The sequence below is a fragment of the Picosynechococcus sp. PCC 73109 genome (genome assembly GCF_001521855.1).
Classification (GTDB): Bacteria; Cyanobacteriota; Cyanobacteriia; order Cyanobacteriales; family MRBY01; genus MRBY01.
The window spans coordinates 1-163,688 of the sequence record NZ_CP014003.1 but is presented as its reverse complement, the minus strand read 5'-3'; the positions used below and the strand labels follow the sequence as shown (position 1 = coordinate 163,688).

At 46.9% G+C, this 163,688-nt stretch carries 135 protein-coding genes, 3 tRNA genes, 5 pseudogenes, 2 CRISPR repeat arrays and 3 riboswitches; of the genes and pseudogenes, 70 read left to right on the top strand and 73 right to left on the bottom strand.

Annotation, left to right across the window (positions count from 1 at the left end; translation table 11 throughout):
- Positions 1–12: 12 nt before the first annotated feature.
- Positions 13–999: a CRISPR direct-repeat array (repeat unit 37 nt; unit sequence GTTTCAGTCCCGTGGTCGGGATTTAGTGGTTGGAAAG).
- Between the two features lie 211 nt (positions 1,000–1,210).
- From cas2 to AWQ23_RS15590, 8 genes are all read right to left on the bottom strand, one after another.
- Positions 1,211–1,504, bottom strand: coding sequence for a CRISPR-associated endonuclease Cas2 (gene cas2 / locus AWQ23_RS15625; protein ID WP_030008328.1), 294 nt, complete (start codon positions 1,502–1,504; stop codon positions 1,211–1,213).
- Positions 1,501–2,478 carry a type I-D CRISPR-associated endonuclease Cas1d gene (gene cas1d, locus AWQ23_RS15620; RefSeq protein WP_062437148.1) on the bottom strand — a complete coding sequence of 326 codons (978 nt, stop codon included), beginning with the start codon at positions 2,476–2,478 and terminating at the stop codon, positions 1,501–1,503. The genes cas2 and cas1d overlap by 4 nt, the downstream gene beginning before the upstream one ends.
- A gap of 2 nt (positions 2,479–2,480) precedes the next feature.
- Entirely contained in the window at positions 2,481–3,059 is a 579-nt protein-coding gene (cas4, locus tag AWQ23_RS15615; protein ID WP_062437146.1) for a CRISPR-associated protein Cas4, read from the bottom strand.
- A 9-nt stretch (positions 3,060–3,068) separates the two neighbouring features.
- The gene (gene cas6 / locus AWQ23_RS15610; RefSeq protein ID WP_062437144.1) at positions 3,069–3,905 is read right to left on the bottom strand and encodes a CRISPR-associated endoribonuclease Cas6; all 837 of its coding nucleotides are present in this window, start codon (positions 3,903–3,905) and stop codon (positions 3,069–3,071) included.
- Between the two features lie 18 nt (positions 3,906–3,923).
- Positions 3,924–6,632, bottom strand: coding sequence for a CRISPR-associated helicase Cas3' (gene cas3, locus AWQ23_RS15605; protein ID WP_062437141.1), 2,709 nt, complete (start codon positions 6,630–6,632; stop codon positions 3,924–3,926).
- A complete protein-coding gene (locus tag AWQ23_RS15600) occupies positions 6,619–7,308 on the bottom strand; it encodes a hypothetical protein (protein WP_232309029.1) in 690 nt (229 codons plus the stop codon). The genes cas3 and AWQ23_RS15600 overlap by 14 nt, the downstream gene beginning before the upstream one ends.
- 138 nt (positions 7,309–7,446) lie before the next feature.
- On the bottom strand, positions 7,447–8,331 hold the full coding sequence (locus AWQ23_RS15595; protein ID WP_062437137.1) for a hypothetical protein: 885 nt from the start codon (positions 8,329–8,331) through the stop codon (positions 7,447–7,449).
- Between the two features lie 2 nt (positions 8,332–8,333).
- Complete coding sequence (locus AWQ23_RS15590; protein ID WP_062437135.1) at positions 8,334–10,814, bottom strand: hypothetical protein; 2,481 nt, start codon at positions 10,812–10,814, stop codon at positions 8,334–8,336.
- A gap of 127 nt (positions 10,815–10,941) precedes the next feature.
- Here AWQ23_RS15590 and AWQ23_RS15585 point away from each other — a divergent pair, with 127 nt between their 5' ends.
- The gene (locus AWQ23_RS15585) at positions 10,942–11,805 is read left to right on the top strand and encodes a WYL domain-containing protein (RefSeq protein ID WP_062437133.1); all 864 of its coding nucleotides are present in this window, start codon (positions 10,942–10,944) and stop codon (positions 11,803–11,805) included.
- A gap of 180 nt (positions 11,806–11,985) precedes the next feature.
- Here AWQ23_RS15585 and AWQ23_RS15580 read toward each other — a convergent pair whose 3' ends face one another.
- Complete coding sequence (locus tag AWQ23_RS15580; protein WP_062437131.1) at positions 11,986–12,471, bottom strand: double zinc ribbon domain-containing protein; 486 nt, start codon at positions 12,469–12,471, stop codon at positions 11,986–11,988.
- A 111-nt stretch (positions 12,472–12,582) separates the two neighbouring features.
- Between AWQ23_RS15580 and AWQ23_RS15575 the strand changes: the two genes are divergently transcribed.
- Positions 12,583–13,476 (top strand): tyrosine-type recombinase/integrase, encoded by an 894-nt coding sequence (locus AWQ23_RS15575; protein ID WP_062437129.1) that lies wholly within the window; start codon positions 12,583–12,585, stop codon positions 13,474–13,476.
- A gap of 180 nt (positions 13,477–13,656) precedes the next feature.
- Here the strand turns inward: AWQ23_RS15575 and AWQ23_RS15570 are convergent, their stop codons facing one another.
- The 7 genes from AWQ23_RS15570 to metE all read right to left on the bottom strand — a co-directional run bounded on the left by AWQ23_RS15570 (position 13,657) and on the right by metE (position 21,927).
- Positions 13,657–14,451 carry a hypothetical protein gene (locus tag AWQ23_RS15570; RefSeq protein WP_062437127.1) on the bottom strand — a complete coding sequence of 265 codons (795 nt, stop codon included), beginning with the start codon at positions 14,449–14,451 and terminating at the stop codon, positions 13,657–13,659.
- 446 nt (positions 14,452–14,897) lie between these two features.
- Positions 14,898–15,308 (bottom strand): hypothetical protein, encoded by a 411-nt coding sequence (locus AWQ23_RS15565; protein ID WP_315862690.1) that lies wholly within the window; start codon positions 15,306–15,308, stop codon positions 14,898–14,900.
- Entirely contained in the window at positions 15,308–16,615 is a 1,308-nt protein-coding gene (locus AWQ23_RS15560; RefSeq protein ID WP_071884975.1) for an FAD-dependent hydroxylase, read from the bottom strand. Before AWQ23_RS15560 ends, AWQ23_RS15565 begins: the two co-directional genes overlap by 1 nt.
- On the bottom strand, positions 16,612–17,619 hold the full coding sequence (locus AWQ23_RS15555) for a methyltransferase domain-containing protein (protein WP_062437125.1): 1,008 nt from the start codon (positions 17,617–17,619) through the stop codon (positions 16,612–16,614). Before AWQ23_RS15555 ends, AWQ23_RS15560 begins: the two co-directional genes overlap by 4 nt.
- A gap of 59 nt (positions 17,620–17,678) precedes the next feature.
- Complete coding sequence (locus AWQ23_RS15550; protein WP_198158742.1) at positions 17,679–18,818, bottom strand: fatty acid desaturase; 1,140 nt, start codon at positions 18,816–18,818, stop codon at positions 17,679–17,681.
- 411 nt (positions 18,819–19,229) lie between these two features.
- Entirely contained in the window at positions 19,230–19,697 is a 468-nt protein-coding gene (locus tag AWQ23_RS15540) for a hypothetical protein (RefSeq protein WP_062437120.1), read from the bottom strand.
- Positions 19,681–21,927 carry a 5-methyltetrahydropteroyltriglutamate--homocysteine S-methyltransferase gene (gene metE, locus AWQ23_RS15535; RefSeq protein ID WP_397428323.1) on the bottom strand — a complete coding sequence of 749 codons (2,247 nt, stop codon included), beginning with the start codon at positions 21,925–21,927 and terminating at the stop codon, positions 19,681–19,683. The genes AWQ23_RS15540 and metE overlap by 17 nt, the downstream gene beginning before the upstream one ends.
- 98 nt (positions 21,928–22,025) lie before the next feature.
- Here metE and AWQ23_RS15530 point away from each other — a divergent pair, with 98 nt between their 5' ends.
- From AWQ23_RS15530 to AWQ23_RS15505, 5 genes are all read left to right on the top strand, one after another.
- Positions 22,026–22,277, top strand: coding sequence for a hypothetical protein (locus AWQ23_RS15530; RefSeq protein WP_062437116.1), 252 nt, complete (start codon positions 22,026–22,028; stop codon positions 22,275–22,277).
- 24 nt (positions 22,278–22,301) lie between these two features.
- A riboswitch (cobalamin riboswitch) is annotated at positions 22,302–22,500 on the bottom strand.
- 435 nt (positions 22,501–22,935) lie between these two features.
- A riboswitch (cyclic di-AMP (ydaO/yuaA leader) is annotated at positions 22,936–23,099 on the top strand.
- 97 nt (positions 23,100–23,196) lie between these two features.
- Positions 23,197–24,036, top strand: a complete 840-nt coding sequence (gene ntrB / locus AWQ23_RS15520) for a nitrate ABC transporter permease (protein WP_138073871.1) — start codon at positions 23,197–23,199, stop codon at positions 24,034–24,036.
- A 13-nt stretch (positions 24,037–24,049) separates the two neighbouring features.
- Positions 24,050–25,447 (top strand): CmpA/NrtA family ABC transporter substrate-binding protein, encoded by a 1,398-nt coding sequence (locus tag AWQ23_RS15515; RefSeq protein WP_062437112.1) that lies wholly within the window; start codon positions 24,050–24,052, stop codon positions 25,445–25,447.
- Positions 25,448–25,477: 30 nt separating this feature from the next.
- Positions 25,478–26,302, top strand: coding sequence for an ABC transporter ATP-binding protein (locus tag AWQ23_RS15510; protein WP_062437110.1), 825 nt, complete (start codon positions 25,478–25,480; stop codon positions 26,300–26,302).
- A gap of 30 nt (positions 26,303–26,332) precedes the next feature.
- The gene (locus AWQ23_RS15505; RefSeq protein WP_065711910.1) at positions 26,333–26,926 is read left to right on the top strand and encodes an exopolysaccharide biosynthesis protein; all 594 of its coding nucleotides are present in this window, start codon (positions 26,333–26,335) and stop codon (positions 26,924–26,926) included.
- A 20-nt stretch (positions 26,927–26,946) separates the two neighbouring features.
- Here the strand turns inward: AWQ23_RS15505 and AWQ23_RS15500 are convergent, their stop codons facing one another.
- A complete protein-coding gene (locus AWQ23_RS15500) occupies positions 26,947–29,871 on the bottom strand; it encodes a cation-transporting P-type ATPase (protein WP_083500765.1) in 2,925 nt (974 codons plus the stop codon).
- A 293-nt stretch (positions 29,872–30,164) separates the two neighbouring features.
- Between AWQ23_RS15500 and AWQ23_RS15495 the strand changes: the two genes are divergently transcribed.
- From AWQ23_RS15495 to AWQ23_RS15480, 4 genes are all read left to right on the top strand, one after another.
- Positions 30,165–30,797: a hypothetical protein gene (locus tag AWQ23_RS15495; protein ID WP_062437107.1), complete on the top strand. Its 633-nt coding sequence runs from the start codon at positions 30,165–30,167 to the stop codon at positions 30,795–30,797.
- Positions 30,798–31,696: 899 nt separating this feature from the next.
- On the top strand, positions 31,697–31,981 hold the full coding sequence (locus tag AWQ23_RS15490; RefSeq protein ID WP_062437105.1) for a DUF427 domain-containing protein: 285 nt from the start codon (positions 31,697–31,699) through the stop codon (positions 31,979–31,981).
- A 75-nt stretch (positions 31,982–32,056) separates the two neighbouring features.
- Entirely contained in the window at positions 32,057–34,813 is a 2,757-nt protein-coding gene (locus tag AWQ23_RS15485) for an NACHT domain-containing protein (RefSeq protein ID WP_062437103.1), read from the top strand.
- Positions 34,814–34,823: 10 nt separating this feature from the next.
- A complete protein-coding gene (locus AWQ23_RS15480) occupies positions 34,824–35,378 on the top strand; it encodes a 2'-5' RNA ligase family protein (protein WP_062437102.1) in 555 nt (184 codons plus the stop codon).
- Here AWQ23_RS15480 and AWQ23_RS15475 read toward each other — a convergent pair.
- From AWQ23_RS15475 to AWQ23_RS15460, 4 genes are all read right to left on the bottom strand, one after another.
- Positions 35,375–35,950 (bottom strand): nucleoside deaminase, encoded by a 576-nt coding sequence (locus tag AWQ23_RS15475; RefSeq protein ID WP_062437100.1) that lies wholly within the window; start codon positions 35,948–35,950, stop codon positions 35,375–35,377. The two genes, AWQ23_RS15480 and AWQ23_RS15475, sit on opposite strands and share 4 nt — an antisense overlap.
- Before the next feature lie 99 nt (positions 35,951–36,049).
- Positions 36,050–36,805 (bottom strand): ParB/RepB/Spo0J family partition protein, encoded by a 756-nt coding sequence (locus AWQ23_RS15470; RefSeq protein ID WP_062437098.1) that lies wholly within the window; start codon positions 36,803–36,805, stop codon positions 36,050–36,052.
- Complete coding sequence (locus tag AWQ23_RS15465) at positions 36,805–37,392, bottom strand: ParA family protein (RefSeq protein WP_030008008.1); 588 nt, start codon at positions 37,390–37,392, stop codon at positions 36,805–36,807. The genes AWQ23_RS15470 and AWQ23_RS15465 overlap by 1 nt, the downstream gene beginning before the upstream one ends.
- 91 nt (positions 37,393–37,483) lie before the next feature.
- Positions 37,484–37,786, bottom strand: coding sequence for an HNH endonuclease (locus AWQ23_RS15460; RefSeq protein ID WP_062437096.1), 303 nt, complete (start codon positions 37,784–37,786; stop codon positions 37,484–37,486).
- 160 nt (positions 37,787–37,946) lie between these two features.
- On the opposite strand from AWQ23_RS15460, the gene AWQ23_RS15455 reads away from it, so the two are divergent.
- Complete coding sequence (locus AWQ23_RS15455; protein ID WP_062437095.1) at positions 37,947–38,939, top strand: 2-hydroxyacid dehydrogenase; 993 nt, start codon at positions 37,947–37,949, stop codon at positions 38,937–38,939.
- A gap of 19 nt (positions 38,940–38,958) precedes the next feature.
- Here AWQ23_RS15455 and AWQ23_RS15450 read toward each other — a convergent pair whose 3' ends face one another.
- Positions 38,959–39,642, bottom strand: a complete 684-nt coding sequence (locus AWQ23_RS15450) for a TVP38/TMEM64 family protein (RefSeq protein ID WP_254047970.1) — start codon at positions 39,640–39,642, stop codon at positions 38,959–38,961.
- Positions 39,643–39,849: 207 nt separating this feature from the next.
- A complete protein-coding gene (locus AWQ23_RS15445) occupies positions 39,850–40,245 on the bottom strand; it encodes a hypothetical protein (protein ID WP_062437093.1) in 396 nt (131 codons plus the stop codon).
- Positions 40,246–40,266: 21 nt separating this feature from the next.
- Here AWQ23_RS15445 and AWQ23_RS16270 point away from each other — a divergent pair, with 21 nt between their 5' ends.
- The 9 genes from AWQ23_RS16270 (at position 40,267) to AWQ23_RS15400 (ending at position 50,509) form a co-directional block, all read left to right on the top strand.
- A complete protein-coding gene (locus AWQ23_RS16270; protein ID WP_198158739.1) occupies positions 40,267–40,563 on the top strand; it encodes a hypothetical protein in 297 nt (98 codons plus the stop codon).
- A gap of 251 nt (positions 40,564–40,814) precedes the next feature.
- The gene (locus tag AWQ23_RS15435; protein ID WP_062437091.1) at positions 40,815–41,420 is read left to right on the top strand and encodes a cupin; all 606 of its coding nucleotides are present in this window, start codon (positions 40,815–40,817) and stop codon (positions 41,418–41,420) included.
- A gap of 21 nt (positions 41,421–41,441) precedes the next feature.
- Positions 41,442–42,950 carry a cell wall metabolism sensor histidine kinase WalK gene (locus AWQ23_RS15430; RefSeq protein ID WP_232309027.1) on the top strand — a complete coding sequence of 503 codons (1,509 nt, stop codon included), beginning with the start codon at positions 41,442–41,444 and terminating at the stop codon, positions 42,948–42,950.
- A gap of 105 nt (positions 42,951–43,055) precedes the next feature.
- Entirely contained in the window at positions 43,056–43,727 is a 672-nt protein-coding gene (locus tag AWQ23_RS15425) for a response regulator transcription factor (RefSeq protein ID WP_012305635.1), read from the top strand.
- A 411-nt stretch (positions 43,728–44,138) separates the two neighbouring features.
- On the top strand, positions 44,139–45,068 hold the full coding sequence (locus AWQ23_RS15420; protein ID WP_083500764.1) for a hypothetical protein: 930 nt from the start codon (positions 44,139–44,141) through the stop codon (positions 45,066–45,068).
- 128 nt (positions 45,069–45,196) lie between these two features.
- On the top strand, positions 45,197–45,691 hold the full coding sequence (locus AWQ23_RS15415; protein ID WP_062437088.1) for a DUF427 domain-containing protein: 495 nt from the start codon (positions 45,197–45,199) through the stop codon (positions 45,689–45,691).
- Positions 45,692–45,740: 49 nt separating this feature from the next.
- On the top strand, positions 45,741–47,033 hold the full coding sequence (egtB, locus tag AWQ23_RS15410; protein ID WP_232309026.1) for an ergothioneine biosynthesis protein EgtB: 1,293 nt from the start codon (positions 45,741–45,743) through the stop codon (positions 47,031–47,033).
- A gap of 47 nt (positions 47,034–47,080) precedes the next feature.
- The gene (gene egtD / locus AWQ23_RS15405; RefSeq protein WP_062437085.1) at positions 47,081–48,049 is read left to right on the top strand and encodes an L-histidine N(alpha)-methyltransferase; all 969 of its coding nucleotides are present in this window, start codon (positions 47,081–47,083) and stop codon (positions 48,047–48,049) included.
- A gap of 363 nt (positions 48,050–48,412) precedes the next feature.
- Complete coding sequence (locus tag AWQ23_RS15400) at positions 48,413–50,509, top strand: diguanylate cyclase domain-containing protein (RefSeq protein WP_062437083.1); 2,097 nt, start codon at positions 48,413–48,415, stop codon at positions 50,507–50,509.
- Positions 50,510–50,526: 17 nt separating this feature from the next.
- Here the strand turns inward: AWQ23_RS15400 and AWQ23_RS15395 are convergent, their stop codons facing one another.
- The 9 genes from AWQ23_RS15395 to atpD form a co-directional block, all read right to left on the bottom strand.
- Positions 50,527–51,450, bottom strand: coding sequence for a F0F1 ATP synthase subunit gamma (locus AWQ23_RS15395; RefSeq protein WP_062437081.1), 924 nt, complete (start codon positions 51,448–51,450; stop codon positions 50,527–50,529).
- Between the two features lie 3 nt (positions 51,451–51,453).
- The gene (locus AWQ23_RS15390) at positions 51,454–52,992 is read right to left on the bottom strand and encodes an alternate F1F0 ATPase, F1 subunit alpha (RefSeq protein ID WP_157072261.1); all 1,539 of its coding nucleotides are present in this window, start codon (positions 52,990–52,992) and stop codon (positions 51,454–51,456) included.
- Positions 52,993–53,022: 30 nt separating this feature from the next.
- A complete protein-coding gene (locus AWQ23_RS15385) occupies positions 53,023–53,775 on the bottom strand; it encodes a F0F1 ATP synthase subunit B (protein WP_062437079.1) in 753 nt (250 codons plus the stop codon).
- Between the two features lie 2 nt (positions 53,776–53,777).
- Positions 53,778–54,053 (bottom strand): F0F1 ATP synthase subunit C, encoded by a 276-nt coding sequence (locus AWQ23_RS15380; RefSeq protein ID WP_062437077.1) that lies wholly within the window; start codon positions 54,051–54,053, stop codon positions 53,778–53,780.
- Positions 54,050–54,751, bottom strand: a complete 702-nt coding sequence (locus AWQ23_RS15375; RefSeq protein WP_062437074.1) for a F0F1 ATP synthase subunit A — start codon at positions 54,749–54,751, stop codon at positions 54,050–54,052. Before AWQ23_RS15375 ends, AWQ23_RS15380 begins: the two co-directional genes overlap by 4 nt.
- 7 nt (positions 54,752–54,758) lie before the next feature.
- Positions 54,759–55,046 (bottom strand): ATP synthase subunit I, encoded by a 288-nt coding sequence (locus AWQ23_RS15370; RefSeq protein WP_232309025.1) that lies wholly within the window; start codon positions 55,044–55,046, stop codon positions 54,759–54,761.
- A gap of 132 nt (positions 55,047–55,178) precedes the next feature.
- Complete coding sequence (locus tag AWQ23_RS15365; protein ID WP_062437070.1) at positions 55,179–55,478, bottom strand: AtpZ/AtpI family protein; 300 nt, start codon at positions 55,476–55,478, stop codon at positions 55,179–55,181.
- Complete coding sequence (locus AWQ23_RS15360) at positions 55,475–55,876, bottom strand: F0F1 ATP synthase subunit epsilon (RefSeq protein ID WP_232309024.1); 402 nt, start codon at positions 55,874–55,876, stop codon at positions 55,475–55,477. Before AWQ23_RS15360 ends, AWQ23_RS15365 begins: the two co-directional genes overlap by 4 nt.
- Positions 55,873–57,270 (bottom strand): F0F1 ATP synthase subunit beta, encoded by a 1,398-nt coding sequence (gene atpD / locus AWQ23_RS15355; RefSeq protein ID WP_062437167.1) that lies wholly within the window; start codon positions 57,268–57,270, stop codon positions 55,873–55,875. The genes AWQ23_RS15360 and atpD overlap by 4 nt, the downstream gene beginning before the upstream one ends.
- 285 nt (positions 57,271–57,555) lie before the next feature.
- Between atpD and AWQ23_RS15350 the strand changes: the two genes are divergently transcribed.
- From AWQ23_RS15350 to AWQ23_RS15825, 10 genes are all read left to right on the top strand, one after another.
- Positions 57,556–58,443 carry a phosphate/phosphite/phosphonate ABC transporter substrate-binding protein gene (locus tag AWQ23_RS15350; protein ID WP_232309023.1) on the top strand — a complete coding sequence of 296 codons (888 nt, stop codon included), beginning with the start codon at positions 57,556–57,558 and terminating at the stop codon, positions 58,441–58,443.
- Entirely contained in the window at positions 58,443–59,279 is an 837-nt protein-coding gene (phnE, locus tag AWQ23_RS15345) for a phosphonate ABC transporter, permease protein PhnE (RefSeq protein ID WP_062437066.1), read from the top strand. The genes AWQ23_RS15350 and phnE overlap by 1 nt, the downstream gene beginning before the upstream one ends.
- Before the next feature lie 258 nt (positions 59,280–59,537).
- Positions 59,538–60,269: a phosphonate ABC transporter ATP-binding protein gene (gene phnC, locus AWQ23_RS15340; protein ID WP_062437065.1), complete on the top strand. Its 732-nt coding sequence runs from the start codon at positions 59,538–59,540 to the stop codon at positions 60,267–60,269.
- Between the two features lie 793 nt (positions 60,270–61,062).
- The gene (locus AWQ23_RS15335; protein ID WP_062437063.1) at positions 61,063–62,292 is read left to right on the top strand and encodes a hypothetical protein; all 1,230 of its coding nucleotides are present in this window, start codon (positions 61,063–61,065) and stop codon (positions 62,290–62,292) included.
- Positions 62,293–62,331: 39 nt separating this feature from the next.
- Positions 62,332–62,844: a hypothetical protein gene (locus tag AWQ23_RS15330; RefSeq protein ID WP_062437061.1), complete on the top strand. Its 513-nt coding sequence runs from the start codon at positions 62,332–62,334 to the stop codon at positions 62,842–62,844.
- Between the two features lie 6 nt (positions 62,845–62,850).
- Positions 62,851–64,380, top strand: a complete 1,530-nt coding sequence (locus AWQ23_RS15325; protein ID WP_062437060.1) for a hypothetical protein — start codon at positions 62,851–62,853, stop codon at positions 64,378–64,380.
- Between the two features lie 64 nt (positions 64,381–64,444).
- Positions 64,445–67,747, top strand: a complete 3,303-nt coding sequence (locus tag AWQ23_RS15320; protein WP_062437058.1) for a hypothetical protein — start codon at positions 64,445–64,447, stop codon at positions 67,745–67,747.
- A 2-nt stretch (positions 67,748–67,749) separates the two neighbouring features.
- Positions 67,750–68,658, top strand: a complete 909-nt coding sequence (locus tag AWQ23_RS15315) for a hypothetical protein (protein WP_062437057.1) — start codon at positions 67,750–67,752, stop codon at positions 68,656–68,658.
- 47 nt (positions 68,659–68,705) lie between these two features.
- Positions 68,706–70,067 (top strand): hypothetical protein, encoded by a 1,362-nt coding sequence (locus AWQ23_RS15310; protein WP_062437055.1) that lies wholly within the window; start codon positions 68,706–68,708, stop codon positions 70,065–70,067.
- Positions 70,068–70,175: 108 nt separating this feature from the next.
- Positions 70,176–71,423, top strand: coding sequence for a TM2 domain-containing protein (locus tag AWQ23_RS15825; RefSeq protein WP_071884974.1), 1,248 nt, complete (start codon positions 70,176–70,178; stop codon positions 71,421–71,423).
- Here the strand turns inward: AWQ23_RS15825 and AWQ23_RS15300 are convergent.
- The 3 genes from AWQ23_RS15300 to AWQ23_RS15290 form a co-directional block, all read right to left on the bottom strand.
- Positions 71,420–72,625: a serine hydrolase gene (locus tag AWQ23_RS15300; protein WP_062437053.1), complete on the bottom strand. Its 1,206-nt coding sequence runs from the start codon at positions 72,623–72,625 to the stop codon at positions 71,420–71,422. The two genes, AWQ23_RS15825 and AWQ23_RS15300, sit on opposite strands and share 4 nt — an antisense overlap.
- 117 nt (positions 72,626–72,742) lie before the next feature.
- On the bottom strand, positions 72,743–74,581 hold the full coding sequence (locus AWQ23_RS16265) for a protein kinase domain-containing protein (RefSeq protein ID WP_062437051.1): 1,839 nt from the start codon (positions 74,579–74,581) through the stop codon (positions 72,743–72,745).
- Between the two features lie 12 nt (positions 74,582–74,593).
- Positions 74,594–74,866 carry a hypothetical protein gene (locus AWQ23_RS15290; protein ID WP_062437050.1) on the bottom strand — a complete coding sequence of 91 codons (273 nt, stop codon included), beginning with the start codon at positions 74,864–74,866 and terminating at the stop codon, positions 74,594–74,596.
- A gap of 111 nt (positions 74,867–74,977) precedes the next feature.
- On the opposite strand from AWQ23_RS15290, the gene AWQ23_RS16100 reads away from it, so the two are divergent.
- The 4 genes from AWQ23_RS16100 (at position 74,978) to AWQ23_RS15285 (ending at position 77,038) form a co-directional block, all read left to right on the top strand.
- Positions 74,978–75,104 (top strand) — tRNA-OTHER (locus AWQ23_RS16100).
- 21 nt (positions 75,105–75,125) lie between these two features.
- Positions 75,126–75,232: transfer RNA gene (locus AWQ23_RS16095), tRNA-OTHER, on the top strand.
- Positions 75,233–75,257: 25 nt separating this feature from the next.
- Positions 75,258–75,380 (top strand) — tRNA-OTHER (locus AWQ23_RS16090).
- A 56-nt stretch (positions 75,381–75,436) separates the two neighbouring features.
- On the top strand, positions 75,437–77,038 hold the full coding sequence (locus tag AWQ23_RS15285) for a TROVE domain-containing protein (protein WP_062437049.1): 1,602 nt from the start codon (positions 75,437–75,439) through the stop codon (positions 77,036–77,038).
- Positions 77,039–77,108: 70 nt separating this feature from the next.
- Here AWQ23_RS15285 and AWQ23_RS15280 read toward each other — a convergent pair whose 3' ends face one another.
- Together AWQ23_RS15280 and AWQ23_RS15275 are read right to left on the bottom strand one after the other, a co-directional pair.
- Positions 77,109–78,107: an ABC transporter substrate-binding protein gene (locus AWQ23_RS15280; RefSeq protein ID WP_062437047.1), complete on the bottom strand. Its 999-nt coding sequence runs from the start codon at positions 78,105–78,107 to the stop codon at positions 77,109–77,111.
- Positions 78,108–78,227: 120 nt separating this feature from the next.
- The gene (locus AWQ23_RS15275; RefSeq protein WP_062437045.1) at positions 78,228–80,645 is read right to left on the bottom strand and encodes a TonB-dependent siderophore receptor; all 2,418 of its coding nucleotides are present in this window, start codon (positions 80,643–80,645) and stop codon (positions 78,228–78,230) included.
- Between the two features lie 327 nt (positions 80,646–80,972).
- Here AWQ23_RS15275 and AWQ23_RS15270 point away from each other — a divergent pair, with 327 nt between their 5' ends.
- Positions 80,973–81,620: a MotA/TolQ/ExbB proton channel family protein gene (locus tag AWQ23_RS15270; RefSeq protein ID WP_062437043.1), complete on the top strand. Its 648-nt coding sequence runs from the start codon at positions 80,973–80,975 to the stop codon at positions 81,618–81,620.
- An 88-nt stretch (positions 81,621–81,708) separates the two neighbouring features.
- The gene (locus AWQ23_RS15265; protein WP_062437041.1) at positions 81,709–82,131 is read left to right on the top strand and encodes a biopolymer transporter ExbD; all 423 of its coding nucleotides are present in this window, start codon (positions 81,709–81,711) and stop codon (positions 82,129–82,131) included.
- A gap of 35 nt (positions 82,132–82,166) precedes the next feature.
- On the opposite strand, the gene AWQ23_RS15260 is transcribed toward AWQ23_RS15265, so the two are convergent.
- From AWQ23_RS15260 to AWQ23_RS15250, 3 genes are all read right to left on the bottom strand, one after another.
- Positions 82,167–83,687 carry a gamma-glutamyltransferase gene (locus tag AWQ23_RS15260; RefSeq protein ID WP_062437039.1) on the bottom strand — a complete coding sequence of 507 codons (1,521 nt, stop codon included), beginning with the start codon at positions 83,685–83,687 and terminating at the stop codon, positions 82,167–82,169.
- A 126-nt stretch (positions 83,688–83,813) separates the two neighbouring features.
- Entirely contained in the window at positions 83,814–85,049 is a 1,236-nt protein-coding gene (locus tag AWQ23_RS15255) for a hypothetical protein (RefSeq protein WP_062437037.1), read from the bottom strand.
- A gap of 418 nt (positions 85,050–85,467) precedes the next feature.
- A complete protein-coding gene (locus AWQ23_RS15250) occupies positions 85,468–86,733 on the bottom strand; it encodes an FAD/NAD(P)-binding protein (RefSeq protein ID WP_232309022.1) in 1,266 nt (421 codons plus the stop codon).
- A gap of 101 nt (positions 86,734–86,834) precedes the next feature.
- On the opposite strand from AWQ23_RS15250, the gene AWQ23_RS16260 reads away from it, so the two are divergent.
- From AWQ23_RS16260 to AWQ23_RS15235, 3 genes are all read left to right on the top strand, one after another.
- The gene (locus AWQ23_RS16260) at positions 86,835–87,644 is read left to right on the top strand and encodes a hypothetical protein (protein ID WP_062437033.1); all 810 of its coding nucleotides are present in this window, start codon (positions 86,835–86,837) and stop codon (positions 87,642–87,644) included.
- 67 nt (positions 87,645–87,711) lie between these two features.
- Positions 87,712–88,536 carry a metallophosphoesterase gene (locus tag AWQ23_RS15240; protein ID WP_062437031.1) on the top strand — a complete coding sequence of 275 codons (825 nt, stop codon included), beginning with the start codon at positions 87,712–87,714 and terminating at the stop codon, positions 88,534–88,536.
- A 2-nt stretch (positions 88,537–88,538) separates the two neighbouring features.
- Positions 88,539–89,279, top strand: coding sequence for a metallophosphoesterase (locus tag AWQ23_RS15235; RefSeq protein WP_062437029.1), 741 nt, complete (start codon positions 88,539–88,541; stop codon positions 89,277–89,279).
- 95 nt (positions 89,280–89,374) lie between these two features.
- On the opposite strand, the gene folE is transcribed toward AWQ23_RS15235, so the two are convergent.
- The gene (gene folE, locus AWQ23_RS15230) at positions 89,375–90,013 is read right to left on the bottom strand and encodes a GTP cyclohydrolase I FolE (RefSeq protein WP_062437027.1); all 639 of its coding nucleotides are present in this window, start codon (positions 90,011–90,013) and stop codon (positions 89,375–89,377) included.
- 121 nt (positions 90,014–90,134) lie between these two features.
- Positions 90,135–91,220 (bottom strand): porphobilinogen synthase, encoded by a 1,086-nt coding sequence (hemB, locus tag AWQ23_RS15225; protein ID WP_062437026.1) that lies wholly within the window; start codon positions 91,218–91,220, stop codon positions 90,135–90,137.
- A 687-nt stretch (positions 91,221–91,907) separates the two neighbouring features.
- Here hemB and AWQ23_RS15220 point away from each other — a divergent pair.
- On the top strand, positions 91,908–92,534 hold the full coding sequence (locus AWQ23_RS15220) for a DUF4360 domain-containing protein (RefSeq protein WP_012305603.1): 627 nt from the start codon (positions 91,908–91,910) through the stop codon (positions 92,532–92,534).
- 368 nt (positions 92,535–92,902) lie between these two features.
- Here AWQ23_RS15220 and AWQ23_RS16255 read toward each other — a convergent pair whose 3' ends face one another.
- The 3 genes from AWQ23_RS16255 to AWQ23_RS15205 form a co-directional block, all read right to left on the bottom strand.
- Positions 92,903–93,178 (bottom strand): hypothetical protein, encoded by a 276-nt coding sequence (locus tag AWQ23_RS16255; protein WP_062437024.1) that lies wholly within the window; start codon positions 93,176–93,178, stop codon positions 92,903–92,905.
- Between the two features lie 422 nt (positions 93,179–93,600).
- The gene (locus AWQ23_RS15210; RefSeq protein WP_062437022.1) at positions 93,601–94,176 is read right to left on the bottom strand and encodes a DUF4126 domain-containing protein; all 576 of its coding nucleotides are present in this window, start codon (positions 94,174–94,176) and stop codon (positions 93,601–93,603) included.
- Between the two features lie 117 nt (positions 94,177–94,293).
- A complete protein-coding gene (locus AWQ23_RS15205; RefSeq protein WP_062437020.1) occupies positions 94,294–96,492 on the bottom strand; it encodes an amino acid permease in 2,199 nt (732 codons plus the stop codon).
- 414 nt (positions 96,493–96,906) lie between these two features.
- On the opposite strand from AWQ23_RS15205, the gene AWQ23_RS15200 reads away from it, so the two are divergent.
- Positions 96,907–97,527 carry a hypothetical protein gene (locus tag AWQ23_RS15200; RefSeq protein ID WP_062437018.1) on the top strand — a complete coding sequence of 207 codons (621 nt, stop codon included), beginning with the start codon at positions 96,907–96,909 and terminating at the stop codon, positions 97,525–97,527.
- A gap of 47 nt (positions 97,528–97,574) precedes the next feature.
- Here the strand turns inward: AWQ23_RS15200 and AWQ23_RS15195 are convergent, their stop codons facing one another.
- The 11 genes from AWQ23_RS15195 to AWQ23_RS15145 form a co-directional block, all read right to left on the bottom strand.
- Entirely contained in the window at positions 97,575–98,435 is an 861-nt protein-coding gene (locus AWQ23_RS15195) for an NAD(P)H-binding protein (protein ID WP_062437015.1), read from the bottom strand.
- 108 nt (positions 98,436–98,543) lie between these two features.
- The gene (locus AWQ23_RS15190) at positions 98,544–99,557 is read right to left on the bottom strand and encodes an AraC family transcriptional regulator (RefSeq protein ID WP_062437013.1); all 1,014 of its coding nucleotides are present in this window, start codon (positions 99,555–99,557) and stop codon (positions 98,544–98,546) included.
- Positions 99,558–99,574: 17 nt separating this feature from the next.
- Positions 99,575–100,306: a DUF4386 domain-containing protein gene (locus tag AWQ23_RS15185; protein WP_062437011.1), complete on the bottom strand. Its 732-nt coding sequence runs from the start codon at positions 100,304–100,306 to the stop codon at positions 99,575–99,577.
- Positions 100,307–100,572: 266 nt separating this feature from the next.
- Positions 100,573–101,022 carry a GFA family protein gene (locus tag AWQ23_RS15180; RefSeq protein WP_062437008.1) on the bottom strand — a complete coding sequence of 150 codons (450 nt, stop codon included), beginning with the start codon at positions 101,020–101,022 and terminating at the stop codon, positions 100,573–100,575.
- 175 nt (positions 101,023–101,197) lie between these two features.
- Complete coding sequence (locus tag AWQ23_RS15175; RefSeq protein ID WP_062437006.1) at positions 101,198–101,986, bottom strand: zinc ribbon domain-containing protein; 789 nt, start codon at positions 101,984–101,986, stop codon at positions 101,198–101,200.
- A complete protein-coding gene (locus AWQ23_RS15170) occupies positions 101,980–104,169 on the bottom strand; it encodes a hypothetical protein (RefSeq protein WP_062437005.1) in 2,190 nt (729 codons plus the stop codon). Before AWQ23_RS15170 ends, AWQ23_RS15175 begins: the two co-directional genes overlap by 7 nt.
- Positions 104,170–104,171: 2 nt before the next feature.
- A complete protein-coding gene (locus AWQ23_RS15165; protein ID WP_062437003.1) occupies positions 104,172–105,224 on the bottom strand; it encodes a two-component regulator propeller domain-containing protein in 1,053 nt (350 codons plus the stop codon).
- On the bottom strand, positions 105,211–105,867 hold the full coding sequence (locus AWQ23_RS15160; RefSeq protein ID WP_062437001.1) for an ABC transporter ATP-binding protein: 657 nt from the start codon (positions 105,865–105,867) through the stop codon (positions 105,211–105,213). Before AWQ23_RS15160 ends, AWQ23_RS15165 begins: the two co-directional genes overlap by 14 nt.
- The gene (locus tag AWQ23_RS15155) at positions 105,864–107,450 is read right to left on the bottom strand and encodes an iron ABC transporter permease (protein ID WP_062436999.1); all 1,587 of its coding nucleotides are present in this window, start codon (positions 107,448–107,450) and stop codon (positions 105,864–105,866) included. The genes AWQ23_RS15160 and AWQ23_RS15155 overlap by 4 nt, the downstream gene beginning before the upstream one ends.
- Positions 107,450–108,454 carry an extracellular solute-binding protein gene (locus AWQ23_RS15150; protein ID WP_232309021.1) on the bottom strand — a complete coding sequence of 335 codons (1,005 nt, stop codon included), beginning with the start codon at positions 108,452–108,454 and terminating at the stop codon, positions 107,450–107,452. The genes AWQ23_RS15155 and AWQ23_RS15150 overlap by 1 nt, the downstream gene beginning before the upstream one ends.
- A gap of 238 nt (positions 108,455–108,692) precedes the next feature.
- Positions 108,693–110,519: a hypothetical protein gene (locus AWQ23_RS15145; RefSeq protein ID WP_083500763.1), complete on the bottom strand. Its 1,827-nt coding sequence runs from the start codon at positions 110,517–110,519 to the stop codon at positions 108,693–108,695.
- A 545-nt stretch (positions 110,520–111,064) separates the two neighbouring features.
- On the opposite strand from AWQ23_RS15145, the gene AWQ23_RS15140 reads away from it, so the two are divergent.
- Entirely contained in the window at positions 111,065–111,973 is a 909-nt protein-coding gene (locus AWQ23_RS15140) for a zinc ribbon domain-containing protein (protein ID WP_071884973.1), read from the top strand.
- A gap of 3 nt (positions 111,974–111,976) precedes the next feature.
- Here AWQ23_RS15140 and AWQ23_RS15135 read toward each other — a convergent pair whose 3' ends face one another.
- Positions 111,977–112,657: a hypothetical protein gene (locus AWQ23_RS15135; RefSeq protein ID WP_062436991.1), complete on the bottom strand. Its 681-nt coding sequence runs from the start codon at positions 112,655–112,657 to the stop codon at positions 111,977–111,979.
- A gap of 100 nt (positions 112,658–112,757) precedes the next feature.
- Between AWQ23_RS15135 and AWQ23_RS15910 the strand changes: the two genes are divergently transcribed.
- From AWQ23_RS15910 to AWQ23_RS15075, 12 genes and pseudogenes are all read left to right on the top strand, one after another.
- Positions 112,758–113,551, top strand: a protein-coding gene (locus AWQ23_RS15910; RefSeq protein ID WP_157072193.1) for an IS5 family transposase whose coding sequence is annotated in 2 segments (ribosomal slippage) — positions 112,758–113,094 and positions 113,094–113,551 — 795 coding nt in all. Because the reading frame shifts where the segments join, the coding sequence is not laid out codon by codon here.
- A gap of 480 nt (positions 113,552–114,031) precedes the next feature.
- Complete coding sequence (locus AWQ23_RS15120) at positions 114,032–114,307, top strand: hypothetical protein (RefSeq protein ID WP_030008123.1); 276 nt, start codon at positions 114,032–114,034, stop codon at positions 114,305–114,307.
- A gap of 250 nt (positions 114,308–114,557) precedes the next feature.
- Positions 114,558–115,298, top strand: a complete 741-nt coding sequence (locus AWQ23_RS15115; protein WP_083500769.1) for an SH3 domain-containing protein — start codon at positions 114,558–114,560, stop codon at positions 115,296–115,298.
- A gap of 209 nt (positions 115,299–115,507) precedes the next feature.
- Positions 115,508–116,860, top strand: coding sequence for a cytochrome P450 (locus tag AWQ23_RS15110; RefSeq protein WP_062436987.1), 1,353 nt, complete (start codon positions 115,508–115,510; stop codon positions 116,858–116,860).
- A pseudogene (locus AWQ23_RS16390) lies at positions 116,860–117,105 on the top strand (DUF433 domain-containing protein). Before AWQ23_RS15110 ends, AWQ23_RS16390 begins: the two are co-directional and overlap by 1 nt.
- A gap of 330 nt (positions 117,106–117,435) precedes the next feature.
- Positions 117,436–118,962, top strand: a complete 1,527-nt coding sequence (locus AWQ23_RS15105; RefSeq protein ID WP_232309020.1) for an energy transducer TonB — start codon at positions 117,436–117,438, stop codon at positions 118,960–118,962.
- A 65-nt stretch (positions 118,963–119,027) separates the two neighbouring features.
- Complete coding sequence (locus AWQ23_RS15100) at positions 119,028–119,933, top strand: MORN repeat-containing protein (protein ID WP_062436983.1); 906 nt, start codon at positions 119,028–119,030, stop codon at positions 119,931–119,933.
- Positions 119,934–120,051: 118 nt separating this feature from the next.
- On the top strand, positions 120,052–121,017 hold the full coding sequence (locus tag AWQ23_RS15095; protein WP_062437163.1) for an iron ABC transporter permease: 966 nt from the start codon (positions 120,052–120,054) through the stop codon (positions 121,015–121,017).
- A complete protein-coding gene (locus tag AWQ23_RS15090) occupies positions 121,017–122,054 on the top strand; it encodes an iron ABC transporter permease (protein ID WP_062436981.1) in 1,038 nt (345 codons plus the stop codon). Before AWQ23_RS15095 ends, AWQ23_RS15090 begins: the two co-directional genes overlap by 1 nt.
- A gap of 3 nt (positions 122,055–122,057) precedes the next feature.
- On the top strand, positions 122,058–122,873 hold the full coding sequence (locus AWQ23_RS15085; protein ID WP_062436979.1) for an ABC transporter ATP-binding protein: 816 nt from the start codon (positions 122,058–122,060) through the stop codon (positions 122,871–122,873).
- Positions 122,874–122,977: 104 nt separating this feature from the next.
- A complete protein-coding gene (locus tag AWQ23_RS15080) occupies positions 122,978–123,220 on the top strand; it encodes an AbrB/MazE/SpoVT family DNA-binding domain-containing protein (RefSeq protein ID WP_030008115.1) in 243 nt (80 codons plus the stop codon).
- Between the two features lie 11 nt (positions 123,221–123,231).
- The gene (locus tag AWQ23_RS15075) at positions 123,232–123,558 is read left to right on the top strand and encodes a type II toxin-antitoxin system PemK/MazF family toxin (RefSeq protein ID WP_157072259.1); all 327 of its coding nucleotides are present in this window, start codon (positions 123,232–123,234) and stop codon (positions 123,556–123,558) included.
- Positions 123,559–123,620: 62 nt separating this feature from the next.
- On the opposite strand, the gene AWQ23_RS15070 is transcribed toward AWQ23_RS15075, so the two are convergent.
- The 6 genes from AWQ23_RS15070 to AWQ23_RS15045 form a co-directional block, all read right to left on the bottom strand.
- Positions 123,621–124,157 (bottom strand): hypothetical protein, encoded by a 537-nt coding sequence (locus AWQ23_RS15070; RefSeq protein WP_062436975.1) that lies wholly within the window; start codon positions 124,155–124,157, stop codon positions 123,621–123,623.
- Positions 124,158–124,221: 64 nt separating this feature from the next.
- Entirely contained in the window at positions 124,222–125,115 is an 894-nt protein-coding gene (locus AWQ23_RS15065; protein ID WP_062436973.1) for an ABC transporter substrate-binding protein, read from the bottom strand.
- 59 nt (positions 125,116–125,174) lie between these two features.
- Positions 125,175–125,552, bottom strand: coding sequence for a VOC family protein (locus tag AWQ23_RS15060; RefSeq protein WP_083500762.1), 378 nt, complete (start codon positions 125,550–125,552; stop codon positions 125,175–125,177).
- Positions 125,553–125,665: 113 nt separating this feature from the next.
- Entirely contained in the window at positions 125,666–128,314 is a 2,649-nt protein-coding gene (locus AWQ23_RS15055; RefSeq protein ID WP_232309019.1) for a TonB-dependent hemoglobin/transferrin/lactoferrin family receptor, read from the bottom strand.
- Positions 128,315–128,417: 103 nt separating this feature from the next.
- Entirely contained in the window at positions 128,418–129,251 is an 834-nt protein-coding gene (locus AWQ23_RS15050) for an ABC transporter ATP-binding protein (RefSeq protein ID WP_062436972.1), read from the bottom strand.
- Positions 129,248–130,270, bottom strand: coding sequence for an iron ABC transporter permease (locus tag AWQ23_RS15045; protein ID WP_062436970.1), 1,023 nt, complete (start codon positions 130,268–130,270; stop codon positions 129,248–129,250). The genes AWQ23_RS15050 and AWQ23_RS15045 overlap by 4 nt, the downstream gene beginning before the upstream one ends.
- Positions 130,271–130,784: 514 nt before the next feature.
- Between AWQ23_RS15045 and AWQ23_RS15040 the strand changes: the two genes are divergently transcribed.
- Together AWQ23_RS15040 and petC are read left to right on the top strand one after the other, a co-directional pair.
- Positions 130,785–130,982 carry a DUF2892 domain-containing protein gene (locus AWQ23_RS15040; RefSeq protein WP_062436968.1) on the top strand — a complete coding sequence of 66 codons (198 nt, stop codon included), beginning with the start codon at positions 130,785–130,787 and terminating at the stop codon, positions 130,980–130,982.
- A 54-nt stretch (positions 130,983–131,036) separates the two neighbouring features.
- On the top strand, positions 131,037–131,570 hold the full coding sequence (gene petC, locus AWQ23_RS15035; protein WP_062436967.1) for a cytochrome b6-f complex iron-sulfur subunit: 534 nt from the start codon (positions 131,037–131,039) through the stop codon (positions 131,568–131,570).
- Between the two features lie 313 nt (positions 131,571–131,883).
- On the opposite strand, the gene AWQ23_RS15030 is transcribed toward petC, so the two are convergent.
- A complete protein-coding gene (locus AWQ23_RS15030) occupies positions 131,884–133,164 on the bottom strand; it encodes an NAD(P)/FAD-dependent oxidoreductase (protein ID WP_062436965.1) in 1,281 nt (426 codons plus the stop codon).
- A 361-nt stretch (positions 133,165–133,525) separates the two neighbouring features.
- Positions 133,526–133,605, top strand: a riboswitch (Fluoride riboswitch).
- A 99-nt stretch (positions 133,606–133,704) separates the two neighbouring features.
- Between AWQ23_RS15030 and AWQ23_RS15025 the strand changes: the two genes are divergently transcribed.
- Positions 133,705–135,321, top strand: coding sequence for a sodium:proton antiporter (locus AWQ23_RS15025; protein WP_062436964.1), 1,617 nt, complete (start codon positions 133,705–133,707; stop codon positions 135,319–135,321).
- Here AWQ23_RS15025 and AWQ23_RS15020 read toward each other — a convergent pair.
- Positions 135,318–136,934: an alpha/beta hydrolase gene (locus AWQ23_RS15020; RefSeq protein ID WP_255356015.1), complete on the bottom strand. Its 1,617-nt coding sequence runs from the start codon at positions 136,932–136,934 to the stop codon at positions 135,318–135,320. The two genes, AWQ23_RS15025 and AWQ23_RS15020, sit on opposite strands and share 4 nt — an antisense overlap.
- A gap of 198 nt (positions 136,935–137,132) precedes the next feature.
- On the opposite strand from AWQ23_RS15020, the pseudogene AWQ23_RS15905 reads away from it, so the two are divergent.
- Both AWQ23_RS15905 and AWQ23_RS15005 read left to right on the top strand, forming a co-directional pair.
- Positions 137,133–137,998: pseudogene (locus tag AWQ23_RS15905) on the top strand (IS4 family transposase); the annotation flags it as partial.
- Positions 137,995–138,321: pseudogene (locus AWQ23_RS15005) on the top strand (recombinase family protein); the annotation flags it as partial. The pseudogenes AWQ23_RS15905 and AWQ23_RS15005, both read left to right, overlap by 4 nt.
- Positions 138,322–138,495: 174 nt before the next feature.
- Here AWQ23_RS15005 and AWQ23_RS15000 read toward each other — a convergent pair.
- The 4 genes from AWQ23_RS15000 to AWQ23_RS14985 form a co-directional block, all read right to left on the bottom strand.
- Positions 138,496–140,175 carry an HlyD family efflux transporter periplasmic adaptor subunit gene (locus tag AWQ23_RS15000; protein ID WP_071884971.1) on the bottom strand — a complete coding sequence of 560 codons (1,680 nt, stop codon included), beginning with the start codon at positions 140,173–140,175 and terminating at the stop codon, positions 138,496–138,498.
- A gap of 69 nt (positions 140,176–140,244) precedes the next feature.
- Entirely contained in the window at positions 140,245–143,274 is a 3,030-nt protein-coding gene (locus tag AWQ23_RS14995) for a peptidase domain-containing ABC transporter (protein ID WP_062436958.1), read from the bottom strand.
- Between the two features lie 68 nt (positions 143,275–143,342).
- A complete protein-coding gene (locus AWQ23_RS14990) occupies positions 143,343–144,077 on the bottom strand; it encodes a peptidylprolyl isomerase (protein ID WP_062436956.1) in 735 nt (244 codons plus the stop codon).
- Between the two features lie 577 nt (positions 144,078–144,654).
- Positions 144,655–149,712, bottom strand: coding sequence for an ExeM/NucH family extracellular endonuclease (locus AWQ23_RS14985; protein WP_062436954.1), 5,058 nt, complete (start codon positions 149,710–149,712; stop codon positions 144,655–144,657).
- A 1,511-nt stretch (positions 149,713–151,223) separates the two neighbouring features.
- Here AWQ23_RS14985 and kdpC point away from each other — a divergent pair.
- From kdpC to AWQ23_RS14960, 6 genes are all read left to right on the top strand, one after another.
- Entirely contained in the window at positions 151,224–151,796 is a 573-nt protein-coding gene (gene kdpC, locus AWQ23_RS14980; RefSeq protein ID WP_062437150.1) for a K(+)-transporting ATPase subunit C, read from the top strand.
- A gap of 61 nt (positions 151,797–151,857) precedes the next feature.
- Positions 151,858–152,964 (top strand): sensor protein KdpD, encoded by a 1,107-nt coding sequence (locus tag AWQ23_RS14975; RefSeq protein ID WP_012305531.1) that lies wholly within the window; start codon positions 151,858–151,860, stop codon positions 152,962–152,964.
- Between the two features lie 818 nt (positions 152,965–153,782).
- The gene (locus AWQ23_RS14970) at positions 153,783–154,055 is read left to right on the top strand and encodes a hypothetical protein (protein ID WP_315862689.1); all 273 of its coding nucleotides are present in this window, start codon (positions 153,783–153,785) and stop codon (positions 154,053–154,055) included.
- Complete coding sequence (locus AWQ23_RS14965) at positions 154,052–154,297, top strand: hypothetical protein (protein ID WP_062436953.1); 246 nt, start codon at positions 154,052–154,054, stop codon at positions 154,295–154,297. Before AWQ23_RS14970 ends, AWQ23_RS14965 begins: the two co-directional genes overlap by 4 nt.
- Before the next feature lie 92 nt (positions 154,298–154,389).
- The gene (locus tag AWQ23_RS16250; RefSeq protein WP_198158738.1) at positions 154,390–154,560 is read left to right on the top strand and encodes a hypothetical protein; all 171 of its coding nucleotides are present in this window, start codon (positions 154,390–154,392) and stop codon (positions 154,558–154,560) included.
- 470 nt (positions 154,561–155,030) lie between these two features.
- Positions 155,031–155,540, top strand: a complete 510-nt coding sequence (locus tag AWQ23_RS14960; protein WP_012305522.1) for an AlpA family transcriptional regulator — start codon at positions 155,031–155,033, stop codon at positions 155,538–155,540.
- Between the two features lie 583 nt (positions 155,541–156,123).
- Here the strand turns inward: AWQ23_RS14960 and AWQ23_RS14955 are convergent.
- The 3 genes and pseudogenes from AWQ23_RS14955 to AWQ23_RS16375 all read right to left on the bottom strand — a co-directional run bounded on the left by AWQ23_RS14955 (position 156,124) and on the right by AWQ23_RS16375 (position 158,111).
- Positions 156,124–157,524, bottom strand: a pseudogene (locus tag AWQ23_RS14955) (ISKra4-like element ISSysp7 family transposase).
- A 4-nt stretch (positions 157,525–157,528) separates the two neighbouring features.
- On the bottom strand, positions 157,529–157,702 hold the full coding sequence (locus AWQ23_RS16380) for a hypothetical protein (protein ID WP_232309017.1): 174 nt from the start codon (positions 157,700–157,702) through the stop codon (positions 157,529–157,531).
- An 88-nt stretch (positions 157,703–157,790) separates the two neighbouring features.
- On the bottom strand, positions 157,791–158,111 hold the full coding sequence (locus AWQ23_RS16375; RefSeq protein WP_232309016.1) for a plasmid pRiA4b ORF-3 family protein: 321 nt from the start codon (positions 158,109–158,111) through the stop codon (positions 157,791–157,793).
- A 201-nt stretch (positions 158,112–158,312) separates the two neighbouring features.
- Here AWQ23_RS16375 and AWQ23_RS14940 point away from each other — a divergent pair.
- The 4 genes and pseudogenes from AWQ23_RS14940 (at position 158,313) to AWQ23_RS14920 (ending at position 161,446) form a co-directional block, all read left to right on the top strand.
- A pseudogene (locus AWQ23_RS14940) lies at positions 158,313–158,862 on the top strand (recombinase family protein).
- Between the two features lie 1,341 nt (positions 158,863–160,203).
- On the top strand, positions 160,204–160,518 hold the full coding sequence (locus tag AWQ23_RS14930) for a Fic family protein (protein WP_030008172.1): 315 nt from the start codon (positions 160,204–160,206) through the stop codon (positions 160,516–160,518).
- A gap of 273 nt (positions 160,519–160,791) precedes the next feature.
- The gene (locus AWQ23_RS14925) at positions 160,792–161,112 is read left to right on the top strand and encodes a nucleotidyltransferase family protein (RefSeq protein ID WP_030008171.1); all 321 of its coding nucleotides are present in this window, start codon (positions 160,792–160,794) and stop codon (positions 161,110–161,112) included.
- Positions 161,105–161,446: a DUF86 domain-containing protein gene (locus AWQ23_RS14920; protein WP_030008170.1), complete on the top strand. Its 342-nt coding sequence runs from the start codon at positions 161,105–161,107 to the stop codon at positions 161,444–161,446. Before AWQ23_RS14925 ends, AWQ23_RS14920 begins: the two co-directional genes overlap by 8 nt.
- 7 nt (positions 161,447–161,453) lie before the next feature.
- Here the strand turns inward: AWQ23_RS14920 and AWQ23_RS14915 are convergent, their stop codons facing one another.
- Entirely contained in the window at positions 161,454–162,554 is a 1,101-nt protein-coding gene (locus AWQ23_RS14915; RefSeq protein WP_062433311.1) for an IS4 family transposase, read from the bottom strand.
- 336 nt (positions 162,555–162,890) lie between these two features.
- Positions 162,891–163,651: a CRISPR direct-repeat array (repeat unit 37 nt; unit sequence GTTTCAGTCCCGTGATCGGGATTTAGTGGTTAGAAAG).
- Between the last annotated feature and the right edge of the window lie 37 nt (positions 163,652–163,688).

Sequence of the window (163,688 nt, the reverse complement as noted above, 5' to 3'; positions counted from 1 at the left end):
TAATTGGCCGATGTTTCAGTCCCGTGGTCGGGATTTAGTGGTTGGAAAGCTTAGTCCAAAGTTGGGGCGCGGATATGGCCGAAGCAATCATGTTTCAGTCCCGTGGTCGGGATTTAGTGGTTGGAAAGTTAGTGCTTCTGACTTCTTGCGTTAATTATATGGGTTTCAGTCCCGTGGTCGGGATTTAGTGGTTGGAAAGCTGAAGAGAATGAAGAACCTACTTCTATTCGGATTGTTTCAGTCCCGTGGTCGGGATTTAGTGGTTGGAAAGTGGTTTGGTCGATAAAGTCAACATGGCCGACCGCAACAGTTTCAGTCCCGTGGTCGGGATTTAGTGGTTGGAAAGGCAGCCAAAGCAGGATTAGTTAAAAGCGCATTAGTAGTTTCAGTCCCGTGGTCGGGATTTAGTGGTTGGAAAGTTGACCACCCTCGTCAGGATCATCGCCTTCGTTATGTTTCAGTCCCGTGGTCGGGATTTAGTGGTTGGAAAGCAGGATTATAATTCAGTTCTCCTAATGCTTGATGCGTTTCAGTCCCGTGGTCGGGATTTAGTGGTTGGAAAGTAATCGCTGTCCCCCACCCGGCCCCCGTTGGGCTGAGTTTCAGTCCCGTGGTCGGGATTTAGTGGTTGGAAAGACGGGTGGGACGGATGTAGGCATCGTTGCTGCTGTTTCAGTCCCGTGGTCGGGATTTAGTGGTTGGAAAGCCGAACGATCATCTAAGGCTAGTTGCGCACCACAGGTTTCAGTCCCGTGGTCGGGATTTAGTGGTTGGAAAGATTTTTCGTTTTTTTGGATCAATGGATCAGTTAGAGCGTTTCAGTCCCGTGGTCGGGATTTAGTGGTTGGAAAGCTGAATCAGGGCAACGAGAGCCAAACCTCAGCTATGGTTTCAGTCCCGTGGTCGGGATTTAGTGGTTGGAAAGAAGGTTTGCTTTTCCCCTTGACTGACATATAAATTTCGTTTCAGTCCCGTGGTCGGGATTTAGTGGTTGGAAAGTCCGCGAGCCAGGACTCTTACGATACCTAGCTTTGCAAAGCTCATTTGGCAGATGTCGCTCCATGAGTCCAATTTTACCCATGATCGCTCTATAAATTGTTGACCTTTAAGTATTGAAAAGTATTGAGTTTTCAAGGTTCTAGAGGTTTTGGCAAAGTCCCTAGGATTTTTGGTCACGCTATGGGTTTGCCAATTTGATTTTAGGTCAAATCTAAAGGATGATGCTACCCGGTTTTTCTGGCGTAGATGTACCGTAGGCGATCGCCTTTTTAACAGCCGTGGCATCGAGAATATAAATACAAACAGCATCTTCATCCGGTTTGATCAGTTTTTCTATCGCAGTTTGTAGTTTTGCAAATTGCTTCGTCGTCAGAAAACATTCAAAAACACTAAATTGCTTCCAAGTGCCATAACCCGATAATAAATCAAACAAACGCTTGCGGCGCTTATCCCCTGCCTTTGTAGAAGGTAAGTCGTAAATGATCAGGTAAAAAAGAGTGTTCATCGAATGATTAACGGTTCGTAGGGAATCCCTTCCTGTAGGTGCCTTGCGAGCAATCTAGCCTGTAACTCAATGGCCCGGCGATAACTGCACTTGTAGTTAAAAATGGGATGTTTAAATTCCGAACAAAGTTTACGATCAAAGGCAGATAAAAAGACCTTACAAGCATCATCTTTGAGACGGTAAGCACCAAGACTTTCATTAAAATCTTTGGGTTTAATTTCTTTTTGCTTCAGGACAGTGAGGACAACACTATCGGCGATGAGGGGGCGAAATTCTTCCATAAGGTCGAGAACGAGAGCTGGCTGACCACGGGTGGTTTCATGGAGAAAGCCGATGTAGGGATCGAGTCCAGCAATGTGGGCCGCAGCAGTCACTTGGGTGCGGAGTAAGCCGTAACCAAAGCTGAGTAAGGCATTGACGGGGTCGGTGGGGGGACGACGAAAACGTCCAGTGAATTCCCAAGAATCTCCAAGGATATCTTGCCAGCAGGCGAAATATTCCCGCGCGGCTAAGCCTTCAACACCCCGCACTTCATCAAGAGACTGTTTTTGAAGCACCAGTTTTTCGCGACCTTTGAGGGGATTTTCTTTTTGTCCCCGTCGGTAGAGGAGATTGTATTGGTTGTGAATTTTACCTTTGGCGATCGCCTTAACGATATCTAGGCGTTGTTGGGGATTTTCATGGGCGCGAAATTGAGCAAGACGCAGTTGACCATTGCGGGATTCATTGGGGAGAGCAGAGCCAACATATTTACCAAAGCGACTGAGATAATGCACAGGTAAACCAAGTTCTAGGGCATATCCAAAGGCTTCCCCTGTCATGCTGGGATAACCCAGAAGAACAATATCTTCCAAGGTTTGAGCGGGGATTGATTGTTTTTTCCATGTGCCATCTTCAGATTTCAGGGCAATCTTGAATGCTTCTTGTTGTTTGCTCAGAATGGCATCTGGCTGAGTTAGGTATAGCGTTGACATGGTTAATGGGATTTAACGAGTTTTTTAATTTCTTTAGGGAGGCACAAACGCTTTAGGCTACAATCAGTGCATTTTTTTTGATTGGTGATCGGTAATGGCATGGGGCGATTACTAGCAAGATGGGCTGCCATAATCGCTTGCTCGGTCAAGTTTCGGAGGGTTTGGGTAAATTCAACCTGTTGTCGCCGTCGATTGCCATAATAGAAAATTTCACCGTAGGGAATTTCTTGTTTGGTGCGTTCCTCTAGGCATAGGGCTGCGGCGCAAAGTTGGAAATGATCATTGAGGTGTTTCCCCATTTTTCCTTTTTTATATTCGAGGGGAATCAGTAAGCCATCAGTCTCTTCTACCGCATCGATAATGCCCTTAATTTTTAGGCGATCGCTCCAAACCCATTGCTGCCTATGAATGCGGGTATCTCCTTCAATTGATGTCCCAGCTTCGTTGATATTTCTGTGGAGATGGTTTCCCCGAATAATATGGTCATTAATTTCCATCTCCCCAAGTACATATTCAAAGTAAAAACGTCTTGGGCAATATTCCCATGCATTTAGATAGGCAAGAGGTAAATAATCGTCCATTTTAAACCTTTAATATCTAGAAACTTGTCCCATACCCATCGGCGTTTTTCGTCCTATACCTGCATAAAAAGAAAAGTCGGCTAAAGTATTAATTTGCTTAATAATTTGGGCATTTACATCTCCTAAAACACTGAAACTCATTTCACCAACACAGCCAATAAATTTACTCCGTTTATCGCTAATAATTTCAGTTCTAATATCAAAAAAACTAGGATAAATAGGCTCGAAAATAGTCTCTGTAAATTCAAAATGAATTTCACTATATTGATTCCATCGCTTAAGTAAACTCCGAAAAATTAAGTCTCGATCTGGTAGAGAAACATCGTATTGTGTTTTTCTAAATGCTGTAGGTGTACAGAATCTAAAATTTATTTTTCTTGCCTGTTGTGAAGTTTGGCTATCTGTGCCGTCAAGGGCTTGTTCATAGAGTCTGGTATAAGAAATAAAGTTTGCCCATGGCTGTTGTGACTGGGGATTGGAAAGAATACTGACAATATCAAGCTGGGCAGACCCTAGCTGCCAAGGTTCCGTGCGGTTTATATTTAGCCAGAGATGAGCTAGTTTTCCAAATAGGCTGTCATCCAATAAGGTAATGCGCCACCAACAGGGGGTCCCGGCGGCGATCGCCCGATGATAGCTCCATTGCATTAGCTTACAATTGAGCTTGATCTGTACTGGACTGAGGGTAAAGGCTTTCTCACTCTGCTGTTGGTGCAGTTGTGTCCCCAGGTCTTTATCAACGGAACTAACCAGGTCAAGAAATAGAGCGTGAAGATTACGACCATTAAGATGGGTTTTTAGCAGTGGCGATCGCGGGACAAAATTAATAACTAAACTGTAGGGCATTTTTCTAGAAAACTATAATTAGTTTATATTTTCTTTGATGTAAGAAATGATTGATTTATGTTTTTCTCCATTCTTTTCACAAATATGAAGAAGTTTCTCCTCTGTGCCTTTAGAGGCAATCTTTATGAAGACTTTAGGCAAATCTACAAATCCCAACTCTGAATCATATTGATAATTTTCTAATGCATGAGCAAAGCATAAGCCTATTTGATCTTCGTTTCTTATTGTCACCAGAATATTTTTGTTATAAGCACTGCCCCATCGTAAACTTCGTTTACTCCATTTAGTTTGATCTTTGTCATAAAATTGTTCCTGAACATTCACATGGGCATACTCACTCCCACCACAAAGTCTTTCAATAGGAACTGTTATAGAATGTGGTTTTTCATCAGTAATATCAACTTCACTAGAGTGATCTTTACCGATAAATTGTAAAGTTACGGAAGGCTGCCAGCTACGGGTTGGAATTACCCCTTTTTCGTGAGTTCCCTGACAAGTTAAATCACTACCATAGACATAATCATGGAGCATGGAGAAAGTCTCTAATACTCGATAATCATCAACTTGTTGCTGAGAAAAAATGCAATCTCCAACTGCTTCTGCATCAAATTCATTTAATTGAGAAAGAACTGATCGATAGTTATTCCAAGCTTCTGTATCTAAAGTATTGAGAAAATCAGGAATGCGATCGCCCACTACAATTACTTTTGCATCTTGGACATTACCACGACGATTACAACGACCTACTCGTTGAATTAAATTCTCTGGGGGACAAATTTGAGTAATCAAAGTTTCTGCATTGAGATCACAGCCAACTTCAATGGCTCTAGTCGTTACCAAAATGTAAGGTTGCCCATTGTCATCTCGTTGTTTGATTTGTTGATAAATATCTGGTCTAAGCTGATCTGCAATTCGACCATGGTAGAGAAATAAGTTATCTGGATTTAGTTTCTCCTTAAGTTTTAGATATACACCCACTGCATCCTTAACGGTCTCTACAATTAGCAATATTCTGCGTTGAGGTTTTGCTTTAATTTCTTCAAGGGCGATCGCCGTTACTTGTTCTTGAAAATTACTAGAATCGAAACTGCCATCTTCTTGTTCTTCTCCAATAGAAATTTTATCTAAATAATCAAAGCTCCTCAATTTAGGTTCAACAAAATCAGAAAAATCTAGAGGCTCTAAATAATCAAAAGTTTTTATGAGTTTTTCCGGCATAGTTGCCGTCATTAAAACAAGTGATCGACCTTGTTCATAAAGTGACTTCACCAAACTTTGGAAGTTGGTAAAGGCAATATTTTCATAGCTATGGGCTTCATCAAAGCAAATCAAAGTTTTTTGCTGCTGGATGCGATGGGGAAAAATAAATGATTTTTGTTTATCCCCAAAGGCGAAATAGCGATAAATAAATTTATCTAGGGTAGTTAGAATTACATCGCCTTTATATAAATGGCGACGAGGGTTATTTTTGGGTTTAAAATTTTCACCATTTCCATATAATTTTCTTGTCATTACCGAGCCTGTATCAATGACTAAAGAAAATTGGCGATCTTGATTCTCTTCTAGAGCAGAAAATCGAGTTAGATATTTATCAATCCGTTCTGATTGATCTTCAATTAAACTTCTCGTCGGCAAAACCAAAAATAAACGGTTGCGATTGGCTAATGCAGGAAATAATATTGCCTCTGTTTTACCGGAGCCAGTAGGAGCTTTGAGCAGTAGTGCGGGATATTTATCCTCTCCGATAATGTTATCCATTACTGCCTGTTGCATTTCATTAGGAGTAAAACTCTTATCTTCTGGAATTTTCAGGTATAAAGTATTACAGTCTATAGCTCCTAATTTTTCATTGACTAGCCGTTTCAGGATAATAATATGCTTATTATTTCTTGTTGAATTAATATCACAATTATTGTTCCACCAGTCTTTCACTGCCTTGTTAAGTCGTTTTGCCCAATCCGTCTCTTTATCTTTTAGGCGATCGCCTTGATAGCTTTCCATCTCCTGCTTTAAATCTTTAGGGAAAGGCATCGACCATGTGGTGAGTGGTAATGATATTTCAGAAACATCATCACCAAATACCCAAGGCTCTAGAGAAAACTTATAATTATTTTGAGGATCTTGGACAATATTGAAATCCATAAAAGCTCGGCTTTCTGCCTGCTCGTCATCATCATAAAAACGACAAGCAATCTCTGCTTCTATCTGATCGCACATTTCTAAAATGTATAGTTCTCTAGCATAAGCAAGGGGATCAGCTTCTAGGATTTCTCGATACTGGCTCGCTTTACCCAATAAATTATTAGACTGAGCTAATGTTTTTAATTTATAGCTATCCCTTGCAATATCATGGATAGAGAAATCATGATGTCCTTTTGCAAGGTATTCTGCCCAAGGCTCATGCTTGTCCTCTGCTAGAAAGCGATGACCACTAAATGAATAAATTAATTTGGGTTTATTGTTTTTAACCTCTACTTTGAATTTGAACTTTTGAGGTTTACCCATGTCATGAATTTTAGCGGCTCTCAAAGTTCTTTTCTTAGCTGCATCAAGATCTGCTATATTTACAAACTCTGGTGATTGCCAATTCCATAAACTAACCAGTTTAGTGACATTTGCCACGTGATTACCTAATGGCTGGAACAGTAAATTCTTAGGAATTTTGTTTTTTCCATCAGGAAAAAAAACTCTTCCGAAAATAAATTGTCTCTTTTTAGCTTGGATCATTTCTACTTAATAGGCTAACTAATGAGCTAGGGATAAAAATATTTTCCTGATCAGTCCAGTAATTTAGTATGGGATGATTAGCTGAATCAGAATAGTAGGCTCCTGTAAAAGGAATAAAGCCATCAACCGCTGTGGGTTCTTCTCCCCAAACACCTGTTTCTTCAAGTTGTGCATAGGCTTCCTTTTGCCATCGATAATGGTAAAGATTGTAAATATCGCAGCCTCCATACCATTGAGAATTTTGAATCAAATCATCCGCAGGAACCACAGTAGAAGGAGTTGCTGCACATTCTTCTTCGATCATCTCAATGACTTCAGAAGCCTTTTCGACATAGGCATAACCTTCTTTCCCGATATAGCAACCAAAACCTTCTACAGCGCGTAAAGCCTCTAATTTTTTTGCAGATTGTGAGATAACAAAGCCGCTTAACTGTTCTGTAAAGAAATATTCCCAAGTATGGAGTTGAAAATTTTTACCTTTACCTTTGATAACTAACTTAGAAAAGTCATCATGGTTAAACTCTTGCATCCCTTTACGATAGGTGCGATGAATGCCAGTCCATTCACTTAGATCCGGATATGCACCTAAGGTGATGTAATCCGGTGGTAGTAAATAGGTTGGTGGTTTTTCTTTATTAACCTTTGTCTCAGGAATATCTAAGCCAGCTTTCATCATGGTCAGTCGCCGTAGAAAACCAGACAAACTTGTGGGAGGAACAAAGGGGTAGGTTGCAATGTTTAAGATCGAACCGGGGATCATCCTAAACGTCATTGCCGCCGTAGGTTTTATGGTGAGTTGGAGGCAATACATGGCTTATTTCTGGAGAACATTATCAACGAACGTACTGGAATAATCTTGTAATTTTGCTAGGGCGGTGTCTCCGATCCATCGTTCAAAGTGATTGAGTTCAACATGATTTTCGCTTTCATGCTCTGGAATTTGTGACAGACGAATAAAATCATTTACGGCAATCTCTGGATCGGTCACAGAAGGAGAGATTACAGGTCTTTTTCCTCGTGGAACAAGGTAACGATCTACCACTAATAAAGGTTGATGTGTATCTGGGTTTTCGGCGATCGCCACCCCTTTAGGATTACCGGAGCCAATGCGTGGGAGAGCATCAAGAAAGGCATAGGCAACAGCGGCAAAATCTTGATCCGTAATGCTTAAGCCGTGGTTAGAAACAGGGTATAGAATACCGGGCTGATTGTATTGCCGCTTAAAAGGAATGGGTGTTTCATCCTTGCCACTTTTTGGGCTTGCCATACGGGATGGGTGCATTGCCCGCTGCTTCTCTTCTGGATCAATGTTTTGAATCGCGACACCGCCACCGTGGCTTACGCGACCGATCAATGTTTTCTTGCCAGCTTCTAAACCACCAAATACAGAGCAAATTGGGCATTCAATTTCTGCACAGGTAGCAGGAATTCCGCATTTCAGCTTATCGCCTAACAGAGTGCCATCTTTATGGGGCGCCCAAATCAAACAACGTCGTTCAACACCCCGTCTTTTAGTTGGCGAGATATAGCATTTTTCTAAAGATTGACCATCACGAGTGCTAAGTTTAACAACCTCTACCATGTTGACGTTGACTTGTACTTCATGCCCTAAATAAAGCTCTTGAGAGCCTTCAAGAATGGCATAGATATCAAAGTGAAGACGAGTATTATTATTGATTTGGGGTAATCCAGTAGCCATTTTTAATTATCTCCAGAATTTTTAGATTTACGGACAAGTTCGGGGAAACGAGTATAAAGAGAAAGTTTCAATTGATAGGTTAATTCTTTCCAATCTTTCTCTTGAGAATAGTTATCACTGTCTGCAAAATGAGCATAGGCATTGGTGACATCATCAATATAAAGTTGTAACCAAGTTTTTCCTTCTTTCTCTTGTTCTCGGTTTGATTGACCAAGCGTTTGTAAAAGCTCTTGAGTTTGCTGATAAATAAAATAGTTATCAGGATTCTTCCAAAGTCGAGCCTGAACAATTGTCTCAACTCCTAAGGTTGCGTAATAACCAAAAAAGTTGGGATCATCAACTTTTTCAATTAATTTACTCATCTCTCTACGATAGTCTTCCTCTTTTTCTTTAGACTTTAGAGAACTTTCCATAGAGCCAACAAAGGCAGCCGTTAAACCCGTTAAGGCAGCAACATCTTTATAAAGACGCGCTCGTTTAGCTAGTCGCTTATTAGAGGTCATGTTATTTCCTAAATCATGTTGGATAGTTTGCCAGTAAAGTTGACGTACTTTTTCTAATTCAAAACAATCGGAGTAAGTAACATTTTTAGTTATTGAATATTCTGCTAAATAGGGCATGTCTTTTTGTATATGGCGGATAGCATCTCCTAGCTTTAGATTGATTTCTTTTCCGCTCTCAATAATGCTTTGTCCATAGCCTGCCATGATTCCTTTAACGAAAATAAGATGGCGGTTAGATAAAATAATCGGCTCACTTGCTTGGGTGATTAAAGAAAACTTAAAGTCTTGTAATACCTCCACGCTAAATAATGAAGCAACTTTGGCGATCGCATATTGCACTTGCCCTAATTTTGAGGAGGCGGCATCACCTTTTGATGTTTTGTCAGAAGTGAGAACAATATATTTACCTGCGTTGAGATTCATTTCTTTACAGGTCAACATCCTCAGATAATCTTTCAGTTTGAGTTGAGTTGAGATCTGGTTATCTGCTGCTTCGAGTTTTAAAATAATGCTCTCATCAGTCACCTTTAAGGGAGAGGCAAATGCTAATAATGCACAAGAATCACAGATATGGGGTCTGCCTTCACCTGATGCCGATTGCCGACGCTGAGATGGTCGCTCAAACATAAATCGCAGGACTTGCCATTTTGCAGTTTTAGGATCAAGATCTATCCCACAGGAATAACAAAACTCTTTGTGATCATCTCCCGGCGATCGCGATCTTGGTGTGACGATCTCTTCCGTCAGGACTGGCGCAGGTAATTGGTCAAACTGATCTTCTTTCAGTTCTAGCAATCGATACATTTCAATAAGACACTTAGCAAAAATATCTCCCCGTGTTCCATTAATTTGATCAGTTGCCGTTTTAGTAAAGCCTTTCGCAATAGCTTTGATTTGACGAAAGCTTTCAGGAGATTTCTTTAGATCCTCTTTTATAAAGATAAATGGAACTCCTCCACTTTCCTCTAGAAGTAGCTGTTTTTGGTTTACAAAATCCTCTGAAAAAATAAGTTTTTCAATGACTTTTTCTTTTTGCTTTACAAGCTTATTCCTGTCTTTTTTTGCAAGATTATCTTGCTGCAACTGACTTTCAATGCTTTTTAAATCTTGATTTAGATTTTTTTGTTCTTCAAGCATTTTTTGAAAAGACTTGGAGAATAGCTCTTGATATTTCGCTGCTTCTTTAGCTTGCATAGCCTCTTTATCAGCGATTTCTTTTGTCTTTGATTTTTGATCCTTTTCAGAAAGTTCTTGAGTCTCTAATTCTTTATACAGGATATCAATTTTATTTTGGCGATCACTTTGTCTTTGCTTTGCATCTCGCCATACTGCAAAATACCAAGCAGCAAGCATATTCGCTTGTGATTGATTAATCACCGGAATTTCTAAGGCACTAAAACCCCGACCAGAAAGTGTGATAGACTTTAACATTGCGACAAATGTCTGCATTAAGCCCGATAATTCATATCGAGGTAAGCCATACTCTGAAAAAGCGACTTCCTGTAAAAACTTTTTCCATAGCTCTGTAAAGTCGGGAATGCTTTGATTTGGGATAAATAACTCTACATGGCGATCGCTCTCATTTAAAACTGCAATTTTATAGACTTTTTGTAAATATTCTAAGTAACGCTCAATAATGCTTTCAGTGGATAATCGAGCTTGCAACTCTCCCGGCAATGTCGATTTAAAGAGAATTTTTAAAGATCCAATTTCCTGATTCTGAAAATAGATTTTGTTTGCTTTAATATGTAAATTCCATAGAAAATCAACATTGTTATTTGAAGGCGATATATTTAATTGCCGTATCAGTTGAGAATTGCTAAAGTTTTTTGCGATTGATTCAGCTATAACCTTAATCTCAGAATTAGATTTTAAGCTAATAATTAGTGAATTTTTGGCACTTCTCTCAAGCAACTGTGAGCAGGAGACTGCACTTACTAAAATTTTCAAGGCCCGTAATCGCTGAGAACTAATAAACATGAGCTTCAAAGTAGCGGTAGAGAGATATCACTCGAAAGTGTCCGTAAATCCTTGTTGATATCAATCATAACTGACAAAATTGGAATTAGATCACAGTGTAAGGACAAAGTACACGGACACTTTTGGTATGAGTCGAAGAGGCCAGTCAGTTACGTTATCGCTAAGGGAGTTGGAAAAAGCTCAGCTTGAGGAGTTGGCCCTAGAGTTTGGCTGTGAGTGGGGCGATCGCCCGAATATCTCTAAGCTCATCAAGCAGATTGCCAAACGGGAGCTTAAAATCGCGCCGAATAACGATTGGCAACTGGAGCGAATCAATGTTTTGGAGAAGATCAGGATATTTCTGGTAGATCAAGGCAGAATGGCGGAGGCGATCGCCCTTGCCCAGATCTTAAGCGAACGGGGTGAACTCAAAGACATTGCCTTAAAGCGAGAAATCGAAAAATTCTTACAACAGCCTCTCCCAACATGGCGACAGCGCATTGATAGTTTTATTCGCTGTCAACAACCCTTTCAGTTGTCCTATCAAGATGCCCAGGAGCGAATTTGGAGTTTCTCGATTCATCACGCTCAAATCGTTACCCACGAAAAGCGCCAATATCTTGACTGTTGGGCAACGGAAACGGAAGGAAATCTTGATTTACCTGAACTGCAACACAATTGGAGTTTGCGTTTAGACCGGATTCAGGATGCTGCCGTCAGTCCCCTCAATGAAAAATGGCGATCGCACCTCGATAGCATTTCTGTAGAACTACACCTGTATCGAGGATTGGCTTTTGCTTATCAAGGGAAAAGTGCCGATGTCCATAACGATTGGCATCCAGAGCTCCCTAAAACGCGCCAAGTCATTCGCCAGGTGACTAGTACATTTTGGTTTTTTCGGGAAATCTTACCTTATGGGAAAGATTGTAAGATTATTGCCCCTCAATCTATCAGTGATCTTTTTAAACAAGATCTTGAGGCACTCTATCAAATGTATAACCCAAAACATTGATATTCTTTCTGACAAAGTTGCGCAAACTAGAGAGTTTTATCCAGAGCATTTTGTTGGTGAACTCATGTTTCAGAACGACAATACCGATGAATGTGAAGTTTATCCTTTCCTCACAGAGGCGATCGCCCGCCTAGAGCAAAAAGTTGCCTACTACCGCGACGAAGCATAACCCATCTCTGGTCACGCCTGGGAAGCAGGGCGATTGACTGAACTTTTATAAGGTTTACCACAATAGGGACAAAAACGATGTTTTAAAGAAGTGAGCGGCTGTTGACAACCCTGACAACGACTCTGCAACTTCGTCCCACAAGCAAAACAATATTGCGCCCGTAAGACCAACCATAATGGATCCGGCGCTGACCCTGGCGTCCAACATTGGGGACAAAACCGTAACGCCCGTTGCTTCTCCACCGCCACCGCGATGCCGCGACTTAAAGCCTCTAAATATTCCTCCGGCACCTGGAGTGCATAGGCTAGCCCTTGCTTTGTGCGCTGGTTAAGTTGCGTCGTCTGACCCCGTTCCACCTTCCCATAGCTCTGGGGATGGATCTCCGCCTTGAGGGCCACTTCCCGTTGGGTGAGCCCTAACCGTCGCCGTTGACGCTGAACATAATCTCCCAAAGACTCGTTAGATTGCGGTGTTATTAGCGCTTCTAGTTTATCCATAATTTCTTTACTTTTTTATACCAGCTAACATTTATCTAAATATCTTTAATATGCTACTTTTAACCTACCTTTATTTTTCTACCATAGAGTTTAGCTTTAAGACCAGAGATAATGCCTACCCTTGCCACCGTCGCTACAGAGTTTTTAGAACGACCAGGTCTTGCCCCCAGCACGGTGCGTTCCTACACAACAGCCCTGCTTCCCCTGCTAGCAAACTATGGTGCTTGGCCCATTACCCACCTCGACCGCAAAACCCTACAGGATTACCTCCAACAGTTAGAACACCTCAGCTACACCACCCACCGTCGCCACCAAGCGATTCTCCAATCCCTACTGAACTTTGCTGTTGAGCAGCAGTATTTAGTGACCAATCCCCTGGCCCGCCTGCCCCAACGCAAACCTGACCCGAAAAAAGGCGAACACCACAGCGACCAGACGATCCGTTACCTGACCCCAGAGGAACTCCAACTTCTCTACCAAGCCACCGCCCAACAACCCCGTCTCCATTGCCTCGTGCACTTACTCCACCGCACCGGGGCCCGCATTGCCGAATTATTGTCCCTGGACTATGACCAAGTGGATTTACAGGAACGTCGCTTCCAGGTGGTTGGTAAAGGCAACAAACAGCGCTGGTGTTTCTACAGCCCAGATGTCGATGAAAGCCTAGGGATTTATTTAAAGTATTACCGCCACCCAGACCATCCAGCCCTATTTACTGCCCAACAACCCTTAACAAAAGCCGTTAGTCGCCTCAGTTATCGCACCGCCTACAGCGATTGGCGCACCATGACCCAACGAGAACCCCAACTCCAGGGCCTCCGGTTCCATGATCTACGCCACACCTTTGCCACCGAGCGGGTCGGGTTGATGGGTATTGAAACCCTGAGAGCCCTAATGGGCCATGAAAATATCCAGACAACCTTACGCTACCAAAAGGTGACATCCCAGAGAGCAGAGACCATTGCCAAACAAGCCTTAGTAACGCTCATTCAAGACTCAAACTAAACATTAACAATAAACCAAATAATAAAGGAGCAATATTGAGTCACAAACACTTAGTTACACTTCAAAGACAAAGAGTATGGTATATACTCTTTGATAGACACCCGCGACCTTAATTCTCCCAGGCGATCGCCAACGCCATGAAGCTTACAGAAGATTAGAAAACCTGAAAATTAGTTACTTTCATTTTTGCGACGTAGGATAAATCGAAAGGCGCTGGGGAAACCAAAGAATCACACCACATAAACCGGCTAAACCGAGGGCAGCAGCGATCGCCACTAGGGGAATAATTCCCTGGCTCCAATTTTTGACAGCGATCGCCACCCAAGCCCAGACAAACACACCGCCATAGACGACATCTCGATGTTTCATTGTCACGGCGATCGCCAAGAGAATCCCCACAATCAACAAACTAACTGTCCAAAAGGCTGCCCCTAAGCCCCAGCCCTGCCAACCCAGGAAATCTAGAACACAGGCCCCGTTCACAATCGTCGCCACCGTAATCCAAGCACAATAAAGCGAGACCGGCATTTGCATAAACCACTTCACTTTTTTGGGCAATGGCTTTGGCCCACTCGCAAACCGTTGATAGAGCAAGACCAAAGGCAACAACACAAGGGCAATTAACCCCAAAGACAAGACAAAGCGCTGGTATTGAAAGGCAATAACCCACAAAATCTGCGCCACACTACTCCAAGCGAGAGCATAACCCAATTTGCGGGCGTGGGGTTTTTGTTTCTGGCTGGGTAAAGCTTGGTAAATGGCCAGGGAAATCAAACCGAGATAGATCAAGCCCCAAATGGAAAAGGCATAGCCTGCGGGCACAATGGGCACTGCGGCAAAGTATTGGTCAGAAATCTCAGCAATGGTTAAACCGTCTAGGGGCTTAATATTTGCCAAGATATTAGTCACAAAGGCCGCGGCGATCGCCACAAGATTTAGGGACTGGCGGCGGGTATCACAGTCGAAATTTAACATGGGGTCTATAGTCGTCAGTCTCAACAATTTAGCTTTACTCTGATCGTAAACATTTTTTACACTGAGTTGACTATTTCTGAGATATGTTAGTTAACTCGCATTTCCCAGAACACCATGCTTTGATCGGTCAACTTTGGAGAGTAATTAAAACTGGAGAAAACTATATAGGGCAATGATCCCGAGAGCCGTCAAACATCTAATTCTTGGTTAAGATATCGATACACACTGGCTTTTGAGAGATGATATTCTTAATTTTCCCTATTCTTTAATTTCAACGTATCGTTGAGTATCGGACATATCCACACTTCAACGGCAGACAGCGCTGCTTCTTCATAAACTGACTTCTCCCTTGGAAAGTTACCACAAAATTCAAACAAATGAAGTTGAATCAGAAATCTAAATCGATGCGAGACAGATGAGTGTTAGAAAAGTCGGGTTCTCTGAGCTTAAACTCTTCCCAGCCTTTGCAGACTACTTCGTAGCTTTGGGGGGGGAATGGATAGATCGCGTAGGTCAAGGAAAGAGTCGTGATCGCCTGATTCTAGTAGCAAAATCACGTCAGTTTCGGGGTTATAGCCATCCACTACCTGCAAGATATGGCCAGTGATATAGTGACGGTTCATAATTACTGTGTCGGGCATGGCTAACCAGGCATTAAGGAAGGGAGCAAGGCGTGATCGCGGCACATAATGTGCCTGAAAGCTTTCCCCAGTAATACTCAATTGTGGCAAACGCAGGCTGCATACAACCGTCCCCCGTTCACCACATAGATAACCGCACCAGGCGTTATGGCCCAGAGCCAGCAGATTGGTAGCAACAAACGATTCTTGCCAGTTTGCTGGGGGTTTATTAGTCATCATTTAGTTCCTCCTTTGGATTGAGGAGGGTTCATAAGTGTGCCAGGTTCAGGGTGACTATGTTGAGACATAACGATTTTCGTCCTTGACGCATGCATGAGTTGACCAAACTGATCGGCGGGTCGTGTACCCCAAAAGCCCGTCATCAAGTGCAGCATTAAGCGACGGAGGGGCGACCAGCCAATCATTAGTTGTAGCACCCATCGTCGCAACACCATCATGGGCAACCAGCGATTAGAAAAAGTGCGGTTGAGAATATCTGTAAATAGCAGCATCACCCAGTTTTCAAAGCGGCGGCGGCGACCATACCGCTGCAAAACTCTGATATCGCCTAAATCCTGTTGCTGCTGCGTTGCAGTTGACAACACCTGAGCTAGCATTGCCGCATCCCGAATGCCTAGATTTAACCCCTGCCCCCCCACAGGATGGCAGTGATGGGCCGCATCTCCCAGAAGCGCTAACCGGGGTTGACAGTAGCGGCGACTATGCATCAAGCGAGCCGGAAAGATTAGTGGTTCACTCAGCAGGGTCAACGAACCCGAGTGATCACCATAGCGGCATTCCATGGCAGCGATGAACTGATCTGGCGGCAGGGCAGCGATCGCCTCTGCGTCCTGATGGGGGGCAACCCAAACAATCTGGCAGCGATTATCTGGTAAGGGCAAAATAGCGAAGGGGCCGTCAGGCCAGAACCGCTCATGGGCAATATTTTGGTGAGACTTTGCTGGAGAAACAAAGGCTGTGATGCAGGACTGCCAGTAGTTCCGGCTATTGGTTTTGATCCCAGCCTGCTGCCGGACGCGGGACTTTACCCCATCGGCAGCGACCACAAGGGAAGCACTCAGATGTTGTTGTCTCTGCCCCATTTCTACAATCACCTCTGCCCATTGAGTACTATAGATGACAGTCTGCACCTGCGTTTCGTAGTAGCAGGTGATATGGGGATCGATAGACGCTTGATGGCGCAGTGATTTTTGTAATACTCGATGCTCGGCACAATAATATACGGCAGGCTCTCCCAGATCTGCTGGCGTGAATACCACTTGATGGGGATAGTCGGCATCCGACAGAACAACCTGAGAAAAATGAGTAATAGCTGGAGCAATCTGCTCCCAGATCCCGATTTTTCGAAAAATTTTTGCAGACAGCGGCGAGAGGGCATAGGCACGGGGGCGATCGCCCACCGCCTGCTCAGACTGAGCCTCGATTACGGCAACCCGCAACCCAGATCCCCGCAGCCCGCAGGCTAGAGTCAAACCAGGGATGCCGCCCCCAACAATGATTAAGTCATAGATGAATTCACTCATGAACGCACTAAATTGTCATCATTTTGTTCAGAAACCACGGTTTGGGCAGCCGATCCAGGCGAGTTCGCTCGTACCGCCCGAAACATACCAAAGCGACATAATCCCGCCCCAAAAGCTAGCCTCATCAACAAAAAAGTAGGCACTTCCCGCAGGGACTTAATGAATCCAACCACACCAAATTTGAGTAATCCTTCCGGGCGGACAATACCCTGCCAGATAGAATCTAGCCACGCGGGGAGAGTTTCCCTTGTCCAGTCATCCACGGCTACTTTCCCCGCGACCAGACCTGTCGCCTCCAACTGTTCCGAAAAACCTTCAATACTGGAAAAAGCCGGATGAGACCATTGATCGAGCAGTTGTCTCATTACCGGACGCTCCCACCAGTTCAAAGGTTTGCGGCGATCGTCTCGCTGATTCCAATCAGCCACTACCAAAATCCCACCTGGTTTAAGGACACGCAGCATTTCTTGAGCATAACGAGCTTTGTCTGGCATATGCGGCCCCGCTTCCACCGACCAGACCACATCAAAACTGCCATCAGAGAAGGATAGGTTCAAAGCATCATCTACCTGAAAACGAGCTTGGATATGGGGGGGAGTTAACTCTTGTGCACGCTTGACCTGCTGAGGGCTGATGGTGATTCCGACGACTTTAAAGCCATAGTCCCGCGCCAAAATTCGGCTACTACCACCAATGCCACAACCCACATCTAGTACCGTTGTGCCTGGAGGAAGACAATCAAGGCCACCCCAACGAATCATTTCATGGACAAAGTCATGCTTAGATTGCAGAAAATCCTTCCGGCGGGGGGGAGATCCATAATGGCCGAGGTGGATATGTTCACCCCAGTAAAATTCCAGAATACCGTCCTGAGTCCAGTCATCATAGGACTGGGCAACGGATGTGGAGGACTGATATTTACGAGCTGTAAACAGGTAAATTGCCAGGCCAACAAACAATAAAAGTAGAAGGAAACTAATAATAAAGAGAAAAATGGTCATCATATTCACTTAATTTCGGATTTTTATCAAAAAACACAATAATTCAGAGAATTTTCAGGAAATTAGTTCTTTCTTCTATGGGTTAGCTTTGGTAGTCTCGCGTGAACAATATTTCTATTTTTAGGAGCTACCGCTAACTGGGTTGATATGGGGACTAATTGATTGGTCGTCGCATCCCATAGAATGAATTGGGCACAGTGGCGCAGATCGCCAAGTCGGAGAGTCGTCACCTCAGAGAGCAGATGACGATTGGCTTGATAGCAGGCGGCCAAACTGTAATTGGGGATTTTCTCTGAGAGGTGATGAATACTGTGATAGCTAATATCAGCGGTAAACCATCTCAGCCAGGGGGGCAGATCGAGATAGCTGCTGCCCTCAATTGCTCCACGTAGATAGTCCCAATCTGCGGTGTTATGGGCATAGGCTCCTTCAAAATTGTGCTGTACAAAAAAGACACAGATAAAAATCGATCCAGCCAGGGTCATCACCGTTGAATACAAACCCCAAAATACTCCTGGCCCGACTAGATGGCTCAAAATCAGCCAACTACCCACGACCAAAACATTGTTTAACAGCACATCCCAAAACTCTACGCTTGTCTGCCAGTGCTCAGATTTGTGGGAGAAAACAATAGACCTGAAGTTTTTGAACCCATTACTTTTTAAGCCGGTCAACCCATGCCTGATAAATCCACAAATCCCCAATATCAACGTCAGCCTGGGCTGAATAACAAGGTAGAAGAAGCCCCCCGGCAGGGTCACGATCGGCTGCCGAAGTAGGCCGTAGAGTTTCTGGTCAAAGGCACTGAGTTGAGCAAATTCTTCAGTAGAGAGAAAGTCGCCAATACCACGATACCGTTGCCAGTCACCATTGGTTTTGTGGTGATAGGCATGATCTCTTGACCAGGCATAGGGAGGGATCGCGTTAATGGCCCCCAGCATAAAGCCCACCAATCGATTGGCCTGTTTGGACCGAAACAGGGAATAGTGGCCGCAGTCGTGCATCAGCGAAAAGCAGCGCAACAAAAAAAGCACCATCAACCCAACAATAGGTGGCAACAGCCAAAGGGAAATGGAAGCCACTTTAACGGCCAAAACCCACAGTCCGATATAGGGAACCACGGTATTGAGAATTTGATAGGTGGCACGTCGGTCACTGCTTTTCATATAAGGCGCTAGGACAAAATCTGACTTTTTGGGCATGATGTTCATTCGTTGTGATCCAGGCTCCCGTCCAGAATGATTTTTGCTGGGGGTAGAGGGGGTAAGTTTTCCTTTACCTGCATAGGGATCTCTGGTACAAGAGAAATCTGACGGTCTCGATTGGGTCGCCCTGCGGGCCGTCCGAGGATGAGTTCTAGTGGCTTAATTAACGAGAACACTCCTAACGACGACATCACTCTAAAGCCTGCCAGGATTGCCTCGATTAGGTCTCGAGTAAGAAGCCCAGATCGAGGGGGAGTTGGTTGGCTCAGGGCCATTTGCTTCACAAACGGATGAGGAGCAGCGGGAATTCGTCCAGGACAGTGGAGGTACTGCTGAAGCTGGCGAATTTTAATTGCCGAAGCTTGATCGGCACTCTGACTTGAAGATTTTGAAGATGATGTTGTTGGCTTATGGTTCTCCACTTTGACGCCTCCTGACAGACTCAAGGGTCAAGTTGAATTCTTCCCAGCGATCGCCGATCTGACGGTAGCAATCGGGAGGGGCGATCGCCAAATTCTGTAACCAGTCCACCTCAACGGCGACACCATGGTTGAGAACTAGGAGCATCTCCCGCTCAGGGGTATAGGTTTGTAATACCTTTAAGAGATGATCCAGTACATCGCTCGGTAGACCACGGGACTTTAGGTATGGATAAACGATGGCGGCTGGCCGGTAGTGGAGATAATAGGGCACCACTGCTTGACGCCAATTCAAGCAAGTCAGATCTGGCGCTGCTACCTCACAAACAACCAGGCCGCGCCCTTGGGTCAAATATCCTTGCCAGGCCTCATGACCTAAGGACAATAGATTTTCCCGAATAAAAGCAGCTTGCCAAGTCGTGTCGCGGCGCTGCCAAACATCAACGGGTAGTCGCATCAATTTCCTCCCGCAGTTTCTGAGTTGCCGCCACCATGTGCTTGAGGGATGGCACGACTTCTTCCCAGCGGCGTGTCTTCAAACCGCAATCAGGATTCACCCAAATTTGCTGGGTAGGCAGGTTAGCCAGTCCTGCTTTTAACTGCTGTACCAGTTGTTTCTCTGTGGGCACCACTGGACTGTGAATGTCGTACACGCCATTGCCAATCTGATGGGAGTAGCCCCCTTCGGTCACTTCTTGCAGCGTGCGGTTACCACTGCGGCTGTTTTCGATGGAAATCACGTCAGCATCCAGTCGTTCGATGTCCTGGATGATGTCGCCAAATTCGCAGTAGCACATGTGGGTGTGGATCTGGGTCTGGGGTTGGGCGATCGCCGTCGCCAATCGAAATGCATCCACCGCCCAGGACAGATAATCGCTCCAGCGCTGTACCTTGAGCGGTAAGCCTTCCCGCAGGGCAGGTTCATCCACCTGGATAATCTGGGCACCGGCTGCTTCCAAGTCAGCAACTTCCTGCCGCAGTGCCAAGGCAATCTGAAATGCCTGATCTCGGCGAGAAATGTCGGCACGAGAGAATGACCAGTTAAGGATGGTGATGGGAGCCGTCAGCATTCCCTTCACGGGCTTTTGCGTCAGCGCTTGCGCCACCTGAAATTCCCGCACAGTCATCGGCTGGGGACGGGAGACATCGCCGTAGATGATTGGGGGACGCACACACCGACTGCCATAGCTCTGCACCCAGCCATTGACGGTGAAAGCAAAGCCTTCAAGCTGTTGCCCGAAGTATTCCACCATGTCGGTGCGCTCGAATTCCCCATGCACCAGAACATCTAGGCCGACTTCCTCCTGAATTTTGATGCACTCGGCAATGTTGGTATCAATGTTCCTTTGATACTCCGCCTGGGAGATGTCACCTTTTTTGTACTTCACCCGCAACTGGCGCACTTCTTTGGTTTGGGGGAAGGAGCCGATGGTGGTGGTAGGCAGATGTGGTAGCTTCACCTGCTTGTCTAGCCGCAGAGAGTAAGAGAGCGATCGCTCAAAATCTTCCACGGTCAAACTTGCTAAAGCCTGCCGCACGTCTGGATTCGGTGGATTGAACTGCTCGAACGCCTGCCACTGATGCTGCATTTCCGCTTGCTGGGCAGCAGTGTCTTCGCTGTTGAGCATCCGCGCCAGAAACACCACTTCTACCAACTTCTGCTCAGCAAAGCTCAGCACATTCCGTAACGGTTCCGACAACTGAGTTTCCAGCGTGGCATCGTGGGGGACAAATTGCAGGGATGCCGAAGGCTGTACCCGCAGGTTAGGGGCGATCGCCTGTAGTTTTTTCAACATTGCCAAGATGACATCGGGATGAATTTGCCAGATATTACGTCCATCGACGACCCCAGCTCCCAGAATTTTGTCGGCGGGGAATCCTTGGGATATCAACAGATCTAAGTTGTGACCCCGGGTAAAATCTAAGCTGATCCCTGCCACAGGTAGCTGCGTCACCCAGCCGTAGTTCACCCCCAGGTCATCAAAGTAAGTGACTAGCTGTATGGGCAAGCCGACGCTGGCTAGTTGGTGGTAAGTATTCTGCACCGCTGTCTTGAGATCGGCGGCTTGGCTCGTGACCAAAATTGGCTCATGCAGTTGGACTTCCTTTACCCCCAGGGCTTTGAGCTGGCCTAGGAGATCGACATATAGCGGCAGTAACTGATCCAACCAAGCCATCAAATCCCCGTTGTGGCGGCTCAGGGCCAAGAGGGTCACCGGACTGAGGACTACGGGTACGGCGCGATCGCCCAAAACGGCTTGCGATCGCTGCACCATCGCCAAGAATTCCCCAAAGTTCCCCAGAGGTTGCATCTTGTCTTCGATCTCAGGCACTAGGTAGTGGTAGTTTGTGTCGAACCATTTCGTCATTTCCAGCGCAGGTAAAGCATCCCGGCCCCGAGCCATGGCAAAGTAGCGATCCAGCCCACTCAAACCCTGAAACCGTCTGGGAATCAGCCCCAAACGTACCGTCCAGTCCAGGACATGGTCATAGAGGGTCTGATCCCCTACGGCAATGCGATCAATGCCTGCCGTTAACTGTGCTTGCCAAGTTTTGACTTCAAGATCTTGCCGTAAGGCCAACAAATCATCCGCGCTAGAAGTTCCACCCCAAAAAGTTTCTAATGCTTTCTTGAGTTCCCGGCGTTTACCCATGCGAGCATAGCCGAGAGTCGTTGTTTGAAACATCGTCATTATGTATTGTCCTAAATGAATTTGATTCTAAAAAATTGAATGACAAATTGTTAGGAAGCTTGACCACTAACCTAGGGAAAGTAACGCTACGAATGCAGCAAAAAATTACCCCATTTAGGATTAAACAACCTAAAAAGAAAAAGGCGATCGCCCATGAAATTGAGACATCGAAAAATGCCCAGGCCCTAAATCAAAACAGCGCCAATGACCATAACTTAATTGGCAAAATCGTTAGGAATATTTTGGCAGTGATGCCTGAGTGGTTTCTAAGACTTGGAAGAAGAGCTTTGTCGAAACGCTCCTATGGTGACACGTCCTTGAACGTGCCAAGACTAAAACAGTGATCATCCGTACCTCGCAGATGTTTTAGAAGGTGATTGGCGATCGGCGGGCATTCTGACTTACACAATTTTTAGGGCTTAATTTTAGATTGATCATGGCAATGACCCCTAAAATTGCAGCGCTAAAACTGGCTTACAGCTGCGGGACAGCGGCAGATTTTCACTGCTCTTTCCCCGTTTCCTCCAGTGGCTGATCCCTACTGGAACCGAAAGTAGATTCTATAATATCATTGAATTCATATTCTCAGTGCTAAAGGCGAATATTTTTCAAACAAATCATAAATTTGTGCTGAGGATTGTTGAAAATTAAAAGTGCCAAAAAGAGTCGCTAATTTTAAGGAAATCTCAAAGATAAATCTGTAATGACTGTTGCGGCAATAGGGTCAACCCATGATTAGAAATAGGGATTTTGGGAGTTTTGAAGCAAGCCCAGGAAACGCCCGGTGGGGTCTGGTCACTGGCAAGCCAGTGCTCGATGGAATTGCATGGGTGCTGGATCTGAAGAGCTGCGCCGAAAATCTCCCAGCGATCGCCCCCCAATGGGATATCTCCTGGCAGGGGCAAAGGGAGTTCAGTCCCCTGGGCTTGATTGGATTTTTGATTTTTTGATCCCTACGGTAATTTACAAAGTCCTTGGAGAAATGCTAGTTTATAGGCCAACTGAGTAAGTCAGCTTAGTTCAAGGTTACGAAGCCTTGAAGCGGGGGAACCACCCGTCAACCCAACCGGGAAGACACCGGGGCTTATTTTCTGAGATATGCAGAAAAGGGACATCTTCCAGTCCTAGCCCGTCAGCTAACCTCGTCAGCATCGGAAGAAGACTGAAGCGCGGCGATCGCACCGTAAATCAGAATTCCCAGACAACGACTGTCAGTTACCAATCACTTCCCTCTATTTATTGTGAAAGGGTAGGTAATTTTGCATGGTTTTATTATCAAGTTTGGCCCGTGGGGTCAGAAAGTTTTTGGTACCACCTTTTTGGCAAGGAAGTCTCCGGAAAGAAGTTTGGCTACCTCTCTATGGTTTTGGGGGATTGTTACTGCTCTGGTGGGCGATCGCCTTAGTACGGGGCGAAATGATGCCGACGCCCCTAGAAGCATTGGTCAATAACCTGGATTTTATTCTGCATCCCTTTTATCGGCGCGGCCCTGGCGATTTGGGTTTAGGTTGGTTGCTTTTGGCCAGTTTGCGCCGGGTGATTATTGGTTTTATTTTGGGGGCTTTGGTGGCGATCCCGGTGGGGATCTGGATTGGCCTCTCCCGTAATGCCTGGCTCGCAATTAATCCAATTATTCAAATTCTCAAACCTGTATCGCCCTTAGTTTGGCTACCGATCGCCTTGTCGATTTTTAATGGGGCAGAACCCTCGGCGATTTTTGTCATTTTTATCACCTCCCTCTGGTCAACGATCATCAACACCGCAGAAGGTGTGGCCCAGGTACCGAGGGATTATCTCGAAGTCGCGCGAATGTTAGAAATGCCCCGCTGGAAACAACTATGGCGGGTTATTTTGCCAGCGAGTTTACCCTACATTTTCACAGGTCTGCGGATCAGCATGGGAGTCGCTTGGTTGGTCATTGTCGCGGTGGAAATGCTTACCGGAGGCATTGGTATCGGTTTTTTTGTGTGGGACGAGTGGAATCGTCTGAATGTGAGTTCGGTATTTTTGGCGGTATTTGTCATCGGCATCACAGGCTTGATCCTAGATTCGGCCCTCGCATATCTACAAACGGCGATTACCCATCGTCCGGCCCAGCATTAGGAGCATCACTGCAATGAATAAAATAAGTAGACGCTCCTTTGTGTTTGGGATGGGGGCAACGGCTTCGGCATTAGTTTATGGTGCTTGTACTGCCCCAACGGATAAAAAGATTCAGGGTCGTTTACCCCACGCTTTAGCGGTTGAGCCCTTGGTACGGCCAGAAAGTTTGGAAAAACCGAATTTAACGGTGGGCTTTGTGCCAGTGAATGATTGTGCGCCCTTGGCGATCGCCTACAGAAAAGGTTTTTTCCAGAAATACGGTTTGAATGTCCAACTCAGTCGCGAAGCCAGTTGGGCCAATGCCCGTGATGGATTGATCTTCGGTCGATTGGATGCGTCTCCGGTGGTTTCTGGGGCCGTGACTAATGCGCGAATTGGTGCCGAAGGAGCCAGGGCTTTTCCGTTGGTGGCAGCAATGACTCTCCACCGCCATGGCAATGCTTTAACTATGAACCGACAGCTTTGGGAGGCTGGGATGAGACCATGGCCAGATTACCAAGGTGATTTAGCTAAATTTGGCCGAGATCTCCGCAGTTTTTGGCAAAAATCTCCCCTTGATGACCGCGCTTGGGGGATTCCCTTAAGTTCTTCAATTTATGAATATTTTGCCCGTTATTTAGTCGCCGCTATTGGCCTTGATCCGATGCGAGAGTTGCGATTGGTGATTACGCCGCCGCCCCAGATGGTGAGCAATATGCGGATCGGGGCGATGCAAGCCTACATGGTGGCAGAACCTTGGAATACTAGGGCGATCGCCAAAAATGAAGGCATTGGGTTTACGTTCATCCAAGGGCGAGATGTGTGGCGGGGCCATCCGGATCGGGTGCTGGCAGTGGCAGAATCTTTCATTGAACAATACCCCAAAACCTACCGCTCCCTCGTCAAAGCCTTAATCGAAGCCTGTCAGTACTGTGGCGATCCGAGTCATCGGCAAGAAGTGGCAAGCATTATTGCTGAACGGGCCTTTACGGGGGCCAATGTGAACTATACTCGTCCGGCCATCGTCGGGGATTACGACTACGGTGGTTTTGATGCCCAGCAACGGCTAGAGAGCAGTTTAGATACGACGACCTTTTTTGAGCTGCACCCCGAAACTTCGACAATTCCCCATGATCACTCCACATTTCTCTGGCAGTCCCAGGGAATTTGGTTAATGACCCAAGCAGCCCGCTGGGGCCAAATTGAAACATTACCAACCGATCTAGAGGCGATCGCCAAACGGGCCTGGCGCACCGATCTTTACCGGAACATTGCCGCCGAAATGGGGATTACCAGTCCCAGCGAAGATTACAAGGTGGAGCCAGCCACTGCCTTTATCGACCAAAAAGCCTTTGATCCAAGCGATCCAGTCGGTTACCTCAACAGTTTTGAACTGCGGGCCAACCGTCCCCAAATCTATCCCGTCAGCTAAACCCCATTACAAAATTAGCATCCCAAATCTATGACTAGACCCCAATCTTTCCCCTCCCCTGCCGCCATGGAATCTCCCAACGATACTTTTCTAGCCATTGAACATATTCACAAACAATATCCTAAGGCCGATGGGAGTCAGTTTGTTGTCCTCGAAGATATCAATCTCACCATTGGCGCCCAAGAATATGTTTCTGTCATTGGCCATTCTGGTTGCGGTAAATCGACCCTGCTGCGGATCGTTGCGGGTCTAGAAAAACCCAGCGCCGGCCATGTCACCCTAGAGGGGAAACTGATTCGCCGCCCCGGTGCTGATCGGATGATGGTTTTCCAAGGCTATGCGCTCTTACCCTGGTTAACGGTCCGGGACAATATCCGCCTAGCTGTGGATGAAGTTCACAAGCATCTTTCTAAAGGCGATCGCCGCCACCTTGTTAACGAACATATCCACATGGTCAATCTCACCGCCGCCGCCGACAAATATCCCCACGAACTTTCCGGTGGCATGAAACAGCGGGTAGGGGTTGCGAGAGCTTTAGCGACTCGGCCAAAAATGCTCCTCCTCGATGAACCCTTTGGTGCCCTCGATGCCCTGACCCGACCGAAACTGCAAACCCAAGTCCTCGACATTTGGGAAAACCACCGCCAGGCCGTGATGATGATTACCCATGACGTTGACGAAGCCCTGTTTATGTCTGACAAAATCGTGATGCTGACCAATGGCCCCCAGGCTACAATTGGGCAAGTTTTAACGGTGGATCTCCCTCGACCCCGACAGATCCACGAACTGCGGGAAACCCAAAAATACTATGATCTGCGCAATGAAGCCCTGGATTTTCTCGAACGCTATCAGTAAATGAGTCGTTTTTTGGCTCGCCCAGTCAGCATGAAAAAACTTTCTGAAAAACTACACCACTATTTTTTTGAGGAGGAACGTCCGGAGAAGGTGAGCCTAGCCAATGTTTTTGCCCTCACTGAGGAAAGATTATTTGGTTTTCCCCTGGCGCTCATTGCTTTTTTGAGTATTTTTGCAATTCCTGGCACCTCCTTTATTTTTGGCATGGCGATGCTGTCGATCACCCTGCAACTATGTCTGGGGCAGTCTAAACCTTGGGTGCCCCGCAAAGTTCTCCAAACGTCCTTTTCCCTACCGCAAATTCAGCGGTTTATGGGTTATTTGATTCCCTGGTTAAAAAGGGTCGAGAAAATCACAAAACCCCGTCTGACACCCATTTGTCACAGTCTGCCGGGACGAATTATTTTGGGAATTGTTTTGTCGGCCATGGCCCTATTGGTGGTTTTGCCGATTCCGGGGGCGAATACGGTGCCGGCGATCGCCATTTTTTTTGCGGCCCTCGGCCTCCAGGAAGATGATGGGGTTTTAAGCTTGCTCGGCATGGCGATCGCCTTAATTTTTATTGGGGTCATCATTGGCCTAATGTGGACGGGGAGTAATATTTTTCAAGTCATTTTTCGATAAAATTGCACCCGGCATCAGCGTCAACGCGGGGCGAAAAAACGTTTCCACAGTTCATCAAAACCCAAAATCAAGGGCGGACAAGTAATCAACACCAGCCACTGCCACGGATCGAGGGGGGCGGTCTGGAAAATATTCTGAAAAAACGCACTTTTGGTAATCATAATCACCAACATCCACTCAGTAGCAATACCTACCCAAATTAATGGATTGGAAAAAAATCCCAGGCGAAAAATCGAGATATTTTCAGAACGACAGGCAAACACATTTCCATCTTGGCAAGCGACAATCACGGCAAGGGTCATGGTAGTAGCTTGGGCATAGATGGCAGTGGTAGCCGCATCAGCGCTGTGCTGCAAAAGGTTAGGGGTAATGGCCTGGAGCTCCGCCAGACTATAGCCATGGCCCCACCAGACAATAAAAAAGCCCACCATACCTAAAGCCGCTTCAATGAGACCCAAAAAACAGTAGGCGCGCACAAGGAGCGATCGCCCCAGGAGATTTTGGGATTTCTTACGGGGGGGTTGGGTCATAATGCCCACTTCTGCTGCTTCGGTGCCCAATGCCAAAGCCGGGATCATATCCGTGCCCAAATCCACCGCTAAAATTTGCATAATGACCAAAGCTGGGGGAATTTTGAGGGCCACCATCAACAGAAAAGGCACCACCTCCGCGACATTAGAAGCCAAGATATAGGTGATAAATTTGCGGATATTTTGGTAAACGGCGCGGCCCTGTTCTACAGCGCTAATGATCGTCGCAAAGTTGTCATCGGTAAGGACGATATCCGCCGCTTCCCTGGCGACATCGGTACCATTTAACCCCATAGCAATGCCAATGTGGGCCGCCCGTAAAGCCGGAGCATCATTCACCCCATCCCCCGTCACTGCCACCACTTCCCCAATGTCTTTATAGGCTTGCACCAGGCGCAATTTTTGTTCGGGAGACATCCGCGCAAACACGAGGCCCGAACGATATTTCAGGATTTGCCGCAGTTGAGCATCAGACAGATGGCCCATGCCTTCTCCGGTGACGACCCGGACTTGCTGATTAACAATGCCAATTTGTTGGGCGATCGCCTGGGCCGTGAGGCCATAGTCCCCCGTCACCATCGTCACCTTAATGCCAGCGGTATGACATTGGGCGATCGCCTGCTTCACCTCCGGCCGGGGCGGATCAAACATCGCAATCAAACCAATAAAAATCAAATCCCGCTCAAGATCCTGGGCGCGCAGATTAACCAAATCCCGTTGTCCTCGTCGCGCCGCCACCCCCAACACCCGAAACCCCTGGGCTGCAAGGCGATCATTGGCTTGTACCACTTCTTCCCACTGTTCATGGCCCAAAGTTTGGATCGCCCCATTGCGCAACACCGCCTGACAATGGCGCAACACCTCCAGCGGTGCCCCTTTTGTAAAGGCCATACAGGGCAGTTCGCTCTGCCAAATATCTGACTCCTGCCAATCTAAGACCACAGTCATCAGTCGCCGGCGAGAATCAAAGGGAATCTCCCGTAACCGGGGATATTGTTGTTGTAAGTGTTCAATATTTAAGCCGGCCTTAACCGCGACAACAATCAGCGCAGCTTCGGTGGGATCGCCAATTTCCTGCCAGCGGCTCGGTGTGTCGAGGTGGACGAGCTGGGCATTAGAACAAAGGGCAGCCCCCGTCAATAGCAGGTCAATTTTCCAGCGGGCGGTGAAGTCTCCGGCTAAATTCACGGTGCCCGATCCAGGGTCATAACCGGCACCAGTGACTTCAATTAAAAAGGGTTGAATTTCTCCGGGTTGGCCGTGATTAGGGGTTTGTAAAGGCGGTTGAACAGGCAATTCTGCTTCGGTTAACCAGGGCAACCAGAGGTAATGGACGGTCATTTCATTTTTCGTGAGGGTGCCCGTTTTATCCGTGCAGATCACCGTGGTGGCGCTGAGGGTTTCCACCGCAGAAAGACGGCGAACAAGGGCATTTTTGCGCACCATCCGCCGGACACCCATGGCAAGGGCGAGGGTAACAGTCGGCAGCAATCCTTCTGGCACCAGAGCAACGATAATGCCAATGGCAAAGACGAAACTTTCCCGCAGTTCCATCCCCACTAAAAATTCCGTCAACAGAAAAACAATCACGCCCATCGTCAAGGCGATCGCCGTAATAACGCGGACAATCTTACCCACCTGAATTTCGAGGCTACTGGGTTCCCGTTTCACATTGGTTGTTAGATGGGCCACATGACCAAATTCTGTTTGGGCACCGGTGCCATAAACCACCGCCACCCCCCGCCCCGACGAAACTGTCGCCCCCGCCAAGAGTAAATTGGCAATTTCTGCAGGATTTGTTTTTTCTCGGGTGGGTTGTTCTCCCCGGCGGAGGGGCTGGCCATCACGCACGGACGCCGTTTCTCGCACCCGTACCGGATAGGCATTCCGCGCCACAGGCAATGATTCCCCCGTCATCACCGAAAGATCAAGATATAAACTTTCCGAAGCGACCAACCGTGCATCCGCAGAAAGGCGATCGCCTTCTTCCAGTTGCATCACATCCCCCGGTACCAGTTCCACCGCCGGAATCGATTGGAGCGCACCATCTCGGTACACTTTCACCTGTGCGGGCAACACCTTTTTCAAAGCTGCTAGGGATTTTTCTGCCTGGAATTCCTGCCAAAAGCTAAAAATGCCATTCACCCAGATCACGGCCCAAATCGCCCAACCCAATTCCGGCGTCCCCGACACAAACGCCAAAATTCCCGCCACCCAGAGTAACAGGGCCATAAAGTGAGTGACTTGATCTAAAAAACGCAACCATAGGGGCCGTTGGGGTGGTTCCGGTAGCGCATTTGGCCCAAATTTTTCTAAACGTTGCTGCGCTACTTGGGCCGATAAACCACCAGGCCGGGATTCCAAAACAGCATAAACATCTTCCGGAGCAAATGTCCAAATATGACTTGGTTCCATCACAGCGATCCACCAGGACAAACAATTAATTTGATGCTGTCACAACCCACGCTAAAACAAACATCTCTTCTGATAAGCGTCAACGATTCTTTACATCATTATTTGCTTGCATGACTTATTTACACCACCGCATTGATGTCGGCTCTTTAGGGAAATTTAATGGAAAAAATTGGCTAGAATTAAAGTAATATCTCACAGGATATCTTAACTAAATCCAGAGAGAGCGACTAATAGAAAAATTAGACTCACAATTTAGTCTAGGTTTGCTACCTTAATATTTACTTCTATGGCCCATGTTGATAACTTTAATTAAAAATAGTGCGGCGATCGCGTTTGTAATTTTAGGTTCCATAGCCGTTATTCCTGGGGCAAGTTCCCAAATTAGTGCTACTCCCTTATTACAAGCCGAAGATTTCCAGGGTTTGGTTTATTACCAAGACCCAAATACGAGGGGAATGCCCATTAATCGCCCTGGTATTTTCATCGGTCTGCCCCAGCAAGGGAGCAATCAAGGGGGTTGGTTGTTGGATATTCCGAGTAATGACGTGTTCGCGCCAAGTTCTTTGGGTGTCAATATTTTTCAATTTGAGCAGAAATATTTTTTATTCTTTGATTCAATCTCTAATTTTGATGATGGCAGAGCTTACAATCGAATCTTAGATGCCATAGAAATTCCCGCTGAGGCAGTTCTATTGCGTTGTTCAGAAAGTCTGAATGAAACATCAGAAACCATTGCGTTTTTAAATGCAGAAGAAAGGGCAATTGTTGAAGCGCAATCTCCCAGTGCAATGGATGGAATTCTCGCTGAATTGCAAAACCCAACGATGCTTTATTCAGTTGATTCTCGCCGTTTGTCCATTGAGGCTATTCCTGGGGAGGATTTTACGTGTAGAAGTTTTTCTCTTATCTATACAACTCTTGAATAATTGACTCCTTTCTTTGATCTAAAAAGACTTCTTCATTCTAAACATTAAAAAATTTTTTCTAGAAATTTAAACCAAAACTCCCCTCAATCTCCGGTAGCTTGGGGCCTTTCAGCATCACTGTAGCTACTTTGAAGGCGATCGTCACCCTAAAAAACAGCATTATCATAAGTTTTGCTTATATTTTTCCTCGGAATACTAAGGCTGAACCTGTTTACATTTCATTGAATAATAGCTATACTAAGTCTTAAGTCCATAGTTTAAATGCTATTGTCAAACTTATATCACCAACCCTAAAGGCAAAGTTCTATGGGGTTTTGCCTTTTCCCTCAAAATGCCCTTGTCCTCTAACGTCCCAGTCAATTACAGCATTACAAAAAGAAACTATGTACCAATACAAGCATTCTGATTTTTTGGTTATTGCGACCCTTGACTGAATGCCCGACTACGCCCCCGATGCTCGCCACAGTTACCTGACCCATGACAACCGGGTGTCGTCCATAGTTTTTTACAAGTTTCCTCCATCAAGCTATATTCGTCCCGATCTAGGCAATTGGGGCGAATTTTTTTGCGCTTAAGGCAGAATCCAGAGGCAAATAATAGCAGTTAATCTATTTTATTGCGTGGATTCTTTGCATTGTGTCAACCTAAAATATAGTGTTTAATTTTATAAATTCCAATAATATTGTGACTGTTCATTTCATTTTTTGAATTGGTCACTAAGCTGACTATCCTTAGAATAATTTCTGACAGAATTAATCCTGATTAAAGCTTGGCGATCAGGCCCACAATTCAAAGCAGCTTGTAAGACTAAGTTGACTTAGTTTTCACCACAGCAGATAGGCAGGTGCGTTAAACTCTAAACGTAATAATTTTATGGCAAAAATTAGGAGATTATATCGATGGCCCAGGCAATTTGGAATGGTGCAGTGGTGGCAGAAAGCGATCGCTGTGAAGTGGTAGAAGGCAACTATTATTTTCCCCCCGATGCCATTAAAACAGAGTATTTTAAGCCGAGTAACACCCACACCACTTGTTCTTGGAAGGGTCAGGCCAGCTATTACACCTTGTCCGTAGCCGGAGAAGAAAATAAGGATGCGGCTTGGTATTACCCAGAACCCAAGGAGAAAGCCGCAAATATTAAAGGTTATGTGGCGTTTTGGCGCGGCGTCAAAGTCGAGTCTTAGGATTTGAAGGGTTAAGGCGATCGCCAATGAGTTGTGGTTGTTTTGGTTGGTGATCCTTATGGGACACTAGAGGGTATGCCAAAGCAAAGTTACGGAAAAATTCCCCAGGGGCGATCGCAAACGCTACTGTTTGGCTTGCTTGATTTCGCGAATGATGCCCTCGATGCAGATAAACGCCAACTAGACCGACTACGGGCGACGATAAAAGTCCATTGGCAATCGCCCAGACGACTGGTGGTGCAGACAAAATTGCGCTATTTGCAAACTTTAACGGCACTCACTACTACGCCTTTAACCGTACCCCAATTGAAAACGGCCCTCAAGGATTTAGAAAGTTTTTTGGGGATTTTAGAGGATCACCGCATGACGATCCGGGGGTCTGATACTTGGCATTTTTCCTTAAATTTCTGGGGCGATCGCTGGGCACGGGCAGAAAATATACAACAGTTTAATCACACTTGGGCCGCGCGTCGCTTGGGGATATCCGAGAAGAAGCAAAATAATTTTCAGGAGAATTCTCAAACGGATCATGACCCAACTCACCCGGACTGGCAAAGCCTGTGTCGGCAAGCGCTGGATACCCACTTAACCAGTAATCCCCTAACGGCGGGGGATGGCATGGCCTTTGAATTAGCGGATTTGTACGTGCCCTTGGGGGTGACTGCCACCCATGCAGAGGAAGATTCTCCCAGCGATGATCCCCAGGATTTTTTGGCGCAATATCGCCATCTCTCCCATAATCGACTGGCGATCATTGGGGAGCCAGGGGCCGGAAAAACGACTTTTTTGCAACAGTTGGCCCTGGCTTTGTCGGCAACCGAAGATCTTCCTGTTTGGATCCCCCTGGCCGATGTGGGGGGGCGATCGCTAGAGAATTATTTGCTTGAAGTTTGGCTAAAGCAGCTTTTTAAGCAATTTACCATCGCGCCAAAAATCCAAACTGCATTTGCTGAACTGATTCAAAACAAACGGGTCTGGTTATTTTTAGATGCCCTTGATGAAATGGGGGACAATCTTAGCCAAGCGTCATTCAAACTCGACCGGGAACTCCAGGGCTGGTTAGGCAATGCTTCCGTCGTTTTAAGTTGTCGCAGTGCGGTGTGGGACACAGGGAAAAATGCCCTTACTGATTTTGTGGTCCACCGTTGTCAGGGCTTTAGTGATGATGCCCAGCGCCAACAAGTGCAATGCTTTATCCAAAAATGGTTTCAAGGACAACCTCAACTCGGCGATCGCCTCTATGGTGAACTAAATCGCAGTATCCACAGTCGCATCCGTGGGGTTGCGCGCCAGCCGCTGTATTTGACCTTACTGTGTCGCACCTGGCAGCTCACCCAAGGCAAATTGCCGGGGACAAAAGCCATTTTGTATCGCCAGTTTGTGGAGGCTTTCTATGACTGGAAACAAGATACTTTTCCCACAACCCAGACCCAACGCCAGCAACTCAATCAGATTTTAGGGCAGTGCGCTCTCAAGGTGCTTCAAAAAAATCCCGCAAAAGCTCGGTTTCGTCAGGCTGAAATTCAACCGTTTTTCGATGCCGTTGATCCTGATTTTTTTACCCTCGCGCTCCAATTGGGATGGTTAAAGCGGGTCAGTCGCTCTGCAACAACGGGGGAAAATGTCTACGCTTTCCATCATTTAACGTTTCAAGAATACTTTGCGGCAACGGCGATCGCCCACTGGGAGATTTTTATCGACGAAGGCGGCGAATATCCGATATTTTCGTTGGGTTGGCAGGAAACGATTTTGCTATGGCTGGGACGCGAAGAAATTGCCGCAGGCGAAAAAGAAAATTTTCTGCAAGCGCTTTTGCACTGGCAAGACCATTGTGGTGGTTTCTACGAAGTACGCGCCACCTGTTTTGTTGGCAAAGCTTTAGCCGAATTCCCGGAATTTTCCCAAGGGCAAGCAGTGATCGATCAACTGGTGCAATGGCGCTTTGTCACCGCCCAGAGGCAACCCAAGTTACCATCGCCCCTAGTTGAAGAGGCAGGCATTGCGCTCTCCAGAAGCGATCGCCAGCAGGTGGTGACTACCCTCGAACAATTTTTAGCGACCCATCCCGATGCCTTTGACCGTTGGTTAGCAGCCCATAGCCTCGGCAAAAACCATGATTTCGGCAATCCAACGGCGATCGCCAACCTCGAAGATCTGCTGACGGAAACCGCAGATCCGAATTTTCAACTTAATCTCTGCCGTAGTTTAGGGGCCATCGTTCCCGATAATGCCCTAGTCATTGCCAGTCTTACCCGCCTGCTGGCAGCGGATCAAAAAGCAACTATCCGCCGTAAAGCCGCCCTGCGTCTCGGTAAACTCCAGCCCTATCATCCCCAGGCGATCGCCACCCTCCAGGAAATTTGTCCGGATCATCCTTTCGTGCAAACAGATACTGTTAGTCAAACTCTGCCCACCCGACGGCGCACCGCAAAGCGGATCTCGGAGAGATCGCCCCAGCCAAAATCGTCCCGTGAGCAGGCCCTGGCTAGCCAAAGTCTCTTAAAAAAATTGAGTCTAGAAACCAACCTTGATCAACGCACAAGGCTAGTTGCCCGTCTCAGTGGTTATCTGCCTAACCACCCGGATCTAATTCCCAATCTGCTCACAGCTCTCCGTCAGGCCCGCCGCAAAAGTACCCTCAAGTTGGCCGTTGATACCCTCAGTCAATTAATTGAGACGGAACAATTCCCCCTCGTTTTGCCCCAGGTGAAACACATTTATCAGACGGTCACCCCCAATTCTCCCAATCGGCGCTACTGTTATAAATTGCTCTGGGACTGGTCAAAAACTTTGCCTTACGAAGCCTTTCAACGGGCTTGGTCATCTTGTTAAATTTATCTCTATGGCCCAATCGTTATTTTTCGTCGCGTTGTTGTTACCGCCCGACCTAGGGGCGATCGCCTCTGGTTGGCAACATTATTGTGTTGAGCGATTCCAAACCAAAAAGGCCCTCAATTCACCGCCCCACATCACCCTGCAACCGCCCTTTAAGTTTCCGGTCGAAGACATCGATCACCTTGAAAATTTTCTCCAAACCTTTGCCCAGAGCCAAATTAGTTTCTCAATTCAGTTGACGGGTTTTAATTGCTTTGCGCCGCGCGTGATTTATATCGATGTCCAACTGACTCCCCAACTCCAAGACTGCCAATCCCAATTAAAAACGGCCTTTGGGACACAATTAAACATTCAGGATCAACGCTACGGCGATCGCCCTTTTTGTCCCCATGTGACCATCGCTTTTAAAGATTTAAGCCGTACTAATTTTGACCGGGCCTGGGCCTTTTTTCGGGAGCGTTCTCTAAACCATTGTTTTACCGCTGGGGGTTTGAGTTTGCTACAACACAATGGCCGCCATTGGCAAGTTCGGGCAAATTTTCCGTTTCATACCCTGGCCTAGGCATTATAAATTGGCCCCTGTTGCGCTTGATAAAACTGCAAGACCCCCTGGGCAAAAGCCAGCTCCACTTCTGTTTTCACGATAATGCCGCGCTGTTCGAGGGCCGTTTGCCAATTTGGGGGTTTTGGCCCTTCGTCGAAACCAATGGCCTCCGCATCAACGCCCCTAGCTCCGCTGACTACGCGCTTTAAGCCAGACCAATGGATTCCCCCCAGACACATCGCACAGGGTTCGGTACTGGTAACCAACTCCAGGGCAGGCAAATTTGCAGTGCTGAGATTGTATTGGTTAAATTTGCGTTGGGCGATCGCCATTGCCACCATCTCCGCGTGGAGCAACGATAAATTTTCGCTAGTCACGAGGTTCACCCCTAGGGCGATCAGTTCCCCGGTTTCGATGTTAAAAATCCCGGCCCCGAAAGGCCCCCCTGTTTTTTGAATAATATTTTCCCGGGCGGCACCCACCACAAAGCGCATTTTTTGGCGATCGCCTGGGGTCGGTTGATATTGGCTGCTGTATGCCTGCAACCATTGGGGCAAACGAAAACAAATTTCTGGCGGTTGATGATACATCGCGTTTTTTACTCCATGTCTTGGGTTAATTCCATTGGGTCTTCGGAAAGTTAGAAAAAAAAGGTAGGTGCGCACCTACCTTTTAGAAACATACCTTTTTTAAGAATTCGACGGTGGTAGTTTGCGCAGTTCTCCAAGGAGTTTTTTCAATTGCCCTCGGATTGGCCCCAGGGTTGGATCCTCACTGTCTGCCAGTTGTTTTGACCATTTCTCGACGGTGGCGATCGCCGACTCCGGCGAAAAGGTAGGTGTACGCCTACCTTTTGGGGCAGAATCATTTAAAATGCGCTGAATCCGATCCTCAGAAAGCCGAAAAACCTTAGCCAGTTCCCGTTTCAAGGATTTTTCTCCCGTCTTGGGTCGGCCCCGTAAGCGTTTATAACCAGCAGTTTCTAGCTTTTTTGCCGCCTCCCGAATCTCCGTGACCGTAAAATTTTTCCGTTGGGTATTTTCTTCGATTTCAATTTGCAGGGCATCCACAGCATCCGCCGCCGCGTCAATATCCACCACCCGCACCGGAATTCCTTCGGGAAATAAACTCGCATATTGATCGGGGTGGGCTAGTTTAATTTGATAAAGGGCCTCCCGACGATGTCCCCCAGCTAGCAGATGACCATGGCGATCCACCGTCAAAGGAGTAATTAAACCCAGCACCAGAATCGAATCGACCAATTCCTGGACGTGTTTATCATTGAGGGGACGGGCATCTCCCCCCGGACGATCCAAAATATCCTCAAACAACAGGAGCTTTAGATTTTGGTTAACTTCATTTTCATAGGCTTTTTCGGCGGTGAATTCTGCCGTCGCCCGTTGGTTGAGTCGATCAAGATTCAGGGTCGCTTTTTTACGGGCCATTAGTTTAGGTACTCCTGGAGCCACAACCAATAATTTTTAATTTCCGTTGCTGCTTTGCCGTCCGGATTCCATTCTGTAACAGCACGCCCCTCGGCAACAGAAGCAGGAAAATCGGCACGACTGCGAATCAATGGCCCGACAGGGTAGTAGACGGCGAGCCCCTCGATCAATTCCGTCAAATTGGCCTGGGGATGGGCTTGGTTAATGCAAAAAACCGCTTGAGCTTGGGCTGCCCGGATCGCCGCGAGGGTCGCTCCAAGGGCATCGAGTTCGAGTTGGCCAGGTCGTAACACCACCACACAGAGATCGGCAATTTGGGCAATTTCAATTAAACTCGCTTCGGCACTGGGTTGGGTATCCACAAACAGCCAATCGGTCTGACAACGCTTGAGGGAAACTTGGACGCGACCTGCGGGGACGGTATGGACTAACGGCGGATCATCGGCGCGGCGATCGCCCCAATCGGCACAACTCGCCTGGGGGTCGGTATCAATGATCGTGGCTGGCCCAGCCACCACAGCCAAATTCATCGTTAATGTGGACTTGCCGACGCCCCCTTTTCGACTAACAATCGCAATTTTTTTCATAGACATTTCCCACAGACCACATCAAATTACAGCAATTGATCTAGCTGAAAGTTTAACCCACTTCCCCCCAGACCCAGAAGACCGCAGGTGATTAAGCGTCCCCGAACAAACTCAACTGACCAAGGGGGAGGGAGCCATAACGGCGTTGGTGTTGGCGTAAATGACAGGCCGAGCAAAGGGCGATGAGATTTTCCCGACGATTGTCTTCGGGGATGTAATTTTTGTGGTGAACGCTTAAGGTTAAAACAGCCCGCAGGTGACGATCAATGCCTTTGACCTTCACATCCGACGGAATACACACCAGGCCACAGAGTTCACAGCGCCAGTCGGCATCCTCTTTTACTTGTAAGGCGATCGCCTGCCAATCATCAGAATATCGAGAAGAATGTTTCATCTAAACCTAGCGCCGCAAGATAATCCTGAAATCGCTACAGTATTAAAAAATTCTGGCCAACATCACAGCCAATACCGTCTGTTTTGTGACCTATTTCGTGATTCTAACCCTAATTATTAAGAAATCACCAAAAAAACCATCTCCATTACCCCAAAGCACCATGAAAATCGCCTTCTTTAGCAGCAAACCCTACGATCAAGTCTCCTTTAACAACACCAACCAACGTTTTCACCACGAACTGGTCTTCCTCGAACCACGGCTTACCCCCGATACCGTTAGCCTCGCCGCTGGTTTTCCGGCCATTTGTGCATTTATCAACGACGACCTAGGAGAAGCTGTCCTCAAACAACTCGCCCACAACGGCACCCAATACATTGCCCTACGCTGTGCCGGGTTTAACAATATCAACCTTGAGGTCGCCCGGAAATTAGGCTTGAGCGTTGTCCGTGTTCCCGCCTACTCTCCCTATGCCGTAGCCGAACATGCCGTGGGACTGATTTTGATGCTCAACCGCAAACTCTATCGCGCCTACAACCGTGTCCGGGACGATAATTTTGCCCTTAATGGCCTCCTGGGTTTCGATCTCCACGGTAAAACAGTCGGGATTATTGGCACCGGAAAAATTGGCGAATGCTTTGCGAAAATTATGCAAGGGTTTGGCTGTCGTTTGCTGGCTTACGATCCCCAAGAAAATTCTGTCTGTTTAGATTTGGGCGTCCAATACACGAATTTACCAGATCTGTTCACCCAAGCCGATGTGATTTCCATCCACTGTCCCTTAGTGCCCGACACCTATCACCTGATTAACACCACCTCCCTCGCCCAGATCAAACCCGGTGCCATGCTGATTAATACGAGTCGGGGTGGCTTAATTGATACCAAGGCCGTTATCGAGGCGTTGAAAACAGGTCAGTTGGGTTATTTTGGCACCGATGTCTACGAAGAGGAAGAAAATCTCTTTTTTGAAGATCTATCGGATACGGTGATTCAAGATGATACGTTTCAGTTATTACAATCCTTTCCGAATGTGGTGATTACCGCCCACCAAGCCTTTTTCACCCAGGAAGCCTTGGGAAATATTGCAACGACGACCTTAGATAATTTACAGGCACTGGAGAAAGGCAAAGCTTGCACGAATCAGTTATGTCCCTAGAAGCTGCGCCAAGAATAGCTCACTTCAAATCAGTCACGGTTTTGTTTAGGGCTTGCCTGGCGATTTTGGTGACATAGACAGTCACAGCAACAGTAGCCACAAAACCAAGAATCCGGATCGACCACTGGGCAATGGGGTTAGCGCTGGTGCTTTCTGTGCCGAGGGTCGCAAGATTTCCGGCCAGGGAGCCAATGTAGACATACATGATGGTGCCAGGGATCATCCCCACGGAGCCGAGGACATAGTCTTTTAGGGAAACACCCGTGACCCCATAGGCATAGTTAAGGAGATTAAAGGGAAATACAGGTGAGAGGCGCGTCAGGAGAACAATCTTCAGGCCTTCCTTGCCCACAGCTTCGTCGATGGCACGAAATTTCGGGTTGTCGGCGATTTTTTGGCTCACCCATTGGCGGGCCAGATAACGACCCACTAGGAAAGCAGCGATCGCCCCTAGGGTTGCGCCAACAAAGACGTAAATTGACCCTAAAGCGACACCAAAAACAACCCCGGCTCCCAAGGTCAGAATCGACCCCGGCAGAAAAGCCACCGTCGCCACCACATAGAGCACCATAAAGGCGATCGCCCCTAGGGCACCCAGACTATCAATCCATTGCAAGCCCTGGAGTAACCAAGCCTGGGGATCAAATCCTGTGCCAAAAATCCCCTGAACAAAGGTTGATGTTGAACTGGCCGCCGTCGCCATGCCCGCGAAAAATGTTGAGAGTGCAACCACTTCTAAAAGCATACTTACCCCGAATGCACCCAAGGCTAAACCCGTAAAGCTTGTCCAACAAGGTAATTTTTTTGGTTGCCGTCGATGCCTAATTTTTTGATTGGTGTCACCCTTTAAGTTAGCAGGTTTCATCAAATTCCCCTCAAGTTAATCATTCTTTTTATCCGGCGATCGCCTCTAATCCACCGTCCAGAGGGTATCTGCATCCCGCAACAAGAACAGCGTAAAACAAGCCGCTAGCATCGGTAAGGCCGCGAAGAAGAGGAGGTTATTAAAAGGATCAAGATATTGCCGAAAGGAAGCAAAAGTTGACCCGGCATGGAGCAGCAACACCAAAAAATAACACCGATTTTTTTGGAACCCCGTCACGAAACCCAACACAATGGCCAGTTGCACAATACCGATGAGAAAAATCACCCCGTTACTGAGGCCAGAAATCAGATAAAAATTCTCGAAAACGGCCCTGGCATGATCTGGGTTAAAAAATTTATCCAACGTCCAGACAAACATCACAATAAAAATACTGAGCCGTAACAGCAATAACGACAACGCAAGACGCGACACCTGTTTCATAATTTTTTTCGTAAACTCATAATGTTTTCAGCAGCGATCGCCAGCAAATATTTTTATTCCGCTTCATTGGCCTTCGCGGCACAGGGATTTGCCTTAGAAGCGCAAGGATTTTCTTTTGCCGCACAAGGATTGGTTTTAGAAGCACAGGGGTTTTCCTTCGCCGCACAAGGGTTTGCTTTAGAGGCACAGGGATCGGCTGTTTCTGTTTTACTCGCACAGGGATTTTTAAACAGTCCAGCGCAAGGGTTTTTGACACCGGAACAGCCGGCGATCGCCCCCAGACTCAACAGAGAGATTGATACGAGGGTGGCAGCATAGCGAATTTTCATGGTCATTCTCCTGAAATTAATTAGATTGCTGAGTTAAAACCAAAGCTTTGCCGTGGTTCTTGAGCTTGATTAAATCGGCTAAACATGAGGCACAGATGAGGGGAAACTAGAGAAAACTTAAAAATATTGAGCAATACAATATCGAGCAATCTTCAGGAAAAATTCAGACTGCCATCAGTGATCGCTCAGGCAAAAATGTCATTGTAGAAAAACAAGCCGTCCCATCTTTTGCATGAATTTATGGCCCCACAAACTTGGTTTATTGATCGCGGCGGCACCCAGGAGCTTTGGCCAGCCGCTGAGTCCCCGACATCGAAAACACAACCCTATCGGCTTTACCGTTTCCTGACAGATTTGGAAGATCTGCTAAACCGTGAGCCAGGCGATCGCCAACGTTTACAGGCCCTATACCCTTTAGTGCAGCGTTTGTTGCAGAGTTCAGAATGGCTGCAACTGATCCCCATTGCGCCAGATCCAAAAACAGGTTGGGCTGTGGAAATTTTGTATGACGAGCCAGATTTTCCACTCACAGTGCAGCTTGTGGCCTGGGAACCACAGCGGGTCTCGCCGATCCATAACCATGGGTGTTGGGGCTTGGTCGCTCTATTGCAAGGCCAGGAAGAAAATCAATTTTGGCGGCGATCGCCTGAAGATTCGACCCAGTTAGTGGAGGCTGGGAGCTTAGTATTAAATCCTGGGGATTTGGTTTGTTTAATGCCAGACGCAATCCATCGGGTGAAAGCATTGGGCGCGACGCCAACCATTAGCTTTAATGTGTATGGAGAAACTGACTATGATCAGCGCTTTGAATTTAATCTCGACCAGGGCAGGGCAACAAATTTTTAATCTTTTTCCCGGTAGTAAGCAATGGGGCTAAAAAAACTAAAAAAGGCGATCGCCAAACGCTTGAAATTAAATCATTGGCATTTTTCGACGAGTTCCCTGCAATTTCGCCTCACTTTTGAGCTGGCTGGTTTATCGATCTGTGGCCTCGGCATCGTTGCCATTTGGGCGGGCTGGCAGATGGAGCAAAACCTCGTGGCAGCCCACAAACAAACCCTAGATTACATTGCCTCGCGATTTCCGGAGCAGTTAGAACTGTATAGCGAAATGGAACCCGTGGAAACAAGTCTGGTACGAACTCTCCAGCGGGTGACGACTGCTGATGTTATGGCTTGGGTGAAAGATCCTGACGGTCAACTGGTGACCCAATCAACGGCGACGGCTGATTTTGTCGCCCAAGTGCCCGATCTGATGACCTTTGAGCAAGGGGCAATGCCACCCCAAATTGTGCGTGTGGGCGATCGCCAAATTGTCCTTTGCATTAGTCCCCTAGCGATCGCGGGGGAACCCGTAGGCCAACTGTATTTATCCCAGGACATCACCGCCGATCTGCAAAAACTCTATGTCAGTTTGTGGCGGCTGCGCCTGGTCAGTGGAGCAACGCTTATTTTATTAATCGCCGCGATCATACACCGCATTCAAAAAGTCACCCAACCCCTCGCCCAAATGAGTAACATGGCCCAGGCGATTTCTGCGGATGATCTCCAAGGGGCAAAGTTAGAACTCCAGCAAGCGCCCGATGAAATTTTAGGTTTGGCCCAGGTATTTAACGAAATGTTGTCCCGGTTATCGAGTGCCTGGGACAACCAACGGCAATTTGTCGGCAATGTTTCCCACGAACTCCGTACTCCCCTGACGATTATCGAAGGTTATCTCCAGAGTCTCCTACGTCGCGAGGATAGCCTTAGTGAATATCAACAACAGGCGATCGCCACCGCTGCCACCGAAACAACCCACACCATTCAAATGCTCCAAGATTTGTTGGATTTGGCCAGGGCCGACGGAGGCCATTTACATTTCCGCACCCAGCCCGTCATGCTCAATACATTTCTCGAAGAAGTCAGCGCCATGGGTCAACAGATCAACCAACGCCCCATTCACCTCAAAACGCCCCCAGAAGATGTGGTGATTCGCGCCGATCAAGACCGACTGCAACAGGTGATGTTAAATCTAATTGATAATGCCCTAAAGTATTCTGCCCCTGACCAGGCCATTGAAATTTGCCTCGAAACCGCTTCACCAATGGCCCTAATCCACATCATTGATCAGGGTATTGGCATTGCCTTAGCCCACCAAGCTCGCATTTTTGAACGATTTTATCGGGTGGATGAAACCATGACCCGCTCCCGGGATGGCACGGGTTTAGGTTTGGCGATCGCCAAAAGTCTCATCGAAGGCATGGGTGGTAAAATTAGCCTCCGTTCCCAGCCCCACCAAGGCAGTTGCTTTACCCTAAAGCTTCCCCTGTGGGATATTCAGTCCGTCTCCACAAGCCACAACTCTGAGCAGGATGGACTACGCCGTCATGGTTAAACCCCAAGCATTTCTCCTTTACAAAGACGTTGATCATTGAGTTTTCTGCAAATATGCACCACCACATCTTTATTAATTTCCCTTACCGACGACTACCCACTGACCATGAAACCCCATATTTTACTGGCCGAAGATGACCAAAACCTCGCTCAATTCGTTGCCTCCGAATTACGCCTAGAAGGTTATTTGATCACCGTTGCCCACAACGGCATCGATAGTCTAAATTTAATCCGAGAAAATACCTATGATCTATTGATTTTCGATTGGCTCATGCCGGGCTTGTCGGGGCTAGATCTCTGCTTGCGACTCCGCTCTAGTGGCATCGAAACGCCGATTCTTCTGTTGACCGCAAAAGATGAAATTTCTGATCGGGTTTCTGGGTTAAACGCTGGGGCCGATGATTATGTCACAAAGCCCTTTAGCATTGAAGAACTACTGGCCCGTGTCAATGCCCATCTCCGCCGCGCCCGCCGGGAAGTCGTTGACCAATTAGAATTTGAGGATCTTTCTCTCAATGGCATTACCCGCGAAGTTTACCGCGATCGCCAACTGATCCAACTCACCGCCAAGGAATTTGATTTGTTAGAGTTACTCCTGCGCCACCCACGGCAAGTCCTAACCCGCGAGCAGATCCTCGAAAAAGTTTGGGGCTATGACTTTATGGGAGAATCCAACGTGATTGAAGTCTACATTCGGGCTTTACGGCTGAAGCTCGAAGCAACCAATCCGAAGCGATTGATCCATACGGTACGCAGTGTGGGCTATGTCTTAAAATAAATTTCAAAGCAATTTTGAGCACATGAAACTAAAGTGAAATAAAGCTTATTTAGTTGTCGCTATTTTTCTCGCTAAAATAGTTTTTATTTAGACAAAGTTTTAGTGAATTCAAACCGCAAATTATCACAAATTTTTCTTGATTTTATTCTAATTATTTCACAGTCGCCAAGAGAGATCAACAGATTTAATTTACAACTAACAAGATATTCAAAAAAGATTTAATAATAGCTTTTATCGCAACCATCTCAACCCAAAGATAAACTATTCAGACAGTAAATCCAGTAAAAGTTGTGTAGTCACCATCGTAACCAGAGACTTTCTAAGGGTTTTCTTAGGATTAATTTTTGTTGAGGTAAGTCTCTCTTGATCTGAGAAACAAATAGATTAGAAAAAAGTTAAACTCTCTGGATTATGACGTTCAAAAAATTTGTTGCCACAGCCCTAATAGCAAGCGGTATGCTGGTGTCCTTGAGCAGTTGCGGTACTAATGAAGACAGTAACACCGAGAATACACCACAAGTTGAAACTTCAGAAGTCGAAGTGACAGAAGAAACAACAGCGATCGCCCCTGGCATGACTCCCTTCGATTTCCCGACAGTGGGCATCACAGCCGAAGCCGGCGACTATGTACTGACCCCCACAAACAGGATGTGGACAAATGCCATAACCTCAGAAAACCCGGCGAACGAAACCTACATTTACTATTCTGCACAGATGTCCGCACCAGGAGAAGTTGAATCAGATATTGACTCAACCTTTGACGGGATTGTCACAATGCCGAACGCGATGATTATCCCCATCCCAAAAGGGCAAACAGCGCAAAAAGGCGACATCGTCCTGACCTGGTGGCAAACTGGCTCCGGGATGCAACGCGCAATCGTTGTGGATGATGCAAACCCCCAAGAACCCGTGGTTATGTATTTGGATTTGGCGTATGACAATCCGGCAACAGACCAAGACAGCGGTAAATCTATCGGTGCAACGAAATATCCACTTGCGCCTGATTCCTTCGTAAAGATTACCGACCCTTGGCAAGAAGGCAATATGATTGCGGCCAATGATGGCGAAAGATGGAATTCTGTGCAAATTGTCAAAGTTGCGGGCGAAAAAGTCTTGACCCTGGGTTTTGCGGGCAGAATGAAGGTTTATGACAAAGCAGATTGTAAACCAGTGCCGCTCGTCCCCGATGTAGAGGCAGGGGATACAGTGCAAGCGGTTTTTGGGGCTTCATTTGGCGAATACACCGTGGCAAGAGTGGACAGAGAAATCGGTCGTGTCTTCGTAGAACAGTCTGGCTCCGAAAAGGCAATTCCCTATGGACAAGTTACCCCAAGCTTATAGTGGCGCATTGAAATTTTAGACAGCATCTCTCGGAAAACCTCTCAGACTTGAATTTCCAGGCCAAAACAGCACACACTAGAAGGCGATCGCCTTTGGCGGAATAATTCTTCGAGAGGAAAGATGTTTTCATGCGCCCAATTCCAATTCAGCCTGAACCCCACCAAGAATCCGTCTGGGACTATCCCCGTCCCGCCCGCCTAGAAGACACGGCGAAACATCTCATCGTTATCTGTAATCAGATCACCATTGCTGAGACCACTAAGGGAAAACGGGTACTCGAAACCAGCCATCCACCAAGCTATTATTTTCCCGCCGCCGCCGTCCAATGCCAGTACCTCGTGCCCAACCGCCAACGGGGAATCTGTGAATGGAAAGGCCGCTACGAATACTACGATGTGGTGGTGGGCGATCGCCGTCTTGAAGCTGCTGCCTGGCGATTTTTTCAACCGACCCCAGCCTTCCAAGACATTGAAAATTTCTATGGCTTTAGTGCCAAGGGAATGGATGCCTGCTACGTTAATGGAGAAAAAGTCACTCCCCAAGCGGGTAATTTTTATGGCGGTTGGATTACTGCTGATATTGTCGGCCCCTTTAAAGGAGAAGTGGGCACATGGGGTTGGTAAACGCCTCTTCTAAAATTACTTTTACTTTACCCGCATGATCACATCGCCCATGTTTGCTTCACTCCTTGAAAACTATCAAAAAACGCGATCGCTCACCCTTAAACTGGCCGAGCCCCTCGCTCCAGAAGATCAGGTTGTTCAGCCTGTGCCCTACGTGAGCCCCCCTAAATGGCACCTCGCCCATACCACCTGGTTCTTTGAAACTTTTGTCCTCCAAAAAAACCTTAAAGATTACCAAGCTCATCATCCCCAATATGCTTATCTTTTCAATAGTTACTATGAACAGGCTGGAGAAAGATGGGGGCGATCGCAACGGGGTTTTTTATCACGGCCAACAGTCGCTGAAATTATCGAATACCGTCATGCTGTTGATCAATCTCTCGAAACATTATTACTAGATATCGAAGCATTTGATTTATCCGAACAAGAACAAATCTACGAAACAATTACCCTCGGTATCCACCACGAACAGCAACACCAAGAACTATTGTTATACGACTTAAAATATATTCTCGGTCATAATCCCTTGTTTCCGGCCTATGTAACCAAATCTCCTTTGGAGACCCAACAAACACCCCATACACCAACATCAACTCCACCACAACATTATTTAGAAATTCCTGAAGGTATCTATAAAATTGGCCATCAAGGTGACTCATTTTATTTTGATAATGAACGGGGCAGACATCAAGTTTTTTTGCATCAGTACCGCATCCTCGACCGTCTAATTACTTGCGGTGAATACCGAGAATTTATCGAATCTAGCGGCTATCAAAATCCCCAATATTGGCTCATGGAAGGTTGGGAATGGATCCAGACAGAAAACCTCACAGCTCCCCTATATTGGCACTTGGATCAAAGCCCAGAGCAGCAAGGCTGGTGCCACTACACATTGCATGGTTATGAAGCCCTCGATTGGGACGCTCCCGTCACCCACATTAGTTTCTACGAAGCGGATGCCTTTGCCCGGTGGGCCGGAAAACGTCTACCCACTGAATTTGAGTGGGAAGTGGCTTGCAATTTATCCGAACCTGAGATTCCTCAAACTGCTAATTTTTTGAATTCCCAGCAACTGCATCCCCAACCACGAACACAACACAGTCAACAATTTTATGGGGATGTTTGGGAATGGACGAGTAGTCCCTATTGCCCCTATCCATACTATGAAATTCCGGCAGGTGCCCTAGGGGAATATAACGGTAAATTCATGGTGAATCAGATGGTACTCCGGGGTGGCTCCTGTGCGACTTTAAGGGAGCATATTCGACCGACATACCGTAACTTTTTTCATCCACAAATGCGTTGGCAATTTTCAGGCTTACGCCTTGCGGAATATTGTTAAGCCAAAGACATCTTGTCGTTTTTCTATTTTTATTAATTCACAATGTTATGCCTAGTCAAAATTTAGTCCTTGATTCCTTCGCTTTAGATATTCACCGGGGCTTGTCTCACTACCCTAAAAGTTTACCTTGCAAGTATTTTTATGATGCCCAAGGTGATGCTTTATTTCAGCAAATTATGACCTTAGATGAATATTATTTAACCCGCTGTGAGCGGGAAATTTTTTTAACCCAAAAGCAACATATCCTAGACTTATTTTATGGCGATCGCCAACCGTTTACCCTGGTAGAATTAGGTGCTGGGGATGGTTCAAAAACCAAGATTTTACTTGATTACTTTCTAAGTCAAGCTGTTGATTTTATCTATGCCCCCGTCGATATTTCTGAAAATATTCTGACTCATTTAACAGAGACCATTCAGGCTGATTTACCCAATCTAACCATCGCCCCAATTCAAGGAGATTATTTTCATACCGATTTTCTGGATCATGATTTAAGTCGGCGCAAGATTTTATTATTCTTAGGTTCAACCATTGGTAATCTTTCAGACCAAGAAACCGCTGATTTTCTGCAAAATATTACCCGCAATCTTGATCCAGGCGACTTGATCATGTTGGGTTTTGATCTGATGAAAGATCCCCAAATTATCCTCAAAGCTTATGACGATAGCCAGGGAGTGACCCGTGCTTTTAACCTCAATTTACTCGAACGAATTAATCGAGAACTAGAGGGTGATTTTCAACTGGATCATTTTCAACATTGCCCCATTTATCATCCCCTCACCGGCGAGGCGCAAAGTTATCTCGTTAGTACCTGTACCCAAACCGTTACTCTCAATAAACTGTCCCAGAGTTATATTTTTGAAGCATGGGAAGCGATTCACATGGAAACCTCCCGAAAATATTCCTGCAAGCAGATTAAAGCACTGGCGGAGCAGCATCACTTTCGGGTACTACATACTTTTTCAGATCAACAAAAATATTATGTAAATTCCGTTTGGCAGAAATTAGCAGATTAATTTAGTCATGCAAAATTTAAGATTTTGCATACTTCTCATGGGACAAAATTTACTGAGATTTTTTTACATTGATTATCAATTGAGAAGACATTTTTAATGGTAATCATTTCCACGACATTATTGGAAACTTAGTTCACTACGGTGATTCCCACAGAAATTCTTCAGGGAATTTTAAGACTAGGTCTTTTGGCGATCGCCTCGATATTTTTCTAGCAACAATCAATCCGATGCAGGCCAGAGCAAACAGAAAAATGAACACTTAGCTATCCAGTAAGCCATATAATTAATGTCTGTTAGCGTTGCTTTCGTTTTGGCATTGATTTTAAAAGTTCCATTCCACGGCACAGGGAGACCTTTTTCAGGGTGAAGGCTCGAACAAAATTATTATGGCGCAGTGTTGCTCTGACATTAGCCTATGCAGGGATCGGCCTCAGCACAAGTTATCTCGCCCAGGGTTTAAGTCTATCTTTTCCCTTCTGGCCTGCGGCGGGCTTGGCGATCGCCATTGTTTTGGCCCATGGATACCGTTACCTACCGGCGATCGCTCTGGGGTCTGTACTGGTCGATGGAGTTTTAAGCGATTGGCATCTGCCTTTAGCGCTGACTTTGGCGGCTGGATCGACTTTGCAAATAGCCCTCGCAGCTTGGTGTGGCCGTCGCATCTCTGGGGTTACTCCCGCCCTGCGTCATCCCAAAGAAATTTTGCCTTTCTTGATTGTGATGGGGCCAGTTTGTAGTCTCTTGGGCAGTAGTGTGGGGGCCTACGCTCAATATTTTTTTGGGGAAATCACCGCTAGCCAAATTCCTTTTTCTGCCTTTACCTGGTGGGCTGGCGATGTTTTGGGGATCATTGTGTTTACCCCAGCAACTTTGATGTTTCTCCCCACGATGCAGTATCAGTGGCAGGGACGTCGCACAAAGGTACTTTTTCCGTCTCTCCTGTTGATGATCATGGCGGCGATCGCCTACGACCAAATTTACGCCTTTGAAACACAACGGATTCGCCTAGAGTTACAAGAATGTGCCCAAAATATGGCGCACCAATTTGAGAAAAATCTAACCCGCCACACCGAAGCCCTCCAAGGTGTTGAAAGTTTTATCCTCTCTAGCGAAACCGTTACAGCCAGCGAATTTCGCACCTTTACCCGCCACAGTTTAGAGAACTTGCCTGGTTTATCTGCCCTCTCTTGGAATCCATTTGTCCTTGATACAGAACGCCAAGCCTTCGAGACCCAGCAACGGCTCGATCCCTTGATACCAGACGATTTTCAAATTACCGAACGGCTCCCCAATGGCGAACTAATTCCGGCTCAAAAACGGCCTTCCTACGTGGTCGTGCAGTTTATCGAACCCTTTAATGAAAAACATCGAATCGTCCAAGGCTTTGATATTCAATCGGATCCCCAACGGGCAGCGGCAGTTATCAACAGCATGGAAACCGACCAAGCCTATGCCACAGAACCCCTGACCTTGCTCCAAGACACCAATGGACAACGGAGTATCCTCGTGCTGCTACCGGTCAATTCACAAGGAGAATCGGTGCGAGGATTTGCGGTGGGTGTTTACCGCTTGGACAATCTCTTGGCGGAAGTTTTTTCAGTCGGCACCTGCGCCCAGCAACAAAATTTACGGGTGGCCTTGCTCTACACTACGGAATCGGGTCAGACCCTTAATCTTGACCAGTTAGATCCACCCAATCCAACGGCGCACCGCAAAGCGGATCTCGGAGAGATCGCCGCCACCGAAACCGAGCCCATTACTGTACCCATTCGTTACTGGGGGCGCACTTGGCAACTCCAAATTCAGCCCACCGAAGCTTTAATTTGGGCTAAAAAATCCTACACACCTCAGTTGGTCTTAACCATTGCCCTTATTTTGTTATTGTTCAACGAATCTTTCCTGTTATTGGTCACCGCCGAGGAATTGGCCGAGCGTCGCCAAGCAGTCATCAATAGCTACCAGGCCAGCCATGATCCGTTGACGGATTTGTTAAATCGGCGGGCCTTTTTTGCCACCTTAGAACAAGCCCGGAGTGAAGCAAATTCTGGTTTAGCCAGCCATGTATTGCTGTTTTGCGACCTGGATCATTTCAAGCCCGTCAATGACACCGTCGGTCACAATGCTGGCGATGTCCTCCTGCGGGATATTGCCCATTTACTTGCCCAACAGGTCCGCGCTGAAGACCAAGTTGCCCGGGTGGGAGGCGATGAATTTGCCCTGTTATTGCGGAATTGCACCCTAGAAAATGGTCTTTCCATTGCAGAGGCAATAGTCAGCGTTCTTAAAAACTATACGTTTACCTGGCAACAAGAAATCTTTCAGATCACAATCAGCATTGGTTTAATTTTGCTCACGTCAGAATCGGCTCCTTTGCCTTCCGTGGATGATTTGATGGCCCAGGCGGATCAGGCTTGTTACCGCGCCAAACGCAGTGGACGTAATCAAGTTTGTGTGGGTTAGATGTTTGGGTGTTGTTACTAACGGGTACGGTTGGGGTTGAGGGCTTCAAACCCAGAAACGATGTCTAAGAGTTCTTCGGTAATGGAATTTTGTCGTTGCTGACGATAGTTGGCCTGGAGATCGCCCAGTCGCTCTTCGATATTTTTTTCGGCCGCTTGCATGGATGCAAGGCGAGCTGCATTTTCACTGGCGAGGGATTCTACGGCGGCACGGTACAGGCTTAAGAAAAGGTATTGGCGGACAACACCCGCAAAGGTTGGTGCCCAGGGGCCATTGAGGAGGGGGAAGGCGGTGGATTGCCAGGGGCGATCGCCCATTTCCCGGAGCCATTGACGGTCTAGGGGTAATAGTTGTCGGGTGACGGGCTGGCAAAGGGTCTTGGATTGGGATTGATGATAGATCAAGAGAATCTGGCGAACGGGTGATGTTTCGGCCTCGAAATACCATTGATCAATCAAGCCTAGGAGGTTTTGGATCAAGCGGGGCGTTCCTGCGAGGGAATTGGGCAGTCGAAAGGTTGTGTGGTGGGGGTGGTTTAAGGACTGTAAATAGGGCAAAAGGCGATCGCCGACGGTAGCCAACGCATAATCAGCAGTTGTCAGGTGCCGTTGTTGGCAAGCTTGGCGGGCATAGGTAGCAAGCTGTTCATTAAATTGACCACACAGACCGTGGTCAGAACCAAACAAAATCAACCCCACTTTTCCCTGTGGGGAATTGCTAACCAGAGGCAACGGCTGATCAAGATCTGTTTCTGCAAAGCGCCGATTTTGGAGCAGGGCTTGAAAACCCAGGTCGAGGCTGTGGTTGTAATCCTGGAGAGCCGTGCGGGCCTGTTCATATTGCCGAATGCTAACCATGGCCAAGGCTTTCATGGTACGAACAACGGCCCGGAGATCTTCAATACTGTTAATGGTGTTGCGCAGAGATTCGAGGGTGTGCATCGTTTAGGTTTTGATGGCGGCTTGGAGGGTTTCTAAAAGGAGGGTTTGATCGGCCTCAGTGAGGGGATGGGAATACTGGATGCGCTCCACAAGGTCGGGTAATTCCTGGGCGATCGCCTGGGCTAATTTTTGTTCTACCGTTGAGATTTCTTCTAGGGCCACATGGTCTAATAAACCTTGGGTGACGGCGATCAAAATGGCAATTTGAGCTGCCGCCGTCAGGGGTTGACTTTGATTTTGTTTGAGCACCTCCCGGATGCGTTTCCCCCGTTGGAGGGTTTGTTTAGTTTGTTCATCCAGTTGCGTCCCAAACCGGGCAAATACTTCGACCTCTTGGAATTGGGCATAGGCGAGGCGCAACGCTCCAGAAACAGCTTGGTAGGCGGCTAGTTGGGTTTTCCCGCCGACCCGGGACACGGATTTACCCACATCTACCGCTGGGAAAATACTCTTTTGGAACAGCTCCGGTGAGAGATAAATTTGGCCGTCGGTAATGGAAATTAAATTGGTTGGGATATAGGCCGAGAGGTTTTGGGCTTGGGTTTCGATAATCGGCAAAGCGGTCAGGGAGCCGCCCCCCAAAGCTTCCGCCAGGTGGGTTGCCCGTTCCAAAAGCCGCGAATGGAGGTAAAAAATGTCCCCAGGATACGCCTCGCGCCCCGGTGGCCGTCGCAGCAAAAGGGAGAGTTCACGGTAGGTGCGGGCGTGGTGGGTCAAGTCATCGTAAACGATCAACACATCGCGCCCCTGTTCCATAAAATATTCCGCCATCGTCGTCGCGCCATAGGGGGTAATGTATTGCAATCCAAGGGGATCCTGGCCCGCCGCCACAATCACGATGGTGTAGTCCATGGCCCCCTGTTCCCGGAGGGTCGCAATCACCTTGGCGATCGCCGCTGACCGTTGACCGATGGCACAGTAAAGACAAATCACATCCTGGTCTTTTTGGTTGAGGATCGTATCGATGGCGATGGTGGTTTTTCCTGTTTGGCGATCGCCAATGATCAGTTCCCGCTGCCCCCGACCAATGGGAATCAGGGCATCCACCACCTTCAGCCCTGTCTGCAAAGGCACCGTTACCGGGGCGCGGTCCAAAATTGCGGCGGCTTCTCGTTCGACGGGTTTCCATTCCACTGCCTTGAGAGCCCCCCGACCATCCAAAGGCTCTCCCAGGACGGTCAACACCCGCCCCAGCAACATTTCTCCCACAGGCACATCCATCACCCTTTCGGTGCGATAGACCTCATCCCCTGCCTGGAGGGCGTGGCTATCTCCTAGCAAAATTACGCCCACCTCATCGGGATCAAGATTAAAGGCGATCCCCAGCAGCGGTTCACCCCCAGCACTGGAGCGCGAAAAATAAACCAATTCATCGGCTTGGACGTTGGGCAATCCCTTCACTCTAGCGATGCCGGGCCGGACAGATTCCACAACCCCCGTTTCCCGGAATATCAGTTGGGCCGGAAAGGTTGCCAAAGTTTGCTGAATTTGTTGTAAGGCTTCTGTATAGGTGCCTTGGAGAGATTGGGCCAGGGGTTCCATGGTGAGCAGTGGGTCAAAAAATTCAGGGTATTAACGAGTGGCGATCGCCAAAGTTTGTTCGAGTTGATCGAGATAGGGATCAAGGCCCCAAACGATTTCTTGGCCAGCCAGTTTCAGTTCAATGCCACAGCCCAACTCTGGCACCGTGACAAAATGAATGGGCGTTCCGTCAAGCTCTAAAGTAGTAGCAAGACTTTGTTTGATTTGCGCTTGGTGGGTCACATCCAGGGGGAATGCTGTCCGGATGAAGACAGCTTCTGGTGGGGTTTCTAAATGATTGATCTGTTGCCGTTGGGCCGGAGAAAGGTGTTGCAGTTGTTCACAAAAACGCGCCACCACCTGTTGTTCGAGAGTGACATTCGCCAAATCCCGGAGGGCTTGCCGGGCGATCGCCACCACCTGTTGAGTAACCTGTTGCCGGAGCGTATAGAAAAAAGCCCTCTGTTCCTGGTGCAGATCCGCTTCCCAAGCTTCCCGTTGCGCTTGGATATCCTCACGCAGGGTTAGTAATTGCCGTTGTCGCTCCTCATCTGCTGCTGCCCGCGCTGCCGCCAAAAATGAAGCCCGTTGCGCTTGAAGTGACTGTTGTTCCTCATGATATTGTTCTAGGGCTTGGTGGGCCTGGGCTTGGAGATCCGTGGCTGTTTGCCATTGTTCGGCGAGTTGGGCCTGACGCTTGGCCATCACCTGCAAAATGGGCTTGTACAAAAGCCAGCGCAACAACCCTAGCAAAATGACAAAGTTGAGGATTTGGGCAAACACCGTAAACCAGTCAATTAACACCGTTAACCCCCCTGGCTGAGAAAATAATTCCAGAATGGATTGACAAACAACAAAATCATTGACACCACCAAGCAATAAATCGCCGTTGATTCCACCATCGCGAGGCCCACAAATAGGGTGCGGGTAATCATATTGGCCTTATCGGGTTGTTGGGCGATCGCCCCCAAAGCCCTAGCTACGGCCATGCCTTCCCCTAGGGCCGGGCCAATGGAACCAATGGCAATGGTAATACCAGCGGTCACCATCGCCACCGAGCCGATTAATGCGAGATCACTCATGAATTTTCCTCCATCGAAATACTTTGTTTTTTCTCCTGCACCGTTGCGGCAGAAGCAATGTAAACCAAGGCTAAAATCGCAAACACATAGGCTTGAATGACCCCAAATACAAGTCCCAATAAATTCATCGCCACGGGCACAAACAGCGGCACCAGGGCTAACAGAATTGCTGCCAAAAGGTTTCCACTCATAATATTGCCAAAAAGACGCACGGCCAGGGCTAAAGTTCGGGAAAATTCACCAATGATTTGAAAGGGCAACATAATCGGCGTCGGCTGGAGATAACTTTTGAGATACCCTAAAATTCCCCGCTGACGGATTCCATAGATCGGCACCGCAATAAATACGGCGATCGCCAAAGCAATGGTGGTTGAAAGGGAGCCAGTGGGGGCTTGATAACCGGGAACTACAGTTAATAAGTTAGCCGTTAAAATGAATAAAAATAAAGTGCCCACAAAAGCAAGATAGGGTTCCGGTTCCTGTTGGGTTACCTCTGCAATGTGTTGATAAATGCCATCAACAACTATTTCTAAAAAATTTTGCCAAGGGGGCAGTTTCGGACGCACCACTAATTTTTTTGTTACCCAAGCTGCTCCTATTACTAATAGGGCCATGGTGAGCCATGTGTAAACCAAAGTGGCATTAATTACCACAAACTGATATTGATAAAAAATGATGTTATCCGGTGTAATTTGCATCCTACACTTATTCCTCCAGCAACAGTTCCGATAACGAGGTTTGTGGCCGCCAACGATTGATTAAAATCGTTCGTGCTAACAAAAAACCTGCAAGGGCAATTAGTACTCGTTCCCAATGGCCACCAATCATAAAATATAAGGCTGTCATAGCAAGGATTAAGCGCACCATACCGCTGGTAATCATAAGTAAGACTGGATGTTGGGAACGGGTCAATTGTTTAACGGTAAACCACAGCGCCGTGAAGTAAAAGAATCCCAACCCAAAGCCGAGGGGAAAAACAAATAAATTAGGCATTATTGTTTCTAAAAATAAATTCATTGTAATTTTAATTGAGTTTTTAAATTCGTTTTTTAATCGGGTTTAGATTAGTGATTGGATTAGGCGATCGCCTTTGATATTTTTATCTTCTGCATGGATAATTAAACCTCATCGATTTTGCTCCCGTTGAATCCATAACCATGCATTCCAGCAGCCGAGAATAATCCCCAGAAATAAGCCCGTTAACGTCCAGGAATAGGGACTCGGAAAGCGGCGGTCGAGCCAAATCCCCAGAAAGATCCCCAGTAGGGTCGGCACCATCACCGACCAACCCACCATCCCAAAGACCCCAAATCCTAACCACAAACTGCGATCGCCTTCCCGTTTGGCCTGGAGTTTTTGTTGGGATTTTTGCTGGATCTGCCGTTCAAAATCTTCCCGGTGGCGATCGCTCTCTGGTGTGGTCATAGGGCACCTCCCAAATCGATAAAGTCCCGCACAATGCTGCTTTCTAGGCGCGCCAACATACTCCGTGCCCGTTCTTCTTGTTCATCTAACTGGGTAAACTGCGCTTGCACTGCCTGCTGTAAATCATCAAGATTATCCCCTCGCACCGCATTGCGCACCGACACCCAAACCGCAGCCCCCTGTTTCACTAAAATGCCTTCATCAATGGCCAGACAATGTTCTTCTCCCGTGATGCTCTCAAAGATCAAGAGACCCGCTGGCAAAACCGCCACATAATCCACATGGTTGGGCAATAGACAAAAGCCGCCCCCATCACCTTCTGCCGTCACTTTTCGTACTGGCTGATCCACCAGCAATTCTGTCAAACACAGTACCTTGAGATCCATCTGGGCAATCATGGCCGTTGCACCTCCCCAATGGCACCGATCATGTAAAGAGCACTTTCGGGCACATCGGCAAATTCATCGTTTAAAATCCGCTCACAGCCCGTTAAAGCCGCCTCTAAACTGACTACTCGTCCTGTTTTGTTGGTGAACTGTTCCGTTGAGAAAAAAGGCTGGGTGAGAAATCGCTCTAACCGACGGGCACGGTACACAATGGCGCGATCGCCCGCCGCAAGTTCCGCCATCCCCAACATCGCAATCATGTCCTTGAGTTCTTCGTAGGTGGCGAGGGTCTGACGCACTGCCAAGGCAATTTCGTAGTGACGCCGACCGGCGATCGCGGGCATCAACATTTTGGAACTCGAACGTAGGGGATCGACGGCTGGATAAAACCCTTCACTGGCCCGCTTGCGCGATAACACAATAGATGCCGATAAATGGCCAAAGGTATGTACGGCAGCCGGATCGGTAAAATCATCAGCGGGCACATACACCGCCTGAACCGAGGTGATCGCCCCATTTTTTGTGCTGGTAATCCGTTCTTCGAGGGCGGCTAATTCCGTCGCTAGGGTTGGTTGATAGCCCACCCGCGAAGGCAGCTCTCCCATTAGACCCGAAACCTCTTGGCCAGCCTGAATAAAGCGGAAAATATTATCAATCAAGAGCAACACATCCTGGCGGGCTTCATCCCGGAAATATTCAGCAATAGTTAACGCCGCATGGCCTACCCGAAACCTGGCTCCCGGTGGTTCATTCATCTGGCCAAACAGTAACACCGTCTGGTCTAGTACCCCCGTCGCCTGCATTTCCCGATAGAGTTCCTCAGCTTCTCGGTTCCGTTCACCGATACCGCAAAATAGACTAATCCCCTGGTGCTGACTGACCATGTTGTGGATCATCTCGGTGATTAAGACCGTTTTGCCGACCCCTGCCCCCCCGAAGAGGCCTGCTTTTCCACCCCGTTCGATGGGGGCGAGGACATCAATTACTTTGATCCCTGTTTCCAGGATTTCTGCTTGGGTTGATTGTTGGGCGAGGGGAATAGCGGCTTGGTGAATTGAGCGATGCTTAACTGCAGTTAGGGGTTTGCCTTGATCGATCGCCTCACCAAAGACATTAAACATACGTCCGAGTAAGGCGCGGCCCACGGGCATTTTGAGGGGATGGCCGGTATCCGTCACGGTGGCCCCCCGGGCAAGGCCGGAGGTGGGGGTCAAGGCGATGCCCCGGACAAGAGTGGCGTTTAGGTGGGCGACAACTTCGATAATGATTTGACCTTTTTCCCCGACATTAAGTTGATGGAGATAGCTGGGTAGCCGTTGGGGAAAACACACATCAACGACACTACCGCGCACGGAAACCACTTTCCCAATGTTTGTGGTTGTTGGCGGCTGGTGGGTCGATGGCATGGGGAGCGATAAATTAAGGCGATCGCCTTTTGGGAGGCTTTTCATCACTCTAGCGAAGATCCCTAGGGCCGCCACAAATGTGGAGAATTGCAAACATCAGATCATGCTTCAGACCGTCATAAATCAGGGAAATCAACAAATTTTTAAGGTATTTTTCATTTTTCTCAAACCATTTTCGCTATGCTGAACGTAGCTGGGTCTAAATCAAGGTTTAGGCTTTGTTGATCAAATTTTGATGGAAGCATAATCAGGCAAATGCAACGGATCAGAAAGTGGAAAAATATCTTGATCGGGACTGTGGGTGTCCTGTTAGTGGGCTGTGCCTCGGCCAGTAACCAGTCTGATCCTGGGCCAGAAAGTACCACGAACCTCGATAGCATTTCCTTTGGTGTTGGCCCCTATTTCCCGACGCCCGACGAGAACCGCCAACAGTTCGAGCCTTTCTTCGATGCCCTCGCCGCTGAACTGGATCTCCTCGGAGATGTCACCGTCACCGAAGATTGGATTGGCATTTCTGAAGCCCTACGTTCTGGCACCTTAGATGTGGCTTGGTTGGGGCCTTGGGGTTACGTTCTGGCGCACCATAATGATCCTTCCCTAGAGGCGATCGCCACCGTAAAATACCAGGACGAACCTGTTTACTACAGCGTTTTGATTGCCCGCGCCGATGCCCCCTTTGACACCCTCGAAGAGGCGATCGCCCTCAGTCAGCAGGGTGAAAAACTGAAACTTAGCTTGGCCGATGTCGGTTCCACGTCCGGTTGGTTAATTCCCCAGGCAGAATTTAAACGCCGCAACATCGACCCCGAAACCGTGTTTGACTATAGCGAAGGAGCGAGCCATGCCGCCCAGGTGATTGGCGTGAGTACCGGCCAGATCGACATTGCTTCCGATTACAACCGCAACCTCGATGTGATGATTGCCGAAGGACGTGTCCAGGCTGACGAGATTAAAATCATTTGGCAGTCTGAACCTTTACCCAACGATCCCATTGTGGTGCGGGGCAATTTTCCAGAAGCCTACAAAAAACAACTCCAACAAAAATTAGTCAATCTCACTCCCGCCGAGGCCGCTGCCCTTTTACCAGAAAACTATACGGGTTTCGTCGCCGCCGATGGCAGCAACTATCAGCCCATCGAAGCAGCAGGTCTTGCCCTAGAGGTATTGAAATAGTGACCCTCTTGCAGCAACCCGCCAAAGCAAGCGATTTTGCCCAAATCCTCCGACAGGAACGACGCCGCCGATATAGTTTGTGGCGATTACTCAGGTCTGGTTTTTGGGGAACCCTGGGGGTAGCGATCTTGATTATGGCCGTGCGCACCGCCGAGATTGATCCCCAACAGTTTTGGCAGCGCTTACCAACGGTGGGTCAATGGCTGCAGCAATTATTTCCGCCGGATTTTTCGGAGTTGCCCAATTTTCTGGTGGCGATCTGGGAAACGTTGGCGATCGCCATTGTCGGCACAGGGGCGGCGATGCTGGTGGCCTTACCCCTCGCCCTGTGCGTGGCCCGCAATACAACCCCAAATCGCTGGTTAGCCACGGGTTTACGGAGTTTTTTAAATTTACTGCGGGGCATTGATACCGCGATCTTTGCTCTCTTTTTTGTGTCAATTGTCGGCCTTGGCCCCTTTGCTGGGGTGTTGGGGGTCGCCTGTCACACGGCAGGTTCCATGGCCAAACTCTACGGTGAAGTGCTCGAATCAATTCCCCCTGAACCCATCGAAGCTATTGAAGTCACCGGGAGCGATCGCCTGCGCACCTTTGCCTTTGCGGTATTTCCCGAAGCATTACCGGGTTTGGTAGGCATTAGTCTCTACCTCTGGGAGTTTAACGTGCGTTCCTCCGTAATCCTCGGCATTGTCGGGGCCGGCGGCATTGGCTACGAATTGCTGGTTAGCCTGAAGCTACTCGACTTTCCCCGCTTGGCCACAATTTTGATCTTGATTTTGATTATGGTGAGTTTAATTGATGCCTTGAGTGCCTATTTACGCCGTCGCTTACAGTAGTCTTTATGGCCTTACAAAGAAAGATTTTCGCTTAATTTGATGTAATTACTCTCAATTCACTAATTTTTTCCGTTTTATCATTTTATTTGAGGTATTTTCGCTGTTTTTTTTCGAATATCAATAGCCATGAACAAAATTTCGCCCTCATTACTCCGTCCGATGGTGCAGATCAAGGGCGATCGCCGCACTGAAAAATTCACTTTTACATTTACCTCACAACTAACGTTGGGTTAAAAAATTCATTTTCAAAAAAATTCTATGCTGCAGGTTCACCAACTCACAAAAGCCTATTCCTACGGTCAATTCAGCCTCCAGGACATTAGCTTTACCATCGAGCCCCATAGCTTTACTGTTCTCCTTGGCTCCAGTGGTGCGGGTAAAACGAGCCTGCTGCGCTGCTTGCCCCAGTTGGTGTCCCTCGATGCTGGCCAAGTTTATTTTCAAGGTCTCGATCTAACCACCGCATCACCTCGACAGTTACGTCACGCCAGACAAAAAATGGCGATGATTGCCCAACAATTTAACTTGGTGCGACGCCGCACGGCCCTCGAAAATTGCCTGGGCGGACGGTTACCAGAGTTACCTCTCTGGCGATGTTTACTGGGACGTTTTCCTGAAGCGATGCTCTGTGAAGCTTTAGCCGCCCTAGAAAGGGTGCAGCTCCTCGATGTTGCTTTTCAACGGGCTGACCAACTATCTGGGGGACAAAAACAACGGGTGGCGATCGCCCGCGCCCTGACCCAAAAAGCCCAACTACTCCTAGCCGACGAACCCATTGCTAGCCTTGATCCAGAAACTGCGGCATTGGTGCTACAACTGCTGCGCTCCCTCTGTGACGAAAAACGCCTCACCGTGATTTGTAGCCTCCATCAGGTTCATCTCGCCAAACGCTACGGCGATCGCATTTTAGGGATGCGTGCGGGTCAGATTATTTTGGATGTGCCCACCACGGCCTTTAACGACGACATCGCCAATGCTATCTATCAATAAATCTTTGATGCTTCTAAACGAGTATTGATTATTCAATAATTTAGGACACATGGCGTCTTACAAAGGAAAGTTATTTCGATTCAACACAATTTATATATCAATGTTTGATCTAGAAAATTAACGCTGAACATTTTATTCTAGTAATCCACGTAAGTAGTACAGTCTTTTTATTAATTTATCTTAATACTTCTCTGCGAAAATTTTATTTAACAAAAGCCGCCTCACAAAAACTTAGTGGAATTGCAGGAAAACCCCTCGAACTATTTTTTTCATTAATCGAGGAAGATTATTCAAAGCATTTCAGAAAAAGTCATTTTTTTCATATTGTCTATTCTGGCCTATTTAATCTCTATCATTTATCGCTATTTCTAGGCACGTAATTTTGTGGAGAAATTTTAATTGCACCAACTCATAGTGTGTGATATGATTTTTAGAAATTTAGCTCTAGTAAATTTCTCTAATAAAACTAGCTTCAAATTTAGGGTAATTTTAAAGTAATAAATAAAGATCTATGCTAAAAAATAAAAGAAACAAACTCGCTCTTAACCCGTAAAGATCTTGCGTTTTTACGACTTTGGATTTTTTCATGACAGGAAAGTTTTTTAAATTTAAATCGAGTCAATTTTTTTTCTGTATTTTGCTAGGCCTACTTTTAACATCTTGCACCAGGACAAGAAATCGTAGCCGTTCTAATCAGCTTGATTGCGTAAACAAGCCAGAAATTGCAGAAGTAACTTCAAGTAATCCTTTTGAAAATGTCAGCATAGACATTGGCATTGATGGGAGTGGTTCGATGGTTGGCTTTGTCAGTCGCTCTGGAACCCTATATACCCAAGCAATTGACTCCCTCAGTACCCTAATTGGTAATCGTAATATCGCAACAAGGTACTGGCGGATCGGTTCATCTTTAGAAACAGATACAACCCAGGCTCAGGCGATTACAACAGCACAATTTTTAGAAGCAAAATTTCCCCAATTTTATGATTGTAAAGTGACAGGCTCTGACTATCCCTGTGTGTCAAGCACTTTACATCAGATCTATGAGCTTGATGGATCTGCGGATTCTAATGAAGACCCAGTAGCCCAGACGGAAGACGCGGCAATAGATGAAGTAGTTGATTCAGAAAAAGTCGTCAAGATTTTGATTACTGATCTAGAGCCTAATCAATCGGCGATCGCCGAATTATCGAGTCGAGTGAGCCAGGAACTTCAAAAAAATCAAGACTACAAAGCCGTTCTCGTGGGAGTACGGAGCGAATTTAACGGTAATGTCTTCTCTGCTGAAACGGGGCAAGTGGTCATTGGTGACTATTCGACTGATGACACAAATGTCACGGAATCTGGACGCCCTTTTTATCTGGTGATGACGGGGCCAGAAAAAGCTTTAGACGAAATCATCAATAGTTTCAATAATTTACCTCTAGATGTGAGTGAAGCATTCCGGGTCACTTCCTTTGCGAGTTCAGATATAGATGTGATCACTTTAGATAAAACATCTGTACCAGATCCTGTCAATGAATGTACAATCCAGCGAGGTAATATTGGCCGTCAACGTCCGCCAAAGGAACAGGCAAACCAATGGCTCATCTTGGAACAGCGGGGTTGCCAGGGAGAAACAGAAACAGTGGTCGATGTTTGGTCTGAGCCTTCCACATCTCTGTTGGGCGCGACAATTAGTCCCGAAAAATTAGTCAGTTCTAATCCGATTTTGAATGTTGAGGCGGTGAATGTCCAAGGCGATCGCCTCAATGTCCAAACCCGAATTAATGCTGGTGAGGGGTCACGACGTGGAGAAACCGCCTACCTAACGCTTTCCCAACGGGATTTAGATGAGGCAGTCTGGGCAGATTGGAATTCTACGGCGGCTAACCCCAATGGTGCCAAAACCCAAAATCTCCTGCTTTTTGTCTATGGTCTGCGGGAAGCCGTTAAAGGAATGGCCCTCCAAAATACCGACCCGGATACTGGTACAGTGCGAGTCCCCAGCGATGATGCGGTGAAATTCTGTATCGGTATTAACTAACGTTTATGTCGTCTCTTTTGTAAAAGGTACTTAAATTGTATGTCTGGAAAATCCTTAAAAAGCTGGTTTGCTTTAGTTATCGCTGTGGCGATCGCCTTGGTTTGGAGCTTACTAGGAAAATACTATCTTTTCTACCAGCCGATATTACCCCTAAGCGTAACGAATACTGAAATTGACGATTGGCTTGCTGATATTTTTTGGCTCAATAATATTATTAGCTTAGTCTTAGGATTTTTATTACTAGGTTTTTGGATATTTAAAGCCTATAACAAACAATTCATCCGCGCTGAATTAGTTCTTGCCAAACGCTTCACTTGGTGGCTATCCGCTCTATTTCATTTTTTTGCTTGTCTACTCATCTTTTTTGGCACTTCTTACTTTTTGGACTGGCTCGATGAAGGCCGATACATAGAGTTCTGGTTATGGTACCCAGGCTGTCTTTTGCTGGATACCCTCTTGATCTTTTGGTTGCCTTCAGCCCTTGCTACACCACGCTCCCTAAGAAATATTCCCCCCCTAGCAATCAAACTCAGAAAATTTTACGGAGGTTAAAAAATCATGTCAAAAATCTATGCGATTGGTGTTGGTGGTAGTGGTGCTAAATGTATTGAGGCGGTCACTTTTTTACACGCCATCGGTGCCTACGGAGAAAACTGTGAACTTAATATTTTATTGATCGATGCAGACCCAACCAATGGAAATTTAACCCGTACCCAACAAAACATTACAAAAACGATCAATTGCTATCGGCATTTTCAAAAACGTTCTTCCCGTTTTATGGCGGAACAAATCAAAGATTGGGGGGTTTGGAATCCCCTGGAGCAATCTGTTGGTAGTTCTTTTGAGCAAATGTTAGAACTGCGTCTTAATGATCCACTCCGGGGTTTATTTGAAGTGCTTTATGGCCCCAACGAGCGGGTAATGGATTTTGATGTGGGTTTCCGGGGTCGCCCGCCTGTCGGTTCAGCAATTTTAGGGACTCTCGGTATCGATGGCGGTTCTCGTAGACAACAGACTCCCCTTGAACGAATGCTCAATGATGTCCAAAATTCAGAGGGAGCGACAGGGACGTTTATTCATCTCTTTGGCAGTATTTTTGGGGGAACTGGGGCTTCTGGTGTACCAAGCTTGGCGAAATTAATCGGCGATCGCCTCCGTAATGATACGGGGATTGGCATTGAAATCAATACATCCATCCTGCTGCCCTATTTTGATTTTGAGAAGCCCCCTGAGGAAGAAAAAGTTTTTGCAGAGAAACGTTTCTTTAGCCTTAACACCCAGGCCGCACTCAAGTTTTTGTACCAACAAAGCCAACACGAAAAGATTTTTAAGGATATTTACATCATTGGCAATAGTGCCTCTACAACCTATGGTTCAAAAACAGGGGGCGAGGAGCAAAAAAATGATGCTCACTTCGTGGAACTATATGCTGCCCTAGCAATTAAAGATATTATGAAACGTCGTCAAGATGCCTTAAGTACTCCTTCCGCTGACGATACCCGGGTCCACTACATCTGTCGCCGCAACCAAGACCATTTAATTTGGGAAGATTTTCCGGACGGTTCTAGTCTGAAAAAAAATCTAGGGGGAGCCGTGCGGGTTGCCTATATGTGGATGCATAATTTTTCCCTTGAGCTTCAGGCCGCCAGTCGAATTGGCCCGAAACAATTTGCCATTGGTGCCCCTTGGTTCCCGCGCTTTTTTGACACGAATAGTATTAAGACCAGCACAAATAATAAGAAAACAAGTGGTGATTTTTTACCTACTGTTGCCGATGATGACCAAATTCAGTCCCTTAAAGCTTTCGATATTTGGGCCGATGCTTTTCTTCTGTGGGCAAAGCAACTTTCTAAATCCCACCACCGGGGCGATCGCCTGTTCAATCTAAATGATGTCAAGGCCAATGCCCAAGAAAAAACCTACAAAGACAAACTCAGTAAGCTGGTCACCGATCAAGCCGTTAGCCCAGAGCAAGAACGGCAAGATTGCGTTGATACTATCAAAAACACCCTAGCAGACCTTGATAACACTGACATTCAGGAACATGGTGTTGTTGGTCTTGTTCACACCCTTTTCAAGAATGCCTAATCAATTAGTCTTTTTTCCCAAATTTTTTTCTTGAATTCTTTAACTCTTTTTTCCGATATTTACCATGACGACCGAAAGTACCCATCCCTGCCTCCCTGCCCTCCTTTCTGACCGCACCTCTATTCCCGCCGTTGAACCCGGTAAATTTAATTCTGTTAACCTCAGCCAAATTAAAAACTTGGCCGATGATCTTGATTTTGAAGCCAGTGACGATGCTGATATTCATTCCATTCCGAGTCCCTGGGCTCGACCCCTCCAATTTATGGCGGCAATCTCAGATCGAAAATATAAGGCTCGAGCAGGCTTACTGCGTCAATATCGGGGCTTCTTAGCGGCTTTGGCCCTATCAGAATACCTAAACCTCTCAATCAGAGCCCAAGAGATTAACCTGGCAAAAGAGGAGCTACGACAGACAAAACTCAGTAGGGCACTCATCACTCTCAAACCCGATGCCAATCAGAGCGTTTTAAGTCGGTCTTTTGGTCAAGCAGACCCCTGGTTGAAACCCTATGTTTTTTATTGCAATGACCATGTGCTGGGGATGACTAGCCCCGCAACCCTCGTTACACCAGCGCCCCATGTTGATAATACCCTAGGACAACAAATTCACTGGATTAAGGGCAATCGCTTTACAGATCCTACCCAGTCCCTCAGCAGCCGTGAGCGTTATGTGGTGATCGAATGGCTCAAAAATCTCTGTAATGAACTGAATAATGTTTGGGACAGTGGCAATCGAGAGCTCATCAACTCCCTAATTCAAGAACTCCAAGATTTTGCCAACGACCTTGGTGGTGGCCAACTGTCACCAATCGAAATCAATCAAAATGAAGATGGCTTCGGCATTTTATTGGAACCCGCTCCTCTGAAATATCTCGCACCGATGAAGCTCGCAGAAGAAGGGAGTGCACCCCGTTCCAATGTACAAATCTTGCCGTCAGTAGGTTTTTCTCCAGAGCGACCCATTTACCTCATTGATCAAGAACGTCTCCCCGCTAAATTAGGCCATCGCCCCGGTGAAATTATTGTCTATGGCACAATTTCCCTGCAGATCTTTAATCCAGTCACCCATGGGCGCGACGATGCCTATTTCCTAAAACCTGAAGATTTTTTCCTCGATGAATTGTTCTACATCGAAGGAGATAAACTGCTCCCAGGGACTTGGATCACCGATAAATTAAATGTTTATGACAGTATCGATGCGCAAACCAATCGGGTACGAGGCGCAAAAACACTTTTACTGCCGCTCAACCCACTACTAAAACATTATTTTGCGAGTCCCGATCTTGAGAAAGTAACCAGTCTTAGCTTAATCGGCCAAGGGTCTGACCGTAGAGTAAGAGTTTCACTCAAAGTGCCTTTATCTGGCCATGGTAGTAAACCCATATTTTACGAAGTTTCCAAAGAATTCCCCCTTAAGCCAGAAAATAGCCTATCAGGAGCGATCCCCGTAGTTGGGATGTGGCCCAATGTTCCCGTCGGCACTTGGAAGCAGTTCTTTGTTTTTACAGATGCTTCAGAAAATGTCGAAACAGCATTTTCCCTAGCGCCACCAACGGTGGGAGCGACGTCCTTCTTCCGCAATATGGGACAACAGGCCCGTTATCAATATTGGGAATGTCCCCAGCACCCCAATATTCTTGAAGCGGTAAATGCTGATGGTCGTCCTCTGGGAGTACTGCCCCTGAGAATTCCCCGAGTCCAATTGGGAGAAACGAGAGAATGGACAGTCGGCGTTGACTTTGGGACATCCTTTACTAATCTGGCTGTCCGTCGCGGCAATGGTGAGCCCCAATGGCTGGATCTCCAAACCCAAATGCTCTCGATTACCGAAGCGCCCCTATCAATTCGAGATCGGGCCTACCGAGAAATGTTTGTGCCGGAAACCTTTATCAAGGACGAGCGGGAACGACTACCCATGGCGACCTTGTTGACAACGATAGGTTGGACAGAATCTTCTAGCACTGCCATTCCTGAACCCCTCAAGGAAGCTCGAATTTTCGTCCCCCGTTTGGATAAGTTTGACTTTAATGTTGAACACGTTAAAAGCAACATCAAGTGGGATCAAATCCGTTTCCAAGATCCGTTCCTACGACACCTCCAGCGACTGGTTGCAGCCCAAGCAGCCCTTGAGGGAGTAACGAGTGTTACTTGGGTCGTTTCTTATCCTTCTGCCTTCTCTCCCCATGAAGAGCAAATGTACTTTGCGACCTGGAAGCGGACATTACGAGATATGGAACAAATTACATATCAACGCCACTTATATGACGAAAATATTCATCGAACTGAGAGTATTGCTTTTGCAGAATATTACCGGAATGTTTGTGCAGGGGTAGAAGATAATCTTTTAAATACTATTTGTGTTGATATTGGTGGTGGAACCTCAGACATTGCAATTTTCCGCGATAGTCAAGTCATTTATCAAACTTCGGTTGCCTATGCAGGTCGAGATATTTATCACCGTTTACTCAAGCTAAACCTGAATGCCATTGGTGATGTGTTTGGTCTTTCTGAGCGTGACGCCAAGAGTTTACAGGAGGTTCTTAAGGGTAATAATTTCAATTCTGCCCTTGATAACTACCTGCGTGGTAATGGCCGCAAAATTCTTGAAGGGGGCTATGCGGTCAATGCAAGTAAGCAGAAAAACAAGGAATTCCGCACTCTACTCGTTTTTGCCATCGGCGGACTATACCACTATTTAGGGCTAGTTCAAAAATACGCCTCCCAAGATAAAAATGATTGTACGGCTACTGTTTTTGTTGGGGGCAACGGTTCTCGTTTCTTGGATTGGTTAACACCTACTGGGGAATACAATAGCAGCTCTGAAATTAATAAAGTTCTATTAGGGGTCATGGAAAGATCTTCTGAGCTTAAGCCTAATCCCAAAAGTGAACCGATCCAACGAACAGTCCATCCAAAATCAGAGGTATGTGAGGGTTTGATTATTCCCCAAGAAAGTACACTCCAACGTGTTGAACAAAGCAATCCTCTTGTCGGTGAAATCTGCGAAGTTAACGGAAAAGAATTTGCTGCTCTTGATGTTCTTGATCTTCCTGAAACATGGGAAAAAATCACCAGTTTTAATGTTATCAGTACCCAAGAACTGGAACGGTATATCCAAAATTTCAATCAAATCATTACTCAGGAGAGAATTGGTAGTATCCAAGCTTTGCCTGGGATGCAAATTCAAGGAGATCAAGTCATTCCAGAAGATCTAAAAGAAGTGCTCCAGCAAGTTGTGAAAGATACTTGTCAGAAAAAACTCGGTAAGAAAGAAGATTTTGAGCTGGAGTCTACGTTCCTCTTGCAGTTACGCTGCTTTATGGATATTCTGGCTAGTCGTTGGGCTCGTAATAACGGAGGCAAATAAAAATGAAGGTGAAAAAGTTTAGATGGTTACTAATTCTTCTACTTATTACAGGAAATATTGTTTCATGTAAAACGCAAAATGAAACTAAGATCTCGGTAGAATCATTCGGAAAATCACTCGTTCCCAATAGTTCAGAAGGTTCTGACAAAGAAAATGAAACTGATTTTTCACTGAGTAATATTATCAGTTTATTTGTCATTTTATTACTGTCAATTGGAGGCTTTTGGGGATACACACAATTGAAATCTTGGATTGACGCAGAAAAAAAGAAAAGTCGTGATTTTCGTAAGCGTTCATCTGAAACAATTAATGAGCTAAATCGAAATGTACAAAATTTAACTTTTCAGACCCAAAGTTTAGGGAAACAATTCAAGCAACTTGAAAAACAAATTTCTGAAAACAATTCTCAAAATTCTTTTCCGTCACCAATATTTCAAAAAGAACAGCAATATTCAGCTAGAGACAAAATTAGCTATTCAGACTATCCTGTTTATCCACAACCTGCTCCAGTTGTACAGCGAGATCCGTATCAAGAGGTCATTACAGCTTTCAATACCCAAGATACAGATTTTTTCCGGCAAAATACCTATTATTTGGCCTTAGACGAAAGTACTGTTGGTGGTGAGACTAGTGCAGGAGCGAGAAGGATCGTAAAATTTATTGATATTGATAACCCTAGAGATGCTCTTTGTTTAGCCGTCAATGTCAACTCTGAATATTTACTACTGCCTAATTTCTTTAGTCCATACTATGCAAATCTAGATCAATGGTTATCTGAGAATAACGATATTTTTGATTACCAAGGTCACGGACAAACTATCGAACTGATTAAACCTGGCATAGTTCAATACTCCCAAAGCGGAAATGGCATCTGGAATCTAATAGAATCTGTACGATTGCAGTTAACTTAGTAAATTTAATCTTGGGAAACTGTCTAGCTCCTGAATTTCAAACCATAATGAAAAGCCTGAATTTTATACTCACTTTATTACTTTTACTTAGCACCATTTCATGTGGCGAAAGTTCTAGACAAGAACAAAATCCCAATGCGATTACATCTCAAACTGAGCCTGCCCCCGCAGTAGATCCCAATGCAAGTACACCGACACCTCTAATTGAGTCTAATTCCGAAGATGGTTCTACACCTATAGAAAATTCAAGTACAAGCATATCTCAAACTAATCCTAGAAATCTTGGTTCCCAGTTATTTCTCATTTTAATTTCTATTTTTGCTTTTGTTCTTGCTTTTGGAGTATTAATTGTTGCTTTTATGGGTCATGAAGAATTAAAACTTTTAATCGAGAAAGAAAATCAAAAAAACCATACACTCTACAAAAATTTATCTAAGGAAATAAATGATCTAAAAGACAATTTATTAAATCTAGATTTGCGTAACCAAAGCTTAGAAAGTAAAGTTAAACAACATGAAAAACAAATCACTCTAAGTAATTCTCACAATTTGTCACAGTCTTCCATAACTTCTGAAGATGACTCAAAAAATCATAATAAAGAAGAAACTTTCAGTGAAATAATTGCAGCATTTCTTACTAAAGATGAATCTTTTTTTAAGGAAAAAGAACTAATTTTATTAATCCCTAAACCCCAAGAGAAAAACACGCAAAAAACAGAATTTATTCAGATTAAAGAATTACCCAAAGCTATATTTATTGCCATTCAGATAAATCAAGATTATTTATTAGTTCCTAATTTTATGCTTTCTCGTTATGATCAATTAGAAACAGTTTACACGGGCACTAAAGTTTTCAATAACAATAATTACGAAAAAGATCTAGTAATAAAACAATCTGGAACAGCTATATTTAAAGTCTATGGATATGGAGAAGATCTGACACTTAAAGAGCCAGCTAAAGTTCAAAAAACCGACGACAATACATGGCAGCTTGAAGAAGCAGGAGTTTATGTTGGTGAGGACGCTGATATTGAAATTTTAACAGAAGCTTTTAATGAACAAGATAATACTTTTTTCCAAAAACAAATAATGTTTCCTGTTGCCATTAGTCAGGAGTCACTTCAAACTCAGACCAATAGAAATCATAAAATACAATTCCAACAAGTAGAAAATCACCGTGACGCCGAATTTATAGTCTTGAAAATCGAACTATGCTATTTTCTTATACCTGACTTTCTTTCGCCATACTACAGTCAATTGAATTGGTTAACTATGAGTGAAGAAATTTTTCAGTATAGTGGTCAAGGTGACTTAGTAACTCTGATTAAACCCGCTGAAGTCAAAGAAAAAAAAGATGGTATTTGGACGCTAGTTAAATCCGGCAACTGTAACCTAATAAAAAGTACATAGTTAGTAGGCAACATTCTTAATTGATATGTTCGACATTATTAATTTTTGAGGAGACTTTTTCATTCCTTTTTATAAATTAAGTCCACAAAAAATATTTAAAAAATAATCATGGTTCGCAGAAATTCAGCAGCACTCCTCGCCATTTTATTAGGCTCCTTCGGTATTCATAAATTTTATCTAGGAGAAGTATTCCTCGGAGTTCTTTATCTTTTATTTTTTTGGACTTATATCCCAACAATTATTGGCATAATTGAAGGAATTTATTACTGTTCCCTAAGCGAAGACGAATTTAGACAGAAGTTTAATATTCCTATAGTCCAAAACAAAGTTTCCCAATATCTTGCCAATAATAGCTCAGAAAATGCAGCCCTCAAACAAAATAATCAAAAACTAAATTACTTAGAGCAGACTATTCAAAAATTAGAAAGAGAACTCCAGACCTTAAAAAGTAAAAATAGAGAATTAAGCTCTATTATTATTAGCCAACAAGATTCTATTGCGGGCATTAAGGAAGCCCAATCTCAAATATTTACCCAGATCTCTGTCCAAACATCATTTCAACCACCAGCGCAGCCCAAAAATATTTTTGACCATTCCATCGAAAATTATTCCGCCCGCACAGTCGTTACCGCTTTTAGTAATAAAGATGAAACCTTCTTCACAGAACGTGGCATGGTTTTACTTACCCCAATCCCTAAAAAAGAGAGAACACAAAACTCAAAAGCCGACCTAAAGCAGGTTTTAGGTCTTTCAAAAGCCGCATTTATTAGCGTGCAGGTCAACCAAGAGCATTTTGTCGTACCTAATTTTTTGTCTCCCCATTACAAAGATTTAGAATCTCTCTACTCAGGCACCAAGATGTTTAAAGTATATGGTTCCGGAGAAGAACTAATATTAAAAAAACCAGCTAAAGTACAACAAATCGATGATCATAGCTGGCGCATTCAAGAATCAGGCTTATATTTTGGTAAAAACGCTGAATTTGAGATGTTAGTAGAAGCTTTTAACGAAAAGAATCAGACATTCTTTGATAGTGCTTATCCCGTTACTATTAGTCATCATACGTTAAGTACACAAATTAACAAAGACGAAGTTATCCAATTTGATCAAGTAGAAACCCACCGTGATGCAGAGTTTATGATTATTAAATTTGACAAAAAATGTTTTTTGGTGCCAGATTTTCTTTCTCCTTATTACGGACAGTTAAATTGGCTCGATATGGGAAAAGATATTTTTAGGCATGATGGCCAAGGTACCCTTGTAAACTTGATTAAGCCCGCTGAAGTCAAAGAAGAAAAAGATGGTGTTTGGAAGTTAGTTAAATCTGGCAATTGTCACCTAACAGAAGGTAGTTAGTTAGTAGGCTCTACCCTCGACTGAGCCTCAGTTTGTGGTGTAGAGCTAGCAAAAGGCTTGATTTTCGAGTGGACAAGTTGGGCGATCGCCGGGAAAAAAGTTTCATTTTCTGAATAGGCAGGGTGATCAGCAAAAACGCTCAGAATGTACTTTTGTTGACCATCGACACTCTCAATATAAGCAACCTCATGGCGGCCTTGACTCGTCCAACCAGCCTTTGAATAAAGCTTTGTGTCTGGGGGAAGACCTTCACCAAAGAAATGCTGCACCGGATTAAAATAGGTCTTCGGACTTTGCCAATCTTGGCTTAGATCTCGCTCTAACAGTCGCAAAATTTCTGGATTAGCAGTAGGTGAAACAGCATCCCCAAGCGCGATTTCCGCCATTAACCGAGCAGCTTGATAAGCACTCAAACGGTTACGAATTAGTTTAGTGGGATCTTCGGGATTTTCTCGCATTTGCCGATCAAAGCCGATGGGTTCCATGATCTCTACATCGGTGATCGGATAGGTTTTTTGGGTGATATTTAAATCCCTATAGCCAGCAGCCCGAAAAAAGCTGTTGAGTTGTTCGCGTTGGGCATACCAAGCGTTGAAATTATCAGGAGTTGCGCTGGTTTGGGTTTGGGTCGTGCGGGTGATCGCATCAATAATTCGACTGGTGGCATTATTGTCAGATTGCGCGACCATGAGGGCAATATCCTCTGCATGGTCAGCGTAATTTAATAAACCTTGTTTAACTTGCGCGTAAAACGCAACGAGCCAAAAGAGTTTAGGGACACTGGCAGGGTAGTGAAGAATATTAGGTTGGTAGTTGGCGATCGCCTGACGATTTAGATCCACAAGCACCACAGACATCGCTTCTAGGGGGAGATTTTCGGCCTGGGCTAGCCCTTGAATTTCTGTGATAATGCCCTGTAAGTCGGCACTAGAAGCGTAACTGGGCAGTGGATCTTGGGCATTGTACCAAGCATTCCAAATTGGTCGCACTAACAGGGTTTCTGGAACAATGGCTACTTCATTATCAGTTGAGTCTGGATTAACTGGAATAGGAAACTTTTCTTGAGATTCAGTTTCGGCAGTCTGGGTTGACTCAATTGCTTGTTGAGGTGGCCCCAGAGAAGCTCGGATCAGCCAAATACCACCAACAACAATGGCGATCGCCATGCCACCCACCAGGGCCACAAACTGCTGGGGACTCATGGAAATTTGGGATCTGGGACGGCGTTTTGGCTGAGATGATTTTGGAGTAGGCTGATTCAAACGGGTGAACCTCCACAGAATTAAATAAAAAAATCACGAAGCTGAGTTGAGTCAACCTCACCGACGCCAAATGACTTCAAGGGTGTTGTAGTCGGCAATTTTCCAGGCACCATTGACTCGACGGAGGTTATAGCGCACTAATCGCTGATCGTAGCCACTAGCATTGCGATCAATATTGCCATTAGCGTTATAGAGTGTTCGCTGTTCCGTAACAACCACATCGGCGATCGCCTGTTGTCCATCCACAACTTGGAGGTTTCTGACTTCTTCTAATACTTGATTCGCAAAGGCATAGTAAGCCCCATTACTTTCAAGCCATTCCACCGAGCTCTGTTGGCCATCACTGCGGCGAATATTGTCATTAAAGGCTTTGCCTGTCAAAATCTGCGTGCCACAACCGCGATTATAGGGATAATCAAACAAATCCTGCTTACAGTTCAGCCAATCAACTACCACATTTGCCGCTTCTCCCTGGGATATTGCAGCAGGTTGCGGTGATGATTTTTGGGCTTCCTCGATCCGAAAAGTTTGACCTGTTTCTTGGGTTAATTGATCAATAAAGCTTTGGGTTTTATCCCGTGAGGCAAAACTGGCCACCTGAACTGTATTATCACCCCGCAAGAAAGCATCACCACAATAGTTATTTTTAACCCGTTCTAATACCGTAGCCTCGCCAACCACCCGGTACCAAGTGCTTGCATTACCCAACGAGTCACCGCAACTCTCTTTATAAGCTAGAGGAGGCAGCGTTTCTGCATCTTGTCTTGAACTATCCGTAGCAGAAGAATTCGTTTCAGCTTGACCATTCCCCAGTGAAATAATCTCTTCACCACTAGGACGATTGAGCAATTGCGTACTAAGAACAATCCCCCCTAATAAAAAAGCACCGATTACACTTCCCGTTAACAGTGCTTTCTGCCAATCAGCCATTCCCTTGGCAGGCAACTGCATCTGACTATTATCAATAGCCATACTGCTGCCTGCCACGGCAACCGTAGGATTGTGAATTGTTTGGGGTTGAGGAGTGGGAGGAACAACGATGGGCGATGGCGTTGGAACAGGAATCTCGGCTTGCAAAGCTGCAATCATCGCTTGGGCATCGTTAAAACGGTCTTTGGCCTGGGGTTGGATGGCCTGTTCTAAAACTGCGGCTAGATGTTCGTCAGTTTCATTATTACTCTGAAACCAGAGACGCCAGAGAATCTTGCCTGTTACGGGGTCATTTGGTAATTCACCGGGTAACTTCCCGGTCAACAGATAAATCGCCGTCAAACCGAGACTATACAAATCGCTACTGAAGACAGGCCGACCAATACTTTGTTCTGAGGCCATAAAACCTGGCGTACCAATCACAATTGACTTGCTGTTTTGGTCTGAACCAGCTTTTGTCATGTTCATGGTCTCCTTGACGGCACCAAAATCAATCAACACGGGTTGGCGATCGCCTTTGCGGAGAATGATATTGTCTGGCTTGATATCTCGGTGTACCAGTCCTTGGCTATGGATAAAGTCGAGGACAGGCAAAATTTCCAAGAGCCATTTCTTGACATCAGCACTCGACCAAGGGCCTTCGTATTGCAGCGCATCCTGTAGGGTAACCCCTTCAATCCATTCTTGAATGAGATAAAACTCCTTTGCTCCCGCGACATACGCATATAAGCAAGGTATTTGCCCATGGCCATCACCTAATTTTTCGAGGAGCACCGCTTCCCGTTCAAAACGATCCTGCACGAGCTGATGGGCAACGGGATCATTAGCTATGGGTTTGAGACGTTTGATGACACAACGTCTTAGGGATGGCATATGCAAGTCTTCAGCGAGAAATGTATCCCCGAAACCACCCTGGCCCAATTTCTGCAAAATCCGATAACGACCGTCGAGAATTTTTCTTTTCATTTCTCCATGGTGTCAAAAGTTAACATCCATCTTACTGGAACTCGGCGAAGAAATATATTTCTTGTCATATTCTTGACCCATAGTCATCCGGATCGTGGTTAGTGCAGAAGTCTCTAGGGTTTTCTTGCAAGGGCCATGACTATTGCCTGATTTAAGACTCATCCCTGCCTTGAGGTTAAATGTGCAGATTGCGCTTCCAGCATCGGCAAAAATTTTGAGCGAAGTTTGGGCGATCGATCGCTGCCGATTAAGCATCGCATTGTTAGAAAGTTGGGGGGAGACCATAACTTTTATCAGCCCCCCTAATCCCAAAGTCAGATATCGTAACCGTTTCAGGTGATTTAACTCCCATTGGAATCAGGGGAGTAGTAGCCCATACATTAAAAGCAACGCAATGAACGGATAGTTTAATGGCAAAACACCAATCTTCCCTGATTCATTTATTTATCCGTAGGGGTCGCTGAATTTAGGGTTATCGCCTGTTAAGCGGGAGATGGAGGTTCAATTCCTCCTCCGTTCGCCAAGATCCTTTCCTAAATCACTTGGGCAGGTAGCTCAGTTGGTAGAGCAGATTCTTGCTGCAATTTTTTTACCCCAACGGGTCGCTGCATCAAGATTATCGGGTCGAAAGTTCAAGTCTTTCCCTGTCCACCCATTTAGGAGAATGGCAAACCTGGAGACGGTAGCTCAATGGTAGAGCGCAATATTTGCCCCTAGGGGCCGCAGGACTAAAGGTTATCGCTATGGACGAATCTCCCTTTTGTCCGCCGAGATGCGGGTTCGATTCCGGCTCGTCTCCCTTCCCCGCATGGGGTTTTGATCTAAAGTTGTAATCCCGTCAGGGACGGAGTTGTCATGTCATATCAATTTTTTACAGCCCGTGGCCAAACGCCCCAATCGCAACCAATTCCGGGTCGAGCGACAGAAATGGTGCCTGGACGAGCCGGTGGTTATCACTTCGATCCGGGGATTTGGGTCATGTTGCGGCGCTGTTTATTAATCGGTACCGCCCAAAATACTTTTTATGCTGATAAACATGAGTTGACGGGTGAGTTTACCCAGGTTGTGCAGCAGTGCGTGGTGGCGGATCCAGGCCGGGTCGCCCAGGAAATTCTCTATGCGAGCGATGGGCGATCGCTCAACAATAGTGCCCCTTTATATGCGTTAACGCTGTTATCCATGGGGGAAACCCCAGCGGCGAAACGGGCATTTATGGAAATCTTTCCCCAGGTTGTGCGCACCGGGAGCCATTTCTATGAATGGTTGAGCTACACCAAAGCCCTGCGGGGATTCGGAAAAGTGGTGCGTGAGTGCGGTAAAGGTTGGCTCAGTCAGAACGATGTGCAAGCTTTGGCCTATCAACTGTTGAAGTATCAACAACGGTACGGGTTTAGCCACCGGGATGCGTTGCGTTTATTCCACGTTAAACCCCCAAGTGTCGAGCATCAAACCTTGTATAACTGGGTCGTTAACGGTTGGGAGCAGTTACCGCAACAGCCCCCTGCAACTGCCCTTGAACAAATTTGGTGGTACGAATGGCTAAAGCGCAACCCCGATCAAACAAAAAAGGCGATCGCCCAAGGCCACCTTACCCACGAAATGGTCGCCCCCATCGGTCAAATGGATGAGCAGACCTGGAAACTGTTGATGCTAGAGATGCCCATTGGTGCCCTGTTACGGAACCTGGGTTCCCTAACCGAAATTGGGGTATTGCGGGTCAACCGCCAGAAAAACCTCAAGCACGTGGCGATGGTTTTAAACGATAAACAACGCTTGCGCAAAGGTCGCATCCATCCCATTGACATCCTCAAAGCCCTAAAAACCTATCAATCTGGGGGTCGATTGGGGCGCAGCAAAAAAACCTGGGAACCTGTACCCCGCATTATCGACATCCTCGAAAAAGCCCTGGAGATGTCCTTTGAAACAGTGCCTGCCACCGGGAAAACGTTTCTCCATGCGGTGGATGTGTCGGGGTCGATGTCCTATTACTCTGTGGGTTCTGTCCATTTAACCTGTGCCGAGATAGCCGCAACCATGGCCCTGGTCACCGCAAAAGCCGAGAAAAATTATGCCATTCGTGGCTTTTCTACCGCGTTTAAAGATCTAGGCATTACCGCCAGCGATAGTTTCCGCACGGCCTTACAAAAAACGAGTGATCAAAATTTTGGCGGCACCGATGCTTCCTCTGTCTACAAATGGGCGCTTAAACATCGCTTTCATGCCGATGTAATTTGCTTCTGGACAGATTGTGAATCCTGGGCGGGCACGCAACCCTGCCAAAAACTGGCGGAATATCGCCGCAAAGTAAACCCCAACGTCAAGGCCATTTATGTGACCCTGGCCCCCTACAAATTGAGTTTGGTTGATCCAAAAGATCCTTTGTCATGGGATTTAGGAGGGTTTGATCCGACGATGCCACGCTTGATCCAAATGATTGCCCAGGATGATTTAGCATAGCAAATTATTTCTTTTTTCAGGGAGTATTGAAAAATACTCTCTTTTTTAGTTGCCACACTTCAAATAATTACTAATTTTGTGTTTCATCTAAAATGTGTTTCGCGAGATCATTGAGAACTTGATGAGCCGCTAAAATACCACTAGAACTTGTCCATTCCCCATCATTAACTTGGTAAACATTACCGTTTTCAACCACAGCAAGATTTTGCCAAAGGGGATGATCTTGCCATTGATTTTGGGTGTCTTCACCTCGGTTTTCGGTCTCATTAAATGTGAAATAAAACAGATGGTCGGCTTCGAGATCCTGGATACTTTCTAGGCCTATCTCGGCGGCAAAGTCATTTTTTTGTTGTACTTCAGGCCGTCGTAAGCCCACTTCAGCGACAATTTGCCCCGGAAAAGATTGTTCATAATAGATCCTCGCTGTCCCTGGCATAAACCGAACGAGGGAAACAGTTGGCGGCTGATCACCTAATTGTTCTTTGAGGTTGGCGACCCGCTGATCCCATTGCTCAAGTAAAGTTTGGGCTTCGGCTTCCCGGTTGAGGGCTTTGGCGTAGAGTTTGAAGTTCTCTTTCCAGGTGGCACCCAGGGTTTCGGAAAAAACGGTCGGGGCGATCGCCTGCAATTTGCCATAGAGTTGCTCCTGCCGAACTTTAGAGCCGATAATCAAATCTGGCTTTAAAGCGACAATATTTTCTAAATTTGGCTGAAATTCGTCACCAATCACGGGTACATCTTCTAATTCAGCACTGAGATACTCGTAATAAGGCTCTCCTTGCCAGGACTTGACGGTACCGACGGGTGTTACCCCTAGGGCAACCAACATATCTGTACCTTCGTTGGTGAGCACGACGATTCGTTCGGGAGTGCCGCTAATTTCCGTCGTTCCCATGGCGTGTTCAATGGTGCGGGTTGCTTCGTCAGGAACTTGGGAAACAGGCTCTGGGGTCGTTGTGGGAGATGGATTTTGGGTCGTGGCAAAACAGCCGATTAAACTCATACTTGCTAGGCAGATTAAGCCAAGGATCTGGGGTCGAATCGTAGGTTTATTTTTTTGATATTGCATAAATTTTAAAGGTTTTTTAATTTTAAAAAAATAGGATGAAAAGGAAAAATAAAATTCTCCTTTTCATCCCAAACTAAGACATAATTAACTTCTGAAATTCATAGGCGATCGCCCTGGATTTTACCAATCTAAACTGTAGCTTAAACTGATGGTGCGACCTCTGCCAGCAAATTGATTTCTGCCCCCATAAACCTGGGCAATGATGGGGAAATATTCAGCATTAAAGAGATTTTCAACGCCGAGCTGAATCTTGCCAGCACCAGTGTCATAGCTACTGATAAAATCAGCAGTTAAGTAACTTTCTACTTCCCCCAAACCAAAGCCATTACCCTTGGGATCACGGCCCGCTGAATACAATAATTGCAGACGATTTTCCCAACCTTCAACGGGTTCATATTCCACAAAACCGGTTAGTTTAACAGGGGGAATTTGGAAACTAGGTAAGCCACTTTCAAAATCGCCATCGTTATTGGCATCCCGCTCGCCATCGGTGTAAGTAAAGGTTCCCCCTAGGGCGAGTTGTTCACTTAATTGAGTACGTAGATCGGCCTCAACACCGTAGATGCGCTGGGGATCACGAATCGTTGTAAACGCACTATCAAAGGTAGTACCGAGATCTGAGTAGCTATAAAAGCCAGCAATGGAAGCTTGCACATTACCCCAGTTGCCGCGAATCCCTAACTCATAGTTATCAACCCGTTGGGCTTCAGGCCGTAGATTTTCCACACTGCCCCCCGGAGAAGTCCGTAGGGAACGGGCCACATCCGCAATGGAAAAGCCTTGGGCAAAGTTCCCAAAAATATTTACATTGTCATTGAGAGCATACACAGCGCCCACATTAAAGAGGGTCGCATCGTAGTTCAGTTCGCCCCCTGTGACATCATTGCCCGCTAGAGTGGTGAAATCATCCACACTGACATCAATAAATTCTTGGCGAATCCCACCATTGAGAACTAACTGATCGGTCACATTCCAATTTAACTGGGCAAATAAACCAAGGTTTTTCTGTTCTGTGGGTGGGGAAAGGAAACCAGTGCCAATTTGCTCAAAAACTAGGCCATTACTCGCTTCAAAGGTAGGTTCATCAAAGAGATCGGCAGGTTGAGCAGATTCTTCGTAAAAATAGTCCACACCCCAAAGTAAACTGAGGCGATCGCCTGCCGCGAGGGGCGTATTGATATCTAAACGACCACCAATTTTTTCGGACTCCACTTCCGATTGCAAAACTTCACCCCCGAAGGTGCCAAAATCATCATCGAAAGGATAGAAACGGGTGGAGTAATCTCGATAGTAAAGCTGACTGTTTAACTGACTGCCAAAGAGATCATCATTGCTGTAGGCCAAACTAACCAATGTATTTTCGGTGCCGGGTTGGTCAGGCAAGACAAGACCAGGTCTGGCTTCTGCCTTATCGCCACTAGGAGATGGATTCAGGGCAAAGTCAGAATCTTGGTCATCGGAGAAGTAATTAAAGCTGAATTGGAGCCGTTGGTTGTCGTCGATGTTGTAGCCCAATTTTCCAAACAAATTGATGCTTCTGAGGTCAGCTAAACCCCCTTGACCCAGCGGATCGGGCGGAATGCGATCGCCATCGGCATCAAAGAAACCGCCTGTCTTGAAAATCGCAAAATCCGCGACATAGTCAAACTTGTCCTCTGTACCAGACACAGAATGCTGGAGAGAGTAACCAAAACTGTCTTCCGGATTGGTCGTGGAAAATTCAAAGCCGATAGTGCTGCGGGATTCTACTCCGGTGGCAGCTCCCTGCTTAGTGATGATATTGATGATCCCACCAGTGGCACCATCTCCATAGATCGCGCTGGGGCCACGGACAATTTCAATCCGCTCAATCACGCCCGGATCTATGGTGCGCAAATCCCGTTGGGCATTACGGTTTGTGCTCTGGGGTATCCCATCAACCAAGACCGAAATATTACGGCCCCGGAGGCTTTGCCCAAAAATACTGGTGGTTTCTGTCGAAGGTGAGAGACCCGGCACTAACTTTGCCAAAATGCTGGAAAGATCGCGGTTGAGATCCGCTTGACGGGCAATTTCTGCCTGGGAAATCACTGTCACAGACCGGGGTACCGCCGCTTCCTCTGCTTCCGTCCGAGTTGCCGTAACGATTAATTCCAAATTATCAACAAAATCATCCGGTGTTACCTGTACAAGTAAACCAGAGGGTTGAGACAGTACATCAACAAAGGGCGCTGCTGTTTCACCCACAAGAATAATTTCAACGGTATTTTCAGATATTTGCGTAATTTCAATGGTCTCTAGACCAGCTTGGGGCGCAAAATCAGGCAAAATTGCACCATCTGTTAACTGGGCATTTTCGACTTCGAGGATGAGACGATCGCCCTCCAGCCGTTGATTCACTTCAGGGGCGATCGCCTGATCACTATCCAGAAAAACTTCTACACCCAAGGAGGTCGGGTTAATCCGAATATTACTAATTACTGTTTGGGCCACTACCGCCGGAGCCAGAACAACCAGCATCCCACTAGCAACCCCCAGACTATAGGTCAACTCTTTCAAGAAACTTCCCTCACACTTATTGCTAAAAAATTGCGTTAGATCAGGAAGATTAAGAGATTATCTCAACCACTGTCAAGTTCTTTATCGAGAATCTATTTTATTTAAAATTTTCGCAGAGCCACATTTATCGGATAAAAGCCACTGAAACTAGGGACTGAAAGGATTTTCAGGAATTACCATTTCAGATTAAAGGCTTTGTTTTTGCTAACTCTTCTGATATACAAGGATAAATTTATTGAAAATAGTTTGAGTTAGGGTATAGTCATTTGGGCAGCAGTGCCAGATAATGCTTCTTAAACGCCCTCGCACATTTCAACCCATAGCACTATGAACATCACAAATTTCTTTGCCGCCGGTGGCATCGTTGCTTATCCTTTGCTCCTCTTCTCTTTGGCCGGTGTAGCCTGCATTATTGAGCGAGCCGTTTTTTGGTGGCGGATTAATCGTCGGCAGCGTCAAGTTGTCCGGGATGCCCTCGGTCTATATCGGCAAGATCAGTTCAATGCGATGAAATTTTTGAAGCGTAACGCGGATCTACCCATTGCCCGGATTTTTTTAGAAGCCCTTGATTTAGAAAATCCCAACAGTGAAGAGTTTCGTCTCGCCCTCGAAAGTGCAACCCAAGCCGAAATCCCGACCCTAAAACGGTTTAATACTGTGTTTGACACAATTATTGCTGTTGCGCCCCTACTGGGATTGTTGGGAACGATCCTCGGTTTGATGCAATCTTTTTCGGCGCTCAACATTGGTGATGTGGGTAATACCAATGCCGCTGGGGTGACTGGTGGAATTAGTGAAGCATTGGTTTCGACTGTGATGGGTCTGGTTGTGGCAATCTTCACCCTGCTCTTTGCCAATCTTTTCAATGGATTATATCAACGTAACCTAGCTTTTATCCAAGAATATGGTGGCCAGTTAGAATTACTATATCGCCGCTTCTATGAAAAGAGTGAAAAAGCGATCATGAACCGCTAATGCCTGCCAATCAAACGATGCGCAGCTATTTTTTTATGTATAAGCCATCCATTTAAGCTTAATTCTTTTGTTTTAAAAATTCACCACTATGCGTATTCCCCAGGAAGAACAAAAATCCGCAGGCATTAATATTGTGCCGATGATTGATATTATCTTTTCAATTTTGGCCTATTTTATTATTTCGACCCTCTATTTGACGAAATCTGAGGGCTTACCGGTTAATCTACCTGGGGCAAATACAGCACAACAGCAACCGAGCACTGAAATTACGGTGACCGTAGATGCGGCGGGAGATATTTTTCTCAACGAAGCACCCGTTGAAATCGCTACACTCCAGGCTAGTGTCCGGAATCTGATGGTCGAAAACCCAGAAACCTTGGTGATTATCAATGCCGATGAAGCAGTTAGCCATGGATCCGTGATTGAAGTAATGGATGAACTGCGGCAAATTGAAGGAGCAAGATTGGCGATCGCCGCCCAAAAAGAAACAACCCCCGTCAGCACTGATTAATATCGCAATTCCCTCAAATAAACACAGATACAACTTTAGGCAAAAGCGACACTGCCCTCCCGTCGGGGATCGGCGATCGCCTGTAATTGCTGCGCTTCTTTAGACCACAATGCGGCCTGTACGCCACCAAAATACATCGATAGCGGCGGAAACTCCCGGAGCGGCATCGACAGATTCAATAAATTCTCAGCCCTTAAATCTTCTTCGTAGGCAAGCATCAATTGGTCGTCAAATGCTTCCACATGGAGTCGTGGGTGTCGGATGGCCTCACTGAGAGAATCGCCATGCACTATAAAGTTGGTCAGTGACTGGGCGATCGCCGTGGTAATCCGCGACGCACCAGGGGAACCAATCGACAGTACAGATCCATTCCGGTGACGTGCAATGGTGGGGGCCATATTTGAAATTAATCTCGTGCCTGACGCAATGGGTTCACTCTGTTCTCGATGCAACTCCAATTCACCCAGGGAATTATTTAACCAAAAATTACGACCGGGAATCACCGCCCCAGAACCATAACCCGCCGATGCCGTCAGCGAACAGGCACAACCTTGATCATCGACCGTGGACACATGGATCGTAGAAGGTGAACTGCGGTAATGATCGAGCTGATTTGTCCGGGCAAAATGTAGCAGATCCGTGACTGCTTGCCATCGATCTTGATCAACATTGAGATGTTCAAAACGATAGTTAAGAACGGCCTCTTGGATCGCAGCAATGGTTTTATGGTCGAGACTTTGGCGGGTTTGCTGGAGGAGGAGTAAAGCGGCTAAACAAGCACCACCTACTGCGGGGGCCGGGTTAGTGACAATTTCCCAGTCACCATAGCTCAGCCGAATTGGTTCTCTGATAATCGCTTCGTAGCTTGCCAAGTCAGCTTGGGTAATGGCACCATGCGATCGCTCCATTGCAGCGACTAATTCCTGGGCTAAAGTCCCTTGATACAAACAGTCAGGGCCTTCATCAGCCATCAGCTTTAGAGTTTTAGCGAGGCCCGGTAAGCGGACGATCTCACCAGCCTTGAGATAATCTTTGCCGTTTGGATGAACAAGCTGATAACTTTCGGGATGCCACCCAAAAATCGCTGCATGGGCCTGTTCTAAGTACATTCCTGAGACACGGGAAATGGGACTGCCCTGCTCTACCACTTTGGCCACGGGCGTGATTAATTCTGCCCAAGACAATTGGCCGTATTCTGCTGAGGCTTTGGCAATCCCGGCGAACATCCCTGGCACTGCCACCGCACCATAACCAATTCCGGTATAAATGCCACCACCATAATTCAGCAAGGTCTTTTGTAACTCTGGGTAGGGGCGATCGCCAGGGAAATCTTTACCAGGCATCGCTGCATAGGCATCAATGACAACGGGTTCTCGATCCTGGGGCCAAATCGCGATGAAACCACTGCCGCCCGGTGCCATGACCCCCAATTCGCAACACATGGAAGTTAATGTGGCGGCGAGGGCGGCATCGATGGCGTTACCTCCCTGGGCGATAATCTCTGCGCCGATATTGGCGGCAAGTTTAGAATCGGCGGCGATCGCGACTTTGGTCATCGTTTTTGATTAATTGTTTTTGATCGAGAATGCATTGTGATTTTTTCCATAGCTCGATTTTCAGTTGAAAATCGAGATCTGTCTTTAGGGTAAGTTACGAAGCCAAATCACTTGATGTTAGAGCCTTTAGCGCTGCAGTCGTTTCTGCAAATACTCACAAGTCCAGCCCCGGTCCACTAGCACCTGCCAGGACACCAGATGAATACCATCCCGCACCAAATAATCCCCATCCACCTCTTCGTAGTAGCCCAAACGCCCCAATTTCTTCATCGCCTCAAACCAGTAGAAGAAATTCGCCCTTTCGCTTGTGTGATTGTTGGCCACTGCATTCTTGACTGCATAGACAAAAAAGCCCGCTGGATTTTTCACATAGTGGTCACGCCGATACCGCTGATAGGCGGCGATCGCCCCTTCAATAATTTCTGCCGCCGTCGTCTTCACTAACCGCACCAGAGAAGGATTCAACACAATCCCTAGATCATCAAGCCGCTCCAAATGAGCCTTGGCTTGGGAATTCACCACCACATCCGCTTTATCCGCTTCTTCCGTCTGCGATTGCTTTTCCTCAATAGCCTGAGTTGTACTGTTCCCAGCTTCCTGAACTGGAAGTCGCTTATCTTTCTCTTTCTCTTTCTCTTTTCGCCTCAATTCCTTGGCAAACCCAACAGCCTCTATCTTGTCTCCAGTAACAGTTTCAGCCACTTCCTGTGGATTAATTACTTGTTCCCCAGATATCAGCCCACCATCATCCCCATCGATATTTCTTGTTGATTTTACACTTTGGCCCGCCGCTTTTTCTTTCTCTTGGTCTAACTTGTGGGTTTTACCAGTTACTGCATTTCCAGCTTCATGGTTTTTAACATTTTCCTCTTGGCTAAACTGAGTTTTCTGTTCCAGTACATCAGTAGCCTGAGAATCCAAAAAAGAAAATTTTAATTGAACAGCAGAACAAGCCTGATCTGTTGAATCTTTAGTATCTATATAAGAAGGTACGGCAGCATCAGGGTTTGAGGCGCGTTTTTGGGAAGTTTTATTCCCAAACTGGGAAGTTTTGTTCTCGATTTGGGAAGTTTTATTCCCGGGACGATAAGCGGCGAGTTTGTAGATTTTGCTGTTGTACTGGCGCTGAATATTGACGAGACCAATGTCTGCGAGTTCGGTCACGGCCTGGCGGATCCACTTAGAACAGTAGGGTTTCTTGCGGAATTTGCCAGTCCAGTGGCGGAAAGTATCGAGGTCTACTTCAAAGGTTGTACCGGCGGGACGTTTGCGTAGAAGCCAGTTGTAGAGGGTGGCGGCGCAGCGACTTACTTGGTTGAGGAGGTAGTCACTGTCGGCGGTAATCATGGCAAAGGCAGTCATTTTTTTTATTCTCCAGATGGGGGGGTTGGAGAATCAGCAAAAAAGCTGCTAGAATGTACCCATCAAGAACCGGTGCAAAAAGTTCTTTGTTGGGTTGGTGGGAGCAGATTTTCGCCGACCCTCATCTTTTTTAAATTTCTCTAATTCTACAGGATCTTCTCCAGGAAAAGAAAAGGCGCTCGCCCAAGATCAGCACAGGCCAGCTTAATATTGATGGGCTAGCGCGATGAAAAGCAAAGTATCCTGGAAGTATTTAGCCGAAGTCATAGATCAGCCATAATTTAACAAAAGTACACAAAAACTCCAGCAGGCTAGGTGGGTAACTTGTACTTTTGAAGTAATGGTCCCACCGCGATCGCCTTTTATGTCTCTAAACTTAGAGCAAACTCCTAAAAACTATTCATTCACACCTACATTGCTAGGCGCTAACTCCAGAGCAGGTATTCGCTTGGTAAATGCGTTGCAGACTTGATTTGGTTAGGGCAGGGACAAGGCGATCGCAAGCCAGACGCGCCCCAGAGATATTGCGGGCGGTGGGGCCAAGTTGCAGGGCGGCCAATCCTCCCATGAGGAACAGATCACAGCCTTGCCAGCGTAAATATTCATCCAAAATAGGGAGACCGTTCAAGATTGGTTGGCGATAGCGATCCATCACCTTGGTGAGTAGGGGTTCGGCCATGACATCAAAGCGACTCCCCGTTGCTAACCAGAGGCGATCGCCCTGGAAAATTTCTCCATTGTCACAGTGCAACTGCCAGTGATTCCCTTGCCAATGGGCGGCTTGGATTTGGTAATTGGGCTTGAGGGTAACTTTGTCCTGGCGTTCGGCGCGGCGGAGCTGGGTCATTACTGCTGGCGTGAGGGAACCACCATTGCGGGCTTTCAGAATCATTTGGTGGCGTTTTTGCCAATCGGTTTCAGCGGCAAATCCCTTGAGATATTTCGGCCCTAACCAACCTGCATCGGCATCAAAAAGTTTCTCTTGGAAAGGGCGACGGGCAACGATCGTAACCTGGGCTTGGCGGGCGATCGCCCCCAATGCGAGATGGCCTGTGGAGAGACCACCACCAACAATGACAATTTTTTCACCCTGAAGATGTAACTTCCGTAAATCAACGCGATCACTGTGGCAAAGACGATCAGATGGATAGCTAGCTTCGATCTGTTCCAGCCAATCTGGTAGCTGTCGTTGGGTTTGATTCGTCGCTAGAATGACCTGCTCGGCTTGCCACTGTTGGCCATTATGTAGGGTTAAACAAAATTTGCGTTGACCTCTCTGGGGAGGGATTAACTCTGTAACTGCTGCGGCGATTAGTCCTTGCTCTAACTGAAATTCGGCGATCGCCTCTCGGCAAAAATCTTCAAAAAGTTGGGTGCTGGGTAAATCATAGGGCGGAAAAAGTTCATTGGGGCGTCCCTCAGCAAACCTGCGCAGGGCAAAGGGATCTGGGTAGGGATGATGTACCGCCGGCGATCGCAAATGGGGAATCTCCTGGGCCGCAAACTGGTGAGACCAGCGGGCCAACCAACAACCATGGGGATCAAAAACAACAATTCGCTTACGCCACTGGGGACGTTTTTTTAAAAGATGAAGCACCAAGGTCAGGGCCTGGACGCCTGCGCCAATAATTGCAATGTCACACTGCTGCATCGCCTTGACGGAAATTCTTGGGGGGATAGACATTTTCACGACTTTAAATAAAAATGATAATTATTATCAAAATATCGATAATAACAAATCACTGAACCAAGCGCTGGCTTGTCCGCTAGCAGGAAGAAAACATAATGATCGATTGGACAAAAACAGCTATCGTGGCGATCGCCGGTCTGGCGGGCTCCGGAAAAACCCAGTGGCTCCGGCAGCAATTCCAGGGGAAAACGGTGCCTGTTACTTATTTCGCACCGCGGACGGTGGACTGTGCCATTGATCGCCATTGTCTCGCCCTTGAGTTTCCCCATTGGCAGTTTTTAGAAGAAGGGCAGGAAATTGAACTGATCCGCGCTGTAGAACAGGGGGCGATCGCCATCTTAGAGCTTGGTTTTTATGTGGCCCTAGCGTCTGGGGAAGAATTGCTAAAAGCATTGGAAGAGGCTGGTTTTCCCTGTCAGCGATTGGCCTTTGTCTCCGAGCAGATCACCAGTTCCCCTTGGCATGATTGGGCCGATCAATTGATTGAAGTACCCCTACCGCTGCCGACGAATGAAATTCAGGTGTGGCGATCGCCCCTGAGGGGTCAGGTCTTTGATCCGGCGAGCCTCAATATTTTTTGGGATGAACTCACCGCCGGGGCCTATGGCCAGATCCAGCGGGCCAAGGGCATTGTCGAAATCATTGATGGCAGAGCTTTTTATCTCGACTATGTGGCAGGGATGGCGGACAGCTTCTACCGTGAGCTTCCCTGTGAACTTTGGCTGGAAGGTAGACCCGAACGATTCAGCGGCCTAGAAGTAGTCGGTACTCAACTCGATGGGCGACAAATGGCCGCTACCATCCCAGATTGCTGTCTTAACGATGAATTACTGGCTTATTACCAAGGGCAAATACGGCGACAACGGCAGCAACCTGACTCAAAACAACAGTATGCCTATACCTAAAATTAAACGCCTAATTCATTTAGCCTGCTAAAACGTCTAACAAAATCAATAAAATCTTCTCAAAATTATGAAAATTGCCGTTATTTCCTGTATTCATGGAAATTATGAAGCCTTAACGACGGTGCTCAAGGACATTGACAGCCAAAATGTAGACCAGATTTATTGTTTAGGGGATTTGGTCGGCTATGGCCCCTATCCCAATGAAGTGGTGACCCTCGTGCGATCGCTGGATATTCCCACTGTCCAAGGCTGCTGGGATGAAGATATTGTCGATGGTTTAAATGCCTGCGAATGCAGTTATCCATCATTGCTCGCAGAAAAACGGGGTAAAGTTGCCCACCAATGGACAGACCAAGAAATTCACCCCGAAACCCGCACCTATCTAGCCCAGTTACCAAAAGTGCTCAAGCAGGATCAACTGGCTTTTACCCACGGCAGTCCCCAAAGTCAGCATGAATATTTACTGCCAGAACTAGATGGTTTCCTCGCCCTAGAGCGGGTTTTGAGCACGGGGACAGATATTCTGTTTTGTGGCCATACCCATGTACCCTATGTGCGCACCCTTGAGCAGTATTCTCTGAAATTTTCTGTCCGCACCAATTCCGGGAAGGCGATCGCCCCAGAGCAGGAATTTACCGCCCCTGTTAAACGGATTGTTAATGCTGGGTCTGTCGGTGAGCCGCGCCATGGCCGCCCCCACGCCACCTATGTCATTTACGATGGCGATCGCGATCAGGTGGCATTACGGGAAGTGGAATATGACTATCACAAAACCTGTGGGGCGATTATCGAAAAAGGGTTGCCACCGATTTTTGCCTGGCGCTTAGCTCAGGGGATGGAATTCGCCGAACGGGCCGACGATCCAAGCCACCTTTGCGAACGGGGAGTATAACGATGATGCAGTGGGCAATTTTAAGCGGTATCGAAGGGAATTTAGCGGCCTATGAAGCGGTAATCCAAGATATTCGGCGACAAATCCCCAAGGTCACAGAGCTATATATTCTAGGTGATCTAATTGACGGAACCCCGGCAGGTAATGCCGTTGTAGAGCGCATCCGCCACCCGAAACAAGGCGAACTGATGCCCCAGGTCTGTAAGGGTGCTTGGGAAGAACAATGTCTAATCGTGCGGGGTTTAGCAGCAGAACCCGAAGAAAATCCTTTTCTCGCAGAAAAAGGTGGTGCCATGCTCAAACGACTCTGGGATCATGTTCCCTTAGAAACGGTGCAATGGTTTAGACAACTCCACTTCGGCTTTGCAGAATTAGACTGTCTTTTGCTTCACGGCAGTAGCCTGACGGTGTTTGAAGCCCTCACACCGGACATTTCTCCTTTGGTTTTACTAGATCGTCTTTCCCGCACGGGGAGCAATCGCCTTTTTTGCGGTCGATCGGGCCAAACCTTCCAATATCAGGTGAGCACCGGAAAATTAGCCGCCACAGTCACTACCCTTGACCAGACAGCTGTCAATCAGGATTACACCATCGGTGACACGGCTGGCCCTGCTGCCCGTTTGATCGTTGGTGTTGGCAGTGTGGGCCGAGTCCCAAAACAAGCCACCTACACCCTCTACAATCCCAATACAGACCAAGTGACCTTTCGGACAGTGCGCTATGGCACCGTGGGATTTGGTTAATTTTTTCGTTCAAAAAAAGCAGAATTTCCCCCTAAACCACCAAAAAAAGGTAATTTAGGGGGATTTTTTTAGATTTCCAAAGGAATTAATATTTTCTAATGGAACGAAGGACGATGGCGGATCAACTCCATAAACTCTTGGCGAGTGGCGTCATTGTCGGCAAATATGCCCTGCATTGAACTGGTTACTGTCCAAGAGCCTGGTTTCTCGACCCCACGCATCACCATGCACATGTGGGTTGCCTCAACCACAACAGCGACTCCCTGGGGTTGTAATAATCCATGGAGGGCATCGGCAATTTGTTGGGTTAAGCGTTCTTGTACCTGCAAACGTCGGGCGTACATTTCACAAATACGGGCAATTTTAGAGAGGCCGATCACCTTACCATTTGGAATGTAGGCCACATGGGCGCGGCCTAAAATCGGCAGAATATGGTGTTCGCAGGAACTAAATAGATCAATATCCCGCACTAAGACCATTTCATTGGTATTTTCATGGAACACGGCCCCATTGAGGAGTTCATCAAGGGATTGGTGGTAGCCAGATGTTAGAAATTTGAGGGCTTTGACCACTCGTTTTGGCGTATCGCGCAATCCTTCGCGGTCTGGATCTTCACCTAATCCGAGTAATAGGGTGCGCACGGCTGCCTGCATCTCGGCTTCTGAAACTGGTGGTTTGATTTCAGTATTAATGGTTTGTTGGCGAATATCGGTCAAAGAAATGGGTAAGTCCATGGGATCAAGTTTTATCAATTAGTGGTTTGTTGGTTGTCGGAGGGCGATCGCCCGGCAAATTTGATGCGGCAACGCGCCGAAGGATGACTGACTGGTTTTAGATGTAAGGAAGATCAGCGAATTACATTTGCTGTAAAGCTATAGCCGCTTCCTTAGCGAAATAGGTCAAAATCAGGTCAGCCCCGGCCCGTTTCATGCTGGTCAAGGTTTCTAAGATGACGGTTTGTTCATCCAGCCAACCCCGTTTGGCTGCTGCTTTGACCATGGCATATTCCCCACTGACGTTGTAGGCGGCGACGGGTAAATTTGTCTGTTGTTTGATGCGACAGATAATATCCAAATAAGCTAAGGCTGGTTTAACCATCACGATGTCAGCCCCTTCGAGAATGTCTAATTCCACTTCTTTGAGGGCCTCTTGACCATTGGCCGGGTCCATTTGGTAGGTTTTTTTGTCACCAAACTGAGGGGCCGAATCCAAGGCATCTCGAAATGGCCCATAGTAAGCGGATGCATATTTAGCGGAATAGGCGAGAATCCCTACATTAATCCAGCCTGCGGCATCGAGGGCGCGGCGAATCGCTCCTACGCGACCATCCATCATGTCTGATGGTGCCACAAAATCAGCGCCTGCTTCTGCGTGCATGAGGGCTTGTTTGACCAGGACAGCGACTGTTTCGTCATTGAGGATTTCTCCGTCTTCGACAATACCGTCGTGACCTTCACTGCTATAGGGATCGAGGGCTACATCTGTGATAACGACCATATTGGGCAGGGCTTCTTTAACCGCCCGTACAGCCTTGGGAATTAACCCGGCAGGATTATAGCTTTCGGTACCTATATTGTCTTTTTGGTAATCAGGGATCAACGGAAAAAGGGCGATCGCCCCAATGCCAAGGTCATGAGCTACCGCCACTTCAGCTAATAGCAAATCCAAAGAGTAACGAAAACAGCCAAGCATCGAAGGGATTTCCGCTTTTTGTCCTTCACCCTCCATGACAAATAGAGGATAAATAAAATCATTCACCGTCAAAGCCGTTTCATGCACCATGCGGCGTAAAGCAGCTGTCCGTCGCAGTCGACGGGGCCGATATGTTGCTATTTCAGCAGGAGTCGTAGCATCAGTGGTTTTAGCAGGGGTTGTGGCTTTAGTAGAAATATTTACAACAGTGGCTAAGGGAGACTCTGGGCGAGGTGGGGGTATCGACATAACAAAAAATGATAATCATTCTCGAATATTCTACACTGCGGTTCAAGCATTTGGACGTCGACTTATTTTGCAGAGAGCTGTTCACTCTTCCTAGTATTTGCTTGGAATAATGCTGGCAAAGCCCCCCTTGCTCCCTCAGGCTAGGAAAATCTCCTAAATGCTAAGTCAATGGAATCTCGTCCCCCACATGAAGAGATTTAGGGTAGCGACTCAATAGCATTTGATGTCGTTCAGGTATCCTCTTAGATTTAATGGAATATTCCTTCTGAATTAGTGCTATTCCTAGAGCTTGCTGAAATATTGGCCAATTAATTAAAACTCAGGTATCGGGAGATTCTTAATTGGCTTATTAATATCTCTGAAAAAAAGAGAGGTATATAGTTGGGATTTAGATGCAAAAAAATATTAATTTTGAGCGATTCTGAAAACAGCGTCTGGATCGACTAAAAATCTTGAATTTTGTTCCCGTAAAATAAATCCAAAAATTGGAAACAATTGATAGCCAATCTAGTCAAATACTCTAACACAATCTGCAATACCTCTTCAAAGAAGAAAGCATGAATACACCATCATCAGTTAATAAATAGCTGCGTCAAATCTTTTGGCAAACTTTTGACTTTCTTGAAATCTAGAACTTTAAATCTAGAAAAACGAATTGGAAACTGCATCATTAATGGGGTAATTGAAATGAAGTTAGAACACGCTTTTTTAGGTCTATTAGCTGCTTCGGGTATAGTCACTGCGAATGTTCAAGCCGTCAAGGCAGAAGAAGGGTTTGCCTTTAAACGTGTACCAGTCATTGTAAATGGTAGTGGCTGTCCTCCTGGCAGTGCTTTTGGGATTGTGAATGGGAATTCGGTTTCAATTATTTTTAGTGAAATGTATACCGAAGCGGCCCGACGGGAATTTAAACGAGCTTCTTGCAACATTCGTATGAAGCTTGATGTTCCTAGCGGTTACACAGTACAACCGGTGAATCTCCGCTATTTAGGTTATGCCAATATTCCTAATGTATCGGGGGCACGTAGTACGCTGAATACTTTTGCGAGTTTCGGTGCAAGTGGCGGGTGGGTTGACCGCAGCAACTTTGGCCCAGGCTTTCAAAGCGATTTTGAACGTAATGTCGATATTGCCCTTTCAGCAGTTAATGCTTGCACTCGACCGGTTACAACAAACTTTGGTATTAACACTAACATTAGCGCTTGGGGACCCCGTTCCGGTGATGAAGTTACTTCTATGGGTATTGATACGGTGGATGTGACTTTAGAGGATGTCATTTACCGTATTGAGTTTGGCTTTATTCCTTGTTCTTAAGTAACATCTGGCTTTTGTTGTGCTAGTGCTTTTTGCTTACGCAATTAGGTGAAACCTAAAAGGTAATGATGGGTTTGTTGCGGTCTATCTCAATACACCATCAAAAATGTGGACATAGCCACTTAGTTTTCTCCAGGTGTGTATTTAATCACATTGAACTGCTGTGGAATTTTATCCATCACTAAAATTCATCATTACCCCTTTAGTACTACCCAAATGTTCTTTACCCCGCGATGGTAGATTTCATTGAGCACTGATAACCAGAATTTGGCTCCCTCGCCCCCGGTAGCATTGCCTCAGAACCTCTGCGAATCTTCTACTCTGATTTTGCTACCGTTTCCTCACTTCTTTCAATGGATAAAGTCGAGCTAAGAGAACTGTGTCGTTGAAATGACCCAGCCATAGGTTACAACTACCAACAGGATTAACCCGTAAACGAATTCCTTTTGCTGACTAAACCACCCCTGCAGCATATTCTTGAAATTGTGTAGGCTGCGGCGTCGCTCATTTCCTAATTCTCGTATTAGTCTGGTCACCTCTGCATTAACTTCTTGTAATGAAATTTCACCCTGTTGATACCTTGCTTCCAGGGCGTTTAGCTTGCGCCAGTATTCTTGGGTGGCATTGAGGAGGTCAGGAAACATGAGTACGTAAACCAGTAGCTATCAGTAAAGGCGATCGCCGTGAATATTGAGTAAGTTTTAGTCTTCGCGGCGAAGATTGTCATCCTCGATTTTTTATGGGGCACTGACGCTATCACCTTGATTGCATTGTAACGTAATGTTAATTTTTTTTGCGCTATGACTTGACAATCTGGCAAGTGTACAAATTTCGCAAGCATAAATAAAAAGAAAACATGAAGAGACCGCCAAACCTACAATAAATAGTTGCTCCTGCCAAAACAGGCTTCGTAAGGATTCACTGCAACCTTTTCAAAGACTGGGCCTTGATGACCAATGGCAGTCAGGTCACTTAACAGCTTGGGCACATTATCAGAAATATTGTCTGGTCAAAAATTGCAAGATTGTTTCCCTCAGCAATCTCATAATCAATTGCTCTGAGATCACTAAGATCTAGATTTTCGAGTAAAAACACGAAATAGTCGCTGTAGCGCAACTCCCAGAACCCCAACAACAATCGCTATTGCCAGGAACGGCACAAATAGTGCCAGTAAAGATAAAACTCCAGCACTAAGAGCCTCGACCGTTGACACCACTGGATTAGCAATGCCGCCAGTAGCCGTAGTTGAAGCGCCTCGCGTTACCGCCGTAAAAGTTTCAATGGTACCGGCAGTACTTCCACCTGCAAGAATTGCTAAAGTCCATTGGAGTAACGGTTCCAGTTCAGTTAGCTGCCCCAGGCTGGCAGAAGTTAAAAGAGTACCAACAGCGATCGCCAAAGGAATCTCAATCCCATCTAATAAATTGTCAACAACAGGAATGTAGTAAGCAAGTATTTCAACGATCGTCGCTATTCCAAAAGCAAAAAAGGCTGGGTAAGTTCCCAACCAGACAAAATCTTCACCGAGGGATAGATCGCCGAAGATCGCCATCCCACTGAGTATTAGCGGGGGAATGAAAATACGAAAGCCAGCAGCAGCACTGAGAGTAACGCCAATACAAAGAGCTAAAATAATATCCATGGGTAGCGAGAGCTGCGGAACACCCTTATTGTGAACGACCTAATGCCCATTACAGAGTCATGAAGTGCAGATTTTTTGATACAGCAGGATTTGAAGTTGGATCGAAAAAAATAAGTACTACTTTTTTAGGACTTCAGCAAAGGCGAAGCTTGGTGCAGCAAGAACCAACATTGTAGATGGTAGATCATGGATTCTCTCTTCAATGGAGGCATAGTAATCACAAAAATTCTCGTTCGGTTCTGCGATACCGAGGATGACTTGATCTGCATTACGCGAAGACTCAGACAAAATCTCATCAAATGATCGACCTTCTGCCACCAAGATACAAATCTCTGCATCAATGCGAAGCGTTTGCACCAGGACATTAATATTTTGTTTGGCAGTTGCTGCGGCTGATTGATCCGGCACCACTAGCTTCAAATAAATTTGAGCGCTACGCCATTCCATACTGTCCCGTAGTAGCTCTGCCAAGATCATCATGAGTGCACCATTAGCGTGCAAACCTCCCCACCAAACATCAATTTGATGATGCTGCTTACTTTCGGGCTGAGATTTCTCTCGATAGATAATCACATTACGCTCAGCGCGATGCAGTGCATGGATAAGCTGACAATAGCTACTGCGATTTTCGGGGGTTTCATTATTACCAAGGAGGACTGTATCAGGCACGATGGGGCCAAGGCCATAAATTTCAACAAGCCGCTCAACGCCCACAAATGGATCTTGGGCGGTCAAGACCCTGACCAATGCTTGTATATTTCGCTCTTGCAGATAATCATTAATGCTCTTTTCCATTTGCTGCTGTTGGCGGATACTGCGAGAATCCATCGGCAAAATACTTGCAATGGTAAACAGGCCCCGATTGCGATTTAACCCATCTGCTAATTCGATTAATCCCCAACGCCGCGTTGGTGCACCAGAAAGAACTAACATATGGGGCCGCCATGTTCTCGGATCGGGGTGATGACCCAGTTGAAATAAGCTTGTCCTCAACAGCATCATCCAAATACCGCGACGGGCATCTCCCCAAGTACTCTTTAACTCCCGTCGCTGAATCCACAAAAAGATCATCGCAACAATTAACCCAGCAACGATGGTCGCCACTGGATTAATTAAAAACATAACCGCTAAACATCCGAGAGCCCCAAGCAGTGAGAAAGACCAATGTACTGCAAATAAAGGGCGAAAAGAGGGACTATCAAGAAATCCTTCAACGCCAGCGGCAATGTTGAGTACTAGGTAGGTTGTGAGAAAAAACATACTCAGCACTGGTGCGATTAAGTTTAAATCACCCACCATGACTGCTACTGTGACGATCCCTAAGGTGATCGCCGTGCCGATGCGTGGTTCGTTATTAGGACCACTGCCTTTGCCTAGGAAGCTTAGCCATCGCGGTAAGACGCGGTCCCTTGCCAACGCTTGCAAAATCCGGGGGGCCCCTAAAATGCTACCGATAGCACTCGATAATGTCGCTCCCCAAATGCCTAACAGAATTGATGGCCCCCAAAAGGCAATCTGCTGCATGATGAGCGGGTTATTAACTAGCGTACTGGCATCGGCTCGAGTGGCAAGAAAAAAAGGCAGAGCCATATAGATCAAATAACCAACACCGACGGCTGCCAATGTACCTGTAGGAATTGCCTTTGTTGGTTCTTTGAGATCGCCGGACATATTAACCCCGGCCATAATTCCGGTCACGGCTGGGAAAAAGACGGCAAAAACTGTCCAGAAAGATTCGCCACCATCTGTACCCCAGGGTTCTAGCTGAGTTGCTTCCAGTGGTGAACCGAAAGCTAGGGAAACAAGCGATAAGGCGATGATCGCCATGATGAAGTACTGGGCTTTGATGGCAATTTCGGCTGAGGTAATTGCTAATACTGCCACAAGAATGGTGACAATTAGGGCAATGTAAGTCTGGTTGAAGCGGCCAAAGGCATTGACAACGCTTTCGGCAAATCCAATGGTATAGAGTGCAACTGACAAAGCCTGGGCAAAGTAGAGGGGAATCCCTACGGCTCCTCCGGTCTCGATGCCTAGGGAGCGGCTAATCATAAAATAAGCGCCACCAGTTCGCACGACCCGATCAGTGGCGATCGCACAAATTGATAACGTCGTCAGAAAGGTAATGCTCACAGCCATCGTGACAATAAGCCATGTGCCAAAAAGGCCGACATTGCCAACCACCCAACCAAAGCGGAGGTACATAATCACCCCCAAAATAGTCAGCAGCGAAGGGGTAAAGACCCCACCGAACATACCTAGCCCTGCTTTGTCTGCTGGCGTCGTAACAGCGGTAGAGCTAGTTTTTAAAGGCATTTTAAAAAAGTTGATGAGTGTTGTTACTGGTAAAAATATACTGACTTTCAGCAATCCAAAATATGGATGAGGCTAAACGGCATTGTCAACTTAAGCCGCTTGACAAACACAAGCTCTAAAAAGCTTTCTACATGGAAAGTCCAGCAAAAACAGGAGAAAACATTTTAGGGAAGCTATCCATATCCTAAAGGATACTGTGAACAATAACTATTTTCCCCACCATGGCTTGAAGACTGGCCTACGTCAAGCTTTCCCCTAGCCCCATCAAAGCTCTTTCACGACCTCCAGACAATTTTTCCTAGCACTCTATGCTGGGTGATTAGCATCAAACTGCTTCTCTTTACAGAGGTTGATTGGGGAGCAACTTGTTACGGTAAAGGAACGACTATTAGCCTGTAAGTGATTTGGGAGTTTATGCCGACTAATCCCTTCGATTCCAAAGCCCGCCAAAAAGATCTCCACGATTTCATTGAAACCCTCACTGCTAATACAGGGCAAAATCTGGCGGCGATCGCCAACAATCCTATTTTTAAAACAATTCAGAAAATTTTTGGTTTTGGTTGGCTAGCAGCAATTGTCGGAGATGTGGATGTAGCAATGGCTCAGGCTGAGATTCAGCGGTTAAAACAGGCTTATCCCAATGAAAATCCAACCCAACTAACCCAGCGAGTTATCCAAGCAAAAAGTCTAGAAGCTGCCAAATTAGGGTTTGTGGCCAATCTTTTACCCCCTTTGGCCCTGGCATTATTCGGCTGGGAGTTGGCAAGTATGACAAGACTCCAGGCGGAGATGGTTTATCAAATTTCTGGCCTCCATGGGCTGAATCTCCAGGATCCCCGTCGCCGGGCAGAAATTCTGGCAATTTTTGGCTTGTCCCTCGGCGGCAATGGTCTCAAAACAGACCTAAGTTTCCTCGAAATGATTCCCCTGGTGGGTACAGTGGTCGGGGTTTCGAGCAACAGTCTGATGATGTATTCCCTAGGGTTAGCGGCCGACCAGTTTTATCGGTTTAAACAGGACGCACAAAAATATTGATAACAATTTCTAACTTCTGCGTCCTGCCTCAAACTTCTCGTGTTTTCCTACAGGGTTACTGGTTGCCATAGGCCGGTGGCAGCAACCTCGCTAGCATAATCAGCAAAATCCTTGGGTGAACGTCCTAAGGCACGCTGAATGCCATCGGTGAGATAGGCATTGCGGCCATCAAGCACAGTGTTAAAAAGATAGTCCAGCATCCAAACCACTTCTTTGGGGGCGCCAGATTCCTTGATACCAGCCACAAAAGCATCGTGGGGAACTGGCACATAGGTAATCTCACAGCCGCTGGCATTTGACAACTCAGCCGCAATATCAGCAAAGGTCATTAAGCGAGGGCCAGTGACTTCGTAAACTTCTCCGGCATGTCCTGGTTCTGTCAGGGCAGCAACAGCAACCTCGGCAATATCATCGACATCTACAAAAGGCTCAGAAATATCACCCGCTGGGAGAGTGATTTGTCCAGCCGTGACCATTTCGAGGAACGCACCCTCTGAGAAATTTTGATTAAACCAACTGGCTCGGATGATTGTCCAATCAAGACCACTCTTCTGCACAATCTGTTCACAGGCTTGGGCTTCGATTTCGCCTCGACCCGACAGGAGTACCAAGCGTTTAACACCATGACCTTTAGCGCGATCAACAAAAGCCTGAATAGCATCCGTCGCTCCCGGCATGGCTAGATCTGGCGCATAGTTGATGTAAACCGCTGCTACATTTTTAAGACAGGCATCCCAGCTAGTTTCATGGTGCCAATCGAAGGCTGGTGTGGCTGAGCGTGAACCGATCCGGGTCGGTATGCCCTTTGCTTCTAGCGCAGTAACAATCCGTCGTCCTGTCTTGCCGGTGCCACCGAGGACAAGGGTTAATCCGTTTGAATTATAAGCTTGATGTTGAATAGTGTTCATGGTTTGCTTCCCTTTGTTGGGTGAACTGTAAGCCCACTATAAAAAGTCCAACTAGGGAATTTCTTGACAGTTGCTGCCGAAATTTTGACTGAGTGCGCCAAGTTCGGCTTAATTTGGTTTGGTCTGGAGATTAAGACGGAAAGAACGTGGTGTCTGTCCAGCCCAGCGCTTAAAAGCTCGTGTAAAAGCACTTTGCTCAGAAAAGCCCGTCATGAAAGCGACTTCTGCTAGAGAATAATCAGTCTGCTGTAAAAGCCGTTCTGCTAACTGACGCCGTGACTCATCTACCAGCGTTTGGTAGGAGTAACCTAGCTCTGAGAGTCGGCGTTGTAAGGTGCGTCCGCTTATGGTGAAGTGCTCGGCAACATCAGAGATCGTTGGCACACCTTCACTCAGGCATCGAGAAACGTAAATACGCACCTGGTGTTCGAGGGAATGGGGGTCTGCTAATTTAGAGAGTTCAGTCTCAAGATGGGTATCAAAAAATTGGGAAATACTTTTGTCGCCAAGCTGGTTGGGGGTTCGCAACGACTCATTGGAAACTAATAATGCGTCTCGGTCGGCATCAAAGTGCATTGGACAGCCAAAATAGGCTTGATGTTTTCTGATGCGTTTAGGGGCTTGGTGCTTGAAGTAAACGGCTAGCGGTGTGAAGGGCTTGGTAGAGACTTGCCGGCTAATTGAGACGATACTGGCAATTGTCGCTTCATTGGAAAGTCGCATCCCCAGGCGGCGATCGCCTATTCGCTGTAAGTGTATAAATGCTCCTTGGTCTATTCGCTCAACTGTATAGGTCGAAACGCTCGTCAGCACGCGGGCATAACGTTCTGCCCGTTCATAGGAGCCGCCCAGATTTGTGGCTGACTTCCAAGCCAGGCCAAAAGCACCATAATCATCACAACGCATTGCTGCCCCCGCTCGCAGTGGCAAAGTTGTACCATTATTTTCGGTTATGGCAATCTTTTCTAGAAAGGAATAGTAATCCGTATCAGAAACCATCTGGGAGGGATCAGCGGCGCTATCTGGATCAATACCGAGGGATTTCAAGAGGTCATCTTTGTCGAGGGCATCTTCAACGACTCCGACAACTTTTCTAACGAACAATGAGGTAATCTGTCCCATTCAAAAAATGTATTTTTTTATAGCAAACCAACACTCTCTGTCTTTTCTTGCCACTGTTTTGGATTCACTCCCTTAATCAGCAACCACAGACATAGGGAGAGTTCTGAAATAATCGTCACCAGATAAATTGGCGCGATAGCTTCGACGAAGTCCGGAAACAAAAACCGTGTATAACTCCCAATCAGATAAGTGATGCCCGCAGCCATGACTAAGTATCCAAGCACCCTGGGCATATATAGCGACTTGGCAATTAAGTAACCGAGAACGAGACAATGAACCCCAAACAGAATCAGGCCGAGATCATACCCATAGCTGTGCAGATCAAGAAATAGCGATGAAAGTGAGTTGAGTTGAGCGACATCGAATGCCGCAGTATAATTTGAACCTTTCAAAAGAAGTATGGCTGCGTAATAGTTGAGGAGACTAAGGGCAATTACTGCTGTCTGGGTCACTCGGAAACATAGGGCAATCAGAGCAAGTATTTTATTAATTGGCCGCAGAAGTACAAACAGTAATACAGCCACGGCCACATCACTCAGGCACATGATTGAGTCGGCTAGAAATCCAACCCGGAAAAGCGGCTCTGCTGCCATAATGTTGCTGGCAGTCGTCGCTGCATCTCCTGGAGCAATAAGTGGCGATCGCACAAATATTTCGCTAAAAAGTCCGAGAACGATGATGATCAGATACAACACCCCTACTGCCCGCGCGTAGATTTGTGGCGACGTCTTAAATGTTTGGTCTGCCATGACATATTTCCTCTTCGTGGGCTTTACTTTTTGGTTTTTATGGTTGAACTAGGGGGTACGCCGCACCTGCCACACAACAAACCAGGCTTATCAGGATATTACCGCAGACTTTCGTGATGCAACATGGCGATCGCCTCATCGGTAAATCACTTCCTCGCTATCTTCTCAGAGATTTTTGTATCTAATATGTCTGACACTTTGAATATCGATTAAGTATGGTGGGATTTATGTGTTGCACTGTACATTTCTCAATTTTGTAGCCGCTGCTATTTGTTGACGTATTCCTGGATTAACGCCGGATATTCCTCTGGAAGTGGGAGCTTTTTAAAACTACGCTTTGCACCTGTCGTAGCCCACTCTAGCTTCTCATCCGTATAGGTTTCCATAAATGGCTTGTAGTTTTGAGGGTGATCTAGCATCGTGGAGCGGACATTGACAAAATCATCCAAACCTTCAGGCCGTGTAAATAGCCAACTCATGCAATATCCGCAAAAGTAATGACGCGTGTTCCCATGCAGTCCACCAATAACAGGTACACCAGAGGTGACTGAAAAGGTAGCGCTCGGAAATAATGCACTCAGGCTAAACGCACTTGCAGTCATTTTCTGACACCCCACACAATGACAAGCCATTGTAATCAATGGTTCTGACGTAACCTCAAATTTCACCTGTCCACAACGGCATTGACCTGTCACCTTACGAACTGCGGTATCCACAATAATTTTTCTCCAGATTTTCTTTACTTAAGAGTCGTCTAAAAAAATAGAGACTCCATCTTTAACAATACGACAGTACTTAAGAAGTAATAATGAATTGTAATGAATGATAGATGAGAGGATTTTTACCCTCTATCGTTAGGAGATGAGTCCCAGGGATGTGTAGAGACGAGAGTTAGTTTAAATTCAGACCGCAATGACTACAGAATTTTGCACCAGGGCGGGCTAGATGGCCACATTTCGGACAAGCTGAAGGATGCTCAATAGGTGCAGCAGCCACCGCAACAACGGCACCACAATGGGGACAAAAATGACTGTTTTGGGATAAAAGATGATGACATTGGGCACAGCGTCGATTCACGCTCGTCGGGGGAATGGGATGGTTAGGGGCGATCGCCGCTGGAACTTTTTGATCAACAGATTGAGTTCGCGTCATTGTCGCCAATTCCTCCAAGGGTAAGGGGCCATCCTCAACGGTGACATGACGACGCACAAGGCCACAGCTTGGGCACCGGGGCAGATCTTCAAACCAGCGGCTACGGCATTGGGGACATTGGGGCAGTTGTTCTGTGAGCGGGGGAAAGATCAGATCCCTTGAACCATCGGTATTTGTACGCCAATAACCCCGGTGCAGAAAATAATTTAACAAAGCTTTCCCTTGGTCGGGCCGCAGACTGAGTTCTACAGCGATCAAAAAAGCACCAATGGCCTGAAACTGATAATCCCGAATTAAAGTTGCAACACTATAGCCACCTGGTAAAGGCTTAAATAAGCTAGCGGGTTGTTGCTGGGAAAAATCTGGAGGCGGTGAACCTGCTTTTACATAAGCCAAGAGATCCTGGGCTAAACCCGGTACCTGGGCCATGCGTTGGGTTGCATTCCAGAGTAACGACGTTGGTTGATAGCCTAAATTGGCGATCGCCGTTGCTAAGGGTAATAACGGATGTTCTTGTGGCGTTACCATACCTCTCGCCCCCAATCATCTTTAACTTTTAAAGCACCGGATTTAACAAGGTTATAAATTTGCTGCCGTTGCTGGGGATTTGCCTTACTGACAAAATCCATGAGCGTTTTCTCCCGTACCCAGGATTTTGGTGGTTGATTTTTTGGTGCTTGTTCTGCGCCCTCCTTCAGTTGATCCCAGACATCTTTAATGCTGGCTAACTCTTTCTTGTAGGCTTCTTTACTCAGGGCATTGCCTAAACGGTTACCAAAGGATTCGGCGTCATTTTCATTATATTGACCCGCATAAATCACTGGATCGGTGTCTGAGCCTGTATATTTTTGGGCATTAGTCGTTGCGGCGTGGCGGGCTGTGGGATTTTCCATGGGGTTATTCGGATCCCATTGTTGAGCGTGCTTCACTTCGTGGCCGATGGTGGCGATCGCCTGTTGAGGATTTTTATACATGTATGAGTCAGTGTTAAACACAACTCGCCCTGTATTTGGATCGAAGTGGGCATGAACCATATTGCCATTAGCATCCTTTAGGCCAGAACCGAAATCGACCTGTACCGGCCCTACTCCCAATTTATGGCCACATAAATTCGCAATGTATTGTAGGGTTTGCTGTTTGTCCGCATCAGAAAGCTGGTTCCAGCCCGATCTTGTCAATGGGCGGATCTCAGAATCACCCGTTAACGCCTCAAGACTATCAATGATCAAAGCCGTATCAACAATACCTTCAACATATTGATCATGATCTGCGCTTGGAACTGGGGTACTAAAAATCGTCGCCCAATCATCCCCAGAATCTCCCGTAATTTGAGAAATCGGAATGACAAATAGCGGATTATCTTTAAGGGTGACAAATTTTCCATCGGGCGTTACGTCCCAATTATTGCGATACACTTCCCGCGACCCAATCCATTGATTTACCCGTGGATCGACAGGAACCCAACTATTAGGATTATAAAAAGGTGCATTTGGCATCCCAGGTTGCTTCGGTACGCCTGGCCCTTGGCCCGGTGAAGCTGGAAAATTTTGTCCAGGTGGGATGTTCACATTGCGAACGGGATCATTTCTCGTACCGCTTCCAGTAATGTTTTGTTGCCACGGTGGATTCTTCACGTCGGGATAGTCCCGGAAAGGATCTTCTTTTGTACCAGTGCCGTAGATGCCTTGTTTCCAGGGGGGATTATTGGCATCAGGGTAATCACGAAAAGGATCATCCGGCGTGCCAGTGCCATAGATAACTGTGGGAATTGAAGGCAAATTACCTAAAATCCAGCCTGTCCAGAAACCGCCCGCAGCAGGAAAACCGAGGGTCGCTGTTGTGATAACGCAGGGGCCACTGGCTAACCAGCGATCTAGGCTACCACCTGCTTCTTGCCAACCACAGTCATCGGCGAGGACAGGAATGCCATGGGCGGCGTAAAACCCTACCAAACTGAGCGATAGCAGTATTAAAGTCTGGGTCGATGGTGGTTGATTGCCCTTCAAAATAAGGACTAAGGCAATGGCGATCGCCCCGAGGAAAAGTAATTGGGGAATGCCGCCAAAAAACCAGAAGCAAATGGCCGCAATGAGATAGCCCACCATGAGGCCAGCTAAGAGGGTTTGTAACGTGACCTGGGACAAAGCTGGGGGAGATTGATGGCGAAATAGACGATGGGCATCTTGCCAACCCAACTGAGCCGCAAGGCGCAGGAGATGTTGGGGTTCACAAACGGCGGCCAGGGCAAACAGAGCAATTTGGATACTCACCAGCAGATTGCCCAAAAAGGTACTAAAGGCGATCGCCACCGCCAGACCCACCCAGGGGAAAGGACTTTGAAATTGACTCGCTTGTTGGCCAACATCCACGCAGATTTGCGGCAGTTGACCGATCCCCTGGAGATAGTTACCCAGGGTGCCTCGAAATAGGTGACCCACCAAAATGCCACTAAATAGCCAAAATAATGTGCCGGGTACAAGCTGATCCGAGATCACCAAGACGGAACCGAGCCAAGGATTTGTGGTCGGATTAAACCCTTCGTTCACACCAACCAATAGGAAAGTATGCACCAGCCACATCACACCACCGACGATAACCCCAACCACGATTTGGCGAGGTAATGCTTGCAGAAAAGCTTTTAAAAGCCAGCCCAGCAATTGCACCAGGGTTTTCGGTGCCTGTTGGCTTTGCCCATTAGAAGAAGCAGCCATGGTTATTGCTCCCCTAAATTGCGTAAATAGTGGGCATCGAGTCGCGTAATGCCGTTACGGGTACCGAGCCAGAGATTACCAAATCGATCCTGTACCATTGCCTTTACCTCCTGATCCGCCAGGCCATCGGCTTCCGTGAGAATGAGCCATCGTCCCTGGGAATCTAAGCGAGCTAAACCGTCATATTCAGAGCCAAACCACAGCACCCCGGTTTGATCTTGGTAGATGGAGCGGACTTTTTCTCCAGCAAGGCCATCTGCTTTAGTGAAAATTTGGGCGATCGCCCAACCAGTCGTGCGTCGTTCCAGGCGAGCGAGGCCACCACGATCAAAAAGACCCATGCCCACCCAGAGATGCCCTGTATCATCGCTAAATAGGCTTGTAATGTTATTATGGGCCAGCCCATTGGCCGTCGAAAAAAGTTGGCAGGATTTCTTAATACAGTGGCTTAACCCGCCTTTAGGAGCCACCGCCGAGCCAAACCACATTCCCCCCTCGGCATCTTGATGAATGACATTTACCATCCGATCCGGTAGTCCATCCGCCGGGGTTAAAAAGTGCCAATCCTTGTTTTCCTTGACCGCTGCTCCCTCCCAGGTGCCGATCCAAAGTTGACCCGCCCGATCCACATAGAGGGCATTAATTTGACCTTGAAAAAACGGCTTATCGGATTGATAGGGGTGGCACCCTTGGGCATCGACATAATTTAAACCGTTGCCATGGCCAATCCAGAGCACACCGTCGGGATCGATTGCTAGGGCACGGACGAATTGCAACGGGCGATCGCATTGGAGGGGTTCAACGGTATGGGGAGGTTGTAAAGCAATTTGAAAGACCCCTGCCTGACCCCCTGCCCAGAGATGATCACCTTGAATAACGAGGGCAGAAACTTCCTGGGGAGGACGAATAATTTCCCAGCCTGGTTGTTTGGGTTGTCCCTGCCAGCTTTGAAAGAGAGACAAAAGTTCCCAGATAAATAGGCCCAAGGTGCTGACAATTGCGCCAAAAAGCAGGTATTTCCAGAGTTTTAAGCTGTACGGTTCAGGATATTTCATCGGATTGCAGCTTTCCTTCCTTTAGCCAGAAAATTTGCTCACTGAGATATTGGGCTTCGGTCGGGTCATGGGTGACATAAAGGGCACAGGCGGCAGTTAGCTCAAGATATTCGCGGATGTAATGGAGCAGAGTCTGTTTAAGGGCAATATCCAGATTCGTCAGGGGTTCATCGAAAAGGACATAGGGGGGATGGGGCGCTAAAATCCTTGCCAAGGAAGCCCGTTTCGCCTCCCCCCCGGAAAGTTGGTAGGGATAGCGGTGGGCCAAGGGGGCGATCGCCAACCGTTCGAGGAGTTGTTGGATGCGTTGTTTTTTCACCGGGGCTGTGAGGTGGCCCAGACCAAAGGCAATATTTTGGGAGATGGTCATGTGGGGCCAGAGAATCGGCGTTTGAAAGACAAACCCAATGTGGCGTTGGTGGGGGGCAAGGATTTGCGTTGAAGAACTGACCACCTGACCGGCGAGGGAAATGGTACCGCCATCGGGTTGTTCAAGGCCAGCAATTAGGCGTAACAGGGTGGTTTTGCCGCTCCCGGATGGCCCTAAAATCGCCACGGTTTGCCCTGGTTCCACTGTCAGAGCTAAATTATCCAGAATTTTAGCTGTCTGATAGGTTTTACTGAGATTTTCGACTTGGATCATGGTCTATCTCCCCCTCGGTAAATGGTGCCCCAACCCCTTAATCCCCAAGCCATCAGTCCACCAACCCCAAAGGCGATCGCCACCAACACCAGACATAACACCGCCACCGATGCCGCCGCTCCGTAATGCAGATAGTTATAAATCCGGAGGGTGAGGGTGGAATATCCAGGGGGAATCACGATCAAAGTAGCGCCCAATTCACCGACACTGAGGGCAAAAACCAGACCCGCCGCCGCCAACAACCCCGGTAGGAGCAGTGGTAAACGCAACCAGAGCCAAATCCGCCACCGGGGGCCAACTTCCAAGCGGGCAGCCTCCCAGAGGGGTTGGTTCAATTGCTGTAATTGCGCTAGGAGTACCAAACTGGCGAAGGGGGTAAAGCGGGCGAGGTGGGCTAAAAATGGCATCAATGGTGTGCCGTAAATTTCCAGGGGAAGCGGGCGATTCCACAGATCAATCAAGCCAATCCCCACTAGGGGTGCGGGTAAAGCCAAGGCCCAAATGACTAGCCCCCAAGTCACTCTCCCCCAACGGTCATCACGGTTGAGAAGCTGGGCGATCGCCAAGGCCAGGGGTAAAGCGGCGATCGCCACCGTCAAACCCAGGCCAACGGTAAAAGTTATTTCCCCGGCAGCAGCTTGGATCGGGGGAAACCACTGGGATTCCTGGGCCGCTACGACCAGCAAATTAACGAGGGGCACCAAAATTTGCAAGGCAAAAAGACCAAGGGTCAGGTACTGGAGCCAGACGAACCACCAAGGCCAACGGGGGGGAATTTCCCAGAGATTTTCCTGGGGTGAAAGTTGCATCGTTTGCTGGAGGGGCAGTTGCAAGATCAAAATCACCCCCCAGGCGATCGCCAAGAGGGGTATTGCTAAAAGAAACGCCCGGGCTGGTTCATTGCTGGTGCTGTATTCCGCGAAAATTTCCAGGGCATAGGTGCCAATGCCAAACAACGAAGGAAGGCTATAGTCCATTAGGCTCAACAGAAAAATCAAGCCAAAACTCGCCACAAAACTCGGTAACGCCAGGGGCAAAATAATTTGTCCCAACACCCATAGATCCGGCACCAGGAGCCGCGCCGCCTCAATTGCTTCCCGACCCACCGCCGCCAAACCCAACCAGCCCAAACCCACCGCCAAAGGCAAAAACGCCATCACTTCCACCCAACCGCAACTCCACCATCCCTGGAGGGGCACTGTCCCAAAACCAAGGCTGCGTAAACCCCCATTCAGCCCCAGACCCAAGGCTGACCAACCGAAGGAATGGATATAGCTCGGCACAAATAGGAGCGGCAACAACCCCCACCGCCAAGCCCAGGCCGTCTGCCACAGGTAACAGGCAATCAGACCCCCCAATACCGTGCTCACCGTCCCTACGGCGATCGCCAATTGCAGACTATTTCCTAACAGTTGCCAGCGTCGCCCCGTCGGCACCAGTAGAGATAACCAGGCCCCATTCCCTTGGCCCAGTTCAACGATCACACTGGCCATCAAGCTCAACAGCGGCCCAAAGACCATCACCAGAAACCCCCCCAACCCCAGGGTTGTCCATGGATTTAATCTGTGGCGATCGCCTTCCATCAGCGAATAAAAATTTCACTCAGGTCTTGCTTTGACGGTTCTAACTGCCCATAAATGGCATCTAAACCCACCGCCATTCCTTGGATACTTTGTCCTGCCAGACAACCGGACACCGCCGCCCCAGGATATAAAGGCAATTGGCTACCCCCCACGGCCATCAACCGTTGTTCCGTTTCTGGACTGACGAGAAAATTCACCAGTGCTTGCCCCTGGTCAGGATTCGGCCCATCCGCAATTACGGCCACTGTTCCCGTCAAGACAAACGTCCCCATTTCCCCAGGCCCCTGATCGGGAAACACCAGGGCCACCGGTGCCCCCTTTTCCACGGCGTTACAGGCATCATCGGTATCCGTCAGGCCAATGCTCACCTGACCATCGACCACCAGATCCCGCACCACCGAGTTCCCATCGACGACCTGCACATTTTTACGTTGGAGATCAGTAAAAAACGCCCGGGCTGGCTCTGGCCCCCAAACTGCATAGAGGGCGGCTGCATGGGTCGCTGTGGTGCCGAAAAAAGGATAGGCGATCGCCATTTCTGACCCAGGCCATTGATCGCTGGTGAGATCGGTTAAAGACTGGGGCGCTTCATCAATTGCTAAACGATCCGTATTAATCAGCAATACCCTTGCCCGTCCGCCCATTCCCGTCCAATAACCTTCGGGATCCCGGTACTGGGGTGGTAGCGCCGCAGCAACTGGCGGTTCATAGGGTGCTAAAACTCCCTCTCCTTGCAACAGTAAGGTTTGGGCGAATTCTCCACTCCAAAACACATCCGCCTGGGGTCGTTCCTTTTCCCGCAAGAGACGCTGGGCTAAACCCGTGGTTTTTGTTGCTTCCACGTCATAGACGGGCAACACATCAATGCCCGTTGCCGCTGTAAATTCCGTCAAAATTGGTTCTGCATAGGTGCGATCAACAGAGACATAAATGACAACTTTTTGCTGCTGATTTTCGGGTTGACAAGCAATAATTGCTCCAGCAAAAAATGTAGAAAAAACCAATATTTTGCAATACTTTTTAATGGATATCAACACTTCATTAACACCACCAAAAAATGAAAGTCTTTTAATATTTTTAGGCTAGCACCATGTCCAATTTGACAAATTAACTTAGCAACAAATCTCAACTCCAACCCTTAGAAATACTCAATGCCTTTAAAGCAGAGGTAATCTGTCCAGGTACAACTGCTTTATAACCAACAGAGAATCCTGGACAGAAATTATTTTTAATTTTTTGAAACTAGAAGGCAGTGATGTTTAAATTACCGTGATCCACTTGAATGTCGTAGCCTGTTGTTGTGCCCGCATGGGACGTAAAAGTAAAATTGGGAGATTCGATACTGAGATCTTCAAACCACCAAGTCCGGTCTGTTTTTGCTCCCAAATAGGCCACGCCAATATCTACCCCTAACCAGGCTTTGACCTTCATGCCGGGGACGATATTCCAATTGGCTTGGTAGGTCGGCTCATAAATCCTAAAAAAGGAATTGTTGTTAAAAACGAGGGGTTGATAGGTTGCCGGAAACTGTTCAACGGTGTGGGTGCCATTGTTGGGGCCAAGCACGGGGGGAAACTGGGCCAACATCTCCAGATCTTGACCAACCATATTCAGCTGAGAACCAAGGTGGAAAGTCGCGCCGACGATGCCGTAGTTTAAAGTTCCTCCGGTCACATCAGGGGACCACACTTCGCCGATGGAGAAACTTTGTCCTGGGGCAGGGGGTGTCATGTTGCCACCGGAACTTAGATAGTCCGTTAGGTCTACTCCAATACCTAGCTTTCTATTGTTGCCACAGCTCCACACTTCTAGGTCACACCTAACGCCGACGGTACCTTGAACTTCTGCAACGATTTCCTGTCCGCCAAAGATCTGATCACTGGGGATACCCGCTGCTTGGTAGGTGTTGGCATTGCCATCGATGGGCGTGAGATCAACAGTGGGGGAAAAAGCCGTTAGTTGATTATTCGCCACCTGAATTGTCCGGTCAACGGTGAGGTCTAGCTGGAGGGGAATCCTTAAACCTAGGCCATAACCAAGGCTGGCATAGGGTTCTGCATAGACACAAACATCACCAAAGAATAAATCGATGCAGTCGCCAATGCGGTGTCGCCATTCCCGCCCACTGCCCCAGGTAAAACCATTCACTAGGTAATGGGTTTCTGTGTGGCGATCGCCACGGGCTAGTTGTGATAAATCTAGTTGGGGGCGGATAAGGGAAAAATTCGGCCGTTGATTATTGTCACGCGTTTCAAAGGGAAGATTCCGGTTTAAGGTGATCGACCTTCGGGGAATCGGTTGATAGAGATTGCTGGTTTCGAGAAAGCTAAAATTAGGCGTTGTAAAGTCAACATTAGGCCGAACAAAGGGTACATCCAGTAAGGTTTTGTATTGAACCTTGGGCACCATGAGATAGGTTTCTTCGTTAATCCTGCCATTGTTAAGGGCCACCTGGAGCAGTTCGTCGTCTGGGAGAGCCCGCAGTTGGCTGAGGGTGTAGCCGTTAATGGGGCTAGCGTTCAGTTGATTGAGCCTACCTCTAATTTCCGTAATTTTGGTGCTGATGTTGTTCTGGGTTGGTGCAGGCTGCTGTAGGGTTCTGGGTTTGGTTTGGCGATTGAAACAAAGAATGCCGAGGTCGGTTAATGCTTCGCCCCGTTGGTCACAGGCAAGGGCACTACCTTGATATTCCAGCCGCTGCAAAATAATCAGCCGATCTGCAAAATCGTAGGCGGCGACGGTGAGCTGGGGATTGGGGTCAATGCCTTGGGTTTTGATGATGTTGGCCAATTGGGGCAGGGCACCGGGGGATTGAAGATAAGGTAAAAAATCAAGGGTCACCCCATCACTGGCCTGGAACTGTAATTCGTGGCGGCGGGCCTGGATATCCTGGAGATTTTGAAACTGGATAGTTCTTAAGGGGGGACGTTCCAGCAGATAGTTATTGAGGACATCCTGGGGGGATTCGCTCAAGCTTTGGGCGATCGCCAAATTATTGATAAATAGTACTGGGCAGGTAAGGACTAATAACTGCAAGCAAATACCTACCGGTCGATGTTGCCTTTTCATGGAGTCGACCTCCTTCTTGAGAAAATCTCCCTGCGGGTGAGGGAAATCGCTAAGTCCAGTAGAGCAGACCTGAAGTCATCGCCGAGAAAACAAGCAAACTAAATTTGAGTCAGTATCTAGGCAATTGATAATGCCTAAAAATTTTTCTAGCTCCACATCAATTATAGGTATTAATAATTGCTAAATGAATTAAATATTGAATTCTCTTCACATTATTTCGCGATTCAGTCCTTCGTTGAGAACTATTAAATAAAGTTGAATTTTATATTGCCTAAAGAATGAGTTTGTTAAATAAAAAAATCAATGCTTAATCATGTCTCTTAAAGCCTTTTGATACAATATAAATAAAGGGGATTTCCTAAAGAAAAGAAACTATTTTGTTGTTAAAAGCAAAGCTAGATCGGTTAGCTATCAAAAAACTAAAATCTTTCTAAAGAAACTCTTTTCTCTCAACCCCAAACTATTTATCTGAATATCATCCCTTACAGGAATTTTAATCAATTAAGGTTAGTTGTGCTTTTTTTGCTGCGTTTGGTCTAACTGCCATGACTACTCCCCATTTTTGTATGCAATGTGGTGCTGCCCTCAACCCAGGCGATCGCTTTTGTGAGGTGTGTGGCAGTGCAACCACGCCAGCTTATCCAGCGGCCCCTCCCCCAAGACCCCAGGCACCCCCACCCAGTCGGTCAAACGGGAACTGGATTTTGGGTTTAGGCATTGTCGTAATCACCGGGCTAGGCATCTTCTTCCTGAAGGATCCGGCTCAGTTACTGAAATTTTTAGGGCAACCTGAAGCCAGTACACCCCAAACCCAACCCGTTGGGGAAAATCCACCGCCATCACCCACAACCCAAGCGGCCGTGACCCTCGATGATTTTGTGGGGGCTTGGATTCCGGCAGAAGGAAATCCAGGGGAAGAGACAGACACCCTCGTGCTCTACCGAGAAGGTGACAAAATTGTGGCGGACATTGAAGGCGATCGCCTCGAACTTTCTAATCTCACCAGTCGGACATTATCGGGTTATGTGTGGAGTGTCTATGAAGACGTACCGACGCCCGTGGATGCCGAACTCAACGAAGATAAACAGCGCATTACTTTCACGGTCAGTCCCCCCAATAGCGAGCCAATGGTGGCCGTCGCCCAACGGGTACAACCTGGCTCCAGGAACTCTACCACAGCACCAATCACCACACCTTCTACCCCAGAAATCACCGAGGCGATCGCCATTGAACAGGTAGCGAATTTAGCGGCCGTCAGCGAATGGCAAGCACTCGTGCGTACCGTTGCCCCCCAAAATAGCACTCACATCGAAGTCGTCGAACAAACGCCCAGCAATTATTTAGTCCATGTTTATGAAATCGTTAATAATCCCGGTGAACCTAGTCATACTGCGACTTATGGCTGGTACGAAGTGGATCGTCAAACGGGGATGGTCTTCGAAATGTTGCCTTAAAGCTTACCCTGGGGGAGAGTCTTGAATCGTAGTTTGACTAAAATGTTCGAATAAATCGTAGGCTGCACCCCGATAACGCCGGGGAATGGGAATTCGCAGGTTGTAATATTGCATCCCCGCCTGGGAAGGATAGCTCAGTTCAAAACAAAGACAAGGGGCCTGGTTTTCGCTCGCCGGACGGAGGCTCACCTGTTCCAATTGCAAGTCCAACTCTCCCCAATGGACAAAGTTACCGCGAAAATAAATGGCACTACTGGCGATCCACACCTCGCCCAGGCGATGGCGATCGCGTTTAAACCGCAACCAAGGCAAACCATAGGCCAGCAAACTTACCAAGATAATCAGCCCCACCATGACGAGAAACACAATAAAACCTGCCTCCGGATCAAACAGCCAAAAGCCGCCGCCGATAAGCAATGCCCAACACGCGACGATGAAGACTAAGGGCAATTTTTCGTCAATTTGTTCTTGACGTTCCCTATCAAGGTACTGGGCCCATTCTTGCGGTTCGTAGGTCCAGTGGGCCAGGAGATTTGTCCCGGCAATTACCCGATCCAGAAGCACCGCATTGCGCCAAAATATCAAGAGCGTGACTAGAGCAGAGATGGCGAGAAACAGAGCGCCGAAAGTAATGGCAAAGCCCCCATCCATCCCATCAAGCTGAATCAGGGCGGGCAAAAACATTAAGAGGGTGTTTATAAAGTAAAGATAAAGAGAACAGGATTGTTGCCCGTGAAGTCGTTAAGGTCAAGCATAAGCGTAACGACACAGGAGAATAGCACCAATGTCTCAAGCTTCTTACCCCAGTGACCTGACCGATGCAGAATGGGCTTTACTAGAACCCTTGATTCCTGCTCCAAAGTCCGGCGGTCATCCACGTACTACTGATATGCGACAGGTCTGCAATGGGATTTTCTATCTCCTCAAAACCGGTTGTCAATGGGCCTATCTGCCCAAGGACTTTCCTCCCTCCTCCACGGTGTACTACTACTATCGCAAATGGCAGAGGCAGGGAGTTTGGGAAAACATCAACCATGCTTTGCGGACTCGCTGCCGTCAAGCAGTGGGGAAAACCCCAGAACCTAGCGTCCTGATTGCCGATAGCCAATCGGTCAAGACAACAGAAAAAAGGGCGATGTCTATGGCTTCGATGGCGGGAAACAGGTCAAAGGAAGACGGAGAAACTTGCTAGTCGATAGTTTAGGGTTACTTTACAAAGTGATGGTCTCCGAGGGAAATAGCTCAGAACGAACCTTTGCCCTTGCTGCAGTGATGGAGCTAAGGGAGCAGCAACAGCAGATGTTGAAGCGATTGCGGTTGATGTGGGTAGATGCTGGATATCGAGGAGGACGCTTTGCCTTAAGTCTTTGGTTAATGGTGCAAGCAAAGGTGGAAGTGATTAGCAGAAACAGTAAAGAATTCATGGTACTCCCGAAGCGTTGGATTGTTGAACGTACATTTGGTTGGTTGAATTATTATCGTCGCCTTAGTAAAGACTATGAGCAATTATCAGAAGTGTCGGAGGCAGGGATTTATGCTTCCATGAGTCGTCTGATGTTACGTCGGCTAACATCCTAAAGATTTACTTTATAAATGGCCTCTAAGGCGATCGCCCCAGCCAAAACAACACCAGCGCTGACTACTACGGGGTAGAGGGGATTGGGAATCGGTTGTGATTTCATCAGGCCGCCTATCAACCCAAAGAAGTTTTGTATTTTTGTAGACCAAAAGTTTTTTTGAATAAATTATTTTGGCCTGTAACTTAACCCCTGATGCTAATCCTATTCTACTGAAATCTACAGAATGTAGATAAGCTCAAGGGTTTAAGGGATCCAATCGTTGGATGGAGCAACGATGTTATCTACGCTTAAAAAGTTTGTATGTCTGCCAGATTGTCAAGCCTTAACGCAGTAAAATTAACATTGCGTTACAATGTGGCCAAGGCGAAAATATCAATACCCCCTAAAAATCGAGAATCACGATCCTCGCTACGAGAATTGCAACTGACTCAATATTTACGGCGATCGCCTTTACTGACAGCTACTGGTTTACCGACTCATGTTTCCTAACCTCCTCAATGCCACCCAAGAATACTGGCGCAAGCTAGATGCCCTGGAAGCACGGTATCAACAGGGAGAAATTTCGCTACAGGAAGTTGATGCAGAGGTAGCCAGACTAATGCGAGAGTTAGGCGATGAGCGACGCCGCAGCCTACGTAGTTTTAAAAATATGCTGCAAGGGTGGTTTCGTGATCAAAAGGAATTCGTTTACGGATTGCTCCTAGTTGTCGTTGTTGCCTATGGCTGGGTCATTTCAACGACACAATTATCCTAAAGCGAATCCCGAAGTCCAAAGCGATATTTTAGATCCCATAGATGGCATTTAAAATAGAGTTATGAGTGCCACAAACCATCGGTTGTCTAGATTGATTTTTCTATGCGGCTGTCTATACGTTTTAGCGAGTTGTCATCATAGATTGCCCCAGGAAAACGCGTCCCCAAATTTAAAGCTCTCAGAAACAACCGAAACGTCTTCTAAGGAAATTATTAGGGGTCAAGCTGATTGGCAAACCCGTCTGCAAAAAATGGGTGCAAAAGCAGAAGATATTTACTACATCAAATTTTATAAAGATGCCGCTGGTCGAATGCATGGCAAAGTGACCAGAGATTATGGGGGCAGCGAGGTGGTTTTTGAACTGGGACTCATTTCCTGGGCACCAGAAACAGTACAGCTTGCAAGGCAAACCAAACAGCAATTTGGTGATGTGATGGGGGCTCACTTTAACATCCATGGTCTACAAAAAAGGACATCCTTGGGAATCCAGAACTTTATGCAGATCCATCGTGGCTTTGCGCTCCATGCCCCTATCTGGGGAGAAGGCCCTCTGCAACATAACGGCTTCATTGATCTCAATGGCCATGGCTGTGTTCGCGTGACAGAACACCAACGTCTCTATGATTTAGCGAAAAGCCTAGAGGGCTATTTGGCCTATGGCCAGGGTCTACCTATTTTGGTCGATTATTCCGTCTTCATCGACACTGACGCGGTTGTACCGTCAACGATCCAATCTCTCCTACCCGCTAATCTGCCAACCTGGTGTGCAATTAATGTTTCCGCAGATGGAGGTCTAGGCCGCGTTCGAGTAGAACCGTCTACCGATTCTACGATTGTCCAAGAACTCACGCGAGATGCGAAGGTAAGGGTTGAGGAGAAGGTGATGGGTGAAAATGTCAATAATGTAACGGATTGGTATTTTGTTACCTTTACTCTCGGCGGCCCTCAGGCAGGTTATATTCATGCTTCACTGCTTGATTGCACCCGATAGAAGGACAGTTTTCTCAACGCTGTATCTTGTGAGGGTGTTGCCATTGGAAATGAATTTATTTGAAGGTGCTGGTTAGGATACGGTTTATAAAACCAATGAGGCCAATGAGGGCGGCAGATTTGCTGTCTTATCTGAAAATTTACAACCATAGGGCAATTTGTTACCTTACCTAATGGCTTGATAAATATACGACTCTTTGGCGATCGCCCATGACTTCCCCCAGTAAACTGCCCTTACCTCCCGGAAAATTCGGTTTGCCTGTAATTGGCGAAACCATTGAATTTTTCACAGACCGTAATTTTCAAAAAAAGCGATTAGAGAAGTATGGTGACGTTTTCAAAACAAATATTTTTACCAAACCCACGGTGGTAATGGTTGGGGCAGAGGCCAATGAGGTGTTGTTCCGCAACGAAAATAAATATGTCAAGGCAACCTGGCCAAAAAGTACCCGGATTCTCCTCGGTGCCGATTCCCTCGCTACCCAGGAAGGTGGTATTCATAGTTCCCGGCGGCGCATTATCTTTCAAGCATTTCAGCCCCGCGCCCTAGAAAGTTATATTCCCACCATCGAAAAAATTACCCAGCGTTATCTCACGGAATGGGAGCAAAAACAGGAATTTGCTTGGTACGACGAACTCCGCAAATACACATTTGACGTCGCCAGTACCCTATTTATCGGCAAAGATGGCGGTGCGGAAACGCCCTTAGCGAATCTATTTGAGGAATGGGTTAAAGGATTATTTTCCCTACCGATTAATCTTCCCTGGACGGCCTTCGGTAAGGCGATGAAGTGTCGGCGAAAACTGCTGCGCGAGCTAGAAATGATTATTGGCGATCGCCTGAAAACCTACGATGCCAATGCAGAACCCACCGATGCCCTTGACCTACTGATTCGGGCGAAGGATGAAGATGGTAATGCCCTTTCCATCGATGAACTGAAGGATCAAATTCTGCTGCTATTGTTTGCTGGTCACGAAACCCTTACTTCGTCTCTGGTGTCTTTTGGATTATTGGTCGGACAGCATCGCGACGTTTTTGAAAAAATCCGTACGGAACAAGACGCGTTGGACATTGGCAATGGGTTAGATATGGCGACGCTTCAACAGATGACTTACCTGGATCAAGTTTTCAAAGAGGTTTTACGACTTGTCCCCCCAGTGGGCGGTGGTTTCCGGGAAGTAATCAACACCTTCGAGTACAAAAATTTCCAAATTCCTCAAGGTTGGGCGGTTCAGTATCAAATTGCCCAAACTCATAAGGATGAAGCCCTGTATCCTGATCACGAAAAATTTGACCCGGAGCGTTTTTCACCGGAACGTCTGGCAGATAAACAGAAAAAGTTTGGCTTTATTCCCTTCGGCGGCGGTATGCGGGAATGTATTGGCAAAGAGTTTGCCCGTCTAGAAGCAAAAATTTTGGCATCGATGCTTGCCCGTGATTATGACTGGGAGTTATTACCTGACCAAGACCTATCGATGCAAGTGATTCCGACGCCATTGCCGAAAGATGGTTTACAGATACGCTTTTATCGACGGAAAGAATCTTCATCAACAACAGCATAGTGCTATTCCCAAGAGAAACGAACGACCAGGACATCATCCCCTAGAGCTAGGTAAACACAGTAGTAAAGCCCGTGTCCGGAGCATGAGTATCACTGTCTTTGGCATCTGGCATGACTCAAAAAGAAATCCTTCACGATTTCCCCCATCTAACAGAACAAGATATTCTCGCTTGTCTTAGCCCTGCCGCTGACCGGGAGCAAAGAACGATGACGATTGTGGTATGGAGCTACTTTTGCAAGATCTGACTAAGGCGATCGCCTCTTGATTTTTAATGACTTTGCTTACACCTTACGCTTTAGAAAGATACCAAAACAAAATAAGCTTATTTTATTGAAAAAAATTTAAAGTAGTTGGAAAACCGTTCAAATGGTGACCTGTCAGGTCGTTGACGCTTAGAAAAAGACTGGAAAATCTGTTAGCTCGAACCTCTTTGGGAATTGAAACAATATTCTCTATTTACCCAAAAGCCAGTAAACCGCTTAAAATGAAATCCTTTTTATTGAAATAGATTCTTATTACTGATAAGCTGTAGATTGCTTTACAGTAACTTTGCAACTGATGGTAAGGAAAGCCCCATGAGTATGTCTGACCTTTGTCAGCAAGAGCGGCAAAATGAACAAGAAGTCCTGAAAAAATGGTTGGCCTGCGGGTTGACAGGCTCTGTTGTCCTCCACGCAGGGGCTTTGTTAGGGTTGCGCTGGTTACCCCCGGTAGAAACGGTCTCTACGGAACAACCGCCCTTAGAATTTATCGTCACTGAAACGCCGCCTGTTGAAGAGCCGGAAGTCACGGAAGAAACACCTCCAGAACCCCTGGACACTCTGCCAACATCTGCGGCAACTCCGAGTGTGCCTGCTCCAAGTGCAGTGACCAATAGCCCTGTGCCAATCCCCCAGCCAACGGTAACGGCTGCGGCTCCTACAGTTCGCCCCCAGGAAGCACCGCCTGAACCTGGGGTTCAGGAAACGACCTCTGAGCCAGAATCCCAGGAATCTGCGTCCGAACCGGAACCTCCGGTGTCCGAGGATGCCCCTGCTCCCCTATCGCCTGAAAATTCAAACCCATTGCGGGGTCAACTACAGGCCGCCGCATCAGGAGCCGAGCGCAATGCCACCACAAAGCCTGGGAGCACGGCAACCGGAGCGAACCGTTCTAAGCCAACAAGTCCTGGTGTTTCCTCCGCCCCCCTTAGTGCAGCCAATAATGCAGGTCTCCGTGGCAGCCTGCAGAACGAAAATCGCCAAGGTAATCCCAACACAAACAGTAGCGGTAGGCCCGGCAATCAAACAGCAGCTCAACGGTCTGCTCCAACTCGCCCAAGCAATAATCCCCCTGCGGCCCCTGTCGCATCTGGAGCCGGTTGTTCTGCCCCCAGCCAACCGCAGTTTCCTGCTTCCCTTGCCTCTAGGGGAATTGAGGCAAGACCTGTGGTTGAGGTGATTACAAGTACAAATGGCAGTGTGGCCCAAGCAAGAATCCTGCGCTCTAGTAATTACTCAGCCCTTGATCAGGCGGCCCTCTCCGCTGCCCGGGGCATTCGTTGTCCCAGTGGTGAACAGCGGCGGGTACGTTTAGCGATTAACTTTGCGCAACCGGGCACTGACTTTGAACGGGAGGCTAAACAGCGCCAAACGGAAGCAGAGGAGCAACGCCAAGCTGAACTGGAACGGCAGCGACAAGCCGAGGCCGAACGTCAACGCCAGGCGGAATTAGCGCGCCAACAACAAGAACAACAGAAAAATCAAGCCCAAGAACAGCAAGCCGCTCAGGAACAACAGGCCGAAGCTGAACAACAACGTCAAGAACAGAATCAAGCAGCCCAAGAACAACAACGCCAGGCGGAAGCCGAGCAACAAAGACAGGCCGAGGCCGAACGACAGCAACAAGCAGAAGCGGAAAGGCAGAGACAGGCGGAAGCTGAGCGCCAACGTCAGGCAGAATTGGAGCGTCAGAGACAAGCTGAACAGGAAAGACAACGCCAGGCTGAGCTTGAGCGTCAGAGACAGGCGGAAGCTGAACGTCAACGCCAAGCCGAACTAGAACGGCAGCGTCAACAGCAACAACAGCAACAGGCAGCATCCACACCGGAAACGGGTGGTTAGGTCTGATTGGTTCGTATGTTTTGAGTCATTACTTTATTTAAATATTTGAAGATTGCAATTAGATTATGGTCATTTACAAAACATTTTTTTCTTTGGGTTTAGCGGCTTTAGGCACTCTCTCTACAGGGGCGATCGCCAATGCGGTGACTATCTCTTTACCGAATGGTGGCCAATGCGAGGGGGAACTAGTGGAAGGTCAACTCCAGGGCCAGGTCACTTGTGAATATGGCAATGGCGATCGCTATGAAGGCGAATTTATCGCGGGGCAAAAAGAAGGGGAAGGGATCTATACTTTTGCGACGGATGGCCGCTATGAAGGGGAATTCCAAGGTGGACAGATCCAAGGTGAAGGTATCCGGGAATATGGCAACGGCGATCGCTACGAAGGCGAGTTTGCAGCAGGACAACCCCATGGCCAAGGCACTTTTACCACTACCGATGGCGGCAGCTACACTGGCGAATTTGTTGCCGGGGTACCCAGCGGCGAGGGGACTTTCACTTACCAAAATGGCGATCGCTGTACGGGTACAGTTGTAGAGGGAAATCTCACGGGGCCGGGTTCCTGTGAATATAGCAATGGCGATCGCTATGAAGGCGAGCTAAAAAACGATCTCCCAGATGGGGAAGGAACATTTACCTTTAGTGATGGCAGCCAGTACACCGGAGCAGTGGCCCTCGGCGCAATTACCGGCCAAGGGGTTTATACCCTCGCCAATGGCAATGAATATGCTGGCGAATTTGTGGGTGGTAACTTTGTGGGCCAAGGCACTTTTACTTACCAAAATGGCGATCGCTGCGAAGGGGAGTTTGCCGATAATCTGCTCAACGGCCAAGGGGTCTGTGAATATGCCGACGGCGATCGCTACGAAGGCAATTTTCAAAATGATCTTTACCAGGGGGCCGGTGTTTACATCTTCAGCGATGGCACGCGCATTGAAGGCACCTGGGATGAAGGGGAATTAGTTGAATAATATTCTTATTTCTGATTTTTTCTAAGGCTTGTCCTATGCCGTTTCGGTTGATTTTTCGATTGTTGTGACCCAAACCAATTTTTTTTCCGCTTTATTTTTACCCCGATCAATGCGTCTCATGGGAGGTTTATTGATCAGCTTTGCCTTACTTCTGGTGAGTTTTTTAGCTAGTCTGAATTTTGGGGCGGCTGATATTTCTGTGGCAGAAATTTATGGGTCAATTTTTCAATTTGATGGGTCTACGGAACAGCTCGTAATTCGGACAGTCCGTTTACCGCGATCGCTCATTGCCTTGGTGGTCGGTTCAGCTTTGGCCGTTGCGGGGAGCCTGATGCAGGGGATTACCGGAAATCCTTTAGCTTCTCCGGCGATTTTGGGGGTAAATGCGGGGGCGGCCTTTGCGGTGGTGTTAGCGACATTAATTGGTGGCGGCAATTCTCTTAATCTCTATGCCGGGTTTGCGCTCTTTGGGGCCGGTTTAACGGCGGTTTTAGTCTATGGCTTTGCGTCCCTGGGTCGGGCTTCGCCGCTCAATTTGACCTTGGTGGGAGCTTCTTTTACCGCTTTTCTCGCGTCCATGACCAGCGGCATTTTAATCGTCAGTCAACAAACTCTAGATCAAATTCGTTTCTGGTTAGCGGGTTCGGTGGCAGGTCGAGATCTTGATTTGCTTCTCCAGGTTTTGCCCTATTTAGTGGTGGGTTTATTGCTTTCTTTGAGCCTCGGTAAACAAATCACCCTGCTCAGTTTGGGGCAGGATATGGCCCAGGGATTGGGACAAAATACCCTCGTGATTAAGATCTTGGCGGCGGTTTGTGTGCTGCTGTTGGCTGGGGGGAGTGTGGCGATCGCCGGGCCGATTGGCTTTGTGGGACTGATTGTGCCGCACATGACCCGATTTTTGGTGGGGACGGAATACCGCTGGATCTTGCCCTATGCAGCGGCAATGGGCGGAATTTTGCTGCTGTGGGCGGATATTCTGGCGCGGTTGCTCATTCAGCCCCAGGAATTGCCCGTTGGTTTGGTGATGCCTCTCATTGGTGCGCCGTTCTTTATTTACCTGATTCGCGCCAAGGTGAAATGATGAGCAAAACCCCCCTAACTTTTCGGCCTCATTTTTTGCCCGTTTCGTTGCAGTTAGACCGACGGGTGCCGTTGGCGATCGCCTTTTTATTCATAAGTACCCTCGCGGCGATGATCATCAGCTTGGGGGTGGGGGAATTTTTTATCCCGCCCCTGGGAATTCTCCAGACATTACTGGGTTTCAACGGCGATAGTGACGCCAGCTTTGTGCTGCTGACCCTGCGTTTGCCCCGAATTTTAGTGGCTTGGTTGGTGGGAGTGGGTTTGGCGATCGCCGGAACGATTATCCAGAGCTTGACCCGCAATCCCTTAGCGGAACCGGGCATTATCGGCATCAATAGCGGTGCGGCCCTGGCGGCGGTGAGTTTAATTGTGATCTTTCCGGGCGTGTCTGTGGCGGTATTACCCTTAGCGGCCTTTGGGGGTGCTTTGGCCGTAACGCTTTTAATCTATTGGATCGCTTGGCAGGGAGGCAGTTCACCCTTGCGCCTCATTTTAGTGGGCATTGGTTTTAATTTGATTGCGGCAGCCTTGACCAATTTACTCGTCACCTTCGGCAACATCAATCAAGTTTCCCAGGCGTTGGTGTGGCTGGCGGGTAGTGTCTATGGGCGCAGTTGGGAACAGGCGATCGCCCTCGTGCCGTGGATCGTGATTGGCAGTAGCGTCGCTTGGCTCATGAGTAAAGAATTAAACGGCTTTCATCTCGGTGATGACCTCGCCCAAGGTTTAGGGGTTTCCATCGAGGTGCGACGGGGATTATTAATCTTGGTCAGTACGGCCTTGGCCGGGGCAGCGGTGGCCACGGCGGGGGCCATTGGGTTTGTCGGTTTAGTTGCACCCCACATTGCGCGCCAGTGGGTTGGCAATGTTCACCAAGGATTATTGCCGACTGCGGCGTTGATGGGCGGCTGCTTGGTGGTGGTGGCTGATCTGATTGGTCGCGTTGTTTTTGCGCCCTTGGAATTGCCCTGTGGCATTATTACCGCGATCCTCGGTGCCCCCTATTTTCTCTATTTATTGATCAAACAACGTTAAACCATGAGCCAACTGAGCGCGAAGCAACTCACCTTAAATTACGGCAAGAAGACAATTGTCGAGCAGTTTAATCTGACGATTCCTGCTGAAAAAATTACGATTTTAGTAGGGGCGAATGGCTCAGGAAAATCAACGCTTTTGCGGGGTTTAGCGCGACTGCTCCCCCCAAAACAGGGCAATATTTACCTCGATGGTAAGGCAATTCAAAAGTATTCCAATCAGGCGATCGCCAAACGACTGGGCATTCTCCCCCAAAATCCCACGGCCCCAGAAGGGTTAACGGTGCGGGATCTCGTTGCCCAGGGCCGCTATCCTCACCAAACTTGGTGGCAGCAGTGGTCAAAGGAAGATGAATATTACGTCGAAAAAGCGTTGCAAATTACGGGAATGCAAGAATTTGCAGACCGGGATCTGGATACTCTGTCGGGTGGTCAACGGCAGCGGGCTTGGATTGCGATCGCCTTGGCGCAAAACACTGACATTTTATTACTGGATGAACCGACAACTTTCTTAGATTTGGCCCACCAAATTGAAGTTTTAGATCTGCTGTTTCACCTCAACTGCACGGAGGGTAAAACCATTGTGATGGTGCTCCATGAGTTAAATTTGGCCTGCCGCTATGCGGATCACCTCGTCACGATTAAAAACGGCAAACTCTATAGCCAAGGCCACCCCAGCGAGGTGATGACCCAAACGATGGTGGCGGATGTGTTTCGGTTGCAAGCGGAAATTATCCCCGACCCGATCACCCACACGCCGATGTGTATTCCCATTTCCCAAGGCGATCGCCAACTCGTCAAAGATCATCAGAAATATTAGGCGATCGCCTCCATAGAAAACAGGTCAGCTTTAGCACTAACGACTTTGATAATGATCGTGTTGTATACTCAATGTATAAACACTGTATTTGGAGATTCCCCCACATGATCACCCAAAAAATCACGAAATGGGGCAACTCTTTTGGTATTCGCTTGCCTCAATCCATGCTCCAGCAATGCGGTTGGCAGGAAGGGGAACAAGTGACGATATCAATGGAAAACAACCAAATTATTTTGAGCCTTGCTCGACCAAAATATAGCCTTGCGGAATTACTCAAGGATGCAAAACCTGAAGCACAGCATTCTGAAGTGGATTGGGGGGAAGCCCAAGGAGAAGAGTCTTGGTAAAAATTAACGGCATGGTTCCTAAGCGGGGAGATATTATTTTTCTCGAACTGAATCCCCGCACAGGTAGTGAACAATCAGGTTATCGTCCGGCGATCGTGATTTCCCCTGAGGAATATAATCGTATTTCTAATCTGACCCTAATCTGTCCAATCACGAGTAAAGAAAAAGGCTGGGTGTTTGAGGTGAAACTTCCGCCTAATCTCAAAACCCAAGGCGTCATTCTGGTCGATCAAATCCGGGCGGTGGACTGTCGAGCCAGGAAAGCAAAAATTGTGGAACAACTTCCCCTTGATACTCTTAATGAAATACTCGCGAGGTTAGAGCCTCTTTTGACTTAGCTCAGTCCTGTTCTACAAAAGTTTTTAATCAAAATTCACCTGACCTCGCTAACTGTAATCCCCTAAATGAGTTGCAGCGATCGCCGAATCGCATCACATTGCTCTGGGTCATACTGCCAACGTTGTAAAAAATCTTGGTAATCCCCTGAGCCAGCTTCGAGGGTTTGCAGCAGACGTAATCGCTCATTTTTAAAAATGACATTGCGCTGTTCCAGTTGTTTGAGGAGATTCAAAGAGCGTTTTTTGACCCGTTCCGAACCCTGCTGCTGGTTAAAATCACCGTTGCGTCGGTGGGCGATCGCCATGGCCGTAGACATCGCTACATTTTTTACCAAAATCTCGTAGATGTGTTCAGCAGTCTGGGTAAACCCATCCAGGAAAATCGCTGGCGGTTGATCCGCGAGGGGGCTATTGCCCGTTAAATAACTCACAAAAAAGCCCCGCACCCCATCCCGGTGACTCAACAACGCCTGCATCTGCGCCAGAATTTCCGCATCTGCTAATTGTTTATTTTCAACTTCTTCTAGCCAAGTTTGGGTAAAGGCGATCGCCTCCGGGAAAGAAAGGGCGTTGAGATCTGTGACGTTTAAAGCAGTCATGGGATAAATTTGTCCAAAATCGTGGAATTTTTACAAGACGAACAAGGCCGGGCGGAGGCAGTGCCTAGGTGATGCTTTGGAGCTTTTCGCAGGTGCTTTGAATTGCCTCAAGGCCCCCCGGATTTACTAAGCCATAATAATCAAAAGTATAGATGCGATCATTTTTCACGGCGGCTAAATCCTGCCAAAAAGGAGCCGATTTGAGCTGATTGATCGAATCGTCCCCCACATCCACCATGATTAACATTTCAGGGTTAGCGGCCAAGACTTTTTCAGGGGAAAGGGTGACGTAACCCTGTTGGGGACTATCACCCTGGAGATCAGCGACGAGATTATTGAGTTGAAACCGTTGCAAAAGATCTCCGGCCCAACTCTCCTTATTAGGAGCAAGCATCGGCTGATTACTGACTAAAACCAGAGTCGGATCGTCTGGAGAAGCACCTTGGGGCACGCATTGAGCGTAGCTTTGGAGTAGGGGCGTCGGGTCAGTTTGGGTTTTCTCGGCGAGGGTTTGGGTTAATGCTTCAAGCGATCGCCAATCGGGGACAGCGGTGGCGAGGGTTTGGATGCCCAACTCTTCTAATCTTGCCAGCACTTGATCATGGAACCCCGTTGCGCCAACGACTAGATCTGGTTTGAGGGCAACAATTTTTTCGAGGCTGGGGGGCGTTTGCCCTTCGCTGACCGTGGGCAGTCCCGCAAAGGTGGGGTTGTTTGCCAATAAACGGCTTCCCGGAATTCCCACTAATTTTTCTGCATCGAGACGGGCAATAATATCCGCTGACAGGGAAGTGAGGGCGACAATTTTGGTGATCGTTTCCGGTTCGGTGGTTGCTGCATTGCTAATCTCCGGGGCAGTTGGGGCGATATCCGCAACATTCGACGGACTTTGGCTGCAACCGACCATTAACAGCAACAAGGACAGGCTTAGGCAACGTTTAAAATAGGGCATTTGCATCGTAATTCAATTAGGAGAACTAAAAAAAACGTGGGGTGTGAGGCGGCGGAAGAAAGGAGTTATTTTGAAACGGTAGAGACAGCAACCGGTTGCAGGAGACTAATTAACTGCCCTTGGGGACTCCGCACTGCGGCCACTTTGCCAAAGGAAGGTTCCCGCACACGGCTTTCGAGGCTGCCACCGAGGGCTTCGAGTTGGGCGATCGCCCCGTACACATCCTCTACACAAAAACTAAGAATTGGTGTGCTGCCCGTTTTTGGTGGTTCCGCAACACTGTGAAAAGCAATGGTGGTGCCATTGGCTTCTACTTCCCCCCAGGTGGGACTTTGGGCCTTGATCGGTAGCCCTAACCCCCGATGGAAAAAGTCAATAGCAGCGGCCACATCTTCAACCATCAACATGACGTGACGAAATTGAGCAGTAATCATTTCAGACATGGATTGTCTCCAATAGGTAAACAACAAAATTGAGTAAAAACAACGAAACAAAGAGCGAGCGATACAGCAAAAACATAGCGATTGATCCCTGGAAAATTAGGGTGAAACCAAGCTTAGAATTGCCACGTCAACCCAGCTCGCAGACTAATTCCCGGTTGGGCATAGCGGGCAATATCAACGGGTTCTGGCGAATTCAAGAGGGGCCGGACGTCGGAATAGAGGAAATATTGGTTGTTAAATAGATTAAAAATCCCTGCATTCAACTTGAGATTGGGATTGATGTTGTAATAGCCCAACAGATCCACCACGGCATAGCCCTCTGGACTGTAGGAACCCGCCGGGCGATCGCCCCGGAGTCTTGGTTCACCGACCAAAGTGGCAATGAGATCTGTACCCCACCGATCTTCCTTCGCGCGATACCGCAGTCCCAATACCGCCTTGAGGGGTTCTACGCTTTCGAGGGGTTCATCATCTTCTAGGTCATCCCCCACTGTGAGGCCCAAACTACCGATCAGACTAAACCCATGGGGTTGTTCGCTAAAGCGATATTCCCCGGCCAGTTCGACACCGTAGGTGCGGGCAGCACCGACATTTTGGGATTGGAACAAATTCACCAAATTGCCGTTGATGAGTGTTGTACCTGCATTGGCAAAGGTTTCAATAAAATTTTCGTAATAGCTATAGAAACCCGTCACACTAAAATTCCCCCGGGGAAAATCACCACGAATTCCTAATTCAAAGGTGTCGCTGGTTTCCGGTTTGAGATTCGGATTTGATAGGGTTTTATAGCGGAAGAAAGGACTGGTTAAATTTGTAAAACCGGCATTGATTTCACTATACAAAGGTGATCGGAAGCCCCGGGCGTAACGACCAACTAGGGCAATTTCTGGGGAAGTTTGCCAAACAAATCCTAGGTTAGGGGAAAGGGCAGAATCACTAAAGTCAGCAGCTTCGGCATCGGGACTGTTGCGTTGGTAAAGCTCGTCAATAGTAGTATCGAGGCGATAGGTGTCATAGCGCAGACCAGGCAAGAGAGTAAAGGTATCCGAAAGGGCCATTTCATTTTGCAGATAGACCCCAAAGCGAGTCGTTTCCGAATCTGGAAAATCTTTTACCGGGAAATTATCGGCTCCCACTTGATTGGTCGTGAGGGTGACATTGCCAGCGCTATCAAAGCGAGTTTCTAGGCCATCTCTGGTTCGCTCATTATTTGTCTTTGATAAATCGAAGCCATAGGTCAAACGGTTATCAATATTGCCCCAACGGAAATTACTTTGAAGCTGTACTTCACCGCCAAACAGTTCGTCGGTAAAGGTATTACTGAGATTACGAAAACGTCGTTCTGTCCCGGCAAAATTTAAAAAGTCCTGGGTGCGCAATTCATCAACACCAGCATTTTGGTAATAAACTTGCGCCTTGGCATTATCAATGAAACCCTCTCCGTCGGGGTTGTCGTAGAGATAGGCAAGGCTGTATCGTTCGCGGTAGGAATCTGCTTCGAGGGTTTCGTTTTGACCTTGGAACCCCCGGGGGCCTTGGAGCAGGGCCGCAGTAATCGGGGCAACTTGGAATTCATTGGTGCTGCGGAAAATTTCTGTAGTGAAGGCCAGGGTAGAATTTTCACTGAGCTTGAAATTTAACTTCCCAAGGAAATTATCGCGATCGCCATAGCGGTCATCGACAAATTCATTTCCTTCGGGGAGGCGGGCCTCAAATCCACTGCGTCCGGTATAGCCAATTAATGCTTCGAGGGAATCGGCTCGGAAGGCGGTCACTGCGCCATAATTGAGGCTTTTGTCGGTGGTTTCAAAGCCGGTGGAGATGCGCGTAAAGTTATTTTTATCGGTTAAAGCGAGGAGATCGCTGGGATCAATGGTTTGGAAACTAACTACCCCACCGAGGGCATCGCTGCCATAGAGAGCAGAGGCCGGGCCGCGAATGATTTCGACCCGTTGCAAGCTATCGAGATCCACATAATCTCGTCCCAGGGCCGGAGTGCCAAAGGTAAATTGAGTTGGGATGCGAATACCGTCATTGAGAATCAGCACCCGATTGCCGCCTAGACCGCGAATGTTGACATCTTGCAGGCCATAGCGTCGGTCATTTCCCACAGAAACGTTGGGTTCGTAGCGCACCAGATCCCGCAAATCTTGCACGAGATTATCGTCAATTTCTTCGGCATCAATAACACTGATCGAGCCGGGGGTACGACTCACCAGGCGCGGCGATCGCGTGCCCAATACCGTAATTTCGAGTTCTTCGACGGGCATCGCATCTAGATCCAGGGGCATTTCCGTCAAATCTGCCATATCGTCCTTGGTCGCAATGGTAGCCATGGTTTCGAGGGAGACAGCGGTTGTGGGTAATTCCCCTTGACCCTGGACAATAATTTCTAGGCGATCGCCTCCCTGTTGTTCGACTGTAATGGCGGCAATATCGGCGGTTGGTGCGGTAAATTGCCAAGTTTGACCATCAGGTAAAGCGAGGATGGCGGGTTCGATAGTTGCGACCAGATCTGTCCCCCGCTGAATAAAGGGTTGACCGGGCAAGGTTAAGGGCTGCCCCGCCGCCGTTTCGAGAATGATATTGACACGATTGGGCCGGGTGTCGAGGCGAATTCCGATAATAGTAGTGGGTTGGGCTTGGGCCAACTGGTTTGTTTCCGGATTTGTTTGGGCGATCGCCTTGTCCGGGGACATCCAAAACATCAACGGCACCAAGCCACACAACGCCAAGCTATAACGCAGAGAAGAACGTTCCATGAATAAATAAATTAATGAGTATAAATAGATGTAATTAGAACAAATAGAGCACGATCTGATGTAGAGAAAGACCAAACTTGAGAGAGAGTAGTGGTGTCTGTAATTAAACCGAGGCTGGCCCCAAAACGCAGACTTGTAAGCCTACGGGGGTCGGCATTGTCACCGCTTCTACCCCAAAGCCAAACCGCAGATTTTCCGGGGTGATCACCGCAGTGGGTGTCCCCAGGGCAAAGAGTTTGCCGTCCTTAATCATGGCCAGGCGATCGCTGTAACGGGTCGCCAAATTGAGCTCATGGAGAACGGTGACAATGGTCAAATTTTGCTGGCGGTTTAACTGCTTGAGCAGCTCCAATAGTTCCAGTTGATAATGAATGTCCAGAAACGTCGTCGGTTCATCCAAGATGAGAATCTTTGGCTTTTGGGCGAGAGCTAGAGCCAGAAAAGCCCGTTGACGTTCCCCGCCAGACAGTTGCGCCACAGGGCGATCTGCAAAAGATAACAGTTGAGTTTGGGCCAAGGCTTGATGAATTTGGGCCTGATCCGCCTCGCTATATTCCCACTGCCACCAGCGCTGGTGGGGGGCTCTCCCTAAACCGACCAATTGCCGCACCGTTAAGCCCATCGGAATCCGGGATTGTTGGGGCAAAATCGCCAGACTCCGGGCAATTTCCTGGGGCGATCGCCGCTGAATTGCTTTGCCATCCAAGCGCACTATTCCCCGTTGGGGTTTGAGAATGCGACTGAGAAGTCGGAGTAGGGTGGATTTTCCCGACCCATTGCCCCCCACAATGGTCAGCCATTCCCCTGGATGAACCGTTAAATTGACATCCTGAACAACCGACCTTTTGGTATAGCCCCCAAACAGATGCTCTCCTTCGAGCAAAGATGACCATGAAGATTCTGGCGGTTGTACCTGTAATGCCTGTGATAATGTCATGCCTGAGCCTCCCGACCCCGCCGATAAAGCAACGCAATAAATAAGGGTGATCCCAATAGGGCTGTGACGGCTCCCACGGGTAATTCCACCGCCCCAGAGCGAGACAGCAGATCCGCCAAGGTGAGAACCCATGCCCCAGCCAGGGCCGAGAGGGGCAAAATCCAGCGGTAGTCTGCTCCTACTAAGAGCCGTACCCCATGGGGCACCACCAAACCCACAAAACCAATAAGGCCAGAAATACTCACTGCACTAGCCGCCAATAAGCTGGCAATGCCGCCAATCAGTAACCGCGATCGCCCTAGGGAAACCCCCAGACCCACCGCCGCATCATCACCGAGATTCAGCAAATTTAAAGACCGCCCCAATAGACAGCCGACAATCAAAGCCACGCTCAGATAGGGCGCCACCAAGCTCAAATCCTGCCAACCACGACCATTGAGGCTACCGATTAGCCAATTGAGGGCCGCCTGGATACGACTATCATCCGCCAAAAGAATGAGGGTGGTTTGCACTGCTCCAAACAGAGAACTTACCGCCACCCCCGCCAGTACCAGACGTTCTACCGACAGACCGCCGCCCACATAGCCGAGGCCATAGACTACCGCTGCGGTGACTAAAGCCCCCAGCCAAGCCCCCAGGGGAATCCAAATCGCCAGGACATTGAGGGTAATAAAGGCGATCGCCACTAAACCAGCCCCCGCCGAAATACCGAGGATAAACGGATCGGCGAGACTATTGCGGAGTAACCCTTGGAGGAGCGCACCGGATAACCCCAAAGCAGCCCCCACTACCAAGGCCACCACAATGCGAGGTAACCGCAAGTCCCAAATAATCGTTTGAAACATCGGGTCTCCCTGATGTCGCAACGCTTGCCAAACTTGATCTGGCCCCATGGAGACGGCCCCCTGACATAGGGCAACAATACTCGTAATTACCACTAAGACAGTAAGTAGCACAGATGTCCACGCAATCCGCTGTTGAGAATAATCCTGAATTGAAAACTGAAAACACCCAAGCATCGATCTAAATAGTTGAAACTTAATAGCAAAAATTAAAGTCCACTGATAAACAGCCCAGAAATATTGACTGGGCCTAGGACGTTTTAAAACCTTAGAAAAATAACCGTCGATGACTTAACTGAAATAAAAACCCCATGGCCCATTAACCGCGATTGACTAATGTCATGGGGTTGATGACATCTCCCTGAAGTTGCAATTAATTAGCATTAACCTAGAGACTTTAGTGGATCATTCTTGTCCTGTCAAGCAAACTACTAGAAATCTTTTTCAATTAAAGCTGGATCGACATCGCTAGCTGCCCAAGTCAGGTCAGAACAAGATTTAAGGCGTTTTTCACTGAACTCTGCTTGGGCAAGTGGACAAACCAAAACAAGCTAAAGACATTGACTACATAACTAATTAGCTTTATATTGATAAATAGGTCAGATGTCAGCCAAAAACAATCTCAATAGGTTCGCAAGAGATTTGGCTCCATCGGCTCTATTGCTCAACCTTTCGGTCGGAGATCAACAAAATGTTTAACAATGTTGGCACTGGCGATCGCCTCATTCGCCTTTTATTCGCAAGCGTCCTGGCTTACTTGGGCTTGTTTATCTACAGTGGCTCTGTCCTCGGTACCGCTTTGGTGGCCGTTGCCGCTATGCTGACGATAAGTGCAGTGTTGGGTTCTTGTATGCTCTACGGTTTACTCAAGATCAATACCCGTCAGTAGCCTCTATTTTGTTTAGCAATTCAGCAAATTTCATTGAAGCAAGGAGCATGATTCATGGAAAATAGTTTGCCCATCGATAGCCCTTCCCTTTCCCGGCGGCAATTATTAAACTTTCTCACAGGTGCAGTGGTTGCCAGTACCATTGGCCCCGCCCTTTATCCCGTCGCAAAATTTTTTAATCCCCCTAAAGAAGTGGGAGCAGATGGATCAATTCTTGCCAAAGATATTAATGGTAATTTAATTCCAGCAAGCCAGTTATTGGCCGAAGCACCAGGCACAAGAGCCCTAGTCGCCGGGTTAGCCGGGGAACCCACTTATCTCACAATCCAAGAGGACGGTACCCTTCATCCCTGGGGTATTGTCGATAACTGCACTCACCTGGGTTGTACCTTTCCATGGAATGAAAATGACGACCAGTTTCAATGTCCCTGCCATGGTTCCCGCTATGATGCCGAAGGTCGTGTGGTTCGCGGCCCAGCACCCCTTCCCCTATGGCTTGCCCACATCTATTTAGAGGGAGATTATGTCCGCATTGCCCCTTGGGTAGAACTTGATCCACGTACTGGCAAAAAACCCTGGTGGGTTTAATGACTTTCGGTTTTTAAAAACTTTCCTGCGTGCAATTCAGCACAGTTAAAAAATGCTCAAAAAGTTAAATTTTGCATCTCAACTAAAACTGTGCCCTTTTCATTTCTCAAAATAATTCTGATGAAGCAATCAAGTACGAATTTAAACACACATTTATTAAGTAAATGTAATCCACTAACTGCATTATTGAAACTGAATTAAAACACTAACTTTTTCTTTTTTAAAGGCTCTATTAATGGAAATTTTAGCCCCTGGGAATATTATCCTAGATCTCGATTTTCTCAGCATTGAAAAGACAAAATTTTCACTGCACTTAGTCTGGAGGAAGGGGACGCACAAGCTGCAATCCCAAGGCCTTTAAGCCCAGTTTCTCAAACCAAGGTATCGTTAGACCCCAATGCATTTTCGTCAGGAAAAACAGTTCAAAAAGGGTTTTGCTCCAACTCACCCACCGTCCTTCGAGGGCGACACAGCGGCGACGTTTGACCATGCCTGGCTCCCGCTGTACCGGATCGGCGATGAAGATAATGCCGCGATCGCCAAAATCACTCATACAAATTGCGGCGAGGGTCGCCGTGACCGGAGCACCCAGATTGGAGTTAAGCTGTCGGGCAATATTGTGGGCGGCGGCCATCCCCATCGCCTCCGTCATTTGTCCTGTTTTCGGTAGACCCGTGGGGATTGGTGTGGCTTCATGGGGCGTTAGTTCAACAATCACCCCCGCCGCATACACGGAATCGAACTCTGGATGTTGATAGGTGGGCAAGACGGGAATAAACCCCTGGGAATTGGCGATCGCCGGACAGTCACGCAAAAAAGCAGGCCCCTGGAACGACGGCAAAACCATACTGTAGGCAAAGGGTAGCTGTTCCCCATCCGCCAAACAAATCATATCCGGTTTAATGGCGGTAATCTCAGCATTGGCACGGGTTGCAATATCCTGTTGCTGGAGAACCTGCTCAACCAATTCCTGTGAGTGGGCCATGCCCCCAATCCCCAAATGACCCAAATAGGGTTCTGGGGTGACCAATGTGATCGGTACCTGCTCCCGCAAACCCAACCGTCGCAGTTGCCAATCTGCCAACAACGCAAACTCATAGGCCGGGCCAAAACAACTCGCCCCCGGTGCCGCCCCCACGACCAACGGGCCTGGATTCTGGATAAATTTTTCCCAAGCTTGGTGGGCAAGCAGCGCATGGTGGGGATTACAAACTGACTGGGTAAAGCCTGTCTCTGGGCCGAGACCCGGTAAAGCATCGAGATTTAAAGCTGCGCCCGGTGCGATCACCACATAGTCATAGTCGATTCGTTTTGCGTCTGGCCCAACCGAAACATACCTTTCCTGGGGATTAATCTGCTGCACAGCTCCCTGTACCCAATGCAGACCATGGCGACGGGCCAACGCTGGCAAGGGTAATTGCACCTGATCTAATCTTTTTAGACCAAGGGCCACCCAGGGCAAAGAAGGGATAAACGTAAAGTGGGGTGTATCAGCAATGAGGGTAACAGTGTGGTCGGTAGTCAACAGGTGCCTCAGTTCATAGGCCGTCGGCAGACCACCAATACCAGCACCGATTACAACAATATGAGCCATGCAATTTAGGAGGATGCAGTGAGTTTGGCGAGGACAAATCAGGTAGAAACTAGGTGTTTGTCCAAGCTTAATTTGCGGGGGGCAATACCCAGGGCCAAGCCAATAAATTCAGTGTGTATAGAATGGGCTACTTACCACTTACATTGTAGGCTCTCTCGCTGTCTGGTTAATGGAATTCTAAGTTTGTTAAACAGTAATGGACAGACAAAAACGACTGGACGGACGGTGCGGATTTTGTTCGCCTAAAAATTAATCTCACCAGTGCCGTAACCCACTGCAACAAGATTAATCTCTAAGTTTTTCGAGGATTTTGGTGCAGTAGACTTCCTTAGGGTCAATCAGTCAGTTTTTGTGATATAAATTTAGCGATGGTGATGGAGCTCACCGAAACCGCCCAGGATTTTTCTTAATTGCACCTCGGCTAATGGCTCCTACGCTTCCGACTTGTGGTGAAGCAGTAGGGCTATTTCGATCTAGGCTGCACTAATTTTTTTCGCTACAAGTCACGTTGATTAACCACCCTAACGACAACGTGATCCCATGTTAGAGAGTATTATTTGGATTCTTTTGCTCGGTTTTTTTGGGGGGCAAATTGCCCAACGGCTCAGGATTCCGGCCCTGGTAGGAATGGTGCTTGTTGGTATTGTCCTCGGCCCCCAGGTGGGGAATGCGATCGCCCCAGAAGTTTTAGCGATCGCCGCTGATCTGCGGACAATGGCGGTGATGGTGATCTTGATGAAAGCAGGTCTGGGCCTCGACCGGGAGAAATTAGCCCAACAGGGTAGTGTGGCCCTCCGCCTCGGTTTTTTACCTGCGACCTGTGAGGCGATCGCCATTATGCTGATTGCGGTGCAACTTTTCCAATTTGATTGGGCGACGGGGCTGTTGTTGGGATGTGTGCTGGGGGCCGAATCACCGGCGGTGATCGTCCCAGGAATGCTGCGGCTAAAGAGTCTCGGTTGGGGCGTCAAAAAAGGGATTCCCGACGCAATTTTAACGGGAAGTGCCCTGTCTGATGTGCTGTTGCTATTAGTGTTTAGTCTGCTGCTGGCCTTTCTCACCCAAACCACGGCGACAGGGGCGACATTAATCGGCGGTCTCAGTCTCAGTCCCTGGCAATTGCTGCCACTGCAAATCGTGACTCAAATTAGCCTCGGCGTCATCCTCGGTTGGGTGACGGCGCGCCTGTTGGTTTCCCTGTTAGCGCGACAAAATTGGACAGATAATGCGGTACAAGATGGGTTGATCGCCGCTGGTTTGGCGCTACTGTTGGTCATTGGGGCGGAATATTTGCCGATTTTCTCCGGTTATCTGGCGGTGATGGGGACGGGTTTTTTCTTAATTGAGTTAGATGCACCTTTGGCCCGTCGCCTGCGGGGAAGTTTTGATAGTCTGTGGGCGATCGCCCAGATTATTCTCTTTGTTTTGCTAGGGGCCAGTATCCAATTGGATGTCCTCGGTGATACATTCTGGCTGGGTCTCTTGGTGTTGGCGGTCGGTACTTTGGGGGGGCGATCGCTCGGCTGGTATCTCTCGACCCTGGGGAGTAACTGGACTGGGCGAGAGCGACTTTTTTTGCTGCCTGGTAACTCTGCCAAAGCGACGGTGCAAGCGGCCATTGGAGCGATTCCCCTGAGCCAGGGCGTTGCTGGGGGTGAAATTATCCTCGCTTTATCGGCCCTCTCTATTTTGGTGACAGCTCCCCTCGGTGCCTGGGCAATTCCCACCTTTGCCCCCAAACTCCTCGAACGGGGCGACATTGACCCCACCAAAGTTTCTGTAAATCGCCGCACTGTCCTCCTGGCTGCCGTAGATACATCGCCCCTGGCCCAGCAAGTTTTAATCAAAACCGCTGAATTGGCCCGTCGTAGTGATGCGGAGGTGATTGTTCTCCATGTGATTCGCACCGATAACCCGGCTGAGTTGCAACGGCTGCGACAACAGACCCGCCGTAACCTTGCAGACATCCGCTATCAGTTTATCGCAACCCCTGGGCCAGTCCCCGCAACGATTATGGACATTGCCCATACCCATCAAGTGAGCGAAATCATTATGGGTAAACGCAACCATCACCCGCCTAATAATTTGCTGATCGGTTCGGTATCCCAGGCCATTTTAGAAAAAAGCCCTTTACCTGTGGTGATTATTGAAGCCTAATTAATATCGATCTGATTTTCTTGTTTGAATTCGGCGATCGCCGTTTCTAACTCCGGCAACGAATCTTGGGTAATCATGAACGTTTTAAATTCTTCATTTTGACTGAGGTACTGCCCATAGGCCGGATCTAAATAGGTGCGGTACTGGTCATCCTTTGCCGTGTAGACCTGGAAAAAGGCGAGGGCGATCGCCTCACTATAATCATTCAACAGTTGGGGGCTCGGTAAATTCAAACGGGGAATGCGATCAAGCAAACCCGTAATCCCCAGATCAAGCCGAGAAATATCCACATGGGCCTGACCCTCCTCCAGGATTAGATATTTTTGCTCACTGCGAATCCACGGAAACGAACGCACCTGCTCAAAAATAAAGGGTGTCGCCGGATCATAGCTTCCCGCTACCACCGCAATGGGAATCTCAATTTGACCCAACGCCGCTTCCCCAAAAATACTGGCATTAACCGGATTTGCTGCAATCACCGCCTGGATCCGTTGATCCCGAAAATTATAACTCTCCGGAGAAAGCTGCAACGCCCGACATTGCAACAACAACGCATTATTAAAAATGCCCCATTCCGCCGCACAATCCTCATTCAACTGCTCAAAATTTGGCGTCGGAAAAGCCCCGGCCACGGCCAAAGCTGTATAACCGCCGTAGGAGTGACCGTAAATACCCACATTTTCTAAATCCAACCGTCCCCCAAACTCAGTGTCATTGCGCCGTTCCAACTCGTCCAACGTAAAACTAATATCGAGGGGGCGATTCACAAATTCCTGCAAATCAGACACCTGGCGCTGGTAACCCACCGCAAATTCCTCCAGATAGGCCAAATCGCTCCCCGGATGTTGCGGTACCACCACCACAAACCCATAACTGGCCAAGTGTTGCGCCAAATTACGATGCTTTTCGGGGGCAGAGGCTAATCCATGGGAAATCAAAATAACAGGCACTTTCTCCCCCAAAGGTTTTTGAGGACGATAGATCTGGGCATAAAATTGGCGATCGCGTTTTTGATCAGCCAACTGCCACGTCTCCATCTCCACAGCGAATATTCCCATCTTTCTCAAATCAGGGCGTTGCCCATAATCAGCCACCGCCGCGAATTTTGCCTCCTGCTTAGCCAATTGTTCAACTTCCTCAATAAATCGTTCTGTTCCCGCTAGAATCGTGGAGACATTTTCCGCAAAACCAAATAATTGTTCTAAATCAACCTGAACATCAACACCCAAATTATCCAGAACATTTAATAACGTCAGGCCATTTTCCTCAAAGGCAGATTTAATAATTGCCCCCCGCAGCGCGTACTTGCCATTACGTCCTCCACGAATATTGACCACTTGACCAAAAGATTCTAATAACCTTTCCCCTTCATCGGTTTTTAAACTGCGAGCCAATAGCACCGGATCAATTTCAATTTTTCGGGTGAGAGCCGTTTGCAGTAATTGACGTTCTTCTGTATCTGCTCCCACAATATCCAAGTAAAATTTCAGGTCGAGGGGAACATTCCCCGTTGCAGCAAAACTTTTCAGAGAGTCAATCTTTAAAGACTCCATTAGTGGGCTGTAGATAAAATAAATTTTTTCAGCGGCCTGTGATGATGCGCCCAAAGTCATCATGGGAATCAATCCCAAACCTAGACTAAAGATCCAAGATGTAATTTTATTTGCCTTTTTTCCCACAATTGTCACCCTGTTGATTATTAGATAAACTGCCGATTATAAATATCGATATCTCAGTACGGGACAAAAAGCTTGAAAAGAATAGAAAGAGAGAGGGTTTGATAGAAATAAGCACAAATCAATTAACCCTTCATGAATCAGATTAGCGAAATTCGCCGCCAATTGCGACCTCATCTCGGATGGCATGGAGCCAGACTGTCATTTATCGCCCTCTTCCTGATAGCACTGTTCCGGGCCAAAACCGTCAATCTCGCTGAACTTGCCACCGTTTGGGGAGGCAATGCAGCAGAAGAATTTAACTACAAACGCATGCAGAAATTCTTTCAGTCCTTTGACGTCAACATGGACAAAAGCGCCAGGATGGTGATGAACAGTGCAGCTATCCCGCAATCTTGAGTTTTAAGCATCGACCGCACTAACTGATCCTTTGGGGCAACGGATTTCAATATCTTGATATTTTGTTTTATCCATGAAGGTATTGGCTATCCGCTGATGTGAAAAATGTTGGAGAAAAAGAAAGGAAACAGTAACAGTATGGATTTGCTTGAACGCTTTGAAGTTCTATTTCTCGATATTGAGATTGCCTATCTCACGAGAGACCGGGAGTTTATTGGCAAACCCTGGCTGTCGTATCTGATGCTGGATAAACCAATCTCCCTTTCGTCTGCGCATACGTCAGATAGAAAAGATAAGGAGCGAAACAGGTGCGACAAGAATGCTGCCAGGAAAACGGTGGGGGTGGAGTCGTCAAGTCTATGTCATGGGCACTCGTCTCGACTCGAAACGAAGAGCTAGTAACAATGAGGATGAGTTTCTGATTATCATCACCACCCATGATCCTCAAAATGCTTTAACAGATTACCGTCGTCGCTGGGGAATTGAAACCCTGTTTGGGGCTCTTAAGGCCCGTGGCTTTTGCTTGGAATCGACTCATTTTACCGATAAGGTGCGTTTTGGCCATTGGCTTTGTCTGGGCCATGAAGGAGGGTTTATGGCGACTATTAGTACGACAACTCCTGCGGGAAAATTGGTCTTTGGCATCTTTGGCATCTTTGCATCGTTGGCTGAGTTTGAGCGGGATTTGATTCGAGAAGGTACCATTGCGGATTTGGCGGCAGCTCGCGCTCGAGGACGCAAAGGCGGACGCAAGTTTGAACTTTCCAAGGCTCAGGTACGTTTGGCTCAAGGGGCTATGGCACAGCGAGATACGATCGTTGCGGCTTTATGTCAGGAGTTGAGTATCGCTCGAACAACTCTCTATCGCTATGTTTCACCTAAAAGTGTACTCAGAGATGATGGGTTGCGAGTTCTTAACTCTTAACATACGATTTTTTTCTTTTCATGAGCTTATAGTCAATCACTGGATTTCCTATGTAACAAAGCTTTCAGATATTTACATAATCCTTAGCGTATGATTGGTTTTTTCCGTTCCATGGTGCGACCCTAGGTAGACTTAAAAATAAAGACAATTGTAACTAAAGTTTTTTTAGCTCAGTTACCGTAGCTGTTTGAAATCATCAACGCGCTTGTTAAATAGATTTGTCAGCAAACTCAATACCGAGCGCTTTTCTTGAATTTTGATATTGACGCTCACAGACATGCCGGATTGTAAGGGCAGCCCATCCAGGCTTTGCTCCTCTAAAGAGATACCCACGGGGAAACGGTAGTAAGGATAAATCTCATCAGGCGGTAAGGCATCGGAACCAACACTGATGACCTCCCCTTCAATGTCACCAAATTTGCTGAACGGAAATGAATCAATTCGAATATCAGCACTAACTGGCCGGGTAGTCTTTTGTTTTGCTTGGAAACGCTCCAGGACAAAGCCGATATCACGGTTCGTGACAAATACTTCAGCCACCAGAGCATCATCGGGGACAATTTTGAGCAGTGGCTCAGCCTGACCAGCACGGGGAACAAAACGAGGACTAGCTTGGAGATCAAAGACAGTCCCTGCAATGGGAGCTGTCACCCCTTGATATTTGAGGGTTTCGTTGACTTGGGCCAGTTGACTCTCAACTTCTGATAGACGCTTGCTGTTTTCAACAATCATTTTGTTGAGTTCACTATCAATGGCGGCTAGGCGTTGTTGAGCCCCATCCACTTGCTCCCGTTGGGAGCGCTCAACAGACGATTCGGCATTGGTGAGCTCTGCATTGGCTTGACGAATATCGAGTTGTAGCCGTTGTTCTTCCCTGAGGAGTTGATCGATTTCGGCACGGCGATTATCGATTTGCTGCTGTTGTTGTTTACGCTCAATTTCACCACTAGAATGCTGTTCAATCAGCTGGGCTTGCCGATCGCCGACCTGCTGTCTTTGGCGCTCAATTTGTAGAGCTGGGATAGCTCCGGCCAGTTCAGGGTTCTGCACGCGATTTAAAATTTTAGTTTCAATGTCTAGGCTTTCTTTTGCTTGGGTTAAGGTCTGCTGGTTGCGATCGCGAATATCCGCAAGCACCTGTTGATCGATGGCGAGTTGTGTTCGAGCATTAGCCAGTTGTGATCTCGTTTGGGCTAACCGTTGCTGTAATTGCTCTAATTCGAGTTGGGATGCCATCACACGTGATTGGGTCTCCCGTTGGGCCGCCGATACCCGGGCCGCTTGGCTAGCACTGAGAGGACTGTTATTTTCACCAATCTGGGCCCGGAGTACTTGGGTTTCACTGATCAAACTAAGACGATTGAGTGCCAAAGCCCTCACCTCTGGTGGTAGATCTATACGGATGAGCTGCTGTTGTAAAGCCTGGATATTGGCAGTATTACTGAGGATGGCACGGTAAAGTTGATTTTCTTGGAGTAAAGATTGCTTGATCGCTGAGAGAGATTTTTGACTAGCGGCGGCGGCGTCAGAATCAAAGGTTAATAACAATTCGCCTGCTTCGACCTGATCACCATCTTCTACAAAAACTTCTTTAACAACACCATTGATGGGCGCTTGAATCTCCTGAACGGTTTTTTGGGGCTGCAGCTGACCGGTTGCAGTGACAACCTGCTCAATTTTAGCGATCGCCGCCCAAGCGACAGTGGAAACAGTGACCCCAAGGATCACCCAGATAATAGTGCGGGAGAGGGTCGGAGATTGGCGCAACACCACAGGCTGATCAAAGTCAGGTTGCTCGGTTGCCTTGCGGATAGCATCTTCAGAAAAATTGGAGTTAGAAGTAGTTTGGGTCATGGGTTTAGCGATCGCCTTTGCAAAAGATCAACAATAAAGAATCGAAATAAATCAGAGAAATTAGGCAAATTAAGCCTCACTGCGGGACTGCTGCTGATAAAGGCTGTAATATCGCCCCCGCATTGCCATTAACTCGTCGTGGGTTCCCTGTTCCGCCACACAGCCCTCGTGCATTAGTACAATCACATCAGCATCCTTAATCGTGTCGAGGCGGTGAGTGATAAAAAATACCGTCGTATCGTGAAATGCTGTCTTGAGGTTATTGCATACCTCCCGCTCCGTTAAATAATCGAGGGCGCTGGTGGCTTCGTCCAACACCAAAATCTGGGGACGCTGTAACACCGAGCGGGCGATCGCAATCCGTTGTTTTTGTCCCCCAGAGAGTGCCGCCCCCCGTTCCCCCACCTGCGTGTTATAGCCATTGGGCAGAGCTTCCATAATGAAATTGTGGGCGGCCGCCACCCGTGCCGCGTATTCAATTTCCGCTGGTTCCGCCTCCGGATTTGTCAGGGCAATATTTTCCTGAATGGTTCCCTCAAACAACAGCGTTTCTTGGGGCACAACCCCCACCTGCCGCCGCAATGAGTACAACTCCACCTTATTCACATCGTAGCCATCGATTAAAATTCGCCCCGCTTCCGGTTCATACAGTCGCGAAAGCAATTTTGTTAAGGTACTTTTTCCCGCACCACTCTGCCCCACCACCGCCACAAAGGTTCCCGCCGGAAAATACAAATTCACATTATTCAGGTTTAACGCCCCATGCTTTTTAAAGCGGAAACTGACATTTTCATAGGTCACTGCCCCTTTAATCAGCGGCATCGGAATATTCTCGCGGTCTTCCTCGCCCTCTTGGGAATGATCGACAATATCGGCTAACCGTTCAAGGGAGATGGAGGTTTCTTGGAAATTCTGCCAAAGTTGGGTGAGTCGTAAAATCGGCGAAGTCACATATCCGGCAATAATCCGAAAGGCGATCAATTGTCCGAGGGTCAACACATCCGGTCCTTCTAATACCAGCGATGTCCCATACCACAGCACCAACAACCCCGACAGTTTATTCAAAAAATTACTCACGGAACTGGATGCCGTTGAAGTAATCACCGTGTTAAAACCCGCCGACACATACCGGGCATATTTTTCCTGCCATTTCCAGCGCGATCGCAGTTCGATGTTTTGAGCTTTTACCGTCTGCACCCCAGTCATTACCTCCACTAAATAGGATTGACTCCGGGCATTTTTCTCGGCTTTTTCCCGCAGTTGCCGCCGAATGATCGGGGAGAAAATCAAGGTCGCCACAATAAAAATAGGGATCACGCTGAGGGCAACCGCCGCTAATTTGCCGTGGTAGTAAAACATCACGACAATATAGACCACGGAAAAAATGGCATCGAGAACAACTGTTAAGGCTGTGCCTGTTAAAAATTGTCTAATTTGCTCTAATTCCCCAACTCTAGTGGAAATTTCCCCGACAGGTCGTTTTTCAAAATATTTCAAAGGTAAACGGAACAGATGATCGATAATTTCGGAACCTAAACTCATATCAATACGGTTAGTGGTATCGACAAAAAGATAGGTTCTTAAACTACTTAAAACTGCTTCAAAGACAGCTAAAATCAACAACAATGCGCCATATACTTGCAGGGTATCACCACTTTGTTGAACGATGACTTTATCAATGATTTGCTGAATAATCAGGGGGTTCGCTAGGGCAAAAAGTTGTACTAAAAAAGAAGCCACTAAAACTTCAATTAAAATCCATTTATATTTTTTAATGGCGGGAATAAACCAACTAAAATCAAAGCGTTCTTCGGGGGTATATTTGCCTTTTTGCAGTAATACAACTTCGACTAAACCATTTTTATCACCCCATCCTTCTATAAAGTCTTGGGGGTTGCGTTTGACTAAGCCCATATTGGGCATTGCCACGGTAATTTGGCGATCGCCCACTTCATAGACCACGGCTAAACTGTCGCGCCATTTCACCATCAGGGGCACAGTGAGACGGGTAACGGTTTTGGTCGGGATTTTCACCAGTTGGGCATTGAGTCCCATCAGCTCGGCGATCGCCCCACAATTGGGCAACGACAAAACATCATAGCGTTTGAATTGTTCGTCCACAACGCGGCGGATAATGTCGCCCTTAAAGCGCATTTTGTAGTATTGCGCCAACATCTGAAAGCAGGCGATCGCCCCTTCTTTTTCCGTTTTTGCTTTGATGAATGGATAGGTTTTGGGGTTTGTTTCGTCCGGAGTCTCCGGTGCCAAGCCCACAATCTCCACGGGGGCGTAGGGGATCTCTTCCTCTGGCTCTTGTCCATTGTCAAAGGGATCAGGCAACAATTCCACTGGCGGCGGCGGTTCCGGCTCTGGCTGTAAATCTTCGAGTAAATGTGTCCATGCCGATTCGGGAAATCCCACCAAACGGGCGGGCTGAATCCCTTTCACTTCAATGGTTTGCAGCTTTTCTAACTGGAGGCGATCGCCGGGCCCATAACCGAGCAAAGTTCCACCACCACTAAAGAACCATATCTTGCCTAATTCTAGAGAGCTCACTTCCGGACTGGTCGAATCATAGGAGCCCGCGGCTAACTGATACACTTCCGCTTGGGCCGATGCCCCATGGATAATCTCTTTGAGGTTGCCATTGACCTTGGCCTGTTGCGCACAATAATCACTGAGCAAATCAAAAGCTTCTACCATCGAGCAGTGTTCGCTCAATGCTTGATGGAGTTCCGGCGATTGACTAAGTAACGCTAAAAATTCCTGGCTTGTCAAAGTCAAACAAATCACTTCCGTGGAGGCGATCGCCGTTTCACAGGCAACCCCCCGCGCCGCATTCACCCACCCAATTACGCCCCCTTTCTGCAACAAACCCAGGGTCATCGGTGCTTGATTGCGTGGATCATATCCCAGTAAACGCACTTGACCCTGATAAACAATCGACACCTGATGCAACAATTTACCCCGCTGTAAAATCGGTTGTCCCATACGATAGCGAAACGGAGTTGATTTTCCATTTAGCTGTGTCAGCAATTCCAGTGATAACTGATTAAAAGGTGAGGTTTGACTTAAAAATTCTAGATAAGGCAGTTTCATGCGAGACAAAATAGGGCAAAATAATTAAGTTTTAGAACAAGAAAAAAGACATTTAAATTAATGTATCGCTATTCTAAATATTGAATGGTCAGTTGATTTTTAACGGATTCCCTTAACCATTTTTCAAATTGTTCATTTATGAGTCGTTGCCGCATCAATTCATCTAATTGAGCCGGCAGAAACTCTTCTAGGCGCAGCACCACATACCACTCACCAATCTTCATCGGTGCTTTTAACGCTCCGGGCTGGGCATTTTTCAAAACTGCGGTAATTTGGGGGTGGGGCGTACTCATTTCCACGGGACCAACCAATCCCCCTGTTTGCGCCTCTGCTCCCTGGGAATATTGTCCGGCAAGGGGAGCAAATGCTGTCGCATCATCCAGAATTCGAAAGTACAGTTCTTGGGCAATCCCAGCATCCTGGGTGCGAATTAACGAATAAATCATTCGATCTAACTGATCTTTTCGTTCCATAAAATAAGCTTCTATATTATTTCCCCACCTAACTTGTTTAAGCTTTTCAATTTTTAGGGGGCGAGTTGCGATCGCCGATAATTGTTCTGGCTGTAAACCATTATTCTGCAACCAAATTTGTAATTGACTTTCTGACTTTAGTTGTAATTTATTTACAAACTGTTGGATTGCAATCTGGATATCTTCGGGGTTATATTCTATTTCCTCTAAGCTAGTAATTTCTTGATCAAGAATGATTTCTCTAGCTAACTGGGGCAATAATTGGTATTGGACAAGTAACCTAATTAAATCATCTTGTTCCAGGTTTTGTTCTCTAATTCGAATTCTCATGAACGAGTTTCCTTGATGAAATAGTATCTGTAGTGAAAATCAGTCAAAATAATTGAAGCATTTTATTAATTTAATTTGTCTATTATTTTTAAAGTTTTTTTCCAAAATAACGCCAAATTTTTGGTCTAAAAGATTTATGCTAAATTAAAAAAAATTATAGGCTAGCTCAGTCTATTTAATCAGGAGCTTTTGAAGGTGCAATATATAGTTTTTATGCTGAATAGTGGGGCGTGTTTTTTCTTTGAATTTTCTCCTCTAGATACAAGTAAAGGGGGTGAATAAGGATGAAATAACTTTATTCATTAAGGCCAAAGACAGTAGAGTTTCAGGTGTTTTATCAGTTTTTATAAGACCTATTTAAGAATAGAGAATCTCTCCAGAGATTTCGTACAAAACTTAAAAGACTTGGGCAGGATTTATGTCAGCAATCACGCTTCAAAACTTTCAAGAAGGTTCGAGAATGAATCAAAAATGCGTTGACTCCGTTATTGCGTTTGGGTAAACAGTGCCTGACTAATAAGTAAGTTCCAGGGAGGACAGATACTGTTCATCCCTGGAACTTTAATTCAGGGTTAACTTATGCAAAAACCTCGCTTTCAAAACCACTGAGCTGTGCACCGGTAAAGATGCCCAGTAGATCACTGGGACTGGCCGACATCATAGTGTTAGTAGATGTGTCAGCCAACTGAACTTCGTTAACGCTTAAGTTGCCTAAGACAATACGGTCAATGCCGAGTTCAAAGTCAGTGATGATATTAACGCCTGCCCCGGAGTTGAGGACAAAGGTTCCTAGACCCTTGCCACCCGTGAGAATGTCATCACCTATGCCACCATTCAGGATGCCGTTGCCGCGATCGCCGCGCAGGATGTCATCATCACTCCGGCCGTACCCGGAATCGTCACCGCCCAAGGCGTTCATCACATCATCCGAGCTATTGCGGCCCCACATCTGGTTATCCAGGTTATTTAAGGAAGTGGTGTTGTTGCGATTCCCCAGGATACGCTGCCGTAAATTTGTGTTGAAGATATCAAAGCTATCTTCAAAACCTTCTTCATCACTGAAGAGGATGTTGCCCAGATTCACATTGTTGCCAAATGGCCCCAAAACTCTTTGAAAAATAGAGGAAATTAAATTTATCGCTCTAAAGATAACCTGGCCATTAGTAGATTCACCAAGTACACTATCATCACGGAAGTTGAGGTTTTGGATACGCTCATCCAGAGTACGGCCTACATCCTCTTGAGCAAATGCTGTTTCTGGAGTACTGAAGTTATCTAGCAAATACTCAGCTAGAGCATCCTGTTCAGTTCCATCTGCTGCGAAGGTGGCATCCCCGGTTAGCTGATTGTCGTCTTGACCATCGCCATCAAGGTCAGTGAGATCAACTCGGTTGACTGAGTCACCTGTGGGAAATGGATAGCCATCACCACCACTTGCTAAAAAGTTGAGGGTGACAATACGGAAGGTCTGATTAGCATCGCCTACAATTTCGCCATCGCGCACCAGTTCAGCGATAAGGTCATCGTTTTCATCAAAGATGCCAGCACTAATGATGCGATCGCCTTCAGCCAGGTCTGGGTCATAGGAAAACTTAACGCCAGAGATTTGAGGGAATTGACCCGCAACACCAGGAATGAGACTTACACCATGCTCAAGCACCGCCACTAATTCAGCTTTTGTCAGGGTCAGCAAGGTCAAGCCATTGTTAAAGGCCAGAGCCGCTTGGATGTCGTTCTGGCTAATGCCACCTTCAGGCTTAACAACGTTACCGTCACTGTCAACCACTGCTTCGTTAGGCAAACGAACGGCTTCAGTACCGCCAGCAGGGACAACAACTTGCCCAATGGAAGCGCGGATACCGCCACCATTTTTGATGGATACAACTACTTCGGAATCGAATTCTTTGGCGATCGCCAAGTTTGCATCAGCAGTCAAGTTACCCAGGTTGGTTTCCTGTGTCCGCACCCCGTCTGTTTCTTCAGGCGTGTCAAGACCAGAGCGATTGCCGTTGAGGAAGACATCAGAGATACCGAAAACATTGCTTTCAGTAGCAAGAATTTGAGCTTCGATCGCGTTCACAATTTCTTGAATCTCAGGGTCAACCAGATTCTCAGCGTTGAGGTCGGCTACACCTTGAGCATCAGTCGCATAAGCCCCAGATACTGTTGGGTCGTAGCTTTCAGGGATAATGTTACCGTCAGCATCAAAGTCAATCACCAAGCGGCCTACATATTTGTAACTGCCATCTGTGTTGACCAGTGCAGTCTTGGTTCCACCTGCGTTGTCGATAAACTCAGGATAGTCACCTTGATTACTATCCCCTGCACGAGGACGATCGTTCTCATCAAACAGGCGAGTATTGGAACCGCCGCCAACGATGATATCAACGTTAACCAACCGCTCTGCCAAAGCACGCTCAATGTTGAGCTGTTGCATATGAGACAACAGTACAACCTTGTTCATGTCGGGATTTGCAGCCAACAAAGCATCAACCTCAGCCTGAATTTCTGCGGCCAAAGCATCCAACTGTGCTGGAGTAGGATTTAAGTCAAAATCAGATGGGAAAATGCCCACATCACCAGAGTTCGAGATTTTGTCCAGGGTTGGTGTGGTCGCACCCACGACACCAATATCCTCACCATTGACATCAATCACTGTGGAAGAAGTAACAACGTTGGCTTGAGGAGCCTGACCACCTGCAACAGCTAAAGGAGCCAAATTTGCATCGGTGGAGAAGTCTAAGTTAGCGGATAGATAGGGGAAGTTAGCCCCAGTGAAATCTTCACCCAAGATCCTTCCCGGAGCAGAGCCGTCAATTAAGCTAGCTAGGGTTTCGGTACCGAAGTCGAATTCATGGTTACCGAGGGCGATCGCCTGGAAACCCAATTCATTTTGGATTTGGATATCAGCAATACCCCCAGAACCAAAAGCAGCTGCAGAAGCATCAAAGAACAAGCCAGGAATGAATGCATCACCGGAGGACAACGTTAAGGTGTTATCGACAATGCCGTCATTACCCAGGTCTTGAGCACGGAGCGCATTCAAGACGGCGGAGAAGTTGGGAATATCCTGAACTGCAGCGGCGCCAGCTTCCTGATCAGCTGCATGGAGCAACTCTAGGGTGAAAACTTCAGGCTCTGATGACAGATCCAGGCCGATGATTAATGGATCGTGGTCAGACGAGCGAAATGGATTTGCTCCAAACAGCCCATCAATTTGCGCCTGAGGCTTGAAGTTGGTGTTGTAATCAAATGCAGAAGCTTCATCGGCGTTGATGTGCCATTCGGCGGCATCCACGACCTGAGATGCAAGAGATTCATTCGCCAATGCATAATCCAAGGCACCAAACGCTTGAACTTGGGGACTCGTTTCCAAATCTAGTGGGAAACCAAAGGAGTAGATGCTTTCACCGTCAGGAAGGAATTTTTCAATCGTATCCACATAACCTTCATCTAGCAGATATTGGATGGGATCTTCCATTCCATAGGCGTTGAGGTCACCCAGAATCAGGAAGTCGCTGTCACCGGAACCGGTGGGATCAGTATCTAACCAAGCATTTACTGCGATCGCTGCTTGCAGACGGGCCTCATTATTGTTGCCAGTGCCGTCACCCGTCCCGGCATTATTCCCAAAGGGACTTACTGAGCCTTTGGACTTAAAGTGGTTGTTGACTGCCGTGAAGGTTTCCCCGGTCGCTAACTCTTCAAAAGTGACAGCGATAGGATTCCGGCTAGTGCCAGAGCCATCAAATACGGGGTTACCTGGGTCAACACCGAGCCCTGCGAGATCACTATCAGAAAGAACTGCGACTGTCGTACCTTCAGCAATGCCGACCGTATTTGCGTTGTAAATGAAACCCACCGCGATCGCATCTGTTCCTACATAGTCCGTACCGGGATCCACATACTGATAGTTCGCCCCCGGAATCACTGCATTCAAGGCATCAGCTAGAAAGCCAATCGCAAACTCACCGTCACCATTGACATCGCCAAACTCGTTTTCGAGTTCGACTAGACCAAAGACATCTGCTTCAATCTCCGCTAGCGCTGAGACTAACTTGGCCACCTGGCGATCAAACTCTTCCTGGTTATCAGCACCCCGGGGATCGAGGCCGTCGGGTCCAGACGTCAAGTTTTCATCGCCCAGTGAGGTAAAGAAGTTCAAGACATTAAAGGATGCGACCTTAAGGCTACCGCCAACATCTGGAGCTTCGGTCGGACGAGGGTTAGTGTTAACAAACTCCACGGTATCAACGGGATTGATGCGATAGATTTCGTCACCAGAGCCTCCGGAACCGCGACTAAACCGCACTACCCCAGTGAGACCAGTCACTGTGTCGCCCACATTCAAATCGTCATTCGCATCCAGTTGTCCTGCCGCATCTCCTGGTTCAGAGGGAATCTCGAACGGAATCATTGCCGGATTTTGAGCAGTACTGCCATCATCCAAAATCACCGTGTTGCGTACGCCCAGGTCTTGGTAAGCTTGGAAACCGTCAACGCTGGGCATATTAGTCTGGGTATAAGTTTCCAATCGGCCATCGGCGTAGAGGCCGATATCGCCGAAACGACCCAGTGTAAAGAGGTCGGACACGGTCAATTCCTGAGGAATGGTGACCAACATACCTTCATAGGCTTCCAGATCCGCAATCAGGGCACCGTCACTGTTGGTCACTGTCTCCGCGACCGGAAATGTCAACGTGGCTGGAGTCACCTGGTTGCTATTGTCACTGTCATTGATGACTTCGACTGTCACTCCTGAAAGTTGAGTTTCTCCGAAGAACTCATTCACTGTACCTGTCACGCGAACAATATCACCAACGTTCACATCTACAATCGGACTGTTGCCGTCAAAGATAAACAGTCCTTCCGAAGTAGCCGCATCCCCGTCAGCGTCAGCATCTTCTTCTTGTACAAAGAAGCCATTGAAATCACCGTTTGTACCCGCATCGCCATCTTGAAAATCGCCGACCACTACGGCTTCAATGGTGACCAGTTCGCCTTCCAGGGGACTCACGTCACCATTTCCTTGAATCGTGCTGATCAGGGTCAAGGGAGAAGGATCATCATCGCTAATACTACTTACACTAAAAGCATTTGCAGGCAGTATTTGTCTCGTGCTGTCATTTCCAGACCAGTTAGATTTATTGCTAATGGCTGCAAGTAATTCTGCTTTGGTTCCAGTCGTGATTCCTGTGTAAATGGCGTTATCAATTTCGTCTAAAGCAACTGCAGTTTCGCCATTGACCAATCCTGTAGGTAGAGCAGACGTATTGGAGTTAGTAGAATCAGATTGCCAAACACCAGGATTACCTTCGCTGTTGAGAGCGTAAATAAACGTAGGGCTGCTTGCATCTCCTTGGTAAGCAATAATTTGGTCACCAGAAGCTGAGAACGAAATACCACTAACAACAGGATTAATAATTGTCCCAGCATCAACATCTGTGAGTGCAGTCCAGGTAAACGTACCTTCATTGGATCTGAATGTACCAGCCGCTTGCCAGCCGTTATCAGTAAAGTTAATCTCTGTGCCAGCTCCCAGATCAATTAAAGGGACAAAAGCAAATTCGTCAGGGTTATCAAAATTAAAACCGATGATAGCAATATCACCTGCGGACAAAATCGTAGCCGTCACGTTAAATTCTCCCTTTGAATTTGAATTAAGTTAAATCGGGTAAATCGGAAATGTTTTGTTAATTTGAGAAAAGCCATGATTAATGAAAAATCCTCATGCATCATTGCATTTGTTAATTTGCAAGTCTGAGGGAATCGCCTCACAATACAAGGACTTCAAAGTTGCATGCCGATTCTTCTAATCACTCATCTGCCAAAATGTTCATCGAAGTTAGGAGGTAGTTTTAGGTATCCTAAATTCGACGATTATATTTGGGGTCAATATGATCTATGCTGATGAAACTAATAACATCGAGCTCTCAAAAAATGCCGCTAATAGAAGCGGTTCGAAATAGTGACGCTATCTTTCGTACCATCAACATTGTTCAAATTGACACCTAAATTGAAATTTTGCCTTAAAGAAAGCTACAGATTTTGAGCTGAGTTAGGTTTAGTTGTCATACACTTTAAAAACTTATCCAACAAAATAATCTCCTAGTTTCCTAAAGAAACAGTAAAGCCTGCCTTAAATCTTGGAGAAAATACGCGGAAATCCCAGGAAAATACTTAGGTTTTCTCAGCGACTGCTTATAAGGTAAAGATAAAGAGACAGGATGTCTTGCTTCTATATTTAGTAAGGTCAAGCAAAAGTATGACGAGAACACAATAGGTTACAATTTTACTGGATGGCAAAGTATATTTTGGTTTGTGAGAAATAATTTAGTTTTCTCTAAATGTATAGTCAATCACATTAGATTACTGTGGAATTTTATCCATCACCATAATTCATTATCAATCCCCCCCTTTAGTATTATCTTAAATAAAGTTTTACTTTTAATTTTTTAATCCCACAGCATTTTTATGGTGATTAGGGTGCAATTTGGGGTTTGCATGACTTATAGCTAATTCAGGGATATTGCCAAAAGTCTATTCTGTTGACTCCAAACAAAAGTTTGTTCAGTCTCGATGGAAGTAATTTAAACTTGTGCGATCACCTTCAAAAGCTAAATTTTTCCCGAAGCATGACGATCAACAAAATAGACTGTATTTCTCAGAAATGGTTTTACAGTGGAGAGTGTCCAACTTTTCAAAGATTACTCTATGATTACCGTTCCTGGGGGAACTATCAAACCCCATTGGTTTGTCCGTCGTGATCTCGATGGTTTTTTTGGCCTCGCACTGAATAATTTTGTCCAAATCCTAGTTATTGTTAGTCTGACTCAAGGGGTGCTGCAATTTCCGGTCGAACTGCTTTATGGCCGCATTTTGCCAGGTAGTGCCCTTAGTTTAATCGTCGGCAATGCTTATTACAGTTGGCTCGCCTATAAGCAGGGTTGCGCAGAACAGCGGGACGATATTGCTGCCCTTCCCTATGGCATCAATACCATCAGTTTATTTGCTTATATTTTTCTCGTGATGTTGCCTGTCCGTCTCCAGGCGATCGCCACCGTCGCCGACATCCTGAAAAAAACAAAAATTCTGCTGATTAACTTTCCAACCCTTTCTTTATCAACCTCAATCCCCTTAAAAATCATGATTCAAGAGATTGCCACTAGCATTCGTACTACAGTCTTTCTTTGGTTACTTACTGCTTTGATTTACCCTTTGCTGATTTTCATGATCGGTCAGGGCCTTTTTCCAATCCAAGCCAACGGCAGTCTAATTGTGAATAACCAAGGGCAAGTCATTGGCTCTAGCCTCATCGGTCAAGCCTTTAATAGCGAAGACTATTTCTGGGGTCGCCCTAGCGCAGTCAATTACAGTATCGGCGAAGATGCCGCCCCTACCGGACTATCCGGAGCGACGAACCTAGCTCCCAGTAATCCTGACCTGTTGGCATTGGTTAAGGAAAGAGCCGAAATCCTGCGGGCTGCCGATCTTGAGCCGACTGCTGACCTGCTCTACAGTTCTGGCTCTGGCCTCGACCCCCATATTTCTCCTACTAGTGCGATCGCTCAAATCGACCGGATTGCCGCCGCTCGTAATCTTTCCCCTGATGACTTAAAAATCTTAATTGAACAGAATACCGAAGGACGATTCTTAGGAATTTTTGGTGAACCTGCTGTCAACACAGTCACCCTTAATTTGGCCCTTGATCAGCTCTAAAGCTTTGAAAACAGGAACTTTCTAGCCTGCATATTCTCTGACTATCCTCTTGCTCTTTTAGATGTACAACCCTACTGCGATCGCCGCTACTAACTACCAAATACTCCCCCGTCGAGGCAAACACAAAATTTTTATTGGCATGGCCCCTGGAGTTGGTAAAACATACCGAATGCTCGAAGAAGGACATGCCCTTAAGCAAGATGGTGTTGATGTGGCTATTGGCTTATTAGAAGCCCATGGGCGGGAGGAAACAACCCTGAAAGCTGAAGGCTTAGAGCTAATTCCTCGTAAACAAGTTTATTGTCGAAATGTTTTATTGCAAGAAATGGATACCGAGGAAATCTTAAGGCGATCGCCCCAGTTAGTCCTGATAGATGAACTAGCCCACACGAATATACCCGGCTCTAAACAAGAAAAACGTTATCAAGATGTTGAAAAAATTCTAAATGCCGGAATCGATGTCTATTCAACGGTTAATATTCAGCATCTAGAAAGCTTAAATGATCTCGTATATCGCATTTCTGGGGTTGTAGTAAGAGAACGTATTCCCGACCGAATCATTGATGATGCTGATGAAATTGTTGTAGTTGATGTAACCCCAGAAACATTACAAGAACGACTTCAGGAAGGAAAAATTTATGCGCCTGAAAAAATTGATCAAGCTCTACAAAACTTTTTTCGTCGCAGTAATTTAATTGCTTTAAGAGAATTAGCGCTACGTGAAATTGCCGATAACATTGAAGAAGAATCCATTTCTGAAACTAAAAATCTCCATTACAATATTCGAGAACGGGTTTTAGTATGTATTTCAACTTACCCAAATTCTATTCAGCTTTTACGCCGGGGCGCTCGAATTGCCAATCATATGAATGGACAATTGTTTGTGTTATTTGTAGCACCTGCGGGTAAATTTTTATCAAAATCAGAAGCATTACATATCGAGACATGCAAACGATTGTGTCAAGAATTTACAGGGGAATTCTTAAGGATAGAATCACCGAATATTGTTACCACAATCGTCAAAATTGCAACCCAAGAACGTATTACTCAAATTGTTTTAGGGGAAACTCGTCGCTCCCGATTTCAATTATTATTCAAAGGCTCTATTGTACAGCAGCTAATGAGAGCATTACCCCAAGTTGATATACATATCATTGCCAATAATTAAAATTCAACTAACTGGACAAGAGAACGCACTTAAACAGCAAGCATCGATTATAAAAAGTATCGTCTCAATCCTCTATTCAGAAGATATCCTGATGAAAGCAAAGCCGTAAAGATTGCTCGAAAATTCAAGCATCTCCCCCCAAAGGCGGCGTTTTTTTATGTTTTTATGAGAGTCCAAGATAAGGGACAAGATAAATTTGAATTCCGGGGACGGACGGGGGCGATCGCATAACCTCTACTGCTTCTAATGATTTTGATGATCAAAAAAATGAAGAAGATCAATAACCATGACCTTGCCTCCAGGATCCGTTCTCCAATTTTTTTAACCTGCGGAATGTAGGAATTAGGGCAGCGCGAAAGTACGGGTATGTAAATTATTTTGTGCAAGCGGTCAAAATCAATAAATCAGTAACGGTGTTTATTTAGCAATGGACCCGTTTTGGTCGCTAAGGCTAAAACCATTGATATATAAACTTTTCAAGCATGAGTATAATAACTCATTAAAAGTTCGACTTTGACAAACCGTATTCTTCAGCAAATATATAACTGTCCCATTTATGATGCTTAGAGCAATAACCCAAAAAGTCTAGAAGTCTTATAAATAGTGGGTTTGGCAAGAATAATTGTCCCATTTAAACATAGAAGTGGGACAGTATTCTGACTTTCTAGGAACTCAAAAGTTGACCTCCAGAATTGCTTAGTGAGCAAAACGGATCCATTGCTAAATAAACACCAAATAGTGATGACCTTCAAGAATTGGCTAAGGGTTGCGACCTACTCATCTTGCCAACGACCCCGGATGTAGTCAGTCTAGAACCGATGCTGGCGATCGCCAATGATGTGGGAGATGCAAAGTATCGAGCATTACTCACAATTGTGCCCCCATACCCTAGCAAGGAAGGGGAAACGATGCGTAATGAGTTAATCGCAAACGGTATCCCTACTTTTCAAAGCATGATTCGCCGTAGCGCTGCTTTTCAAAAAGCGGCTTTAGCTGGTAAACCAGTAAACCAGATGTCTGGTAGAGATAGAATCCCTTGGAATGACTTTGAGGCACTGGGTAAAGAAATTATGGAGGTACTAAGAAAATGAGCGGCAAATTTGGAGACATCATCGGCAGAGCAAAACAAACCAGTAAACCAGATAACCAGATATCTGACCAACAAAATAATCAGCAATCTGCTCAGTCCACCGAGACCGAAAAAATGGTGAATCTTTGTGCGAAGGTTCCCAAGTCTCTCAGGCAGCATTGGGCGGCAGAGGCTAAACGAAACGGCATCACCATGACAGAAGTAATCATTGATGCTCTTAACCAGAAGTTTGGCAAACCATAAAACCAGATTTAATGCTATGGTCGCTTTTCTTTTGACGAAATGACCCCATAAAACCCCAGATTTTTCGTTGGGATTGTAGTTCAAAGAGCTGGGTGAATCTCCTTTTATTCAGGCAGGATGCAGTCGAAGCGGCTCTATCCCGCCGTTTCCTTTTAAACCAGTGGGAAAAGGCATCGGTGGGCAACCTCACCACAGTCATCAGGGCGATGCAGGATTTAGAGGAAATTATCGATGATGTCCCGGCGGCGATCGCCTCTTGCTAGAAGCTAAATGACCGGGTTAGAGGCTGTTTCATTTTGACTCTGCTGTCCGAAATGGAGGTAAAGGGGTTGAAGTAATAGGCGTTTGCTTAAGTTCAGTCATTGATAGGCTTGAGCTAATTTTTCTGTAACCTCTGAAAATAGCGTGGCTCGATAAAACCGCTTACTTGTCGATTGACAAGTAAAAAAATAGCACCTATCTTGGAATCAAGACATGAATCGAAATCGACATCCCAATAAAGAAATCGAAGCGGCGCTGGAGTACGCAGAAGCTAACGGCTGGAGAGTGGAAATAGGCGGCGGGCATTGTTGGGGGAGACTCCTATGCCCCGAAAACAAGGGCTGTCGCAATCGTCTGTTTTGCGCTAATTCGATTTGGTCTACGCCGAAAAATCCTCAAGGTCATGCCAGAAATATTCGTAAATGGGTTGATGGCTGCGATGAGAATAGGGAATGAATAAAGGACTAAAACCATGAAATACTATAACTTTGAGCTATCTTTCAGGCTCCCTGGTGTCAATACAAACCCTGAGCAATACTTAGACGCACTATTTGAGGCTGGCTGCGACGATGCAATGATCGGTATGGGCCGTAATGGGTTTATAGGAGCTGACTTTAGTCGGGAATCTGAATCTTTAGAGTTAGCTGTCGAGTCCGCAATTAAAGATATCGAGAGCGCTATTCCCGGAGCTGTACTGATTGAGGCTGGGCCAGATTTAGTCGGGGCTTCAGATATTGCTGCTATTCTCGGATGTAGTCGCCAGAATATTAGACAGCACCTGACAATGGCTGATGAAAACGGCCCTATTCCTGTATACCAAGGTAAACGCGACCTGTGGCATCTTGCAGAAGTTCTGATCTGGTTACGAGATGCTAAAGGGTTAAAAATTGAACCTGAACTAATAGAAGTCGCGGCTTACGTGATGACATTCAACTCGAATTGCCAGTCTAAAAAAACCAAAAAAGTAGCGGCCTTGGCTTAATCATCTATGGTCAACTACAAGCCTTTTTTACGAATCCGATTCACGCCTGAGAGCGATTTATAAAGAAGGCTCCTCGGCGTAATAATTTTTCTTATGGTCGCCGCCCGCTTTGGTTGAACTTACCCTCAAAAGTTTCAACACATTCAAAAATCCTCTCAATTTTCCGACCTAAGGAAATCAGTCTCCGATAGCGGCGATTTTGCCTCCGTCAGAAAAAAACCTCCAGAGGTGCGTCAGGTGTGGGGAAATTTTTTCTTTATCACCAGGAGGTAATTGATTATCATTGCTCAGCTCTTTTTGGTCATCTGCTGGAGATTTGGTGATACTCTACTGGCTTTTTGCTGGTCTTTTGTCTCTTGTTTGCTGGATATTCTCAATAAATCTGGATAATCTAGCAGTTATTGCAAATACAATCTTTCTTGAGTTGTTCAGGCTTTAGCAAAGCACCATCTAATCCCCACCAGATAACTAGCATTTCACCATCAAGACTAATTACAAACAATTGTACTGATTAATCTTGCGTCCATTATTTAATTTATTCGTCCGTCCGCCACTTAAAGGAGAGTGATTAAAAACGGGGGAATCAAGCAGCATTAGGCACTCCAGTTTCCTTCAGTGGCGGAGAATACCATCGGTCAACCACTTCTTTCCAGTCTTGATTTAGGACTTTAGTTCTCACCTGTAGTAATAGATGAGCACCCTTCGGAGTCCATCGCATTTGCTGCTTCTTCTCCATTCGTTTAGCCACGACTTGATTGACTGTAGATTCCACAAATCCCGTTGAGATGCGCTCCCCACAGCGGTAACGTTCTCCATAGTTGGGAATAAAATGGCCATTGTTCTGAATATACGTGTAGAACTCAGCAATAGCCCGCCGCATCTTTTTGAGTTTCGGATAATTACTTTCGAGAAAGTCAGCATCCTCCTCCAGCCATTCCAGCTCTTGTAATGCCCTGAATACATTCCCATGCCAGAGATACCATTTGACACTCTTTAGCCTCTCTACCATAGACTTGCCATTGTCTAAATCATAGTGCTTCAACCCCCTGAGATATTGACTGAGCTGAGTGATCCGCATGGTGACATGAAACCAGTCCAGAAGATATTCCGCTTGAGGATTGAGAAATCGCTGCAAGTCTCGGACTGTATCGCCTCCATCAGAAAAGAAGGTAACCTGCTAATTCATTTGCATTCCTTGGGATTTTAGGAGTTCAAATAACCGTCGCTTTGGTTTGGTGTCATAGGTCTGGACAAAACCAAAGCTTTTGCCAGGTCCTTCATCTGGAATACTCTTGCCCACAATCAGTTCAAAATGGCGCTGTTGTTTACTCCCTTTAGAACAGTGAGCATGGATATAGGCACCATCAATTCCTACATTGAGGGGAAGCTCAGGTCGAGGGAGTTGCTCCCATTGGCGAGGGCTACCTTCTACATACATAATTTGTTCTTCTCCCAATTCATCATCGAGCTTTTGCCCCATTTGATGCAGGTGATATCTCACGGTAGAAGGATTAAGGGTGCCGTTCAATGGCAACACCTCATCAAGTAACTGGACACTCAGACCATAGGAAACCAGGGAGGCAAATTTTGTCTGCAGGTAAAGGTATTCAGGAGACTGCCGTTCAGTCAGGAGTAAGGCTAATGGGCTAAAGCTTTTTGTTGCTTGGGACTGGCAGGGACAATGAAAAAATCGAGGACTAGTTAACGTCAGCTTCCCAAATACAGAACGATAAATTAGCTTATGTTTCCCTTTGCATTTACGCGGTTGACCACAGTCTGGACAAAACGCCTGTTGCTCTACATATTGACTGACCTGTGACGAAACCATTTCTTGTTGGATCCCTTGCAGAATCTGTTTTGATTCGGCCAAAGTCAAGCCTAGATTAGTAGGAGTCAATGGGCCTCGCTCCAATTGAGCGACATCCTCAATGATTTTTATGCTGCCATCATCGGCTTCAATCCTTAAGCTGATTTTGATATTCATAAGCCTAGAAAATAATGTCCTCTCGAAAAGCTGGGTCGTCACTCAAGGGATTTTGCTGTAAGCGATGATTGAGTTTTGGTAACTCAAGGTTGTCTAGTAGCAGCCAATAACTCAGTTGCCGAAGTTCACTCAGATGTGGCTTAAGCTCATCATCTCCTTGGAAAAGAATTTCAGCCATGCGGTGGAGTACCATTCCTGTAGAGAATTCCTGTCTAAGTTCCTGGAAAGCCCAAGCTCTTCCACAATCTTCAATGGGGCCATTTCGTTTACCCTTCAATACAAATCGGGTAAGTTTTTTCGGGCTCAAGTTCAGTTATCTTTTCAACTCGCAGTTGTACCTGCCAGTTATCGTAATAGTTGTACTCGTAGCGAAACCGTTCTCGCACCCGCAAACCCAGACTTAAGAGAGTCACAGAATGGGGATCATCGCTGAAGCATTCCCCACCAATATGATGGATGCCGTAGGAGTTGCCGTGGATGACGAAGCGATGTAAATATGTGTCGCTCCAGCCAAAAGCGATCTGTAGAATAAAATGTAGTTGAGCAATCGTTGTGTCGCCTCTCACTAGGAACCGACGCCAGATCATTGGGCTGACACCGACAATAACAGCTTTGATCTGAAATACATGTGAGCCTGAGCCACTATCCATACCACTACATCAACGAATAGACTCAATAGTCTTATAAAGTGTACTTTGCAAGACTGTGCAAAACAGTGTTTTATTTAATGTCTCATTATGGCTTTATCATCGTGTCTAAGACGTTATAAAACATTACGGTGAGTCATCATGGCGATGGTTGGCTACGCGCGAGTCAGTTCTGTTGGGCAGAGTCTGGAAGTTCAAATCGAGAAGCTCAAGCATTGCGACAAGATTTTCAAAGAAAAGTGCAGTGGTGTCTCTTACAAACGCCCTAGGCTTAAAGCCTGTCTTGAATATGTCAGAGAAGGCGACACATTAGTTGTGACTCGTTTAGATCGCCTGGCTCGCTCAACCCTGCACCTGTGCGAAATTGCGGAACAATTGGAATCTAAGCAGGTGAATCTTCAAGTGCTTGAACAGAGTATTGATACTGGAGATGCGACCGGACGGCTTTTATTCAATATGTTGGGGGCGATCTCCCAATTTGAAACGGAAATACGTGCGGAACGTCAAATGGATGGCATCCAAAATGCGAAAGCTCGTGGGGTTCAGTTTGGCCGTAAAAAGCAGCTCACGCCAGGTCAATGCCAAGAACTACGTAAAAGACGCTCACAAGGGGTATTAATCAAAACGTTGATGGAAGTCTAAGGCAACTATCTATCGCTATTTGAAGGAAGCGGAAACGGTAAAAAGTTGATGAGAATTTAGATCCCTGCGATCCACTCTGAGTATACTTTCCCCCGTTTTTAATCACTCTCGATCTCCCACAGTATTCAAACCGCTCCTGGGCTGCCATGAGACTCTCTTCTAGGCGGTCTTTTGTGACATATTCGTCCAAGGGCAGCAGAATCCCTAGGTCTATGGTTGGTGATTCCTGAAGCTGGGTCTGGATATGGGATAGGACTCCCAGAATTTTGTACAGAGCCTTGATGTATTTCAGGTCATTGTTGCGCACCGCGGAACCCTGAAACTTCTTGGCACCGGCACCCAGGAGATAGCAGGCATCGCCATGGGATACCCAAGCATTCTCCACATGGGTATACCCCATCATCCACCCAGAGGAGCGTGGGTAGTCTGGGGGCACTGCCGCGCAGTAGGGGGACATCACAAAACATTGGGTAGAAGTACCCTCTAGGCAATAGGCCACTTTTGTTGCACTACTACCGGGGTCAATCACAATTTTGAGTTTAGACATAATTTATTCCTCCTACTGATGAAGAGAAATTGCCCTGAACAGCACGGATAGAAGTGATTTATTTGTTACACAACTTCATAATGGTTCGTCTGTAAAAGCTGTGATTGTCTTGGGCTGGTCTTGGTTCGGGGGGGCGAATTTTTGCTGAGAATTTTCTCTTATTGATGCTTAGGCTGAAAAGTAAACTTGTATTACTGTTTACTCTGATGGTTAATTGCTGGTTATCCGCTGGGGGTTGGGTGGTATTTTGCTAACATCTGGATAGGTCAATGCAAGTTCTATTCGCAATAGTTGTTGAATGATCCCGGTTTCTTGAGAATTATCAGCAAACAACAGGCAATGAGCCACCTAGCCATGGGCAAAGCGCCATCAACTTCTGACTGTCTAGCCACGGAATCAGAAGCACGCTCTGCCGTTTATCCTCTAGTCAAACCAAGGAAATTTCCCCACACCTTATACACCTCCGGAGGTTTTTTCTGGCGGTGGCAAAATCGCTGCTATCGGAAGCAGATTTCCTTGGGTCGGAAATTTGAGGAAATTTTCCGAGATTTTGGCGATCGCCCATACAACTTTGAAAAAAGTGAGTAATCAAAACAGATATTTTGTTCGTTTCAGTCGTAATGCCTATTGAAATAGGAGGCCCGTATTCTATATCCTTGCCATGGGCATCGGGTCGTTCACCAGCGAGGCCATCTAATGTCCTATCAGCCGCCCTTCACCATTACCCCCCAAATCATTAACCAGATCAGTATTATCTCTCAGTAGATCGGGGCACTCGACCATTCGCCTCTTACCTCCTCCCCAGCGAAAGCCTGATCAAATAGCACCCCATTCATTTGCTTTATGCTGGATATCATTAATACAACCCTGCGCCAAAACCTGACATCCTCCAGTCCACTATCAACAACAAAAAATAACCCAGGCGATCAAGTAAATGATCAAGCCGATCAAGTAAGCGATCAAGTAAAACAACTCCTTGCCATTATGGATGACCAATTTTGGAGCACTAATGCTCTAATGGAATCTTTTTCTCTCACCCGTAAACCCACCTTCCGCAAAAACTATCTCTATCCCGCGATCCAGGCTGGGCTAGTGGTGATGAAATATCCGGATAATCCCCGTCATCCCCAGCAAAAGTACAAAAAGGTAGATGGGTAAGTTTGTCGCTATGCCAGGAATAGCATCACCTCCAACGAAATTACAAGCATCAATCGAACTCCTGGCGCTAGACGCAGCGTATCTCTTTGCCCCTGGTGCAAGATGCGAGTGGTTGAAAAGTGTACCCAGTTGTAAGGATGGATCGCTAACAGTGGGACGTTTCAGTCCCGTAGTCGGGATTTAGTGGTTGGAAAGTTGAGTTCCCAGGAGCATTAAAATTTAACATTCATGAATCGTAATTGTATTTTATCCGCTACTACCCATACTCTAACTATGACTCAACAACAGACAGCCTGTTCTTCAGTAATAACATCAGAACAAGTTCTTGAAACGCTGAGGAACTATCCCAATCTCTTTGAAAAATTTAGTATTAAAACTCTGGCATTATTTGGGTCAACTGCTCATAATCAAGCCACAGCGACCAGTGACTTAGACTTTGTTGTTGAATTTCAAAATGAAACAACCCTTAGCTTGTACATGGACTTAAAGTTTTTCCTGGAAGAATTATTTAATAAACCGGTTGACTTAGCAACCAAAAAGTCTTTAAAAGAAATCATTCGTGAACAAGTATTGAATGAGGCTAAATATGTCTAGGAGCCTTAAGCTTTACCTCAATGATATTCTAACAAGCATTGACAAAATCCAGGAATATAGTGAGGGTCTGGAAAAAGAAGCATTCTTAAAGCACTCACTTATCTTTGATGCAGTGACCCTTAACCTACAAATCATTGGAGAAGCCAGCAAGAAAATCCCAGAACAAATCCGAAATCAGTATCCACATATTCCATGGCGAAACATCATTGGCCTGAGAAACATTATTGCCCACACATACTTTTACTTGGACGAAGACATTCTTTGGCACACTATCCAGCATGAACTGGAACCACTACAAAAGTGCATCCAGGAACTCTGGGATAAAGAAGCATAACTAACCACTAAGTACAGGACAAAAATTGTATGGGGTGAAACCCTGACCCAAGTAGAGGTTGGGTAGAAACGGTAAAAAAGCGACGTAATAAGTCAAAACCATAGCGAAACAAACTCCGCGCTCGACGGCCATGGGCCTTGATAATGCGAATCGGCCTCTGACTATGTCGCCATAAACCCGCTTTCATCGCCCAGACAAACGCAATGGCCAACAGAGCCAGCAGCTTCGACAAACGTCTCTTATCGATAAAATGAGTCGATTCCAAGCAAAAGCCACGGGTTTTGAGGGCTCCAAACAGAGTCTCAATCCCCCAACGCCGACGGTAATCTGTTAAAGCATTTTGAGGCTCATGGGCCGTGATGATAATCAGAAAATCATCATCCGTTTGCTTCGATTTTTGTTTCGAGTCAAGACGAGTAGCGATGACATAGACCAGACGACCCCAGACCCACCGTTTTCCCGGCAGGATTCTTGTCTCACCCATGGCCAATGACCGAAATAAGTGAGCTCCCGCAATCGCTGGTTGTCCTTTACCTTTGCTAATCTTGTCGGTCTGACGGATGCGCAGACGAAAGGGAATGGGCTTATCCAGCATCAGGTATGACAGCCAGGGCTTACCAATAAACTCTCGGTCCCCTGTAAGATAGGCAATTTCCGCATCGGGGAATAAGATTTCAAAACGCTCGAACAAATCCATGCGCTCTGTACTGTTGCTGTTGCCCTTCTTCTTCTCCAGCATTGTCCACATCAGTGGATAACCGATGCCTTCATGGACAACACCCAGCATCAAGATATTGAAATCCGTTGTTCCGAATGACCAGTTGGTGCGGTCAATACTCAGGACCCAAGGTTGCGGGATAGCCGCGATATTCATCACCATCTGGGCGATTTTATCCAGGTTGACCTCAAAGGACTTGAAGAATCGCTGCATGCGCTTGTAATTGGACTCCTCAGTGGCGTCACCTCCCCAGACTGTGGCGAGTTCGGCGAGATTGACGGTTTTCGCCCGGAATAATGCTATCAGGAACATCGCAACGAAGGAGAGTCTGGCTCCATGCCATCCAATATGGGGTCGCAATTGGTCGCGAATTTCGCTAATCTGACTCATGAGGGTTTGCTTGGTTATCTTCTAATTCCTATCAAACCCTCTCCCTCTATCCTTTTCAAGTTTTTGTCCTGTACTGAGAACTAACCAAGGCAAAACAGAAAACAGTTTAACCTTTGTCCTCCAACTTCCCGATGCAGTAAACCATAGTCATCATCGACATCAATGTCCAAGTACCATCAAAGCCTACGTTAATTCGATGACGGAATTCAGCCTCAGACTCATTGGCGTTATATGCCTTAATGAGTTCCATGTAGTCACGGTAAACCCAGTAACTCCAAAAGATAGTAGAGGCCAGGAAGAATAAGGTAAAGAAACGAAACAAGTTTTAAGAAATATGTTTCAGTCCCGTGGTCGGGATTTAGTGGTTGGAAAGTCTAAATCACTGGTTCCCCCCACTGCCTCGTACTGGTTTCAGTCCCGTGGTCGGGATTTAGTGGTTGGAAAGCTTTCTAATTGAGGAAAAACAATGGCGCAAATGAGTTTCAGTCCCGTGATCGGGATTTAGTGGTTAGAAAGCCAAGTCAACACACAAAACCAGGGAATATGGAGTTAGTTTCAGTCCCGTGATCGGGATTTAGTGGTTAGAAAGAAGACAGATAGTTTCCCCCTGGTAATTGGCCGATGTTTCAGTCCCGTGATCGGGATTTAGTGGTTAGAAAGAGTCACAGAGCGGGTTTCTGCTTCACCACTTGCTTGTTTCAGTCCCGTGATCGGGATTTAGTGGTTAGAAAGTTTTTCTCTTTGGCCGGGTGGCACTTTTCGTAAGTTTCAGTCCCGTGATCGGGATTTAGTGGTTAGAAAGAATTGCCCCGCGTCAAAACTCAATCGCATCGCATTGTGGTTTCAGTCCCGTGATCGGGATTTAGTGGTTAGAAAGCCACAGCAATAACTTCTGTGCTCGCGCCCCCCCCGCCGTGTTTCAGTCCCGTGATCGGGATTTAGTGGTTAGAAAGAAACCGCACTCTTGTCCCCGGATGACTCGCCATAAGTTTCAGTCCCGTGATCGGGATTTAGTGGTTAGAAAGCGTTGGGTCAATCAGAAGCCTGATAGAAAGCTTGGGTTTCAGTCCCGTGATCGGGATTTAGTGGTTAGAAAGTTCTAGTTTTTCTCCCAGGCAATCTGTTTTCGCGCTT

Coding starts and splice junctions, on each gene's coding strand:
- AWQ23_RS15185 (WP_062437011.1), bottom strand. CDS start 100,306: ATGGCAGACCAAACATTTAAGACGTCGCCACAAATCTACGCGCGGGCA.
- AWQ23_RS15030 (WP_062436965.1), bottom strand. CDS start 133,164: ATGGCTCATATTGTTGTAATCGGTGCTGGTATTGGTGGTCTGCCGACG.
- AWQ23_RS14930 (WP_030008172.1), top strand. CDS start 160,204: ATGCTGGATATCATTAATACAACCCTGCGCCAAAACCTGACATCCTCC.
- AWQ23_RS15175 (WP_062437006.1), bottom strand. CDS start 101,986: ATGGTAACGCCACAAGAACATCCGTTATTACCCTTAGCAACGGCGATC.
- AWQ23_RS16270 (WP_198158739.1), top strand. CDS start 40,267: ATGTTTTCAGCAGCGATCGCCAGCAAATATTTTTATTCCGCTTCATTG.
- AWQ23_RS15375 (WP_062437074.1), bottom strand. CDS start 54,751: ATGCAAATTACACCGGATAACATCATTTTTTATCAATATCAGTTTGTG.
- AWQ23_RS15555 (WP_062437125.1), bottom strand. CDS start 17,619: ATGATGACCATTTTTCTCTTTATTATTAGTTTCCTTCTACTTTTATTG.
- AWQ23_RS15575 (WP_062437129.1), top strand. CDS start 12,583: ATGCCTACCCTTGCCACCGTCGCTACAGAGTTTTTAGAACGACCAGGT.
- AWQ23_RS15560 (WP_071884975.1), bottom strand. CDS start 16,615: ATGAGTGAATTCATCTATGACTTAATCATTGTTGGGGGCGGCATCCCT.
- AWQ23_RS15160 (WP_062437001.1), bottom strand. CDS start 105,867: ATGATCCAAGTCGAAAATCTCAGTAAAACCTATCAGACAGCTAAAATT.
- AWQ23_RS15115 (WP_083500769.1), top strand. CDS start 114,558: ATGGGTGCAAAAGCAGAAGATATTTACTACATCAAATTTTATAAAGAT.
- AWQ23_RS15065 (WP_062436973.1), bottom strand. CDS start 125,115: ATGCAAATGCCCTATTTTAAACGTTGCCTAAGCCTGTCCTTGTTGCTG.
- AWQ23_RS15260 (WP_062437039.1), bottom strand. CDS start 83,687: ATGACCAAAGTCGCGATCGCCGCCGATTCTAAACTTGCCGCCAATATC.
- AWQ23_RS15370 (WP_232309025.1), bottom strand. CDS start 55,046: ATGCCTAATTTATTTGTTTTTCCCCTCGGCTTTGGGTTGGGATTCTTT.
- AWQ23_RS15485 (WP_062437103.1), top strand. CDS start 32,057: ATGCCAAAGCAAAGTTACGGAAAAATTCCCCAGGGGCGATCGCAAACG.
- AWQ23_RS15040 (WP_062436968.1), top strand. CDS start 130,785: ATGTTTAACAATGTTGGCACTGGCGATCGCCTCATTCGCCTTTTATTC.
- AWQ23_RS15570 (WP_062437127.1), bottom strand. CDS start 14,451: ATGTTAAATTTCGACTGTGATACCCGCCGCCAGTCCCTAAATCTTGTG.
- cas1d (WP_062437148.1), bottom strand. CDS start 2,478: ATGTCAACGCTATACCTAACTCAGCCAGATGCCATTCTGAGCAAACAA.
- egtB (WP_232309026.1), top strand. CDS start 45,741: ATGTTTGCTTCACTCCTTGAAAACTATCAAAAAACGCGATCGCTCACC.
- hemB (WP_062437026.1), bottom strand. CDS start 91,220: ATGTCGATACCCCCACCTCGCCCAGAGTCTCCCTTAGCCACTGTTGTA.
- AWQ23_RS15455 (WP_062437095.1), top strand. CDS start 37,947: ATGAAAATCGCCTTCTTTAGCAGCAAACCCTACGATCAAGTCTCCTTT.
- AWQ23_RS15380 (WP_062437077.1), bottom strand. CDS start 54,053: ATGAGTGATCTCGCATTAATCGGCTCGGTGGCGATGGTGACCGCTGGT.
- AWQ23_RS15090 (WP_062436981.1), top strand. CDS start 121,017: ATGAGCAAAACCCCCCTAACTTTTCGGCCTCATTTTTTGCCCGTTTCG.
- AWQ23_RS15205 (WP_062437020.1), bottom strand. CDS start 96,492: ATGCCTTTAAAAACTAGCTCTACCGCTGTTACGACGCCAGCAGACAAA.
- AWQ23_RS15080 (WP_030008115.1), top strand. CDS start 122,978: ATGATCACCCAAAAAATCACGAAATGGGGCAACTCTTTTGGTATTCGC.
- AWQ23_RS15420 (WP_083500764.1), top strand. CDS start 44,139: ATGACGTTCAAAAAATTTGTTGCCACAGCCCTAATAGCAAGCGGTATG.
- AWQ23_RS15540 (WP_062437120.1), bottom strand. CDS start 19,697: ATGCGACTACCCGTTGATGTTTGGCAGCGCCGCGACACGACTTGGCAA.
- AWQ23_RS15550 (WP_198158742.1), bottom strand. CDS start 18,818: ATGCCCAAAAAGTCAGATTTTGTCCTAGCGCCTTATATGAAAAGCAGT.
- AWQ23_RS15140 (WP_071884973.1), top strand. CDS start 111,065: ATGACTACTCCCCATTTTTGTATGCAATGTGGTGCTGCCCTCAACCCA.
- AWQ23_RS15145 (WP_083500763.1), bottom strand. CDS start 110,519: ATGAAAAGGCAACATCGACCGGTAGGTATTTGCTTGCAGTTATTAGTC.
- AWQ23_RS14995 (WP_062436958.1), bottom strand. CDS start 143,274: ATGAAACTGCCTTATCTAGAATTTTTAAGTCAAACCTCACCTTTTAAT.
- AWQ23_RS15395 (WP_062437081.1), bottom strand. CDS start 51,450: ATGCACACCCTCGAATCTCTGCGCAACACCATTAACAGTATTGAAGAT.
- AWQ23_RS15265 (WP_062437041.1), top strand. CDS start 81,709: ATGCGTATTCCCCAGGAAGAACAAAAATCCGCAGGCATTAATATTGTG.
- AWQ23_RS15200 (WP_062437018.1), top strand. CDS start 96,907: ATGCCGACTAATCCCTTCGATTCCAAAGCCCGCCAAAAAGATCTCCAC.
- cas3 (WP_062437141.1), bottom strand. CDS start 6,632: ATGATCCAAGCTAAAAAGAGACAATTTATTTTCGGAAGAGTTTTTTTT.
- AWQ23_RS15300 (WP_062437053.1), bottom strand. CDS start 72,625: ATGAGTCCCCAGCAGTTTGTGGCCCTGGTGGGTGGCATGGCGATCGCC.
- AWQ23_RS15310 (WP_062437055.1), top strand. CDS start 68,706: ATGAAAAGCCTGAATTTTATACTCACTTTATTACTTTTACTTAGCACC.
- AWQ23_RS15120 (WP_030008123.1), top strand. CDS start 114,032: ATGTTTCCTAACCTCCTCAATGCCACCCAAGAATACTGGCGCAAGCTA.
- AWQ23_RS15075 (WP_157072259.1), top strand. CDS start 123,232: ATGGTTCCTAAGCGGGGAGATATTATTTTTCTCGAACTGAATCCCCGC.
- AWQ23_RS14970 (WP_315862689.1), top strand. CDS start 153,783: ATGCTGGCGATCGCCAATGATGTGGGAGATGCAAAGTATCGAGCATTA.
- AWQ23_RS15515 (WP_062437112.1), top strand. CDS start 24,050: ATGAATAAAATAAGTAGACGCTCCTTTGTGTTTGGGATGGGGGCAACG.
- AWQ23_RS16380 (WP_232309017.1), bottom strand. CDS start 157,702: ATGGCTGAAATTCTTTTCCAAGGAGATGATGAGCTTAAGCCACATCTG.
- AWQ23_RS15060 (WP_083500762.1), bottom strand. CDS start 125,552: ATGTCTGAAATGATTACTGCTCAATTTCGTCACGTCATGTTGATGGTT.
- AWQ23_RS16255 (WP_062437024.1), bottom strand. CDS start 93,178: ATGTTTCCTGACCTCCTCAATGCCACCCAAGAATACTGGCGCAAGCTA.
- AWQ23_RS15460 (WP_062437096.1), bottom strand. CDS start 37,786: ATGAAACATTCTTCTCGATATTCTGATGATTGGCAGGCGATCGCCTTA.
- AWQ23_RS15290 (WP_062437050.1), bottom strand. CDS start 74,866: ATGGTCTCCCCCCAACTTTCTAACAATGCGATGCTTAATCGGCAGCGA.
- AWQ23_RS15475 (WP_062437100.1), bottom strand. CDS start 35,950: ATGTATCATCAACCGCCAGAAATTTGTTTTCGTTTGCCCCAATGGTTG.
- AWQ23_RS15055 (WP_232309019.1), bottom strand. CDS start 128,314: ATGGAACGTTCTTCTCTGCGTTATAGCTTGGCGTTGTGTGGCTTGGTG.
- AWQ23_RS15195 (WP_062437015.1), bottom strand. CDS start 98,435: ATGAACACTATTCAACATCAAGCTTATAATTCAAACGGATTAACCCTT.
- AWQ23_RS15210 (WP_062437022.1), bottom strand. CDS start 94,176: ATGGATATTATTTTAGCTCTTTGTATTGGCGTTACTCTCAGTGCTGCT.
- AWQ23_RS15100 (WP_062436983.1), top strand. CDS start 119,028: ATGGTCATTTACAAAACATTTTTTTCTTTGGGTTTAGCGGCTTTAGGC.
- kdpC (WP_062437150.1), top strand. CDS start 151,224: ATGATTCAAGAGATTGCCACTAGCATTCGTACTACAGTCTTTCTTTGG.
- metE (WP_397428323.1), bottom strand. CDS start 21,927: ATGTTTCAAACAACGACTCTCGGCTATGCTCGCATGGGTAAACGCCGG.
- AWQ23_RS14960 (WP_012305522.1), top strand. CDS start 155,031: ATGAAATACTATAACTTTGAGCTATCTTTCAGGCTCCCTGGTGTCAAT.
- AWQ23_RS14975 (WP_012305531.1), top strand. CDS start 151,858: ATGTACAACCCTACTGCGATCGCCGCTACTAACTACCAAATACTCCCC.
- AWQ23_RS15270 (WP_062437043.1), top strand. CDS start 80,973: ATGAACATCACAAATTTCTTTGCCGCCGGTGGCATCGTTGCTTATCCT.
- AWQ23_RS15025 (WP_062436964.1), top strand. CDS start 133,705: ATGTTAGAGAGTATTATTTGGATTCTTTTGCTCGGTTTTTTTGGGGGG.
- AWQ23_RS15580 (WP_062437131.1), bottom strand. CDS start 12,471: ATGGATAAACTAGAAGCGCTAATAACACCGCAATCTAACGAGTCTTTG.
- AWQ23_RS15465 (WP_030008008.1), bottom strand. CDS start 37,392: ATGAAAAAAATTGCGATTGTTAGTCGAAAAGGGGGCGTCGGCAAGTCC.
- AWQ23_RS15235 (WP_062437029.1), top strand. CDS start 88,539: ATGATGCAGTGGGCAATTTTAAGCGGTATCGAAGGGAATTTAGCGGCC.
- AWQ23_RS15335 (WP_062437063.1), top strand. CDS start 61,063: ATGGTTGGCTTTGTCAGTCGCTCTGGAACCCTATATACCCAAGCAATT.
- AWQ23_RS15450 (WP_254047970.1), bottom strand. CDS start 39,642: ATGGCGACGGCGGCCAGTTCAACATCAACCTTTGTTCAGGGGATTTTT.
- AWQ23_RS15095 (WP_062437163.1), top strand. CDS start 120,052: ATGGGAGGTTTATTGATCAGCTTTGCCTTACTTCTGGTGAGTTTTTTA.
- AWQ23_RS14915 (WP_062433311.1), bottom strand. CDS start 162,554: ATGAGTCAGATTAGCGAAATTCGCGACCAATTGCGACCCCATATTGGA.
- egtD (WP_062437085.1), top strand. CDS start 47,081: ATGCCTAGTCAAAATTTAGTCCTTGATTCCTTCGCTTTAGATATTCAC.
- AWQ23_RS16265 (WP_062437051.1), bottom strand. CDS start 74,581: ATGAAAAGAAAAATTCTCGACGGTCGTTATCGGATTTTGCAGAAATTG.
- AWQ23_RS15415 (WP_062437088.1), top strand. CDS start 45,197: ATGCGCCCAATTCCAATTCAGCCTGAACCCCACCAAGAATCCGTCTGG.
- AWQ23_RS15070 (WP_062436975.1), bottom strand. CDS start 124,157: ATGACTGCTTTAAACGTCACAGATCTCAACGCCCTTTCTTTCCCGGAG.
- AWQ23_RS15595 (WP_062437137.1), bottom strand. CDS start 8,331: ATGGCTACTGGATTACCCCAAATCAATAATAATACTCGTCTTCACTTT.
- AWQ23_RS14920 (WP_030008170.1), top strand. CDS start 161,105: ATGTCTAGGAGCCTTAAGCTTTACCTCAATGATATTCTAACAAGCATT.
- AWQ23_RS15590 (WP_062437135.1), bottom strand. CDS start 10,814: ATGTTTATTAGTTCTCAGCGATTACGGGCCTTGAAAATTTTAGTAAGT.
- AWQ23_RS15220 (WP_012305603.1), top strand. CDS start 91,908: ATGAAGTTAGAACACGCTTTTTTAGGTCTATTAGCTGCTTCGGGTATA.
- AWQ23_RS15390 (WP_157072261.1), bottom strand. CDS start 52,992: ATGGAACCCCTGGCCCAATCTCTCCAAGGCACCTATACAGAAGCCTTA.
- AWQ23_RS15170 (WP_062437005.1), bottom strand. CDS start 104,169: ATGGCTGCTTCTTCTAATGGGCAAAGCCAACAGGCACCGAAAACCCTG.
- AWQ23_RS15360 (WP_232309024.1), bottom strand. CDS start 55,876: ATGATTGCCCAGATGGATCTCAAGGTACTGTGTTTGACAGAATTGCTG.
- AWQ23_RS15600 (WP_232309029.1), bottom strand. CDS start 7,308: ATGATGAAAGCTGGCTTAGATATTCCTGAGACAAAGGTTAATAAAGAA.
- AWQ23_RS15495 (WP_062437107.1), top strand. CDS start 30,165: ATGTTGATAACTTTAATTAAAAATAGTGCGGCGATCGCGTTTGTAATT.
- AWQ23_RS15240 (WP_062437031.1), top strand. CDS start 87,712: ATGAAAATTGCCGTTATTTCCTGTATTCATGGAAATTATGAAGCCTTA.
- AWQ23_RS16375 (WP_232309016.1), bottom strand. CDS start 158,111: ATGATCTGGCGTCGGTTCCTAGTGAGAGGCGACACAACGATTGCTCAA.
- AWQ23_RS15330 (WP_062437061.1), top strand. CDS start 62,332: ATGTCTGGAAAATCCTTAAAAAGCTGGTTTGCTTTAGTTATCGCTGTG.
- AWQ23_RS15285 (WP_062437049.1), top strand. CDS start 75,437: ATGTCATATCAATTTTTTACAGCCCGTGGCCAAACGCCCCAATCGCAA.
- AWQ23_RS15480 (WP_062437102.1), top strand. CDS start 34,824: ATGGCCCAATCGTTATTTTTCGTCGCGTTGTTGTTACCGCCCGACCTA.
- phnC (WP_062437065.1), top strand. CDS start 59,538: ATGCTGCAGGTTCACCAACTCACAAAAGCCTATTCCTACGGTCAATTC.
- AWQ23_RS15510 (WP_062437110.1), top strand. CDS start 25,478: ATGACTAGACCCCAATCTTTCCCCTCCCCTGCCGCCATGGAATCTCCC.
- AWQ23_RS15105 (WP_232309020.1), top strand. CDS start 117,436: ATGAGTATGTCTGACCTTTGTCAGCAAGAGCGGCAAAATGAACAAGAA.
- folE (WP_062437027.1), bottom strand. CDS start 90,013: ATGGACTTACCCATTTCTTTGACCGATATTCGCCAACAAACCATTAAT.
- AWQ23_RS15085 (WP_062436979.1), top strand. CDS start 122,058: ATGAGCCAACTGAGCGCGAAGCAACTCACCTTAAATTACGGCAAGAAG.
- AWQ23_RS15565 (WP_315862690.1), bottom strand. CDS start 15,308: ATGACTAATAAACCCCCAGCAAACTGGCAAGAATCGTTTGTTGCTACC.
- AWQ23_RS15110 (WP_062436987.1), top strand. CDS start 115,508: ATGACTTCCCCCAGTAAACTGCCCTTACCTCCCGGAAAATTCGGTTTG.
- AWQ23_RS15435 (WP_062437091.1), top strand. CDS start 40,815: ATGGCCCCACAAACTTGGTTTATTGATCGCGGCGGCACCCAGGAGCTT.
- AWQ23_RS15470 (WP_062437098.1), bottom strand. CDS start 36,805: ATGGCCCGTAAAAAAGCGACCCTGAATCTTGATCGACTCAACCAACGG.
- AWQ23_RS15530 (WP_062437116.1), top strand. CDS start 22,026: ATGCAGCAAAAAATTACCCCATTTAGGATTAAACAACCTAAAAAGAAA.
- AWQ23_RS16260 (WP_062437033.1), top strand. CDS start 86,835: ATGATCGATTGGACAAAAACAGCTATCGTGGCGATCGCCGGTCTGGCG.
- AWQ23_RS15500 (WP_083500765.1), bottom strand. CDS start 29,871: ATGGAACCAAGTCATATTTGGACATTTGCTCCGGAAGATGTTTATGCT.
- ntrB (WP_138073871.1), top strand. CDS start 23,197: ATGGTTTTATTATCAAGTTTGGCCCGTGGGGTCAGAAAGTTTTTGGTA.
- AWQ23_RS15050 (WP_062436972.1), bottom strand. CDS start 129,251: ATGACATTATCACAGGCATTACAGGTACAACCGCCAGAATCTTCATGG.
- AWQ23_RS15425 (WP_012305635.1), top strand. CDS start 43,056: ATGAAACCCCATATTTTACTGGCCGAAGATGACCAAAACCTCGCTCAA.
- AWQ23_RS15315 (WP_062437057.1), top strand. CDS start 67,750: ATGAAGGTGAAAAAGTTTAGATGGTTACTAATTCTTCTACTTATTACA.
- AWQ23_RS15165 (WP_062437003.1), bottom strand. CDS start 105,224: ATGAAATATCCTGAACCGTACAGCTTAAAACTCTGGAAATACCTGCTT.
- AWQ23_RS15445 (WP_062437093.1), bottom strand. CDS start 40,245: ATGAAACAGGTGTCGCGTCTTGCGTTGTCGTTATTGCTGTTACGGCTC.
- AWQ23_RS15325 (WP_062437060.1), top strand. CDS start 62,851: ATGTCAAAAATCTATGCGATTGGTGTTGGTGGTAGTGGTGCTAAATGT.
- AWQ23_RS14925 (WP_030008171.1), top strand. CDS start 160,792: ATGACTCAACAACAGACAGCCTGTTCTTCAGTAATAACATCAGAACAA.
- AWQ23_RS15280 (WP_062437047.1), bottom strand. CDS start 78,107: ATGCAATATCAAAAAAATAAACCTACGATTCGACCCCAGATCCTTGGC.
- AWQ23_RS15250 (WP_232309022.1), bottom strand. CDS start 86,733: ATGTCTATCCCCCCAAGAATTTCCGTCAAGGCGATGCAGCAGTGTGAC.
- AWQ23_RS15430 (WP_232309027.1), top strand. CDS start 41,442: ATGGGGCTAAAAAAACTAAAAAAGGCGATCGCCAAACGCTTGAAATTA.
- AWQ23_RS15155 (WP_062436999.1), bottom strand. CDS start 107,450: ATGGAAGGCGATCGCCACAGATTAAATCCATGGACAACCCTGGGGTTG.
- AWQ23_RS15320 (WP_062437058.1), top strand. CDS start 64,445: ATGACGACCGAAAGTACCCATCCCTGCCTCCCTGCCCTCCTTTCTGAC.
- cas2 (WP_030008328.1), bottom strand. CDS start 1,504: ATGAACACTCTTTTTTACCTGATCATTTACGACTTACCTTCTACAAAG.
- AWQ23_RS15255 (WP_062437037.1), bottom strand. CDS start 85,049: ATGACTGCCTTTGCCATGATTACCGCCGACAGTGACTACCTCCTCAAC.
- AWQ23_RS15000 (WP_071884971.1), bottom strand. CDS start 140,175: ATGACCCAAACTACTTCTAACTCCAATTTTTCTGAAGATGCTATCCGC.
- AWQ23_RS15585 (WP_062437133.1), top strand. CDS start 10,942: ATGAGTCGAAGAGGCCAGTCAGTTACGTTATCGCTAAGGGAGTTGGAA.
- AWQ23_RS14990 (WP_062436956.1), bottom strand. CDS start 144,077: ATGAGAATTCGAATTAGAGAACAAAACCTGGAACAAGATGATTTAATT.
- AWQ23_RS15365 (WP_062437070.1), bottom strand. CDS start 55,478: ATGACCACACCAGAGAGCGATCGCCACCGGGAAGATTTTGAACGGCAG.
- AWQ23_RS15020 (WP_255356015.1), bottom strand. CDS start 136,934: ATGACTTTGGGCGCATCATCACAGGCCGCTGAAAAAATTTATTTTATC.
- AWQ23_RS15505 (WP_065711910.1), top strand. CDS start 26,333: ATGAAAAAACTTTCTGAAAAACTACACCACTATTTTTTTGAGGAGGAA.
- AWQ23_RS15045 (WP_062436970.1), bottom strand. CDS start 130,270: ATGCTTGGGTGTTTTCAGTTTTCAATTCAGGATTATTCTCAACAGCGG.
- AWQ23_RS15490 (WP_062437105.1), top strand. CDS start 31,697: ATGGCCCAGGCAATTTGGAATGGTGCAGTGGTGGCAGAAAGCGATCGC.
- AWQ23_RS15825 (WP_071884974.1), top strand. CDS start 70,176: ATGGTTCGCAGAAATTCAGCAGCACTCCTCGCCATTTTATTAGGCTCC.
- AWQ23_RS15190 (WP_062437013.1), bottom strand. CDS start 99,557: ATGGGACAGATTACCTCATTGTTCGTTAGAAAAGTTGTCGGAGTCGTT.
- atpD (WP_062437167.1), bottom strand. CDS start 57,270: ATGCCATCGACCCACCAGCCGCCAACAACCACAAACATTGGGAAAGTG.
- cas6 (WP_062437144.1), bottom strand. CDS start 3,905: ATGCCCTACAGTTTAGTTATTAATTTTGTCCCGCGATCGCCACTGCTA.
- AWQ23_RS14965 (WP_062436953.1), top strand. CDS start 154,052: ATGAGCGGCAAATTTGGAGACATCATCGGCAGAGCAAAACAAACCAGT.
- petC (WP_062436967.1), top strand. CDS start 131,037: ATGGAAAATAGTTTGCCCATCGATAGCCCTTCCCTTTCCCGGCGGCAA.
- cas4 (WP_062437146.1), bottom strand. CDS start 3,059: ATGGACGATTATTTACCTCTTGCCTATCTAAATGCATGGGAATATTGC.
- AWQ23_RS15135 (WP_062436991.1), bottom strand. CDS start 112,657: ATGTTTTTGCCCGCCCTGATTCAGCTTGATGGGATGGATGGGGGCTTT.